The organism is Pseudoxanthomonas sp. F11 (assembly GCF_037046485.1).
Taxonomy (GTDB): Bacteria; Pseudomonadota; Gammaproteobacteria; order Xanthomonadales; family Xanthomonadaceae; genus Pseudoxanthomonas_A.
On the sequence record NZ_JBANLZ010000001.1, the window covers coordinates 226335 to 446121 of the forward strand.

Sequence of the window (219787 nt, forward strand, 5' to 3'; positions counted from 1 at the left end):
GATCGACAGCGTGTTGCCGGACTGCGAGCCTCCATAGTTCGTCACCACGGCCGTGCGGCCGTCCGGCGCCACCGCGATTTCGTGCGGTGCCTCGCCGGTCCTGTACTCGCCCGTCCTGCGTCCGTCGCGCAGCGACAGCCGCCACACGGTGTCCGCGGACTTGTTGCCCACCAGTAGTTCGGCCGCATGCGTCGCACGTGCGCCCAGGCATGCCAGGGCGATGACGATGCCGAGTGCGACCGCCCGAACCGCGTTCACGGGCCATCCGCCACGGGATGCAGCCAGTCCGCGTCGCCTTCGCGGTAGTGCTCGCGCTTCCAGATCGGCACGCGCTGCTTCACTTCATCGATGATGTAGCGGCAGGCGTCGAAGGCGGCGCCACGATGCGCGGCGCTCACCCCGACCCACACGGCCAGATCGCCGATCGCGAGGGCGCCGACGCGGTGCGCGCAGCAGGCCACCAGCACGTCGAAACGCTCCATCGCCTCGGCCACGATCCGTTCGCCTTCGCGTTCGGCGAGCGCGCCATAGGCTTCATAGTCCAGGCCATCCACCGCGCGACCGGCGTGGTGGTCGCGGACCCAGCCCTCGAACGTCGCGAAGCCGCCCGCGCGGGGATCGCGCAGGCCGGCCCCCAACGCGGCGACGTCCAGCGGCTTCGCCGACAGTAGGAAACGCGACATCGCTCAGCCTCCGCTCACGGGCGGGATGAAGGCGACCTCGCTGCCCGCCCGCAGCGGTTCCTGCCAGCGCGCGAATTCGCCATCCACGGCGACGCGCAGGTGTTCGCGCGGCCAGGCGATGCCGTGGCGGGCCTGGATCTCTTCATAAAGCTCCGCCAGATCGGCCGCCTCGGTGCTGAGCGACTCGCTGGGCACACCCGCACGCTCACGCAGGCTGGCGAAATACAGCAGGGTCAGGGTGACGCTCACGCCACCCCCACGTCGCGCTTGCCGCCGCGCTTGCCCACCAGCTTCGCCGGCCCCAGCACGATGGCGTGCGACAGCGCCTTGCACATGTCGTACACCGTCAATGCCGCCACGGTGGCGCCGGTCAACGCTTCCATCTCCACCCCGGTGCGGTGCACGGTGCGGACCTGGCATTCGATCAACAGCGCACGCTCTCCGTCCCAGTCGATGGCCAACCGGCACCCATCGATGGGGAGTGGATGGCAGAACGGGATCAGTTCGTGCGTGCGCTTCACCGCCATGGTGCCGGCGATGATGGCGGTGTCGACGATGCCGCCCTTGGCGCTGCGCAGGCCGTTCCGCTTCAGCTGTCGTGCGACGTCGGCGGGAAAGCGTACGCGACAGGTCGCCCGGGCCTCCCGCGCGGTGACGGCCTTGCCGGACACGTCGACCATCGTGGGTCGACCGCCGGCATCCAGATGGGTCAGTACGGTGCGGGGCATGCAGGTCCTGGGGGAATCAGCCGCCGATAAGATACATCTCGACACGACGCCGGTCCCGCACTTCCGGCCGGCCGCGCAGCTCGCTGTAGCGGTCGCCGCGCGCCGACCACAGGCCGGCCACATGCGCGACCAAGGCGTTTTCGCCCTGCGCCAGGACCGCGCGCAGGTCGGCGCCCGCGGACGCGAACAGGCAGGTGAACAAGCGGCCATCCGCGGACACGCGCGCACGATGGCAGTCGCCGCAGAACGGCGTACTGACGGAACTGACGAAGCCGACTTCGCCCCCACCATCGTCGAACCCGTAACGCTCGGCCACCTCGCCCCGGTACTCGGCCTGCAACGGATGCAGCGGCCAGCGCGCGGCGATGCGGTCGCGCAGCACCGACGACGGCACCATCCGTTCCAGCCGCCAGTCGTTGCTGTCGCCCACGTCCATGAACTCGATGAAGCGCACGACATGCCCGGTGCCTCGGAAGCGCTCCAGCAGCGGCGCCACCTGGCTCTCGTTGACGCCGCGCTGCACGACGGCATTGATCTTCAACCGCCCGAAGCCGGCCGCCACCGCGGCGTCGATGCCGGCCAGCACCTCGCCGACCTGACCGCGCCTTCCGGACATCTCGGCGAACACCTCCGGATCCAGCGCGTCCAGGCTGACGGTGATGCGCCGCAGGCCGGCGTCATGCAAGGCCTGCGCCTGCTGGGCGAGCAGCACGCCGTTGGTGGTCAGGGCGATGTCCTCCAGACCCGGGATGACGGCCAGCCGGCGCACCAGGTCAGGCAGGCGCTTGCGCAGCAGCGGCTCTCCGCCCGTGAGCCGGAGCTTGCGCACGCCCAGTCGCACGAAGGCGCGCACCAGGGTTTCGATCTCGTCGAAGGACAGGCGCTGCGAAGCATCCGTGCCGTAGTCTTCGGGCACACGGTCCGCCGGCATGCAGTAGCCGCAGCGGAAGTTGCAGGCGTCGATGACCGACAGGCGCAGGTCGTGCAGCGGACGTCCCAGCAGGTCGAACGGCAGATGGCTCTCGCTCACGGCAGTGCGACCTGTTGGGGCGGCGACAGCGCAATGCCCTCCCCTGGCGTCGCGATCCGATGCCCGCGCGCGCGCAGGGCTTCGCCGTCCTCGGCACTGGCGTAGTGGTAAAGCACGCAGCGGGCCAGCAGCGCGGGCGGATACTCGCGCTCCAGGTCGTCGATGCCGCTGTGCGAGGGGTTGCCGTGCAGTCCGCAGTCGTGCGCGATCAGTTCGCCGGCATCGGCATGGCGCGCCAGCATTTCCGGAATGGGCCGCGTATCGCCGGTCCATACCACGCTGCCGCGCAGGCGCAGGCCGAACGCCGTCTCGGGCCAGTGATGCCGCACCGGGAAGACCTCCAGCCGCTGGCCGTCGTGCCAGAAGGCCTCGCCGACCGGCACCAGTTGGAACGCATCCCAGAAGTTCGCGCCGCCCTCGGCCAGGACGTTCGGATAGCTGGCAACGCGCTGGTGCAGCAGCGGGACCAGCGGCGCCGGCACGTACAGGCGTACCTGGCCGCGCCGCGCAGGATCGAAATAGCTGGCCACGAACAGCCGTTCCATCCCCGCCACGTGGTCCAGGTGCACGTGGGTGATGAAGACCGCCCGCGGCATGTCGCCGTAACGGGCCTGGAAGGCGGTCAGGCCTTCGCCTCCGCAATCGATGGTCAACCAGGGCGCGCCCTCGCGTTCGAGCGTGGCCATCGCCGAGCCCAGTTCGACCGCGCTGGCGTTGCCGACGCCATGGAAGCGCAGCACCCACTCCACCTCAGTACCCCCGCGCCCAGGCGTGGTCGTAGGCACGCCGCAGATGAGCGAAGGCCAGGCCCACGTCCTCCGCGCTGCGCTCGCCCCGCAGCTTCAACAGCGAGCGCCTCAAGCGTGCGAGGTTCTGTTCGCGCCAGGCGGTGGCGGGAATACGCAGGCGTCCCCGGTCGAAGTCGATCAGCCAACCGTGGCCATTCCCGTCGAACAGGATGTTGTGGGCGTTGAGGTCCGCGTGGTCCAGGCCGGCGCGGTGGAAGCGCGCCACCAGGCGGCCCGTGCTTTCCCACGGCGCGTGCCCTTCCGTCTTTACGGCAAGGTCGGCGAGCGTGCGCACGTCCATCAACCGTTCCAGCAGGATGGAGGCGCGGTAGAACATGCCGTCGCGCACATAGCTCGCCGCCACCGGGCGCGGCACGGGCAATCCACGCGCCAGCAGGGCACGGGTGAGACGGAATTCGGCGAAGCTGCGCGTCTTGTCCGGGCCGTGCCACAGATAGCGGTCGCGGCTGAATCGGGCGGCCAGCCCCCCGCGGCGGTAGTGCCGCAACACGCACTGGCTGGAAGGCGCATCGATGAACCAGGCACCGCCGCGGCCCCCGCTGTCGACCGGCCGGGCGCGTTCGCCCCACTTTTCCGGCGAGAACCAGTCCGGGCTGGCTTGCCGCAGGTGTTTGCGGTCGAACAGAATCGCACCGTATCCGCGGCCTTCGCGGAACGGCGTCAGGGATTCCGAGGCGTCAAAACCGACCATCCAGCGAGTCTAACAACACTTGTCCACGATTCCCCAATCGCTCTGCCTGCTCCGCCTGTCCGCGCTGGGCGACGTCACCCATGTGGTCCCGCTGGTGCGCACACTGCAGCGCCACTGGCCCCAGGCGCGCCTGCACTGGGTGATCGACAAGGGGGGCTTCAAGCTGCTGGAGGGCCTGGAAGGCGTCACTTTCCACACCTACGACAAGAAGACGGGCCTGGCCGGCATGCGCGCGTTGCGGGCGGAATTGCCGGCCGAAGGTTTCGATGCGCTGCTGCAGATGCAGGTGGCCCTGCGCGCCAACCTGCTGTCGGCCTTCATCCGCGCGCGCAGGCGCATCGGCTACGACCGCAGCCGCTCCAAGGACCTGCACGGCCTGGTCATCAACGAGCGCATCCCCGACCGTCCCGGCATCCACGTGCTGGATGCCATCGGCAGCTTCTGCGAACCGCTGGGCCTGAAACAGACCGGCGTCACCTGGGACCTGCCCATTCCCGCCGACGCGCATGCCTGGGCCCGCGCGCAGTGGCCCACGGACGCGATGCGCACGCTGGTCATTTCGCCCTGCTCCAGCCACCAACGTCGCAACTGGTACGCCGACCGCTACGCGGCGGTGGCCGACCATGCCGCGGCCCAGGGATGGCGCATCGTGCTCTGCGGCGGACGCAGCGACCTGGAACGCCGGACTGCGGATGCCATCATCGGCGCCATGCGGGCGCCCGTGCTGGACCTGGTGGGCAAGGACACCCTGAAGCAGTTGCCGGCCCTGCTGGCGCGCGCGGACCTGGTGATGACGCCCGATTCCGGCCCCATGCACATCGCCAATGCGATGGGGACCGCCGTGCTGGGCCTGCATGCCGCCAGCAACCCGCTCCGCAGCGGCCCCTACTCCAGCGTGCGCTACTGCGTGGACCGCTACGACGATGCCGCGCGCCGCTACAGGGGCAAGCCGGCATCGGAGCTGAAATGGGGCGCCAAGATCGAACACGATGGCGTGATGGCGCTGATCACCGTAGACGACGCCATCGCCGCGTTCGAACGCCGCCGCGCCGACCTGGCGGCGTGAGCGGAGCCGCGCTCAGGGCGTGCCAGCCACCCGGTAGTCCTGGTAGGACTTCTCTTCGACGTAGCTCGAGCCCAGGGCCAGGTTGATGGCCTTCTTGATCCGTGCGCGTTCGTCGTTCTCGATGTAGACGCTGCGTGCCAGGCGGACGAAGTCGTCGTCGAACGCCTGGGCTTTCTCCTTCAGCCGCACCTCGTCCTCGATCACCCATAGCCGTTCGTTGACGGCCTTCAGCCTGGCGCGGAGTTCGGCGATGTCGTGTCCGGCGACGGGATGCGCCAGCCAGGTCTTTTCCAGCGCGGCCAATTCATCGCGCACATGGGCCAGTTTGGCCGGATCGCTCATGCGTTCGGACTTGATCTGCAGGATCGCGATCTTGTCCAGCAGTTCGCCGAAGGACACGGGGACGAGGATCTCGGACATGGGGGACTTCCACGGCTGGGGAGGACATTTTAGGCGCCGGCGCGCGCCCGGAACGCAAAAGCCCCCTTGCGGGGGCTTTCTTGAAACTGGCGGAGAGGGAGGGATTCGAACCCTCGATACGCTATTAACGTATGCCTGATTTCGAGTCAGGTACATTCAACCACTCTGCCACCTCTCCGGTGGCCCGGCGCTTGCCGGGGCGTGAATGATACGTGGCAGGCCGCGTCCGGACAAGCCGACACCATGCCCACCGGCGCGTCCGCCGTCTCGGTGCCTCACTTCGCCTGCACGTGAATGAACTCCGGCCACGCCCCACGGCACGCCCGCCTTGCCCGATGTCCTGTCCACCCGGATCATTGCGTATGACGGGATAGGCGACCGCCGTCCGCACAGACAGGGCACCATGATCGAATTCGGCCACATTTCGCACGTGGGACTCCGGCGCGAGCTGAACGAGGACACGTACTACGGCGACAGCGAGCTGGGCCTGTGGCTGGTGGCCGACGGCATGGGCGGGCATGCCTGTGGCGAAGTGGCCAGCGCACTGGCACGCGAGACCATCGTGCGCGAGATCCGCGACGGCACGCCGCTGGCGCAGGCCATCCGGATCGCCGACGAAGAGATCATCCGTACCTCCCGCCGCCGCAACGACACCCTGCCCATGGGCACCACGGTGGTAGCCGCGCGCATCCAGGGCAACCGCTTCGAGGTGGCCTGGGTGGGCGACAGCCGCGCCTATCTGTGGCGCGAGGGCCAACTGGCGCAGTTGAGCCAGGACCACAGCTACGTGCAGGAACTGATCGCGCAGGGCGCGCTGACCAGCGAGCAGGCGCGCACGCATCCGCACCGCAACGTCGTCACCCAGGCGCTCGGCGTCACCGACCCGAACCACCTCAACGTAGAGACGATGACGGGCGAACTCCGCCCCGGCATGCAGCTGCTGTTGTGCAGCGACGGCCTGACCGAGGAAGTCGACGACCCCAGCATCGCCGCCACCCTGAAGCACGACGACTGCAGTGCGCAGGAATGCGTCGATACCCTGATCGCCGCCGCGCTGGACGGCGGCGGTTCGGACAACGTCACCGCCATCCTCGTGCGCTGCCACTGATCCGTTTCAGCCGGCTTCGAGCGCCGGCGGGTCCCACAGGCAGCGCCCCCCCGCCTTCTTGCGCAGGGTCGCCAGGCGCGCCTCGTGCGCGGCCAGTTCGTCCGCCGACACGGTCACGCGCGGACGGGCGCCCGCAACCGCGGGATCGAAATGGCGGACCACCGCCACCGCGGCGCCCGGTGCCGCCTCATCGGCGCCACCGAAGCCGATCTCACGCTGTCCCGCCGTCAGGTTCAGGTAGACATCGCACAGCAACTGGGCATCGAGCAGCGCGCCGTGCAGCTGCCGGTGCGTGTTGTCCACACCCAACCGCTTGCACAGCGCGTCCAGCGAATTGCGCTGCCCCGGGAACCGCTGCCGGGCCAGCAGCAGCGAATCCTCGACCGTCACGCGGTCGCCCAGGCGACCGTAGGCCTCCCCCAACAGCGACAGCTCGTAGTCCAGGAACCCCACGTCGAAGGCGGCGTTGTGGATCACCAGCTCGGCGCCGTCGATGAAGGCCAGGAACTCGTCGGCGATCGCCGCGAACACGGGCTTGTCCGACAGGAACTCCAGGCTGAGGCCCGTGACCTCGGCCGCCCCCTGCTCGAACTCGCGCTGCGGATTGATGTACTGGTGGTAGGTCCGCCCGGTCGGTCGGCGCTCGATCAGCTCCACGCAGCCGATTTCGACCACGCGGTTGCCCTTCTTCCACTCCAGGCCGGTGGTTTCGGTGTCGAGGACGATCTGGCGCATCAGAGGGAGGCTTCCTTGGTCAGGGACAGGTGGAACAGGTCGAGCGAATGCTCGATGTGCGGCAACACGATCATTCTGTCGAATTCGAATCCCAGCTTCTGCAACAAGCCGATCGACGCGACGTTGTCGGGATTGACGATGGCCTGCAGGCGGCCAAGCCGCAGCCGCGTGGCGGCGTCGGCGATAACCGCCTGCGCGGCCTCGTGGGCAAAGCCCTCACCCGTGTGCATGGGCAACAGTGCGTAGCCCAGATCGGGGCCGTCCAGCCCCTCGCGTCGGACCAGGCCGCAGTTGCCGATCAGCGCACCGGTGTCCTTGCGCCGTACCGCGTACATGCCGAAGCCATGCTCCGCATAGCTCCGCAGCGCGCCGTCACGCAGGTAGGCACGCGCCTGGTCCAGCGTGCGCACGCCGCGGTCGGCGATATGGCGGATGAAGTCCGGGTCGTTGAGCAGCGCGAGCATCAGCGCCGCGTCATCGTCATTGCGATCGGACATGGCATGCAGGCACAGGCGCGGCGTCTCGGCGACGATCTGACCAGGCATGACCGCTATCGTCATGCCACCGCCCCGTTGCGGAACCGCACCGCCGCGTTGCGCGCCAGCACGTCGACGCGCTCGTTGTCCGGATCGCCGTTGTGGCCCTTGACCCACTTCCATTCGATCGTGTGCCGGCCGGTGGCGGCATGCAGACGCTCCCACAGGTCGCGGTTCTTGACCGGGTCGCCGCCGGCCGTCCTCCAGCCGCGTCGTACCCAGCCCGGCATCCATTCGGTGATGCCCTGGCGCACGTACTGCGAATCGATGTGCAACGTCACCCGGCAGCCCTCCGTCAGCACTTCCAGCGCGGCGATGGCCGCCATCAGCTCCATGCGGTTGTTGGTGGTCTGCGCCTCGCCCCCGACCAGCTCACGCTCCTTCTCCCCGTACCGCAGGAGTGCGGCCCAGCCGCCGGGGCCGGGATTCCCCAGGCAAGAGCCATCGGTGTGGATGCTGACGTGCTTCATGTGTCCTCGTGGAAGAAAGTCAGGCCGCCGGGGCGGCGCGCCAGGCACGCGCCACCGGGGCCGGGGGAATCAGGCCCGCCACGCGCTTTTCCGCGCCGAGCAGGCGGGCCGCACGCAGGGGTGCAGGGCCGTGGCCGGGGGCGTCGGGGACACCCCGCCAGACGGGGCCGTAGTGCAGGACGTGTTCGGCCGTCGTGAGGCCCGCCGCGGCCAGCTGAAGCTGCCACTGGCCCAAGGCCCGGGCGGTCAGGCCGGTGCCGCGCCAGCGCAGTCGATACGGGCTCCAGGGGTTCAGCACGAACAGCCACAGCCGTCCGCCGGGCTCAAGGACGCGCGCGCATTCCTGCAGCAGCGGCTGCGGGTCGCCCGCATCCAGCACGTGCTGCAGCACGATCACGGCGACCGCCTCGGTGGGAAGCGGCAGCGGCAGGCCGCAACGCACCTGTCCGGTCAGTCGCTGGGCACCGGACCGGGCATGCAGCCGCAGGCCACGCATGCGGGGGATGTCCCCGGCAGGCACAGGCTCCACGCCGTCCGGCGAAACCCAGAGCCATGGCCCCGGGGTCCTGCTGGTGAGCGCCTGGCTGACCCGGGCCTGTTCCGAGGCCAGCACCGGCCCGCCGCGGCCCGTCCCGAACCACGCCAGGGCATCGGGTTGACGGGTAAACGCGAAGGCAGGCATGTTCGGATTGTAGAGGACGCCGCCCCCGGGCGTCCGTCCCGTCCGGAGTCCGCCCCCGATGCGCCTGCTCGCCCTGCCCGCCTTCGAGGACAACTACATCTGGGCGCTGGTCGACGACGAAGGCGACGCGTTGGTGATCGATCCCGGCGACGCCGCGCCCGTGCTCGCCGCCACCGGCAACGGGCTGTGGCCCGCCGCCGTCCTGGTGACGCACCACCACCCCGACCACGCAGGCGGCATCGGCGCCCTGCGTGCGCGCTGGCCGACGCTGCCGGTATTCGCCCCGCGCGACGACCGCATCCCCGAGGCATCGGACCGCGTTGGCGAAGGCGATGTGGTGCAGGTGAAACACTGGCGCCTGTCCGTACTGGACGTGCCCGGGCACACACGCAGCCATATCGCCTTCCACGGAGGCCACCCTGGCGCCGCCCCGCATCTCTTCTGCGGAGACACCTTGTTCAGCCTCGGCTGTGGCCGCCTGTTCGAAGGTACGCCGGCGCAGATGCTCGCTTCGCTGGACCGGCTGGCGACCCTGCCGGCCGCGTCTCTGGTCTGTTGCGGTCACGAGTACACCCTGTCCAACGCCGCCTTCGCCGGCACCGTGGACCCGCACAATCCGGCCCTGCGCCGACGCATCGAGGACGCCCGCACCATGCGCCAGACCGGCCGCCCCACCCTGCCCGTGACGCTGGCCAGCGAGACGGCGACCAATCCCTTCCTGCGCGTGGACGAGGACGCCCTCATCACTGCGGTCACCCATCACCTGGGGCGTGCACCGGTCGATCGGGTGGAGACCTTCGCCACACTGCGGCAGTGGAAGAACGATTTCCGCGCATGAACCGCCGCCACGTGCTGCGCCTGGCCCTGCTGGCATCGATGTGGGGTACGTCGGCGCCCGCCACGCTGGCGGAACCCCCCGCCACGTCGGAGGCGCCCCCGCCGGCCTCGCCCGCCGCACCCGATGTCGCCGACCTTCCCGCGAGCCACCAACGCAGCGGCCTGGACATCTACCAGCGCTTCCGCGACGGCCTGGCCGATCCCGAATGCGACAGCCAGGCGACGAATGGCCGCTGGAAGAAGCACTTCGGCCATGCTCCCGGACAACTGGCACGGGCCGAGGACGACCTTCTGCCCCTGTTCGGCTACGTGGTGGATGCCCTGCGCGAAGCGCAGCTGCCCACCGAGTTCGCGTTGATCCCGTTCGTGGAGAGCGGCTACAAGCCGGGCGCGCGCAATCCCAGTGGGCCGGCGGGCCTGTGGCAGTTCATCGCCATCACCGCGCGCAATCATGGAGTACCGATGCGCGAAGGGTATGACGGACGGCTCTCACCGGTGGACTCCACCCAAGCTGCAGTGCGGTACCTGAAGACGTTGCACGGCATGTTCGGCGGCGACTGGCGGCTGGCCGTCATGGCCTACAACGCAGGCGAGTACCGCGTGCTGCAGTCCATGCGCCGTGCCGGCATGAATGCGCGCAATGCGCGGCCGGCGGAACTGCCAGGACTGTCCGGCGTCACCTACGCGTACGTGGAGAAGCTGCATGCGCTCGCCTGCATTTTCCAGCAGGCCGACGACCGCGACGCGTGGCTCAGACAGCTCGATCGTCCGGTGCCACGGCTGGCGGCGCACGAACTGCCCGGTGATGCGACCCTCGCGTCCTGGGCCCGCGAACGGCAACAGTCCGCCGCACTGCTCGCACGGCTCAATCCGGCGCTGGCAGGCCGTTTCACCCGCGGCAGCAAGCCGCTGCGCCTGCTTGCGCCGACGGGCACCGGCACGGAGCCGGCCCCGCAAGGGGGCATCCCGACGATCGATGCCGCCCTCGCGCCCGCCCCTCCGGCCGCCGCCACGGCGCGCACGCACACCGTCCAGCGCGGCGAATCCGCCTGGAGCATCGGCCGCCGCTACGGCATCGCGACGGCACGGCTGCTGCGACTCAATGGCCTGAAGACCGATGCCGTCCTTCGCCCGGGCATGGTGCTCAAGCTGGACGACGCGGGCGGTTGAGCCCCCCTCGGCATTTCCGCGGCAGATACGAGAATCCCGCCTTGCGGCGGGATTCCGGTAGAACGCAAAGGCGGCGGCTCAGAGGCGCTCTTCGAACACTTTGACCTTGAAACGCTTGCGCAACGCGTCAACGTAGGCCTGCGTCGCGATGCCGCCGTTGAGCTGGGTCATTTGCTGGCGCATGCCCTCGCGCTCTTCGGCCGGCATCTGCGCGATATCACCCTCGGTCACCTTGTCGACGGTGAACACGGCGTAGGCGCCGTTGCCCAGCGCGACCTTGCCGGCGGTGATCTTGCCCTGCACGGGGCGCCCGGCAGCAAAGATCGCTTCGTTGGCTTCAGCGGTCGGCATGGGCATGCCACGACGCAGCCCCGGCAATGCGTTGTAGCGCAGGCCTTCGGCGGCGGCGATGGTCGCCAGCGACTCGCCCTTCTGCAGGCGTGCGACCAGGGCGTCCGCCGCGGCCTGGGCCGCCTTCTCGCGCCGGTCCGCGCGGATGGCCAGCACCACCGCATCGCGCGCCTTGTCCAACGGCAGCGCCTGTTCCGGCGTGTGCTGGGTCACGCGGATGACCACGCTGTGGTTGGGAGCGATCTCGATCGGATCGCTGATGGTGCCGTCCTGCACCAGCGTATCGGAGAAGGCGGCACGCAGCACCGCCGGTACGGTCGCGATGCCCTGTGGCTCGTTGCGCGAGAACGGACCGACCTTCTGCAGCGGCAGGCCGGTGGCCTGGGCGGCCGGCGCCAGCGCGGTCGGATTCTTCAGCGTTTCGTTGACCACGCGACCCGCAAGATCGTTGAACGCGCGCTCGCGCTCGGCATTGGCCTCTTCTGCCGCCAGTTCGTCGCGCACTTCCTCGAAACTGCGGCCGGTACCGCCGGTGACCTGCTTCAGCTGCAGGACGTGGTAGCCGAAATCGCTCTTCACCGGCCCACGGATCTCGCCCACCTGCATGGCAAAGGCGGCCTCCTCGAACGGCTTGACCATCGACCCGTCCTTCGCGAACGGCGGCAGCTCGCCGCCCTGCTCCTTGGAGCCCGGATCGTCGGAGTTGGCACGCGCCAGCGCGGCGAAGTCGGCGCCTTCACGCGCCTGCTTGGCCAGCGCCGCCGCCTTGTCCTCCGCCTTCTTCAGCGTGGCGGCATCGGCACCTGCATCGGCGGCGATCAGGATGTGGGCCACCACGCGCTGTTCCGGCGAAACGAAGCGCGACTTCTCGGCCTCGTAGCGCTTGCGCAGTGCGGCCTCGTCGGCCGTCGCGGCGACCGGCAACGTGGCGCCATTGATCTCCAGGTACTCCAGCGACACCTGCTCGGCCTGCTTGAAGTCGTCCTTGTGGCCGTCGTACCAGGCCTTGATCTGGGCATCGGTGACCGGCGCGGCGTCTTCGGCGACCGGCGGCAGCAGGGCGATGCCGATGTCGCGCGTCTCGCCCAGCACCTTCCACATGCGCGCCTGTTCGCCCTCGGTGACGAAGTCCGACTCACTGATGGCCTGTGGCACCAGCATCATGCGCAGGCGGTCGCGCTGCTGCTCCTGGAACTGCAGCGGCGAGATCGCCGGCACCTGCGAGGACAGCAGCATCTGGTACTGCTCGGGGCTGAACTTGCCGTTCACCTGGAAGGCCGGTTCGCTCATGATCATCTTCTGCACGGCCGCATCGCCCACGACGATGCCCGCCCGCTTCGCACCCAGTGCCAGCACCTTCTGGTCGATCAGCTGTTCCAGCACCTTGCGCTTGTTGTCGGCGCTCTCGAACTCGCGCGGATCGAACGCATCGCCCAGCGCCTGGCGCTGCTGCTGCCGCGCCTGCTCGAATGCCGTGCGGAACTCGTCCTGCGTGACTTCCTCGCGTTGCCACAGCGTGGACACCGGCCACCACTGCGGGGCGGACTCCCACCAGGTGGGCGGCGCCTCGACCAGGGCCACGTCGCTGGCTGTGCCGCCGGTCATGTATTCGTTCACGCCGACGAAGGCGAACGGAATGATCAGCAGACCCAGGATCAGGCTGGCGATCCAGCCGGAAGTTTTGTCGCGGAGTTTCTGCAGCATGTGAGCACGGGACCCGGATTCTTTCAGCCGCGCAGTTTAGCGTGCCGGGGCGGCGGCGTCTCGCGGGCCGGCGGGCACGGTCCATACGCGAGCGGACATGGAGCATCCCCGGCCTACGAACAGACGGACAGCAAAAAGCCCGCTTTCGCGGGCTTTTTGGGATCAAGTGGCGGAGTGGACGGGACTCGAACCCGCGACCTCCGGCGTGACAGGCCAGCATTCTAACCGACTGAACTACCACTCCGCGTTGAGACGAACATTGTAAGACGATTCGAGCGCTTTGCGCCAGCCCATCCGACAATTTTTTTATATTGCATCGCCCCGATGTGGTGGGTGCTGAGGGTTTCGAACCCCCGACCCTCTCCGTGTAAGGGAGACGCTCTACCGCTGAGCTAAGCACCCGGGTGCAAGCACCCTGCCATCGGCAGCGAGTCGATTAGTTTACGGCATCCTTCAGGGCTTTGCCAGCCTTGAATGCAGGGTTCTTGGACGCCTTGATCTTGATCGTGTCGCCGGTCTTCGGATTGCGGCCGGTACGTGCAGCGCGCTTGCGGACCTGGAAGGTGCCGAAGCCGACCAGCGTCACGCTGTCGCCCTTCTTCAGGGCCTTCGTGATGCTGGAGATGACGGCGTCGACGGCACGGCCGGCTTCGGCCTTGGACACTTCGGCTTCGTCGGCGACGGCATCGATCAATTCGGTTTTGTTCATTGAGTAACTCCCTTTGCGGTACACCCGCGGAATGAGTAGCCGGCACCTGGGGCAAGGGTTGCCTTGCGGTCCGACCGTTTGTCTCCGCGCGCAACAAGGCCTCACCCCGCGCGCGCAGGTGACTCGTTATACCAGTGCGAAAAATGCCACGCAACCCGAAAACCCAGCAATGACGCGGGTTTCCGGGCGATTGCAGGGTCGATCCATTCCTTCGTCAATGTTTTACGCCAAGCGGCTGCGTCACCTTGTCGCCCTCCTTTTCGGTGGTCGGCACGGCGCGCTGTCCACCGCCACCGCCATCGGCCGGCACCGGTGCCAAGGGGCGCTCGAGCGCCAGGTCCAGCACTTCGTCGATCCACTTCACCGGTACGATCTTCAGCCCTTCGGTGACGTTGGCGGGGATGTCGGCCAGATCCTTCTTGTTCTCGTCCGGAATGATCACGGTGGTGATGCCGCCGCGCAGCGCGGCCAGCAGCTTCTCCTTCAGGCCGCCGATGGCGGTGACGCGCCCCCGCAGCGTGATCTCGCCGGTCATGGCGACGTCGGCGCGGACCGGATTCTTCGTCAGCGCCGACACCAGCGCGGTGGCCATGGCGATGCCGGCGCTCGGGCCGTCCTTCGGCGTGGCACCGTCGGGCACGTGCAGGTGCACGTCGTGCTTCTGCAGGAATTCGGCGTCGACGCCCAGGCTGGTAGCGCGGGCGCGCACCACCGACAGGGCGGCCGAGCCGGACTCCTTCATCACGTCGCCCAACTGTCCGGTCAGCAGCATGCCGCCCTTGCCGGGCACCAGCGCCACCTCGATCTGCAGCAGGTCGCCGCCGACCTCGGTCCACGCCAGCCCGGTGACCAGGCCGACCTCGTTCTGCTCCTCGGCACGCCCGAAGTCGTAGCGGCGCACGCCGGCGTACTTCTCCAGGTTCTTGGAGGTGACCTGCATCGCGGCGGCCTTGGCGGCCCTCTTCCTGGCGAGCGCCTTTGCGCCGCCCAGTGCGATCTCCTTCACCACCTTGCGGCAGATCTTGGCGACTTCGCGTTCGAGGTTGCGCACGCCGGATTCGCGCGTGTAATAGCGGACCAGGTCGCGGATCGCGTTCTCGGCAATCTTGAGTTCGTCCGCCTTCAGGCCGTTGGCCTTCAGCTGCTTGGGCACCAGGTAGCGTTGCGCGATGTTGACCTTCTCGTCCTCGGTGTACCCGGGAATGCGGATGACCTCCATGCGGTCCAGCAGCGGACCCGGAATGTTCAACGAGTTCGAGGTGGCCACGAACATCACTTCGGACAGGTCCAGGTCCACTTCCAGGTAATGGTCGTTGAAGGCGCTGTTCTGCTCGGGGTCCAGCACTTCCAGCAATGCCGACGAGGGATCGCCGCGGAAGTCCATCGACATCTTGTCGATCTCGTCCAGCACGAACAGCGGGTTCTTGCTGCCGGTCTTGTTGAGGTTCTGCACGATGCGGCCCGGCATCGAACCCACATAGGTACGACGATGGCCGCGGATCTCCGCCTCGTCGCGCACACCGCCCAGCGACATGCGCACGAACTTGCGGTTGGTCGCCTTGGCGATGCTCTGCCCCAGCGAGGTCTTGCCCACGCCCGGCGGACCGACCAGGCACAGGATGGGACCGCGCAGCTTCTTCACCCGCGACTGCACCGCGAGGTACTCGAGGATGCGCTCCTTGACCTTGTCCAGCCCGTAATGGTCGGCATCCAGCGTGTCCTGGGCGACCTTGAGGTCCTTGCGCACCTTGGTGCGCTTGTTCCACGGCACGCCCAGCAGCCAGTCCAGGTAGTTGCGCACCACGGCCGCCTCGGCCGACATGGGCGACATCTGCTTGAGCTTGTTCAGTTCGTTGCGCGCCTTCGTCTCCACGGGCTTGGGCATGCCGGCGGCGGCGATCTTGCGCGCGAGCTCCTCCAGTTCGTTGGGCGCCTCGTCCAGCTCGCCCAGCTCCTTCTGGATGGCCTTCATCTGCTCGTTGAGATAGTACTCGCGCTGGCTCTTCTCCATCTGCGACTTCACGCGGCCGCGGATGCGCTTCTCCAGCTGCTGCACGTCGATCTCGCCGTCGACGAAGCCGACCAGCAGTTCCAGCCGTTCGCCGACCTCGATGGTCTCCAGCAGGCGCTGCTTGTCGCTCAGACGCACGCCGAGATGCGCGGCGATGGTGTCGGCCAGGCGGCTGGGTTCGTCGATGCCGGCCAGCGTCTGCAGCAGTTCCGGCGGCAGCTTGCGGTTGGTCTTCACGTACTGTTCGAACAGGCCCATCAGTGAGCGCGCCACCGCTTCGATTTCTCGTGGCTCACGGGCGTCGGTGGAATCGATCTCCTCGCCCTGTCCGTACAACGAACCGTCGCGTTCCACCACGTTGGACACGCCGATGCGTGCCGTGCCCTCCACCAGCACCTTGATGGTGCCATCGGGCAGTTTGAGCAGTTGCAGCACCTGCGCCAGCGTGCCGACCGTGTACAGATCGGCGGCGGCCGGGTCGTCGGTCTCGGCGGACTTCTGTGCCAGCAGGATGATGCGCTTGTCGGCTTCCATCGCCTGTTCGAGCGCACGCATGGATTTGTCCCGGCCGACGAACAGCGGGATGACCATGTGCGGGAACACCACCACGTCGCGTAGAGGCAGGACCGGCAGGTCGAGGATTTCAGTCTGGGAACGGCGGGGCATGGGGGGCTCCAGCAGAGTGCGGAATCAGGGGGCGTCGTGGCGCCGATGGGGCCGTTATGGGGCCATCGGCACGGGGATGCAATAGCGCGATGGAAACCGCAGCAAAACCAGGCTGTTGCACGCGCCCCGGAAAATGAACAGGCGCCACGAGGGCGCCTGTCGGAGAACCGCCTGCGGGGCCGGTCACTCGGCCGCCGCCACCTTCGGGGCCGGCGGGTTCTGGTAGATCAGGTACGGCTCGGACTTGTGCTCGATCACCGACTCGTCCACCACCACCTTGCTCACATTCTCCAGCGACGGCAGTTCGTACATGGTATCCAGCAGGACGGACTCGACGATGGTGCGCAGTCCGCGCGCGCCGGTCTTGCGCTTCAACGCCTTGCGGGCGATCGCCGACAGCGCATCCGGTCGGAACTCCAGCTCCACGCCTTCCATCTCGAACAGCTTCTTGAACTGCTTGGTGATGGCGTTCTTGGGCTCGGTGAGGATCTTCACCAGGGCCGCCTCGTCCAGTTCCTCCAGCGTGGCGACCACCGGCAGGCGGCCGACGAACTCGGGGATCAGGCCGAACTTGATCAGGTCTTCCGGCTCGACATCGGTCAGCAGCTTGCCGGTCTCGGTCTTGCGCTCGGCGCTCTTCACCTTGGCGCCGAAGCCGATGCCGCTGGCCTCGGTGCTGCGCTGCTGGATGATCTTGTCCAGGCCGGCGAACGCGCCACCGCAGATGAACAGGATGTTCTTGGTGTCCACCTGCAGGAATTCCTGCTGCGGATGCTTGCGCCCGCCCTGCGGGGGCACGCTGGCCACGGTGCCTTCGATCAGCTTCAGCAGGGCCTGCTGGACGCCTTCGCCGGACACGTCGCGGGTGATCGAGGGGTTCTCGCTCTTGCGCGAAATCTTGTCGATCTCGTCGATGTAGACGATGCCCTGCTGCGCCTTGTCGACGTCGTAGTCGCACTTCTGCAACAGCTTCTGGATGATGTTCTCCACGTCCTCGCCCACGTAACCGGCTTCGGTCAGCGTGGTGGCGTCGGCGATGGTGAACGGCACGTTGAGCAGGCGCGCCAGCGTCTCCGCCAGCAGCGTCTTGCCGGAGCCGGTGGGGCCGGCCAGCAGGATGTTGGACTTGGCCAGCTCGACCTCGTCGTTCTTGCTGCGGCTCTCGATACGCTTGTAGTGGTTGTAGACCGCGACCGCCAGCGTGCGCTTAGCGCGGTTCTGGCCGATCACGTACTGGTCCAGGACCTCGAGGATCTCGCGCGGCTTGGGCAGGTGGCTGCGGGCCGACTGGGCCTTCTCTTCCAGCTCTTCGCGGATGATGTCGTTGCACAGCTCGACGCATTCATCGCAGATGAACACGCTGGGGCCCGCAATGAGCTTGCGGACTTCGTGCTGGCTCTTGCCGCAGAACGAGCAGTACAGGATTTTGGTGCTGTCGCCGGTACGGCCCTGACGATCTTCGCTCATGCTGGTATTACTCGGTCGCTCAACCTGCCCTGGGGGCTTTCGGTCGGAGAATAGCACACGGCCCCGGCCTGTCAGCCGGGTCCGTGAACAGGGGGATTGGAGCCGGAAAGCCGGTCAATTCAGGCGATCAGGCCGGCTGGATCGACTCGTCCGGGCGCCGTTCGAGCACCTGGTCGACCAGGCCATACGCCTGCGAATCGGCCGCACTCTTGAAGTTGTCGCGCTCGGTATCGCGCTCGATGGTTTCCAGCGACTGCCCGGTGTGGTGGGACAGGATGGCGTTCAGCTTGGCGCGCAGCGTGAGGATCTCGCGGGCGTGGATGTCGATGTCCGTGGCCTGGCCCTGGAAGCCACCCAGCGGCTGATGGATCATCACGCGCGAATTCGGCAGGGCATAACGCTTGCCCTTGGCGCCCGCTGCCAGCAGCAGCGCGCCCATGCTGGCCGCCTGGCCGACGCAGATCGTGCTGACGTCCGGCTTGATGTACTGCATGGTGTCGTAGATGGCCATGCCCGCCGTCACCACGCCCCCGGGCGAGTTGATGTACAGGCTGATGTCCTTCTCAGGGTTCTCCGCCTCCAGGAACAGCATCTGCGCCACGATGACATTGGCCACGTGGTCGTCCACGCCGCCGACCAGGAAGATCACGCGTTCCTTCAGCAGGCGGGAATAGATGTCGTAGGCGCGCTCGCCGCGGCTGGTCTGCTCGACCACCATCGGCACCAGGTTGAGGGCTTTGGTTTCAATACTCATCGGTTCTCGCGCCTGTCGTTCGTGAAAAGGTCCGGCCTAGGATAGCCGGACCTTCTGCCCGGGCGGGCGCCCGGCTCAGTTGCGGATGGCTTCCTGGAAGGAAAGCGTCTGCTCGGTGTGCTGGGCGCGCTCGGCGATCCAGTCGATCACCTGCTCTTCCATCACGCGGCCCTGCAGACTGTTCATCAACTGGGGGTCGTTGCGGTACAACTCAATGACCTGCTCGGGCTCTTCGTAGGTCGAGGCGATCAGGCGCAGGGTCTCGTTCAGGCGCTTGGGGTCCAGGCGCAGCTGGTTGCGGCGGGCCACCTCGCCCACCAGCAGGCCCACCAGGACGCGCTTGCGGGCCGCGTCCATGAAGCCTTCGTGGGCGTTGTCGGGGATCTGCACCTGCTGGCCCTGACGGCGGGCCTGCTCGGCCGCCTGCTGGACCATCACGCGGGCCTCGTTCTCGACCAGGCGCGGCGGCATCTCGACATGGGCGTAGGCGGCGATCAGCTGCTCGCCCACTTCGCGGCGCAGGCGGGTCATCAGCGCACCCTTCAGTTCGCGCTCCAGGTTGCTGCGGATATCGGCGCGGAACTGCTCGGCATCGCCGCTCTTCACGCCGAAGCTGCGGATGAAGTCGCGGTCGACCTCGGGCACCACCGACTCGGCCACCTCGGTGACCTTCACGTGCACGTCGACCTGCCTGCCCGCCAGCTGCGGCACGCGCCAGTCGGCCGGGAACGTCACCGACACGGTCTTCTCGTCACCCTTGGCCAGGCCCACCAGGGCCTGCTCGATCTCGCCGAACATCACGCCCGAACCGATCAGGGTGGCCCCCTTCTCGATGCCCTCGGCCGGCATGCGCTCCTCGCCCGCCTGCGACCAGGTCTCCAGCGCCACGCGATCGCCCACCTGGGCGCCGCGCTCGACCACCTGGAAGGTGCGGCGCTGCATGCGCAGGTTGTCGACCATCTGGTCGATGTCCGCGTCGGTCACTTCCGCGGTGTGGCGGACCACATTGAGCTTGGCGACATCGATGTCGCCGAAGTCCGGCACCACTTCGAACGTGGCCACGAAATCCAGTTCGCCTTCACCCCGCTTCTCGATGCGCGGATTGCCGGCCAGCTGCAGGTCCTGCTCGCGCACGGCATTGTTGAAGGTCTCGCGCAGCAGGCCGTCCAGGGCCTCGGCGCGCACCTGGTCGCCATAGCGCTGCTCGATGACCTTGGCCGGCACCTTGCCGGGACGGAATCCCTTGATGCGCGCGGTGCGCGACAGTTCGCGCAGGCGGCCGCCGATGTGGGTGTCCAGGCGCTCAGCCGGCAGGCTGAAGCTCATGCGGCGCTCGAGGTTGCCGACCGATTCGACCGAAACTTGCATACTCACTGACTCCTGCGGCCACGGCATGGCCGGGGCACTGTTGATAATCCGGGACGTCCGGGACCAGGGCGCAGCGCCCCTCCCGACGGAACTTGCTAGTTTCGCCGATTCCGCGGCGGGCTGCCAGCAGGAAGGCATTGGGCGGTCCTCCCAGCCCGGGCACGGGCTGCCGACCTTGCCGCAGGGGAGGCCTCCACCGGACGCAACGCCCGCCCGAGAACGGCCGGGACCGCAACGCAGGAGCTCCCTACCCTTTGCGGACATCGAAACGGTCCATGAGCGGTCGAGCGCCGCTCAGGCTCGCCGCGTCCCACCCTCCCAAGGCGGCACGCATGGCCCGCGATCACCCGCCGGGCGTCGCCAATGCGCATCATGACCATGCCATCCGGCGTTCGCGGGGCGTGGTGCGAAAGGAGGGACTCGAACCCTCACGGGGGTTACCCGCTGGAACCTAAATCCAGTGCGTCTACCAATTCCGCCACTTTCGCAGGGCCCGGAGATTGTACCGCGCCTCGACCTGCCCTCGGACAGCGCGCCCTTGGAACGCGCCGCGGCGCGCCAGGACGCCTGAGTTCGATAGAAAAGAAAAACGCCCGGCGGGGGCCGGGCGTTTTCGGGATTGGTGGGCCGTCAAGGATTCGAACCGCGCCACCGTATACCCAAGCCACCATGACCCGCGAACGCACCGCAGCGCGCCAGGACGCCTGAGTTCCGAAAAAAAAGAAAAACGCCCGGCGGGGGCCGGGCGTTTTCGGGATTGGTGGGCCGTCAAGGATTCGAACCTTGGACCTATTGATTAAGAGTCAACTGCTCTACCAACTGAGCTAACGGCCCCGAAACATCAGACGCGTAGTGTAACCGCATCGCTTTTTGCTGTGAACCCCCGCGGCACGGAGATCCTGGATTCAGTGGGGTGGCTGAGGGGACTCGAACCCCCGACATCTGGAATCACAATCCAGTACTCTAACCAACTGAGCTACAGCCACCACTGAAACCTGCTTCCTCCCGGTTGCGCCGGAAGTGGCGCGCCCGACAGGACTCGAACCTGTAACCGCCGGCTTAGAAGGCCGGTGCTCTATCCGGTTGAGCTACGGGCGCCCGGACCGGATTGTCGCATCCCCGCCCTGCCGACACACACCCGGGCAGTACATCAGACTGGTCGGGGTAGAGGGATTCGAACCCCCGACCCTCTGCTCCCAAAGCAGATGCGCTACCAGACTGCGCTATACCCCGACGAGGGTCCCGGCGTGGCGTCTGGACGCCAACGAGGTCGCACATTGTCGGAACCTGCGGCCCGCCTGTCAAACGAAACGTGAGCGACCACCGCGTACGCTATGCTCATCCACTGGGGACAGACGTCCGGCAAACAGATGAGGGCACCATGATACGCAGCGGCAATCCGGCACTGAAGGAATCGACTTTCCTCGACCTGGGCAGCGGCACCGTCGTCTCGCGCGACGCCGGGGCGATGACGCTGAACGGCACCGTCAACAAGACCGGCATCCTGTTGCTGCTGTCGGTGCTGACGGCCGCGTTCGCCTGGACGCAATCGGTCGTCACCGGCCCGGACGGCACGGCCATGGTGGCACCGGGCGTCACGATCTACGCGTTGGGCGGCGCCATCGGCGGCTTCATCCTCGCCCTGGTCACGGTGTTCAAGAAGACCTGGTCGCCCGTCACCGCGCCGCTGTACGCACTGGTAGAAGGCTTCTTCCTGGGCGCGATCTCGGCCGTGTTCGAACTCAAGTACCCCGGCATCGTGTTCCAGGCCGTGGTGCTGACTTTCGGTACGCTGGGCGCCCTGCTGGCGGCCTACCGCAGCGGCCTGATCCGTGCCACCGAAAACTTCAAGCTGGGCGTGGTGGCGGCGACCGGTGGCATCGCCCTGGTCTACCTGGTGTCGATGGGCCTGCGCCTGTTCGGCAAGGACATCCCGCTGATCCACGAATCCGGCCTGGTCGGCATTGGCTTCAGCCTGTTCGTGGTGGTGATCGCGGCGCTGAACCTGGTGCTGGATTTCGACTTCATCGAGTCCGGCGTGGAAGCCGGTGCGCCGAAGTACATGGAATGGTACGGCGCGTTCGGCCTGATGGTCACGCTGGTGTGGCTGTACATCGAATTTCTGCGCCTGCTGGCCAAGCTGCAATCGCGCGACTGAGCGCGCGCGGGTTACTGAAACAGGACGGGGCGCCCATGGCGCCCCGTTCCATTTCGGCCATCGGCTGGCGCTAGTGTGGTGCGGCCGCGCGGCGGGGCCACAGCATGAATCCGATGGCGGACAGCGCCAGCAGCCAGCAGTAGTACACGCTGCCCGCCAGTGCCAGCGGCGACACTGCCGCCAGCGATGCCGCCAGCAGGATCTGCGCGCCGTACGGCAGTACGCCCTGCACCACGCACGCGAAGATGTCGAGCACGCTGGCTGCGCGCCGTGGGCTGATGCCGTGGCGCTGCGCGATGTCCTTCGCCAGGCTGCCGCTCACCAGGATGGCGACCGTATTGTTGGCGGTGAGCGCATCCGAACCCGCGGCCAGCGCCGCGATGCTGATCTCGCCCGCGCGCCGTCCGGTATGACCTCGCGCGAACTTCGCGATGACCTGCGCGAGCCATGCCAGGCCACCGGTCGCCTTGATCAGCGCCGCCAGGCCGCCGATGAGGATCGACAGCAGCGTGATCTCCACCATGCTCTCGAACCCCACGTAGATGTCGCCGGCGAACGAAACCACGTCGTACTCCTGCGCCAGCACGAAGCCGAACACGCCGGAAACGACCAGGCCGATCCCCAGCACCAGCACCACGTCCAGGCCAGCCAGCGCCAGGCCGAGCACCACCACGTAGGGCAGTACCAGCCAGGGCGAGGCGGCATTGGGCGCTTCCACTGGCGCGGCATCGCCCAGGGTGGCGAGCAGGATGACCGTGGCGATGGCCGCGGGCAGCGCGATCCGGAAGTTCTCGCGGAACTTGTCGCGCATCTCGGCGCCCTGGCTGCGGGTGGCCGCGATGGTGGTGTCGGAGATGATCGACAGGTTGTCGCCGAACATGGCGCCGCCCAGCACGGCGGACGTCACCAGCACGCGGTCCAGGCCGGCGGCATCGGCCACTCCCAGCGCGATCGGCACCACCGCCGCCAGCGTCCCCATGGACGTGCCGATGGACAGCGACACGAACGCAGCCACCAGGAACAGGCCCGGCAGGATCAGGCCAGCCGGCAATGCCCCCAGGCCCAATGCGACCACCGCATCGACGGCTCCGATGGCCTTGGACACCGTGGCGAACGCCCCCGCGAGCAGGAAGATCAGGCACATCAGCATGACGTTGCCGTCACCCATGCCCTGCAGCAGGGTCTGCTGGGCGGGAACGCTGCGCCTGCGCGCCAGCCAGATGCCCAGCGCCAGGGCCGGCAGGATCGCCACCGGCGCCCGCAGCTGGTAGAAGCCCATCGCCTCGCCCTGCGCCGTGTAGTACAGCCCCGCACCGAAGAACAGCGCCAGGAACAGCAGCAGCGGAGTCAGCGCAAGCGCACTGGGACGGACGGACATGGCAGGGCCTTCTGCGTGGGGCCGCGGATTGTGCGTGCCCCCAGCCTAGCGTCAAAGCCCATGGATGGGACACACGCCAACAAAAACGGGACGCTGAGCGTCCCGTTCGTGCATGCCGCCTTGCAGGCCTGCCTTTATACGCGGCTGGCGATCGCCTTGGCGAACGACATCGTGGTGCCCTCGCCGCCCAGGTCCGGGGTCAGCGAGTCCTTGGCTTCCAGCGTGGCGATGATGGCCGCGCGCAGGCGCTCGGCCTTCTCCGGCTGGCCCAGGTGATCCAGCATCTGGGCCGCGCCCAGCAGCAGCGCGCAGGGGTTGGCGATGCCCTTGCCCGCGATGTCGGGCGCCGAACCGTGCACGGCTTCGAAGATCGCCGCATCGGTGCCGATGTTGGCGCCCGGCGCCAGGCCCAGGCCGCCGACCAGGCCCGCGCACAGGTCCGAGATGATGTCGCCGAACAGGTTGGTGGTGACGATGATGTCGAACTGCTCCGGACGCATCACCAGCTGCATGCAGGTGTTGTCCACGATCATCTCGTTGCACTGGATGTCGGGATACTGCGCGGCCACTTCGCGCGCCACCTTCAGGAACAGGCCGGACGTGCTCTTCAGGATGTTGGCCTTGTGCACTACGGTGACCTTCTTGCGGCCGGTCTTGCGGGCCAGGTCGAAGGCGTAGCGGACGATGCGCTCGGAGCCCTTGCGGGTGATCTTCTGCGTCAGCAGCGCGGTTTCGCCGTCTTCCGAGATCGATTGGCCTTCACCGATGTACGCGCCCTCGGTGTTCTCGCGCACGGTGATCAGGTCCACGCCCGTCGGGAAGCGCGACTTGGTGTTCGGGAACGACTTGGCCGGACGCACGTTGGCGTACAGGTCGAAGTGGCGGCGCAGGGCCACGTTGATCGAACTGAAGCCCTCGCCCACCGGCGTGGTCAGCGGGCTCTTCAGGGCCACACCGTTCCTGCGGATGGAATCCAGCGTGGCCTGGGGCAGCAGGTCGCCGTGCTTTTCCAGCGCGACGAGGCCGGCATCGGCGTCTTCATAGGTCAGGCCGACCTTGAGGGCGTCGAGCACGTGCAGGGTGGCGTCCATGATCTCCGGGCCAATACCGTCGCCGCGGATGACCGTAATCGTCTGGGTCATTGAATGGGGTTTCCGAACAGGGGCGCGCGCGGGCCTGGGCCGGAGCGGGCGCGAAGGGGAAGGTCTGTATCCGCCATTATGCCCGAGCGCCCCTCGCGGCCCCAAATCGACGATGGTCGCAGGACCGGCACAGGGGCCGGTCGGTGCGGCTCAGCCGTGGTCGTGGGCCGCGGGCGCGGTGGCGTCGCCACCCTCCAGTTGGTCGAGGAAATCCACCGCCCGGCGCAGGTGCGGAATGACGATGGACCCGCCCACCACAAGCCCGACGGAGAATGTCTCGAAGAATTCCTCGCGGGTCACGCCGGCTTCCTTGCACTGGGCGATGTGGTAACTGATGCAGTCGTCGCACCGCAGCACCATCGACGCGACCAGGCCCAGCAGCTCCTTGGTCTTCACGTCCAGCGCGCCTGCCTGGTAGGTCTGCGTATCCAGCGCGAAGAACCGGCGCACGACCTGGTTGGGCTCGTCCAGGATGCGCTTGTTCATGCGCTGGCGGAACTCGGTGAACGCCTTCACGCGGTCCTGGCTGTCGTCGCCGGCGCTCATGCGGTCTCTCCCGCCAGCAGCGCATCGAGCTTGCCCGCACGATGCAGCGCGATCATGTCGTCGTAGCCGCCCACGTGGACCTCGCCCACGAAGATCTGCGGCACGCTGGTGCGCTTGGCACGGGCGATCATCTTCTCGCGTTCGGCCGGATCCAGGTCGATGCGCACCTCGGTCCAGTCCCGGCCCTTGCTCTTCAGGAAGTTCTTCGCGGCCACGCAGTAAGGACAGATCGCCGTGCTGTAGAGGATGACTTCCGGCGCGGTGGCGCCTTGCGGGGTGTCGCTCAAGGGAGTTCTCCGGAACGAAAGGAACGTAAGGGGGGTCGCAACCGATATCGGGCCGACCGGGCCGGCTTCCAGCCGGCGATGTGGAACAGTGCGGACCGGTACTGGCCCGGTTAACCACGTATTCACTCGCCCGGCTCAGCGACCGGTCATCCTGATGACGGCGTCATTATCCGCCACGGAGCCTCCATTTGCGCCCATTGCTGCTCGCCACCGCCCTGACCCTGGCCCTTGCCGCCCCGCTGGCCGCGTCGCAGGACAGCCGGCTGCCCGACATCGGCTCGTCCGCCGGAGAACTGCTCACGCCGGCCCGCCAGGCCCAGTACGGCGGCATGATGCTGCGAGAGCTGCGCAACTACGGCTATCTGCTGGAAGACCCGCTGGTCACCGACTGGCTGCAGACCGTGGGCAACCGCCTGGGCGCCGACAGCGACAATCCGCAGCAGGCCTACACCTTCTTCATGATGCGCGACCGGCAGATCAACGCCTTCGCCACGCTGGGCGGCTACATCGGCATGAATGCCGGCCTGGTACTGACCGCGGACCGCGAGGATGAAGTGGCCGCCGTCCTGTCGCACGAAATCGCGCATGTCACGCAGCAACACGTGCTGCGCGGCGTGGAGCGGGCGCAGCGCGACCAGATCCCGATCCTGCTGGGCATGCTGGGCGCCATCGTGCTGGCGCAGGCGGCCGGCGGCAGTTCCAGCGGCGACGCCTCGCAGGCCGCCATCGCGTCGGCGATGGGACTGATGCAGCAACGGCAGATCGACTACACCCGGTCCAACGAGTCCGAGGCCGACCGCGTGGGCATCCGTACCCTTTCCCGCGCCGGTTACGACATCGACGCCATGGCCGGCTTCTTCGCCAAGCTGCAGCAGGCCACCCGGGTCGCGCGCGGCAGCGGGCGCGAAGCCGTTCCGGATTACCTGCAGACCCATCCGGTGACCACCACCCGCATCAGCGAGGCCCGCCAGCGCGCGGACCAGTTGCGGGGCACACAGGTCACCGCCGTCACCAGTGTGCCGGGCGGCGAACGCATCGAACGCTTCGACCGCACCGGCGTCACCCTGCCGGAGACGCGCAGCGACAACCCGCTGCTGCCCGTCCCGGTGACCCTACCCGCGCAGGTGTTCCAGCGGGGCGAGACAGGACAGTTCGACTGGGCGCGCGAACGCCTGCGTGCGCTCAGCGCCAGCACGCCTTCGGCCGCGGTGCGTGAATACGAGACCCTGCGGCGCCAGGCCGGCAGGCCGTTGACCGGAGCCCAGCGCTATGGCGTGGCGGTCGCCCACCTGCAGGGCGGCGACACGCGGACGGCGCTGGCAGAACTGCGGAGCCTGGCCGAAGAGGTGCCCGACAACCTGTGGGTAGCCCTGGCGCTGGGCGAGGCCGAATCGCGCACGGGCGACCCGGAAGGGGCCAACCGCCGCTTCGACGCGCTGATGCAGCGTCATCCCGAGAACCGGGCCGTCAGCCTGACCTACGCCCGCGTCCTCAACGAGCAGGGCGGCCGACAGGCCGGCCAACGGGCGCAGGCCGTCCTGCGCCCGCTGATGGGACGTGCAGGCGATGACCCCGTGTTCCAGCAGCAGTTCGCCCGTGCCAACGAACTGGCCGGCGACGTCGCCCGCGCCGGCGAGGCTTACGCCGAGGCCGCCTACCTGAACGGCAGGCCCGAGCAGGCCCTGATCCAGCTGCAGAACCTGAAGAAGCGGGACGATCTGGATTTCTACGCGCGTGCCCGGATCGACGCCCGCATCGCCGCCATCACACCGGAGGTGCTGGAGCTCCGGCGCCAGGGCATCCGCGACCCCGACGTGGAACGCCGCTGAGCACGTGCCCGGCCTGCGTGTGACAGCCCGGCGGCATGTCATGTAAACGTCATAAAATTGTCGTCTACTGACACGGTCCCCCTCGCCTCCGGATCCCGCGTGCAGAAGCACATCCTGATCGTCGACGACGAGCCCGCCATCCGCGACATGGTGGCGTTCGCCCTGCGCAAGGGCGAATACGAACCGATCCACGCCGGCGACGCCCGCGAAGCCCAGAACGCCATCGCCGACCGCGTGCCGGACCTGATCCTGCTGGACTGGATGCTGCCCGGCACCAGCGGCCTGGAACTGGCCCGGCGCTGGCGCAAGGACGCGATGACCCGCGACGTGCCGATCATCATGCTGACCGCCCGCGGCGAGGAGAACGACCGCGTCGGCGGGCTGGAGGCCGGCGTGGACGACTACGTGGTCAAGCCCTTCTCGGCCCGCGAACTGCTGGCCCGCATCCGCGCCGTGATGCGCCGCTCGCGCGACGACGACGAGGACGGCAGCGTGGCGGTGGGCAGCCTGCGCATCGACGGCGCCGCGCACCGCGTGTTCGCCGGCGACACGCCCGTGCCGATCGGTCCCACCGAATACCGCCTGCTGCATTTCTTCATGACGCACCCCGAGCGCGTCTACTCGCGCACCCAGTTGCTGGACCACGTATGGGGCGGCAGCGTGTACGTGGAGGAGCGCACCGTGGACGTGCACATCCGCCGGCTGCGCAAGACGCTGGAGCCGCACGGGCTGGAGAACATGGTGCAGACGGTGCGCGGCTCGGGCTACCGCTTCTCGGCTTCGATGTGAGGATGCCGGCAGGCCCGGACATCCGATGTGACCGTTTTTTTCCTTTCGTCCCGGCGAAGGCTGTGACCCAGCCTGCCTTTGCCATTCTTCCTGCTCTGGAAAACCGCAAGCCGAGCCAGGCATCGCTTGGTTCACAGCGTTTGCCGGGATGACGACCGAGAAGGCAGCGTCGGCCGCATCGCGCCCCGGCTGACCCGCTTCGGATCCCGACGCCCGTCGCGCCACCTGCGTTCCCCATCCCTGCTGTCATAGACATCTGCCTACAATCCCCCCATGCCTCATGACATCCGTTCCGCCTGGTTCAAGACGCTCGGCCAGCTGGCGCTGATCCTGGCGCTGGCCGTGGTCGTGGGACTGCTGGTCGGCCAGGCATGGCCGATCGTGACCCTGGCGGCGCTGGGCGTGGTGGCGTGGCACTACTGGCGCCTGCGCAAGGTGCTGCTGCGGCTGACCGCACGCCAGCGCCTGGAGCCGGCGCAGGGCCGGGGCGTGTGGAACGAACTCGACCGCCTGCTGTACCGCGGCCAGGCCGAAATGCGCACCCGCAAGCGCCGCCTGCTGGACATGCTGCGCGCCTACCGCGCCGCCGCGGCCGCCCTGCCCGACGCGGTGGTGGTGGTGGAACGCAACAGCCAGCGCGTGCAGTGGTTCAACAAGGCTGCCAGCAGCCTGCTGGGCCTGCAGTACCCCGCCGACATCGGTGCGCCGGTCGGCGACCGCCTGCAGCCGCTGCCGATGTCGCACTGGCTGGCCGCGGGCCGCAATGCGGAACCGATGCTGGATGCCGCGTCGCCGGTGGACCCCGACCTGCGCCTCAACCTGCGCCTGATCCCCTATTCCGACCAGTACTGGCTGCTGGTCGCCCGTGACGTCAGCAAGATGCTGCGGCTGGAACAGATGCGTCGCGACTTCGTCGCCAACGTCTCGCACGAGCTGCGCACGCCGCTGACCGTGGTGCACGGCTACCTGGACATGCTGGAGCCCAGTGAGCACCCCGACTGGGCGCCGATGCTGGCGGAAATGCAGAAGCAGTCCCAGCGCATGACCCAGCTGGTCGAGGACCTGCTGACGCTCTCGCGCCTGGAGGCGCAGGAAAGCCTGCCCGACGAGAATGTCGCCATGGCGCCGATGCTGGCCACGCTGCGCCGCGAAGCCGAGGCGCTGAGCCAGCGCCGCCACACCATCGTCGTGCAGGACGAGGCCGGCGTGGACCTGGCCGGCTCCAACAAGGAACTGCACAGCGCATTCTCCAACCTGGTGAGCAACGCCGTGCGCTATACCCCCGTCGGCGGCACCATCACCGTCCGCTTCGCGCGCGAGGGCGAGGGTGCGGTGCTGAGCGTGCGCGACACCGGCTATGGCATTCCGTCCTCGCACCTGCCGCGCATCACCGAGCGCTTCTACCGCGTCTCCACCAGCCGCTCGCGCGAAAGCGGCGGCACCGGCCTGGGGCTGTCCATCGTCAAGCACGTCCTCAACCTGCACCAGGCCCGGCTGGACATCGAAAGCGAGGTGGGCCAGGGCAGCACCTTCTCCGTGCATTTCGGTCCCGAGCGCGTGGAACCGCGCCTGGACGCTTCCCTACCCGTCCTGACGGATCAGACCGCATGAACGCCGCCCCCGACGCGCTACCCGCCGCTCCCACCACCGACGACGTGCTGCGGGACCCCGCGCTGTACCTGAACCGCGAGTTGTCGCAGCTGGACTTCAATTTCCGTGTACTGGCCCAGGCGCAGGATCCGTCCGTGCCGCTGCTGGAGCGGCTGCGTTTCCTGTGCATCTCGTGCACCAACCTGGACGAGTTCTTCGAGATCCGTGCGGCCACGGTGCGCCACGCGCTGGATTTCGGACTGCCGCCCGGCGCGGACGGCATGAGCCCGGCCACCGTGCTCAACAAGATCCACGACCGCGCCGCCGAGCTGGTGGATGCGCAGTACAAGTGCTGGAACGAGGTGCTGCGCCCCGGCCTGGCCGAGGCGGGCGTGCGCGTGTTCGGCCGCGACAGCTGGAATGCGCGGCAGACCCGCTGGCTGCGCGCGTACTTCCGCAACGAGATCATGCCGGTGCTGTCGCCGCTGGGCCTGGACCCGGCGCATCCGTTCCCGAAGATCCTCAACAAGTCGCTCAACATCGTGGTGGTGCTGAAGGGCAAGGACGCGTTCGGTCGCGCCGGCCACCTGGCCATCGTGCGCGCGCCGCGCTCGCTGCCGCGCATCATCCACCTGCCCCAGCGCGTGTCCGGCGGCGAGAACGACTTCGTGCTGCTGTCATCGGTGCTGTCGGTGTTCGTGGACGAGCTGTTCCCCGGCATGGAGGTCAAGGGCTCCTACCAGTTCCGCGTGACCCGCAACTCCGAGGTCGTCGTGGACGAGGAGGAAGTGGAGAACCTGGCGCTGGCGCTGCGCGACGAACTGGTCGGACGGGGCTACCGGCCCGCGGTGCGGCTGGAGATCGCGCACGACTGCCCCAAGCCCATCGTGCGCACGCTGCTGCAGAACTTCGCCCTGCCCGACAACGCGGTGTACCCGATCAACGGGCCTGTCAACCTCAACCGCGTCATCCAGGTGTACGACCTGGTGCAGCGCCCGGAACTGAAGTACCCCGCCTTCACGCCGCGCGCGCTGCGCGACAGCGACGCGATCTTCGAGAAAGTGGCCGACGGCGACGTGCTGCTGCACCACCCGTTCGATTCGTTCGCGCCCGTGCACGAACTGATCAAGCAGGCCGCGGTCGACCCCGACGTGCTGGCGATCAAGCAGACCCTCTACCGTACCGGCAAGGATTCGGCCATCGTCGACGCGCTGGTGCAGGCCGCGCGCAACGGCAAGGACGTCACCGTGGTGGTGGAGCTGCGCGCGCGCTTCGACGAGGATGCCAACCTGGGCGTGGCCGACCGCCTGCAGGAGGCCGGCGCGCAGGTGGTCTACGGCGTGGTGGGCTACAAGACCCATGCCAAGATGCTGCTGATCGTGCGCCGCGAAGGCCGCAAGCTGCGCCGCTACGTGCACCTGGGCACCGGCAATTACCACAGCGGTACCGCCCGCGCATACACCGACATCGGCCTGATCACCGCCGACCCGGACATCGGCAACGACGTGCATCTGCTGTTCCAGCAGCTGTCGGGACTGGCGCCCACCACCAAGCTCAAGCGCCTGCTGCAGTCGCCCTTCACTCTGCACCCGGGCCTGATCAAGAAGATCGAGCGTGAGGCGAGACTGGCGAAGGCGGGCAAGCCGGCGCGCATCATCGCCAAGATCAATGCGATCAACGAGCCGCGCATCATCCGCGCGCTGTACGCCGCTTCGCAGGCAGGCGTGCGGATCGACCTGATCGTGCGCGGCGCCTGCGCCCTGCGCCCCGGGGTGCCGGGCATTTCCGACAACATCCGAGTGCGCTCCATCGTGGGGCGCTTCCTCGAGCACAGCCGCCTTTACTGGTTCGGCAACGACGGCGCGCCGGAACTCTACTGCGCCAGCGCCGACTGGCTGGAACGCAACCTGCTGCACCGCGTGGAGACCTGCTTCCCCATCCTCGACAAGGACCTGGCGGCGCGCGTGTTCAAGGACGGTCTGCAGAACTATCTGGACGACAACTGCAACGCCTGGGAACTGCAGGCCGACGGCCACTACGTCAAGCTCAGGCCTGGCGACGACCCGCCGCATTCGGCGCAGGGCACGCTGCTGGCCAAAGTGTGATGCGGCCGATCGACGCATCCATCGCCGCAGCGCACCGCAGTGCACCATTGCGGCACGCCATTGGCTAAACTGATCGCATGGCGCCCCTGACCTCCCCCACCTCCCCTCCACTCCAGGACGGGGACCTGCTGGCCGCGATCGATCTGGGTTCCAACAGCTTCCACATGGTGGTGGCGCGCTCGATGCTGGGACAGTTGCGCGTGGTCGACCGCCTGCGCGAAACCGTGCGCATGGCCGACGGCCTGGACGGCAAGGGCGGCCTGTCCGCCGCTGCCCGCCAGCGCGCACTGGACTGCCTGTCCCGCTTCGGCCAGCGCATCCGCGACATCCCCGCCGCACGCGTGCGCGCCCTGGCCACCAACACGGTGCGCCAGCTGCGCGAACCGCAGGAATTCCTGGCCGCGGCCGAAGCCGCGCTGGGGAAGGCGATCGAAGTGGTCTCCGGCCGCGAGGAGGCGCGCCTGATCTACCTGGGCGTGGCGCACGCGCAGCCGCCGAAATCGAACCAGCGCCGCCTGGTCATCGACATCGGCGGCGGCTCAACGGAATTCATCATCGGCCGCGGCTTCGAGACGCTGGAGCGCGAAAGCCTGCAGGCCGGCTGCATCGCCAGCACGCGCCGCTTCTTTCCCGGCGGCAAGCTCTCGCGCAAGCGCTGGAAGGAAGCGCTCACCGAGATCGGTGCCGAGTTCCAGCAGTTCGCCGGCCTGTACCGCAGCCTGGGCTGGCAGGAAGCCATCGGCTCGTCCGGCACCAACAAGGCCATCGGCGAGATCTGCGCAGCGATGAAGCTCACCAAGGGCGCGGTCACCGCCGAGGCGCTGCCGCAGGTGCGCGACAAGCTGCTGCAGGCCGACCGCATCGAGGACATCGACCTGCCCGGCCTGTCCAGCGACCGCCGTCCGATCATCGCCGGCGGCGTGCTGGTGCTGGAGGCCGCGTTCGAGGCGCTGGAGATCCAGCGCCTGATGGTCAGCAAGGCGGCGATGCGCGAAGGCATCCTGTTCGACATGCTGGGCCGCGGCAGCGACAACGATCCGCGCGACCTGTCCACGGCGGCGCTGATGCAGCGCTACGGCATCGACGAATTCCAGGCCGCGCGCGTGGAAGCCACCGCGATGCGCCTGTTCGAACAGGTGGAGCAGGACTGGAGCCTGGACGACGACGATGCGCGCATGCTCGGCTGGGCCGCGCGCCTGCACGAGATCGGCCTGGCCATCGCCCACAGCCAGTACCACGTGCACGGTGCCTATCTGTTGGAGCATTCCGACATCGAAGGCTTTTCCCGCCAGGAACAGCAGGTCCTGTCGGCGCTGGTGCGCACGCACCGCCGCGGCGTACCGAAGAACGCGTTCGACGCCCTGCCCGACCGTCTGCTGCTCGGCGCCAAGCGCAAGGCCGCGCTGCTGCGCCTGGCCGTGCTGCTGCACCGTTCGCACGACAACGAAGCCATTCCCCGCCTGGACCTGACCGCCAGCGGCGACCGCCTGGACCTGGTGGTCAGCAAGAAGTGGATCGATGCCCGCCCGCTGCTTCGCTCCGACCTGGTCGGCGAGCCGGAGGACATGCAGGGCCTGGGCGTGGCGTTCAAGCCGTTCGTGGCCTGACCGGCCGGCACTTCCCATCATGTGACATGAAGGTACACTCGGGCCTGCCGAGAGGTCCGCGGCGTGGCTTGCGACCTGGTGTCCCCACGCCATCCTCCCCGACCGCCCTTGCAGCGGGGGCAGGCCCGACGGCCGTCCAACGTCGTCGCACGCCTGTCTTCAGGAGGAAGCCTTGATCGATCGAAGCATCCACGACGCACTGCTGTCCGACGCCTGGCTCGAAGGCGGTCCCGGCGCCGCGGCCATCGGCCGCAACGTGGACCGCATGCTGGATGCGGTGCGCCGCCACCTCGACATGGACGTGGCCTTCGTGTCCGAGTTCAACGGCCGCGACCGGGTCTTCCGCCATGTCGCCTGCAGGCTGGATCCGGCCCCCATCCGCCCGGGCGATTCGAGCCCTCTCGAAGAGGGTTACTGCATGCGCGTGGTCGAGGGGCAGATCCCGCAGCTGATTCCCGATACGGGCGCGATTCCCGTATTGCACGATATTCCGGAAACCCGGACGCTGCCCATCGGGGCCCATATCAGCGTGCCCATCCTGCTGCGCGACGGCCGCGTGTACGGCACCTTCTGCTGCTTCAGCCTGGCATCCAACCTGTCGCTCGGCCAGCGCGACCTGCACATGATGCGGGCCTTCGCCGACCTGCTGGCCTACCAGATCGATGGCGATCTGGACGCCATGAAGGCGCACGAAGAAAAGGTCGCCCGCGTCACCGCGGTACTCGAGCTGGGCCAGCCGCATATCGTGTACCAACCGATCTTCCGCAGCAGCGAACGCCGCATCGTCGGGGTGGAGTGCCTATCGCGCTTCAGGCTGGAGCCGCAGCGAACGCCCGACGTATGGTTTGCCGAAGCACGCGAGATCGGCCTGGGCGTGCGCCTGGAGCTCAACGCCATCCTGACCTCACTCGACGGGCTGCGCGGCATCGCCGGAGATTTCCATGTGGGGCTCAACGTCTCGCCACAGACGCTCATCAGCGGTGGTGTCGACGGGTACATCGACGGCCTGGAACCGCACCGCGTGGTGCTGGAGATCACCGAGCATTCGCTGGTCGACGACTACGGTCTGCTCAACAGGCGCCTTGCGCCCCTTCGCGAAGCCGGCGTGCGCGTGGCCGTCGACGACGCAGGCGCAGGTTACGCGAGCATGCGGCACGTGCTGGCGATCCATCCCGACATCATCAAGCTGGATCTCAGCCTGACCCGCGGCATCGATACCGACTCGCCGCGCAAGGCGCTGGCCGCCGCACTGATCGAATTCGCCCGGCAGACCCAGTCGCAGGTGGTCGCCGAGGGCGTGGAAACGGCCTCCGAACTGGCGGCGCTGCAGGCGCTCGGGGTGGACGACGTACAGGGTTACCACCTAGCGCGTCCGCTGGAAGCCGATGCCCTCGCGCGGATGCTCGCTGCCGAACGGCCACTGGCCTGACGCACCACCGCGCTCTGGCATGATGCCCGTCCCGTCCTGCGCGTGCCGACGATGAAGACCTACCCCTTGGCCGATGGACTCGCCACGTCCCGCATCGGCTACGGCTGCATGCACCTGAGCCGCGCCTGGGACGTATCGCCCATCACCAGGGACGAGCGCCGAAACGCGCAGCGGCTGGTCGAAACGGCGCTGGCCCACGGCATCACCCTGTTCGACCACGCCGATATCTATGCGCGCGGCAAGTCCGAACAGGTGTTCGGCGACGTGCTGCGCGCCTCGCCCGGGCTCCGCGCGAAGATGGTCCTGCAGTCGAAGTGCGGCATCCGCTTCGCCGACGATCCGCCGGGCGCACCGCAGCGCTATGACTTCAGCCACGCGCATATCGTGGCCTCGGTCGAAGGCAGCCTGGCGCGCCTGGGCGTGGACCACCTGGATGTCCTGCTGCTGCACCGCCCCGATCCGCTGGTGGAGCCGGATGAAGTGGCGCGCGCGTTCGATGCGCTGCACGCCAGCGGCAAGGTGCGGCAGTTCGGCGTCAGCAACCACTCGCCGGCCCAGATCGATCTGCTGCGCCGCCACGTGCGCCAGCCGCTGGTGGCGAACCAGGTGGAAATCAGCCTGCTGCACCTGCCCTTGATCGACGACGGCGTGGTCGCCAACACCACCGGCCACGCCTACGCATCCGCGCGCGGCACGCTGGACCACGCACGCCTGCACGGCATCCGCCTGCAGGCATGGTCGCCGCTGGCAGGCGGCAAGCTGGCCATGGCCTCGGGCTTCGCCGATCCGGTGATCCGCGAAACCGCGACCCTGTTGCGGCAACGGGCCGAAGCGCACGGCGTGACCCCCGAGGCGATCCAGCTGGCCTGGCTGCTGCGCCATCCCGCCGGCCTGCAGCCCATCGTCGGCACCACCGACCCCGTGCGGCTTGCGGCCTGCTGCGCGGCGGACGAGGTACAGCTCTCGCGCGAGGAATGGTATGCGCTGTTCACCGCGGCGCGCGGCGGGCGCGTGCCGTAGAACGCGATGACCGGTGGCACGGGCGCAATGTCCTGTCCGCTCGCCATCATGGCGCCCCCTCTTTGCAGGAATCTCCATGTCGGATACCGCCATCAACTTCCAGGCCAAGCTGAGCGGCTTCTCGGAGCACTGGTCTCCCCGGGTCGTGGCCGAGATGAACGACTACCAGTTCAAGCTTGCCAAGATCCTGGGCGAATTCGTGTGGCATGCGCACGAAGAGACGGACGAAGTCTTCATCGTGCTGTCGGGCGAGATGACGCTCGAGTTCCGGGACAGGGTCGTGCCATTGGCCGCGGGGGAGATGTACGTGGTGCCCCGGGGCGTCGAGCATCGGCCCGTGGCCCGCGAGGAGTGCAGCATCATGCTGGTCGAGCCCCGCGGCGTGATCAATACCGGCGACGCCGGTGGCGCCTACACCGCCCCCAACGATGTCTGGATCTGATGCTCCACCCGCTGTTCCCTCGCCACCTGCCGGATGCACCATGACCGATCCCTACAACTCATCCGCCGCTCACGCCGCCATCCCGGCATCGGTCGCCACACGGATGCGCCCCCTGGACGACGCGATGGTGACGACCGCGCTGGAACTCCCCGGCTACCATATCCGCCGCAACCTGGGCATGGTGCGCGGCATCACGGTGCGGTCGCGATCGATCGTGGGCAACTTCCTGGGCGGCCTGCAGTCGCTGTTCGGCGGCAACATCACCATCTACACCGAACTGTGCGAGCAGGCGCGCGACGAGACCTATCGCGACATGCTCCAGCATGCCCGGCAACTGGGCGCCAATGCGATCATCGCCGTGCGCTACGACGCCACCGATGTGATGGCCGGCCTGACCGAAGTGTTGTGCTACGGCACGGCGGTGGTGGTCGAACCGCAGGACGGCTGAGCGCGATGGGGCCCACGAAGCCGATAAGGCGCAAGCGCCCGTGGTTGCGCAGGCTCATGCTGGCCAGCCTGATCATGGCGGCGTATCCCACGTTCGTGCTGACGTATACGTGGTCCCATGTCCTGCAGAGCACGCTGCCGGGTGGGCGGCACGGCCCGCTGGACGCCTACCGGCATACGCTCGCCAGCGCCGTCGTGGCCTATACGTTGCACGCGCGCGCCATCGATCTGGTGAACGGCGTGATGGAACGGCGCGGCAAACGATCCAACCAGATGGACATCCACAACAACCTGATCGGTGCCGGCATCGGCTCGCGCGCCGACCGCTTCTCGGACATCGAACCCGCGGTGGCGCGCAGCGTGGCGGCCGGCCGGATTGATGCCCCTTCGCCGGACCAGACCACGTGGTTACCGCCGGGCGATTGGGAAGAGGGGTTTGCGTGGTGAAGAAGCGGCCCCAGTGCCAACGGGCACTGGGGCCCGGCTATAGTCGCTCGAAGGCGGCCGGCCCCACGCCGACCGGCAATCCCTCGCATCCCCGCCGGAGGTTGTCATGAAGCGTGTGTTCCGTTTGATCCTGGCCGTCATCGCCGGGCTGTTCATCGGCAGCGTCGTCAACATGGCGCTGGTCATGGCGAGTGGCCATGTCATCCCGTCCCCGGCCGGCGTCGACACGACCACCACCGAGGGCCTGAAGGCGGCGATGCCGCTGTTCGAGCCGAAGCACTTCCTGTTCCCGTTCCTGGCGCATGCGATCGGCACGCTCGTCGGCGCCTTCATCGCCACGCTGGCCGCCCCTGGACGGACCTGCGGCCCGGCCTGGGCGGTGGGCGCCTTCTTCCTGATCGGCGGCATCGCCGCTGTCGCGATGCTGCCTTCGCCACTCTGGTTCACCGTGGTGGACCTGGTGTTGGCCTACCTGCCCATGGCGTGGCTGGGGCACCGGCTGGCAGCGCGCGGACATCGCACGGCCTGAAGACAGCGCCCCTGCATGCCGCGGTCAGGCTGTCAGCCTGGCGACGATCCGGCGCACCCACGGCGCCAGCACGGTGACCGCGATGAAGGCTACCGGCCAGGTGGTGGCGCAGCTGCGTGCCCAGGCGGCCAGGAAACCCGGATGCAACCCCTGGTTGACCAGCAGTACGAACGCGGACACCAACGACACCATGATGGCGGAGAGCAGCGCACCGAACAGCAACGGTGCGAAACGGGCGGGAATACGCATGGAAGACTCCTTTGGGATAGGTGGATCAGACGGATGAGAAGGCCTGCAGCAGCAACGCCGACAGGTAGAGCCCCGCTCCGAATACAAGGTGGTTTGTCAGGCTGTGGACGCGCGCGATGGTGGGGCGCGGCGTCCTGGACGCCGCGATGCCGGCACCCATGCCCGGCTGCATCAGCAGGAACGGCGCGGCAACGGTCACCACACCGACCAGCAGCGCCGGCCCCGGCGTGGGATGACGCAGCCACGCAGTGCCCCAGACCAAGGGGAGTACCGCGGCAAATAGCACGCCAGTGAGGTAGTGCATGCACCACCCCAGCACGCGTTCCCCGCGGACGGCACGACTGCGGGCGATCGCGTCATGGCGGAACCGGCCCCTTGGCATATGGCCCAGCCAACGCCCCACCAGCGCATAGTCGGGAGCCGGTACGCCGAAAAGGCGTCGACGCAGCACGCCCCACGCATCCATCGCGAGCGTGGCGCCGATGCCGATGAGTACCGTGCAGATCCAGGCAGGCATGTCGTTGTCCTCGTGCGAAGGTCCGGCACAGGCTTGTGCCGATCGACCGTTGAGCGCACGATGCCACTTCAAGTCAACTTCAAGTCAAGCGGTGGCACGATGGACATCGGCGAGGTCGCAAAACGGTCCGGGGTGCCGGCGTCGGCCCTGCGCTACTACGAGCAGAGGGGCCTGATCGCATCGGACGGTCGCCGCGGCCTGCGTCGCACCTTCGACCCTCGTGTGCTGGAGCGTCTGGCGTTGATCGCGCTGGGGCAGACGGCGGGGTTTTCCCTGGACGAGATCGCCGCGATGTTCGGTGCGGATGGACAGCCCGATATCGACCGCCGCGCCCTGCGCACCAAGGCACGCGAGCTGGATGCGATGATCCTGCGTCTGACCGCCATGCGCGACGGACTCCGCCACGCCGCGGCCTGCTCTGCCCCCAGCCATTTCGAATGCCCCCGCTTCCGCGCGCTGCTGGGTCAGGCCATCGCCGAATCAGGCCGCCCCAAAGCCGGCGCCCCCCGCCAGCCGCCACGCAAGAAGGCCCAACGCCCGTCCTCACGCACCTGAGCGCGTCGCGGAGCGCACACACGTCTGGATGCGGTGCTGGCCGCAGCGTCATCCCACGGTCACCGATCCGACACATCCACTACATCTCCCGCCCACAGCATGCGCAAAACGTGGAGCCGCGCATGCGCTTTGCCATCGTCACCGAGACGTACCCGCCGGAAGTCAATGGCGTCGCCCTTACCGTGCAGGGGCTGGAAACCGGCCTGCGCCAGCGCGGGCACGCCGTCTCGCTGGTGCGACCGCGGCAGGGGATCGAATCGGATGCGACCGACGACACGCTGCTGGTGCGCGGCGCTCGCCTGCCGCGCTACCCCGGCCTGAAGTTCGGCCTGCCCGCCACCCGCCGGTTGCTGGCGCTGTGGAGACATTCCCCGCCTGATGCGATCTATGTGGCCACGGAAGGCCCGCTGGGATGGTCGGCCGTGCGCGCGGCGCGGCGCCTGGGCATTCCGGTGGCCACCGGCTTCCATACGCGTTTCGACGAATACATGCGCGACTACGGCGTGCGCTTCCTGCAGCACACCGCGCTGCGCTGGATGCGCCGCTTCCACAATGGCGCGCAGGCCACGCTGGTGCCCACCCGCGAACTGGCCGATTTCCTGCAGGCGCAGGGTTTCCAGCACGTGGTGCGGCTGGCGCGCGCCGTCGACGCGCAGCACTTCAGCCCCGCGCGTCGCGACGACGCGCTGCGCGCGCAGTGGGGCCTGGGCCCGGACGATCTGGCGGTGATCTACGTGGGTCGCATCGCCGCGGAGAAGAACCTGGACCTGTCGATCCGGGCCTTCGACGCGATCCGGCAGCAGCATCCGACGGCGAAGTTCGCATGGGTCGGCGACGGGCCGGTGCGCGAGCGGCTGGCACAGGAGCGTCCCGACTTCATCTTCTGCGGCGTGCAGCGCGGCGAAGCACTGGCCCGCCATTTCGCCAGCGGCGACCTGTTCCTGTTCTCCAGCCACAGCGAAACCTTCGGCAACGTCACCCTGGAGGCCATGGCCAGCGGCGTGCCCACGGTCGCCTTCAACTACGGCGCCGCACGCGAGCATCTGGTCGATGGCGTGCATGGCGCGGCGGTGGACGACGATGATGCGTTCATCGCCGCGGCCCGGCGATTGGCCGCCGATCCGGCCGTACGCCGCAGGATGGCCGAGGCTGCCGTCGCCGCGATGCACGCCCTGCGTCCCGAGCAGGTGGCAGCCGATTTCGATGCCCTGCTGACCGACCTCGCCCTGACCCGGAGAAGCCCCCATGCGTCCATCGCCCCCGCGTAATGCCTTCATCGGCCAGGATGCCGGCTGGTGCCTGCGCGCCAACCGCTGGGGCGAATGGCGCGGGATACGCCATTTCTTCGCCATCGTCAGCCGGTTGGGCGACGGCGTGTTCTGGTATGTGCTGATGGCAGCACTAATCGTCGTGGACGGCTTGGAGGGACTCGCCGCCTCCGCGCACCTGGCCGCCACCGGGGTGATCGCGCTGACTCTTTACAAGGGCCTCAAGCGCTGGACGCGCCGGCCGCGCCCGTTCGCCTCCGATGTGCGCATCCGCGCCTGGATCGCACCGCTGGACGAATTCAGCTTCCCGTCCGGGCACACGCTGCATGCGGTGGCCTTCACCCTGGTGGCGATGGCGCATTACCCCGTGCTGGCGCCCCTGCTGATCCCGTTCGCGGGGTGCGTGGCGGCCTCGCGGGTGGTGCTGGGCCTGCACTACCCCAGCGATGTGCTGGCGGCGACCGTCATCGGCTCGGCCCTGGCCGGGCTGTCGGTCTGGATGGTGCCGGGCGTCAGCCTGCTGGGCTGATCGGTGCGTCCGCTCGGTCGACTCAGTCCGGGCGTTCCAGCCGCGCTCGCAGCAACGCGGGCCGCAACTGGCCGGCCCAATCGCGATCGTTGGCCACCTGGGCCTCGGCGCGGCTCTGTTCGAGGGCATCGAAATCGAGATCGGCCAGGACCCATAGATCATCACCGGCGGTCTGCACCACGATGCCATCCGCAGGTAATCCGCGATCCATCGGCGCGAAGATCGCGGCCTCGCCCGTGTTGATGTCCAGCGCGGGGCTCCAGGGCGCCTCGCCCGCCGTCACCGACTGCGCCACGAACAGGCGGTTCTCCAGCGCACGCGCCAGGCACCCCACGCGCACGCGGGTCGCCCCGGCATCGGTGTCGGTGCAGCTGGGTACCAGCAGCAGGCGCGCGCCGGCTTCGGCCTGCGCACGCACGGGCAGCGGGAATTCGCTGTCGTAGCAGACGGCCACGCCGGCACGCACGCCATCCAGGTCGAACACCTTCAGCGCATCGCCGCCCTCGATCACGCCGAGGCCTTTCTCGAATCCGGTGAGCTGCAGCTTGTCCTGCCAGAGGTGCGCGCCCTGCGGCGCGAACACGTCGCAGCGGTTCCGATAGCGACCATCACCCTGTGCCAGCAGGAAAGTGCCGGCCACGACATACATGTCCAGCGACGCCGCCAGCCGCGCATACAACGCCAGCCAGTCGTCGCGGTAGCGCTGGATCGCGGCCAGCGAGGGATGCAGGTCGGCCTGGGTGGCGGCGTCGAAGGTGGCGGCCAGCTCCAGCGACAGGTATTCCGGCAACACGGCGACGCGCGCGCCCTGCGCGGCGGCCGCGCCCAGCACGGCGGCCTGGCGTTCGGCGAACGCCGCGAAATCCGCGGGCGCCTGGATCGGATACTTCGCGACAGCGACCTTCATCGCGCGGTCTCCAGCGGGCGCAACCAGAACGTAAGCGCATGGTCGACTTCCCCTTGGCCGATCTCGTTCCATGGCAGACGCATCGTCATGCCGGGCCGCCGCTCATAACCGCGCTTGCGCCAGAACACCTCGTTGCCGCGATGATCGGCCGGCCTGCGCGGATCGTCATCGGCACGATCCACCGCGCAGAACGCGGTCCAGGCGAAACGGCCCAGCGCGCGCGCGTGCGCTTCGCGATGATCGAAGAACGCGTGGCCGATCCCGCATCCGCGGTACGCCGGCAACAGCACGGATTCGCCGAAGTAGAAGACGTCCTCCGGATCCATGGCACCGTCGACGAACGGTTGGCGGAAGGCTTCGGTATCGTCAGCCAACGGCAGGCCGGTGGAGGCGCCGATCACTTCCCCCTTCTCCATCGCCAGCACGAACACGCTTTCGGCCGAGCGTGCGTAGGCGCCCAGGTATTCGCGCTCGTAGTCGGCATCGCCTTCGTAGAGATAGGGCCAGTCGCGGAACACCGCCACGCGCAGGCGCGCGACATCGTCCAGCCAGGGCGTGATTTCCGGCCCGCGGAAGAGGCCGATGGTGTGCGCAGAGGTCATCCGTGAACTCTAGCGCACGCCATCGGCCGGAGCGAGGCAACCGCACGACCCCCGTCATTAGCGGGATGCGGGGAATGCGTCGGTGTGTTGCAGTCCGCGATCGTCCCAGACGTACACCGCGCAGGCGGCGGCAGGCAGCAGGCACAACGCCGCGCGGCCGTCGTCGCTGCGCGTGTCGAACCGCTGGAGTGCGCCCTGACCCTGGTCCCGCCATGCGGTGTACGTCAGGGGATGCGTCCAGCGCCCCAGGCCTTCCCTGGCCTGGCGTGCGTCCTGCAGATAACCGGCGGCGCGCGATACCAGAGCGGCGATCGTCTGCGACGAAAGCCTGAAAAGCAGGCATCCCCTGCGCCGATGCGCGAGCGGGACCAGCAGCATGGCCAGCGTGGCGTCGTCCATGGCCTCGACGATGACCGCATCGGTGCCGATCTTCTCGGGCAGCACGCGCCGTGCACGCCGATGCAGGGTGGCGGGATCGATCATGGCGGCCTCAGCGCAGCTCCGTGCCCAGCGCATACCAGTCCACCTTGCGGGTGACCCACATGATCGCCGCCAGGATGCCGAACAGCAGCAGCGAGCCCATCAGCAGCGCGTTGTTCTCCGACTTCAGCAGGAGGTAGAGCACGCCGTACAGCGCCGTCAGCATGATCGCGAAGCCGGCCGCCCGCAGCCAGCTCTTCAGCACGCCGGACAGGTAGAAGAACTGCAATCCGATGCATGCGGCGGCGGACACAAGATAGGCCTGCCAGAAGGCGATGTGCTCGGACAGGCTGAGCAGCAGCAGGAAGAAGATCGCCAGCGCCAGGCCGACCAGCAGGTACTGCAGCGGGTGGATAGGCAGGCGCTTGATCAGTTCGAACAGGGCGAAACCGACGAAGGTCAGCACCACGAACAGGATGCCGTACTTGCTGGCGCGGTCCACCTGAGTGTAGACGTCGACCGTATCGGCCAGGCTCACCACCGCACTGTCGATGGCGGTGTCGCCGCCGGTGCCGTCGCCGAAGCCCTCCGGCGAGACGCGCAACGAGGGCGCCTGGGTCAGCTTGCCGGACGCCGACTCCAGCTGGCTCTGCGCCGCGCTGGCCAGCGACGACACCTGCCAGCGCGCGGTGAAGCCACCTTCGTCAAGCGTCTTCGCATTGGGCAGGAAGCGGCCACCGAACAGCGGCTGCCGCCACGGCGAGCGGATCGCGATGTCGTTGCTGTCGGCGATCGGCGCGATGCCCAGGGTCTGCGTACCCGCCAGCGCCATCTCCAGGTGCACGTTGCTGGCGGGCAAGGCGCCGTCCGGCGCATCCAGCAGCGCATGGACGCCCTCCATCCGCGACGCCATCGCGCCCGTGCCGGCGGCCAGAGTGCGCGGCACGCCATCGACCTGCAACGAAGGGGTGCCGACCAGTCCGCGCACGTCCGCCATGCCCACCACCACGTAGGGCTGGCCGTAGATGCGTCCATCGGCCTGCGGCAGCTGCAGCGGCGCGAAGCCTGCCTTCATCGCCGCCTTCCACTCGTACACGTTCACGGTGTACAGGCCGATGCGCCGCTCACCCGGCTGCAGGTGCCCGTCCACCGCCAGGGTCGCCGGGGTCTGTAACAGGTAGCCCTCCTTCACGTCCCGGCGCACTTCGGGCTTGCCATCCTCGTTCAGCGCATTGACCAGGCGCTCCTCGCGCCACGGCACGACGCGCAGCGGGCCCACGACCTGCTGCGCCCCGGCCATGCTCTGGGAAACCCGCACTTCGGCCATCGTGCGGTAACGCTCGCGGTCCTGGACGACGCCGCGGATCATCAGCAACGGGATGAGCAGCAGCAGGACCAGCCCGCCCACGGTGAGGAAACGCAACAGCAGTTTCAATGACTTCATGTCGATGCCCCGGTTGGATACGGGAAGCATCGTCACGCGGCCCGGTGCAACCGGCAGGGAGCGTGTTTGAAGGCTGTGTGAAGTCGCGCGTCAGACCGCCGGCAACGACAGCACGGCTTCGGCACCGCCATCGGGCCGGTTGCGCAGCGAGGCTTCGCCGCCGTGCAGGCGCATGACCTCGCGCACGAATGGCAATCCCAGTCCGGAGCTGCGCTGGCCGCTGTCCGGACGCGGCAGCGAATAGAAACGTTCGAACACGCGTTCGTGCGCGTAGTCCGGAATCCCGGGACCGCGGTCGCGTACGCGGAAGCGTATCTGCCCGTCCGCCTGTTCGACGACCAGCTCCACCGTACCGCCCGGCGGCGAGAACGCGAGCGCGTTGTCCAGCAGGTTGCCCAGGGCGCGGCGCAGCAGGAAGGCATCGCCCTCCACCGCCCAGGCGCCGGCGGGCGGCACGCGGTGGATCCGCACGCCATGCGGGGTGAGCCGGGCGTCCACGGCCTGCACCACCTGTTCCACCAGCGCGCCCGCATCGATGCGCTCGCGCCGCTGCAGCCAGCCGTGCTGTTCCACCTCCGCCAGCGCCAACAGCTTGTCGATGGTTTCGGTGAGCCGCTGCTCCTGCGCCTGGATGTGGCGCGCGAAACGCTGGCGGTCCGCCTCCGGCAGTGGCTCCTGCAACAGCTCGGCCGCGCCGCGGATCGCGGCCAGCGGCGATTTCATCTCGTGGGTCAGCGACTGCACGTACTGCTCCACGTAGGCCTTGCCGGCCAGCTTGCGGCGCATCGTCTCCAGCGCGCGACCCAGGTCGCCAATCTCGTCGGCACGCGGCCGCGGCGGCGGCACCGGCTCGCCGGCGCTGACGGCCTGCGCGTAACGGTTCAGCCCGCCGATGCCGCGCACCAGCCACCAGGTCATCAGCACGCCGATCAGCGCGGAGATGCCGATCAGCCAGGCCCCGCGCAGCAGGATGCTGCGCTGGCTGGCGACGATGAAGGGCTCGATGCTGCGGTTGGGCTGCGACAGCGTCAGCACGCCCAGCAGCGTGCGGCGGTCGCCCGGGTCGTAGATGGGCGCGGCCACGTGCATGACGGTATGCGCCGTGTCGCCGGGTGTCTCCGGGCTGGAGCGGGCGCCGTACTCGCCGCGCAGCGTGCGATAGACATCGTTCCAGCGCGAGTTGTCGCGGCCGACATCGCGCCCCTGCGAGTCGAACACCACCGTGCCGCGCGCGTCGGTGACGGTGACCCGGTAATCGACCGAACGCTTCTGGAACCGCCATACCCAAGCCTTCGGGTCGCGTTGCTGGGCCAGCGCGACGTGGCGCGCGAACCCGCCGTCGGCGATGCGACCGGCCTTCAGGTCGTCGGCGGCCACTTCGGCCAGCAGGTTGGCCGCGTCCACCAGGGTGGACTCCATCGCCTGGCGCACACCGGGTTTCACTTCGTTGACGAACACGCGCATGACGAAGAACGCGGCGATGCCGACGATCAGGAAGAAGCCGAGCACGAGCTTCAGCCCCAGGCGCATGCGTCAGGCCTCGACGGCGTAACCCAGTCCGCGATGGGTGCGGATCGGGTCGGGATCGGCCCCGGCCGCGCGCAGCTTGGCGCGCAGGGTCTTCACGTGGGTGTCGACGGTGCGGTCGGCGCTGTCGGCATCGCTGTCCCAGCCCCGGTCCATCAGCTGCGCACGGCTGAGGATGGCGCCCGGGCGCTGCAACAGCGCGTCCAGCACGGCGTATTCGTAGCGGGTCAGGTCGAGCAGCTGCTGCCGGTAGCGGATGCGGTGGCCTTCGCGGTCGATGGCGAACGCGCCACGCGTGATCCAAGGGTCCGCGGACGCCACGGATGCCGCGGGGCCCGCCCCCGCACGGCGCAGGCGCGCACGCACCCTGGCCACCAGTTCGCGCGGAGAGAACGGCTTGGTGACGTAGTCGTCCGCGCCCAGCTCCAGCCCCAACACGCGGTCGATCTCGTCGTTGCGGGCGGTCAGGAAGATCACCGGCACATCGCTGAAGCCGCGCAGTTCGCGGCACACGTCGAACCCGCTGCCATCGGGCAGGCCCACGTCCAGCACCACCACGTCCACGCCGCCGGCGCGCACGCGCGGCGCCACCTCGCGTGCGAGCAGGCAGTGATCGGCTTCGATGCCTTCACTGCGCAGCGCATACAGCACGGCGTCGGCGATGGCGGCTTCGTCTTCGGCAATCAGTACGCGGGGCATGGCGCAAGCATATATGCTGCACGCCATGAATTACCGCCACGCCTTCCATGCAGGCAACCACGCCGACGTCCTCAAGCACCTCGTGCTGCTGGCCCTGGTCGAGGCGCTGAAGCGCAAGGACACGCCGTTCTTCGTGCTGGACACGCATGCCGGCCGTGGCCGCTACCTGCTGGGCGGGGCGGAGAGCCGCAAGACTTCCGAGGCGGACGAAGGAGTCTTCCGGCTGCTCGATGCGCCCCGCCTGCCGGCACTGGCCGAGGCCTACCTGCGCGCGGTGCAGGCGAACAACCCGGTCGGCGCGCTGGTGGCCTATCCCGGCTCGCCGCTGCTGGTCGCGCAGGCGATGCGCGACCAGGACCGGCTGGCCGCCTGCGAGCTCCAGCCCGAGGAAGCCGCCGCACTGAAGGACCTGTTCGCTCAGGACCCGCGCGTGGCCGTGCACGCGCGCGACGGCTACGGTGCGATGAAGGCATTGCTGCCCCCGCGCGCCGGCACGCAGCGCATCGCCCGCGGGCTGGTGCTGATCGATCCGCCCTACGAGTCACAGGACGCCGAATACCCGCAGATCATCGCCGCACTGCGCGACGCGCTGGCACGCTGGCCGGCGGCGACCTATGCGGTCTGGTATCCGATCAAGCAGCGGCGCAGCCTGCTGCCGTTCTTCCGCAAGGCCGCGGCGTTGCCTTCGAAGGGCGCCTTCGTCGCCGAACTGCAGGTACGCCCGGACGACTCCCCGTTGCGCCTCAACGGCAGCGGCATGCTGGTGATCAATCCGCCCTGGCAGTTCGACCAGGCCCTGGCGCCTGTGCTGCCCGTCCTTGCCAATGCCCTGGGCGAAACAGGTGCCGGCCACCGGCTGGAGTGGCTGCGCCCACCCGCCTGACGCGTCCTCGCGTCACACGGCGCCGCCACGGGGCTGTGCGAGAATTCCGTCCCCTTTTCCGACGACCCTTCTTCCATGGCCGGATCCAGCCTGTTCGCCCTGATCGACGACATCGCCACCCTGCTGGACGACGTGTCCGTGATGACCAAGGTGGCCGCCAAGAAGACCGCGGGCGTACTGGGCGACGACCTGGCGCTCAATGCGCAGCAGGTCACCGGCGTGAAGGCCGATCGCGAGCTGCCGGTGGTGTGGGCGGTGGCCAAGGGCTCGATGGTCAACAAGGCCATCCTGGTGCCGGCCGCACTGGCCATCAGCGCGCTGGAGACCTGGCTGCACGGGCGCGGTTACGGCATCCCGTTGGTGACGCCGCTGATGATGATCGGTGGCGCTTTCCTCTGCTTCGAGGGCGTGGAGAAGCTGGCCCACAAGTTCCTGCACAAGGGCGAGGACGAACAGGCGCATGCCAAACGGCTGGCCGCGGTGCAGGACGCCAACGTCGACATGGTGGCGTTCGAGAAGGACAAGATCCGCGGCGCCATCCGCACCGACTTCATCCTGTCGGCGGAGATCATCGTGATCTCGCTGGGCACCTTGGGCGGGCGCACCTTCATCGAGCAGGTCATGACGCTGGTGGCCATCGCGGCGATCATGACCGTGGGCGTGTACGGCCTGGTGGGCGGCATCGTGAAACTGGACGACGCCGGCCTGGCGCTGACCGCCGACACGCGCGACCGCAGCTGGGCGCGCTTCAAGCGGGCTTTCGGGCGCGGCATCCTGTACAGCGCGCCCTACCTGATGAAGTTCCTCTCCATCGCCGGCACGGCGGCGATGTTCCTGGTGGGCGGCGGCATCCTGGTCCACAGCATCCCGGCGCTGCACCACCTCATCCAGCCCTACATCCACGGCGGATGGGGCGTGCTGTGGGAAAACCTGTTCAACGCGGGCGTGGGGGTGGTGGCCGGCGCGGTCATCCTGGCCGTGGTGACCGCGGTCCAGCGTCTGCGCGGCAAACGCCACGCTGCCTGAACCGTGTGCCCTTCGGCCCTCGCCGCGCTTCCGGATTTCATGCGAGCATCGCCCCATGACCGCGCCGAAACGCCTGCCTCCCTGGCATGAACACTTCCGCCTGCCCAGCGGGCGCGAACTGCTGATCCGCCCGATCCGTCCGGAAGATGCCGGCCCCATCCAGGGCGCCTTCGGCCTGCTGGGGCCGGAAGAGATCCGCCACCGGTTCCTCTACGCCCTGAAGGAGCTGTCGCCGGAGATGGCGCAGCGCCTGACCCATCCCGACCCCAACACGGAATTCGCCCTGGTCGCCGCCGAGCCGCTGCCCCCCGGCGAAGCGCTGGTCGGCGCGGTCGCGCGCGCGGCGCTGGTGCCGCGCACGCGCGATGCCGAGTTCGCCATCCTGGTGAGCCACTTCATCGCCGGCCAGGGCCTGGGCCGCCACCTGATGCGCAAGCTGGCCAAGTGGGCCCGCTCCAAGAAGCTGGACCGCCTGTACGGGGACGTGCTGGACACCAACCTGCCCATGCTTGCGCTGGCGCAGTCGCTGGGCTTCAAGCGCGTGCGCGAGGGCGATGGCTCGGGCCTGGTCCGCGTGGTGCTGGACCTCAACGAAGAGCCCTGATGTCGCCGACAGGCGGTCGGCCCACGGCGGCCGCTCACCGCGTGTCAGCGGATGAGCACGTGGCCCCCGCCACCGTGCCGGGAGGTCGTCATGCCCCGTTACCTGATCGAACGCGACATCCAGGGTGCCGGCCTGATGACGCCCGCCGAGCTCAGATCCGTCTCGCAGACCTCCTGCCGCGTACTGGACGACCTGGGTCCGCAGATCCAGTGGGAGCACAGCTACGTCACCGACGACAGGATCTACTGCGTCTATCGCGCACCGAACGAGGACATCGTGCTGGAACACGCGCGCCGGGGCGGCTTCCCCGTCGACCGCATTTCCGTCGTCGCCCAGGTGATCGATCCGCTGACCGCGGAATGATCCATTCCGGGGCCGTGAGCGGCCTGAACGGGCCTGCTTGGTAAACTGCGCATCCCTTCGCGCTGGGCACCCATGGTGTCCGGCGCTGCCGTTGTTCCGTGTACCCATGACCGACCCCCAGAATCCCGCCTTCCCCGTTCCCCCGCTGCCCCGAGGCAGCCAATCCCGCGCCTGGTGGCGCGCACCCGCCTCGCCTACGGCGCTGGCGTGGTCCATCGCTTCCGCTGCGCGCGCGCACGAAGGCCCGCTGCTGGTGGTCGCCCGCGACAACCACGAGGCGCACCAGCTGGAAGCCGACCTGCACACCCTGCTGGGTGCTGCCGGCGACCTGGCCGTGGTGGCGTTCCCCGATTGGGAAACGCTGCCGTACGACCAGTTCAGCCCCCATCCGGACATCGTTTCCCAGCGCCTCTCGGCCCTGCATCGCCTGCCGACGCTGGAGAGGGGCATCGTGGTGGTGCCGGTACAGACGCTGATGCAGCGCCTCTCGCCGCTGAGGCACATCGCCGGGGGCAGCTTCGACTACCGCGTGGGCCAGCGGCTGGACTTCGACGCCGAGAAGCGCCGGCTCGAGGCCGCCAGCTACCGGCACGTGCCGCAGGTGCTGGACCCCGGCGACTTCGCCGTGCGCGGCGGGCTGCTGGACGTCTACCCGATGGGTGCGGATGCGCCACTGCGCATCGAACTGCTGGACGACACCATCGATTCGATCCGCCACTTCGATCCCGAAAGCCAGCGCTCGCTGGACCGGGTGGAATCGGTGCAGCTGCTGCCGGGCCGCGAGGTGCCGCTGGACGAGCGTTCGGTCGAACGCGCGATGACCCTGCTGCGCGACCGCTTCGACGTGGACACGCGCCGCAGCGCGCTGTACCAGGACCTGAAATCGGGCCTGGCGCCGGCGGGCGTGGAGTACTACCTGCCGCTGTTCTTCGATGCCACCTCCACGCTGTTCGATTACCTGCACGCCGACGCGCTGCCGGTACTGACCGACGGCTTCGGCGAGGCGGCGGAAGCGTTCTGGGCGCAGACGCGCAACCGCTACGACCAGCGCCGCCACGACATCGAGCGTCCGCTGCTGCCACCGGACGAGCTTTACCTGTCGCCGGACAGCCTGCGCGAGCGCCTCAATCAGCGTCAGCGCGTGGAGGTCTGCGGTCCGCAGCACAGCCGCCACGCGGACGCGCTGCCGCTCGGCGACCAGCCGCTGCCGCCCCTGCCGGTGGCGGCGAAGGATGCGCCCGCGGGCGAAGCGCTGAAGTCGTTTCTCGGCCACTATCCCGGCCGCGTCCTGATCGCCTCCGATTCCCCTGGCCGTCGCGAGGCGCTGCTGGAGGTGCTGCAGGCCGCCGCGCTCGTCCCCGAGGTGCTGGCGGACTTCACCGCATTCCGCACGGGGCGCGAGCGCTTCGCGATCACCGTGGCGCCGCTGGAAGACGGCTTCGCCCTCGACGACCCGCGCATCGCGATGCTCACCGAGCGGCAGCTGTTCCCCGAGCGCGCCACCCAGGCGCATCGCCGCAGGCGCACCGGCCGCGAACCGGAAGCCATCATCCGCGACCTTGGTGAACTAACCGAAGGCGCGCCCATCGTCCACGAGGACCACGGCGTGGGCCGCTATCGTGGCCTGATCGCGATGGACGTGGGCGGCATGCCGGGCGAGTTCCTGGAGATCGAATACGCCAAGGGCGACCGCCTGTACGTGCCGGTCGCGCAGCTGCACCTGATCAGCCGTTACTCCGGTGCCTCGCCGGAGACGGCCCCGCTGCATTCGCTGGGCGGCGAAGCCTGGGCCAAGGCGAAGAAGAAGGCGGCCGAAAAGGTGCGCGACGTGGCGGCGGAACTGCTGGAGATCCAGGCACGCCGCCAGGCGCGTGCGGGCCTGGCGCTGCACGTGGACCGGCCGATGTACGAGCCTTTCGCCGCCGGCTTCCCTTTCGAGGAGACGCCCGACCAGCGCGCGGCCATCGAAGCGGTGCTGCGCGACCTGCAGTCCAGCCAGCCGATGGACCGCGTGGTCTGCGGCGACGTCGGCTTCGGCAAGACCGAAGTCGCCGTGCGCGCGGCCTTCGCCGCCGCCAGCGCCGGCAAGCAGGTTGCCGTGCTGGTGCCGACGACGCTGCTGGCCGAACAGCACTACCGCAATTTCCGCGACCGTTTCGCCGACTGGCCGCTCAAGGTCGAGGTGCTGTCCCGCTTCAAGACCGCCAAGGAGATCAAGGCGGAGCTGGAGAAACTGGCCGAGGGCAAGCTCGACGTCATCGTCGGCACCCACCGCCTGCTGCAGCCGGACGTGAAGTTCAGGGACCTGGGCCTGGTGATCGTGGACGAGGAGCAGCGCTTCGGCGTGCGCCAGAAGGAGGCGCTGAAGGCGCTGCGCGCCAACGTCCACCTGCTGACGCTGACCGCCACGCCGATCCCGCGCACGCTCAACATGGCGATGGCCGGCCTGCGCGACCTGTCCATCATCGCCACGCCCCCGGCCAACCGCATGGCGGTGCAGACCTTCGTCACGCCCTGGGACGACGCCTTGCTGAAGGAGGCCTTCCAGCGCGAGCTGTCGCGTGGCGGACAGGTCTACTTCCTGCACAACGATGTCGAAAGCATCGGCCGCATGCAGCGCGAGCTGCAGGAACTGGTGCCGGAAGCCCGCATCGGCGTGGCGCACGGGCAGATGCCCGAGCGCGAGCTTGAACAGGTGATGCTGGATTTCCAGAAGCAGCGCTTCAACGTACTGCTGTGCACCACCATCATCGAATCGGGCATCGACATCCCCAACGCCAACACCATCATCATGAACCGCGCCGACAAGTTCGGCCTGGCGCAGCTGCACCAGCTGCGCGGACGCGTCGGCCGTTCGCACCACCGCAGCTACGCCTACCTGGTGGTACCGGACAAGCGCAGCATCACCGCCGACGCGCAGCGCCGGCTGGAGGCCATCGCCTCGATGGACGAGCTGGGTGCGGGGTTCACCCTGGCCACGCACGACCTGGAGATCCGTGGTGCCGGCGAGCTGCTGGGCGAAGACCAGAGCGGGCAGATGGCCGAAGTCGGCTTCAGCCTGTACACGGAGCTGCTGGAACGCGCGGTGCGCTCCATCAAGGCCGGCCACCTGCCCGACGTCGACGTGGGCCAGGAGCGGCGTGGCGCCGACGTCGAACTCAACGTACCGGCGTTGATCCCCGAAGACTACCTGCCCGACGTGCACACGCGCCTGACCCTGTACAAGCGCATCAGCAGCGCGCCGGAGAAGGAGGACCTGCGCGATCTGCAGGTGGAGATGATCGACCGCTTCGGCCTGCTGCCCGATCCGGCGAAATACCTCTTTGCCACGGCCGAGCTGAAGCTGGCGGCGAATGCACTGGGCATCCGCAAGCTGGAACTGGGCGAGCACGGTGGCCGCATCGTGTTCGAGAGCAAGCCGAACATCGACCCGATGGCGGTGATCCAGCTCATCCAGAAACAGCCCAAGCTCTATGCGATGGACGGGCCGGACAAGCTGCGCATCAAAGTGCCGCTGCCGGACGCGCCGGACCGTTTCAATGCCGCGAAGGCCCTGCTGGCGACGCTATCCCCATGAAAACGACCGCCTTGCCTGCCTTCCGGCTTTCCGCCACCCTGTCCCGTGTCCCGTCCCAGGTCGCTACGCCGTGAGCTTCGATCCCTCCCCCGACTTCGGCGACATCGCCTGCTCGATGGAGTCGCTGGCACTGGCGATCGAGGTGCGCGACGCCTATACGCGCGGGCATTGCGACCGTACCGGGCGCATCGCACGGGCGCTGGGACAATGCTTCGACCTTGAGCCCGCCCAACTGGAACAGCTGGAGCTGGCGGCGCACTTCCACGACGTGGGCAAGATCGGCGTGCCGGACCGCGTGCTGCTGCATCCGGGCACGGTGCCCGACGACGACTGGCCGGCCATCCGCGCGCACAGCGAACTGGGCGAGCGCATCTTCCTGGCCAGCGGCCATGCGCATGCCGCGGAAGTCGCCACGCTGATCCGCCATCATCACGAAGCCATGGACGGCAGCGGCTATCCCGACGGCCTGGCCGGCGACGCCATCCCGCTGGGCGCGCGCCTGCTGCGCGTGGCCGACAGCTACGATGCGATGACCACGCGCCGCACCTATGCCGACGCCCGCAGCCACGAAACGGCGATGCGCATCCTGCACGCCGAGCAGCACCACAAGATCGACCCCGAGGTCTTCCGCGTGTTCGAACAGCTGATGCGCAACGCCGACCTGCGCGAGGCCTGAGCGCTACAGCTGCGATTCGATAGGAAGCCAGCCCACGGCACGCGCCACGCCACGACGCCAGGCACTCGCTTCGGGATCCCGATCCCACACGCGCGGCGGCTTGCGGGACGCATCGTCCCAGCGCAAGGCGCCGTCCTGCAGGCGCACACGATAGCTCTTGTCCGGTGCGATCTTGGCCTGGTAGCTGCGCAGCAGCGCCGCGGTGGCGGCGCGGTCGCGGAACAGGATGCCCATTTCGGTATTGAGGCTGACCGAGCGCGGGTCGAGGTTGAACGACCCGATGAAGCCGCGCTCGGCATCCACCGCGAACGCCTTGGTATGCAGGCTGGCGCCGCTGGACCCGAACAGGCTGCTGTCCTGCCGTCCGTGCGGCATCAGTTCGTACAGCGTCACGCCGCCCTCCAGCAGCGGAACCCGGTAAGGCGCGTAGCCGCCGTGCACGGCCATCACGTCGTTGGCCGCCAGCGAATTGGTCAGCACGCTCACGTCGACGCCCTGCGCACGTTTGCCCACCAGCCAGCGCGTCCCCTCGTCGCCGGGCACGAAGTACGGCGAGATCACCCGCAGCTCCCGCTTCGCCAGGCCCATCGCCCTGCCCAGGCGGTGGACCAGCCATTGCCCCTGCCCTTCGCCCTGCCCCTTGGCAGCGGGATCCGAGTACACGCCCACCTCGTCCAGCCAGTGCAGCGCGTTTCCACCCACCAGCGCCGGCAATCCCGGGCTGCTTCGCAGGCGCGCGACATAGTCGGCGGCGCGCGTGGAACGATAGCCGGCGTCGCCATGCGCACGCAGTCGCTCCAGCGCGCCCCCTTCCGCCCTGGACAGCGCGACGAGCGGAATGACCGAAGCGCTGTTCCAGAAATCGTCAAAGATCGCCGACGTCTGCCGGACCGCCGGGCCCACCAGCACCGCGTCCAGGTCGAGGAAGTTGGTCTGCGCGGCGGCATCGAAATACTCGTCACCCACGTTGCGTCCGCCCACCACCGCCACCCGGCCGTCGGCGATCCAGGCCTTGTTGTGCATGCGGCGGTTCATCGCCACCGGGCGCAGCAGCATCTCGGTGGCGCGCCCCAGCACGCCGGCGCGGCTGCGCGAGGGGTTGAACAGGCGCACCTCGATGTTGGGGTGGGCATCCAGCGCGGCCAGGTGAGAATCCTTGCCATGCGCGGTCATGTCGTCCAGCAGCAGGCGCACGCGTACGCCGCGGTCGGCCGCGCGCAGCACCTCGTAGCCCAGCAGGTTGCCGGTGAAATCGTGGTTCCAGATGTAGTACTGCAGGTCCAGGCTGCGCCCCGCCGCGCGTGCGCTGGCGGCACGCACGGTGAAGGCGTCCAGATTGTCGGCCAGCAGCGCCATGCCGCTGCGCCCGGGATGCGCGCGCAACAGGGGCGCGACGGCACGGTCGAGCGCGGTGGCATCCGCCGCCGTCGGCAGCGCATGCGAGGCCGCCCCCCTTGCCGCCTCGGCAAAGCGTCCGTAGCTGTACAAGGCCGTCGCCGACGCTACGGCCATCAGCACCACCGCAATGCCCAGCCGGCGCAGCCACTTGCGCATGGTCTCCCCTTCTTCACGGACCTGGCCCTATCGTAGCGGTCAACCCGTGATGATGCTGCTTGCGCAGGTCCTGCCCGCATTGCACGCTCGGCACCCACCCTTGTCCCAGGATTCCCTGCGTATGCCGCGACGGTTCCGCGTTCTCCTCGCCCTGCTGCTGGCGCACCTGTTGGCCGCGTGCGGCACCACGCTACCGCGCGACACTGCGCCGCTGACCTTCGTGGTGGTGCGCCACGCCGAGAAGGCGACCGACGATCCGGAAAATCCCGGGCTCTCCGCCGCAGGACGGGCGCGCGCCACCGCGCTGGCCGGACGCCTGCACGACGCGCCGCTGGTGGCCGCCTACGCCACCGAGTTCCGCCGCACCCAGCAGACTGCGCAGCCCGCCGCGGCGCTTCATGGCCTGCAAGTGCAGCCCTATTTCGCGCGCGGTCCCGCGGCCGAGCTCGCCGCGCAGTGGCGTCAGGCGCACGATGCGGGCACCGTGCTGGTCGTCGGCCACAGCAACACCGTGCCGGACCTGGTGGCGGCGCTGTGTGCCTGTGCCACCGAGCCGATGGACGACACCGAGTACGACCGCATTTCCATCGTACGCTTCGCCGCCGACGGCCGCGCGTCGCTGGAAGTGCAGCGGTACGGCGCCTCGTCGCGGCCATGAGCGGCCTGTTCGGCGACTGGGACGGCAGTGCCGCCGATGCACGCCGGGTGCAGGAACGCCTGGCCGCGGAGGTGGTACTGCGCGACGACGCGCCTGAAGCACCCCGCTGGCTGGGCGGATTCGATGTCGGGTTCGAGGACGCCGGTGCCATCACCCGCGCCGCCGCCGTGCTGCTGGCCGCCGATACGCTGCAGCCGGTCGCGACCGAGGTCGTGCGCGTGCCCACTTCGATGCCGTATGTCCCGGGGCTGTTGAGCTTTCGCGAACTGCCGGCTCTGGTCGCCGCGCTCGCGCGCCTGCCGCATGTGCCGGACGTGGTGTTCGTGGATGGCCACGGCATCGCGCATCCGCGGCGACTTGGCATTGCCGCGCATTTCGGCGTGGTGACCGGCCTGCCCAGCATCGGCGTGGCCAAGAACGTGCTGTGCGGACGACACGATCCGCTGGGTGGACTGGCCGGCGAACATGTGCCGCTGCTCCATCGCGGCGAACAGATCGGCTGGGCCCTGCGCAGCAAGGTACGCTGCAACCCGCTGTTCGTCTCGCCCGGTCATCGCGTGTCCATGCAGGGCGCGCTGGACGCCGTCCTGCGCACGTTGCGCGGCTACCGCCTGCCCGAACCCACCCGTCTGGCGGATCGCCTGGCCTCGCGCCGCGACTGACCGCCTTGCCTGCCCGGATGGGGGATGACGCGCAACGGACCGTTTCCGTATCGTCGTCGGGTCCGGCATCGGCCCATGCGATGCTGCGGGCCAGCCAACGAGGACACGACATGACCACGACCATCGCGCCGCGCGTGCACGACCTGGGTGGCGGCTTCAACGTCCGCCGCGCCGTTCCCAGCCTGCAGGCCCGCAGCGTGGGGCCGTTCGTGTTCGTCGACCACATGGGGCCGGCCGTGTTCGAGCCGGGGCGCGGCATCGACGTCCGCCCGCATCCGCACATCGGCCTGGCGACGGTGACCTTCCTCTGGAGCGGCGCGATCCATCATCGCGACACGCTGGGCTCGGAACAGGTGATCGCGCCCGGCGACGTCAACTGGATGACCGCCGGCCGCGGCATCGCCCATTCCGAGCGCACGCCTGCCGACGTGCGCACCGGCCGCCACGACGTGCACGGCATGCAGACCTGGGTGGCGCTGCCGAAGTCGTACGAGGAGGTCGCACCCGAGTTCCACCACCACGCGTCTTCCACGCTGCCAGTGGTCGAACGCGCCGGCGCGCGCCTGCGCATCATCGCCGGCCGCGCCTACGGCGAGGAATCGCCGGTGAAGGTCTTCAGCGGCACCTTCAATGCGGCCGTGGACTTGCAGCCCGATGCCGAACTGGAGATCGACGCAGGTCATGTCGAGCGGGCGCTGTACGTGCTGGAAGGCGACGCACAGGTCGATGGGGCCGACATCCCGGAGAAGCATTTGGTGGTATTCGACCGCGGCAGCCGTCCGGTGCTGCGAGCGAAGACGCCAGTGAAGGGCCTGCTGATGGGCGGCGAGCCCTTGGATGCACCGCGCCACATGTGGTGGAACTTCGTGTCCAGTTCGCAGGAGCGGATCGAGCAGGCCAAGCAGGACTGGCGGGAGGGCCGCTTCGGCCAGGTGCCGGGTGAGACCGAGTTCATTCCGCTGCCGGAGCGCTGAGCCGCGCCGGCATGCGAAATGTGAGTTTTACTTCAGTCGCGTTTGAAGCATGGGCAGCTAACGCAAAGCAAACACCTGTGTCGTTCCGGTTCCGCTATCGTGCGCCCACCGTCATGTGACGGGGCACGCACGCATTGGGGGCTGGCATGAGTCTGACGAAGAAACTCGCGGCGGAATTCCTAGGGACGTTTTGGCTGGTCCTGGGAGGCTGCGGCAGCGCCGTACTGGCCGCGCATTTCGGCGGTGACGGCAATCCGCTGGGCATCGGCTTCCTGGGCGTGGCGCTCGCGTTCGGCCTGACCGTGCTGACCGGCGCCTATGCGTTCGGCCACATCTCGGGCGGACACTTCAACCCGGCGGTCAGCGTAGGCCTGTGGGCCGGTGGCCGTTTCTCCGCGAAAGAACTGCTGCCCTACGTGGTGGCGCAGGTCGCCGGTGGCATCGCGGCGGGCTTCATCCTGTGGCAGATCGCCAGCGGACAGCCGGCGTTCGCGGTGGACCCCAACGCCGCCGGCGCGTTCGCCAGCAACGGGTACGGGGCGATGTCGCCCGGCGGCTATTCCGTCGCCGCCGCCTTCCTGACCGAAGTGGTGCTCACCGCGTTCTTCCTGATCGTCATCATGGGGTCTACCCACGGGCGCGCGCCGGCGGGGTTCGCCCCCATCGCCATCGGCCTGGCCCTGACCCTGATCCACCTGATCAGCATCCCGGTCACCAACACGTCCGTGAACCCCGCACGCTCCACCGCCGTGGCGGTGTTCGCCGGGCCCGCCGCCATCGGCCAGCTCTGGCTGTTCTGGCTGGCGCCTGTGCTGGGCGGCCTGATCGGCGGGATGCTGTACGGCTGGCTGGGAAGGGAACGCAGCTGAAGCCTGCCGACGTTGCCCGGCCCTGCCGGGCAACGCGTTTTCCCTGCCTCGCATGCGCGCTTCCGGGACCGGGCAGCGTTGTTCTGCGGCGCAGCATGGGCTAAGGTCGGACCATTGCCGGGGGAAAACGGCAACCGACGCCGGGGACAGCAAGGGATGGAACAGGGCCGCAGGCCCGTCGCGGTGTTCGGAAGATCCGAAGCACGCCTTCCGGGCGACCAACCAAGGGGACACCGCATGAAGACCTTGATCGCCGCCTGCCTCCTGCTGGCCTCCACGTCCGTGTGGTCGCAGGAAGCGCCGCCCTGCCCCACCCTGCCCGCCAGTGCGGGCCTGCAGTGGGAACAGCGCGTGGACGCCACCTTCATCGCCTGCAAGGCGGTCACCGCCGACGGGCGCCAGGTGCTCAACGTGATGCTGACCTCGCGCGATCCCAGGATCAGCCTGGAACGTCGGCTGCGCGAAGAGGAAGGCACCTTCTCCGGCGAGGACGTGTACTGGTACCGGCCGGACCTGGGAGGGCGCGACATGCCCGGCATGCAGTCCCGCCGCATCACCGTGGTCGAACTCGACAACGACCGCTATGCACAGGTCTGGATCAACGCCGAATCGCCCGAGGAACTGGGCACGCTGATCGCGTTGACCGAGCAGCTCGACGTGCGCGCCACCAGCGCGCAGCTTTCCGCGGGCAACTGATGGCGCGGGCCGGGGGGTATCCCGGCCCGCTCCCTCTTTCAGAAGCGGCCTTCCTGGAAATCCACGAAGGCCTGCATCAGTTCCTGCCGCGTATTCATGACGAACGGGCCGTGGCGCATCACCGGTTCGCGCAGCGGACGGCCCGCCACCACGATCACACGCACAGGACGACTGCCTGCACGCACCTGCAGCACTTCGCCGCCACCGAGCACGCCCATTTCGTGGGTATCCAGCGGCCGCGCTTCGTCACCCTCACCCACCGTGAGCGCGCCTTCGAACACATAGGCAAACGCATTGTGCCCGGCCGGCAATGCGTACTCCCACGCCTTGCCCGCATCGAGCGCGATATCGAGATACACCGGATCGGTGGCAGGCTGCGAAATCGGACCCTGCACGTCACCGACACGGCCTGCGATCACCTTCACCTCCACGCCTGCCGCCGGCTTGGCGACAGGAATGCGATCCGGAGCGAACTCCTGATACTTCGGCGCCGTCATCTTCTCGCGTGCGGGCAGGTTCACCCACAGCTGGAACCCGCGCATGCGCCCGGATTCCTGTTCCGGCATCTCCGAATGCACCAGTCCGCGCCCGGCCGTCATCCATTGCACGGCGCCCGGCGTCAGCAGGCCTTCGTTGCCATGGTTGTCGCGATGGCGCATGCGGCCGTCGAGCATGTAGGTGACGGTTTCGAAGCCGCGATGCGGATGTTCCGGAAAGCCGGCGATGTAGTCTTCGGCCTTGTCCGTGCCGAACTCGTCCAGCAGCAGGAACGGATCAAGGTCGGGCAGGTCCGGCCCGCCGATCACGCGCGTGAGCTTGACGCCCGCGCCGTCGGACGTGGGTCGGCCGCGCACGGTACGGATCACGCGGGCGGGGGTGGTATCGGTCAGGGTGCTCATGGCGCCTCCAGTTCAACTGCCGACAAGATGGCACCGGCATGGCGGCTTAGGAACGGCGGCCGACGTAACCGTCCGTTCCATCGAAGCGGACAATCGCCGCAGAACCGGCACCGATCGATCAGGCGATATAGACCGACTTGATGTTCATGAACTCGTGGATGCCGTGCTCCGCCAGTTCGCGACCGAAGCCGGAGCGCTTGGTGCCGCCGAACGGCAGTCGCACGTCGCTGCGCACGATGGCATTGACGAAGGCCGCACCCACCTGCAGCTGGCGCGCGATACGGTCGCCACGATCCACGTCCCGCGTCCACACGCTGCCGCCCAGACCGAAGGTGGTGTCGTTGGCGACCCTCACGGCTTCGGTATCGTCCTTCACGCGCAGGATGCTCGCGACCGGGCCGAACAGTTCCTCTTCGTAGGCGGGCATGCCGGGCGCGACCGCATCGAGGATCGACGCTGGATAACCGGCGTGCGACGCATCGGGTTCGCCGCCGAGCAGCACCTTCGCGCCCTTGGCCACGCTCGCCTGCACCTGTTTGTGCAGCTCGTCGCGCAGGTCCTGCCGTGCCATCGGCGCCAGCGTGGTGGCGTCGTCCTGCGGATCGCCCAGTCGCAGCTTGGCCGCCGCCTCCACGAAGCGCTTCACGAATTCATCGGCGATGCCTTCCTGCACGATGAAGCGCTTGGCCGCGATGCAGGTCTGGCCGGCATTGCCGAAGCGCGAGGCCACGGCGCCCGCGATGGTCTTGTCGAGATCGGCATCGTCCAGCACGATGAAGGCATCGCTGCCGCCCAGTTCCATCACGCTCTTCTTCAACTGGCTGCCGGCATTGGCGGCGACGGAGCGCCCCGCGCGCTCGCTACCGGTCAACGTCACGGCGGCGACGCGCGCATCGCGGATCACCTCGGCCGCCTGGTCGTTGTCGATATGCAGCACGCCGAACACCCCGGCCGGCAGCCCTGCCGCCGCCAGCACCTCCGCGATCACGTCGGCACAGCGCGGGACGTTGCTCGCGTGCTTGAGCACCGCCACGTTGCCCGCCATCAGCGCCGGCGCAAGGAAACGGAACACCTGCCAGATCGGGAAGTTCCACGGCATCACCGCCAGCACGCAGCCGATCGGCTCGTAACGCACGTAGCTGCGCTGCCCGTCCGTGGACACGGGCTGGTCGTGCAGGTAGTCGGCCGCGTGGTCGGCGTAGTAGTCGCAGGCACCTGCGCACTTGTCGACCTCGGCCAGGGCTTCCTTGCGCAGCTTGCCCATCTCCGCCGTCATGATGCGCTGGATGTCCTCGCGGCGGCGGCGCAGCTCGACGCCGACCGCGCGCAGGACCTTGCCGCGCTCGGCCAGCGACAGCGCCGCCCATGCGGGAAAGGCCCGCTGCGCGGCCGCAAGCGTGGCATCGACCTGCGCGGCCGTCATCAGTTCGTGGCGATACTCGACCTTGCCGGTCGCGGGATTGATGGTTTCGACGGTCATGGCTTCTTCTAAGTCGTGGTTTGCCGGACGAGAAAAGGATTGTGGATGCGACGAGGTTATGGCGCCGTGGCGGGACTTCTCGACCGTCGCAGGACGTCCGCTGCCGTCATCCCAGCGTACGCTGGGATCCATGTTGACGTTCGCGCACAGCTCGCTCGCGCCAGACAGAAAAGCAAGATGGATCCCAGCTTTCGCTGGGATGACGGGACAAAGGTCATGGGCGCGCCCGCACGTGGCCCGCCCACGCCCTTCCGCGGTCTACCCGTTCTCCTGCAACGCCAGTTGCACGTCGCGCTGGCGACGCTTCTCCTCGCGATACATGAACCACCAACCCAGGAACGCGGCCACGCTCACCACCAGGATCATCAGCGTGGCCAGCGCGTTGATCTTCGGGCTGAGCCCTCGTCGCACCGACGAGAACACCTCGATCGGCAGCGTGGTGGAACTGGGTCCGGCGACGAAACTGGCGATCACCACGTCGTCCAGCGAGAGCGTGAAGGCCAGCAGCCAGCCCGAGACCAGCGCCGGCGCGATGATCGGCAGCGTGATCAGGAAGAACACCTTGATCCGGTTCGCCCCCAGGTCCATCGCGGCCTCCTCCAGCGACTTGTCCAGTTCGGACAGGCGCGAAGACACCACCACGGTGACGAACGCGAGGGTGAAGGTGACGTGCGCGATCCAGATGGACAGGATGCCGCCGGGCTTGAAGCCGACGAACTCGCCCAGCGACACGAACATCAGCAGGATCGACAGGCCGATGATCACTTCCGGCATCACCAGCGGTGCGGTGATCAACGCCCCGAACAGCGTCTTGCCCGGGAAGCGCCGCATGCGCGTCATCACCAGCGCCGCCATGGTGCCCAGCACCACCGCGGCGGTCGCCGTCCAGAACGCCACCTTGATGCTGATCCACGCCGCGCGGAGCATCTTGTCGTCGCGGAACAGCTCGCCGTACCACTTGAACGAGAAGCCGGACCAGACCGTGGCCAGGCGCGACTCGTTGAAGGAGTACACCATCAGGATGAACACCGGCACGTACAGGAAGGCGAAGCCCAGCCCCAGCACCGTCCAGTTGACGGCGCGTCGTCCGACACGGCTCATGTCAGCCTCCCTTCCAGCTCGCGCTGCTGCACGCGGTTGAAGATCAGGATGGGGATCAGCAACAGGATCAGCATCACGATGGCCACCGCCGATGCCGCGGGCCAGTCGCGGTTGTTGAAGAACTCGCCCCACAGCACGCGACCGATCATCAGCGTATCCGGGCCGCCGAGCAGCTCCGGAATGACGAACTCGCCCACCGCCGGAATCATCACCAGCATGCAGCCGGCGATGATGCCGGCCTTGGACAGTGGCAGGGTGATGGTGAAGAACGCCTTCCACGGCTTCGCGCCCAGGTCGTAGGCGGCTTCCAGCAGGCGGTGGTCGTGCTTGACCAGGTTGGTGTACAGCGGCAACACCATGAACGGCAGGTAGCAGTAGACGATGCCGATGTACGCGGCCATGGGCGTGTACAGGATCTGCAGCGGCTCGTCGATGATGCCGATCTTCATCAGCAGGTTGTTGAGCAGGCCGTTGTTCTTGAGGATGCCGATCCAGGCGTAGACGCGGATCAGGAACGATGTCCACGACGGCAGCACCACCAGCATCATCGCGATGTTGCGGGTGGAAGGCGGCAACCGCGCGATGACGTAGGCGATCGGGTACGCGACCAGCAGGGCGAGGAAGGTGGAGATGGCCGCGATCTTGATGGAACTGAGATAGGCCTGGATGTACTGCGAATCCGTGAACAGCGCCGTGTAGTTGCCCAGGTTGAGCTTGAGCGTCAGCGCCTCGTCGATGTACTCCAGGATGGGCGTGTACGGCGGCATCGCGATCGCCAGCTTGGCGAACGAGATCTTCAGCACGATCAGGAACGGGATGGCGAAGAACAGCAGCAGCCACACGTAGGGCACCGATATGACGCCCCAGCGCGGCCCCGGCAGACGCTTGCGCAGGGAGCGGAGGATGTTCATGAGGTCAGCACCACGCCGTCGTTGTCGCCCCACCACACCCAGACCTCGTCGTTCCAGGTGAGGCCTTCGCTGGCCCAGCGCTGCACGTTGGCGAAGTTGGCCATGAACTTGTATCCGCTGGGCAGACGCACGTGGTAGACCGAGTGGCTGCCGAAGTAGGCGATGTCCTCGATCACGCCCTTGGCCTTGTTGTGGGGCTGCTCGGGCTCCTGCTTGCCGATGCCCAGCTTCTCCGGCCGCACCGCGAAGCCGACCTCCTGTCCTTCGAAGCCGGAGATGCCGTGGCCGATGTAGATGGGGTCCGGCAGCTGCGGCGAACGGATCGTGACGTAGTCGGCCTCGTCCTCCTCCACCACGCCCTCGATCAGGTTGACCGAGCCGATGAACTCGGCGGCGAAACGGCTGGTGGGCTGCTCGTAGATCTCGTCGGGCGTGCCCACCTGGCGGATCCAGCCCTGGTCCATCAGCGCGATGCGGGTGGCCATGGTCATGGCCTCTTCCTGGTCGTGGGTGACCATCACGCAGGTCACGCCGGACTTCTCGATGATGCTCACCAGCTCCAGTTGCATCTGCGAGCGCAGCTTCTTGTCCAGCGCGCCCATCGGCTCGTCCAGCAGCAACAGCTTCGGCCCCTTGGCCAGCGACCGCGCCAGCGCCACGCGCTGCTGCTGACCACCGGAAAGCTGGTGCGGCTTGCGCTTGGCCAGCTTGCCCAGTTGCACCAGCGCCAGCATTTCTTCGACGCGCTTCCTGATGGCGTCCTTCGCCAGGCCGTCCTGCTTCAGGCCGAAGGCGATGTTCTGCTCCACCGTCATGTGCGGGAACAGCGCGTACGACTGGAACATCATGTTGAGCGGCCGCTCGTACGGCGGCAGGTCGTTGAGCAGCTGGCCATCGAGGTAGATCTTGCCGGATGTCGGTTTCTCGAAGCCGGCCAGGCAGCGCAGCAGCGTCGACTTGCCGCTGCCCGAGCCGCCCAGCAGCGCGAAGATCTCGCCCTTGCGGATGGTCAGGTTGGTGTCGTCCACGGCGACGAAGCCGTCGAATTCCTTGCGCACGTCGACGATGCGCAGATACTCCTGCGCGCCCGCCTTGCCATTCGGTACCGCGCCATTGCCCTGTTCTGCCGCCATGGAACTCCCCTGGTCGCCGGCGCCATGCCGGCGCCGACCGTGATGTATCGCGTGGATCCACCGAACCCGGGACGGAGGCCATCCGCCCCGGCGGCGGCGCTTACTTGCCGGTCTTCAGTTCCGTCCAGATGCGCGTGTACTGGCGATCCACTTCCGGCGGGATGATGGCGAAGGTGAACAGCTTGGCCTCCACCTCGGGCGTGGGATAGATGGTCGGATCGCCGGTGATGGCCTTGTCCATCAGTTCCTTCGCCTTGGGAATGGCGTTGGGATAGCTGATGAAGTTGGAATTGTTGGCCATCACCTGCGGGTCCAGCAGATAGTTGATGAAGGCATAGGCTTCATCCACGTGCTTGGCGTCCTTGGGGATGGCCAGCATGTCGAACCACTGCGGTGCGCCTTCCTTCGGAATGGCATAGGCGATGTTGACGCCGTTCTTGGCCTCCACGGCACGGTCGCGCGCCTGGATGATGTCGCCGGACCAGCCCACCACCAGGCAGGTGTCGCCGTTGGCCATGGCGTCGATGTACTGCGAGGAATGGAAGTTGGTGATGTAGGGGCGGATGGTCTTCAGCAGCGCAGCCGCCTTGTCGATCACGGCCGGATCGTGGCTGTTGGGATCCTCGCCCAGGTAGTTCAACGCGATCGGAATGATCTCCGACGGCGTATCGAGAAAGGTCACGCCACAGTCCTTCAGCTTGCTGATGTTCTCCGGCTTGAACACGATGTCCAGGCTGCTGGCGAGGTCGGTGTTGCCGAACGCAGCCTTCACCTTGTCCACGTTGTAGCCGATGCCGGTGGTGCCCCACATGTAGGGGATCGCGTGCTGGTTGCCCGGGTCCTGGTTCTCCAGGCGCTTCATGATGGCCGGGTCCAGGTTGGCGTAGTTGGGGATCTTGCTCTTGTCCAGCGGCAGGAACACCCCAGCCTGGATCTGCCGGCCCAGGAAGTTCATCGTCGGCACGACCACGTCGTAGCCGCTGCTGCCGGCCAGCAGCTTGGTCTCCAGGACCTCGTTGCTGTCGAACACGTCGTAGGTGACCTTGATGCCGGACTGCTTCTCGAAATTCGGGATGGTGTCTTCGGCGATGTAGTCGGACCAGTTGTAGACGTTGACCTGCTTTGCGCCGCCCGCGGCAGGTGCCCCGTTATCGCCCTCGCCGCCCGATTTCCCGCATGCCGCCAGGGTACACAGGGCCAGGGTGGTTGCCAGTACGCGCAGTTTCATCAATCTCTCTCCATTCGGCCCGCGAGGGCGGCTTGATGTGGTTCCCGCATCGCCATCAGGCCGGCGCGGGCGTGCTGTCGTTGCAATGGCCGGTTCCGTGCCGTCGTGCTCCCCGTCTCCCCTCTCCCCGTGTGCCGCCGGTAACGTCGTGGCGACACGATGACAGAGGGCGCGTCCGTCATGGCACGCGCCCCCGTGTGTTTCAGCGGCCGGTCTTCAGCTCCGTCCAGATCCGCGTGTACTGCCGGTCCACCTCCGGCGGCAGGACCGCGAAGGTGAAGAGCTTCGCGTCCACCTCGGCCGGCGGGTAGATCGTCGGGTCCTCGGCGATGGCCTGATCCACCATCGGCTTCGACGCCGGGACCGGATTCGGATAGGTCACGTAATTGGTGTTGGCCGCCGCGACCTTCGGGTCGAGCAGATAGTTGATGAAGGCGTAGGCGTTGTCGACGTTCTTGGCATCCTTCGGGATGGCCAGCATGTCGAACCACTGCGGTGCGCCTTCCTTCGGGATGGAGTAGGCGATGTTGACGCCGTTGCCCGCTTCGGCAGCGCGGTCGCGCGCCTGGATGATGTCGCCCGACCAGCCGACCACCAGACAGACATCGCCGTTGGCCAGGTCGTTGATGTACGAGGACGAGTGGAAGTTGCGGATGTAGGGACGGATCGACTTCAGCAGCGCGGCAGCCCTGTCGATCACGACCGGATCGAAGCTGTGCGGGTCCTCGCCCAGGTAGTTCAGCGCGATCGGGATCAGCTCCGACGGCGTGTCCAGCACGGTGATGCCGCAGTCCTTCAGCTTGGCGGCGTTTTCCGGCTTGAACACCACGTCCCAGCTGCCGGTGACGGCGGTGTCGCCGAAGACCGCCTTGATCTTGTCGACGTTGTAGCCGATGCCGCTGGTGCCCCAGAGATAAGGTACGGCGTACTGGTTGCCTGGGTCCTGCTGCTCGATGCGCTTGAGCATGGCCGGGTCGAGGTTCTTCAGGTTGGGGATCTTGCTCTTGTCCAGCGGCAGGAACACGCCCGCCTGGATCTGCCGGCCGAGGAAGCTCAGCGAGGGGACCACCACGTCGTAGCCGCTGCTGCCGGCCAGCAGCTTGGTCTCGACCATCTCGTCGCTGTCGAACACGTCGTAGGTCACCGCGATGCCGGTGGCCTTCTCGAACCCGGGGATGGTGTCCTCGGCGATATAGTCGGACCAGTTGTAGACGTTGAGCGTCTTGGAGGGCGCGCCGTCGGCGGCCTTCTCGTCCTTGCCGCCACAGGCCGCCAGGGTCGCGGCGGCCAGCATGACGGTGAGGGTCTTGAGCTTCATCGGGGTCTCCATGGAACAGGATTCGGGGGATGGAAACATCATACGCCCGGGCCGCGGCACCGTGACGCAGCGCACGGACCGCGCCATGACCTCACATGCCCAGATCCGCCGCGGTGTCGTTGAGCGCTTTCCACGTCTTGTCGAACAGTTCGTCCACCTGATCGCGGGTGATGATCAGCGGCGGCGACAGCAGCATGGCGTCCCAGGTGGCGCGCAGGATCAGTCCATGCTTCAACGCGTGGTCGCGGCAACGGGGCCCCACCGTGCCGCGTTCCGGGAAGAATGCTCGCTTCTTCTTGTCCGGCACCAGCTCCAGCGCACCTACCATGCCGGCGATACGGGCTTGTCCGACCAGCCGGTGCTCGCCCAGCTCGGCCCAGCGCTGGGCCAGATAGGGGGCGACCTCGGCTTTCGCGCGCTCGACGATCTTCTCGTCCTGCAGGATGCGGATGTTCTCCAGCGCCACCGCCGCACAGACCGGGTGCCCGGAGTACGTGGCGCCATGCGCCAGTTCACCGCCCTGCTCCTTCAGCACCTTCGAGACGCGATCGTTGAACATGGCCGCGCCCAGCGGGATGTAGCCGGAGGTGATGCCCTTGGCCACCGGCATGATGTCCGGCTGGAAGCCGAAGTACTGCGAACCGAACCATTCGCCGGTACGGCCGAAGCCGCAGATCACCTCGTCGGCGATCAGCAGCACGTCGTACTGGCGGCAGATGCGCTCGATCTCGGGCCAGTAGGTCATCGGCGGGATGTACACGCCGATGGCGCCCATGATGGGCTCGCCGATGAAGGCGGCCACGCGCTCCGGGCCCAGTTCCAGGATCTTCTGTTCGAGCCGGCGCGCGGCGACCAGGCCATATTCGTCCTCGGACAGATCGCCGCCGTCGGCGAACCAGAACGGCGGATCGATATGATGGATGTCCGGGATCGGCAGGCCGCCCTGCTTGTGCATGCCCTTCATGCCGCCCAGGCTGGCGCCGGCCATGGTGGTGCCGTGGTAGCCATCGTGGCGGCCGATGAAGATGTTCTTCTGCGGCTTGTCCTGCACCGCCCAGAAATGGCGGACCAGGCGCAGGATGGTGTCGTTGGCCTCGGAGCCGGAATTGACGAAGAAGGAATGGTTGAGGTCGCCCGGCGCCAGTTCGGCCAGCTTGGCCGCCAGTTCGATGGTCGGCTCGGTGGTGCACTGGAAGAAGCTGTTGTAGTAGGCCAGCTGCGTCATCTGCTTCGACGCCACCTCGCCCAGCTCCTTGCGGCCGTAGCCGATGTTGACGCACCACAGGCCGGCGAAGGCATCGAGCAGCTTGTTGCCCTCGGCATCCCAGACATAGCAGCCCTCGCCCTTGGTGAGGATGCGCGTGCCCTTCTTCGCCAGTGCGGCGTTGTCGTTGAACGGATGCAGGTGGTGCTCGGCATCGAGCTTCTGCAGGGTGAGGGTGTCGAGTTGGGTCATAAGGGCTCCGTGATGTCGAGCCCCTCTCCCACCGGGAGAGGGGTTGGGGTGAGGGGCGATGGAGTCCAGACCATTCAAGCGTCATGACTCCGTTCGCCCCTCATCCGGCGCTGCGCGCCACCTTCTCCCGAAGGGAGAAGGGCATAACGTTCAATCAGACATTCAACAACAGGAATTCCCGCTCCCACGAACTGATCACGCGGAAGAAGGTCTCGTACTCCTTGCGCTTGACCGACACGTAGGCGCGTACGAAGCGCGCCCCCATGAGGTCCTGGAGCGGCTTGCATTCCTCCAGTTCGTCCAGCGCTTCGCCCAGCGAGCGCGGCAACTCGAAACCGATGTCCTGGGCGCTGCTGGCCAGCGGCTCGGTCGGCTTGAGCTGCTCGCGGATGCCCATCAGGCCGCAAGCCAGGGTACCGGCCATGGCCAGGTACGGGTTGGCGTCGGAGCCGGCGAAGCGGCTCTCCACGCGCATGTTTTCCGGCGTATCCATCGGCACGCGCAGGCCGCAGGTGCGGTTGTCGTATCCCCACTGCACATTGATCGGCGCAACCTGGCCCAGCGCCAGCCGACGGTAGGAGTTGACGTTCGGACCGAAGAACGCCATCGCCATCGGCACGTACTTCTGCAGGCCGGCCAGGTAGTGGCCGAACAGCTTGCTGCCCTTGCCTTCGGTCTTGCCGGTGAACACGTTGCGGCCCGTCTTCACGTCCAGCAGGCTCTGGTGGATGTGCATGGCGCTGCCGGGCTCGTTCTCCATCGGCTTGGCCAGGAAGGTGGCGTACACGCCGTGCCGCATCGCGGCTTCACGCATCGTGCGCTTGAACAGGAACACCTGGTCGGCGCGCGACAGGGCGTCGTCGTGGGTGAAGTTGACTTCCAGCTGGGCGGCGCCGGACTCGTGGATCAGCGTGTCCACGTCCAGTTCCATCGCCTCGCAGTAGTCGTACATCAGGTCGAGGATGGGGTCGAACTCGTTGACCGCATCGATCGAGTACGACTGTCGCGCAGTCTCGGGGCGGCCCGAGCGTCCGGCCGGGGGCAGCAGGGGGAAATCGGGATCGGTGTTCTTCTGCACCAGGAAGAACTCCAGTTCCGGCGCCACCACCGGCCGCAGGCCCTCCTTTTCGTACTCGGCCAGCACGCGGCGCAGCACGTTGCGCGGCGCCAGCTCGTGCGGCCTGCCGTCCTTGGTGTAGCAGTCGTGGATCACCTGCGCGGTCGGATCAGCCGCCCACGGCACCATCCGTACCGTGTCCGGGTCGGGTCGCAGGAACATGTCCGAATCCGACGGCGAGGTCAGTTCGTAGTAGTCGTCGGGGTAGTCGCCGGTGACCGTGGTGGCGAAGATGCCCTCCGGCAGGCGCGTGCCGTAGTCGTGGCTGAACTTGTCGGCCGGGATGATCTTGCCGCGCGCGTTGCCGGTAATGTCCGGCACCAGGCACTCGACCTCGGTGATGCGGCGTTCTTTCAGCCAGCGCCGCAGGGAGCTCTCGGAGAGCTCGGCGGCATCGACTTTCTTCTTGCGTTGCGCTTGTTTCTGGCTCATGGGGACCACGATTCTCGGAAGGGAGGAACCGGCGCGCGCCGGCGGCCTGGCCACGGGCGCGTCAGCGCCCGCCCTCCCATGGCGGCGGGTGCCGCCGCTTCATGCAGGCCTCCGCGCCGCGCGGGCGCGGCACGCGTCGCCGAACGCGCGGAATGTCGCCAGGTAGAACGCGTTTTCCCTCACCTTCCATTCCGGGTGCCATTGCACCGCCAGCATGAAAGCCGGGCCGTCGTGACGGAAGGCTTCCACCAGCCCGTCCGGCGCCTGCGCTTCCACCACCAGCCCCTCGCCGAGGCGTCGCACGCCCTGGCCATGCAGCGAATTGACGGTGGCGCGGGTGTCGCCGGCCAACCCGGCCAGCAGGCCGCCCGGCACCAGCGCGATGTCGTGTGCGGGACCGTACTGCACGTCCAGCGGATCGTCCTTGTTCTCGCGGTGATCCATGAAGCCGGGCTGTTCGTGCACCTTCTGGTACAGCGTGCCGCCAAAAGCGACGTTGACTTCCTGGAACCCGCGGCAGATCGCCAGCACCGGCACGCCCATCTCGATGGCGAGCGGGATCAGCGGCAGATTGGTCGCATCGCGGCGCGGATCCAGCAGGTTGCCTTCGTAGCTGGACTCGTCGCTGTAGTGGTGGGGTTCGATGTTGCTGACGGCACCGGTCAGCAGCAGCCCATCCAGCCCGGCCAGCACCTCGCGCAGCGGCAGCACCGGGTCCAGCGTGGGCACCAGCAGCGGCAGGCACCCCGCACCATCGACCACCGCGCGCACGTACTTCTCGCCAACGGCGAGGAAGGGGTGGGCACCGATTTGCTTGTGGTCGGTCGGCAGACCGACCCGCGGCAGCGGGGTCATGCAGGCAGCCCGGAATGGCTCATCGGCACGTTAACCCGGCCGTTTTATTTTTACAACACAAGGTCCTCAAATGACATTTCAGGCGCGAAAATGGTGCGAAGCAGCACCGATTCCGGGCATTTTCCTGCCTCTCGCGCAGCCTCCCGTTGAGTATTCTTGACGCCGCCGCTGCTCTGCTAAGCTGCGCCGCAGCCTCCAGGAACGCCCGCATGCGCCCCGATCACGACGCCGCCCTCCACCTGCCTGCCGATGATGCCGCCACCCTGGCGACCATCCCCGACTGCGAGCAGATCGACCTGCTGCTGCCCGACATGAACGGGCTGCTGCGCGGCAAGCGCGTCACCCGCGACGCGCTGGACAAGGTCTACCGCGACGGCGTGTGCCTGCCGATGTCGCTGATCGCCACCGACATCACCGGCAATACCGTGGAGGAAACGGGACTGGGCTATGACATCGGCGACGAGGACCGGATCTGCCGGCCGGTGCCGGGCTCGCTGCGGCCGGTGCCGTGGTCGCCACGGCCGGCCGCGCAACTGCTGTTGAGCATGGAGGATGCGCAGGGCGGCATGTTCGAAGCCAACCCGCGCGAGGTGCTCAAGCGGGTGCTGGAGCGTTACGCCGCGCGCGGACTGAAGCCGGTGGTGGCGGTGGAACTGGAGTTCTACCTGTTCGACCAGCGGATGGACGATGCCGGCCGCCCGCGCACGTCGATCAACCCGGCGACCGGGCAGCGCAACACCAGCACGCAGGTCTACTACATGGAAGACCTGAACGACTATCGCGGCTTCACCGATGCGGTCGCCGCCGCATGCCGCGCCCAGCGCATCCCGGCGGATACCGCGGTGGCCGAGTACGCGCCCGGCCAGTTCGAGATCAACCTCAAGCACCGCGAGGACGCCCTGCTCGCCTGCGACGATGCGATCTACCTGAAACGCGCGATCAAGGCCGCGGCGCAGCAGCAGGGCCTGATGGCCAGTTTCATGGCCAAGCCGTTCGCGCAGCAGGCCGGCAGCGGCATGCATATCCACGCCAGCGTGCTGGATGCCGACGGCCGCAACATCTTCGCCTCACCGCAGTCCGCGCCGGCCGATGCGCTGAAGCATGCCATCGGCGGCCTGCAGCGCAGCGACCAGGACTGCCTGCTGCTGTTCGCCCCGCATGCCAACAGTTACCGGCGCTTCGTGCTCAACGCCTTCGTGCCGCTCAACGATGTGTGGGGCTACAACAACCGCACCGTCGCCATGCGCATTCCGCACAGCGACGAGGCCAACACGCGCATCGAGCACCGCATCGCCGGCGCCGACGCCAACATCTATCTGGTCACCGCGGCGGTACTGGCCGGCATGCTGCACGGCATCGAACAGGGCTTCGACCCCGGCCCGCCGATCACCGGCAATGCCTACGACCAGACCGAGATCCGCACGCCGTTCTGGCGCGAGGCCATCGCCGCCTTCATGAGCAGCGAGTTCATCCGCGAGCAGTTCGGCACCTCGTTCCAGCACATCTACGGCCAGCAGAAGCTCAAGGAGATGCACAGCTTCTACACCGAGGTGACCGACCTGGAGTACGCGTGGTACCTGCGGTCGGTGTGATGGGACGCGGACTCGCCCACTCCTGCGATCCCTCCGTCATTCCGGCGTACGCCGGAACGGCGGCACGAGGTGCCCATGGGTCCAGGTAGCTATCCTGCTTCGTGGTACGCCGCCAGCACCACGCCGTTGCCGGCACAACCGATGCTGCAGGGACGCATCGAAGTCGACGTCTGCATCCTCGGCGCCGGCTATACCGGCCTCTCGGCAGCCTTGGAACTCGCCGAAGCCGGCTACAGGGTCGTCGTCCTGGAAGCAGAGCGCATCGGCTGGGGCGCGTCGGGTCGCAACGGCGGGCAGGCCATCGCGGGCTTCAGCTGCGGCGAGGCCAAGCTGGAGGCGCTGGTCGGCTTCGACGATGCGAAGAAGATGTTCGACCTGTCGCTGGAGGGCCTGCACTGGCTGCGCGGACGCATCGACCGGCACGGGATCGACTGCGACTGGCGCGACGGTCATGCCACGGTGCCGATCAAGCCACGCCAGCAGCGCGAGGTGGAACACGCCGTGGAGGACTTCAACACCCGCTACCGTCACCCCGTGCAATGGTGGGACCGCGAGCGCCTGCGCAGCGAACTGGCCAGCGATCGCTATCTCGGCGCGATGTACGACCCGGTCAGCGGCCACCTGCACCCGCTGGCGTATGCACTGGGCCTGGGCCGCGCAGCGCTGGAGGCCGGCGTGCGGATCTTCGAGGGCTCGCGCGTCACCCGGCTCGTCCGCGGCGCGCGCCCTGTGCTGAAGACCGCGGCCGGCGAGGTGGTCTGCGACAGCGTCGTCCTGGCCGGCAATGCGCTGCTGCGCGGGATCGCGCCGGAACTCGAATCGCGGATGATGCCGGTGGGCACCTACATCGCCGCCACCCCGCCGCTGGGCGAGGAACGCGCGCGCGCCCTGATCCGCAACGACATGGCGGTGGCCGACACCAACTGGGCGCTGGACTACTTCCGCCTAGGCCGCGACCACCGCCTGCTGTTCGGTGGCCGTGCCAGCTATTCCACCCTGCCCCCACCCAACCTGCGCGGCGTGATGACCCGGCGCATGCACCGGGTGTTCCCGCAGCTGCGCGATGTCGGCATCGAATACCTGTGGGGCGGCATGATCGACATCTCGCTCAATCGCGCACCGCACTGGGGCCGGCTGGCGCCGAATATCTATTTCGCCCAAGGCTTCTCCGGACACGGGCTGATCGCCGCAGGCCTGGCGGGCACCACGCTGGCCCAGGCCATCCGCGGCCAGTCCGAGCGGCTGGACCTGTTCGGAAAGATCGATCACCGCCCGTTCCCTGGCGGACGCACCCTGCGCACGCCCCTGCTGGTGGCCGCGATGGCCTGGTACAAACTGCGCGACGCACTCTGGTAGGCCATCGGCGCGCGCTTCATTTTCGTGACGGCGCTCTCAAGTCCGCCTCCGGCCGGCCGATAGGGGGTAAATGGAACCTCCGTAACGCCGATGACGATGCCGATACCCCTGCGCGCCTCGCCCACGTCCACCGCTCCGTCCCCGCTACCCCAGCGCATCCTGGTGGTGGAGAACTCGCGCACGCATGCACGCCTGATCGGCGAGGCGATCGAGCAGAAGCTCAATCTGCCCGTCATCTATGCAGCGACGCTCGCGGAAGCCCGCATGGCGCTGGAACGGCACCCGGACTGGTTCATGGTGGTCACCAGCCTGGTGCTGGCCGATGGCAGCCACGACGAAGTGGTGGAGTTCTTCCTGTCGCGCCAGCTGCCGACGGTAGTGGTCAGCGGCGTCTACGACGACGGCCTGCGCGAACAGGTGCTGCGCCGGCAGGTGGTGGACTATGTGTTGAAGAACACGCCCGGCAGCATCGACTACCTGGTATGGCTGGTGCAGCGGCTGGAGCGCAACCGGCGGATCGCGGCACTAGTCGTGGACGATTCGCGCTCGGCCCGCCAGCACGCGGCGGCGCTGCTGTCGATGTACGGTTTCCGGGTGATCGAGGCGGCCGACGGCGAGGCCGGCCTGGCGATGCTGGATGCGAACCCGGACATCCGCCTGGCCATCGTCGACCAGGAGATGCCCGGCATGAAGGGGCACGAGTTCACCCGCCGCCTGCGCGCGCGCCACGCCCGCGACCACCTGGCCATCATCGGCATTTCCGGCACCAGCGACGGCAGCCTGGTGCCGCGATTCCTGAAGAGCGGCGCGAACGACTTCCTGCACAAGCCGTTCTCGCGCGAGGAATTCTTCTGCCGGGTCTCGCAGAACATCGATCAGTTGGAACTGATCGGCACGCTGCAGGACCTGGCCACGCGCGACTTCCTGACCGGCCTGCCCAACCGCCGGCACTTCCTGGCCGAATGCCACGCACTGCTGCCCAACACCCTGGGCCGCCAGCAGTCGGTGACGGCGGCCATCATCGACATCGACCATTTCAAGCACATCAACGACACCTATGGCCACGAGGCCGGCGATGTGGCGCTGAAGGCCGTCGCCCAGACCATCGCGCGCCATGCGGGCACGCAGGACCTGGTGGCGCGCTTCGGGGGCGAGGAGTTCTGCGCACTGGTGCCCTATCTGGGCGAAAGCGAGTCGGCGGACTATTTCGAATCGCTGCGCGCGCAGATCGAGGCGCTCGCGGTCGATGTCGGCGGACAGACGCTGCGCATGACGGTGAGCATCGGCGTGTTCCGCACGCGTTTCCCGGGACAGACCCTCAACCACCTGCTCAGCGAAGCCGACCGGCGCCTGTATCTGGCCAAGGCCGGCGGGCGCAACCGGGTGGTATCGAGCGGCTAACCGCTCTGCGTAGGAGCCACGTGAGTCGCGACCAAAAGAATGAAGCGCCCGCGAGAAGCGCGATGCTGGCGAGCATCGACGCGGCACTGGAGGGCCCCTCTCGCCCCAAGGGTACTGATCGCGCCAGGCCTCCGGTCGCGACTTACGTCGCTCCTACAAGAGCCCATCGGCCCCTGCGACCGGATGTCGCGGCATTGATCCCGATCAATGCCGCGACGCCTGCGCGCACCTAGATTCCCGCTGCATACCGGCATCCGCCGGCAGGGGATACGCACATGACACTGCTGATCTGGCAGGACGACATGGACACGGGCATCGACATCATCGATGGCCAGCACCGCCGCATCGTGGAGATGATCAACCATCTGCACATCACCCAGAAATCGATGGAGCGCTTCGCCGTGGGCGAAGTGATCGATGAACTGGTCGACTACACCCTCTCGCACTTCGCCTTCGAGGAAGAGCTGATGGAGGAGGCGGGCTACCCGTTCAGTGCCGCCCACAAGCGCGTGCACGAGGTCTTCACCAAGCGCGTATCGGAGTACCGGCTGCGTTTCGAAGCGGGCGAGGACATCGTGGACGACCTGCGCAGCATGCTGTCCCGCTGGCTGTTCAACCACATCCGCAACGACGACAAGGCCTACGCCGATTCGGTGAAGCGGCACCTCAACCACTTCGTCAGGGAGCACCAACAGGGCGGCTGGCTCAGCCGTACCGTGAAGCGGCTGTTCGGATAGCGCGGTTACCTGCGGCGCGGCATCGCCAGCAGCGCGACGAGCGTGAGTGCGGCCATGCCAGCCAGGTACCAGCCCACCGACGCCAGCCCGTAGCGCTCGCCCAGCCGCGTGGCGATATAGGGCGCGGGCGACGCCCCCAGGATGCCCGCCAGGTTGAACGCCAGCGACGCGCCGGTGTACCGCACCGCCGTGGGGAACATCTCCGCCAGGATCGTGCCGCACGGCCCGTATGTCAGCCCCATCGCGCCCAGCCCCAGCGCCAGGAACGCGAGCACGCCCAGGTCGCTGCCCGATTCCAGCAACGGGGCGAACACGAAGCCAAAGCCGATGATCAGCACCGTCGCCACGATCATCGCGTTGCGACGGCCGAAGCGGTCGGCGTACAGCGCCGACAGCGGGATGGTCAGCGCGAAGAACAGCACGCCCACCATCTGCAGCATCAGGAAGTGCTCGCGCGCGTAGCCGAGCTTCGACGTCCCCCAGCTCAGCGCGAATACCGTCATCAGGTAGAACAGCACGAAGGTCGCGACCAGGGCGAAGGTCCCGGTGACCAGGGCGAACGGATGCTCCCGCACCGCGGTCAGCATCGGCAGCTTGACCCGTTCGTCCCTGTCCAGCGCCTTCTGGAAGTCCGGCGTCTCGGTGATCCGCAGGCGCACCCACAGGCCGACGAACACCAGCGCCGCGCTGGCGACGAACGGGATGCGCCAGCCCCACGCGAGGAACTGCGCATCCGTCATCACCTCGGTCAGCAGCAGGAAGATGCCGGTCGAGCACAGGAACCCGAGCGGCGCGCCCAGCTGCGGGAACATGCCGTACCACGCGCGCCTGCCGGGCGGTGCGTTCTCGGTGGCCAGCAGCACGGCCCCGCCCCATTCGCCGCCCAGGCCGATGCCCTGCCCCAGACGGCACAAGGCCAGCAGCGCCGGCGCCACCACGCCGACCTGGGCGTAGGTGGGCAGCAGGCCGATGACGACCGTCGAGATGCCCATCGTCAGCAGCGCCGCCACCAGCGTCGCCTTGCGGCCGATGCGGTCGCCGAAATGGCCGAACAGCGCCGACCCCACCGGTCGCGCGATGAAGGCCAGTGCAAAGGTGGCAAAGGACTGCAGCGTCGCCGTGGTGGGATCGCTCTGGGGGAAGAACAGCTTGGGGAAGACGATCACCGCCGCCGTGGCGTAGATGTAGAAATCGAAGAACTCGATGGTGGTGCCGATCAGGCTGGCGAACAGTACGCGGCCGGGCGAGTTGGCCGGCGCGGGGGCAACGGTAGCGGTCATGGACGGGCCGGTCGGTGGGACGTGGGCGATTCTGGCAGAACCACTACCCTGGGTGCTCAATGAAGTCTCCCTCTCCCTGCCTGCGGGGAGAGGGTGCCCGGAGGGCGGGTGAGGGGCGATCGGAGATGCGAGAGCTGCGCGCCCGGCTCGTTGCCGCGCCTGCCCCTCATCCGCCCGTTGGGCACCTTCTCCCCGCCTCGCGGGGAGAAGGAACAGCGCGGCCTGCGATGCAACAAGAGGGAGAGACGGCGATCAGCTGCCCAGGTTGATCCACGTCGCCTTGATTTCCGTGTACTTGTCGAAGGCGTGCAGCGACTTGTCGCGGCCGTTGCCGGACTGCTTGTAGCCGCCGAACGGCGCGGTCATGTCGCCGCCGTCCCAGTAGTTCACCCACACGCTGCCCGCGCGCAGCCTGCGCGCCACGCGATGGGCACGGCTGATGTCGCGCGTCCACACGCCGGCCGCCAGTCCGTACTCGCTGTCGTTGGCCATCCGCAGCGCTTCTTCCTCGCTGTCGAACGCGATCACCGACAGGACCGGTCCGAAGATCTCCTCGCGGCTGATCGTGTGCTCGTGCGCGACGTCGTCGAACACGGTCGGCTCGATATAGCACCCGCCGCTGACCACGTCGGCGCGCTGGCCGCCCAGTGCCAGCCGTGCACCTTCGGCCTTGCCCTTCTCGATGTAGTCGAGCACGCGCCGGGTCTGCCCTTCGTCGACCATCGCGCCCATCGGCGCGCCGGGGTCCAGCGGGTGGCGCGGACGCATGGCCTTGCCGGCCTCGACCACGCGGGCGACGAACTCGTCCTTGATCGATCGCTCCACCAGCAGGCGCGAGGCGGCGGTGCAGACTTCGCCCTGGTTGTAGAAGATGCCGCCGGCCGCGGCCTTCGCTGCCACCTCCAGGTCATGGGCGTCGGCGAAGACGATGTTCGGGCTCTTGCCACCGCATTCCATGTACGCGCGCTTCATGTTCGACAGGCCTGCGCACTGCAGCAGCCGCTTGCCGACCGCGGTGGAACCGGTGAACACCAGCCCGTCCACGTCCATGTGCAGCGCCAGCGGCTCGCCCGCGGTCTTGCCGAAGCCGGGAACGACGTTGAGCACGCCCGTGGGGATGCCGGCCTCGATCGCCAGTTCGGCCAGGCGGATCGCCGTGAGCGGCGACTTCTCCGACGGCTTGAGCACGATGGAATTGCCCATCGCCAGCGCCGGGGCCAGCTTCCACGTCGCCATCAGCAGCGGAAAGTTCCACGGCACGATCGCGCCGATCACGCCCAGCGGTTCGCGCGTCACCAGGCCGAGCTCGTCCTGGCCGGTGGCGGCGACTTCGCCATACACCTTGTCGAGTGCTTCGGCGGTCCAGCCCATGCAGCGGATGGTCGCTGCCAGATCGACGCTGCGTGCGTCGCCGACCGGTTTGCCCATGTCCAGCGACTCCAGCAGCGCCAGTTCGTCGGCATGCTGCTCGATCAACTGGGTGAGCTTCAGCAGCACCTTCTTGCGGTGCGTCGGCCGCGCGTTGGACCACGCGCCCGCATCGAAGCTGCGGCGCGCGGCGGCGACGGCGCGATTGATGTCCTCTTCCTGCCCATCGGCCACCCGGCCCAGCACGCGCCCGTCGATCGGGCTGACGCAATCGAACGTCTTCCCCGAAGCGGCATCGACGTACTTGCCATCGATGAAGGCCTGCGTGCGGATCGACAGCGCGGCGGCCATGGCCTGCCAGTCCTGTTGCGTGCGGGGGTTGCTCATGGAGACTCCTGGCTGTGTTCCCCTCTCCCACCGGGAGAAGGTGGCGCGAAGCGCCGGATGAGGGGCGAGCGGAGATGCGTTGTCCGACTCATCCGGACGCCATCGCCCCTCACCCCCACCCCTCTCCCGTCGGGAGAGGGGCATGATCTAAAACGTCGCCGGCGTATTGGCGCTGACGATCACCGCGTCCACATCGCCGATGTTGCGGAAGCGGTGCGGCGTGCGGCTCTCGAAGTAGTAGCCCTCGCCGGCCTTCAGCACACGCACCTGCTCGCCCACCGTGACCTCCACTTCGCCGGCGATCACCACGCCGCCCTCCTCGCCGTCGTGCGCCAGCATGCTGTCGCCGGTGTCGCTGCCCGGCGGCATCACTTCGCGCAGGATGCACATCTGCCGCTGCGGACGGTGCTGACCGACGAGGAAGTAGTGGATGCCGTTGCTGCCTACGTCCGGCAACTCCTCGGCGACATAGAAGGGACTGTCGGGCAGGCCCTTCTCCAGATCCAGGGTGAAGAAGTCGGCCAGCGAGATGGGGATGCCGTCCAGCACCTTTTTCAGTGAACTGACCGAGGGGCTGACCTTGTTCTGCTCGATCAGCGAGATGGTGCTGTTGGTGACGCCCACGCGCTTGGCCAGCTCGCGCTGGCTGAGGCCTTTGGATTTGCGGACCAGTTGCAGGCGTGCGCCGATGTCCATCACCACCCTGTCAGGAAAGCGGAAAGTGTTGCCGGATACTTTACACCTCGTGACCGCCGGATGGGGAAGCCCCGAGACCGCGCCTGCAGAAGAAGTGCCAGCCTGATGGGCTTCCGGCATAAGCACCGGGCCTGACGTTCCGCCGACAGGGGGATGGACAGACCTTCCGTCAGTTGTAAAGTTTTTTCAACGCGCTAAGCTGCGCCCATCTGCCCGCCCCTTGGAGCCGCGATGAGCGCCGACGACACCTCCTCCGCCCTGGCCGACCACTACGCACGCCAGAACCTGGAAGCGCCCGGCTCGCTCGATCACTTCTGGATGCCGTTCACGGCCAACAGGCAGTTCAAGGCCAAACCCAGGCTGCTCGTCAGCGCGTCCGGCATGTACTACCGCGACGTCGACGGCCACGAGGTGCTGGATGCCACCGCCGGCCTCTGGTGCTGCAACGCCGGCCACGCCCGGCCGCGCATTGTCGAAGCGGTGAAGCAGCAGGTCGGCACGCTGGACTTCGCACCCAACTTCTCGATGAGTTCGCCGCTGCCGTTCAAGCTGGCCGAACGCCTGGCCGCGCTCGCCCCCGGCGATCTCAACAAGGTGTTCTTCAGCAACTCGGGGTCGGAAGCGGTCGACAGTGCGCTGAAGATCGCCCTGGCCTACCACCGCGTGCGCGGCGAAGGCCAGCGCACGCGCTTCATCGGCCGCGAAAAGGGCTACCACGGCGTCGGCTTCGGCGGCATGTCGGTGGGCGGGCTGCCGAACAATCGCAAGTGGTTCGGTCCGGGCCTGCCGGCGGTCTCGCACATCCGCCACACGCTGGACGTGTCGCGCAATGCGTTCTCGAAGGGCCTGCCGGCGCACGGCATCGAGCTGGCCGAGGACCTGGAGCGGCAGATCGCGCTGTACGACGCCTCCACCGTCGCCGCGGTCATCGTCGAGCCGATCTCCGGTTCGGCCGGCGTGGTCATCCCACCACAGGGTTACCTGCAGCGCCTGCGCGAGATCTGCGACAAGCATGGCATCCTGCTGATCTTCGACGAAGTGATCACCGGCTTCGGCCGCGTCGGCCATGCCTTCGGCGCGCAACGTTTCGGCGTCACGCCGGACATGATCACCGCCGCCAAGGGCATCACCAACGGCTGCGTGCCGATGGGAGCGACGTTCGTGTCGGACCGGATGTTCGACGCCTTCATGAGCGGGCCCGACAACGCCATCGACATGTTCCATGGCTACACCTACTCCGGCCACCCACTGGCCTGCGCCGCCGCGCTCGCCACGCTGGACACCTACGAGGAAGAGAACCTGTTCGACAAGGCGCTCAGCCTGGGCGACTACTGGCAGGAGGCGCTGCACGCGCTGAAGGGCCTGCCGAACGTGATCGACATCCGCAACTTCGGCCTGGTCGGCGCCATCGAGATGGCGCCGCGCGCAGGGGCGCCCGGCACCCGGGCCTACGACGTGTTCGCCCGTGCCTTCCATGAGGGCCACCTGTTGACCCGGGTGACCGGCGACGTCATCGCCCTGTCGCCCCCGCTGATCGTGGAAAAGCACCACATCGACCGGATCGTGGATGTCCTGGCGGACACCATACGGGCAACCGCGTAAAATTACGGACCAACGGCCCCAGCGCTCCCCACGCGCGAAGCCCCATTCCCGCTACTGGAGAGCAACATGCTGATTGGCGTCCCCAAGGAAATAAAGAACCACGAATACCGCATCGGCCTTACGCCGTCCGGTGCGCGCGAACTGGTTTCGAACGGCCACCAGGTCATCGTCCAGCGCGACGGCGGCAAGGCCATCGGCCTGACCGACGAGCAGTACGTCAAGGCCGGCGCGCAAATCGTCGACACGGCCGAGGAGATCTTTGCCCGCGCCGACATGATCATCAAGGTCAAAGAGCCGCAGCCGAACGAGTGCGCCATGCTGCGGCCCGGCCAGGTGCTCTATACCTATCTGCACCTCGCGCCCGATCCCGAACAGACGAAGGCGCTGGTCGCCTCCGGCGCCACCTGCATCGCCTACGAAACCGTCACCGACCGCAAGGGCGGCCTGCCGCTGCTGGCGCCGATGTCGGAAGTGGCCGGCCGCATGTCGATCCAGGCCGGCGCGCATGCGCTGGAGAAGGCGCAGGGCGGTTCCGGCGTGCTGCTCGGCGGCGTGCCGGGCGTGAAGCCGGCCGAAGTGCTGGTGATCGGCGGCGGCGTGGTGGGCATCAACGCCGCGCGCATGGCGATGGGCATGAACGCGCACGTCACCATCCTGGACCGTTCGCTCGACCGCCTGAAGTACCTGGATGAGCTGTACGGCCACCAGCTGACCACCATCTATTCCACCCGCGACGCCATCGAGGAACGCCTGCCCGACACCGACCTGGTGATCGGCGCGGTGCTGATCCCAGGCGCGGCGGCGCCCAAGCTGGTGTCCCGCGAGCAGCTGAAGCTGATGCGCCCGGGCTCGGTACTGGTGGACGTGGCGATCGACCAGGGCGGCTGCTTCGAGACCTCGAAGGCCACCACCCACCAGAACCCGACCTACGAAGTGGACGGCATCATCCACTACTGCGTGGCGAACATGCCGGGCGGCGTCGCCCGCACGTCCACCTTCGCCCTGACCAACGCCACCCTGCCCTTCGCGGTGCAGCTGGCGAACAAGGGTGCGAAGCAGGCGCTGCTGGACGACGAGCACCTGCTCAATGGCTTGAACGTGCACGCCGGCAAGATCACCTACAAGGCGGTCGCCGACGACCTGGGCTACGCCTACGTGCCGGCGCGCGAAGCGCTGGCGTAAACCGCCCCAGAATCCCTGTAGGAGCGCCCCATGGGCGCGATGCTTTGGGTCTCGAGGCACGAGCAACAGCATCGCGGGCATGGCCCGCTCCTACAGGACGACCCTATCGGAGACATCGCATGAGCCAGCCGTTGCAACATTTCGTCAACGGACAGCGGGTGGAAGGCGGCAGCGACCGCTTCGGCGATGTCTTCGATCCCGCCACCGGCCGCGTCACCGCGCGCGTGCCGCTGGCATCGGCCGCTGACGTGAAGCATGCCGTGGACGCAGCATCCGCCGCCTTTCCCGCCTGGGCCGCCACCACCCCGTTGAACCGCGCACGGGTGATGTTCCGTTTCAAGGAATTGCTGGAAACGCACGCGGGCGACCTGGCGAAGATCATCACGGCCGAACACGGCAAGGTGCTGTCCGATGCGTGCGGCGAAGTGACCCGCGGACTGGAGGTGGTGGAGTTCGCCTGCGGCATCCCGCACCTGCTCAAGGGCGAGCATTCGATGAATGTCGGCCGCGATGTCGATTCGTGGACCGAATACGCGCCCTTGGGTGTCGTGGCCGGCATCACGCCGTTCAACTTCCCCGCGATGGTGCCGCTGTGGATGTTCCCGGTGGCGCTGGCCTGCGGCAACACCTTCGTACTGAAACCCTCCGAGCGCGACCCGTCCGCATCGTTATTCATGGCCGACCTGCTGAAAAAGGCCGGGTTGCCGGATGGCGTGTTCAACGTCGTCCACGGCGACAAGGTGGCGGTGGACGCCTTGCTCGACGAGCCACGCGTGCAGGCGCTGAGCTTCGTCGGCTCCACCCCGATCGCCCAGTACATCTACGCGCGCGGCAGCGCCAACGGCAAGCGCGTGCAGGCGCTGGGCGGAGCGAAGAACCACATGGTCGTGCTGCCCGATGCCGACCTGGACGGCGCGGTCTCGGCGCTGCTGGGCGCCGGCTATGGGTCGGCCGGTGAACGCTGCATGGCGATTTCCGTGGCGGTCTGCGTGGGCGATGCCACCGCCGATGCGCTGGTGGCGAAGCTGGCACCGAAAGTCGCGGCACTTAAGATCGGGCCGGGCTGCCTGGATCCGGAGATGGGCCCGCTGGTCACCGGCGCCCACCGCGACAAGGTACGCGGCTATGTCGATGCCGGCGTTGCGGAAGGCGCGACCCTGGTCGTCGATGGCCGCGGCCACGTAGTCGATGGCCACGCCGATGGCTTCTTCCTGGGCGGCTGCCTGTTCGACCGGGTGACCCCCGACATGACGATCTACCGCGAGGAGATCTTCGGCCCGGTCCTCTGCGTGGTCCGCGTGCCGGACCTGGACAGCGCGCTGCGCCTGGTCAACGAACACGAGTACGGCAACGGCACCGCCGTGTTCACCCGCGACGGCGGCGCGGCGCGCGAGTTCGCGCATCGCGTCCAGGCCGGCATGGTCGGCATCAACGTCCCCATCCCGGTGCCGATGGCCTTCCACAGCTTCGGCGGCTGGAAGCGCTCGATCTTCGGCCCCCTGCATGTGCATGGCCCGGACGGCGTGCGCTTCTATACGCGCCTGAAGACCGTCACCGCCCGCTGGCCGGACACACACGCCGCCGAGTTCGTGATGCCGACGATGAAGTAAAGTCGGGGCCGGTTCCCTCGAGGTGCTGGCCGATGTCCCTGCGTTCCCTCCGCATCCTGCTTTCCCTCGCCTGCCTGATGGCATCCGCGGTGGCGTCCGCTGCCGAGCCCGTCGCGCAGGTACGCGTCGCCTTCGACCGCAACGGCGTGGTCAGTACCCGCGCGGAAGGCATGGCGGACCTCGCCACCGGCCGCAAGGTCACCGCCGACGATCCCGTGCGCGTGGCCTCGATCTCCAAGCTGGTGACGTCGATCGGGGTGATGCGGCTGGTCGAAGCCGGCCAGCTCGACCTCGACGCCGACGTCTCGACGTACCTGGGCTGGCCCCTGCGCCATCCACAACACCCGGACAGGCCGATCACGCTGCGCCTGCTGCTGTCGCATCGCTCCAGCCTGACCGATGCCGCCGGCTACTACGCCACGCCGCTGGGGCAACCGCTGAAGACGGTCCTCGACGACCCGAAGGCCTGGGACGATGCGCACGCACCCGGCACGCACTTCCGCTACACCAACCTCAACTTCCCGTTGGTGGCGATGGCGATGGAGAACGTCACCGGCGAACGCTTCGACCTGCTGATGCGCCGGCTGGTGCTGGAGCCGCTGAAGCTGGATGCCTGCTTCAACTGGGAAAGCTGCGATGCCGCCACGGCGACGCGTGCCGTGGTGCTGTATCGCGACCGCGCACCGGTCCGCGACGAGAACCGCACGGGCAAGCCGGCCTGCGCCGTGGTCGTCGAGGACGGTGCCGACTGCAACCTCGCCCACTGGAAGGCCGGCGAGAACGGCGCGCTGTTCTCGCCACAGGGCGGCCTGCGCATCTCCGCGAACGGACTGGCGAAAATCGGTCGCCTGCTGCTGAACCACGGCGAGGTCGACGGTATGCGTCTGCTCAAGCCCGCCAGTGTCGATGCCATGGTGGTGCCGCAGTGGACCTTCGATGGCGGCAACGGCGTGACGCACGAAGAAGACACCGGCGGCGGACAGCACCAGGCCTTCTTCTGCCGCTACGGTCTGGCCGTACAGACGCTGGCGACACCGACGACGGGATGCGGTGACGATCCGTTCGGCGACGGGGTGGCGCGCGTCGGCCATTCCGGCGATGCCTATGGTCTGCGTTCCGGCCTGTGGATCGACCGCAAGGCGGGTACGGGCGTCGTCTATTTCGCCACCGACGCGGGCGGTTCGCGCGGCGGTACGCATTCCGCGTTCAGCCTCGTCGAGGAAGCGCTGGCGGCCGGTACGGCGCGCTGACCGCCCTGCGCTCAAGAACTCCCCGGACCGGCCGATACGGCCTACATGTCGAACCGCGCCGCATCCGCCGCGCGGGCAATACGATCCACGGGGGGATCTTGAAATGACGCCACGTCCGACGGTTCTGCTTTGCGATGACTCGCGCGCCCTGCGCATGCTGGCGGCACGCCAGCTCGACGATTGCGGCTTCCACGTGGTGGGCGAGGCCGGCAACGGCCATGAGGCGGTCAGCCAGTACCAGGCGCTGAAGCCGGACGTGGTGCTGATGGACCTGGTGATGCCCGAATGCGACGGCAAGCAGGCCCTGGGCCGGATCCTGGCGCAGGATCCCGCTGCGCGCGTGGTGATCCTGAGTTCGCTGGGTGCGCAGAGCGACATCGAGGAGTGCCTGAAGCTGGGCGCCAGGTCGTACCTGCAGAAGCCCATCGATCCGGAAGTGATGGATCGCGTGCTGCACGAGGCGGTCGCCTGACCGGCGCGCACGTCCTCCCACCTTCCGTACGAGACCACCCGACATGGCAGCGAAATTCCTGGGCCAGTTCCTGCTGGAACGCGGCACCCTCACCCCGGCACAGCTCCTGGCCGCCCTCGACGCGCAGCGCGCATCGAATCCCCTGCTTGGCGAACTGGCCATCCACCACGGCATGCTCGACGCCCTGCAGGCCCGCCGCATCAACGAACGCCAGCGCGCCGAAGACCGGCGTTTCGGCGACATCGCGCTGGAGATGGGCTGGTTGAACGAGGGCCAGCTCGATGTACTGCTCGCAGCGCAGAAGAAGGGCCGCAAGCTGTTCGGCCAGATCCTGGTCGAACAGGGCGTCCTGACCGCCGAGCAACTGGAAACCGAGCTGGCCGCGCATCGCCGCGACCTGGACGAGGCCAACCACGCCCTGGCTTTGGGCATCGCGGGCCACTCCCTGGCCGATGTGGTGACCAGCGCCATCCGCGTCTGCAACCGCCTGTTCCCGCGTCTGGTCGGCAGCCAGTGCCAGGCCGCCGGGATCGCCCACGATGCCGCACTCGAAGCCTGCGAAGTCACCGCGCACGTGCGCATCACGTCCGGATCGGAGTCGCTGCTGGTCGGCGTGGGGTGCAGCCGCGCCACCATGCACGCCATGGCCTGCGCCCTGCTCTCGCTCGCACCGGAACAATGCGACGACGAACTGGCGGTGGACGCCCTGGGCGAACTGGTCAACGTGCTGATGGGTTATGTGGTGCGCGATACCCTGCCCGACGATGCGGTTTACCGCGCCCAGCCGCCCTCCACCCAGTTGTCCGCGGCCGACCTGGCCGCCACCGGCCGCACCCTGGCGCTGACGATGGCGTCCCAGCGCGGCGACTTCGTACTGATCGTCGGCTGATCGACGGACGTCAGGCGCGCGTCAGCCGCCACGCGCGGTGGATGCGGGCATTGCGTTCGAAATCGGGCGGAATCGTGCTGGCGCTGATGTCTTCGCAGCGCGCGAAGTCCGCCACTGCGTCCTCGTCCAGCCTGAAGCGGCGGAAGTTGTTGCTGAAATACAGCACCCCGCCCGGTGCCAGGCGGGCGACGGCGGCACGCAGCAGGCGGACGTGTTCCTTCTGCACGTCGAAGTCGTCGGCACGCGCGGAGTTGGAGAACGTGGGCGGGTCGCAGAAGACCAGGTCGTACTCGGCCTGCTCGGCTTCCAGCCAGCGCACGGCATCGGCCTGTACCAGCCGGTGCTTCGCGCCGCCCAGGCCGTTTTCGGCCAGGTTGTCTGCGCACCACTGCAGGTAGGTCGCGGACAGGTCCACGCTGGTGGTGCTCGCTGCACCCGCCACCGCCGCCTGCACGCTGGCCACGCCGGTGTAGCAGAACAGGTTGAGGAAGTGCTTGCCGCGCGCTTCCTGCGCCATGCGCCGGCGCAACGGACGGTGGTCGAGGAACAGGCCGGTGTCCAGGTAATCGAACAGATTGACCCGCAGCAACGCACCCGACTCGCGCACGACGATGAACTCGTCCCGCTGCTGCATGCGTCCGTACTTGGATCCGCCCTTGCCGCGCTCGCGCGCCTTCACCGCGATCTGCTCCTGCGGCACGCCGAAGACCTCGCGGGTGGCGGCCAGCAGTTCGCTGAAGCGGCGACGCACGTCGTGCTCGGGGATGCTCGCCGGGGCGGCGTATTCCTGCACGTGCAGGAAGGTGCGGCGCTGTCCGCCTTCTTCTTCGTAGACATCGATGGCCGCCGCGTATTCGGGCAGGTCGGCATCGTAGGCGCGGTAGCAGGTCACGCCCTCGCGCGTGCGCCAGCTCTTGAACTTCTTCAGGTTCTTGCGCAGGCGGTTGGCGACCATCTGCGCCCCGTCCGACAGCGGCCTGGCCTCGCGCGGTTCGCGCGCGGGCGTGGCGACCGGATCGCAGACGATCAGCGCGCACTCGATGGCGCCGTTGAACAGCTGGTACTTCTTCGCCGCCCGCAAGCCGGTGGCGTAGCCGAGGTCGGCGTTGCCGCACAGCAGGCTGGCGCGCCACTGCGGCACGGCGCGCTGCAGCGCATCGCCGAGCGCGCGGTAGAGATCGGCATCGGCGGCCAGACGCTCGTCGTAGGGCGGATTGCACACCACCAGCCCGCGCGGTTCCTCGCGCGTGGGCAACTGGGCGATATCGCGCGTCTCGAACTGCAATTGGCCGGCGAGACCGGCGAGCACCGCATTGTCGCGCGCGGCGCGGATCGCGCCCAGGTCGATGTCACTGCCGAAGAACGCCGGCCGCAGCGCCTTGCGCCCGTCCGCTTCGCGCTGCACGGCGTCGGCGAACAGCGTGCGCCAAGCCGCCGCATCGAAGCCCGACCAGCGGGTCGGGAGCGCATTGCCGTGGCGCTGCAGGCCCGGGGCCACGTCGGCGGCCATCAGTGCGCCTTCGATCAGCAGCGTGCCGCTGCCACACATCGGGTCCAGCAGCGCACCGCCCTCGTGGTACAGCGCCGGCCAGCCTCCGCGCATCAGCACGGCCGCCGCCAGGTTCTCCTTCAACGGCGCCTCGTTCTGCGCCTGACGCCAGCCCCGGCGATGCATCGGGCCGCCGCCCAGGTCGATCGATATCGTGGCACGGTTCCTGCGCAGCGACAGGTTGATGCGCACATCCGGCTGTTCCACGTCCACCGACGGCCGTTCCAGGCCCTGCTGGCGCAGCCGGTCGACCACGGCGTCCTTGACGCGCTGCGCCGCGAAGCGCGCATGGGTGATCGCCTCGCCGGAGACGTGCGCATCCACCGCCAGCGTCAGTTCGGGGCGTGTGTGCGTTTCCCACGCGATCGCCATCACGCCGTCGTACAGCGCCTGTTCGTTCAGGCATTCGAACTCGGCGATCGGCCACAGCACGCGGCTGGCCAGGCGCGACCACAGCACGGCGCGCTGGGCGTCGACCAGCTCGCCGTCGGCATTCACGCCGGCGATGGTGGCGGTGGCCTTGGGCACGCCGAGGGCGAGCAGCTCATCGGCGAGCAGGTATTCCAGGCCCTTGGCGCAGGAGACGAAGAATTTCAAAGTGAAACCTCATGGTGGACGCCACCCCGGCGCAGGCCGGGATGGCGGTCTTCAAAGCGCGGCGAGCAGCTGCCCGAACGCGTCCGCCGACGCCACGACGTGGTCGGACAGGCGATGTCCGTCATCGACCAGCAACAGGCGGGCACGGCGCGCGTGCGCCCAGTCGGTCACGGCCTGCGCGGGAATCAGTTCGTCATCCCACCCATGGATGATGGACACCGGCACCGCGGCGGCGTCGAGTTCCGGCAACGGGCCCATCGTGATCGGCGGCGCCATCAGGAACAGGCCGCGCACCGGCACCTCCAGCGAGATGCGGCCGGCGATATAGGCGCCCAGGCTGGAACCGGCCAGCACCACCGGGCCGCGCGCGGCGGCCGCCTGCGCCAGCGAGCGCAGGCGATCCAGCCGCGCGACGACATCACCCAGCGAGCTGACCTCGCGGCGGGCGTCGAGATCGGTGTAGTCGGGTCGCTCGTGCGTCCAGCCCAGGCGCTCGGCCACGTCGGCCAACGCGGTGACCTTGGTGGCGTCGGGGCCGCTCTCGAAACCGTGCGAGAGGATGCAGTGACCGCGCATCACAGCGCCTCCAGCGCATCGCCCAGACCGAACGTGCCGCCTTCGACGATCCTGGCGCACAGGCCGCCGTGCCCGCGCATGGCGTTGTAGCCACCCGGACCCAGCGCGTCTTCCATGCGCGAACAGGGGTCGCATTCTTCCGTGCCCTCGAAGATCGCCGTGCCGATACGGAAGCGTCGCTGCTTCAGCGCGATCAGCGGAATGCCGGAGACCACCACGTTCCGGCGCAGCAGCGCGGGCGTCAGATCGGGACGCTGCGCGAGCGCGGCGATGGCCGGCAGGTGCTCGGCCTGGATCAGGGTGATGCCGCGCTTGCCGCTCCCGCCCTTGTAGCGGTCGCCGACCAGGCCGGCGCCGGCAGTGGCCTCGACGGTCCCGGTGGCGATCATGGCCTCGTCGCGGGCCGGCCGCAGGCCGATCCATTCCACCTTGCCGGCACGCGGCAGGGTGGCCATCAGCGTGGCCAGCGGGGAGTCGGGATTGAGCGGCATGGGGAACCGGACGGACAAGGAAGGCCGCCAGTTTACCGGACCGGGCCCGGGGCCGCCCCCGCCTGCTAGCATCGGCGCATGAGCACCGAGCCATCCTCTTGCGCCCCCACCGTCGACCCGCTGCCCTACGAGGACAGACTCGATGCGCGGCCCCTGGGGCAGATCGACCTTGTGGTGATCCACTGCACCGAACTGCCCGACCTGGCGATGGCGCGCCACTATGGCGAACGCATCCTGCATGCGTCGGGCACCGGCAACAGTGGCCACTACTACATCGACCGGGACGGCAGCGTGCATGTCTACGTGCGGCCGGACCGCATCGCCCACCACGTGCGTGGCTACAACCCGCGTTCGGTGGGGATCGAACTGGTGAACACCGGCCGGTATCCCGACTGGCTCGCGCGTGGCAGCCAGAAGATGGAAGAGCCCTACACCGGGGCGCAGATCGCGGCGCTGACCCGGCTGCTGGCGGAACTGCGGCGCGAACTCCCCTCGCTGCGCTACATCGCCGGCCACGAGGACCTGGACACTGCGCGCGAGCCCGCCAGCGACGATCCCACCGTCACCGTGCCGCGCAAGATGGACCCGGGCCCGCTGTTCCCGTGGGATGCCGTGCTGCGTGCGACGCCGCTGGAAAGGCTGGTGCCCTGACGGGCCACGCACGGGCGGCCGGTATAATCGCCGTCCGCCAAGACCCCAGGCCCTGCCGTGCCCGCACCCGAACCCGTCGTCTCCGAGCTGATCGAACTGCTGTCGCTGGAACGGCTGGAAGACAACCTGTTCCGCGGCCAGAGCCGCGACATCGGCACCAAGTACGTGTTCGGCGGCCAGGTGCTGGGCCAGGCGCTGTCGGCCGCACAGGCGACGGTGGACGGCAGCAACGGGGAACGCCGCGCGCATTCGCTGCACGCCTACTTCCTGCGTGCCGGCAACATCGAAGCGCCGATCGTCTACGAAGTGGATCGCACGCGCGATGGCGGCAGCTTCTCCGTGCGCCGGGTCACCGCCATCCAGCACGGCCGGGTGATCTTCTTCTGCGCGGCGTCCTTCCAGGCCGAAGAGGGCGGCGCCGAGCACCAGCTGTCGATGCCGGAAGTGCCGCAGCCGGAGGACATCGCCCCGGCGCCGGCGGTGCCCGCCGAGGTCATGGGCACGCTGCCGCCGAAAGTGCAGCGCTGGCTGTCGCGGCGCGGCCCCTTCGAGTTCCGCCACGTCTATCCGCGCGACGAGCTGAATCCGCCCAAGCGCCCGCCGTTCCAGCAGGTCTGGTTCCGGCTCAGCGAACCGGTCGGCGATTCGCCGGAACTGCACCGCGCCCTGCTCGCCTATGCCTCCGATTTCCAGCTGCTGGGCACCGCCACGTACCCGCACGGCATCAGCTACTACCAGCCCAACGTGCAGATGGCCTCGCTGGACCACGCGCTGTGGTTTCACCGCCCGTTCCGCGCGGACGACTGGCTGCTGTATTCGATCGACAGCCCCAGCGCGAGCAGTTCGCGCGGCCTGGCACGCGGGCAGATCTTCGACCGCCAGGGCCGCCTGGTGGCCAGCTCGGCGCAGGAAGGCCTGATCCGCGTGGTGCCGGATGCCGAAGCGGCCTCGGCCGTGCCGGCGAAGGACTGAGGCGCCCCGCATGCGGCAAGTCTTTTCCAGCCAGCGCATCGAAACCGTCGAGGGCGTGGCCAAGCTGCTGACCGATGCGGGCATTGCCGTGCACATCAGCAACGGCCGCTCCTACCAGAGCAAGCGCAGCGGACAGTTCAGCTATACCGAGCCGGTGAAGGCGCAGCTGCAGCCCGCCGTGTGGGTGCGCCACGCCGAGGACCAGCCGCGCGCGCGCGAACTGCTGCGGCAGGCCGGCCTGCTGGAAACCACGCGCCCGGGCCAGGGGCCCACGCTGACCTTCCGCAGCGCACAGGACACACCCGCCACGCCGCAGCGCTCCTGGGCCTGGCGGATCCGCCTGGTGCTGCTGGCGCTCATCGCGCTGGCCGCCGCCATCATGTGGATGCGGCGCCCGGTGCCTCCTCCTGCCGCTCCGATCCCCGCACCGACGCAGCCGGAGCCGGCGCCGGCCGACGAAGCGCCCGAGGAAGACCGCATCCGCATCCAGCCTGCCACCGGCGGCTGATCGCCCGGCCGTGGGATCCGGTCACATCCGTCGTCCCGACCCGTCAGGGTCATCAGCCCACCCGATGATCCTGACGCCATGAACGCCCTCGCCCTGGACCTGATGCTGCAGACCGAACTGCCCGCCGCCACGCGCGGCAGCCAGGAGGCCTACGGCCGCATCGTCCACGCCTGCCAGAACACCGTCACCGCCATCGCGCTGGCGATCACCCGCGATGTGCAGGCCAGCGAGGACATCGCGCAGGAAGCCTTCCTCAAGGCATGGCAGCAGCTGGACCGGCTGAAGAACACCGCCAGCTTCCTGCCGTGGCTGCGCCAGATCACCCGCAACCTGGCCCGCGACTGGCTGCGTGCGCAGCATGGCCGCCCGATGTCGGGCGAAGTGGCCGAGATCGCCATCGGCATGGCCGCGGATCCTGATCCGACGCCCGCCGAACGCCTGCTGCAGACGGAAGAGGAAGTCGTGGCGGCCGACATCATCTCGTCCCTGCCGGAAGACAGCCGCGAGGCGCTGCTGCTGTTCTATCGCGAAGGTCAGAGTTCGCAGCAGGTCGCCGAATTGCTGGGCCTCAGCGACGCCGCCGTGCGCAAGCGCCTGTCGCGCGCACGCGCCCTCGTGCGCGAGGAACTCCTGCAGCGCTTCGGCGAATTCGCGCGTTCCACGGCACCGACCGCGGCCTTCACGATGATCGTGCTGGGTGGACTGGTCGGCGCAATGCCGGCGGCCAGCGCGGCGACGGTCATCGGCTCCGGGGTGCTGGGTACGGGCCTGCTGGGCAAGCTGGGCACGGGTGGCCTGACCACCGGCGGCGTTACCGGCGGGGTGGCCGGCGGCTCGCTGGGCGTCATCCTCGAACACGTCACCCACCATCCCGCTGCTCTGGGCGGCGCGGTGGGCGGCGTGATCGGCGGCCTGATCGGGTACGCCTTCACCTGGTGGTATCTGGCCCGCTTCTGCCAGACCGCGCAGGAACGCCTGCAGGTACGCCGCTTCATGGCGCTCAACGCCAGCACCGGCGCGGCCTGGATGGTCGGCCTGATGCTGGCGACCCTGCTGGCCCCGGGGTGGCAGGTGATCCTCGCCGTCACCGTGGCGGGGATGTGCGTGATCAACTACCAGTACCTGGTCACCCTGCCCCGCATCATGGACCCGATCCTGGCCCATCCCGCCAACGCCCAACGCCGGCGGGGCTACGACTACATCATCGGCCGCAAGGCGGTGGCGCTGACCAGCGTATTCGCCCTGGCGGCGATCCTGTACGCGCTGGTGGGCAGCGGACGCCTGACCCTCTAGTTCCCGCATCGCGCCGCCCGGGTCACACTCGGCGCCGTCGGTCGTCGTGCCTGCACGAACCGAAAGAGCGGAGACCCGATGGACACCCTGACGATCGAACTTTCCCTGCGTGATGCACTGCCGGCCGCCGCGCGCGGCGACCAGGCCGCCTACGGCCGCGTGGTCGCGCTGTGCCAGAACGCCGTCACGGGCATCGCCCTGGCGATCACCCGCGATGTGCACGCCAGCGAAGACATCGCCCAGGAGGCCTTCCTGAAAGGCTGGCGCCAGCTGGCGACGCTGAAGAATCCCGACAGTTTCCTGCCGTGGCTGCGGGAGATCACCCGCAACCTGGCCCGCGACCACCTGCGCGCGCAGCGCCGGCGACCGATGACCGGCGAGACCGCCGAGATCGCGCTCACGCTGGCGGCCGATACCGCGCCCACGCCTGCAGAAGCGCTGCTGCAGACGGAACAGGAAGCCGCGGCGCGCGAGGTCATCGCCGCCCTGCCGGAAGAAAGCCGCGAGGTGCTGTTGCTGTACTACCGCGAAGGCCAGCGCTCGCAGCAGGTCGCCTCGCTGCTCGGCATCACCGACTCCGCGGTGCGCAAACGGCTGTCGCGTGCGCGCCAGTACGTGCGCGAAGAACTGATGGCGCGCTTCGGCGAGTTCGCGCGCGCTTCGGCGCCGTCTGCGGCATTCGCCAGCGGCATCCTGGGCATGATCGCCATCGCGGCGCCACCGTCGGCGGGCGCGGTGGTCCTGGGCGCCGGCGGCGCAGCGGCCGGCAAGGGCCTGCTCAAACTGGTGGGGGGCGCGCTGGGCGCGGCCGCGTTCGGCACGCTGGTCGGCATCGGCGCGGTGTGGTTCGGCATCCGCAAGCCGTTGAAGGATCCGCTGGACGCGCGCGAGCGGCGGGACCTGGTGTTCTATGGCGCGTTCTGCACCCTGCTGATTCTCGGCTTCATCGTCGGCATCATGGCACTGACGCAGGTGCGCGGCTGGGTGCCTCACCTGGGACTGACCCTGGTCTACATGGGCGGCATCTGCTGGGCCAGTGCGATCTGGCTGCCGCGCATCCTGCGGCGGCGTCAGGCCCGTGACCTTCAACGCGACCCGGAAGGCACGCGGCGGCAGATAGAACGCCAGCGCTTCTGGCGCGTGTGGGGGCTGGTGATCGCGATCGGACTCGCAAGTGCGGGCGTGATCGCCGGGTTGGTGATGTCCGGCCGCCTCGCGTTCTGAAGCCCGATGGCGCGTGCACCCGGATGGCCGGGTGCACGCCGTTCCGCTCAGCGGTGGGCAGGCTTGCCTGCCGCCAGCTCGTCCCTGGACAGGGAACCGTCCTTGTTGGCGTCGAGGGCGTCGAAGCGCGAGGCCAGGCGGCTGTCCTTCACCTCATTGCGCGACAGGCGACCATCCTTGTTCGCATCCGCCGTCGCGAAACGCGCGTCCATGCGGGCCTGCCTGCGCTGACCGGCCTCGGCACGGCGCGCAGCGTGGGCCTGGTCGATCTCGGCACGGGTCAGCTTGCCATCCTTGTCGGTATCGGCCTTGGCGAACCACGCGTCCCGATGCTGCTTGCCGCGCAGTTCGCGGTCGACGCGATCGATCGCGTCATCCTTGTTGGCATCCAGCGTGTCGAAGCGTTCGGCGAACTTCGGATCGGCTGCCGCCTCGGCACGGCTGACCTTGCCGTCGCCATCCGCGTCCAGCTTCCTGAAGGCGATTCCGCCACGCTCGCCACCGCCATGGCGGCCGGGACCGCGCATGCCCTTGCGTTGCGGGCGTTCCTCGGCGCTGAGCTTGCCGTCGCCATTCTTGTCCAGGTCTGCAAAGCGTTCGGCCAGGCGCGGATGCGCGGCGGCTTCGGCCTTGTCGATCACGCCATCGCTGTTCGCGTCCAGGTTTGCGCGCGCGGGTTCGTGTGCGCCGCCTGCCTGGGTGGCGGCCAGTGCGGAACCGGCACCAAGGGCGGCCAGCACGGCCACGAAAAGCAGGGTCTTGCGGTTCATCGTGTTCTCCTGAAGACGCGGCGCAAGATGCGCCACTGGCAGGGAGAACGCCTGCCTGCGTGCCGGGTTGACGCGCTGACGGGCGCGTTCAGCCGGCGGACGGTCGCGACCCACGCGACGGGAGCGCCGCAGTATGCTGCGGGCATGCCCCACGCCCTCGCCCGCGCGCTGTCGATCTTCGGCCACCCGACGCTGGTGCTGCCGCTGGCGGTGGTGACGCTTGCCCTGGCACGTGGGGAGCGCGTCACCGCAGTCTGGTCGGCAGCGGGATTCGGCGCATTCGCCGCCCTCGTCATGGGCTATTCGGCGTGGCAGGTGCGGCGCGGCCGCTGGGCGCACGTGGACGCCAGCGCGCGCCATGAACGGGGGCATCTGAACCGCTTCCTGTTCGTGGCGCTGGCCGTCGGAGCGGCGCTGGTGGCATGGCGCGGCACGCAGCCGGTGTTCGCGCTGGGCTTGGCGATGTCCGCGGCGATGATCCTGGCTGCAATGGCCACCGCACGCTGGTGCAAGCTGTCGCTGCACATGGCGTTCGCGGTGTTCGCCGCCTGGCTGCTGGGCGAACTCGGCACCCTCTGGACGCTGGCAGCCCTGCTGTTCGCCGTCGCGGTCGCGTGGTCGCGCCTGGCGCTGGAACGGCACGAGCCGCGCGACCTCGTGGCCGGTGCGATCGCGGGGACGCTGGCGGGCGCCGCTCTCTGGCCGCTCGCCGCACGCTGGATGCCATGACCATGGGCGAGAACACCCAACCGATCGACGACCTGCGCCTGTTCCACACGGGCGAACATCCCTGCGGCTACTGGCCCGACCGGGTGGCGCGCGACCTGGTGCTGGATCCGCGCGACCCGCGCCTGCCGCAGCTGTACCCCGACGCGCTGTCGTGGGGCTTCCGCCGCTCGGGCGACATCGTCTACCGCCCGCACTGCCGGCAATGCCGCGCCTGCGTGGCGGTGCGCATTCCGGTGGCGGACTTCGCGCCCGACCGCAGCCAGCGGCGCTGCGCCGCGCGCAATGCCGGCGTGGAAACGCGCATCGTCGCCGCGCTTCGGAGCGACGAGCACCTGGCGCTGTACCAGCGCTACCTGGCCGCGCGGCATCCGCTGGGTGGCATGGACGAGCATGGCGCCATCGAGTTCGACCAGTTCCTGGTGGGCAGCTGGTCGCGTGGCCGCTTCGTGGAACTGCGCGAGGCGGGCGAACTGCTGGCGGTGGCGGTGACCGACGTGATTCCCGGCGCGCTGTCGGCCGTGTACACCTTCTACGACCCCGCACAGGAAGCGCGCAGCCTGGGCACACTGGCCATCCTGCGCCAGATCGAGTGGGCGAAGCGCGACGGCTATTCGCATCTCTACCTCGGCTACTGGATCGACGGTCATCGCAAGATGGACTACAAGCGGCGCTTCCGGCCGCTCGAGCACTTCGACGGCCGCCAGTGGCGCCGCGCCGGGTAGGTGGCGCCAACGCGGGGATGTCATCCGTGCATGGCATCATGGCGGCATGCGAATCCCTGCCGCCCTGTTTCCGATGATCCTCGCCTTGGCCGCCTGCAGCGGCGCCGCCCCGCAGCGCGGCGATACCCCGCCGCACGAGACCCCGATGCGCGTCGCCACGTACAACACCTCGCTGTTCTCGGACGAGGCCGGCGGCCTGATCCGACAGTTGGAAGGCGACGATGCGCATGCGCGCAAGATCGCCGCCGTGCTGCAGAAGATGCGCCCCGACCTGGTGCTGCTGAACGAATTCGACTACGACCCGGCGCATCGCGCGGCCGACCTGTTCCAGCAGCGCTACCTCGAGATCGCCCAACCGGGCGGCGGCGAGGCGCTGCATTACCCGTACCGCTATCTTGCGCCGGTGAATACCGGGGTGCCCAGCGGGCTGGACCTGGACCGCAACGGCAGCGTCGGCGCCCAAGGCCGCGAGCGCGGCAATGACGCCTGGGGCTACGGCCTGCACCCGGGCCAGTACGGCATGCTGGTGCTGTCGCGCTTTCCGATAGACGAGGCCGGCGTGCGCACCTTCCAGTTGTTGCGCTGGAGTGCGCTGCCCGGCGCCACCAATCCGGTCGATCCCACCACCCGACAGCCGTTCTACACCGACCACGTCTGGGCGCAGCTGCGGCTGTCGTCCAAGTCGCACTGGGACGTGCCGGTGCGCACGCCCGGCGGCACAGTGCATTTCCTGGTGTCCCATCCCACGCCGCCGGTGTTCGATGGCCCGGAGAACCGCAACGGACTGCGCAATGCGGACGAGATCCGGCTGTGGCGCGAATACCTGACGCCCGGTGACGCGCCCTGGTTGTGCGACGATCAGGGCCGCTGCGGGGGCTTGCCCGCCGATGCGCGCTTCGTCATCGCCGGCGACCTCAACAACGATCCCGCCGATGGCGACGGCCAGCACGAGGCCATTGTCGAACTGCTCGAACATCCGCGCGTGCTGCGCATGGCCACTCCCCGCAGCGAGGGCGGCGAGGAAACCGCGCTCGCCTATGCCGCCAAGGGCATGCAACGCCGTGGCGCGCCCGCGCACGTCACAGGCGATTTCGGACGCCGCAACGGCGCCCTGCGGCTGGACTACGTGCTGCCATCCACGCGCCTGACGCCGGTGGGCAGCGGCGTATTCTGGCCGAAGAAGAGCGATCCGGACGCCGCCATCGCCGATGGCAGCGATCACCACCTGGTATGGGTGGACCTTACGCTGTAGGCGTCGAGGCGGACGCGGGGGCGACGCGCGGACCGAAACCGAACACGGCTTCGCTCTGCGCCGACACGATCATCCGGATCATGCTGCCGGGCACCATCAGTTCCACCTGCACGTCGTGGCCTTCGGCGTCCTTGCCCACCAGGGTCATTTCGGTGAAGGCGCCGCCGGTGTCGATCTCCCGGCAGAAGATGTGCGGGCCGTCGGGCTGGCTGGTCAGGTAGGGCTTGATCGCTTCGCCCAGGGCGTCGAGCGCCTGCGGGAAAAAGAAAACCGCGTAACCGCCATGGCCGTTCATCGCGCGCACCTCACTTCAGTTCGATGGTGATGGCCGCGGCGGCGGCGCGGGCCTTGGAGCGGGCGATGTCGACGTCCTCGCCCCGCGCCAGCGTCACGCCGACACGACGGTGGCCTTCGACGCGCGGCTTGCCGAACAGGCGCAGCGCGGTGTCGGGCTCCTCCAGCGCGCCTTCCACATTCCCGAACACCGGCACGCCGTGACCGTGCGCCAGCATCGCGCACGAAGCCGACGGGCCGCTCTGGCGGATCACCGGGATCGGCAGACCGAGGATGGCGCGCGCATGCAGCGCGAACTCGGACAGTTCCTGCGAGGCGAGCGTGACCAGGCCGGTATCGTGCGGGCGCGGCGAGACTTCGCTGAACCACACCTCGTCGCCCTTCACGAACAGCTCCACGCCGAACAGCCCCCAGCCGCCCAGGTCGTCGGTCACCGCCCGGGCGATCTGCTGGGCCCGTTCCAGCGCACGCGGCGACATCGGTTGCGGCTGCCAGCTTTCGCGATAGTCCCCATCCTTCTGCCAGTGGCCGATGGGGTCGCAGAACGCGGTGCCTCCGGCATGGCGCACGGTCAGCAAGGTGATCTCGTAATCGAAGTCGATGAAGCCTTCCACGATGCAGCGGCCGGCGCCGGCGCGGCCGCCGGTCTGCGCGTAGTGCCACGCCGGATCGATGTCGGACTCGCTGCGCAGCGTGCTCTGGCCCTTGCCGGAAGAGGACATCACCGGCTTCACCACGCACGGCAGGCCGATGGCGCGCACCGCCTCATGGTATTCGGCCTGCGTGTCGACGAAGCGGTATGGCGAGGTCGGCAGACCCAGCGTTTCGGCGGCGAGCCGGCGGATGCCTTCGCGGTCCATCGTCAGGCGCGCGGCACGTGCGGTCGGGATCACCCGGGCCGCGCCCTCCGCTTCCAGCGCGACCAGCGTCTCGGTGTGGATCGCCTCGATCTCGGGCACGACCAGATGCGGCTGCTCCCGGGCGATCAGGGCACGGATCGCGGTCGGGTCCAGCATGTCCAGTACATGCGAACGGTGCGCCACCTGCATGGCCGGCGCGTCGGCGTAACGGTCGGCCGCGATCACTTCCACGCCCAGCCGCTGCAGCTCGATGGCCACCTCCTTGCCCAGCTCGCCTGACCCGAGCAGCAGGACACGGGTGGCGTGGGGAGACAGCGGCGTTCCGAGCGTGACCATGGGCGAGTTCCAGGAAAGGGGGCGCCAGTGTACCGGCCGGCCCGACGGATGGCGGCCCGGATCGTTGACATCTGATATCAATTTGATATCTGATAAGCGTAAGCCAACCCAGGAGGCCGACCATGCTCCAGGTGATCAAACAGATCCAGCGTCGCTGGCCCGACCATGCGCCCCGGATCATCTGCGGCCTGCTTCTCCTCTCCGTGGCCCTGCTTGCGCTGGGCAGCGGCCTGTCGCTGCGGTAACCCTGTCCCGAGACCAAGACCATGAAAGAGAACGCCAAATCGTCGCTGCCCGGAATTCCCACCCTGCTGGGCCTGCTGGTGCTGGCACTGGGAGTCGCCGCCCTGTTCCTCCATGGCGCCGCCCACAAGCAGCCTGTGCCCATGGTGGTGGCCGCCCTGCTCGGCTTCGTCGTGATGTTCCTGATGGCGGGTCTCTACAAGCTGGAACCCAACCAGTCCGCCGTGCTCAGCCTGTTCGGCAAGTACGTCGGGACGGTGAAGGACAACGGCCTGCGCTGGAACAACCCCTTCTTCAGCAAGCGCAAGGTCTCGCTGCGCATCCGCAACTTCGAAAGCAGCCGGCTGAAGGTCAACGAACTGGATGGCAGCCCCATCGAGATCGCCGCGGTGATCGTGTGGCAGGTGGTGGATTCGGCCGAGGCCGTGTTCAACGTGGACGACTACGAGAGCTTCGTGCACATCCAGTCCGAGGCCGCGTTGCGCGCCATGGCGTCCAGCTACCCCTACGACCAGCATGAGGAAGGCCAGATCGCGTTGCGGAGTCATCCGCAGGAAATTTCCCAACACCTGCAGGAACAGATCGCCGAGCGGCTGGGCAAGGCCGGCGTGGACGTGATCGAAGCGCGCATCAGCCACCTGGCCTATGCGCCGGAGATCGCCCAGGCCATGCTGCAACGCCAGCAGGCCAATGCCGTGATCGCCGCGCGCACGCGCATCGTCGCCGGTGCGGTGGGCATGGTGGAGATGGCCCTGGCCGAACTGCAGAAGAACGACGTGGTGAAGCTGGACGAGGAGCGCAAGGCGCAGATGGTCAGCAACCTGCTGGTGGTGCTGTGCGGTGAACGCGGCACCCAGCCGATCGTCAACACCGGCTCGATCTACTGACGGGCATCACGCCATGCACGCGCTCGCCCCGCTCATCCTCGCGTTTTCCGGCCTGCCCGCGCTGCTCATCGGCGCGTGGGTGAGCCGGGCGCGCGATCCGCGTTCGCGCGGCCTGGCGTTGCACTGGGTGCTGATCGGCCTGGCCATCCAGGGCGGTGCGGTGGGTGTGTACTGGGCGGGCGACGACGAACGCCTCGCCCAGGGCGTGGTGATCGCGATGGTGGTGCTGGTCAACGCGCTGATCGTTTCGATGGTGCTGCAGCTGCGCCGCAGCGGGAAGCGCCGGTGAGCGAGAAGCAGGACAAGAAGGCCTATCCGCTGCGCATCAGCGCCGATGTGCTGACTGCGGCGCAGCGCTGGGCCGACGATGAACTGCGCTCGCTCAACGCGCAGATCGAATACGTGTTGCGCGACGCCTTGCGAAAGGCGGGAAGGTTGCCCCGGACTGGCTCGACGCCGGACGCTCCCAAGAAGGAATCGCCATGAATCCCCGATGGAACCACAAGGTCGTCGAAATCCCGTACAAGATGTTCGCGGGCAAGCTGACCGACCGCATCCAGCAAGAGCTGGACAAGATGAGCGCACAGGGCTGGGAGCTGGTCAGCACGCTCTTCATCGAGCACGAAGTCTCGGTGCGCCTGTTTTTCAAGAAGCCCGCCTGATCCACGACACGGAGCTTTCCCCATGCAGCAGCCGCAGGACTTTCCCGTGGCACCACTGCCTCCGCATGCCAACGGATGGCTGTGGGTGCCGCTGATCCTCGCGGTCGGCGCCTGCGCCGCGGCGATGACGCTGGAAGCGGACACGCCGCCGCTTGCGGCATGGCTGACCCTGCCCTTCATCCTGCTGGTCGGCGTGGCGCTGGCCGTGGCGATGCGACGACGCGCGATCGTCCTGGACAACCGCGAACTGCAGGTCCGCGCCACGTTCTATACGAAGCGGTTCGCCATCGAGTCGATCGACCTGGACAAGGCCCGCGTGGTGAGCCTGGAAGAGCACACGGAGCTTTCGCCCACCCTGAAGACCAACGGCTTCAGCCTGCCCGGATTCAAGGCCGGGCATTTCCGCTTGCGCAACCTCGGCAAGGCCTTCTGCCTGGTCACCGATCGCACGCGCGTGCTGGCGCTGCCCTTGCGGGACGGCAGCCAGGTGCTGGTCAGCCCTGAGCGCCCGGCCGAGCTGCTGGCGCGACTGCGCGAGCTGGCGGCGCCCATGGCCCGCCGCTAAGCTGCGGGCATGCGCCGCCTGCCCGCCCTGCCTCTGAAGTCGGTCCTGCTCAACACGTCGCGGATCGAACTGTGGCCGGCCGACCTGCTGCGCGCGCGCAGCAACGCCGATGCCCGCGTGCTGGCAGGCGCATACGGGGTGCTGCGCCGCAAGCAGGATGGCCGCTACCTGGCGGCGGTGTCCGCGCGCGGCGTGCATCCGCTGGCGACCGGCCTGCCGCGCCAACCCGGCCTGGACGAGGCGTGGGACGCCCTGGACCGCTTCGAATCGGCCACCCGCGGTTTCGACGCCGATGCCCAGGGCGCGCTGCCGCTGCACGCCCTGCAGGAACGCCTGCATGCCCTGGGACTGGACGATGCGGCCTACGCCGAACGCACCGGCCTGACCCTGGTCGCCGAACCGGCCGCTCTCGCCTTCGCAGGACGCGACCGCTACCGCCGCCCGCTCTGGCTGACGCGCTCCGCTGGGCGCGGATGGCAGGCAATGCGCGCCGCCGCCGCACGCGACGGCGTGATGCTGGAGGCCATCTCCGGCTATCGCAGCCACGACTACCAACTCGGCATCTTCGAGCGCAAGCGCGCGCGCGGACAAAGTGTCGAGGAGATCCTCCACGTCAACGCCGCGCCCGGCTACAGCGAACACCACAGCGGCCGCGCGCTCGACATCGGTACGCCGGGCGAACCGCCCGCCGAGGAGTCCTTCGAGCACACCACCGCTTTCGCCTGGCTCACCCGGCACGCCAGCGATTTCGGCTTCGTCATGAGTTACCCGCGTGGCAACCCGCACGGCATCGTGTATGAGCCGTGGCATTGGTGCTTCGCTGGACGGTGGCCCGCTTGACGGGCAGAGGGGGAGCGGACACTCTCGCTCTGGGGCGTGCACTCCGCCATCGTCGACAGTATCGACGGGGCGTGCGTGTAACGGACCGCCTCTCCATGGAAAGGAATAATCTCGATGAACCCATCCAACCCTTACGAAAGCCCTGCAGCCGTCATCACGGAAACACGTCTGCCGCTGGAACGTGACGTTCCCGAGGAGATTTCGCATCCCATCAAGCATGGCTGGGTGGCGGCATGCGTCTCTTGCGCCATGACGTTGATCGTCACCCTGATCGCACTCTCCGGCGATTCAGCGGGAAACACCGATGCCGCCTGGAACTTTGTCGATGTCGCCCTGATCGCCGGACTCGCCTTCGGCATCTACAAACGCAGCCGCACAGCCGCCACCCTCATGCTCGCCTACTTCGTCCTGTCGAAGGTGCTGATCATGATCGACACGGGCAAGCCCTCCGGACTGGTGCTGGGCTTGTTGTTCGCGATCTTCTACTTCCGCGCGATGACGGCGACATTCCGCTACCACCGTTTCCTTCGCGAGTGGAAGCGCAACCCGCCGGCGCCGAAGCGCCCACTGAGCGAAGACCCGCTGTTCGCGCCGAAGGCCAGCGACACCTGACGTCGCCTCAATCCTGCGACCGCTTCGTCGCCGTCTTCACTTCGGTGCCGAAATCGGCGATGCGCCACAGGTACAGCGCCGCGTAGGTGCGATAGGGGCCCCACTTCTCGCCGCGCGCCAGCAGTTCCTTCGGCGTGGGCATGACCTCCTGCCGGTCGACGAACTGCGCGCCCTTGCGCACCCCCAGGTCGTCGATCGGCAGCACGTCCGGGCGGCCCAGGCGGAACATCAGCATCATTTCCACCGTCCAGCGGCCAATGCCGCGGATGGGCACCAGCGCGGTGACGATGTCGTCTTCGCTCATCACCGACATCTGCCGGAGAGTCGGGATCTCGCCCCGCTGCTCACGCGCCGCCAGGTCGCGCAATGCCAGCGTCTTGTTGCCCGAGACGCCGCAGGCCCGCAAGGCCGCGTCATCGATGCGTCCCAGGGTGTCGAAGTGCAGCCGCGTGCTGCCGATGGCCGCTTCCACGCGACCGACGATTGTCGCCGCCGCCTTGCCGCTGAGCTGCTGGTAGAGGATCGCGCGCGCCAGTGCATCCACCGGATCGAACGGTTTGCGCCAGGTCGGTTGCGGTTCGATGTAACCGATCCGCTTCATCCAGGTGCCGAGCTTGCGGTCGCGCCGGCTCAGGTGGTCCCAGGCCTGCTCGGTATCGAAGCCGCGCGCGTGCCGGGGCATGTCAGCGGCGGATGGCGTCGATCGCCCACAGCACCCAGCCCAGCATCAGCATGATGCCGCCGGCCGGCGCCAGCCGCGTGCTGGTTCCGACCATGGCTCCGGCGACCAGGCTGCCTGCGAACAGCAGCGTGCCCAGCAACAGCAGGGACAGTGCGGCCTTGCCCATGCGACGCGTGGTCCCCGCGCCCAGCGCCGCCAGCGCCAGGCCATGCCCGAAGCCGAACAGGGCCGCCGTCTGCAGGTTCGACTGCGCCTGCCCATCGCCGACGCCGTGAGACGCGTAGGCCGACAGCCCGACCGCGGCAGCGGCCAGCAGGCCGCCGCACAGGGCCAGGAAGGAGGGTTTGCGTTGACGCCGGTCGTAGTTCATGGATTCAGCGGACCTCGCGGGGAGACCGGCATCCTGCCAGTGGCGGAAGGCATTGCGGAAAACCGATGGCCGGAAACGCAACGCGCCGCATGAAGCGGCGCGTTGGAAGCGTACCTGTCATCGCGGATGCAGGCCCGGGCGGTGTTACTGCTTGACCGCCCAGTAGATGTCGAACTTGCCGTCGGCCTCGAAGGCACCGTCGACGCCGGACTTCCAGGACTCGAACGGACGATCGACCACTTCGTGGCCGGCGGTGACCGCCCAGGCGCGCAGCGCGTTGCGCTGGTTGTCCAGTTCGGCCATGTAGCCGGTGTAGCTGGCGAAGGCGAGCTTGCGCGGCTCGGAGCGCACGTACTCGACCGGGGCGCCCGACGGAATGGTGACCTTCAGCTCACCGGCGGAAGCGACCGGGGCCGGCGCGGCGGCCGGGGCGGCTTCGCCCTCGGCGGCGGCATCGGCCTTCGGCGCGGCCGTACCCTTGCGGACCGGCTGGGCGACGTCGAAGGCGTACTTCTCGGAACCGTAGTCGGTGGTGATGATGCGCACCGGACCGGCGGCCACCAGGCCGTTGGCCTCCATCACGCGCTTGATCCACTCCTGGTTCTGCTTGATCGAGGCCTTGATGGCGTCATTGGTGCGGTCGATGTTGCCGGCGTTCACCACCAGCAGGTCCTCGGCGGGCAGCTCGACCAGCTTCAGGTCGGTCAGCGGGCTGCCTTCGGTGCGGTAGTCGAAGTTCGGCACGGTGGCCAGCATGTTGGTCAGCTTGGACAGGCCGGCCTTGACCGCATCGCCGACGTGACGGCTGACGTACATGCCGGCATAGCGTCCGATCAGGTTCCAGCCGTAGGTGACCTCATAGGACTGGGTGATCTTGACGTTGCGGTTGTTCTTGCCTGTGGGCTCCAGCGCGAAGGTGCTGCGCTTGTCGGTACCCATGCGCTTGTCGTTGATCGCATAGACGATCTTGCCCGGGCCGCCGGTCGGGGCGGGACGCTCGCTCTCGACGATCTCCCAGCTGCCCTGGCCCCAGGCCGGGTTGGCGGAGTTGAAGTCGACCTTGGCGCCGACGCCGGTATTGTCTTCGCCACCGGAGTAGCTGAGTTCGTTGGCCGCGCTCGGAACCAGCGGGTTCCAGTCCTTCAGTCGGCGCACGTTGTTCAGCGTGTCGAACACGATGGTCATGCGGCGGTTGGTCTCGACGCTTTCCTGCAATTCGCGCGAGGACGGCAGGATCAGGCCGATCACCAGAAACAGCGCCAGGACCAGCGCCAACGCAATCACGAACTCGATCAAACGGGTCATTCAGGAGTCTCCGGGGGCCGGTGCCTCGGCCGTGAAAAAAATGCACCGCGCATCCTAGCAGGGTTGCCGGGCTTCGCGCAGCCCATCTGACACCGGTTGGCCGCCCTATTCCGGGGCGTATGGAACCCCTTACCGGTCGCGACCCGCGTGCCGCTGCGAATCCCGTGCGATGGCGTGCCCTGGCGTGAAACGAAGGCCACGCCGCGTGCATCACCCGGTTCCGCGGACGGCGCACCCCCCCCGCACGGCGGAGCCTGGCCCGGCCGCCCTGCTCAGACGAGCTGCAGTTCGAAGGCCTTCAACACCGCCCGGGTACGGTCGCGCACGCCCAGCTTGGACAGGATGTTGGACACGTGGTTCTTGATGGTGCCCTCCGCCACGCCCAGTGAATTGGCGATCTCCTTGTTGGAGAAGCCGCTGGCCATCAGCCGGAGGATCTCCGTCTCGCGGTCGGTCAGCGGATCCGGGCGGTCCAGGCTGACGAATTCGTTGCGCATATGCTCCAGGCCGGAGAGCAGGCGCTGGGTGACGGCAGGCTGCACCAGCGAGCCGCCATCGGCCACGGTACGGATGGCGCCGACAAGCTGCTCCAGCGAGACATCCTTCAGCAGGTAGCCCTTGGCGCCCGCCTTCAGGCCAGCCAGCACCAGCTGGTCGTCGTCGAACGTGGTCAGGATGATGGTCGGCGGCAGCTGGCCCGCCCGAGCCAGGGCCTGGAGCGCCTCCAGACCGGACATCACCGGCATGCGCATGTCCATCAGCACGACATCCGGCTTCACCTGCGGCACCAGGTCGACGGCCTGCTTGCCGTCGGCGGCTTCGGCCACGACCTCGATGCCGTCGTCCAGCGCCAGCAGGGAGCGGATGCCCTGGCGCACCAGGGTTTGATCGTCGACCAGACAGACACGGATCACGGGGTTCCTCCGGAGCTGAGCTCGGGTGTGGGTTCGGGTGGGGAAACGGGAAGCGGCGTGAAGGCCGGCGCGGCCTCGCTGACGGGCAGCACGATATGCAGGCAGAAGCCATGCCCGGGCCGCGTTTCGATGCGCAGCGCGCCGCCGTACTGGGCCAGGCGTTCACGCATGCCGGTCAGGCCGTTGCCGGCCACTACCTGCGGGCTGCCGGCACCGTCGTCGCGGGCATCGATCAGGATCCTCGCACCGTCGCGCCGGCAGTGCAGCCACAGGTTGCGCGCGCCGGCATGGCGCACGGTATTGGTGATGATCTCCTGGGTGCAGCGCAGCAGGACATGGGCCCGGTGCGGGTCCTCCAGCGTCAGCGGCTCCTCGATGTCCATGTGGATCGCGAGCGAGGGGACCTTCTCGGCCAGCGGCACCAGTGCCGCACCCAGGTCGATCGCGCCACTGTCGCGCAACTGGCTGACGGCTTCGCGCACGTCGGTCAGCAGCAGCCTGGCCAGGGTATGCGCCTGGCGCACGTGCTCCTGCGCCCTCCCCTCGGTCATGTGGCCGGCCACTTCCAGGTTCAGGCTGAGGGCGGTCAGGTGGTGCCCCAGCAGGTCGTGGAGTTCACGGGAGATGCGCGTGCGCTCGTTCACGCGAGCGCTTTCGGCCAGCAGCACGCGGGTGGCGCGCAACTCGGCGTTGAGACGGCGCTGCTCCTCGCGTGCCTGGGCCTGCTGGCGCGCGACGTAGGTGGTGATCATCACGAAGGCGGCAAAGCCCACGTAAAACATGGACTGGAACAGGGCCTCCCAGAACGTGAACTGGTCCCGGGTCATCGTCATGAAGGCCGGCACCAGGGCCACGTGGGCCGCGATCAGCCAGGCCATGGCATAGCGCAGGTCGAGCAGCCACGGCAGCACGCCGGCCATGATCATCAGCAGGACCGCGCCCAGGCCCGTCTCGGTGTAGACGCCCACCCCGATGGCCGCGGCCGTCAGCACCATGGCCAGCGGGATGTTCCATGCCAGAGGAAGCCCGTCCCGACGGCCATCCAGCACGCGGGTCGCCAGCCAGTAGCAACCACCGAAGCTCAGGTAGCTGAGCGCCGCCATCGGGATGTTGACGGGTTGCCCATTCGGCGGCGGCACCACGACATTGAGGATGATGGGAATCCCCACCAGGGCCCAGGTGTAGAGGCCGGCGGCGCGCAGCAGGCGGGTGTGGCTGAGTCGTCCCAACATCCGGGCATCTTAGGCGGAATCGCCCGCACCCATGTCCCAACTAAAGTCATGCCGGGCCTGGCGCACGGGACCGCGGGGTTCATCCGCGGCTCACCCGGCGCCTGTCCGGTGCTGCGGCAGCATGCGATAATCCGGGCTTGGCTGCGTGCCGCCCTGCAAGACCCGTTCGGAGTCAGGTAATGTCGATTGTCATCCGCGACGTGCGCGAGCACGAGCTGGATTCCGTCCTAGCCCTCAACAACAATGCCGGACTGGCGATCCTGCCGCTGGATTCGGCCAAGGTCCGCCGCTTCTACGAGACCGCCGAGTACTTCCGCGTCGCCGAGCGCGACGGCAACCTGGCCGGCTTCCTGGTCGGCTTCGGTTCCGGGGCCGCCCACGACAGCAGCAACTTCGCCTGGTTCGGCGAGCGCTACCCGCAGTTCTTCTACATCGACCGCATCGTGGTGGCCAGCCGCCGTCGCGGCGGTGGCGTGGGCCGCGCCTTCTACGCCGACGTGCAGAGCTATGCCGAACTGCGCTACCCGCAGCTGGCGTGCGAGGTGTTCCTCGACCACGGCGCCGATCCGGCACTGCTGTTCCATGGCAGCTTCGGCTTCCGCGAGGTGGGCCAGCACGTGATGGCCGAGGCGAATGTCCGCGCCAGCATGCTGATGAAGGAGCTGTGCAGCTACCCCTGGGTGCACGACACCTACGGCGACAGCCTGCCCGACGTCGCCTGGGCCCGCACCCGCCTGCAGGCCGATGCCGGCGTCCAGCGGCCGACCGGAACATGAGCGTGACGCGAGCCCCCATGGACTACGAACAGGCCGGCGAACTGAAGATCGGCCAGGTCGGCATCGCCAACCTCCGCATCCGTACCCTCGACGTGGACCAGCTGATCCGCGAAATGCGCGAACGGGTCGAGCGCGCCCCCAAGCTGTTCGGCCGTGCCGCCGTGATCGTGGATTTCGGCGGCCTGAGCCGCCTGCCCGATGCCGACACCGCGCGCGCGCTGATCGACGGCCTGCGCGGCGCCGGGGTCATCCCGGTGGCGCTGGCGTATGGCACCCGCGATACCGAAACCCTGGCCGAACAGCTGGGCCTGCCTCTCCTGGCCAAGTTCCGCGCCCAGTACGAACCTGTCGGAGGCGCTTCGGCCCCGACCGCGTCCGCCCCGCGCCCGGTCGCATCCGATGCTGCGCCTGCGAAGGCGGCGCCGGCGCCCGCCGCGCCGAAGGCGGCCGACATCAAGCCCGGCCTCGTCCAGAAGACACCCGTGCGCTCCGGCCAGCAGCTCTACGCCGAGAACCGCGACCTGACCGTGCTCAGCACCGTCGGCGCGGGCGCCGAGGTCATTTCCGACGGTTCCATCCACGTCTATGGCGCGCTGCGCGGCCGCGCCCTCGCCGGTGCGCGCGGCAATGCCGACGCGCGCATCTTCTGCCGTGAATTCCATGCCGAACTGGTCGCCGTCGCCGGCCACTACAAGGTGATGGAGGAAGTACCCAAGGAACTGCGCGGCAAGGCCGTGCAGATCTGGCTGGACCAGGACCAACTCAAGATCGCCGCGCAGGACTGATGCGCGGCTCCGACCGAACATAAGAACGACCAAGGAGAACACCGTTGGCTGAAATCATCGTAGTCACGTCCGGCAAGGGCGGCGTGGGCAAGACCACCACCAGCGCCAGCATCGCGTGCGGGCTGGCCCGCCGCGGCAAGAAGGTCGCGGTCATCGACTTCGACGTCGGCCTGCGCAACCTGGACCTCATCATGGGCTGCGAGCGCCGCGTGGTGTACGACTTCGTCAACGTCACCCAGGGCGAGGCCACGCTGAAGCAGGCCCTGATCAAGGACAAGCGGTTCGAGACGCTGTTCGTGCTGGCCGCGTCGCAGACGCGCGACAAGGACGCGCTGACGAAGGAAGGCGTGGAGAAGGTGCTGAAGGACCTGTCCGACGACGGCTTCGACTTCGTCGTGTGCGACTCGCCGGCCGGCATCGAGAAGGGCGCGTTCCTGGCGATGTACTTCGCCGACCAGGCCATCGTGGTGGTCAATCCGGAAGTCTCCTCGGTGCGCGACTCCGACCGCATCCTCGGTCTGCTGGATTCCAAGACCCGCCGCGCCGAGAACGGCGAACCGCTGAAGGCCAACCTGCTGCTCACCCGCTACAACCCGGCGCGCGTGGAGGGCGGCGAGATGCTCAGCATCAAGGACGTGGAGGAAGTGCTGGGCCTGAAGACCCTCGGCGTGATTCCCGAATCCGGCGATGTGCTCAACGCGTCCAACAAGGGCGAACCGGTCATTCTCGACCTGGAGTCGCCGGCCGGCCAGGCTTACGACGACACCGTCGCGCGCCTGCTGGGCGAAGACCGCCCGCTGCGCTTCACCACCCTGGAGAAGAAGGGCTTCTTCAGCAAGTTGTTCGGAGGTTGAGCATGGGCCTGTTCGATTTCCTGAAGGCGAAGAAAAACACCGCCGAAACCGCCAAGAACCGCCTGCAGATCATCATCGCGCAGGAGCGCAGCTCGCGGGGGGCGCCCGACTATCTGCCATTGCTGCGTCGCGAACTGCTTGAAGTGATCAAGAAGTACGTCAACGTCGATGTCGATGCGGTCAAGGTCGACCTGATCAAGGACGGCGACCACGACGTGCTCGACATTTCGGTGGCGCTGCCGGAAGGCAACACCTGACCGGACCGGGCTGCTCGTAGGAGCGCCCCATGGGCGCGATGCTTTTCGATGCGTGGTGGAAAACAGAAGCATCGCGCCCATGGGGCGCTCCTACAGGTGTTTTCCCATGATGGCTGACTCTTCCGACGCCGCCCCACCCGACGTGCTCCGGGTGCGCGACCTGCCGCCCGGCGCTGCCGATGCCCTGCTGGCGTCCCATGGCCTGCAGCTCCATTTCGTCGGGGACGACGCGCCGATCCCGGGCAGCTTCTGGGGCGAGCCGGAGGCCGGCGTGATCGCCCATAACGTCTACGTGCGCGGCGATACGCCCGTCCATTCGATGCTGCATGAAGCCTGCCACCTGATCGTGCTTCCGGCCGAACGGCGCGCGCAGGTGCACACCGACGCCACCGATTCGGTGATCGAAGAGGATGCCACCTGCTGCCTGCAGATCATCCTGGCCGACGACCTGCCGGGCGTGGGTCGCCACCGGCTGATGGCCGACATGGATGCCTGGGGGTATACCTACCGATTGGGCTCCACCCGGGCGTGGTTCGAGCAGGATGCCGACGACGCCCGCGCCTTCCTCAAGGAGCGCGGGCTGCCGCATCGCTGAGGCTGGGCGCCCCCACTTGCCGCCCCCGCCGCCCCTCACTACCCTTCAGGTTCCTGTGCCCACCGCACCCTGAAGGACGTCCCGTGAAGCATCGCCATCTCCTGCTCGCCCTCGCCATCGGCGCGGGCCTCGCCACCCTTGCCGCCTGCAAGAAGGACGAGCCGGCCACCGACTCGGCCGCCACCCCGGCTGCACCGCAGGGCGAGACCGCGGACCAGTTCATCGCGCGCGTCAACGACGAGTTCAAGAAGATGTATCCGGAGATGACCGCCGCGCAGTGGCTGTCCAGCACCTACATCAACGACGACAGCCAGCTGCTGGCCGCCAAGGGCAACGAGCGCTACCTGACCCAGCTCAACAGCTGGATCGAGCAGGCCAAGAAGTTCGAAGGCCAGCAGATGTCGCCCGAGACCGCGCGCGCCATCCAGCTGCTGAAGCTGGCCACCGCGATGCCGGCGCCGAAGGATCCGGCCAAGCTGGCCGAACTCACCCAGATCGCCACCCGGATGGAGGGCACCTACGGTGCCGGCACCTACTGCACCGGCGAAGGCGAGGCGAAGAAGTGCCGCCAGCTGGGCGAACTGGAAGACGTCCTGCGCAGCAGCCGCGACTACGACGCGCAGCTGGACGCGTGGCAGGGCTGGCACACCATCGCCCAGCCGATGCGCAAGGACTACACGCGCTTCGTCGAGCTGGTGAACGAGGGCTCCAAGGAAATGGGCTTCGCCGACACCGGCGAGATGTGGCGCAGTGGCTACGACATGACGCCGGCCGAGATCGCCGCCGAGACCGACCGCCTGTGGGGCCAGGTCAAGCCGCTGTACGAGCAGCTGCACTGCTACACCCGCACCAAGCTGCAGGCCACCTACGGGGTTGAGAAAGGCCAGGTCAACGGCCTGCTGCCTGCTCACCTGATGGGCAACATGTGGCAGCAGGACTGGGGCAACCTGTGGGACATGCTGGAGCCGTACAAGGGCGCCGGCAGCTTGGACATCACCGGCGCGCTGGAGAAGCAGTACCAGGCCGACTATCAGGCGGCGCTGGCCAAGGCAGGTCCGGGCCCGGGCACGGACAAGCTGTTCCAGGCCGAGCGCGAAGCGCAGCTCCAGGTCGCCAAGCAGATGACCGAGCGCGCCCAGGACTTCTACACCAGCCTGGGCATGCCCAAGCTGCCCGAGAGCTACTGGACCAAGACGCAGTTCATCAAGCCGATGGACCGCGACGTGGTCTGCCACGCCAGCGCCTGGGACATGAACATGGCCGGCGACGTGCGCACCAAGATGTGCATCAAGCCCAACGAGGAAGACTTCACCACCATCTACCACGAGCTGGGCCACGTCTATTACTACCTGGCCTACAACAAGCTGCCGCCGCTGTTGCAGACCGGCGCGCATGATGGCTTCCACGAGGCCATCGGCGACACGATGGTGCTGGCGATGACGCCGGATTACCTGAAGTCGATCGGCATGGTCGGCGAACAGCAGCAGAGCAACGAAGCGCTGATCAATGCGCAGATGCGCATGGCGTTGGCGAAGGTGTCGTTCATGCCGTTCGGCCTGATGATCGACCGCTGGCGCTGGGGCGTGTTCGACGGCAGCATCAAGCCGGCCGACTACAACAAGGCCTGGTGGGAGCTGAAGGCCAAGTACCAGGGCGTGGCACCGGCCACCGCGCGTGGCGAGGACTTCTTCGATCCAGGCGCGAAGTACCACGTGCCGGGCAACACGCCGTACACGCGCTACTTCCTCTCGCACGTGCTGCAGTTCCAGTTCTACAAGGGCCTGTGCGACGCGGCCGGCTACAAGGGGCCGCTGTACAACTGCAGCTTCTACGGCAACAAGGCGGCGGGCCAGAAGTTCTGGGCGATGCTCGAGAAGGGCGCCAGCCAGCCGTGGCAGGCCACGCTGAAGGAGCTCACCGGCGGCGAGAAGATGGATGCCGGCGCGGTGCTGGAGTACTTCGCGCCGCTGCAGGACTGGCTGAAGCAGCAAAACGAAGGCCAGACCTGCGGCTGGCCGGCGGCCGCACCCGTGGCCGCCGCGGCGCCCGCCAAACCGTAAGCCCCGTACACGGGCGGACCGTCGTCGGTCCGCCCGTTCCCGCTCCACGCTCCGACACGGAGGTCTGAAGAATGATGCGATCGAACACCCTGCGATGCCTGGCCAGCCTGATGCTGGTCGCCACGCCCTTCGCGGCCAGCGCCGCGGTGACCCAGGTTGCCGGCGAACCCAGCCGCACGCCGGCGCAGGCGGCACCTGCCTGGAAGCTGGCGCAATTCCCGGCGCGCGACATCACCCGGCAAGGCTATCGGGAACTGGCGATCCGGCGGCTGGTGGAACTGGAGAACCACAATGCCAGCCAGCGCATCAAGGCCACCCAGATCGGCGTCGGGCGCGCGCTCGCCCACGAAGGCATCGAGCGGTTCACGCCCGCGTTGCGTTGGGTAACGCTGAAATCGGGCGGCGCGGTCGCCCGCCTGCGGGTGGATTCCCCCGATGCGTTGGGCCTGCGCGTGGGCTTGCAGGTGAAGCCCCTGCACCCGCACGTCGAGCTGCGCTTCGCCGGCTCCGATGACCCTGCACGCGTCGTCGCCAGGATCACGGCGGCCGAGGCGCAGGCACTCGCGGACAAGGAAGGCGTTTACTGGACGCCGGCGACCGACGGCGCCACCCAGATCATCGAGGTCTACCGTCCGTCCCACGTGGCCGCCACGCAGGCACGCCTGCAGGCGCCGCAGGTGTCGCACCTGCTGGCCAACAGCCGCAACGATTTCAAGATCGTGGAAAAGGTCGGCGAATCGGCTGCCTGCAACATCAATGCGGTCTGCCGCGTCGACCAGCTGGGGCCGGCCTATGTCCAGGCCAAGAACGCCGTGGCCCATATGGTCTTCGTGGATGCCGGCAAGAGCTACATCTGCACCGGCACGCTGCTCAATGACACCACCGCCTCCACCCAGGTGCCCTACTTCTACAGCGCTGCGCACTGCATCGACAGCCAGACCGTCGCCAATACCCTCACGACCTACTGGGGCTACGAGAACAGTGGCTGCAGTACCGCCGATGGCCGCAAGAACAATGCGCTGACCGGCGGCGCCGACATCCTGTTCGTCGACACCAACGTCGATGCCCTGTTGCTGCGCCTGAAGAATCCCGCACCGGCCGGCGCCACGTTCGCGGGCTGGGACGCCAGCACGCTGGCCCCGAACGCCGAGGTGATCGCCATCCACCACCCCTCGGGCGACGCGAAGAAGTATTCGCGCGGACAGCACGTCGCCGACCGCTACGCGGAACAGTTCACGGTCGGCTGGCTGGAGGGCACCACCGAAGGCGGCAGCAGCGGCTCGGGACTGTTCACGCGCTACGCCGACAACAGCTACCGGCTGCGGGGCGGCCTGTACGGCGGCGATGCGTCCTGCGCCAACACGGGCAACATCGCCAATACCGCCAACCGCGACCATTACTCGCGGCTCGACCTGGTCTTCCCGCAGATCAAGCAATGGATCGCCGCCGATCCGGTCCGGGAAAACAGCTCGCAGCCGTTGGTGCGGACGGCCGGCGCCATCGCCCAAGGACAGGGCGCACGTGCCGCCGGAAGCGCGGCCGCATCGACCCCACCCGTTCGCCCCGCCACCGGCGAGCGCCGCCCGATGGCACCGCTGCGCAGGACACAACGCGAACGCTGAGACCGCTTGAAGGGTTGTCGCGAAAGGCCGGCGCACGCCGGCCTTTCTCTTGTCCACATGCCGGCTTCATCGAGGCCACACGCGGCGGCCTGACCCTGTGCGCCACCGACGCACCGCCCTCGCCCATGCCCACGATCCTCACCCACGCCCTGGTTCCTCTCGCCGCCGGCATCGCGCTCGGCCGTGCACGCCTTCCGCCGCGGCTGGTCGCGGCAGGGATGATGGCCGCGATGCTGCCGGACGCGGACGTGGCGATGTTCGCGCTCGGCATCGATTACGCGCACGCCTTCGGTCACCGGGGGGCGAGCCATTCGCTGGTCTTCGCGCTGGCCTGCGGCCTGCTGGCCGCGTGTTCCGCGCGGATGCTGAAAGCGCCGCCCTTCACCGCGCTACTGTTCGTCGCCCTGTCCGCCGCCTCCCACCCGCTGCTGGACATGCTGACCGACGGGGGCCTGGGTGTCGCGCTGTTCTGGCCCTGGTCCGACACACGTCATTTCGCACCCTGGCGGGTGATCGACGTGTCGCCGTTCGCAAACCGCTTCTTCAGCGCGCGCGGCGTGGAGGTGCTGCTGTCGGAACTGCGCTGGGTATGGATGCCCACACTCTCGCTGGCCGCTATGGCGGCGTGGCGCCGTTGTAGGAGCGACGTGAGTCGCGACCGCACGGCGGGAGTGGTCGAGAAGGGCTGAAGCACGCAGGACGATCGCCATGCTGCAAGTCGCCCCTGCTCCGCCCGGACAGGCTGCGGTCGCGACTGACGTCGCTCCTACAGAGAGGCGTACGGCGTCAATTCACGTCCGGCGCAGGCTCCGGCTTGTTCGCCTTCATCTGCTCGGCCATCTGCTGCTCGAACTGCTCCAGCGTCAGCCCCTGCGCGGCCGCCTCGATCACGGCGGTATCGCGCAGCTCGTCGGAGTACACCAGCCGCACCGGGCTGCCCTGCGCCTCGTGCAGGGCCGCGGCCTGCTTGATCATCGCCAGCACTTCCGCCGCGCTGTCGGAACTGCCGGCGATGCGGCCGTCCATGCCCAGCACCCACACGCCCGCCTGGCGGACGATGCCGGCCAGCAGGTCGCCCTGCGGATTGCGCAGCTCGGCATGCGGTTCGATCGCCGGTGCATTGGCGCGCGCCACGTTGCGCTCCTTCGTCGCCTTGCGCTTCTTCGCTTCGCGGCGGGCCTTGGACTGGATGGACATGGGAATCTCGCTGGACGTCAGAGTTGATCGGTGGGTTGCAGCGCCGCCGGTTCGCGGGGGCAGACGGGCTGACGACGGCTGGCGTGCGCTTCCCATTGCCACATCAGCCAACCGAGCAGCACGAAGCCGGCCATGCCCAGCGCCAGGTGCAGGCCGTGGTGGCTCAGCAGCGGCGACAGCAGACCGGCGATGATGGCGTTCACCATCAGGTTGCTGAAGGCCTGCAGCGAGGAGGCCGCACCGCGCTGGCGCGGATACATGTCCAGGATGGCCAGGGTCAGGATCGGGAACACCAGCGCCACACCCAGCGCCGCCAGCATCATCGGCAGCACCGCCCACGGCACGCGGATGTCCGCGCCCGCCCAGGCGTTGTAGCCCACGTTCGCCACCATCGCCAGCGCCATGCAGGCATAGCCGATCTTCACCAGGCGCGCCCCTTCCACGCGTCCCGCCGCACGCCCGGACAGGAACGCACCCAACACCATGCCGCCGATGGTCGGCAGGAACAGCCACGCGAACTGCTGCTCGTTGAGGTGCAGCAGGTCCATCACGAACGCAGGCGCGGACGCGATGTACAGGAACAGCCCGCCGAAGCTCAACGAACCGGCCAGCGCCAGGCGCAGGAAGCGGCGGTTGCGCACGATGCCCACGTAGTCGCGCAGCAGGTGCCGCGGCGACACCTTCAGGCGCGCTTCGACCGGATGCGTCTCCGGCAGCCACACGGCCACCGCGACCAGCAACAGCAGCGAGAAGGCGGCCAGGAACCAGAAGATCGTCGGCCAGGCGCTCCAGCCCAGGATCCAGCCGCCCACGATGGGGGCGATGGCCGGCGCGATGCCGAAGATCATCGACACCTGGCTCATCAGCCGCTGCGCGTCGTCGCCGTGTCGGGCATCGCGGATCACCGCGCGGCCGACGATGAAGCCCACGCCCGCCGACAGGCCCTGCAGGGCGCGGAACAGCAGCAGCGTGCCCATGTCGGTGGCCAGCGCGCAGCCCACCGACGCCAGCAGGAACACGAACAGCCCGCCCAGGATCACCCGCCGGCGGCCGAACGTGTCCGACAGCGGCCCGTGCACCAGGCTCATCAACGCGTAGGTCAGCAGGTAGGCGCTGATGGTCTGCTGCATCGCCACCTTGTCCGCGCCCAGCTGCGCGCCCATGGCCGGGAAGGCCGGGAAGATGGTGTCGATGGAGAAAGGACCGAACATCGCCAGCCCGCCCAGCAGCAGGGCCAGGCGGCGGTTGGAGATGGCGTGGGGGGCACTCATTGCGGGGGGACGCTCCGGACGGGCGCGGCGGTTCTCCATGAACGGACCGCGCCGGGCGGCACATGGTACGCCGAAACCGCCGGCGGACCCGCCCGCAGGCTATAATCCGCCGGCAACACCGGTGGGAGAAGCCCGTCGCCCGCGACCGGCTGCCGAAGGCGCAAACGCCCGTAATCGCTCAGGCCCGATACCACCACTGCAACGACACTCTGGAGAGACCGGCCGCCTCGCGGCAGCGCCGGCGCCGAAGGGGCACGAAGCACGCGACCTCCTCGTCCGCGCGCTTCCAAACTCTCAGGCAAAAGGACAGAGGGGCATCCCACGTGCGGTTTCCGCGCGCCCGGTTCCATTGCCCTTCCCGGATGCCTCCCATGTCGAACACCCCCTCCCTGCGCGAGCTCGAGCACCACGGCGCGTTCCTCGAACGCCACATCGGCCCCAACGATGCCGAGATCGCGCACATGCTGCGCGTCGTCGGCCACGACTCGCTGGACGCGATGACCGACGCCATCGTGCCGGCCAGCATCAAGTCCGCGCTGCCGCTGGCCCTGCCCGCCCCGATCAACGAAGAAGAAGCGCTGGCCAAGATCCGCGCCGTCGCCGCCCGCAACCAGGTCTTCCGCAGCTTCATCGGCCAGGGCTATTACGGCACCCACACGCCGAAGGTCATCCTGCGCAACATCCTGGAAAACCCCGCCTGGTACACGGCCTACACGCCCTACCAGGCGGAGATCTCGCAGGGCCGCATGGAGGCGCTGATCAACTTCCAGACCATGGTGGCCGACCTCACCGGCATGGAGATCGCCAACGCCTCGCTGCTGGACGAAGCCACCGCCGCCGCCGAGGCGATGACGCTGGCCAAGCGCTCGGCCAAGTCGAAGTCCAACACCTTCCTGGTCGCCGGCGACACCCATCCCCAGACCCTGGAAGTGCTGGCCACCCGCGCCGAGCCGCTGGGCATCACGGTCGACGTGGTGCGCTCCACCGACGCCTTCCACCAGAAGCTCGCCGCCGGCGACTACTTCGGCGTGCTGGTGCAGTACCCCGCCTCCAGTGGCTGGGTCGAAGAGTGGTCCAAGGACGCCGATACCATCCACGCGCACAACGCGCTGTTCGTCGTCGCCACCGACCTGCTGGCGCTGACCCTGCTGAAGCCGCCGGGCGAGATGGGCGCCGATATCGTGATCGGCAACTCGCAGCGCTTCGGCGTGCCGTTCGGTTTCGGCGGCCCGCACGCCGCCTTCATGGCCTGCCGCGACGCCTACAAGCGCAGCATGCCCGGCCGCCTGATCGGCGTGTCGGTCGACGCCGAAGGCAAGGCCGCCTACCGCCTGACGCTGCAGACGCGCGAACAGCACATCCGCCGCGAGAAGGCCACCTCCAACATCTGCACCGCGCAGGTGCTGCTGGCGGTGATGGCCAGCATGTACGCCGTCTACCACGGCCCCGACGGGCTGAAGCGCATCGCCGGCCGCGTCGCCCGCCTGACCGCCATCCTGGCCGAGGGCCTGCGCATGCTGGGCTACCCGGCCGTGCATGCCAGCGCGTTCGACACCCTGTGCATCGAGCCGGGCGACGCCCGCGACGCCATCCTGGCCCGCGCCCACGCCGCCCGCCTCAACTTGCGCGTGCGCGGCAACGGCTCGCTGTGCATCTCGCTGGACGAGACCACCACCCGCGCCGACATCGAAACGCTGTGGGGCGTGTTCGCCGGCGAAGGCGCGACGCTGCCGTCGGTCGATGCGCTGGACGCCAGCGCGCCATCGCTGATCCCGCAGGCCCTGCGCCGCACCAGCGACTTCATGACCCATCCGGTCTTCAACACGCACCACAGCGAGCACGAACTGCTGCGCTACATGCGTGCGCTGGCCGACAAGGACCTGGCGATGGATCGCACCATGATCCCGCTGGGCAGCTGCACCATGAAGCTCAACGCCACCGCCGAGATGATCCCGGTCACGTGGCCGGAATTCGGCAACCTCCATCCGCTCGCACCGGCCGAACAGGCCGCCGGCTACCGTCAGCTCATCGACGAACTGGAAGCCATGCTGGTGGAGTGCACCGGCTACGACGCCGTCAGCCTGCAGCCCAACTCCGGCGCGCAGGGCGAGTACGCCGGCCTGCTGGCGATCCGTGCCTACCACCGGGCACGCGGCGAAGGCCACCGCGACATCTGCCTGATCCCCGAATCCGCGCACGGCACCAACCCGGCCAGCGCGCAGATGTGCGGCATGACCGTGGTGGTTACCAAGTGCGATGCCAACGGCAACGTCGATGTCGAGGACATCCGCCGCGCCGCCGAGAAGTACAGCGATCGCCTGGCCGCGATCATGATCACCTACCCGTCCACGCATGGCGTGTTCGAGGAAGACGTGGTGGCCATCTGCGACATCGTCCACCAGCACGGCGGCCAGGTGTACACCGACGGCGCCAACATGAACGCCCTGGTCGGCGTGGCCAAGCCCGGCAAGTGGGGCTCGGACGTGTCGCACCTCAACCTGCACAAGACCTTCTGCATCCCGCACGGCGGCGGCGGTCCCGGCGTGGGTCCGTGCGCGGTGAAGGCGCACCTGGCCCCGTACCTGCCGAAGACCTTCGGCGGCGAAGGCGGCGTGGGCATGGTCAGCGCCGCCAGCTTCGGCAGCGCCAGCATCCTGCCGATCAGCTGGATGTACATCACCCTGATGGGCTCGACCGGCCTGCGCCGGGCCACCCAGGTGGCGCTGCTCAACGCCAACTACATCGCCAAGCGCCTGGAGCCGCACTACGACACGCTCTACACCGGCCGCAACGGGTTGGTGGCGCATGAGTGCATCCTCGATCTGCGCCCGCTCAAGGACCGTACCGGCATCAGCGCCGAGGACGTGGCCAAGCGCCTGATCGACTTCGGCTTCCACGCGCCCACGCTGAGTTTCCCGGTGGCCGGCACGCTGATGGTCGAGCCGACCGAGAGCGAATCGCTGCACGAGCTGGACCGCTTCATCGACGCGATGATCGAGATCCGCGAGGAGATCCGCGCGGTCGAGGACGGCCGCCTGGACCGCGAGGACAACCCGCTGAAGAACGCACCGCACACCGCCACCATGGTGATGGCCAGCGAGTGGACCCACGCCTACCCGCGCGAACTGGCCGCCTTCCCGCTGGCCACGCTGAAACTGCAGAAGTACTGGCCGCCGGTCGCGCGCGTGGACAACGTCTACGGCGACAAGAACGTCATGTGCGCCTGTATTCCGGTGGATGCGTACAAGGAAGACGTGGAGGCGTAAGCCGCCACGGTTTCACGAGAGAAGGCCCCGCACTGCGGGGCCTTCTGCGTTTGCGGCTTGCCCGCCGCGCCCGGAAGTGACTTCTGGCTGCACTCGAAGTGACTTGCGACCCTGCCGTTGCGCCGGCCGCGCCGGCTAGCCTGCCGCTCCTGTCTTCCCCCGGGATGCGTCATGCGCCCTTTCCTCTTCTCCTGCGCCATGCTCGTTGCCGCGCTGCTGCCGAGCGAAGCCCATTCGGCCGATGCACCTGCCTGCCATGCCGGCGCCTACCGCCTCCTCGATGGCAGCGTGGTGGGGATCGATCGCCTCAGCGAACCTGCCCAGTTGCGCTGGCGGCGCGTGGATGGCACCACCGGCCTGCTGTCGCCCGCGGACGGTGCATGGCGCAGCACGACGGGCTGGACCGGCCGGCCCGACGGCAAGGTCGTGCGCTTCGGCGAGTGCGCGGATGCCCGCATCACCTTCGATGGGCAGGCAGGCTCGAAGATCGCCTTCGACATCACCGAAACGCGTTTCGCCGGCAAGGGCGAACAGTTGCGTGGCCGGCTGGTGCTGCCGCAAGGCGATCGCCCCGTGCCGATCGCGGTCATCGTGCACGGGTCGGAGGACTACTCCGGCGTCGACTTGTACGCGGCGCAACATATGTTTCCTGCACAGGGCGTGGGCGTGTTCGTCTACGACAAACGCGGCACCGGGCAGTCCACCGGCACCTATACGCAGGACTTCCATCTGCTGTCCGACGATGCCGTCGCTGCGCTGCACGAAGCTCATCGCCTGGCGGGGCCGCGCGCGGCGCGCATCGGCTTCCTGGGTGGCAGCCAGGCGGGTTGGGTCGCGCCGCTGGCGGCCAGCAAGACCGATCAGGCCGCCTTCGTGGTGGTCGGCTATGGCATGGCGGACAGCCCGCTCGCCGAGGACCGCGACCAGGTGATGCTGGACCTGCGCCGCGCCGGGTACGGCGAGGAGGCGATGGCGAAGGCGCGCGAGATCACCGAAGCCACCGGGGCCGTCGTGGCCTCGCGCCGCGAGGCCGACTGGGAGCGCCTGGAAGTCCTTCGCCGCCGCTACGCGGACGAGCCCTGGTACCCGGCGATCAAGGGCGAGTTCAGCGGACTGTTGCTGCAGCACACGCGGGAACAGATCGAAGCCACCGCCGCTCAGCACGACAAGGGCACCACGTGGAATTACGACACGATGCCGGTACTGCGGGCGCTGCGCATCCCGCAGCTGTGGATACTGGCCGGTGCGGACCGCGAAGCGCCGCCGGAGGAAACCCTGCGGCGTCTCGTGGCGTTGGGGGAAGCAGGCCACCCGATCACCACCGTGGTGTACCCCGGCACTGACCACGGCATCCGCGAATTCGAGACCGGCGACGACGACACCCGCACGTACACCCGTATCGCCGATGGCTACCAACGCATGCAGGTCGACTGGATCCTCACCGGTACGCTTCCGCATGCACCTTACGGGCGCGCCCAGGTGGTTGCGTACCCTGGGCGCTGAGACAACGGGCGACACCCCGTCGGATCAAGGCCTCAAGGCGTCGGCCGGAATGTTCCCGCACGTCAGCGTCCGCAAGCGCCACTCCCCGTTTCCCGTGTCAGCGGGGAAAGGATGTTTCAGAACTCCACCTTCACGGAAGGCGCACTGCGCCTGGCCTCGCCGTGGTACACCGCCTCGATGTTGTTGCCATCCGGGTCCAGCACGAACGCGCCGTAGTAGCCGGGGTGGTAGGGGCGCAGTCCAGGCGCGCCGTTGTCCTTGCCGCCGTGCGCGAGGGCGACGGCATGGAAGCGGTCCACCATGGCGCGATCCTGCGCCTGGAACGCCAGGTGATGGCGACCGGTCAGCTCGCCGTGCGCAGCTTGGCTGTCGGCGGTGGAGACGAACAACTCGTCGGCCCAGAAGTAGTCGTCGGACTCGCCGCCTATCGGCACGCCCAGCACGTCGAACACGGCGCGGTAGAAAGTCCTGCTGGCCTCCAGGTCGCGCACGACCAGCTGGATGTGGTCGATCAGGCGGCCACGGTGCAGTTCGTTCGTTTCCATGTGTCTTCTCCTTGGGAAAGCGACATTGATGCCAGCGGATGCGGACAGCCAGTGTCCGCGACCTCCCGTCGGGCCGTCGTCAACGTCTCCTAACGCGGCCTCCACGCGGCCAAGCCGATCATGAGGCGTGCCAAGGCCCTCCACCACGGAGTGCCCCCACGCCGTCCAGGAGACTCCCATGGCTGCGCGCAAATCCCCCGCGAAATCCTCCCCCCGCCCCACCACCGATGACGCGGTGCGCGGCGAAGGCGGCGAACTCCATTTCAGCGCCGGCGGCAAGCATCCGCCGCTGACCACCAACCAGGGCATCCCGGTCCGCGACAACCAGAACTCGCTGCGCGCGCACGACCTCGGCCCCACGCTGCTGGAAGACTTCATCCTGCGGGAGAAGATCACCCACTTCGACCACGAGCGCATCCCCGAGCGCATCGTGCACGCGCGTGGCACCGGCGCGCACGGCTACTTCGAGCTGACCAAGTCGCTGAAGAAGTACACCATCGCGCGCGTGCTGACCGAGACCGGCGTGCGCACGCCGGTGTTCTGCCGCTTCTCCACCGTGGCCGGCGGCGCCGGATCGGTCGACACGCCGCGCGACGTGCGCGGGTTCGCGGTGAAGTTCTACACGCAGGAGGGCAACTGGGACCTGGTGGGCAACAACATCCCGGTGTTCTTCATCCAGGACGCGATGAAGTTCCCGGACCTGGTGCATTCGGTGAAGATGGAACCGGACCGTGCCTTCCCGCAGGCGGCGAGCGCGCACGACACCTTCTGGGACTTCATCTCGCTCACCCCCGAATCGATGCACATGATCATGTGGGCGATGAGCGACCGCACGATCCCGCGTTCGCTGCGGATGATGGAGGGCTTCGGCGTGCACAGCTTCCGGCTGCTGGACGCCAAGGGCAACAGCACCTTCGTCAAGTTCCACTGGCGGCCCCAGCTCGGTATCCAGTCGACCGTGTGGGACGAAGCCGTGAAACTGCAGGCCGCCGACAACGACTTCCACCGCCGCGACCTGTTCGAGGCCATCCAGAAGGGCGAATTCCCGGCATGGGAACTGGCCGTGCAACTGTTCACCGAAGAACAGGCCGACGTCTTCCCGTTCGATCACCTCGATCCCACCAAGCTGATCCCCGAAGAGCTTGTGCCGCTGACGGTGATCGGCCGCATGGTACTGGACCGCTGGCCGGACAACTTCTTCGCCGAAACCGAACAGGTCGCCTACTGCCCCGCCAACATCGTGCCCGGCATCGACTTCAGCAACGACCCGCTGCTGCAGGGCCGGCTGTTCTCCTACCTGGACACCCAGCTCTCGCGACTGGGCGGCCCGAACTTCCACCAGATCCCGGTGAACGCGCCCAAGTGTCCCTTCGCCAACCTGCAGCGCGATGGCCACATGCAGATGCAGGTGCCGAAGGGACGCGTGAACTACGAACCGAGCAGCCTGCAGGGAGACACCCCGCGCGAGACGCCCGCGGGGTTCCGCAGCCATGCGAGCCTGGCCGACGGCAGCAAGGGGCGCGTGCGGCCGGAAAGCTTCGCCGACCACTACAGCCAGGCGCGGCTGTTCTTCCGCAGCCAGACTGCGCCGGAGCAGGCGCACATGGCGGCGGCGCTGGTGTTCGAACTGTCGAAGGTGGAAGCCCTGCACGTGCGCGAGGCCATGGTTGGCCACCTGCGCCATATCGATGCGGACCTGGCCAAGCGCGTCGCCGATGGCCTGGGCCTGGAGGCACTGCCGCCCGCACCGCCCATTTCCGTCAAGCCGCAGGACATGCCGCCGTCCCCCGCGTTGCAGATCATCGGCAAGATGAAGCCCACGCTGCAGGGCCGCTGCGTCGGCATCCTGATCGATGACGGTTCGGATGCCGCCGCGATCGCCGCGCTGCGCAAGGCGGCGGAAGCCGAGGGCGCGCAGGTCAAGATCGTCGCGCCGAAGATCGGCGGCGCGACGCTGGGCAACGGCAAGCGCCTGCCGGCCGACGGTCAGCTGGCGGGCACGCCGTCGGTGGTGTTCGATGCGGTGGCCCTGGTGCTGTCGGACGCGGCGGGCAAGGCGCTGGCATCGGAGGCGGCCGCGGTCGACTGGGTGCGCGATGCGTTCGGCCACCTGAAGGCCATCGCGCATGACGACGGCGCGTCCGCCGTCATCCAGGCCGCCGGTATCGGCAAGGATGCTGGTGTGGTGAAGGCGTCGGAGACGGCGGCCTTCATCAAGGCCGCGCATACCCGCCAGTTCGCGCGTGAGTCCAAGGTGCGCACCCTGCCTTGATCCCGTCACTGCCGGCCCGGACCACCCCATATGCCCGAATCCCTCTACGACGCCCTGCGTGAAAGCCATGAAACCCAGCGCTCGCTGTGCCGTCGCCTGCTGCGCTCCAGGCCGGGCACACGCGAGCGGCTGGACCTGTTCACCACGCTGCGGATCGAGCTGGCCGCGCATGCGGCCGCCGAGGAACGTTTCCTCTATGTGCCCATCCTCATGGACGACCGGGGGCTCAACTCATCGCGACATGCCCTGCACGAGCACCATCAGATCGATGAACTGGTGGAAGACCTGCAATCCCTCGATCCCCGCCACGCCGCCTGGTTGAAGAAGGCGCGCGAACTCTCGCAGAAGGTCCATCATCATCTGCGCGAGGAGGAGAAGAAGTTCTTCCAGGTCTCCGGCAGGATCCTGACAACGACGAAGAAGACCCAGCTCGCACGCCAGTACCGTCGCGACCATGCGCGCATGCGCAGGGAACTGGAAGCGCAGTAGTCCGGCCCGCGACGGCGGCCGCGCCACACGGTAGGCTGCCGGCATGGACTCCCTGATCGCCGCTGCCGGACGCGCCCTGACTGCGGGCGACGTGCTGGGCGCGCTCAAGCACGTGGGTTGGCGCGAAGATCCGGCGGCGCTGGCGCTGCGCGGCATCGCCATGGCCCAGCTCGGCGACTATCCGCGTGCGCGCGAACTGCTGCGCCGGGCCACGCGCGGTTTTGGTCCGCGCGAGCCGCTGGCCCGCGCCCGCTGTGTGGTCGCCGAGGCGGAGGTCGCTCTCGCCCTGCGCGATTTCGCCCCCGCACCGCAGCGGCTGGAAGACGCCGCGCAGGCGCTGGCCGCACGTGGCGACCGCGCCAACGCCCGGCACGCGCAGTTGATCGCCCTGCGCCGGCACCTGCTGCTCGGTCGTCTCGACGCCGCGCGGGCGGCCGTGGACGCACTGGATCTGACGGACGCGCCTGCCGCGCATCATGCGCTGGCTGCGCTCGCCGCGGCCGAGATCGCCCTGCGCTCGCTGCGCACGCGCGATGCGCGCCTGGCGCTGCAGCGCGCATGGGCTGCCGCCACCAAGGCCGGCATTCCCGCGCTGTCCGCCGAGATCGCGCAGGTCCAGGCCAGCCTGCAGCGCCCTGCCGCCCGCATCCTGCACGCCGGCCACGAACAGCCCGTCACGCTGGACGAGGTGGAAGCCGTGCTCGCCTCCGGCGCGCTGGTCGTTGATGCCCTGCGCCACGCGGTGCGCGATGCCCACGGCCCGATATCGCTCGCTCGGCGGCCGGTGCTGTTCGCGCTGCTGCGCGCGCTCGCCGCCGCGTGGCCGGACGATGTCGACCGCAGCACGCTGATCGCGCGCGTGTTCCGCACGCGCCATCCCGACGAAACGCACCGCGTGCGTTTGCGGGTGGAGATCGGACGCCTGCGCCGCCTGCTCGCGCCGTTCGCCGACCTCACCGCCAGCGCGCACGGCTTCCAGCTGTCGCCCCATGGCGCGCGCCGCGTGGTCCTGCTGGCACCTCCCGTCGATGGCGCACAGGGCGCGCTGCGCGGACTGCTGGCCGACGGCATGGCGTGGTCCACCTCCGCGCTGGCCCTGGCCACCGGCGACAGCCAGCGCTCGGTGCAGCGCGCGCTCGCCGATATGGAAGCCGCCGGCCAGGTGCGCGCGATCGGGCGTGCGCGCGCACGGCGCTGGGTAGCGCCGCCGCTGGCCGGATTCACGACGATCTTGTTACTCCCCGCCTCGCCGTCGTCTGCGTAGATTGGCCCCGTCGCCCACCCAGGAGCCCGCCATGAACGGCACACCGCGCCACGCAGTCCACGTCAGCCCTGTTGAAATCGCCCGCGAATACGGCCCCTTCGACACCAGCGAAGGCGTGGCCGGCGTCACCTACGACGGCCGCCACATCTGGGCCGCCACCGGTGAGCGCCTGATCGCCGTCGATCCGGACAGCGGACAGATCGCACGCAGCCTGTCGCGTCCGGCCGACGCCGGCACCGCTTTCGACGGCACCCACCTGTACCAGTTGGCCGAAGCGCGCATCGACAAGATCGATCCCGCCACCGGCGCCGTGCTGGCCTCGATTCCCGCCCCCGGCGAAGGTTGCGACTCGGGCATGGCCTGGGCCGATGGCAGCCTGTGGGTAGGCCAGTACCGCGAACGCCGCATCGTGCAGATCGACCCGGCCACCGGCGCGGTGCTGCGCACGCTCGAATCCGACCGTTTCGTCACCGGCGTCAGCTGGGTCGACGGTGAGCTGTGGCATGGCACGTGGGAAGGCGACGACAGCGATCTGCGCCGCATCGACCCGGACGACGGTCGCGTGCTCGAACGGCTGGAACTGCCGGCCGGCGTCCACGTCAGCGGCCTGGAATCCGACGGCGGCGACCTGTTCTACTGCGGCGGCGGCCGCAGCGGCCTGGTGCGCGCCGTGCGCCGGCCCGCGCGCGCGTCCTGACCGCCCGCCGCGTTACGCATCATCCGAATCCTTGCATTCCGGTGCCCGACCGCACCGGCACGGGCGACGCATGCCTGCGTTCGCCCCCTCTCCCCCCGACCAGGAGCCCGCCATGGACACCCTCGCACACGACACCCCTACCCTCGTTTCCCGCGACGCCTGGCGCGCCGCCCGCCTCGCCCTGCTCGCGCGCGAGAAAGAACTCACACGTCTGCGCGACCAGGTCGCCCGCGAGCGTCGCGCCCTGCCGTGGGTGCGCGTGGACACGCCCTACACGTTCGACACGCCGCAAGGCACGCGCACGCTGGCCGAACTGTTCGATGGCCGTCGCCAGCTGATGGTGCAGCACTTCATGTTCGCACCCGGCTGGGAACAAGGCTGCAAGAGCTGCTCCTTCATGGCCGACCATCACGCAGGCGCCCTGCTCCACCTCGGCCAGCGCGACCTCACCCTGGTCGCCGTGTCGCGCGCACCGCTGGCCGACATCGAAGCCTTCCGCCAGCGCATGGGCTGGACGTTCCCGTGGGTGTCTTCGTTCGGCACCTCGTTCAACCACGACTTCGGCGTCAACTTCAGCCAGGAAGAGATGTCGCGCGGCGCCGTGGACTACAACTACACGCGGCAGCCGTTCCCGCACGAGGAAGCGCCCGGCATCAGCGTGTTCGTGCGCGACGACGACGGTCAGGTCTTCCACACCTACTCGCGCTATGGCCGCGGCGTGGAAGCGATGATGCACACCTACGCCCTGCTCGACCTGACCCCCTACGGTCGCAATGAAGACGCCCTGGACTATCCCATGGCCTGGGTTCGCCATCACGACCGCTACGACGCAGCAGCGCCCATCGCATCAGGCGGGTGCTGCGCGGCCAGGCCCTGAGGCCGCGACGTCATGCCACTGCCCGATGCGTGGTGGCCATGGCTCGCCGTCGCCGGTCTCGGCGCGCTGCATGGCCTGAACCCGGCCAACGGCTGGCTGTTCGCTGCGGCCCGGGCCACGCAGTCCGGCGATGCGCGCGACGTGCGGCGCAGCCTGCTGCCCATCGCCCTCGGGCACGCCCTGTCGGTGGCGCTGGTCGTGGTGGTGGTGATGCAGGGCATAAGACTGCCGCAGCAGCACCTGCTCGCCCTGGCGGGGAGCGGCCTGCTGACCTTCGCGGCATGGAGACTCGTCGCGTGCCCACGCACTGCCGCTCGCCATGCCGCGCCTCGATCGCACGCGGGACTCGCCGCCTGGTCCTGCCTGATGGGCACCGCACACGGCAGCGGCCTGATGCTGGTGCCGGCACTGCTGCCACTGTGCATGACGGACGGACCCGCGCGCGCCATCACCGCCACCGGATCGTTTGCGTTGATGCTGGCCGCCGTGGCCGTGCATCTGCTGGCGATGCTCGTGGCAACGCGGGTTGTCGCCGGCAGCCTCTGTCGCGGCCTTCGGCACCGCGCGTTCCCGACGGAAACCGCCGGCACGCTGCTGCTCGCCCTGACGGGCGTGATGCTGATCGCGTTGCCCTGAAACACTACGCGTTCTTTACGCGCCTGTCGCCGGAACGCATGGCGACGTTACGCACCACGGGCCTATCGTGGCCACACCGCACACCCCGTGCGCCACGCCCCGATCCATGTCCATCCTGATCCTGCGCGGCCCGCATGCCGCGCTCCCCGAGGCTCCCTTCCTCGACCGCCCGCTGCGTGAACGTGCAAACGCCGTCGGCCAATCAGTGCACTGCCGCGCCTTCGCCAGTGTCCGCGAGTTGGTGACCGGCCTGCGACGCGCGCGCCGCGAACACACCGACCTGCTGCTGCTCGACGTCGGCGACCTGGCGATGCACGACGCATCCCAGACCCGCGCCGTGCGCGACGCACTCGACGGCCTGCCTGCGCCCTATATCGAAGTGCACGACGACGCCGCGCACGCGCTGGAACCACGCGTAAAGCCCCAGCACGCACCGCTGGTCACCGTGATCCTGCGCAACGATCTGCCGCGCGCCTATGCGATGGCGCTGGACATCGCGCTGCGCCGCCTGCATCCCTCCGCCACCGCGGAGACCTTCCATGCCTGAGCCGGAACGCCTCATGTCCATCCTCGTCATCCGCGGTCCCGAACGCCACGACGCCCTCACTTCACCCCCGCCGCCGTTGCCGTCGTCGGTGCTCGGCGCGCTGGTGCAGCGCGCCGGCTGCGCCGGGCAGACGCTCGCCGTCCGCAGCTGCGGCTCCACCACCGAAGTCCTCACCGCCCTGCGCCTGGCCAACGAATGGGGCGTACGCGCCACCCTGCTCGACCCTGGCGCGCTCACCGATCATCCGCTGTTGCAGCGCGCGGTGCAGGGTCTGGCCCATCCGTACGTGGAGGTCCACGACACGCTCGACGAAGGCGCCCTGCCCGCCGCCACCGGCCGTCGCCTTGCGGTCGTCGATGGCTACGGCGCACGCAGTTACGCGCTGGCGCTGGAGATCGCGCTTGAGCAGCTGGGCTGCGCGGAATGCGAGTGCGATGTGCACGTCGGCACCTGACGCGGACGCTCAGGCATCCGTTCGCCGCTACTTCGCCGACTATGAGGTGTACGAAGGCGGACAGTGCGTCGCGTGGGGCCAGGTGGCGGCGCACGTCGACGACCGGGCGGCATCGGCCGACGCCATCGTGGCGACATTGCGCGACGACGCTGCGCGCCAGCACGGCGCGGCGCCTGGCGCCATCCGGTTACGCTGCGTGTGCCGGCTGTGATCGCGCGCGCAAGACAGCGAATATTCACCTGCTCGTGTGACCCCGCGCGCAGTTTCTTGTCGATTACACGCCTGCGTTGACGCGGTCTTTGCGAACATCGCGCGACACTGCTTACGTGGTCGGCGCCGCAGCAGCGGCCCTCCGGATCCAGGTGAACAGCCACGGCGACCACATGGGTACCGTTGTGCGAAGCCCTAGCTTCGTCCAGCTTGGCTGCAAGTGCGTCCCCGTCGAGGATCGCTGGCGCGGTACCCTCTTTTGCAGTGAATCGTTCTCTCAGTAGGTCCCTTCTCCCGCGCGGCGGGAGAAGGTGGCAGAGCCTGCCCCGTACCTGAAGCGTGACAGGATGAGGGCGAGCGCGATGCATGATGCTCCACCGCATCCTGTTCGCGGCGTTGGCCACACTCCCTCCACTCTCTCGCACGGGCTTCGTCGCCCCTCACCCGCCGTTGGCACCCTCTCCCCGCGATGCGGGGAGAGGGATGCGTACCGACAGTGCGCGATGATCTTCAAGCGCAGCGCACGGTGTTGCGTCTGCGTTCGTAACGACGTCGATGCCGACGTCTGCATCCATAGCCGGACCGGCGAACGCGATGCGTGCAGAAGCACCTTCTCCCCGCGCGCCGGGGAAGGTGGCTGAAAAGCCTGCCCCGTACCTGATACACGGCCGGATGAGGGGCGAGCGCGGTGCATGAAGCAGCGCGCGCATGCCGTTCGCGCCGCGCCTTACGCGTCGCCTTCGTCCACCGACAGCGGCAACGCAGACAGCGGCTGCACCGCCACGCGCGTGGCGTCGGGCGCAGTGACGGGGCCCAGGGCCATCACCGCCACGGCCAGCAGGCTGGCGGTAGACAGCGGTGCGCGGCCGGGGACGCTGCCTTCGCAGTGGCGACGCGTGCGCAGGACGCGGCGGCGGCCGGCATCCGGGGACGCGCGCCTCATACGTGGGGCGGGGGCGCCAGGCGTGCGCGGGGCAAAGTCGGGTCGGCCAGCGAGGCCAGCGACTGCAACTGACAGAACGTCGCGTCGTAGGCGGCGACCTCTTCCTGATACTGGCACAGCGCGCGGAACGGACTGCGCGCGGACAGCGCCTGCGCGGTGGCACGCAGGCGTTCGCCGTCGGGGTGGCTCTGCACCAGCGCCGCCACCCACACGGTGAGGGCTTCGAGCTGGCCGGTGGTGCGGGCGTCGCTGGTTTCCAGGCGGTCCAGCAGGTTGTGCAGGTGGGTTTGCGAGTACAGCAGCATGGGGCGTGGCATCCGGTACGTGATCACCGCGGCCTGGCCCCTGTTCCGGCACGTCGGTTCTTTCCCTGATCACGCGGGTCGGCGCGCAGGCCGGCCACCGCGGCAGGCCGGAGTCAGGCGCCGTTGGGGAACGCATGACTTCCGGCCTACCTGCGCGGCGCTCAGCCGCGCAGGTTCACCTCGGCGACCTTGTCGTGGTAGTCCTCTTTCGGGTCCACGCCGAGCAGCATCTTCACCCCGGCGAGCAGGCTCTGCTCGTTGAGCCAGATCTCCGCATGCTCGGCATCGAAGCGCAGCAGGGCGAGCTTGGGATCGTCCTTGCCGCCTTCGTACCAGGCCGCGACGAAAGGGTTCCACAAGCGATCGATCACCGCGCGGTCGTCGTCGCGCACCAGCGCGCCCTGCAGGCTGGCGAAGATGTCATGGCCCATGGATGCGAACGTGGCGATCGCGCGCTGCGGCGTGCGCGTGCGCTGCGCCAGCACGTTGTCGGTGGCGGTGAAGATCCACAGCGGGCCGCGACCCTCGTGCTCCAGCAGCGCGGTCATCGGCCGGGTGTGGCCGTCTTCGGCGCCGTCCAGGCCCAGCATCAACGTGCGATCGGACTTGATCGCCTTCCACAGCTTCTTTTCCAGTTCTTCCGGCGTATGCATGGCGTGCTCCTCGTCGTGGATGCCACCACGCTAGGCGATGCGGCGTCGCGCCACCGTCAAGGCATGCGGCCAGCGTCAGTCCCGCGTCATGTTTGTCGCGCCGGCGTCACGACGGCCGTACTGGCGCATGAATGCGGGCGCCCTGCTTTCACCACGCGTTCGCGAGCGCGCGCGCAGCCTGCCCCTGCGATTCCCCACAGGAGAAACGTCATGAACACCCCCCGCTGTCTGCTGTCCGTCGGCCTGATGTCGGTGATGTCGGCCGCGGCGGCGCAGACGTATGGTCCGCAGGACGAAGGCCGCCGTTTCGACGACGGCAGCCGGGTGGTCTGCAAGAACGTGGAAGTGCGGCAGAACAGCCGTGATCCCAACCGTGTGGCCGGCACCGCGATCGGCGCGGTGATCGGCGGCCTGCTGGGTAACCAGGTGGGCAGCGGCAACGGCAAGAAGGTAGCCACCGTCGGCGGCGCCGTGGCCGGCGGCGCGATCGGACGCAAGGTGCAGGGCAACCAGCAGGAAACCAAGGGCGACCGCATCGTCGAACGCCGCTGCGAACGCGTCTACCGCTGAGCGCAACGCTCCACCTGCGACGGGCGCCTGCCGCGACGAGGTAGCAGGCGCCCGTCGTGCCGCATTGGCACAGGCGGCAGCACATTCGCCAGACGCATCAGGAGAACGGCCATGCCGAACCGACCTCGCCCCAACGATCACAGCGACGCCGCCAAGCCCGACACGCCGGACAAGTACCGCAACGACAAGGCGCGCTGGAAAGAACCCGTGCCACCGGAGGCCACGCCTGAAGGAAGGCCCGATCCGGAACGCGACTATCCCGACGCGCAGGACACCGTGGCGCACTGAGCAGGACGGCGGCGCATCGCGCGATGCGCCTGCGATCTCATCCCCTTCCATCGATACCCGATGCGCCTGCCGGACGACGACAGGCGCACGGGCGATCCCTCAATGCGGGCGCGTGCGGTCCAGCGTGAACGCATCGGCCACCGCGTGCTTGGCCCGTTCCCAGGTCAGCTTCGAGCCGCCCCTGAAGCGATCCCAACCGCGCTCCAGGTCGGCCGCTAGATGGTCGTCCCATTCGCGGTCGGCGTACTCGCCCCGCGCATAGGTGCCATAGCGATACGCCGGGCGGTAATCGTCGAACGCATCGCCGTCCTGGCGGTAGGCCGCCTTCTGGAAGTGCTGCGCATAGGTGGCGTCGCTCCAGGCGTACGCGCCGTAGGTGCGGTCGGCGCGCTCCCAGGCATCGCGTGCGGCAGGCCGGGCATGTTCCCACTCCAGGCGCGACTCGCCCTTGTGGGCCTCCCAGTCCGCCTGCAGGCGGCGTTCGGTCTCTTCCCACGACTGCTCGGGGAATTCGCCGCGCGCCACCGCGCCCGCGCGGTACACGCCGGCGTAGTCGCGCTGGAAGTCGTACTGGCCCGAGTAGTACGGGCGCGTGCGGTGCGCATCGCGCCAGTAGTCCACCTCGCCGGTGGGATCTATGCGCTCGGCCACGCCCTTGCCCGCGGCGGCGCCAATCACGGTGCCGGCCGCCGCGCCGATCAGCGTACCGATGGGTCCGAACACGGTGCCGGCCGCCGCGCCGGCGGCCAGTCCGCCGGCCACGCCGCCCACGCCCACGCCCACGGGGTGTGCGCCCGGCGTGCCGGTGATGGGGTCGCGGTTGGCATCACGTTGCGAAGTGTCGCGTGTCATCTGGAAGGTCCTCTGTGAAGTGATGAAGCCGTGCGAGATTGCACGGCCCCATTCCGTCCGCCGGCGATGCATCGCCGCGCGTGCGGAGTGGCACCGATACTCCGCATTCCAGGTGATCACCGCGTGCACTGCGCTCAGCTTGATGATCGCGCCGTGAGCGCACGGGGGTGTTTCGCGAAACGGCAGGTGAACCGCTGCGCGCGAGGCGCATTCACGGACAGCGGAGCCCACGCATCGCCCCGACATCACGCGGCGGCGGTGTCACCGCGCGGCAGGCGGATCACGAACGTGGTGACGCCTTCTTCCACGTGCGCGGCCACGTCGCCGCCATGGGCGATGGCGATCTCGCGCACGAGGAACAGCCCCAGCCCCAGGCTGGCGTGCTCGCCCTTGTGCGCCGGCAGCGAGCCGCGCCGCAACGGGTCGAACAGCGCATGCAGCGCGTCGGACGACAGCGGTTGGCCCGTATTGCTCACCGCGATGCGTACGCTGCGCGCATCGCCGGTCAGGGCCACGTCGATCGGCGCCGCCCGTTCGCCGTACTTCACGGCATTGGTCACCAGGTTGTGCAGCGCCTCGCGGATGCGCGCATCGTCGAAGTACCCGTGCGTGGCGCCCTGCACCTGCAGACGGAGGGGCGCCTCGGGCAGCGCGGCCTGCAGCAGGTCGAGTTCGGCCGCTACCGCCTCGCCCAGGTCGCAGGCGATGCGGTGCAGCGGCATGCCCGCGCCCAGCGTGCTCTTGCTGTAGTCCAGCAGGCCATCCACCAGCCGGCTCAGGTGTTGGCCGCCGCTGAGGATGCGCGCGGCCTGGTGCGCGTGCGGCGTGCCCTGCGCGGTGTCGGCCAGCAGCTCGGCGGTGCCCACCACGGCCGCCAGCGGGCCGCGCAGGTCATGACCCAGCGCGCCCAGGAAGACGTTGCGCCACGATTCCACCGTGCGCGAAAACTCCAGCAGCGATTCGGCCACCGCCTGATCGATGGCTTCGTTGAAGCGCATCATGTCGTCGATGGCGTCGCCGGACAGCGCCTGGTCGGCCGCCCACAGGTGCAGCACCGACGCGCGCAGGGCGCGGTACTCGGCGATCATCTGGTTCACCCCGAAGCCGTCGTCGGCGCGGCTGCGCCCGTGGCTGCTGGCCGCCGATTCCGGGCCGGTGCCGTCAGCGGGGCGGCCCTGCGCCTTGTCGCGCTGCTCGGCGGCACTCTGCGGCGTACGCAGGTCGGCCACGATGTCACGCAGGATCAGCGGGATGTCGTTGCGCAGGCGCTTGTGGTTCAACTGCGCGCCTTCCGGCGCCTGGGTGATGGCGAAGTCCACCGCATCATCGAGGATGCGCTGCATGTTGGCCTGGATGAAATCCGGTAGTCGCATAAGCACGTCCTGTTGTTCCTTCTGCGTCGTGTGATCGGTGATGTCGTCCCCCTGGGATGGAATGCGCAGTCGCATGTCAGTGGGCGAGGCCGCGCGGATCGCGCGGGTCGTCGATGTGCGCCTGCGTTTCCGGTGGATCGGGACCGACCGGCACGTCGTCGGGGTCGCCCGGATCGCGTGGCATCGGCGGCCGTTCCGACGGCGGCGGACGCTGCGGATCGCTCGGCATGCCCGGGAGGCTGGGCTTTCCCGGTTCGGACGGCGTGCCGGGCGGCGTGGGCCGGCCCGGCGGTGTCGGCGTGCCGGGTTCGCTCGGCTTCGGCGTGCCGTGCGCGATGATGCGGTGGGTGTTCGTCATGTCGATCCTCCTGCGCGCCGGCGTGGCGCGCCTAGGTGCGCTCCGTGGAAGCCTGCAGCGCGGCGGCCAGGGCGGCATCGCCGCTGACCAGGTCGGTCCAGCGGATCTCCACGCCGTTGCGGCGACCTTTCTCCACCAGCTTCAGTCCGGTGGGATCGATCGTCAGCGTGTAGGCCTGGTCGCCCAGCATCAGTTCGCGTCGGAGCGGTTTGTCGAGCGGAGTCATGCGGAGTCCTCAGATCTGCGGGGGATGGCGATGCGGTTGTCCGTCCTTCGCGCCGGGTTCGACTTCAGGGTCGTTGCGCGCGTCGTCGGTGCGCTTGCCGTGCGATTCGCCGGGCACCACGTCGCCCTCGGGGCGGCGTTGTCGTTCGATCGGGTTGGGCGCGGCCGGTGTGGCGTCGCGGGGGGTGCGATGCATGGCGGAGTCCTCGCTTGCGGGCGTCCAGCGTCGCCATGCAGACGTTGGCCACACGTGAGGGTGGCCTGCGGATTTTCAGCAGGCAGTCACGCTGTACCGCGCAGAGCGACTGCGGGCTGAACGCGGGCACGCCGTGCGCACGGCGCGTTGACGCAGGCTCATGCAATCTTCAGCGCATGTTGTGCCACGAACGTATCGACGCGCGTCTTTCCGATGCCGAAATGCGGGTGATGTCCGGTGCCGATATCGGCGATCCGCATGCGTTCCTGCGCGGGTTATGGGCGCAGGTGTACGACCACGCGCCCATGCACCTGCGTTCATCGGTGCTGCGCCGACTGCACGCGTTGTCGCGGCGGTTGGGCGTGAACTACGTGCACGGCGAACCGGACGCCGCCGACTGACGCGGCGCGCCGCCGTCCGGGAATCAGGCCGCCGGGCGCAAGCCGGCCAGGGCGTTCTGGATGTCCTGGCGGCGGAACGGTTTGGCCAGCACCGCCGCATCGGCGAAGCGTTCCGGCAGGCCCTGCTGGCCGTAGCCGGTGGTGAACAGGAACGGCACGCCGCGCGCGCGCAGCGCATCGGCCACCGGAAACGACGGTTCGCCGGCCAGGTTCACGTCCACGACGGCCAGGTCCACGTCGGCGGTATCCAGTTTGGCCAGCGCGTGCTCCACCGATCCGGCGCTGCCGGCCACGGTGTAGCCCAGGGTGGGCAGCAGGTCTTCCAGCAGCATCACCAGCAGGAATTCGTCTTCCACGATGAGCACGCGCGGTGCGGGGTCGGTCGTCGTCATGCGGCCACTCCTAGGTCGGGCATGGGGGCGGTGATGCGGCAGTGCACGCCCGCGGGTTGGAAGTCCAGGGCCACGTCGCCGCCCAGGTCGTGGCGCAGGCCACGCTCGATCAGGCGCGCGCCGTAGCCGCGGTGTGCCGGCGCCACCACCGGCGGGCCGTCCAGTTCCTGCCAGTGCAGAATCAGACTGCGGCGGCCGTTCAACGGCTCGGACGTCCAGTGGATGCGCACCCGCCCCTGCGCCACCGACAGTGCGCCGTACTTCATGGCGTTGGTGCACAGCTCGTGCAAGGCCATCGACAAGGCCAGCGCGCGTTGCGGTTCCAGTTCCATCGGCGGGCCATGGATGTCGAAGCGTTGCTCGTCCCCCTGCAGGCACGGGGCGATGGCGGTGCGCACGATGTCGTGCAGCGGGGCGTGTTCCCATTGCTGGCGGGTCAGCACGTCGTGCGCCTGCGCCAGCGCGTGCAGGCGCGCTTCGAAGCGGTCGCAGGCCAGGCCGATGTCGTCGGCGCGGCGCAGGGTCTGCAGGGCGATGGACTGGACGATGGCCAGGGTGTTCTTGACCCGGTGGTTGAGTTCGTTGAGCAGCAGGCGCTGGTGTTCTTCGTGCTGGCGGCGCGCGGTGATGTCGGTGGCGGCGCCGAACCATTCGGTCACCTCGCCGCCGATGGGGCGGATGGGCACTGCGCGCGAGGCGATCCACGACCAGCCGCCGGCTTCGTTGCGGATGCGGTGTTCGGCGCTGAAGGTGCTCTGGGTGGCGCGTGCGCGGGCGATGGCGTCGGCCACCAGGTCGCGGTCGTCGGGGTGCACCAGCACCTCCAGCCAGGCGGGGGTGAGCGAGCCGTGCCGGCCCAGCAGCAGGCTGCCACCCACGATGTCCACTTCGCTCCAGTCCGCATTGGTGCGGTAGACCAGGTCGGTGGTGGCGTCGACCATGGCGGCCAGCCGTTCTTCGCTGCGGCGGCGGGCTTCTTCGTGCTGTTTGCGTTCGGTGACGTCGCGGGTGGTGCCGGCCACGGCTTCCACTTCGCCATCGGGGCCGATGACGGGCACCAGCAGGTAGTCGTAGATGCGGCGGCCGTTGGTGCCGTTGAACGGCACGTCGCCGCGCACGGGCTGGCGGGTGGCGATGACCTGTTCGATCTCGCGGTCGTGCATGGCGGCGTGCCAGGGTTCGTAGCCCAGTTCCAGGCAGTTCCTGCCGATGGCTTCGTCCCAGGTCTTGCCCCACATGGCCAGCAGGGCGGCGTTGGCGTAGGTGAAGCGGTGCTGCAGGTCCCACATGTAGACCAGGTCGGGGGTGGTCTGCAGGAGGGTTTCGTACAGGCGGAGGCGCTGCTCCGCCGAGGCGTGCGCACCGCCTGCCATCGAGGCGCTGTCCATGGACGTGGGTGTTCTGATGGCGATGCCCCACCCTACCGCCCGTCGGCGTGGGCGACCCGTGAAACTTGGCAGGGGGGTGCCCTGCGCGGGGGCTTCTGTTCAGGCGGGCCCAAGAAAAAGGCCCCGCGTTGCGGGGCCTTGGGGTGGCGCGGCGGCGCAGGCTCAGGCGTCGACGACGGCTTCACCGACGGGCTCGGCGGTGGCCTTGCGGCGGGCGAAGCGCGAGGCCAGTTCGCGGCGCGCTTCGTCCACGCCCTTGTCCTTGCCCGCCACCTTCAGCACGCCGTACACCTCCAGTGCGGCGGCCATCAGGTCGCTGCCGAGGGCGAGTTCGGTGTCGGCCGCGCGCTGCATCAGGTGCGCCAGCCTCGCCGCGCGCGGGCGCAGCAGTTCGAGGGCCAGGTGGTCCTGGCGGAAGGCGTCGATGTCGAAGTCGCGCGGCATCAGGCCGGCGTGTTGTTCGGCCACGCTCAGCGCGGTGGCGCAGAAGGCACGCGATTTGTGCCCCATCTTCACCAGGTCCTGACGTTCTTCGACGGTCAGGGCGATCAGCAGGTCGAGGTCGGCTTCGAGGGCGTTCAATGAGCCGTCGATGCGCTCCAGGCGGTCGGGCTGGAACGTCATGGCGATGCGGTTCTGTGTCATGTGCTTGCGTCCTTTCAGGTTGTGCCGGCCGGGTCCGACCGGCACACGCAGCCTACTGCGCCCTACCCGCGTTGCGACGCCCGCGCGCACTAATGAAGTACTTCTCACATTCGCATGCGCGATTGAGCGAAAAACATCGGTGCGATACCGAAAAACATCCAGCGTTGGACCTAAGACATCCAACGCTGACCGCTACTGTGAGAAGAAGCACCGAAAAACATCCAACGCTGGACCGAAAAGGGGAAACGTTGGGCGTTAGTGAGAGATGAGAGGCCGGAAAACCTGGAACGTTTCACCAAAAAGGGGAAACGTTGGACCTTATTGTGAGAAGAAACACCGAAAAACATCCGGCGTTGGATGTTTGTGTGAGAAGAGACTTAGGACCGATCGACGTAAGCGGCCTAAAAGTGGAGCGTGACGCTGCGCTCACGGCGGCGCAGATCGGCCGCAGGGCCCGAGCGCGCCCCTCCTAACCGCCAAAATCTGAAGCACCCGATGATCGCGCGCCCCTGATCTTCTCGAACAACTCGAAAGCCAGTTGCTCGCTGGCCGCAACCCGGAACGACCTGTCAGTCATCACCCGCGAGAAGATCTCTTCATTCCCCTCCATTCGCTCGATAAAAAGCTCATCCAATACGCGTTCCAGATAGGAAGTGAAGTCGCCCAGATTGTTCGCCTTGGCAGCCTCCCTTACCTGGTCACTAGCTTCCGCCGAAATCCGAATCTGATCGAAGAACAACTGGTCGGCCTCAGTGAAATCCGTACCGAAGCGTGTATTGAGCTTCTCCACCAGACTCGACAGCGCCACCTCCTCATCCGCCACACGCGCAGTCCCCACATCAGTGGGTCCTTTCAGCGGATATACGTCACCCTTACTAAGATCAATCGAGCCATCCGTAAGCTGCTGCATCCGGTAGTAGCGCAGGCTTACCTCGTCATCCAATACAAACGCTTTGCCTTCATCCGGCAACGGCAGCTTGGTCATTAGATTGCGGACGAAGGTGTACAGCTTCTCCAGATCGCTGTCCTGATATGGGACGATCTGCGACAGGAAGGCATAGAGATTTCGATAGGCCGTTAGCAGCCCCCGAAACTCATCCCGCTTCTCCTCGGCCTGAGCCTTGAAGCGCTGCACCACGCCATCCAGTACGGCGTTCATCTGCTTGTGGTCGCTGCCCGAATGCTCGCGCTTTGGCTTGTACCAAGCCTGCGCGAAGGCGTCTACGTCCGCCGGCGTAAAGATCGCGGGCGCCAGCAGCTTGTGCTGCAGTTCGGACAGCTTCTCCGGACCCGCGTTGTCGCTGATGGGCGTGCTTTCGTAGTACGGCTTGAACGCCTTGTGAATATCTTCTTCCTTGTTAGCGAAGTCGAGCACGAACGTCCGCTTCTTGCCCGGCGCCATACGGTTGAGGCGCGACAACGTCTGCACCGCCTGCACACCCGCGAGCTTCTTGACCACATACATGGTCTGCAACAGCGGCTGGTCGAAGCCCGTCTGGTACTTCTCTGCCACCAATAGCACGCGGTAGTCGTCACGCTCAAACATTTCAGGCAGTTCGCTTTCCGCCAAACCGTCATTCATCGATACTTCGGTGTAGGACGCTCCGGGGTCCTCCGGATCTTCCACGGAGCCGGAGAACGCCACCAGTGAACGGATGCCCTCGTAGCCGTTGTCCTTGATGTACTGATCAAAGGCCAGCTTGTACTTGACCGCAGCCAATCGCGAACCCGTGACCACCATCGCCTTGGCACGTCCACCCAGCTCGTGCATCACATGCACGCGGAAGTGCTCGACGATCACCGACACGACCTGCTCGATGTTGACCGGATGCAGTTCCATGTAACGGGTCAGCGCCTTCGCTGCCTGCTTTCGCGACACTTCCGGATCGTCCTCAACCTGTTTGATCAGGCCGAAGAAGCGCTTGTAGGTGGTGTAGTTGGCCAGCACGTCCATGATGAAGCCCTCTTCGATGGCTTGGCGCATGCTGTATTCGTGGAACGGCGATTCTCCCGATGGCCCCGGCGTATCGAACAACACCTTGGTCTTGAACTTGGGTGTGGCGGTGAAGGCGAAGAAGCTGAGATTGGGTTGCCGCGCTCGCTTTTGGGCCTCGCGCAGGATGGCCGCACGAGTGGACTCGTCCAGATCGTCATCTTCTTCGTCGGACAGCTGGGAAGCTACCGCGGCCTCGATGCCATCCCGGTTGAGCATGCCGCGCAAGGCCATGGCGGTCTCACCGCTCTGCGAGGAATGCGCCTCGTCCACGATCACGGCAAAGCGCTTTCCGGCAGTATCGATCCTGACGTCCTCGCCATCGGCCTCGAGCCTTGCGAGCGCGCGAGCGATGAACGGAAACTTCTGAATCGTGCTGATGATGATGGGCGTGCCACCTGACAACGCCCGGGCGAGCTGGCGGGTATCCTCGTCGATCTTTTCCACCACGCCCGTTTTATGCTCGAACTGGTAGATGGTGTTCTGCAACTGCTGATCCAGCACGCGGCGATCAGTGACCACCACCACCGAATGGAAGACCTTCTCTTCCTGGGCGTCATGCAGGCTGGCCAGCCGATGCGCGAGCCAGGCGATGGAGTTTGACTTGCCGGATCCGGCCGAGTGCTGCACCAGATAGTTGTGTCCCGCTCCCTTCTCGCGTGCGTGCCCGACCAGTCGCCGCACGGCTTCAAGCTGATGATAACGCGGGAAGATCATGGCCTCCTTGCGGACGCTGCGCACCCCCTTGTCGGTCTTGATCTGACGCTCTTTGACCTCCAGGTGCATGAAGCGCTGGAGGATGTCGAGCAGGCTATCTGCCGTCAGCACTTCGTCCCACAGGTAGTGGGTCTTCCAGTTGCCTTGCACCGGAGGATTGCCCGCGCCGTGCTGGTCGCCACGATTGAAGGGCAGAAAGACGGTCTCCCTGCCCTTGAGTCGCGTGCTCATCCACGCTTCGTCCGGGTCCACTGCAAAATGCACCAGTGCACGCTGCTTGAACGCGAACAGCAGGTCGCGTTCGTCACGGTCATGCTGGTACTGGTGGATGGCATCACGGGCGCGCTGGCCGGTCAGGGGGTTCTTCAGTTCCACCGTCACCACCGGCAGACCGTTGACCGCCAGCGTCACGTCGATGATGCAGCGCCGGGGCTTGCCGTCAGGCCGCTTGAGCACGGAGGTGAAAGCTACCTGCCGGGTGATGGTCAGACGGTTGTGCGCGTACTTGGCGGCCGCTTCGGGGTTCATGCCGGAGTTGGGGCGGAAGTAGGCCAGGCGCAGGGTTTTGCCGTAGCACTTGAAACCGTGGCGAAGCACGTGCAGCGCGCCCTTGATCTCCAGCTCCTTTGCCAGTGCCTCCAGCACGGTGGCTTCGGTGCGCCCGCCCAGCAATACATGCAGTTGTTGCCAGCGCGTGGGTTGGCTGTCCTGCAGGAAGCCGATCACGTCGGCGGGGAACAAGGCCAGGGTTTCGTGGTAGTCGGCTGCGCTGCGCCTGCGGTAGCCGCCGTTGGCCAGTAGGCCGGCTTCGATGGCGACTTCAAAGGCGAGTTCGGTATGGCCAACCATGCGGGACGTCCTTATCCGTTGAGTTCGGGGAGTTGGCCGGTGACGGCGGCGGTAATGAGCGCTGATCTATATGAGGAGAGCTGATCGATGGTTGCAGTTATAGCCGCTGACGCTTTCCCCATCATCTGATCGTTCAAGCTCACATACTCGGCAATTTCCTTCTGCTCCGATAACTGCGGAAATGCGTGAAGGTAGTCCTGGACGCTGGACTGAGGGATGTTGTTTGCAAGCCCTTCTGCACCACTAACCGAGAGGCGTATTTGCTCGCGCATGTGCTTGGCAAACATTGCGAGCGAGAAAAACTTCTTATCCGTCGTTTCGAGATCAAGACGTATTCGGTAGGTCTTGTCAGAAAACATCAATCTTGGGCGAGTATTTTCCACCAATCCGACGGATCCGATGTAATGCAGAGAACCACTCGCACGGCACATCAGCACATCACCAGCTTTCACCTCAAGATCAGGCCTTGCATCCAAATGAGCTGGAAGGGCCTTGTGCTGGTTTTCATCGAAAATCCCAAGATTCACGCACCCGCTCTTGAGAACAGCCCACTCCTCAATCTCTGCCGTGCGCATCTCCGTTTGAGGGCTCCAGCCCTGTTCAATTGTCCGGATGTGTCTTTTCAGCGGCTTTACGTCCCAATGTTCAGGAATTTCGCCAAGCCAATCCACTCCCGATGGCTTCATCGGCACATCCGGATTCAAACCCTTGGTGACGGCGCGAGTGATCATGGCTTGACGCTTTTCCGCCAGCCGGTCCAGTAGCGCCCTTTTCTTCTCGATCAGGGCATCAATGCGCGCGGTCTTTTCGTCCAAGAAGCGGGCTATGCGCTGCTGGACGGTCAGCTCCGGGATGGGGACGCGCATGTCCAGATAGCTGCCCAAGTCAAGATTCTGGATCCCTGTGCTCTGCTTGATATGTGGATAGGTGCCCCGCCCCACATAGATCGCCAGCATCAGATAGTTGAGAAAAGCAGGATCGACTTCTTCGGCAGGGCGACAGCGGGCAAGAAAGTTGGACGTCACGCTGGGCCGATCATCTTCGAACAACACCGTTCGACCGACCAGTTGCTTCTCGCCACCGCCGGACTTCTCCATCACCAGGTCGCCGGGCCGCAGCGAAATCTTGTCGAACGTAGCCGTATCAATAGACCTTAGGGTGCGCTCACCCGCGTTCAACCGGCCAGATTGCCCATCGAAGTCCGCCGCCCGGATACAAACGACATCGTTCTCTCCATCGGGCTCACTGCCCCACGCACCATTCTTGCAACTTTCGAAGGCCCACTTGAGGCGCGTCCCCGGCATGTCTGGATTGAAGATCACGACTCACCTCCAGAGAGCGACTTGCTCGATCTCTTCTTGGTTCTATTCGCGCTGCCAGCCTTCAAAGTCTCCGCTGCGCTCCGCAGGTCAGCCACGTATCTGGCTTCTGCGACCTGCTCCGCCTCCAGCCTCCGCCGTTCGGAGAAAGTGTCGTACTGACGCTCGGCCCAATCCTTCGCCTGCGACTGGCTGACCTTGCCTGCGTTCGCCAGTACGGGAAGCTCTGTGTCGCGCAGGAACTTGTCCAGAAAACCATCCCAGTCCGCCAACCGAATGTCCTGCCGACGCATCGCCCGGAACTCTGCCTGATCCAGGAACATCACCGTGATGCGGTTGAGGGTTTCGACCTCCCGCGCATCGAGATAGTTCTTCGCTGTGCATACATCCTGCTTCAACACCCGCCCACCCTTCCAGGTGCTCAGCCCCATGTTGGGCTGCGCAGCGTCTGCCCGCTGGCGCACGATTTCTGCCGCCGTCAGGCCGGTGGCCGCATAGTGCATCTTGTTCTGCATGATTGCGAAGAACCGCTGCGTGTCCTCCTCGCCCTCGCGGTAGTCCACCGCCATGGCGAAGATCTCCCGGATGCGCTGGTATACCCGGGCCTCACTGGCGCGGATCTCGCGGATGCGCGCCAGCAGCTCGTCGAAATGATCCACCGGACCTGCATGACCCTTCAGCCGCTCGTCGTCCAGCACGAAGCCCTTGACCAGGTATTCCGACAATCGCGCCGTGGCCCACTGGCGAAACTCGGTGCCGCGCGCCGACCGAACCCGGTAGCCCACGGCCAGGATGGCGTCCAGGCTGTAGTGCTTGGGTCGGCGTGAGACGGTGCGCGCACCCTCCTGACGAACTTGTAAGTAATCCTTACAGGTTGCCGACTCCTCCAGCTCTCCTTCGGCGTAGATGGCCTTCAGGTGCTGTGTGATGTTCTGCGGCGTGGTCTGGTACAACGCCGCGATCTGGGCTTGGGTCAGCCAGACCGTCTCGCCCGCCAACAGCACGCGGATACGGCCCTCCCCAGCGGGATAGATCAGCAGTTCGCCTTCCGTGGTGATGGTCACATCCTTGCTCATGCCAGCAATCCTTTCAGCAGATCGGCGATCTCGCCCTCCAGCTTGCGGATATCGGACTCGATCTCCGGAAGCGGACGCGGCGGCTTGTACACGTAGAAATGGCGGTTGACGGGGATCTCGTAGCCGATCTTGGTCTTGCCATAGTCCACCCAGGCATCCGCGACATGCGGCAATACCTCGCGCGCCATGTAGTCGTCGATCGTGTCACGGAACATCTCTACCAGCGCATCGTTGGGCTTGTCCGGGCCGAAGGCCATCGGCAGCGGTAGTGCAGTGCCCTTGGGCAATGGGATGTTTTCCGTATCGCGCAGTTCGCTGTCGGGTTCTGGCAGGCCCTTGTTACGGCAGATCTCGGCTCTGGGGTCGCGTTCGCCCAACGCAGCGAAGATGGCCTTTCGAACAGGGGACGGGAGAACCATGCCGGCCTTCTTTGCCGCCTTCCCCAGGTCAGCCTCGAATACGGCCCGATCCATGTAACGCCCTTTGCGGCCGAGCGTGGCAACCAGGTCACGAATGGCCTGCTGCATAGCCTCCCCTTCGGCGATCTCCCGCTTTGCGGCCTTTTCGTCCTTGCGCTTCTTCGACGTCGCGAGGCCGGCGAATGCGGACTGCTCATCAAGCCTGGCGATACGCTCAGGTGTAGCTTCGAAGTTCATACGCAACGGGCGCTCCACGGTCACCTTTAGGAAGCCGAACTCGCGGTTCTCGAAGATCCTGGACACCACGCGAACTTCCTTCTCGCCGGTCTTGTGGTCGACGACCACCTCGGCGGTCTCCCCATCACGGTAGTTGCCATACAGCCGGGTGAGCGCCTCGATCTGCTCATCCGCGATCTCGTTGCGCTTGTTGTTGAGGCTCTTCTTCATCTTGGAAACGAAGCGGGTGCCATCGATCAACTGCACCTTGCCCTGCCGCTCAACAGGCTTGCGGTTGCTCACCAACCATACGTAGGTGTAGATGCCGGTGTTGTAGAACAACTGATCCGGCATGGCGACGATGGCATCCAGCCAATCGTTTTCGATGATCCAGCGACGGATGTTGGATGGACCGGAGCCCGCGTCACCCGAGAACAACGGAGAGCCGTTGAAAACGATCGCGATCTTCGATCCCGGCTTGTCCTCATCTCCCTTCGCGTAGGGGTGCATCTTGTGGATCATGTGCTGCAGGAACAAGAGCGACCCGTCGTTGATCGCGGGCAGGCCCGCGCCAAAGCGGCCATTCGGGCCGAGCTTTTTGTGTTCGTTCTCGACGACCGTCTTTTGATCCTTCCATTCAACGCCGAAGGGAGGGTTGGCCATCATGTAATGGAACCGCTGGCCCTCGAAGCCGTCCCTGGTCTTGCCATCCCCCAAGGTGTCACCGAGCACGATGCTACTGGTGTCCTCGTCCTTGATGAGCATGTCCGAGCAGCAGATGGCCCAGGATTCGTCGTTGTATTCCTGTCCATACAGTCTGAGATTGGCCTGCGCGTTCTGTGCCAGAATGAACTTCTCCGACTCCGACAGCATGCCGCCAGTACCACAGGTGGGGTCATAGATCGTCCGAAAGATGCCGGGCTTGTAGACGTCTTTCTCGCCGGTGTAGATCAGGTTCGCCATCAGGCGAATGACTTCACGCGGCGTGAAATGGTCGCCCGCCTCTTCATTCGCCTGCTCGTTGAACCGCATGATCAGGTGCTCGAACAGGTACCCCATCTGCAAATTGTCGATGCGATCAGGATGCAGATCGACGTCCGCCATCGCTTTGACGATGGTGAAAAGGCGGTTGCTGGCGTCAAGCTTCTCGATCTGGTCAGTGAACTTGAATCGCTCGAAGATACGGCGCGCGTCCGGCGAGAATCCGTTGATGTAGTTGATCAGATTCGGAGCGATGTTCTCCGCATCTCCCAGCAGCTTGGCAAACGTGTATTTGCTGACGTTGTACAGGGGATACTGGCGCCCGGGATCTGCGGCCTTCCCCAACAGCCTGTGCATGGCGTTCTCGGGGGTGCCCTTTGCCAGCAGCTTTTCATGCTGCTTCAACACCTTGTCCTTGGTGGGCTCAAGCACGCAGTCAAGCCTACGCAACACGACCATCGGCAGCATGACGAGACGGTACTGAGGCGGACGATAAGGGCCGCGCAGGCGATTGGCGATTTCCCAAATGGTGCTTTTGAGCTCTTCGTGGTTCTTGATATTCATTCTTGTAGTTCTGGTATCGATGCGCAGTACGCGGCATCGAAAATGGATCAACGGCAACGACTGTCGCTCAAGCCCTAGTCTTCACCGGCAAGAAACCACACCGGCTTCAACGGCAACCTGCGCCGCGCGCCGTCATCGAGCTTCGAGTAGTGCGAAGTCCACAACTCCACCAGCTTAGTGGTGTCGAGCAGGGTGATGCGGCGATGCGACTGGCGCGCTTCCAGTTCCGCATCCTTGGTAAAACCGGACAGCGCCACGAACAGGCCGACATCCCCCTCCCCCAACACCGCCATAAAGCTACGCAGACCGATGACATCGATCCGCGGCGAGTTCGCGTTGCGCTTGACCTGCACCTTGATGCGCGGCGGGCGCGTGCCCAACGGGTCGTTGTAGGCGATGACGTCCACGCCGCCGTCCTTGCCTGAAGGCGCCACCCAGGCCACGTGGTAGTCCATCGCCTTGAGTAGTTCGGCGACCAGATCCTGGAATTCGTAGGGCGGCATCTCGGCCAGGAAGTCCTCGATCTCCTTCCAAGCCATCTCCTCTGCCTGTTCCAGCGTGATGACCGCGGACTTCTCCGCCGCCTCTTCCGCTTCGTCTTCTTCCAGCGCGGCCGGCTGCGCCTTGCGCCACTTCCAGTAGAGCTTCTCGGCCTGACGGTAGAACGCTTCTGCATCCTTGATGGACGCGAACGCGGCCTTGCCCTCATCGCTGACCGACCAGACACCCTTGTGCTTGATCAGCCAGCCCGCCTTAACGCAGGTCACTGTCGCGAAGCGGACGATCCGCTCGAAACGGCGGCCGCCGGACGCGTAGTCTCCGGCTTCGTAGTCCGTCAGCTGGACCGCCTGCTCCAGCGCTTTGAGCGCATCCGCGGCCTTCATGCCGTCGGGCTGGGCGATGAGAATTTCGAATAGTTTGCGAATCAGATGGCCAGTCCTGGCCTTGGTGACGTCCGCCACAGCGTTCCCCTCCTACGTGGTCCGGGAACTGTACGCTGACGTTCACATTCGCTCAACGAAAAGGCCCCGCGACTACGGGGTCACGGGCGCATTCTGCCGGATCTGCTCAATCCCTCAACTTCAACGCCGGGTTCTCATCAATCGTCCCGTCCTCGTTGACCACCACGTAGCGGTCGCCTTCGCGGTTGAACAGCACGGGGATGGGGATCTTGAAGAGGGGGCGGCGGACGAACTTCAGGCGCCAGTGGAAGGTTTCCATGGTGTGGATGGTGGCCTGCTGCTCCGGCGTAAGGCCGGCCAACAGCGTGGCGTCGTCCAGCTTAGGCGCGCCCTTGCGGCGCTCGGGGGTACGGGGGGCGGTGCCCGGCGTGTCCGGGCCGGGGGTGTCGCGCGGGCGGTGCGGATCCGTCATCCGGCGGGGGACTCCTGAAGGCATGGAACGAAAGCGGCCCGCCGTCGATGACGGCAGGTGCCCTACCTTCTATCGGCCGGGTTCAAGGGAACGTGAGGGTGGCGTTGGGGTGTGGGGGATGTGTTCAGGGGAGCGGTTGGCATCGCGCTCTGCCCCTCATCCGCCCCCGTATCAAGTACGGGGCAGGCCCGTTGGGCACCTTCTCCCCGCAAGACGGGGAGAAGGAACAGCACGATATGGCGCGCCTCAGGCGCGCAGGACGAGGGACTGGCTCTCGTCCAGGGTGCCGTCTTCCTGGATGACCACGTGGCGCGTGTGGTCGCGATCGAACAGCACCGGGATGGGGGCTTGGAACAGCGGGCGGCGCACGAAGGCCAGGCGCCACTGGAAGATTTCCAGCGCTTCCAACGTCGTCAACTGCGCCGGCGTCAGCCCGGCGCGCAGTGCGTCGGCGCTCTGCACGGGCGCAGCCTTGCGGCGCTCGGGCCGGCGTGGCGCCGCCGCGGCGGGCGCGGGGTGCTGCCAGGGGCCGGTGATGACGGAAGCGTGGGCGGCGTTGCGATGCATGGAGGCTCCAACCAGTACGGTGTCACGGTGCTTCTAACGGCCACGGGCGGCCGCGATTGAGGGTGACGACGTCCTTGCAAGGCGTGTGCCGGAATGAGGGTCGGCCATGAAAAAAGCCCCGCGGGTGCGGGGCTTTCTCAGTCGCGGGGTCCCGGCGTTCGCCGGGATGACGGCGGATTACGCGAACGGGTCCTGCAGGACCATGGTGTGGTCGCGGTCGGGGCCGGTGCTGACGATGGCCAGCGGGCAGCCGGACAGCTCTTCCAGCGCGCGCAGGTAGGCACGCGCGGCCGGCGGTAGCTTGTCCCACTCGGTGATGCCGTGGGTGTTCTCGTCCCAGCCCGGGAATTCCAGGTACACCGGCGTGCACTCTTCCCACCCGCCCGCATCCAGCGGCGCGTACTCGGTACGCTTGCCGCGGTACTCGTAGGCGATGCAGATCTTCAGCGTCTTCATGCCGTCCAGCACGTCCAGCTTGGTGATGCACAGGCCGGAGATGCCGTTGATGGCCACCGCGCGCTTCAGCGCCACGATGTCCATCCACCCGCAGCGGCGCGGACGGCCGGTGGAGGCGCCGTATTCCTGGCCGCGGTCGCGGATGCCCTGCCCCACCTCATCGTCCAGCTCGGTCGGGAACGGACCGCCGCCCACGCGCGTGGCGTAGGCCTTGCAGATGCCCAGCACGTAGTCGATGGCGTCCGCGCCCACGCCGGTGCCGGCGAACGCGCCGCCGACCGTGGTGTTGGAGCTGGTGACGTAGGGATAGGTGCCATGATCGATGTCCAGCAGCGCACCCTGCGCGCCTTCGAACAGCACCCGCTTACCCTGCTTGCGCAGGTCGTGCAGGATGCCGGCCACGTCGGACTTCATGGGCTGCACGTATTCGCCGAAGGCCAGGGCTTCGTCGTAGGTCTTCTGGAAATCGACCGCGTCCACGCCCAGGTACTTGGTGAGCACGAAGTTGTGGTAGTCCAGCGCCGTGCGCAGCAGTTCTTCCAGCTGCTTGGGGTAATGCAGGTCGGCCACGCGGATGCCGCGACGCGCCACCTTGTCCTCGTACGCCGGGCCGATGCCGCGGCCGGTGGTGCCGATGGCCTTGCCGCCGGCGGCCTTCTCGCGGGCCTGATCCAGGGCGATGTGGTACGGCATGATCAGCGGCGTGGCCGGGGAGATCTTCAGGCGCGAACGCACTTCCACGCCGGCCGATTCCAGTTCGTCGATTTCCTTGATCAGCGCGGCCGGCGACAGCACCACGCCGTTGCCGATCAGGCACAGCGCGTCGGGGCGCAGGATGCCGGACGGAATCAGGTGCAGGACGGTCTTCTTGCCCCCGATGACCAGCGTGTGGCCGGCATTGTGGCCGCCCTGGAAACGGACGACGGCACCGATTTCCTCGGTGAGCAGATCGACGATCTTGCCCTTGCCTTCATCGCCCCACTGGGCGCCGAGAACGACGACTGACTGACCCATGACGGGTAACTCCTCGATTGTTGGCGGCCATCGGGGCCACCGGAAGGGGTCGTGCGGGACCACCGCGTTACCGATGCCGGCGAACTCCATCGGGGAGCCGCCCGCCACGCCGGGCCCAGACACGGAAAAAGCCGGCGGGTATCCCACGCAGGGGGCCCGTCCGGCTTTTGTGCATTATCCGGGTTTAGGGGGGCGGGGGCTACCCTGGGCCGGGGGGCCGCACTGGAGGTTCAGGAATCGCGCCAAAAGCGGCCCCTCATCCGGCCTTCGGCCACCTTCTCCCCGCAGGCGGGGAGAAGGATGCGTGCCGTGAAAGTCCGCGCCAAGAGCGGCCCCTCATCCGGCCTGCGGCTCCCTTCTCCCGCTTACGGGGAGAAGGAAACCGCAGGGATTGCCTCCCTCTCCTGCAACGTGGGGAGAAGGCAAAGCAGCAGGGCGCGGCTTTCCCCTTCTCCCTGCGAAGCGGGGAGAAGGTGGCCGAAGGCCGGATGAGGGGCGCTTTCCGATCCATCCATGCGGCGCTTCCCGATACAGCGCAGGCTGCCGCGCACCGACCCTGCCTGCATCAGGAGGGCAAAACGATGCGGGGAAAGACAGACCACGCGCGCGAACGTCGGCTACGGCGCGACCAGACCAAAGCGGAGCGGGTGCTGTGGCAATACCTGCGCGACCGGCGCCTGCTGGGGTGGAAGTTCCGGCGGCAGCACCGGGTAGAGCCCTACTTCGCCGATTTCGCCTGCGTGAAAGGACATCTCATCGTGGAGCTGGATGGCAGCCAGCATCTGGCGCAACGGCGTCGCGACGACGCGCGCACGCGCTTCCTGGAAACCCGAGGGTTCCGGGTGCTGAGGTTTTGGAACGATGACGTGCTGCGGGACACGGCCGATGTCCTGCACGCGATCATTGCCGCGCTCACCCCTCATCCGCCCTCCGGGCACCTTCTCCCCGCTGCGCAGGGAGAAGGAAAAACACTTTCGCGCGTGTGCGAAGGAACCGGAGACACGCATGGGGTCCGCGGGAATGCGGAGAAGAAGTCATGAGGCGCCCGTGTCCTTCCTTCTCCCTGCGTAGCGGGGAGAAGGAAAAGCACGTTGAAGCGTGCACGAAAGAATCCGAGACACGCTTTGAGTCCGCAAGAATGCGGAGAAGAAGCCATGAGGCGCCGTGTCCTTCCTTCTCCCTGCGCAGCGGGGAGAAGGTGCCCGGAGGGCGGATGAGGGGCGCTTTTCCGTCAGCAGCCCGTGCAGCAAAGACGCTCAGCGGTCAGTGCTTCACCGCCCACAGCAGGGTCAGGCCGAAGATGAGGATGAAGCCGCCGACCGCGCGGACCTGGCCGTCGGACATCTGCAGCAGTTGCAGCGCGGCGCGCTTCCAGCCGGCGGGGATGGCGAACAGCACCAGGCCTTCCAGGATGGCGACCAGGCACAGGGCGGACCAGAGTTCGGACATGGGCAGGATCCCGGCCCGGCGACCAGGCGCGGGGCGATGAAAGACGGAGGGCCAAACGGGACCGGCCGCCCTGGGGCGGCCGGTGGAAGGGCTCAGCGGTCGCTCTTCATGTACTGCAGGAAGGGGTCGTCCTTGTCCAGCACGATCACGCCCTGGCCATCGGCGAACGAGGCGCGGTAGGCCTCCAGGCTGCGCTGGAAGGCGTAGAAGGCCGGATCGCGGTTGGCCGCTTCGCCGTAGATGCGGGCGGCTTCGGCATCGCCTTCGCCGCGCAGCTTCTGCGCATCGCGCTCGGCTTCGGCCACCAGCACGGTCTGGTCGCGGTCGGCCTGGGCACGCACGATGCGGGCCTGTTCCTCGCCCTCGGCACGCAGCGCGCTGGCCACCTGGCGGCGCTCGGCGCGCATGCGGTCGTAGACCTGGCCGATCACTTCGCTGTCGGTGGGCAGGTCGATCTGCTTGAAGCGGATGTCGACGATCTGCATGCCCAGGGTCTTGGCGCCGGCGTTGATGCCCGGCAGCTGCTTCTCGATCAGCTCGTTGCGGTTGCCGGACACCAGTTGGGTGAGCGTGCGCGAGTTGATCTCGTTGCGCAGCGACTCCTTGATGATCGGCGCCAGGCGGTCGGTAGCCACTTCGGCGTTGCCGCCGGTGGCGCGGTAGAAATCCGCGGCGTTGACGATGAAACCGATGGCGATGAAATCGACGCTGACGTCCTTGCGCTCGGAGGTGAGCGAACGCTCCGGCGGGAACTCGTTGGCCGTGAAGCGCTGGTCGAACACGCGCGCGGTCTCCACCAGCGGCCACTTGAAGTGCAGGCCGGGGCCGATCTCGCTGCGGGCCACGCGGCCCAGGTTGAGCACCAGGCCCACCTGCCCTTCGCGGACCACGAACACCGACCCCATCAGGCCCAGCAGGACGGCCACGGCGATGCCGACGATCAGGGAGGTCCTCATGGCTGGGCCTCCTCGCGGCGGGGAGTGCGCACGGAACTGCGCGCACCGGACGGGGTGCTTTCGACCTGCGGCATCACGACCTCGGCGGGAAGGGCGCCGGCGGGCGCGGGCGCGGCCGGAGCCTGCGCACCGCCCATCGGCACGTAGATCAGCTGGCGGCTGTCGCCCCCGACCACCTTGCGGTTGTCGGCCAGCACCTGCTGGACGGTATCCAGCCACAGGCGCTTGCGGGTGACTTCCGGCGCGTTGCGGTACTCGTCCAGCAGCAGGCTGAAGCGGGTGGCGTCACCGGTGGCCTTGGCGATGGCGGCGGTCTTGTAGCCTTCGGCCACGGTGCGCACGCGCTGGGCCTGGCCGCGGGCCTCGGGCACGATGCGGGCGGCGTAGGCGCGGGCTTCGTTGACCAGACGCTCGTTCATCTGCTGGGCGCTGTTGACCTCGTCGAAGGCGGGCTTGACCTCTTCCGGCGGGCGCGCGTCCTGCAGGCTCAGCTCGGTGACCACCAGGCCGGTGCGGTAGGCCTCCAGCGAGGCCTGCAGCGCGGTGGACGCGGCTGCGGACAGCGGGCCGCGCGCATTGAGCGCGGCGTCTAGGTTGGAGCGGCCGATCACTTCGCGCACGGCGCTCTGCGCGGTCTGTTCCAGCACGCGGACGGCGTCGGTGGTGCCGAACAGGAACTTCTGCGGATCGCCTACGCGGTACTGCACGTTGAACGAGACGGTGATGATGTTCTCGTCGCGGGTCAGCACCGGCAGGCTGTTGCTGAAGGTGCGCACGCCGGTGGTCGGGACCTTGGTGACGCTTTCGATGGGCCAGGGGAACTTGAAGTTCGGGCCGGGCTGCATGGTGCGGTTGTACTGGCCGAAGCGCAGGACCACGCCGCGGTCCTGTTCGCCGATCAGCTGGAAGCTGGAGAACAGCACCAGGATGCCGATGCCCACCAGGATCCAGCGCAGCGGGTTGCCGCCTCCACCGGCCCCGCCGAACAGGCCGCGCAAGCGCTCGACCACGTCGCCGATGCCGCCGCCCTGCCGGTTGCGCGGCGTCCAGTTGTTGTTCCGGTTGCCGTTGTTGCCAGATCCGCCGCTGCTGCTGCCGGGGGTGTTCCAGGCCATGCCCACTCCATCGTGAAGGATTCGCACGGCCCGGGGCCGGCGCAGGTTTCGATTCTACTAGATAGGGACGCCTCGGCCGGCAGGCAAGGCCGGGAGGTCATGGGGCCGCCTGACAGCCGTAGGAGCGACGTGAGTCGCGACCGCACGGGTGAACCGCCCGGGGGCAAATCCCCTGGTACGGAGTTCCCGCGGTCGCGACTGACGTCGCTCTTACAACAGCAACCCGACCCTGCCCTACTGCCAGTCTTCCCGCTCGACCTTCGGCAGCAGCGCTTCCAGTGGATGCCCGCCGGCCTGCGAGGCCAAGCGCTGGGCGTCGGCCAGGGCCAGGTCGACGGTGACGCGCCAGCCGTGTTCCTCGAAGTCTTCGGCCAGCACCGCGCCCAGCGCATGCAGGCGCGCGCGCAAGCGGGCGGAGTTGGCCGGCAGGTGCAGCTCGCCGCGCACGCGCTGGAAGCCCAGCCGCTGCGCCAGCGCGCCCTTCAGCAGGTCGATGCCCTGCCCGTCGCGGGCGGAGATCCACACGCGCTCGCGGCCCATGCCGGCGCTGGGCGCATCGCCTTCGTCCACGCCCGGGTCGGGCTGGTCGTGGCGCGGGGCGGCGCCTTCGATGCGGTCGATCTTGTTGAACACCAGCATCTGCGGCAGGTCGCCGGCGCCGATCTCCTGCAGCACTTCGTCGACCTGGGCGATGCGCTCCTCGCGGTGCGGATCGGCAGCGTCGATGACGTGCAGCAGGAGGTCGGCCTCGCGCGCTTCGCTCAGGGTGGAGCGGAAGGCGGCGACCAGTTCGTGCGGCAGGTCGCGCACGAAGCCCACCGTATCGGCCAGCACCACCGCGCCGCCGGGCAGGTCGATGCGGCGCACCGTGGGGTCGAGCGTGGCGAACAGCTGGTCGGCCGCATAGGCCTCGGCACCGGTCAGCACATTGAACAGCGTGGACTTGCCGGCGTTGGTGTAGCCCACCAGGGCCACGCGCGGCAGTTCGCTGCGCACGCGGGCGCGGCGCATCTGGGTGCGCTGCACTTCGACTTTTTCCAGCCGCTTCTGCAACTGCTCGACGCGCTTCTGCAGCAGGCGGCGGTCGGTTTCCAGCTGCGTCTCGCCCGGGCCACGCAGGCCGATGGAACCGCCGCGCTGGCGCTCCAGGTGGGTCCAGCCGCGCACCAGGCGCGTGGCCATGTGGCGCAGCTGCGCCAGTTCCACCTGCAGTTTGCCTTCGTGGCTGCGCGCACGCTGGGCGAAGATGTCCAGGATCAGCCCGGTGCGGTCCAGCACGCGGCGCTGCAGGAATTTCTCCAGGTTGCGCTCCTGGCCGGGCGAGAGCGGGAAATTGACCAGCACCAGGTCGGCGCCGGTCGCGTCGGCGGCCGCCTTCACTTCCTCCAGCTTGCCGCTGCCGATCAGCGTGGAGGGATTGGGACGGTCGATGCGCGCGGTCAGCAGCGCGGCGATGCTGGCGCCCGCCGAGCGCGCCAGGTCGCTGAATTCCTCGGTCAGGCCGTCGTCCGGACGGCCGCCGGCATGCGGCTGGATCAGCAGCGCATGCTCGCCCTTGCGGGATCTTTCAAACAATGGGGTCGTGCCTCTTCAGTCGAGGCACGCATTATCACGCGGTTTCGTCGTCGCCGCCTTCCGCCCCGTCCTCGCCCTGCTGGACGTAGCCGCCCCCGGGGCCCACGCGCACGTTGCGCGCCGGCACCACCGTGGAAATGGCGTGCTTGTAGACCATCTGGCTGACCGTGTTGCGCAACAGGACCACGAACTGGTCGAAGGATTCGATGGTGCCCTGCAGCTTGATGCCGTTCACCAGGTAGACCGACACCGGGACGCGCTCGCGCCGCAGTGCATTGAGGAAAGGATCCTGCAGGGATTGCCCCTTGGACATGACGTACTCCCGCCTTGCGTTCTTATAGTAGGTATGGTGTTGAACCCGGCGCGGCAAACGGCTCCCCAGCCGCTCCGGAGACCCGATGTTACACAACTCCGGCCCTCGAGGGCGCCGCCAAGTCCGGCAGCCGGTCCCAGTTCGGCCATGCCGGCGCCGGCAGGCTCAGCGGCGCGGCAGGAACAGGGCCAGCGCCTGGGCCAGCCGTTCTGCGTCGGTGGCGGGATCGAACCAACGGGCGTCCAGTTCGCCGCGCAGCCAGGTGAGCTGGCGCTTGGCCAGCTGGCGGGTGGCGGCAATGGCGCGTTCGCGGAAGTCCCGGGCATCGCCCTGCCCGTCCAGGAATTCCCAGGCCTGTCGGTAACCCACGGCGCGCACCGCCGGCAGGTCCAGCGGCGCGGCCACCGCCTGCATCCCGGGCAGGGCGCGCAGGGTGCGGACTTCCTCCAGGAAACCCAGCGCCAGCATCAGGTCGAAGCGCTGGGCGATGCGCGCGTGCAGCACGGCGCGGTCGGCCGGCGCCAGCACCAGCTTCAGCACGCGGTACGGCAGCCGTTCGCGCCGCGCCGTACGTTGCCAGTGGCTGATCGGCGTGCCGGTCAGGTGGAACACTTCCAGCGCGCGCTGGATGCGCTGCGGGTCGGTGGCATGGATGCGCGCGGCGGCCTCCGGATCGATCCGCGCCAGCTCGGCATGCAGGGCGGGCCAGCCGGCCTGCTGCGCCCGGGCGGTGATCCGGTCGCGCAGGGCGGCATCGGCCGGCGGCATGGCGGCCAGCCCTTCAAGCAGCGCCTGGAAGTAGAGCCCGGTGCCACCGGCCAACACCGGCAGACGGCCACGCGCGGCGATGTCGTCCATCGCGCGGCGCGCGTCGTGGGCGAAGTCGGCGGCGGAGTAGACCTGCCAGGGATCGCGCACGTCCAGGAGGTGGTGCGGCACGCGCGTCCGTTCGTCCGCGCTGGGCTTGGCGGCGCCGATGTCCAGGCCGCGGTAGACCAGCGCGGAATCGACGCTGACGATCTCGCCATTGAAACGTTCGGCCACCTCCAGCGCGAACGCCGTCTTGCCCGAGGCGGTCGGGCCCATGATGGCGATGGCGGAAGGACGGGGGTCGAGCGACATGCGCGCATTGTCGCATCCGGCCGCCGCGCTGGCCGGTGGAACGCCGGGCGCGGTCAGTCGTCGTCGGGCCAGCGGATCGTCGGTGTCGCCGCGGCCTTGCGCGGCGTCGGCGCCGCGGCGACGGCGTTCCACACCTTCAGGGCATCGACGGTGGCGGCCACGTCGTGCACGCGCACGATCGCGGCGCCGCGCTGGGCGGCGATCAGGTGCGCCGCCACCGATCCGGCCACGCGGTCCGCCGGCACGTCGCGACCGGTCAGTTCGCCGATGCTGCGCTTGCGCGACAGCCCCGCCAGCACCGGCACGCCCAGTTCGACGAAACGCTCGAACTGCGCGAGCAGCTGCAGGTTGTGCGCGGTGTCCTTGCCGAAACCGAACCCTGGATCGACGACGATGCGCCGCTTCGGAATGCCGGCCATTTCCGCAGCGAAGATGCGCTCTGCCAGGAAGCGGTGCACCTCGCCCACCACATCGTCGTACTGCGGTGCGGCCTGCATCGAACGCGGTTCGCCCTGCATGTGCATCAGCACGACGGGGACGCCGAGCGCGGCCGCGGCATCGAGCGCACCCTCGCGGCGCAGGCCGTAGACATCGTTGATCATCCCGGCGCCCGCCTGCACGGCCGCGCGCATCACCTCGGGCTTGGAGGTATCGATGCTGATCGGCACGGCCACCTGCGCAGCCAGGCGCTCGATCACGGGCACCACGCGACGAAGCTCTTCTTCGACCTCCACTTCGGCGGCGCCGGGTCGGGTGGATTCGCCGCCGATGTCGAGCACGTCGGCCCCCTCCTCCACCAGCTTCAGCGCATGCCCCACGGCCGCGTCGGCCGTGTCATGCGCGCCACCGTCGGAGAACGAGTCCGGGGTGACATTGACGATGCCCATCACCTGCGGGCGGTCGAGCCTGAGGATGCGGCCGGCGCAGTCGAGTTGGGGGACGGTGTCGAACATGGGCAGGAAAAAAGAAAGGCCAGACACGAGTCTGGCCTTTCATGGTCGTGCTGGCAACGCGGCTCAGGTCTGCGCGGCCGGCCCACCGATCGGCGGCAACGGGCGGGACTCGGGCTTGTCGTCGTCCTTGCCGGCCTTGTTCCAGCCCATCGGCGGCGGCGGCTCGCGGCCTTCCATGATGGCGTCGATCTGCGGCGCGTCGATGGTCTCGTACTGCAGCAGCAGGTGGGACATCGCGTGCAGTTTGTCCAGGTTCTCGGTGAGGATGGTCTTGGTGCGCGCATAGGCGCGGTCCAGGATGGCGCGCACCACTTCGTCGATGCGGCGCGCGGTCTCGTTGGACACGTTCTTGTGCTGGGTGACCGAACGGCCCAGGAACACCTCGTCCTCTTCCTCGCCGTAGGCGATCGGGCCCATCTCGTCGCTCAGGCCCCACTTGGTGACCATGTTGCGGGCCATCTTGGTGGCGCGCTCGATGTCGTTGGACGCACCGGTGGTGACCTTGTCGGCGCCGAAGATCAGCTCTTCGGCCACGCGGCCGCCGTACAGCGAGCACAGCTGCGATTCGATGGCCACGCGGTTGAGCGAGTACTTGTCGCCTTCGGGCAGGTACATGGTCACGCCCAGCGCACGACCGCGCGGAATGATGGTGACCTTGTAGACCGGATCGTGCTCCGGCACCACGCGGCCGACGATGGCGTGGCCGGCCTCGTGGTAAGCAGTGAGCGTCTTCTCTTCCTCGCTCATCGCCATCGAACGGCGCTCGGCGCCCATCAGGATCTTGTCGCGGGCGCGGTCGAAGTGGTCCATACGGACGTCCTTCGCGTTCTCGCGCGCGGCGAACAGCGCCGCTTCGTTGCAGAGGTTGGCCAGGTCCGCGCCGCTGAAGCCCGGCGTACCGCGGGCGATGACCATCGGCTCCACGTCGTCGGCCAGCGGCAGCTTGCGCATGTGCACGCGCAGGATCTGTTCGCGGCCCTTCACGTCCGGCAGGCCCACCACCACCTGGCGGTCGAAACGGCCCGGACGCAGCAGCGCCGGATCCAGCACGTCAGGACGGTTGGTCGCGGCGATCACGATGACGCCTTCGCCGCCCTCGAAGCCGTCCATCTCGACCAGCAACTGGTTCAGGGTCTGCTCGCGCTCGTCATGACCACCGCCCAGGCCGGCGCCGCGGTGGCGGCCGACGGCGTCGATCTCGTCGATGAAGATGATGCAGGGGGCATGCTTCTTGGCCTGTTCGAACATGTCGCGCACGCGGCTGGCGCCCACGCCAACGAACATCTCGACGAAGTCCGAACCGGAAATGCTGAAGAACGGCACCTTGGCCTCGCCGGCGATGGCCTTGGCCAGCAGCGTCTTGCCGGTGCCGGGCTGGCCGACCATCAGCACGCCGCGCGGGATCTTGCCGCCCAGCTTCTGGAACTTGCCGGGATCGCGCAGGAACTCGACCAGTTCGCCGACTTCTTCCTTGGCCTCGTCGCAGCCGGCGACATCGGCGAAGGTGACCTTCACCTGGTCCTCGCCCTGCAGCTTGGCTCGCGACTTGCCGAAGGACATGGCGCCCTTGGCGCCGCCGCCGCCGCCCTGCATCTGCCGCATGATGAAGATCCAGAACCCGATGATCAGCAGCACCGGCAGGAAGTTCAGCAGGATGGCCACCAGCGAGATGCCGCTTTCGGGCTGCTCGCGGTCGATGGTGACGTTCTTGTCCAGCAGCGTGTCGACCAGCTTGTCGTCCTGCGGGCCGTACACGGTACCGGTGGAGTTGTCCTTGCGCTTGAACGCGATGGCGTTGGTGGCCAGGTTGCTCTCGTTGGTGAACTTCACCGAAGCCACGCGGCCGGACTCGACCTCGCGCAGGAATTCGGAATACGTGATCGGGCCGCCGGTCGCGGTGACGCCGCCCTTGGGCGAGAAGCTCTGGAAGACCACCATCAGCACGACGGCGACGACTACCCACAGCAGCAGATTCTTGGTCAGGTCGTTCATCCTCATCGGCTCCGGCGTTCCTCTTTCGTAATACGCACTTTACGTCACCTTACTTGATCTGGATCCGCTTGCCCTGCCCCAGGGCGTATACCTCGGGGGAGCGCTTGCGGGAGGCATCCGGCTTGCGGATCGCCACCTTGTCGTAGCGGCGGCGGAGCTCGCGGATGTAGTCGTCGAACCCGGTGCCCTGGAACAGCTTGATCAGGAAGGCGCCGCCCGGCTTCAGGTGCCGGTCGGCGAAGTCCATGGCCAGTTCCGCCAGGTACATCGCCCGCGGCTGGTCGACCGCGTCCACACCACTCTTATTGGGGGCCATGTCGGACAGCACAAGGTCCACGGGCGCGCCGTCCAGCAGGGCTTCAAGCTGCGATAGGACGCTGTCGTCCCTGAAATCACCGTGAAGGAACTCCACGCCCGCCAACGGCGGCATGTCCAGGATGTCCATCGCCACCACGCGACCGCTGTCGCCCATCGCCTGGCGGACGAACTGCGACCAGCCGCCCGGGGCCGCACCCAGGTCCACCACCACCATGCCCGGTTTGAGCAGGCGGTCGCGTTCCAGCAGCTCTTCCAGCTTATAGGCCGCGCGCGAGCGCAGGCCCTCGGCCTGGGCCTTCTTCACGTAGGGATCGGAGAAGTGTTCCTTCAGCCAGCGCTGGCTGCTCTTGCTGCGGGTGGCCATGGGCGGCGATGTCTCCGGGCACGCTGCGACGGGAGCCGCCGGAGCCGTTCGTGGGGGCCGCCATGATACCCTGATCGCCCTTTCCCACCCGTACCGTGCCGCATGCCTGTTGCCCTGACCGCCGCCCAGACCCGTTTCCTGCGCGGCCAGGCCCATGACCTGAAAGCCCTGCTGCAGATCGGCAACAAAGGCGTCACTCCGGCCTTCCTCGCCGAGCTGGACGCCGTGCTGGAACAGCACGAACTGGTCAAAGTGAAGGTGGCGGGCGAAGACCGCGAGGCACGCGACGCGATGATCGGGGAACTGGCCGAGCAGGCCGACGCCGCCCTGGTGCAGCGCATCGGCCACACCGCCGTGCTGTACCGCCCCAGCAAGGAACGCCGGCAGATCGTGCTGCCGCGCGGCTGATCCGACTCTCCTGGCTTCCGTCATGCAGCTGAGCCACGAACTGCCCGACTACGCCTTCACCCTGCGCTCCGCCGACGGCCGCACCGCGCGCGTGAACGACCGTGTGCTGGCGACCAGCTTCGTCCTCTCCCCGCAGCAACTCGTCGAAAACTGGCAGGTGCACGACAGCGCAGCGCTGGTGCCGGACGACCTGGCGCCACTGCTGGCACTGCAGCCGGAAGTGATCCTGCTAGGCACCGGCGAACGCCAGGTGTTCCCCCCCGCCGCCGTCATGGCGGCCTGCCTGCGCCAGGGCGTGGGTCTGGAGGTCATGACCAACGCCGCGGCCGCCCGTACCTTCAACGTGCTGGCCGGCGAGTCGAGGCGCGTGGTCGCGGGTTTCCTGCTGGCGCCGGGCTGATCCCCGACACGGGGGGCGCGCCGCGCACGGCTACCGGCGCGCAGCCTCGTTGTGCATCAGCCGTACCCAGACGCCGTAATGGTCCGACGGCCAGGCGCCGGTGGCATCGGGCTGGTCAAGGATGATATCGGCTTCGACCACGCGGAACGCATCTCGCTGGGCGAACACGTGATCGATGCGGATCGGCGCATGACCCAGGTGAGGATTGAGCGTGGTATGCACCGCTGCGTTCGTGTCCACGCCCGGGTGTGCGTCCGAATAGGCCTCGGCGAAGCGCGCGCGCAGCAGCGCAAGTTCGGGCATATCGGAGCGCGCATTGAAGTCGCCGCCGATGATCGAGGGAGCGTCGCCCGCCGTCTCGCCTATCAGCGTCAGCACCCCGGCGATCTGGTCGGCCCTGATCGCGCCGCCCTCCGGCGTGTGGTGCAAGTGCGTCACGTAGACGTTCAACGGGCGGCCATCGACCGTCGTGCGCACCCACCCGGCGTTGCGGTAGTCGTCCAGTGGCGACAGCTTCACCTCGCGGGAGGCTTCGATCGTGCCCCGCACCAGGATCGCATTGCCGTAGCGGCGGGCCTGGGTGGGCGCATCGGCGGAAAAGAAGCGGTACTGGTAGCCCAACCGTGAAGCCAGGACCTGCGCCTGGTTGGGCAGTGCCGCATCCTGCAGGACTTCCTGCAGCAGGATCACATCGGGTCCCCGCGCGCGCAGGTCCGCGATGATCGCATCCTGCCTGCGCGGCCAGTCCTGCTTGTCGTGCCAGAGGTTGAGCGTCACCGCATCCACGGTGGCCGGGCTGTCTGCCGGCGTCACGACCTTCGACGCACAGCCTCCGGCCAGGCAGAGCAGCACGCTCCACAGCACGGCGACGAAACCTGCACGTGCCATCCTGACCCGCTTCATCGCGCCGGCAGATATTGCAACGGATCCACCGGCTTGCCGTTGTGGCGGATTTCGAAGTGCAGCATCTCGCGCGCGGCGCCGGTGCTGCCCATTTCGGCGATCTGCTGGCCGGCCTTCACGTTCTGGCCTTCGTTGACCAAGCGCTTGCGGTTATGGCCGTAGGCGGACAGCCACTGCTCGCTGTGCTTGATGATGATCAGTTCGCCGTAGCCGACCAGGCCGGCGCCGGAATAGACCACCACGCCATCAGCCGCCGCACGCACCGCCTGGCCGCTGCTGCCGGCGATGTCGATACCCTGCTTGGTCGCATCGCCGCCGACGAACCGCCCGATCAGATGGCCGTCCGCGGGCCATCGCCAGGCAAACCCGCTGCTCGCCGGCGCGGGCGCCGGTGCAGGCCGGGTCACCGGCGCCGGCGGCGGCGTGGGCCGTGTCGTGGTGCCAGCGGTGGAGCGTGGGGGCGTCGTCGTCGGCCTGTTGCTGCCCGGATACAGCTTGAGCGTCTGCCCCGGATAGATCGTGTAAGGCGCGCCCAGCCCGTTCCAGCGGGCCAGGTCGTTGACGTCCACGCCATTGCGGAACGCGATGCCGTACAGCGTGTCGCCGCGCTGCACGCGCACGGTCGCGCCGGGTTTTCCCTGTGAGGGCTTGCGGGTGGCGGACGATGCGGAAGGCTCGCGCACCACGGTGGTCGAGCAGGCGCCCAGCAGCGCGACACCCAGTCCGATCAGGACGACAGAGGTGATGCGGCGGGCGGAACGGATCGTCGTGGTCATGCGTCGCTTTGTTTCCTCACAGGGCATGTTCTCAGCCGGTCAGCCGCTGGAACAGTTCGCGTACGGCCACGCCACCGCCCCCGATCAGCACGCTGAAATAGACGATCGTGCCGATGTTGGCCAGATGGCCCAGCAGGATCGCGCCACCATCGCGCTGGATGAAGCCGATGGCGTACAACAACAGCGCCAAGGCTGGCAGGGTATTGCTGAATGGCACGAATCCGAAGGGCGCCATCAGCAGCAGGGCGGCCAGGATGAAGGCGAGGTTGTTGATCACGCCCTGCCCCGGCCCGTCGACGAAGAACCGCAGCCGGTGCGGGCGGCTGATCTTCTCCATGCGCCGCACCCAGACCAGTCCGGCGGTCAGGCCCGGACGCAGGCGCGCGGCCGGCAACGCCTTGTGCTTGACCCGCTGCGGCAGCCACAAGGGCCGGTTGATCAGACGGCTGACGCCGACCAGCAGGATGGCCGCACCGAACACCGTGCTCACACCCGGAATCGACACCGGGATCAGGAACACCAGGGTCAGCAGGACGGTGAGCAGCAGCAGGCCCTCATCACTGAAGACATCCAGCAGTTCGCCCAGGCTCAAGGCGTCGGGAGGCAGGCGCTCGATGATGTCGGCCAGTTGCTGGCCCAGCGAGGCGGCCGGATCCACGGCTTCGGTTTGAGGGGCGTCGGTCATGCGCTCAGTCCAGCGTGCCCGACAGCAGCGGCACGAACACCACCGGTGCCAGCGTGGTTTCTTCCACGCTGCCGTCTTCGCGCTTCACCAGCCGCACCAGCGATTGAGAACCGCTGCCGCCGACCGGCGCCACCAGCTGCCCGCCCACCGCCAGCTGCTCGACCAGCACCGGCACCAGCGCAGGCGCCGCGGCGGTCACGATGATGCCGTCGTAGGGACCGTGCTCGGCCCAGCCGATGCGGCCATCGTCGTGCTTGCTCCGCACGTTCAGGCCCAGCTGGCGCAGGCGTTTGCGGGCCTGGCGCAACAGGTCGCCGATCCGCTCCACCGTGTAGACCTCCAGGCCGAGGATGGCGAGCACCGCGGCCTGATAGCCGGACCCGGTACCGATTTCCAGCACCTTCTTGGGCGCATTTTCCAGCAGCACTTCGGTCATCCGCGCGACCACCCAGGGCTGGGAAATGGTCTGGCTGTGGCCGATCGGCAGCGCCGTGTCCTCGTAGGCGCGCGTGGCCAGCGCCTCGTCCACGAACAGATGGCGCGGCAGCGTGCGGATGGCGTTGAGCACGCGCTCGTCGACGATGCCGGCCTCGCGCAGGCGCTCGACCAGGCGATCACGCACACGCTGCGAGGTCATGCCCATGCCCACCGCTTCGGGCTGCAGGCGCAACCGCGGCGTCACGCCGACGCCTCCAGCGCGGCGGTGAGCCCGCCGACCCAACCTGCGACCTTTTCCAGCGCCTGGTAACGGGTCAGGTCCACGTGGATCGGTGTGATCGAGATGTACCCCATGCGCACGGCATGGAAGTCGGTGCCCGGGCCCGCGTCCTGTTCGCGTCCGGCCGGACCGATCCAGTACACCGTATGGCCACGCGGGTCCGGCTGCGGTACGCAGGGCTCGGAACGGTGACGGTTGCCCAGGCGGGTGACCTCGAAGCCGCGCACGTCGCCCCAGGCCATGTCGGGAACATTGACGTTGAGGATGGTATCGGCCGGCAGCGGATCGGCCTTCAGCCGCGCCACGATCTCCACGGCCGCGCGCGCCGCGGTTTCGTAATGCTTCGCATCGTGGTTCTTGGTGGCCAGCGACATCGCCACGGCCGGCAGGCCCAGGAAACGCCCTTCCATCGCCGCCGACACGGTGCCCGAATAGATGACGTCGTCGCCCATGTTGGCGGTGTTGTTGATACCCGAAACCACGATGTCCGGCTCGAACTCCAGCATCCCGGTCAGCGCCAGGTGCACGCAGTCGGTGGGCGTGCCGGCGACGCTGCAGGTGTAGTGATCGATGCGCTTGAGCCGGATGGGCAGATCCAGCGTCAGCGAGTTGCTGGCGCCCGAGCGGTCGCGGTCGGGGGCGACCACATATACTTCATGGCCCGCACTGCGCAGGCCTTCTGCCAGGATTCGGATGCCGGGGGCGTCGACGCCGTCGTCGTTGCTGACCAGTACGCGCATGGGTTTCCTCGGGGACGGGCCCATGATACCGGAACCGCGCCGATGCTTCCCGCGCTTGCGTCGCAGGACGATGCGGCTACGCTGGTGGCATGGCCCGACCCGATCCGCCCGACGACGACGACGCTGCGCTGTTCCGCGACGCCATCGGCGAAGTGCGCCGCATGGAAGACGCGCCGCCGCCGCCGCGCAAGGCGCCGCCCCGGCCCCGCGCGCGCATGGCCGAGCGCGACGAGTGGGATGCGCGCAGCGAGTTCCAGCGGGGACTGGATGCGCTTGAGCCGCTGGCGGCTGGCGACACGCTCAGCCATCGCCGCGACACATTGCCTGCACGCGCATTCCAGCGCTTGAAGCGGGGCCAGTTCGCCGTGCAGGACGAACTCGACCTGCACGGCGCCACCGCCGCGCAGGCCGAGGGCCTGCTGCGGGGTTTCCTGGCCGAAGCCGTTCTGCACGAATACGGCTGCGTCCGCATCATCCACGGCAAGGGCCAGCGCGCGGACGCGGGTGCGCCGGTGATCAAGAACCTGGTCGACCGCCTGCTGCGCCAGCGCGCGGACGTGCTGGCGTTCCATTCGGCGCCGCCGGCTCAGGGCGGCACCGGTGCGGTGCTGGTACTGTTGGCGCGTCGCCGTTAGGCGGTTTTCAGTTCGTCGAGGCGATGGGCTTGATGACGGTCCGCTTCGGCGGGTTGACCCAGACCACGCGCGTGCCGCGTTGCTTGGCCACGCTGTCTACATAGGCCACGTAGACCTGGTCGATCTGGGTTTCGCGCTGCATGAGCGGCGCATCGCGCATCGCACTCTGCGTGCTGGTGCAGCCTGCCGACAATGCGGCAAGAAGCAGAGTTCCGCACACGAGGTTCAGACGTTTCATGGTGACCTCCCGTCGGTCGGAGTGGACATGACATCCGATACACCGGAGTGCGCCTCCGGCTCACCTTCGGCTTATACGCCTGCTGCAGCAGGCTTCCAGTCCCCTCAGCGATCTTCCGACAAGCGGTCGGAAATCACCTGCGACGCCTCCCTGACCTCGCCAAGCTCGTGCAGCACCGCCGTCGCATAACTGCCGGGCGGCAGCGCGAAGCTCAACCGCAGCACCGATGAATCCGGCCACTCCCACGCCAGCCCCTCGGGTCGAAGCCGCAAGGCACGACGCTCCTGGCGCAGGCCTTCCTGTTCCAGGCCGGCCTTCAGCGCCTGGGCATCATCGCTCTGCAACGCGCCCTCTTCGCAGTCGCGGGCGGCCGCTTCCGCGCGGGAGACGCCCTTCCCCCACAGGGGACCCGTCGGATGGATGTCGAAATCCCGCAGGCGCTGCGCCAGCGTCCCGCTCCAGGGTTCGGGGCCGAAAACGCTGCGACTGCCCGCCAGCATCCAGACCTCGCCTTCCAGGCCGCGATTCCAGCTGCCATCGGCCAGGCGGGCGGCCAGCACGCGGTTGAAAAGCGCCGAGCGCGCGGCCGAGAGCAGCAGCGAACGCTGGTCACGTCGCACCCGGCGCCCGGCGAACATCGCGAGCGCCGCCGCCACATTGCCGCCATCGCGGCCGAAGCGCTGCTCGCCGAACCAGTTGGGCAGGCCGTGCGCAGCCATCTCGCCGAGCCGCGCCTCGATGGCGGTTCGATCGCCCGCGACATCCCGCAGGACCAGTTCGAAGCGATTACCGGCCAGCGCCCCACGCGGCAGCTTGCGCGAATGCCATGAGGCCTCGATGACCTGGAGGTCGTCCGACACCAGGCCCGCCAGATCCGGCGCCACCTTGCGCGGCAGGTGCACGCTGAAACGCTGGCGGGTGACGGCATGGCGATCCTTCAGGCCCGCATAGCCCACGCCCATCTCGGCGATGCCCGCCCAGGCAGCGATGCGCTTGGCGGCGAAGGCCGTGTTCATGCCGCGCTTCTCAACCGTCAGCAGCAGATGCTCGCCTTCGCCCGACGGGTCGAAGCCCGCCAGTTCCTCGACGAAGAAGTCTTCGGGCGTGCAACGGAACCGCGCCGTGAGCACCGGCGCGCCGAACGCGCGCGGCAGCGGCTCGCTCATGCCTTCACCAGCAGCACCACGGCCTGCGCCGCGATGCCCTCGCCGCGGCCGGTGAAGCCGAGCGTCTCCGACGTCGTCGCCTTGATGCTGACGGCGCCCACCTCGATGCCAAGGTCTTCGGCCACACAGGCGCGCATGGCATCGGCGTGGGGTCCGACCTTCGGACGCTCGCAGATGACGGTGACGTCCGCATTGCCGACGCGCCAGCCGCGTTCGCGCAGCAGCGCGTCGCAATGCCGTACGAACGCACGGCTGTCGGCGCCCTTCCAGCGATCGTCGGAAGGCGGAAAGTGCTTGCCGATGTCGCCCAGTGCCAGCGCGCCCAGCATGGCGTCGCATAGCGCGTGCAACACGACATCGCCGTCGCTGTGCGCCAATACGCCGCGCGCGTGCGGCACGCGCACACCGCCCAGCATGACGTGGTCGCCGTCGCCGAAGGCGTGGACGTCGAAGCCCTGGCCGATGCGGATGTTCAAGGTGTCGGGCATGGCGATACCGTGCGGGCTCAGGTGCGGCGCGAAAGCTCGAACTCGAACCGGTCGAGGTCCGCGCGCGTGGTGATCTTGAAGTTGCTTTCCGCGCCCTCGACCAGCAACGGCCGCAGGCCCTGCCGCTCCATCGCCATGGCCTCGTCGGTCACTTCGATGCCGTCGGCCGTCGCCGCTTCCAGGGCACGCGTCAGTTGCAGGCGGCGGAACAGCTGCGGGGTGAAGGCGCGCCACAGCCGCTCGCGCGGCTCGGTGCCGTCGATGCCGCCATCGTCGCCCGCGCGCTTGAGGGTATCGCGCACGGGGGCGGCAAGGATCGCACCAACGGGATCGTTCCGGCCGCGCTCCAGCAGTTGGACAAGGTCTTCCCGCCCCAGGTTCGGGCGGGCCGCATCGTGCACCAGCACGAAATCGTCCGCGCGCACGCTGGCCGGCAATGCCTGCAGGCCGGCCAGCACGGATGCCGCCCGCGTCGCGCCGCCGGTACAGGCGATCAGCGGCCGGCCCTCGTAATCCGTCCAGCCCGGCCAGTCCGGATCGTTCTCCGACAACGGCACCACCACGCCTTCGACGGCGTCATGGGCGAACAGGGCCTGCAGCGTCCAGGCAAGCAGCGGGCGACCGTGCACGGTCAGGTACTGCTTGGGCAGTTCGCCTCCGAAACGGGTACCACGGCCGGCGGCAGGGACCACGGCCCAGACACCGGCCATCAGGGCGCCGCCTCTTCGTGCGCGTCGGCGGACGCCGGATCATCCGACACAGGCGCGGCGGGCACCGGCTCCACCACGCGGTAGAACGTCTCGCCCGGCTTGATCATGCCCAGCTCGCTGCGCGCGCGCTCCTCCACCGCCGATTCGCCGGACTTGAGGTCCTCGACTTCGGCGGCGAGGGCGTCGTTGCGCTCCTGCAGGCCCGCGTTCTCGCGCTTCTGCGCCGCGACCTGCTGTTCCAGCGCGACGACCTGGCCCGAACTGCCGACGCCGAACCAGAACTTGTACTGCAGCCATCCCAGCAGCAGTACGAGCACCAGCAGGAGCCAGGGCGCCTTGCGCATGGATTACTTCTTCAGCGACACGAAGGCATTGCGGCCGGCATAGCGCGCCTTGCCGCCCAGCGCTTCTTCGATGCGCAGCAGCTGGTTGTACTTGGCCACGCGGTCGCTGCGGCACAGCGAACCGGTCTTGATCTGGGTCGCCGTGGTGGCCACCGCGATATCGGCGATGGTGGTGTCCTCGGTTTCGCCGGAACGGTGCGAAACGATCGCCGCGTAGCCCGCGTGGTGCGCCATCGCGATGGCTTCCAGCGTTTCGCTCAGCGTACCGATCTGGTTGACCTTGATCAGGATCGCATTGGCGGTACCGGATTCGATGCCTTCCTTGAAGATCTTCGGGTTGGTGACGAACAGGTCGTCGCCGACCAGCTGCACCTTCTTGCCGATCCGGTCGGTCAGCAGCTTCCAGCCCGCCCAGTCGTCCTCGGCCAGGCCGTCCTCGATGGTGATGATGGGGTACTGCGCGGCCCAGTCGGCGAGGAAATCGACGAACTGCTCGCTGGTCAGGCGCTTGTTCTCGCCCACCAGGTGGTACTTGCCGTTGTCGAAGAATTCGCTGGACGCCACGTCCAGGCCCAGCAGCACGTCCTCGCCCGCGGTGTAACCGGCCTTGCCGATGGCTTCCAGGATGGTGTCCAGCGCTTCCACGTTGCTGCGGAAGTCCGGTGCGAAACCGCCCTCGTCGCCGACCGCCGTGCTCAGGCCGTGGCCCTTCAGCACCGATTTCAGCGAGTGGAAGATCTCGGTGCCGGCGCGCAGCGACTCGGCGAACGAGTCGAAGCCGACCGGCAGCACCATGAACTCCTGGAAGTCCACGTTGTTGTCCGCGTGCGCACCGCCGTTGATGATGTTCATCATCGGCACGGGCAGCGCGACATCGCCGGTGGCCAGGTACTGCCACAGCGGCTGCTTCTTCGAGGCAGCCACCGCATGCGCATTGGCCAGCGACACGCCCAGCAGCGCGTTGGCGCCCAGGCGGCCCTTGTTCTCGGTGCCGTCCAAGTCGATCAGGCGACGGTCCAGGCCTTCCTGGTCGGTGGCGTCGAACCCGTGCAGCGCGTTCGCGATGGGGCCGTTGACGTTCTCCACCGCCTTGCGCACGCCCTTGCCCAGATAACGGGTCTTGTCGCCGTCGCGCAGTTCCACGGCCTCCTTGGTGCCGGTCGAGGCACCGGACGGCACCATGGCGCGACCGAAGGAGCCGTCGTCCAGCGTGACCTCGGCTTCGAGGGTGGGATTGCCGCGGGAATCGAGGATTTCGCGGGCGTGGATCTTGGCGATGTTGGTCATGGCGGGGTTGGATGTGAGGAGAGGGAGTGTTCCACTTCGGCCAGCGCCGCAACGCTTTGCGGACTGGAGTCGATCATAAACGTGCCGTAAAGAGGGGCGATCTTGTCGCCGGGCTCGGCCGTCGTCTGGGCAAAGATAAGGTAATCGCGCCCTTCCATCAGCATGACATCGCAGCTGGTGGTGCCACTGCCTATGGGCGCACCTTTCGGGACCGTTCCCTTCAGGCTGCGCACCACGGTGACGTCGGCGGACTGGGTCGGCAGGCGGATCGGCACGTTCAACGGCGGATCACTGAAGATGCGCTCGTTGAAGGCGGCTTCCTCGGCCGTCAGTGGATGGATGCGATCGACATGAACGATGGCGACCACGCCCGACGTCCGCACCAGTTCGGCGATCGGCGGCGCACGCATGGGCGGAAACGTCCTGCAGGCCTCCGCGCGCAGCGGGCACCATGCCCAGGCCAGCAGCAGACAGACGGATACCGCCCGTGCCGTTCTGGATGGACCGCCGGCCGGTCTCATCAGACCGTGCTCTCAAGGAATCCGTTCTTCTTGGTGACCGCATCCAGCGCCAACAGCGTTTCCAGCAGCGCTTCCATCTTCTCCAGCGGCCAGGCGTTCGGGCCATCGGACAGGGCCTTGGCCGGGTCCGGATGGGTTTCGGCGAACAGGCCCGCCACGCCGACGGCGACCGCTGCACGCGCCAGCACCGGCACGAACTCGCGCTGGCCGCCGGAGCTGCTGCCCTGCCCGCCCGGCAACTGCACCGAATGCGTCGCATCGAAAACCACCGGGCAGCCGGTGTCGCGCATCACGCTCAACGAGCGCATGTCGCTGACCAGGTTGTTGTAGCCGAACGACGCGCCGCGCTCGCAGACCATGATGTCCTGGTTGCCGGTGGACTTGGCCTTGTCGACCACGGGCTTCATGTCCCACGGCGACAGGAACTGGCCCTTCTTGATGTTGACCGGCTTGCCCGCCGAGCAGACCTTCTTGATGAAGTCGGTCTGGCGGACCAGGAAGGCCGGCGTCTGCAGCACGTCCACGACGGCGGCGACCTCGTCCATCGGCGTGTACTCGTGCACGTCGGTGAGCACCGGCACGCCGACCTGCTTCTTCACCGCGTCCAGCACCTTCAGGCCTTCTTCCATGCCCGGGCCGCGGAAACTGGTGCCGGAGGTGCGGTTGGCCTTGTCGAAGCTCGACTTGAAGATGAAATTCATCCCCAGCTTGCCGGTGATTTCCTTCAGGCGGCCGGCGACATCGATCTGCAGCTGCATCGACTCGATTACGCACGGACCGGCGATCAGGAACAGAGGCTGGTCCAGGCCGACGTCAAATCCACAAAGCTTCATTCACACACCTCTCGTTTGAGCCCCTCTCCCCCGGGAGAGGGGTTGGGGTGAGGGTAAGGCGGAATACGGAGGCTGGAACATCTGGATTCCGCCGACCCTCATCCGCCCCTTCGGGGCACCTTCTCCCGGAGGGAGAAGGAAACAGCCTTCAAGCCCGCGCTTCCTTCAACAGCTTCCCGCCCGCCTTCTTCTCGCGCGCGGCGCGGATGAAGCCCACGAACAGCGGATGACCGTCGCGCGGCGTGGACAGGAATTCCGGATGCGCCTGGCAGGCCAGGAACCACGGATGCACGGTGCGCGGCAGTTCCACCATCTCCACCAGCAGGTCGTCCATCGACTTGGCGGCGATGACCAGGCCGGCGTCTTCCAGCTGCGTGCGGTAGCGGTTGTTGAACTCGTAACGATGGCGATGGCGCTCGGCCACCACGTCCTTGCCATACAGCTCGCGCGCCAGCGTGCCGGGCTTCAGGCGCTGTTCCTGCAGGCCCAGGCGCATGGTGCCGCCCAGGTCGGAACGTTCGTCGCGCTTCTCGATCTCGCCGGCGGCGGTGCGCCACTCGGTGATCAGGCCGATGACCGGGTGCGGCGACTGCTTGTCGTTCTCGGTGCTGTTGGCGTCGGACAGGCCCGCCACGTGGCGCGCATAGTCGACCACGGCCGCCTGCATGCCGTAGCAGATGCCGAAGTACGGCACCTTGTGCTCGCGCGCGAAGCGCGAGGTCAGCACCTTGCCTTCGAAGCCGCGGTCGCCGAAGCCGCCCGGCACCAGGATGCCGTCCACGCCCTGCAACAGGGCCATGTCGGTACCTTCCAGGTCCTGCGCCTCGATCCACTTCAGGTTCACGCGTGTGCGCTGGCGGAGCCCGCCGTGCTTGAGCGCCTCGCCTACGGATTTGTACGCATCCTGGTGATCGACGTACTTGCCGACGACGGCGATAGTCACTTCGTCCAGCGGATTGAGCGTGGCGTCTACCGCTGCCTCCCACTCGGACAGGTCCGCGGCCTTGGCGTTGTCGATGCGGAACTGGCGCAGGACGATCTCGTCCAGGCCCTGGCCGTGCAGGCCCATCGGGATGCGGTACAGCACGTCCACGTCCGGCACGCTGATGACGGCGCGCTCGGGCACGTTGGTGAACAGCGAGATCTTGCGACGCTCGGAATCGGGGATCGGCTGCTCGGACCGGCACAGCAGCACGTCGGGCTGGATGCCGATGGAGCGCAGTTCCTTCACCGAATGCTGGGTCGGCTTGGTCTTCAACTCGCCGGCAGCGGCGACGTACGGCACCAGCGTCAGGTGCATGAAGAGCGCCTTCTCGGGGCCGCGCTCAGTGCGGATCTGGCGGATCGCTTCCAGGAACGGCAGCGACTCGATGTCGCCCACCGTGCCGCCGATCTCCACCAGCGCCACGTCGAAGCCTTCGGTGGCCTCGTCGATGCAGCGGCGGATCTCGTCGGTGATGTGCGGGATCACCTGCACCGTGGCGCCCAGGTAGTCGCCGCGGCGCTCCTTGCGGATCACGTTCTCGTAGATCCGGCCGGTGGTGATGGAGTTCTTGCGGCTCAGGCGCGTGCGCACGAAGCGCTCGTAGTGGCCCAGGTCCAGGTCGGTCTCGGCGCCGTCGTCGGTGACGTACACCTCGCCGTGCTGGAACGGGCTCATGGTGCCCGGGTCGACGTTGATGTAGGGGTCCAGCTTCATCATCGTGACCTTCAGGCCACGCGCTTCGAGGATGGACGCAAGCGAAGCGGCGGCGATGCCCTTGCCTAGCGAGGACACAACGCCGCCGGTAACGAAAATCAGGGGAGTCATGGGCGGGGCTCCGGAAAGCCATAGTCTACAGGCAACGCGTGTCGCCCGGAAGCGCGACGCCCCGCCGAAGCGGGGCGTCCTGACGCATCGAGGCACCTCGAAACCCTTGCGCTGCAAGGGTTTCCGTGAAGGCCTGGATCAGGGCTTGCGCTCTTCTTCTTCCTCGCCAGCCTTCTTCTGCTGGCTCTCGGCGGCCTTGCGCTGCTTGGCGGCGGCCTCGTTGGCCGCACGGCGGCGCGCCTTGGCTTCCGGATCGGAAGGATCACTGGTCTGGGACTGGTCCTGCTTGGGCTTGTCGGCGTCGGTCGCGGTCTTCGACTGGGCGAACGCCTGGACCGCGAACAGCGCGCCGGCAGCAGCGGCGGACAGCAGCAACAGGTGGCGGGACTTCATAGCAAGGCTCCTCGTGGATGGCGGAAATCTGGGGGCGCCGGACGGCGATCCCAAGGGCGTCCCTGTCCACGTGCGCAGTTTCAGCCGGTGCGACTGAACATGGCGAAAATCCGGGGCAGGCGGCACACTGCCGCACCCTCACGCCCCCTGCAGAGGATGTCGAATGTATTTCCCGCGCCCCGTGCGCGCCCGGACCGCGTGCCGCCGCCACGGCGCGACGCGGGGACCGGCGAGAGTTTCCTAGGCGACTATCACTACAATCCACCCACCAGCGACGCCCTGCCGGGCGCCGCACCGCCCCGCTGAGACGCCGCAGACCCCATGAGCAGTCGTTACAACGCCGCCGACATCGAAGTCCTTTCCGGCCTTGACCCGGTCAAGCGCCGGCCCGGCATGTACACCGACACCTCGCGCCCCAACCACCTGGCGCAGGAAGTCATCGACAACGCGGTGGACGAGGCGCTGGCCGGCCATGCCGGCAGCATCGAGGTCACCCTCTACAAGGACGGCAGTTGCGAAGTCAGCGACGACGGCCGCGGCATGCCGGTGGACATCCATCCGGAGGAGAAGATTCCCGGCGTGGAACTGATCCTCACGCGGCTGCACGCGGGCGGCAAGTTCAGCAACAAGAACTACACCTTTTCCGGCGGCCTGCACGGCGTGGGCGTGAGCGTGGTGAACGCGCTGTCCACCCTGGTGGAAGTGCACATCAAGCGCGACGGCAGCGAACACCGCATCACCTTCCGCAATGGCGACCGCGCCACGCCGTTGGAAGTGGTGGGCAGCGTCGGCAAGAAGAACACCGGCACGCGCGTGCGGTTCTGGGCCGACCCCAAGTACTTCGACACGCCGAAGTTCAACGTGCGCGCCCTGCGCCACCTGCTGCGCGCGAAAGCCGTGCTGTGCCCGGGCCTGAACGTCACCCTGTTCGACGAAGCCACCGGCGAGCGTGACCGCTGGCATTACGAAGATGGCCTGCGCGACTACCTCAAGGGCGAGATGGCGGGGCGCGAACTGCTGCCGCCGGATCTGTTCGTCGGCCAGCTGAAGAAGGACAGCGAAGTCGTCGACTGGGCCGTGGCCTGGGTGCCCGAAGGCGAACTGGTCCAGGAAAGCTACGTCAACCTGATCCCGACCGCGCAGCACGGCACCCACGTCAATGGCCTGCGCAGCGGCCTGACCGATGCGCTGCGCGAGTTCTGCGACTTCCGCAACCTGCTGCCGCGCGGCGTGAAGCTGGCGCCGGAAGACGTATGGGACCGCGTGACCTTCGTGCTGTCGTTGAAAATGACCGACCCGCAGTTCAGCGGCCAGACCAAGGAACGCCTGTCCTCGCGCCAGGCCGCCGGCTTCATCGAAGGCGCGGCGCACGATGCCTTCAGCCTGTGGCTGAACCAGCACGTGGACCTGGGCGAGAAGATCGCGCAGATCGCCATCGAGCGCGCCAGCGCCCGACTGAAGACCGAGAAGCAGGTCGTCCGCAAGAAGGTCACCCAGGGCCCTGCCCTGCCCGGCAAGCTGGCCGACTGCATCAGCCAGGACCTGTCGCGCACCGAACTGTTCCTGGTGGAAGGCGACTCGGCCGGCGGCTCGGCCAAGCAGGCGCGCGACAAGGATTTCCAGGCCATCCTGCCGCTGCGCGGCAAGATCCTGAACACCTGGGAAGTCGCGTCGGGCAGCGTGCTCGCCTCGCAGGAAGTGCACGACCTGGCCGTGGCGATCGGCTGCGACCCGGGCAAGGACGACATCAGCGGCCTGCGCTACGGCAAGGTGGTGATCCTGGCCGACGCGGACTCCGACGGGCTGCACATCGCCACGCTGCTGAGCGCGCTGTTCCTGCGGCATTTCCCCGCGCTGGTCGCCGCCGGCCACGTGTTCGTGGCGATGCCGCCGCTGTTCCGCGTGGACGTGGGCAAGCAGGTGTTCTACGCGCTGGACGAAGAGGAGAAGCGCCTGCTGCTGGAGAAGATCGAACGCGAGAAGATCCGCGGCGCCGTCAACGTCACCCGCTTCAAGGGTCTTGGCGAAATGAATCCCTCCCAGCTGCGCGAGTCCACCATCCATCCCGACACGCGCCGCCTGGTGCAGCTGACGGTCGACGACGACCTGCAGACGCGCGGGCTGATGGACATGTTGCTGGCGAAGAAGCGCGCGGGCGATCGCAAGACATGGCTGGAGACCAAGGGCGACCTGGCCTCGCTGGAGGTCTGATCGCGGCCATCCACTGCGCGGGGCCGTTGCGATGGCTTGGTTCTTCCGCGACCGGTGCCATGGCGCGTAGCGGTTGAACATCGCGTTCACCCGGCCGATGCGATAACCCGGAGATGACATCCACATCCGGGCCCGCCACACACCCCTACACGTTCGGCCTCGAGGAAGAGTACTTCCTGGTACGCCGCAATGGCCGCCGGCTGCGTCACATGCCGCGGCGCTTCTTCACCGAATGCCGGGAAGCGCTGGGCGAACGCTTCGGCAGCGAGATGCTGCAGACCCAGGTCGAAGTCCAGACCCTGGTACACGATGACCCTGACGCGGCCGAAGAGGACCTGCGCACGCTGCGCCGCTCGGTCGCCAGGGTCGCGGAACGGCACGGACTCGGCATCGTGGCGGCCGGCACCCACCCCTCGGCCCAGTGGCGCGGCCAGCTCAGTACCGACAAGCCCCATTACGACCAGGTGATGGGCGAGCTGCAGATGCTGGGGCAACGCAACCTGCTGTGCGGCCTGCACGTGCACGTGCAGCCGGCCGATCCCGGCCGGCGCGTGGAACTGATGGCGCGCATGCAACCGTTCCTGCCGCTGTTGCTGGCGCTGAGCACCTCGTCCCCGTTCTGGATGGGGCATGCCACCGGCCTGATGGGTTATCGCCAGACCGCATACCAGGAGATCCCGCGCACCGGACTGCCGCCGCTGTTCCGCGACCAGACCGAATACGACCACTACGTGCAGCGCATGACCGATGGCCGCGCGATCCAGGACGCGAGCTTCCTGTGGTGGGCGCTGCGGCCATCGCGGGCCTTTCCCACGCTGGAACTGCGCGTCACCGATGCCTGCACCGACCTGTGCGACGCGCTGGCCATCGCCCAGCTCTACCGCTGTCTGGTGCGGCACCTCGAACGCAGGCCATCGCTCTACGCCGACCTGCAGGCGGGCGACCAGGCGATCGTGGCGGAAAACCTGTGGCGCGCGCAGCGCCACGGATTCGATGCCGGGCTGATCGATCTGGGCAGCCGCCGCCTGGTGGCGGTGCGCGAGATGCTGGAGAACACGCTGGAGGCGCTGGACGACGACATCCGCGCACTCGGTTGCGAACGGCAGGTCGAGCGCGTCTGGCGGATCCTGGAAGAAGGCACCAGCGCTCACGCGCAACTGCAGCGTTACCGGGAGCGGCGGGATGCCGGCGACAGCCATGCTGCCGCGCTGTCGCACGTGGTGCATTGGCTCGCCGATGCGAGCGCCCCCGTTTAGATGCGCGGGATCATCGGGCGGCGGTCTTCTGCTGCGACACCATGAACACCCCGGCCATCACCAGCACCGTGCCGGCCACCTGCCACGGCCCCATCGGCTCGCCCAACAGCAGCAGGCTCAGCACGATGGTCGAAACGGGACCGATCATGCCGACCTGCGCGGCCAGCGTAGAGCCGATCCGCGCCACCGCCATCATCACCGCCAGCACCGGCAGCACGGTGCACAGCGTTCCGTTTACCAGCGACAGCGCATACACCTGCCACGGCAGCGCCAGCGCATCCAGCGGCCGCAGCAGCACGAACTGCAGCAGGCACAGCACGCAGGCCACGCTGCTCGCGTAGGCGGTCAGGCGCACCGCGCCCACGCGCGCGACCAGCTCGCCGCTGCCCACCAGGTACATCGCATACGCCAGCGCGCTGCCGAACACCAATCCACCCCCGAGCATGATGTCGGCACCGCCCACCTGCAGGTCGTGACCGAACGCCAGGGCCACGCCCGCATAACTGACCAGCAGCGCGAGCGCCTGCCGACGGGTGATACGGCGACCGAACGCCAGCCAGCCGATCAGCGCCACCAGGGTCGGCGTGAGATACAGGATCAGCCGTTCCAGCGTGGCCGTGATGTAGGCCAGCCCCGCGAAGTCCAGGAAGCTGGCGAGGTAGTAACCGAGGAAGCCAAGCGACAGGATGCGCCAGCGGTCCGCCGCCGCCAGGGGCGCGCCACGGTGTGCGGCCCATGCGCCCATCGCCAGGAAGAACGGGAACGCCACCAGCATCCGCAGCGCCAGCAGCGTGACCGCATCGGTGCCGTAGCGATAGCCGAGCTTGACGATGATCGCCTTGCCCGAAAATGCGATGGCGCCCAGCGCGGCGAGACCCAGGCCGGAGCGGCTGACCGCGCGCATTGCGGAATGGGTGGACGGCGCGTCGACTGCTTCGGCCGGTGCCACATCCAGCGGCTGGGCCAGTTCATCCTCCGCGCCCGGCCGGCTCATCGGCGCGCGGTCATGCCAGCGTGCATTCCAGCAGACGCCGGATCAGTGCCTGCGTGGGCGCGGCGCGTTCTGGCAGATAGTCGAAGCTGTCCTCATCCATGTAGTTGAGCTGCGCCAGCTCAAGCTGCACGGCCTGCACCTGGTGGGCCGGATCGGCGTAGTGCCGGGTGATGTAGCCGCCCCGGAACCGGCCGTTGACCACGAAACTGTAGTCCGCCTGCGATGCGAGAACCGCTTCCAGCGCCTGCTGCAACGCAGGCGAGCAACTGGCGCCGGCCGCGGTACCCAGGTTGAAGTCCGGCAGCCGCCCTTCGAACAGGAACGGCACTTCGCTGCGGATCGAGTGGCCTTCCCACAGCACCGCACGGCCATGTGTCTCGCGGATGCGGACCAGTTCCTGCTGCAACGCCTGGTGATAGGGCCGCCAGTAGGCGTCGACGCGGGTGGCGATCTCATCCGGCGTAGGGTCCTGGCCCGGCAGGTACACCGGATCGCCGCTGAAACGCACGATGGGACAGAGGCCGGTGGTGTTCTGCCCGGGATACAGCGAGACATCGTCCTCGGGCCGGTTCAGGTCGATCACATAGCGCGAGTACACCGGCACGATGATCGAAGCCCCCAGCGCGCGCGCGAAATCGTACAACTCGGCGACATGCCAGTCGGTGTCCGGCACGCGGCGTGCCTCGGGCGTCAGGCGTGCGGCGATGTCGTCGGGCACCTGCGTGCCGTTGTGCGGCAGGCTGATGAACAGCGGCGCGGTGCCCTGGTGCAGCGTGTAGGTGTCCATGGCGGCATTGTATCGTCGCACCCCGCGGATTCAGCGCATCAGCACCACTTCCTCGGCGCTGGTGGGATGGATGGCCACGGTGTCGTGCAGGTCCGCCAGCGTGATGCCCTTCTTCACCGCTACCGCGAACCCCTGCAGCATTTCGTCGGCACCTTCACCCAGCAGGTGCAGGCCCACCACCCGCTGCTCCTCGCCCACGCACACCAGCTTGAACAGGCTGCGCTGCGGCGAGTCGGCCAGTGCGTGCAGCATGGGGCGGAACCGCGTGGTGTAGGTCTTCACGAGGTCGCCGTGAGTAGCGCGCGCCTCGTCCTCGGTCAGGCCCACCTTCCCCACCGGCGGATGCGAAAACACGACCGTGGCGATATCGCGGTAGTCCAGGCGGGCTTCGGCCTGCCCACCGAACAGCCTGTCCATCATGCGCCGTGCCGCGGCGATCGCCACCGGCGTCAGCGCGGCCTGACCGGTGACGTCGCCCACCGCGTGGATCCCGGGTACGTTCGTGTCCTGCCACGCATCCACCTGCACGAAGCCGCGCGCATCGGTGACCACGCCCGCGTCTTCCAGACCCATGCCGCCGGTATTCGGCGTGCGGCCGGTCGCGAAGATCAGACGGTCGAAGCGCTCGCTGCGCGTCCCGTCTTCCGCCAGCACGATCACGCCGTCGTGGGGCGCCTCCTCCAGCGCGGCCACCGCATGGCCGAAATGCAGGTGCACGCCGTGTTGCCGCATGTCGTCGGCCAGTTCAACGGTGATCTGCGCATCGAAACCGTCCAGCAACCGCGGCCCGCGCACGAACAGTTCCACCTGGCTGCCCAGCGCCCGCAGCACGCCGGCCAGTTCCACCGCCACGTACCCGCCACCAACGATGGCCACGCGCTCCGGCGCCGCGCACAGGTTGAAGAAATCGTCCGACACCTGCCCCAGCGCCGCGCCCGGGATGTCCGGCCGCGAAGGTCGACCGCCCGTGGCGATCAGCAGGTGTTCCCCACGCAGCGGCACGCCATCGGCGTTCACCACTGTGTGCGCATCCAGCAACCGTCCGTGGCAGGGCATCAGCACCACCCCGCTTTCGTCCAGCCGTTTTCGGTAGCTGGCGTGGATGCCGGCGATATAGCGCTGGCGATGGACGATGAACTCCTTCCAGTCGAGCACCGGCGGTGGCGTAGCGAAACCAAGCGACGAGGCCATGGCGATCTTCTGCGAGAGCTCCGCCGCCAGCCACATCGCCTTCTTCGGCACGCAGCCGACATTGACGCAGGTGCCGCCCAGTTCCTTCGGCTCCAGCAAGGCCACACGCGCACCATGCGAGGCCGCACGGAAAGCGCCGGCCAGTCCGCCGGAGCCGCCTCCGATCACGATCAGGTCGAAGTCCTGCGGCGTCATGCGAAGCGCTCCGGTCGGTAGGGCGAAGGATCGAAGGCCGGCCGGCGGCCCGTCATCAGGTCGGCCATCAGTTGCCCGGTGGCGGTGCTCATGCTGATACCCAGCATGCCGTGGCCCGCGGCGATCCAGACCTTGCGATGCCCCGGCGCGCGCCCAAGCAAGGGCAGGTCGTCCCAGGTCATCGGTCGCCACCCGCACCAGCGCTCGTGCACCTCGGCGCCGACGGGCTCGCGCAGGAACTCGCGCGCGCCCCGCTCCAGCGCCGCCAGGCGTGTCGCATTGAGCGTATCGTCATGCCCGGAGAACTCCATCGTGCTGCCCAGGCGGAAGCCGCTGCCCCAGACCGTGACGCAGACCGAGCGGTCCTTCAGCACCATCGGATGGCGCGGCACGCGCGCAGGACGCGAATAGGTGATCGAGTAGCCCTTGCCGGGCTGGATCGGAGCGCGGATGCCGAGCCGCCGCGCGAACGCGGGCGTCCACGCGCCCAGCGCGATCACCGCGTCGCCCCCTCTGCGCTCGCCCTGCGATGTCGCCAGACGAACGCCATCGGGCGTGGGCTCCAGTCGATCGACCCGGCAATGTTCCTCGATCACGCCACCGCGCTCGCGCACCACGCGCGCGAGTTCGGCCACATAGCGGTCCGGGCGCAGGCGTGCATCGCCAGGGAACCGGATGGCGCCGGCCACACCGGGCAGCATGGCCGGCTCTTCCCGTTCGTAGTCGGCGCCGCCGAAGACCTGCGTGGCGATGCCGAACGCCTTCAGCACGACGCTCTCGTCCACGTACTGCTGGAACCTGCGTGGATCACGGAAGACGTAGTCCAGGCCCTCTTCCTCGAATTCGCACTGCAGGCCGTAGCGACCGACCCAGTCGGCCAACCGTGTACGCGCATCGTTGAGCAGCGCCGCGCGCGCCTGCGTGCTCTGCCGCCAATCGCGCGGATTGCAGCGTGCGGCGAAGCGCAGCAGCCAGTGCCACAGCGCCGGATCGACACGGGGCTTGAGGTAGAGCGGCGCGTCCGGCGTGAACATCCAGCGCAGCGCCTGCGCCACTACGCCGGGGGCGGCCAGTGGCGGTGCATGGCTGGGGGTGATGGTGCCGCAGTTGCCGTGCGAGGCGCCGCCGCCAACGGCACCGGCCTCCAGGATGCGGACGCCGCGGCCGGCGTCGAGCAGGGCCAGCGCGGTCGCCAGACCGATGGCGCCGCCACCGATGATGAGGACGTCGTCGTGGGGGGGATTCACCCCGACAGTGTATTCCGAATCACCGCGCCTGCAGCCGCATCGGTTGCGGCGATGCGTAGGTCAGCGACCGCCACAGCCATTCCACCGGGCCGAACCGGAAGCGCGACAGCCAGGCATGGCTCAGCAGGACCTGCCCTCCGAACAGCACCAGCGCGAACAGCGGATGACATGCGCGCGGCAGTTGCTCGAAATACCCCAGGCCATAGCCGTAGAAGATCCACGTGCACACCAGCGACTGCATCAGGTAATTGGTCAGGGCCATGCGGCCGGCGGGCGCCAGCACCGACAGCGCCCGTTCGAACACCGGCACCTGCAGGGCCTTCAGGATCCACGCCAGGTAGCCCAGGCACATCAGCAGATTGGCCGTCATCTGCAACGCAAAGGCCGTGGACAGCCGCAGGCTGAAGGTGGCGAAGTCCATCGTCGGCGACAGCGCCAGCGACCCCAGCATCGCCAACAGGCCGAGCGGCAAGGCGCCCCAGCGCAGCAGCCCATAGAGGCGACCGAACTCCCGTGGCCGCGCGATGGCGCCGCTGCGCACGAACCAGGCCCCCAGCAGGAACAACCCGAAGGCGATGAACCCGAACATGGTGATGTTGCTCAGCGCCATGCCGGCGCTCTTGAGGCGCTGCCACGTCGCGTCCGCATAACTGCCGCCGCCATAGGCCGCGCGCTCGCTTTCGATCAGCGCCTGCATCTGTGCGCCGATCTGCGCCATCACCTTGTCCCAGGCCTCGGTGCCGGCGAGCAGGGACCCCATGGCGCCCATCAGGTACATGAAGGCGATCGGCGCGATGTACGCGGCCAGTCCCAGCCAGGCGTACCAGCGGTAGGGCAGCGGCCGGAACGCAAGCAGCAGGAACGAGCACAGCGCATACATCATCAGGATGTCGCCCGCCCAGATGAACACCGCATGCAGCACGCCGATGGCCAGCAGCACCAGCCCGCGCCGCCAATAGGTGCCCGCGAACGGCCGGCCCGCCTGCTCCGCGCGCTGCGACATCACGGCAAATCCCATGCCGAACAGCAGCGAGAACAGCGTGTAGAACTTGCCCTGCACCAGCACATAGACCAGCAGGTCGACGATGCGGTCGGCGCCGGTCAGCGCCGGATCCACGCCGCTCGCCGCCGCCATCACCGGCCCGACGAAGCCCTCCAGGTTCATCAACAGGATGCCCAGCAGCGCGAAACCGCGCAGCACGTCCATCGCTTCGATGCGCTCGGTCACCGCGATGGGTGACAGGTTCCCCGTGATCGTTGCCGACATTCCCTTCCCCTGTTCGATGCCCGAATTAGACCACGCCGGCCGCCGCTTCCCGCAAGCCAAAAGAAACGGCCCGCTTTCGCGGGCCGATCCAGGTACGGCGGTGGCGGGACTCAGTGGTGATGGCCACCGTCGCCATGCACATGGCCATGCTCGATCTCTTCGGGGCTCGCCTCGCGCACATCGACGATCTCCACGTCGAAGTGCAGGTCCTTGCCCGCCATCGGGTGGTTGAGATCCACGTCCACCACGCTCATGCCGACCTTCTGGATGGTGACGGCGCGCGGACCGAAGTTGGTCTGCAGCACCACCTGCTGGCCGGGAATCAGGCGCTGGTTGCCGAAGTGCTTCTTGGGCACGCGTTGGGTCAGGCCGTCGCGGCGCTCGCCATAGGCATCGGCCGCCGCCACGTCCACGCCGAAGCTGTCGCCGGCTTCACGGTCCTGCATGGCGTTCTCCAGGCCCGGGATGATGTTGCCGTGGCCGATCATGATGGCCAGCGGCTCACGGTCCTTCGAACTCTCGATCGGCTCCTGGCCGACTTCGGACACGGTGTAGTGGAAACGGACGACGCTGTCTTTTGCGATTTTCATGCGGGACTCTGGGCGGGGCCTGCCAGCGGGCAGGACGGGGGCGGCTTGTCGGCCGCAAGGGAATGCGGCGAAGATGCGCCGCGATGAAGGTCCGACATTATCCCGGCTTGCCCGCGCCCGCGCCACTTCAACGGTGGGCCGCCGCCCTGCTCTGCGGCGCCCTGCTGGCAGTGGCCGGATGCGGCGGTTCGAAGCCGCAGGCGCACAGGACCGCACCGCCGACCCAGCGCGACTGGCCGGTCGTGCAGGCCGACGACCCCGCCGCCGCCACCTCGGTGCTGATGCGGGCGATCGGCCTGGTGGGCACGCCTTACCGGTATGGGGGCAATACCCCCGAGTCCGGCTTCGACTGCAGCGGCTTGGTGACCTACGTGTACCGGGACATGCTGGACCTGCGCCTGCCGCGCACCTCGCGGGAACTGGCACAGGTGCAGGGGCCGAAGATCGAACCCCGTCGCCTGGCCCCGGCCGACCTGGTGTTCTTCGGCAGCCGCGGCAGCGTGACCCACGTGGGCATCTACGTAGGCGAGGGCCGGTTCGTGCACGCGCCCAGCACCGGAGGCACGGTGCGGCTGGACCATCTGGACGGCCCCTACTGGCGGGACCACTACACCGGCGCAAAACGCGTGCTTCGTTAGGAATCGGTCAACTCTGTGACGCCGGCCGTTCACAATTAACGAATAAATAACGATTTATGAACCAAATCGCGTCGATCAGGCGGCATTATCGCCGCTGACTTGTTAAACCCATCGCCCGCGTGACGACCGACGACGACCTGCCCACAGGCCAGCCTGCCGCCACCCACCGTCCTTCGCGTGGGGTTTCCCGACTCCTTCTGGGGCTTGGCCTGACGGCCATGGCCGCCATCGCGCAGGCACAGACTGCCCCGGCGGGCGTCGACGCCGCGTCAACGCAGGCCTCGGCCGATGTCGTCGCCTCCCCCGCCCCGGCGTCCTCCAAGCCGGTGACCACCAGCGTCAAGGAAAAGGCCGCCGAGGCCGCCACCGCCACTCTCTCCGCCCTGCTTCCGCGTCTGGCAGCCAGCGATACGCTGCCGCTGGTCGACCGCTCGGCGATGGTGGCCGGCGACATCAGCAAGCTGCTGGCCGCCTACGACCTGAGCAAGGAAGGCGTGGTCGCCCAGGAACAGCAGGGCGGCAAGGTCCAGGCCGTGCTGCAGCGTGCGCTGGCCCTGATGGGCACGCCCTACCGTTGGGGCGGCACCTCGCCCGACAGCGGTTTCGACTGCAGCGGGCTGGTCGGTTACGTGTTCCGCACCGCGTTGGGCATCGAACTGCCGCGCGTGTCCCGCGACATGGCCAGCAAGGCGGACGCAGAACTGGTCGCGGCACGTGAAGAACTGCGCCAGGGCGACCTGGTGTTCTTCGGACTGAAGGGCCGCGTGAACCACGTCGGCATCTACGTGGGCGAAGGACGTTTCCTGCACTCGCCCAGCCGTGGCAAGGACGTGCGCGTGGACAGCCTGCTGACCGGCTACTGGGCCAACCGCTACCTGAGCGGTCGTCGCGTCGCGATGTAAGCGCCGGAAGGTTTCCGCGACACGATGAAGGCCGCCTCGCGCGGCCTTCTGCATTCTGGGCGACGGTGCAGCGCAGCTTGCACCGCACGGCCCCCTGCCGCCATCCTCCGGCCGATGCGCCAACACCGCGCGCCACCTGTCGTTTCGCGCCGAAGGGGAGTCGTACGCGATGCAGGCTTCACTGCTGACCAACCTGCTGCTGCCGTTGGCCCTGGGCATCATCATGCTCGGGCTGGGACTGGGACTGACGCTGGACGACTTCCGTCGCGTGGCGCGCTACCCGCGCGCAGTGCTGATCGGGCTCGCGTTGCAGACGCTGGTGCTGCCGTGGGCCGCGTTCGGGCTGGCACTGGGCTTCGCCCTGCCGGCCGAACTCGCCGTCGGCCTGATGCTGCTGGCCGCTTCGCCCGGCGGCGCCACCGCCAACATCTACAGCCACCTCGCGCGCGGCGACGTGGCGTTGAACATCACCCTGACCGCGATCAACAGCCTGCTCTGCCTGCTCACGCTGCCGGTGATCCTGGATCTTTCACTGGAGTATTTCCTCGGCGCCGGCCAGTACGTGCCGCCGCCGACGAAGAAAGTGGTCGAGGTCGCCGCCATCATCCTGCTGCCGGTCGCCATCGGCATGGTCATCCGCGCCCGGGCCGCCGGGTTCGCAGCGCGCACCGAAAAGCCCATCCGCCTGCTGTCGGTGCTCGTGCTGGCGTTGCTGGTGGTCGCGGCCGTGGCGCAGGAATGGAAGACCCTGACCACCTATTTCGCCATCGTCGGCCTGGCCTGCCTGCTGTTCAACCTGGCCAGCATGGGCGCCGGCTACGCCGCGCCGCTGGCGCTGCGCCTGCCGAAGAAGCAGGCCATCGCGATCGCTATGGAGATCGGCATCCACAACGGCACGCTGGCCATCTTCATCGCGCTCAACGTGCTGCAGAACGCGACCATCTCGGTACCGGCGGCGGTCTACAGCCTGCTGATGTTCGTCACCGCGGCGGTGTTCGCGTGGTGGGTGTCGCGCGGCGGGCGCCACGCCGCGGGCTAATCGCTGCTCCCCGGGCCACGCGCCACGTAGGCCATGCTGATGGACGCGGGTGCGGTCTCGGCGAAGCCGAACTGCGTATAGAGGTGTCGGGCGTCTCCGTCAGCGATCAGCATGACGTAGGCCGATGGCGGCGCATTCGCACGCAACCATGCATCCAGCGCCGCCATGATCCGCTTGCCCAGCCCCTGCCCCTGGTGGTCCCGCCGCACGGCGATGTCCACGACGACGAAGACGGTGCCGCCGTCGCCGACCACCCGTCCCATGCCGATCACCTCACCGGCCTTCAGCAGGCTGACGCCGTACAGTGTGTTCGCGAGGCCGCGCTCGGCGGCTTCCTGCAATTTGGGGGACAGCCCCGTCTCGATACGAAGCCGCCTGTAAGTCGGCGCGTCGGGGAACGACTCGACCAGTTCGATCCGGTCCACGTCACTCATGGCGCGGACGCAGCATCGTCCGCAAGGCCCACGTTCGTCGATGCCGATTCGTAGACCTCCCTGTCCAGCAGTCCGGTCTCCTTCGCCACCAGCACCGGCACCAGCATCTGCCCGGTCACGTTGGTCATGGTGCGCATCATGTCGAGGATGCGGTCGATCGCCACCAGCAGGCCGATGCCTTCCAGCGGCAGGTTGGCGGCGCTCAGCACCAGGGTGACCATCACCGTGGCCGTGCCCGGCACGCCGGCCGTGCCGAAGCTGCCCAGCACCGATGCCAGCAGGATGACGAAGTACTGGTTCATCGACAGGTCGAGCCCGAAGTACTGGGCCACGAAGATCGACGTCAGCGCCGGATAGATCGCACCGCAGCCGTCCATCTTGATGCTGGCACCCAGCGGCACCGCGAACGCGGCGTAGTCCTTGTCCACGCCCAGATTGTGGGTGACGCTGCGCAGCGCGACCGGCATGGAAGCGAAGCTGGACGAACTGACGAACGCCACCTGCATGCCGGGCGCGGCGCCACGGAAGAACTTCCACGGGTTGAGCCCGTGCGCCAGCAGCAGGCTGCCGTACACGACGGTGATGTGGAGCGCGCAGGCCAGGTAGAGCGCACCGATGTAGCTGCCCAGCGGCAGCAGCTTCTCGAATCCATAGGTGCCGACCAGGCTGCCGATCAGGCCGAACGTACCGATCGGCGTCATCTCCAGCACGAAGCGCGTCACCTGCACCATCGTGTCGCTGGCCTCGCCCGCGAGCTTGCGCAGGCCGGCGCTGCGCTCGCCCAGCTTGACCAGCGCGAAGCCCAGCAGGCCGGCGAAGAAGATCACCTGCAGGATCTTGCCCTCGGTGAGCGCCTTGAACGGATTGGCCGGCACGATGTCCAGCAGCACCTGTACCGGCGTGGGAACTTCGCGCACCTGGTAATCCGGCGCCATCATCAGCCCGGTCAGCCCCTTGCCCGGCTGCACCACCCAGCCCACGGCCAGGCCCACGCAGACCGCCAGCGCGGCCGTCGCAGCGAACCACAGGAACGTGCGCCCGCCCAGCGCGGCCACGGACTTCTGCCCGTGCAGGCTGGACACGGCATTGATCACCGCGAAGAACACCAGCGGCACCGCGATCATCTTGATCAGCGTGACGTAAAGGTCGCCGAGTGGCTTCAACCAGGTCCCCGCGGCCGGCCCCATCAGCCAGCCCGCCACTGCGCCCAGCACGAAGCCGGCGACGACGCGCTGCCAGAACGGGATCCTCAACCAGGCTGCAACCAGCTTCATCCGTACGACCCACGGGGTGGACGCGACACCTTAGCCCAAGGCCTGCCACCCCGCGACCCTGCACGCGGAATGCCGGGTGTCATGAACAGGACACTGCACGGGCGGCATAATGGCGCGTCCGCCCTCTTCCGGTTCGCCATGCTCCTGCGTTCTTTCGTGTCGCCGCTCGCCGGCATGACCCTGCTCACCGCCCTGGCCGGCTGCGCCAGCACCGCGTCCTCTTCCTCACCAGCGCTGCACGTCGACGTGCCTGCGGTTGCGCACCCGCAGGGTGAGAGTCCGCAGTGGTGGTATCGGAATGGTGCGGCGAAGGCCGCCGCCCATGGCGCAATGCAAGGCAAGGCGAAGAACGTCATCGTCTTCCTCGGCGACGGCATGAGTCTGACCACCGTGGCCGCCGCGCGCATCTTCGAAGGCCAGCGCAAGGGCATGCCGGGCGAGGAGAACCTGCTGAGCTGGGAGCACTTCCCGCACACCGCCTTCAGCAAGACCTACAACACCGATTCGCAGACGCCCGACTCGGCCGGCACCATGACCGCCATCGCCACCGGCGTGAAGTCGCACATGGGCGCCATCGGCGTGTCGGCGGGCCGCAAGGGCGAATGCACGCCCGATGGCAGCAAGGACCTGCTCAGCTGGCTGACGCTGGCCGACAGCGCCGGCCTGGCCACGGGCGTCGTCACCACCGCCCGCCTCACCCATGCGACGCCGGCCGCGACGTATGCGCATGTCTCGCACCGCGACTGGGAGAACGACACCGACCTGCCGCCTGACGCCGCGGCAGCAGGTTGCAAGGACATCGCGCAGCAGTTGCTTGCCGCCGCGCGTTTCGGCCGCGGCCCCACCGTCGCGCTGGGCGGCGGGCGTGGCGAGTTCCTGCCGATCGACGTCCGCGACCCCGAAGAAGACGACAAGGTCGGTCAGCGCCTGGACGGCCGCAACCTGGTGGCCGAATGGCAGCAGGCGCATCCGCAGGGCGCGTACGTCACCAACACGCAGCAGCTGAAAGCCGCCGCCGATGCGCCGCAGCTACTGGGTCTGTTCGAATACGACCACATGCAGTTCGAACACGACCGCCGCAAGGACGACCAAGGCGAGCCCTCGCTGGCCGAGCTGACCCGCGCGGCGATCCGCACCCTGTCAGGCAATCCCAACGGCTTCGTGCTGCTGGTGGAAGGCGCGCGCATCGACCACGCCAATCACTACGGCAACGCCTATCGTGCGCTCGACGAGACCGTCGCCATGTCGGACGCCGTGCAGGCCGCGGTGGAGGCGACCTCACGCGACGACACGCTGATCGTCGTGACGGCCGACCACTCGCACACGCTGAACTTCGTCGGTTACCCCGTACGTGGCAATCCCATCCTCGGCAAAGTGCGCGGCCAGGGCGGCGAAGACGACACGCCGGGCGACCTGGCCCGCGACCAGACCGGTCTGACCTTCACCACGCTGAGCTATGCCAACGGCCCCGGCTACACCGGCGCCAGCAACCGGCAGCCCGCCGGCCCCAAGACCTTCCTGCATGCGCCCAGCAGCGTCGAGCCCGCCGAAGGCCGCCCGGACCTGAGCCACGTCGACACCGAGCACCCCGACTACCTGCAGGAAGCGTTGGTACCGTTGAAGTCCGAATCGCATGGTGGCGAAGACGTCGGCATCTGGGCCATCGGCCCCGGCAGCGACGCCTTCCGCGGCACGCTGGAACAGAACACGATCTACCACGTCATCGTGCAGGCCGCGCCGAAGCTGCGCGCGCGCCTGTGCGCCGCAGGCACCTGCGACGCGAACGGCGTGCCGGTGGAGTTGCCGAAGATCGGGGATTTCGAGAAGAGGTGAGTCAGCGTGCCGGCGTGGCCGGCACAGCACTCAGAGCGGCTTGGCCAGCACCGCGCCTCATCGAACAAGAGGCACCGCGACGGGAAAGCGCGTGGCAACGCGCCAGGACACCCCCGTGCAAGCGAGATCGCCTCAGAATGGCTTGGCCAGCACCAGCCACACCACGACGATCAATCCGAACAGCGGCAGTTCGTTGAACCACCGCAGCGCCGTGGGCGAAGGCAGCGACTTGCCCTTCGCGGCGTTCTTCAGCCAGCGGCCGGTGACGATGAAGTGCACCAGCATCAGCGCGACCAGCGTCAACTTGGCATGCAGCCAGCCGCCGCTGATGCCGAAACCGAACCACAACACACCGCCCAGGATCACCGCGATGCCGAACATGCTGTGGCCAAAACCGTAGAGGCGGCGTCCCATCAGCTGCAGGCGCGCCTGCACGTCGGCCTGCCCCGCCGTCTCGGCCAGGTTGACCAGGATGCGCGGCAGGTAGAACACCGTCGCCATCCAGGCGATGACGAAGACGAGGTGGAAGGTCTTGACCCACAGGTAAAGGCTGGCTTGGTCCACGCTGGCCGACTCCATCGCTTGGAAGGGTGATGCGGGATTCTCCGCTACCGTCGCAAGGCCTGTCCAACTTCCGGGATGCCGGCTTGCCGTCGTTCCAGCGTAAGCTGGAACCCAGCTTGATTCTGCCGCTGCGCACGCTCCCACGAAAATGCAACGGCAACGTGGATCCCGGCTTGACCAGCCATTCGGCTGTTGAAAACCGCCGGGATGACGACCAAGCGCTTCTTTTCCACTACCCGCGTACTTCAATGACCAAGCATTACGACGCCGACTACTTCCAGCGCTGGTACCGCGACGGCGACATCGGCGGCGCACCCCGGCTCGCGCGCAAGGTCGCACTGGCCGTCGCGGTGGCCGAGTACCACCTGGAGCGCCCGATCCGCACGGTGCTCGATATCGGATGCGGCGAGGGCGCCTGGCGCGCACCGCTGCTGAAGCTGCGACCGAAGCTGCAGTACCTCGGCTTCGACAGCAGCGAGTACGCGATCCGCCGCTTCGGGCGCACGCGCAACCTGCACTACGCGCGCTTCGAGGACTTCCAGTACCTGCGCCCCTGCGAACCCGTCGACCTGCTGGTGTGCTCGGATGTACTGCATTACGTGCCCACGCGCGAACTCAAGCGCGGCCTGACCGGGCTGGCGGAGCTGTGCGGCGGGGTGGCCTTCCTGGAGACGTTCGCCAGGGAAGACGACTTCGAGGGCGACCATGAGGGCTTCCAGCCGCGCAGGGCGGCGTGGTATCGGCAGGCCTTCAATGGCGAAGGGTTCCAGTCCGTCGGCAATCACTGCTGGTTGGGGCCACGCCTGGCCGGCGATGTGGCCGTGCTGGAGGCCGCGGACTACCGGCCGATAACCTGAACAGGCCACGGGCGGCAACTGACCCTTTGCGGTATGCTGCGACGCAGCACCATGCACCAAAATCGGGATTCCGGACTGCCATGACCCTGTACCAACTGCACGAACTCGGACGCGCATGGATGGCGCCGCTGGCCTACATGGCCGAAGCGAACGCGCGCATCTTCTCCGCTCCGACCAGTTGGCTGTCCAACCTGCCGGGCGCCGAACGCATCGCGGCGGGCAACGAACTCGTGCACCGCATCGGCAAGGATTACGAAAAGCCGGCGTGGGAGATCCGCGAGGTCGAGGCGCATGGCCGTACCGTGCCCGTGGTGGAACTGGAAGCGCTGAAGAAGCCGTTCTGCCGGCTGCTGCGCTTCAAGCGCTATACCGACGATGCCGACACCATCGCGCTGCTGAAGGACGACCCGGTGGTGCTGGTGGTGGCGCCGTTGTCGGGCCATCACGCCACCCTGCTGCGCGACACGGTGCATACCCTGCTGCGCAACCACAAGGTGTACGTGACCGACTGGGTGGACGCCCGCATGGTGCCGGCGTCCGAAGGCGCCTTCAGCCTGGACGACTACGTGGCCTACGTGGAGGAATTCATCCGCCACATCGGCGCCGAGAAGCTGCATGTGATCAGCGTCTGCCAGCCGACCGTGCCCGTGCTGGCCGCCGTGTCGCTGATGGCCGCGCGTGGCGAAGCCACGCCGCGCTCGCTAGTGATGATGGGCGGCCCGATCGATGCGCGCCGTAGTCCCACCGAAGTCAACAGCCTGGCCACGCGCAATCCCCTGTCGTGGTTCGAGCACAACGTCATCCACACGGTGCCGATGCCCTACCCGGGCGAAGGCCGCCGCGTGTATCCCGGCTTCCTGCAACACGCCGGATTCATCGCGATGAATCCCAGCCGCCACTTCATGTCGCACTGGGACTTCTACAGCGACCTGGTGAAGGGCGACCTTCAGGATGCCGAATCGCACCGCAGGTTCTACGACGAGTACAACGCCGTGCTGGACATGCCAGCCGAGTATTACCTGGACACCATCCGCACCGTGTTCCAGGAATTCCTGCTGCCGCGCGGCATGTGGAAGGTCAACGGCGAACTGGTGAAGCCCGCCGCGATCCGCAAGACCGCGCTGATGAGCATCGAAGGCGAACTGGACGACATTTCCGGCCAGGGCCAGACCGCTGCCGCGCACGATCTGTGCACCGGCATTCCCAAGCCCCACCACAAGCACCTGACCGTCGAGGGCGCCGGCCATTACGGGATCTTCAGCGGTCGCCGCTGGCGCGAGAAGGTCTATCCGCAGGTGCGCGACTTCATCGCGAAATACGCCGGCTGACGCATCGCCTGGTGTGGGATCGACGTCAGTCGCGAAGCTTTTGAAGAACCACCGGCGCCTCCATGCCGACGCAAGAAAAGGCCGCCCTCACAGGCGGCCTTCTCGTTCGCGACACGCGTCGCGCCCACATCGATCATTCACACCACCGGCGTGCGCACCAGCAGGTGCTTGGCCAGCCAGCCGTGGAAGCGGCCGACCATGCGCGCCAGGTGCAGGGTGACGAACAGCAGGACGATGCCGAAGACGGACACCAGCGGCAGCATCCAGGGCGCGTCGGTGATCATGTTCCAGTCGCCGAAGCTCATCACGTAGTCGAACGGCAGGAAGTACGCCACCGGCGCCGCGATGAAGCCCAGCGACACGGCCAGCAGCGTGATGGCCACCGAAAAGTACAGGACGCCCAGCGGATGCATCAGCAGCAGGTACAGCATCGCCGTCCAGGTACGGCCGTCGGTGAACAATTCCTTCAGGCGCGTCGTCCACGGCTTGTCGCGCTGCGTGTAAAGCGGACGGCGCGGCATGCGTTCGCCCAGCAGCACTTCCACCACGCGCCCCTCCACCAGCGACAGCAGGCGCACCGACATCAGGAACAACAGCAGCAACGGAATGCCGATGATCAGGATCATCAGACCGAACGACAGGCTGGCGCCGGTCACGACCCAGGTGAAGTAGAACGTGCCGGTGGCCAGCGACAACAGCATGTAGAACAGCGCACCGTAGGTACGGGCATCGGCGGCCACGCCGAAGAACCGTCCCAGCAGCGACCTGCGCTTCGGCGGTAGCGGCGGACGCAGGGCCTTGGCGACGGTGACCTCGGTCTCGCGGTAGATGTCGGCAACTTCCTCCGGCGCGCCGTAGCTGCCGGCGACCGAGGCGATCACCTCGGCTTCGGACTTGCCGGGGTTTTCGGCCAGTTCCGAGCGCAGGTATTCCTCCGCGTCGTAGACGGCGTCCTGGATCATCGCCTTGTCCGCACCGGCGAGCGCGGCGCGCAGCTGCTCTAGGTACTCGGGAATCGTGGTGGGCAGGCGGCTGCCCGGGTCGGTGGTGGTGTTCATGCAGGAATCCCCTCAAGCACGGAATCGACGGAATCGCGGGTGGCGCGCCAGGCGGCGGCCCAGGACTGCAGGGTCTGTCGCCCCGCCTCGGTGATGCGGTAGTAGCGGCGCGGCGGGCCCGCGACCGACGGCTCGACGAAGCTGTCCAGCAAGCCGCCGCCCTCCAGGTTGCGGAGTACCGGGTACAGGGCACTCTGCTTTCCGCTGAGCACGCCGTCGCCGACACGCTCCAGCTGCTTGGCGATCAGGTAGCCGTACAACGGCTCGCCCGCGCGGGCCAGGACCGCCAGCAGCGCCAGCGACACCGTGCCGGCGCTCAGCTCCTTCTGGAACTTCTTCAGATGGATATCGGGTTCACTCATGGCTCCCCCCTTCGCGGCACATCCGCTAGGTTGGAGACGATGCTATTGCGAACTTTGATATAGCGAATGTGCCAGTAGTCACCGTACCCTGATGCACGGCGACCCGCTCGCGGCGGCTCGACGCCCTGCAGCGACTCGCCGACCCGTCACCGCGAACCGCCCCGGCTGCGTCCTGCCTGCCACCGCGCGGCCGCCAGCAGTCCCGGCAACGCAACGGCCCAGGCGGCCGCCAGCCACAGAAGTCCCCGCCACGCGGGGCTGGCGAACTCGGCGGCTCCCCACCCGCGTGCGGCTGCCAGATACGCCAGGGGGCCGCCGATGCCGCCCAGCAGCGCCCCCGCCCACCACCGCGCCTGCAGGCTGCGCATGGCGCCATTGAGGGTGACGGCCAGCGAGGCCCACAGCGCCAGGATCCAGGCCGGCGCCACCCCACCGCCTGCCATCGAGGCCCGATACGTCACCCAGCCTTGCACCGACGCCACGCCGTCGACCACCAGTCCACACGCCACGGCGAGCACCACCAGTCTCACCTCGTCGCCACGACGCGGTGCCAACGCCAGATGCATGCCAACGAACAACGCCGCGGCCAGCACGCCGGGCCATGCATCACCCCGTCCGGCGGCGATCACCGCGATGAACCACACGATCTGGTTGCCGGCCACATTGAACAGCGTCCGCCATGCGGCCTTCCGGATTCCGAATGCGGAAAGACCGGGGGGCGACGCCCCCCGGCTCTCCTGGCGCAGGTCCCGACTCAAGGCGCCGGCTCGTAGAAATAGGTCTGCACGCGGGCGGTGCCCACCGGCAGGCCGGCCTGGAACGCGGACACGTTGAAGACCGCGTTCAACGCCACGGCCGCTTCGTCGTTGAGCGTCAGTCGCACGTTGTCCAGCTGCACGGAACCAGCACGCGCGTGCAGTCCGCGCACGACGGGCGCGCCAACCAACGTGATGTCGAACAGCGGCAGGCGTCCCAGCACGCTGTCGTTGACCTTCACCAGTCCGGTCAACACCGGGGCGGCACCGGTCGTGTCGATGGTGTAGCTGCTCAGGTTGACCTCGGTGGCCCCGGCGCGCAGCGTCAGGCCGCCCGCATGGTCCACCTCGCCCTTCAGGGTGCCCAGATCCAGCTCGCCGCCGGGGATGGGGAACGAAGCGCTCGCGCCCCGCAGCCGGGCGGGATACGAGGCTTTCACGGAGACGCCCAGCGAGGTCAGCGCGCCCACCAGGTCGGCGGACAGCTGCACGCGGGTATCGCCGCCCAGCGTGTTGACGGTGGGCGACGCGAATGCGGCCGAAGGCAGCAGCGCGGCCATGACCAGGACCAGGCCACGGAGTCGAAGCGTTTTCATGAGGGATTCCTGTGAAGTGGGTTTCGGGGGAATGACAACGACAGGGCACGCGCGGGTTCGACGCTTCCCACGGCCCTCGGCGCGTGCATCGAAGGCCATCGGCCATACGCGGGCGCAACCGCCGTGGATGCGGGGCACGTGGCATCGGGCCGACCGTCCGATGGACGGCGGCCTGCGGATTCGCTGATGTGCACGCGCCGTGAAGGACGGCCCGGGAAGGAACTATTTGACGCGCCGCTTTTCCAGCTTGCGCGCCAGCGTGCGCCGGTGGAGTCCCAGCCTGCGTGCGGCCTCGGAAATGTTGAAGTCGCTGGCCGCCAGCGCTTCATGGATGTGTTCCCACTCCAGCGTCTTGATCGAGGTGGTGCGCGCGCTCAGTTCCACATCGGCATCGCCGACGGCGCGCTGGAAAGCCGCCTCGATGTCGTCGGTGTTGGACGGCTTGGCCAGATAGTGGCGCGCGCCCAGCTTGATCGCCTCCACCGCCGTGGCGATGCTGGCATAGCCGGTCAGCACCACGATCACCATCTCCGGATCGGCGTCGTGCAGGAGCCTGACGCTGGACAGGCCGGACGCACCGCCGGCCAGCTTCAGGTCCACCACCGCATGCGTGGGCGCGAATTCGCCCAGCAACGCCGCCATGCCCTCCTCGCCGGCGAGATGGCGCACCTCGTAGCCGCGCCGCTCGAACGAGCGCACCAGCGTGCGCGCGAACGCCGCGTCATCCTCGACGATCAGCAACCGGCGCTCATTCTTGGCCGTCATCATCCGGGTCCTCGATCGCGATCGCCGCCAGCGGCAGCGTCACCGTCACCACCGCACCGCCCTGGGGGCGATTCTCCGCCTGCAGCCGGCCGCCCAGCGTGCGGGCCACGTTGACCGACAGGAACAGGCCCAAGCCACCGCCCGGCCGTCCCTTGCTGCTGTTGTAGGGCGTGCCGAGCCGCTGCAGGATGCCCGGCTCGAACCCGGGTCCGGCATCGGCCACCACCACCACCACGGCGTCGTCCTCGCAGCGCACGTCCAGGGCGACCCAGTCGGGTGAAGCTTCCAGCGCGTTGTCCAGCACGTTGAACACCATCTGCCGAAGGCCGGCATCGGTGACGATACGCGGATCGGGGCCGCTCTGGTTGCGGTAATCGAAGCGGGGCGGATTCCGCGCCTGTTCCCATTCATGCGCCAGTTCGTCGAACAGCGCATGGAGCGTGGTTTCGGTGGGCGCTTCGGCGCGGGTCTCGCCGGCGGCCATCAGGATGTTGGTGACGATGGATTTGCAGCGGGCCACCTGCGCCTGCATTTCCAGCACGTCGTTGTGCAGCTCGCCGTCGGAGGCCATGGTGGGCAGGTGCTGCCAGTCGCCCAGGATCACCGACAGCGTGGAAAGCGGCGTGCCCAGCTCGTGCGCGGCCCCTGACGCCAGCAGGCCGATGCGCACGATGTGCTCCTCCTCCACCGCCCGCTGGCGCAGCTCGGCCAAGCGCGCATCGCGCTCACGCAGGATGCCGCCGATGCGGGTGATGAACACCACCAGCAAGCCGGCGATCAGCAGGAAGCAGACCAGCAACCCCTGCACGTAGTGATCCGCCAGCCCACGCGCAGGCGCCACCGCCAGCTTCAGCGGCGCAGGCACGGCCGCGAGTCCGACGACACACAGCGCCGCGGCGACCGCGATTACCCAACTGCCGGGCGAACGCAACAGCACCGTGCCGATCACCACCTGCAGCAGGAACAGGAACACGAACGGATTGGCGATGCCGCCGGACAGGTACAGCTGCACCGTGAGCGAGGCCACGTCCACCAGCAGGCCAACCAGCAGGGCCGAATGCGAAACCTGTGTGTGGCGCCGGCACCACAGGTGGCTGGCCAGGTTGAACAGCACCAGAGCGGCCAGCACGGCAAACATCGGCTGCAGGGGCAGTGCGACGCCCAGGCCGTACTGCACCACCAGGATCGTCGCCACCTGTCCCACCACCGCGATCCAGCGCAGCTGGATGAGCTGCTGCAGGTTGCGCAGGCCCGCACGATCGTACGACCCCGCCAGGCGTACAGCCGGCGGGGCAGGATCGTCTGGAGCTTCAGCCTGGCGGAAGTACATGCGTGTCCCGGGAGGAGTGTCGGCGCCGATCATCGCGCAAGCGGCGTTCCGACGCGACCAGGACGCCTGCGGCTACCAGCGTCAGCAACGCCATGCCGAACCAGGTCAGGGCGTAGGACAGGTGCGGATCGCGGAACTTCACCACCGTCATGCCGCCGCGCGGCCAACCACGGCCGCCCGGGTCGGCATCGGCATCGATGAAGAAGGGGGCGACCTGCGCAGCCGGCAATCCCTGCCTGCGTGCGATCGCGGCGACATCGCGCGAATACCAGCGGTCCTGCATCGGCAGGTTGCGGCGCAGGAAGCCGCCACCGGGCTCACTGATGCGCAACAGGCCTTCCACGACCACCGGGCCCCGTGGTGCGCGCGACGCGGTGGCGCCGGCCGGCACGAAGCCCCGATTGACCAGCACGTAGTCACCGTTGTCGGCCTGCAAGGGCTGCAGCAGCCAAAAGCCGCCGCCGAGTTCGGTCACCGCCTGCGTGCGTACCAGCCGGTCCTGCAGGAAGTGTCCGGCCACCCGGATGCGCCGATAGCCATGGTCCGCCTCGGTGATGACGGGCCACTGCACGCGGGAAGGCGCCGGAACGGCCGCCGCATGGATGCGTGCATCGACGCGGGCGATCAGGTCGTGCTTCCACCCCATCCGTTGCAGCTGCCACACACCCAGCACGACGAATCCGCAGAAGGCGAATACCAGCAGCGCCGCGAACGCGACCCGCCAGCGCGCGCGCGGCGGCGGCATGGCAGCCGCGTCGGTCACGGCAGGCTCTGGACCGCGTCCTGCATCCGCTGCATGTCGTGCGCGCCCGGCATCATGTGGGTGTTCATGTTGTGCATGACCCACAACGTGCCGGCCAGCACGATCACCAGCAGCACGGCGGTGAAGATCAGCGCGAACAGGTTCCAGCCGCCTTCCGACTTCGGGTTCATGTGCAGGAAATACACCATGTGCACGACGACCTGCACCATGGCGAAGGCCAGGATCACCAGCGTGGTGATGGCCGGCGTGGGCAGCACCTTGGCCATCACCAGCCAGAACGGGATCGCGGTCAGCACGACCGACAGCACGAAGCCGGTGACGTACTCCTTCACGCTGACGTGCGGAATGCCGTCCTCGAGGAAGTCGTCGTGTTCGGAGTGGGAAGAAGGATGACCCATCACTGCACGCCCATCAGGTAGACGAAGGTGAAGACGCCGATCCAGACGACGTCGAGGAAATGCCAGAACATCGACAGGCAGGCGATGCGGCGCGTGGTGGTCCGGTTCAACCCCCACTTGCGCACCTGTACGCACAGCACGACCAGCCAGATGACGCCGAACAGCACGTGCAGGCCGTGCGTGCCGACCAGGGTGAAGAACGCCGACAGGAACGCGCTGCGCTGGGGTCCCGCACCGATATGGATCAGGTGATGGAACTCGTAGACCTCGATCGACAGGAAGGCCAGACCCAGCAGACCGGTGACCAGCAGCCAGCCGATCGTGCCGCGGCTGTTGCGCTTCATCATCGCCAGCATCGCGAAGCCGTAGGTGATCGACGAGACCAGCAGAATGCCGGTATTGATGGCGATCAGGTGCAGGTTGGGCAGGAACAGGTCGCGGCCGGACGGGCCCGCGGCGTAGCTGCCCGAGAACACCCCGAACGTGGCGAACAGGCTGCCGAAGATCATCAGGTCGCTGAGCAGGTAGATCCAGAAACCCAGCAGCGTGCCGTTCTCAGGATGGTGCCTGCCCTCGGTGTCCAGGAACACCGGCGAGCCGTCGGGTCGATTGAGGGCGATGGACTCAGACATGGGCGTGGTTTGCAAGGCCTTGGTTCGGGAGTGCGCGCTCCAGCTGTTCGGTGCGCGCCTGCTCGGTGCGGGCAACCTCGTCGGCCGGAATGTAGTAGTCGCGGTCGCGATCGAAGCTGTGCCAGATCGCATAGGCGATCGTCGCCAGCAGCGACACGCCCGCCAGCCACCAGACGTGCCAGATCAGCGCGAAGCCGCACACCGTGCTCAGCGCCGACAGGACCACGCCCGCACCGGTGTTACGCGGCATATGGATGGCCTTGAAGCCACTCTTCGGACGCTCGAACCCGCGCTGCTTCATGTCCGTCCAGGCGTCGGTGTCGTGCACCACCGGGGTGAACGCGAAGTTGTAGTCCGGCGGTGGCGAGGACGTGGACCATTCCAGCGTGCGCCCGCCCCACGGATCGCCGGTGTGGTCGCGCAGCTGCTCGCGTCGGCGGAAGCTGACGTAGATGCAGTACAGGAAGGCGGCGATGCCGATAGCCACCAGCACCGCGCCGAAGGCCGCGATCTGGAACCAGATCTGCAGCGAAGGGTCCTCGAAATGACTCATGCGGCGGGTCACGCCCATCAGGCCCAGCACGTACAGCGGCGTGAACGCGAACCAGTAGCCGGCCAGCCAGAACCAGAACGAGACCTTGCCCCAGAAGTCGTCGAGACGGAAGCCGAAGGCCTTGGGGAACCAGTGCGTCATCGCCGCAAACAGGCCGAATACCACGCCGCCGATGATGACGTTGTGGAAGTGCGCCACCAGGAACAAGCTGTTGTGCAGCACGAAGTCCGCCGGCGGCACCGCCAGCAGCACGCCGGTCATGCCGCCAACCACGAAGGTCACCATGAAGCCCATCGTCCACAGCATCGGCACCTCGAACCGGATGCGGCCGCGGTACATGGTGAACAGCCAGTTGAAGATCTTCGCGCCCGTCGGGATCGAGATGATCATCGTGGTGATGCCGAAGAACGAGTTGACGCTGGCGCCCGACCCCATGGTGAAGAAGTGGTGCAGCCACACCAGGTACGACAGCACGGTGATGCAGACCGTGGCGTAGACCATCGACGAGTAGCCGAACAGGCGCTTGCCGGAATACGTGGACACGATCTCGGAGAACACGCCGAACAGCGGCAGGATCAGGATGTAGACCTCAGGATGGCCCCAGATCCAGATCAGGTTGACGTACAGCATGGCGTTGCCGCCGAGATCGGTGGTGAAGAAGTTGGTGCCCACGTAGCGGTCCAGCGTCATCAGGGCCAGCACCGCCGTCAGCACCGGGAACGACACCACGATCAGCACGTTGGTGCACAGCGCCGTCCAGGTGAACACCGGCATCTTCATCATGCCCATGCCCGGCGCGCGCATCTTCAGGATGGTCACCAACAGGTTGACGCCGGACAACAAAGTGCCGACACCGGCGATCTGCAGCGCCCAGATGTAATAGTCCAGCCCGACCCCGGGGTCCTGGTTGCCCAGGTTGGACAGGGCCAGCCAGCCGGAGGTCGAGAACTCGCCCAGGAACAGCGACAGCATGACCAGCACCGCGCCCGCGGTGGTCATCCAGAAACTGAAGTTGTTGAGGAACGGGAACGCCACGTCGCGCGCGCCGATCTGCAGCGGCACCAGGTAGTTCATCAGGCCGGTGACCAGCGGCATGGCCACGAAGAAGATCATGATCACGCCATGGGCGGTGAAGATCTGGTCGTAGTGGTGCGGCGGCAGGTAACCCAGATTGTCGCCGAAGGCCATGGCCTGGTGCAGGCGCATCATGATGGCGTCGGCGAAGCCTCGCAGCAGCATCACCAGGCCCAGCACCATGTACATGATGCCGATCTTCTTGTGGTCGATGCTGGTGAACCACTCGCGCCACAGCCAGCCCCACAACTTGTATTTCGTGATCACCGCGAGCAGCGCAAGGCCGCCGAGGCAGGTGCCGACGAAGGTCGCGGCGATGATCGGATCGTGCAGCATGGGAATCGCATCCCAGGCCAGGCGACCGGTGATCGGGGAGTGCGTGACGGTACTGGTATCGAAAGCCATCTTGCTGATCCGGTGAATCCAGGAATGCGGCGACCGGGCGCGTCAGGGCGCCTTAAGGCCACCGGCGGTGGGAACGGGCGAGATGCGATCCGCCGCCTGCGCCGTCTCGACCGTGCAGAGTTCGGCACGGACGAACGGACCGGCGGCGAGGTTGCCGCGGCGCGGCCGCTGCAATGCCTGCATGCCGTCGAGGCCACGTCCGCCCATGGCGTCGTAGGCCATCATCTGGTCCATGCACAGGCGGTCGGTGTCGACGCAGCGGTTGACCACCGCATCGAACAGGCCGGGATCGACCGACGCGTACAGGCGCGCCGGCTCGCGCGAACTGGGCACTTCCAGCTTCAGGTACTCGGCGCGGGTCAATGCCTGGCCTCCCGTCCGGGCTTCGGCGATCCAGCGATCGAAGCCTTGATCGGACAATGCGTGGAAACGGAAGCGCATGTGCGAGAAGCCCTCGCCGCTGTAGTGCGAGGAGAATCCTTCGTACTCGCCTTCCTTGTTCATGACGGCGTGGAGCTTGGTCTCCATCGCCGGCATCGTGTAGATCATGCCCGCCAGCGCCGGCACGTAGAACGCATTCATCGTGGACGACGACGTCAGCCGGAAGGTGATGGGACGGTCGACCGGCGCCGCCATCTGGTTGACCGAGGCCACGCCGTACTCCGGATAGACGAACAGCCACTTCCAGTCCAGCGCGACCACCTGCACTTCCAGCGGTTTGACGTCGGCCGGCACAGGGCGTCCCTCGCCGATGCGTCCCAGCGGGCGGTACGGGTCGAGCAGGTGCGTGCCGATCCACGTCACCGCGCCCAGCGCGATGATGATGAGCAGCGGCACGCCCCAGATCACCAGCTCCAATTGGGTGGAGTGGTCCCAGTCGGGCTTGTAGGTGGCGCGCGTGTTCGCGGCGCGGTAACGCCAGGCGAACCAGAACGTCAGCGCGATCACCGGCACGATGACGATGAGCATCAGCACGGTGGCCACGACGATCAGATGGCCCTGGCGGGCCGCGATATCGCCTGCCGGGTTCAGGACCAGCAGGTTGCATCCCGACAGCATGGACGCGGCGGACATCGCCACGGCGGCCTGCAGGGTTCTGCGCACGAAGGACATGGGCATGGGGGGTCTGCCGATTGATCCAGATCAATGTAGTGCGCCCCGCGTTCCGGGAGTATTGGACGTTTTGTCCTATCGCGGATGCGCGCCCGGTCTGCGAGTCTATGGTCGCCCCTCCCCTGCCCGGCCCGGCGGCCCCTGCGCGATGTCGACGATCAGCCCCACCCGTTCCACCCACGACCATGGCACCAAGGCCGATGCCGATGTCGCCCCGGGCGAAATCGCCGTCGGCGTGGTGATCGGACGCGCATCGGAATACTTCGACTTCTTCGTCTTCGGCATCGCCTCGGCGCTGGTGTTCCCGGCGGTGTTCTTTCCTTTCATGGACCGTCTGCAGGGCACGCTGTGGTCGTTCGCACTGTTCGCGCTGGCGTTCGTCGCGCGGCCGTTCGGCACCATGCTGTCGATGAAGGTCCAGGCACGCTGGGGACGCGGCATCAAGCTGACCGTGGCGCTGTTTCTGTTGGGCACGGCGACCGCGGGCATCGCCTTCCTTCCCGGTTACGGCACGCTCGGCGGCACCGCCATCGTGCTGCTCGCCCTGTTCCGCGTGTTGCAGGGCCTGGCGATGGGCGGCTCGTGGGACGGCCTGCCGTCGCTGCTGGCATTGAACGCCCCCAAGGACCGTCGCGGCTGGTACGCCATGCTCGGGCAGTTGGGCGCGCCGGTGGGATTCATCGTGGCCGCGGGCGTCTTCGCTTTCCTGTACGCCAGCCTGGAGCCGGCCGACCTGCTGTCGTGGGGCTGGCGTTATCCGTTCTTCGTCGCGTTCGCCATCAATGTGGTGGCGCTGTTCGCCCGCCTGCGCATCGTGGTGGCCGAGGAGTACCAGCACCGCATGGGCGAACTGGAACTGGAACCCACGCCGGTGCGCGAACTGTTCCGGGCCAAGGGCCGCCACGTGGTGATCGGGGCGTTCGCGGCACTGGCCAGCTATGCGCTGTTCCACATCGTCACCATCTTCCCGCTGTCGTGGATCCTGCTGTACTCGCAGCAGTCCATCGTCAGCTTCCTGATCGTGCAGATCGTCGGCGCGTTCATCGCTGCTGGCGCCATCGTGGCCTCGGGCGTGATCGCCGACCGCTTCGGCCGGGCGCGCACGCTGGGCGCACTGGCCGTGGGCATCGCCATGTTCAGCGGTTTCGCGCCCACGCTGATGGAGGGCGGACCGGTCGGCCAGGGCGCCTTCATCCTGGTGGGCTTCGCACTGCTTGGCCTGTCCTACGGCCAGGCCGCCGGCGCGGTCACCGCCAACTTCGGCCAGCGCTACCGCTACACCGGCGCTGCCCTCACGTCCGACCTGGCCTGGCTGATCGGCGCGGCGTTCGCTCCCCTGGTCGCACTGGGCCTGTGCGCCAACTTCGGACTGGCGTGGCTGGGCGCCTACCTGCTGTCCGGCGCGCTGGGCACGCTGGTTGCCCTTGGCATCAACCGGACCATGAACTACAAGAGCTGACGGCGGCGCAGTCGCACTACAATCCGGGCATCCCCAGCCCCGGAACGTCCATGCGCCTGACGCCCCTGCTGCTCGCCTGCCTGTTCGCCCTGCCCGCCGCGCACGCGGCCGAGCCGCCGAAGTACCTCAGCGCCAAGGAGATCCTGGACGCCTCGCCCGACGCCGACTGGCGCACGCTCGACCCGGCCAGCACGCTGTACATGGACGTGCCCGGTGGACGCGTGGTGATCGAACTGGCGCCGGGCTTCGCGCCGGAGCACGTGGCCAACATCCGCACGCTGGCGCGCGAGGGTTTCTGGAACGGGCTGGCCATCTACCGCTCGCAGGACAACTTCGTGGTGCAGTTCGGCGATGCCGATGCGGAAGACACCGCCAAGGCGAAACCGCTGGGTACGGCGAAGACCAAGCTGCCGGCGGAATTCGCGCGCACGGGCGAAGGCGTGTCCTTGACCCGGCTGCCGGACGTGGACGGCTGGGCGCCCGAGGTCGGTTTCGTCGATGGCTTTCCGGTGGGACGCGATCCGAAGACGAACGAGGTGTGGCTGGCGCACTGCTATGGCGCGCTGGGCGCGGGTCGCGGTGGCCCGCCCGACAGCAGCAATGGCAGCGAACTGTACGTGGTCACCGGCCAGTCGCCGCGGCAGTTGGACCGCAACATCACCCTGGTCGGGCGCGTGGTGAAGGGCATGGAACTGCTCAGCGCGATCCCGCGCGGCCCCGAGCCGATGGGGTTCTACGAGAACGCCACCGAGCGCACGCCGATCGCCGCCATCCGCCTGGCCAGCGAGGTGCCCGAATCCGAGCGCACGCCGCTGCAGGTGCTGCGCACCGACTCCAAGACCTTCGCCGCCGCCACCGAGGCACGCCGCAACCGCCGCGACGGCTGGTACGTGCGCCCGGCGGGCCATATCGACCTGTGCAACGTGCCGTTGCCGGTGCGCTCGCCCCCGGCCCGCTGAGCTCCGCAAACGCCGCCCCGACGGGCGGCGCTTGACAGCCGTGCCCTGCACTTAGATATTTAGCAAATACGTTAATTATCTAAGTGCATATGACGGTCGACCGCATCTTCGACGCTCTGGCCTCCCGCCCGCGCCGCGAAATCCTTGCCTACCTGTCCGCCCAGGAACTCACCGCCGGCGAGATCGCCGCGCGCTTCGACATGAGCGCGCCTGCAATCTCGCGGCACCTGTCGGTGCTGGAAGCCGCTGGTCTAGTCAGCAGCGACAAGCGCGGGCAGTTCGTTTTCTACCGGCTGGCGCCCGACAACCTGGTCAACACGCTGACCGGTTTCGCCTTCGAGGTCTGCCCCAGCGCCGGCCCTCTGAAGCGCGAAGCCAAGGCCCGCGCGCGCGGTACCGCGACACCCAAGCCCCGCTGATCCTCGAGGAGTCCTGCCATGCACCGCCATGCCGATGTCGTCCCGGGGTTCCCCACCGCCCGCATCCGCTCCTACTCGGGCGGGCTGCCGGTGGAGGTGGTGTTGCTGGCGCAACTGGGACCCGGCGCAGGCGATCGCCTGCACGCGGACACAGGCACGTTGCAACGCGCGCATCCGGGCTTCGTGGATGCGCTGGACGAACCGTCGGTACGCATCGCCGCACCGGATTTCGAAGCCGGCGAACGCAGCGCGCTGTACACCTTCACCGTCGGCGCCGACGGCCATCCCTTCCATCGGCACGCCGGGCATCGCACGTTCACCGCGGTGACCGGCAGCGGTGGCGCACGACTACGGTTCTCGACCGCTTCCGATGATCAGATCGCCCGCGATCCGGCGCATTTCGCCGCCGCGCTGCACCAGGTCGACCTTCCCCCCGACGCGCTTTTCAGCGTGCGCTTCGGTGGCGGCACCTGGCACCAGTTCGCGCCGCTTCAGGCGGGCAGTTTGCATCCGGTGCTGTTCGCACTGTCTTGCCACACCGACGAACTTAGCGGGCTGCCACGGGGCGCCCTGCAAGACCAAGTCCTGGCCGGCGACGCGAACATCGCCACGCTGACGGAAACGCTGCCTCCTGCCGTGCAGGCATGGCTGACAGCCCATTCCGCCCATGCGCAGTGCATCCCCACCGTACGGCTGGCCCTGCATGCGCCGCCCGGCACCTGGCAGCAGCACCTCTGCGCTGGCCTGCGCGCACGGGCCGGGCGCGTCCGCACGCGGCTGGCGGGCTGGTGTGGCGAGATCGGCTTCGTCGAAGGACGGGCATCGCCGGTGAAGGCACTGCCGTCTCCGCCCACGGGATCATTGCTGTCGGAGCACCTGCGGGACTTTCATCACGAGGACACCTTCAGCCTGCGCTTGCAAGGCATGACGAAGGCAACCGCGTCGGCCCTGATGACGGACGTGCTGGAAGGCTTCCTGCAGTACCGCCCCGCCGGCGTTACACGACTGATGCGATTGCGGAATGCGCTGGTGCGCCCGCTGCGGCTGCGCACGTCGCCTCTGGGCTGCCCGGTATCGTCGCTGCTGTCGACGGGCGAAGGGCCGTTGTTCGCCGGACGATATCCGGTACTGGCGCAGCGCATCAACGTGGATGGGCGGCGCGCACAGGTGATCCTCGGCGCGGACGATCGCCATCTGGCGTTCCGGTCCTGCGTGGGCGTGCAGATCACCGATGCAGGCGTGGAGATCACCCTCGGCACGCGCGTGCAGTGCGCCAATCTCTTCGGACGCGCGTACATGGCCGCGATCAGCGGCGTGCACCACGCCTATATCGCGCCGGCGATGCTGCGCATGGCGGTGGAAGGTGCGGTGCGGCGGCACGCACCGCTGACACTGGCGCAGGGGCTGTTCGCCTGACGCCGCTCAGGCGGCGCGCTGGCTGGCCGCCACGCTGCCCAGGATCAGCACGCCTGCGGCCAGCATCGCCAGCGTGACCGGTTCGCCGAGGAAGGCCCACGCGAAGCCCGCGCCGAACAGCGGCACCAGGTAGGTCACCGTCGATGCGCGGGCCGGGCCGATGCGCTGGATCAGCCGGTAATACAGCAGGAACGCATAGCCCGTGCAGACCACGCCGATGGCGATGGCAGCGCCCCACGCACCGGGCGGGATGCGGGCCGTCGGCCAATGCGTCGCCGCGAACGGCAGCACCAGTAGCGCCGCGCAACCGAGCGTTGCGGCGGCGGCCGCCGCCGGTGGAATCCCCGACAGGTGCTTGCGTACCAGGTTCACGCCCACGCCATAGAGCAATGCCGCCGTGGAGCCGGCCACCACCGCGCCGCCCACACTCAGGCCACCCGCCTTGCTGGTCGCCAGCACCACCACGCCGACGAACCCCACAAGCAGCGCGAGCGAACGGCGCGTACCGATCTTTTGCCCGAAGAACAGAAAGCCCACCAACGCGGCGAACAGCACGGTCATGGCGTTGCAGATCGCACCGATCGCGGCCGGCGACCGTTGCGCCGCCCACGCGAACAGCAGGAACGGGATGGCCGAATTGATCGCGCCGATCATGGCCAGGCGCGGCCACATGCCGGCGCGGAAGTGCGCACGTTCTCGCCACAGGAATGGCAGCAGGATCAGCGCACCCAGCGCCAGCCGCACCTCGACCAGCGCAAACGGCCCGAACGGATTCGCGGCGATGCGCATGAAGAGAAACGAACTGCCCCAGATCGCGCCCAACGCCAGCAACTCCAGCGGCGTGCGCCAGTCGCGCCCGGCCACCTGCGGGAGGGGGTCTATGGTGGTCGTTGCCTGTGCCATCGCGGGAGCCTCGTTCGTGTCAGGCACCATTCTGGCGTAACGCGATAGCCCCACAAGCGCGTACGATACGGCCAAGCCACAAATCTGGCTTGTGTCTGGAGACGATCATGAGCCTGCGCCCCGCCCTGCTGCCCGCCCTTGGGGTTTTCGCCGCCGCCGCGCGCCACCAGAACTTCGCCCACGCCGCCGACGAACTGCACCTCACGGCGAGTGCCGTCAGCCACCACGTGCGCAAGCTGGAGGCGCTGCTGGGCGTGGTCCTGTTCCAGCGCCACGCGCGCGGCGTGAAGCTGACCCAGGAAGGCAGGCAACTGGCGGATGCCGCCAATGCGGCGCTGGGCGATATCGACGCCGTGGCCTCGCACCTGAAGCTGGCCGGCAAGACCACCACCCTGCGCATCACCACTCTGCATTCGCTCGCCTACTGCTGGCTGCTGCCGCGGCTGCCGCGCTTCTGCGCGCGCCATCCGCACATCCGCCTGCACGTGGATACCGGCATCGCGCTGACGCGCTTCGATGACGAAGGCCCCGAACTGGGCATCCGCCACGGACCCGGGCACTGGGCAGGCCTGACCGCGCATCACCTGATGGACGACGAACTGTTCCCGGTCGCGTCGCCCGCCCTGCCCGGCATCGACGCCGTGCTGGAACCGCGCCAGATCGCCCGGCTTCCGCTGGTGACGGACCTGGCACTGCAAGGCTGGCGCGACTGGTTCCGTGCCGCGGGCGTGCGCGGGCTGCGCCTGCCGGCGATGCACAGCTTCAACGACAGTACCGATGCGATGCGCGCGGCCGTGTACGGCGTCGGTGCCGCGCTGGCGCGCCGCCATGTCGCCCAGCCGTATCTTCAGCGATACGAACTGGTGCGGTTACCGGGGCCCGCACTGAAAGCGCGCTTCGCCTACTACGCCGTGCACCCGGCGCACAAACCGCCCAGCGCCGCGGCGCAGGCCTTCATCGACTGGCTGAAGGAAGAGGCGCGCGACGAACGCACGCCACTGCCGCCGATGCCGGACGACTTGCTGGGACGCGGCGCGCATCGATAGTCCCCGAGAGGCTCAGGGCACGGCTTTCAGCGCCTGCACCACGATCGGTTTAAGCGCACGGATATTGGGGTCTTCAGATTGATCGGCTTCCAGATGGACACTCATCAGGAACGCCATCAGATCGTGGCGACGTGCAAGCCAGGCCGTATCCGCATAGGCCTGCTTGGTGTCGCCCAGCCTTGGCGGCATCGCGTCGAACCAACGCCTCCATGCCGCTTCATCGAGCAGGCCGCGCTTCGCGGCGTACAGCACCGGCCGCGCCAGCCGCCCCGGCTCGCCGAAGACATAAGCGTGTGCGCTTTCCGGCACCACCTGTTCCGACACGGCCTGCAGCAACACCTCCACCTGCGCGCGATCCACCTGCGCGTTGAGCACCAGTTGCAGCAACCAGTCGGCACCATGCGCCACGCCGTGCCGCCACCCCTCGACCGCATCGAAACCGCGATAGTCGCGCACCGATGTCAGGTAGTCGGCGGCGCGCGCGACCATGTCGGCGCGTTCATCGGCCGACATCCAGGGCGCGATGCGGTCGGTGCGCGCCACCTCCGACAACACCAGCGCGGCGAAGGGCGGACCGAATCCCGCGGGGTCCTCCTGGCCGAGCATCGCGTACAGGCGATCACGCAAGGCGCGGCGCTGCGCCACGTCCACCTGGCCCGCGCGCAGCCAGGTGCTGAGGCCTTCGTACGCCACGCCATCGCGCAGGGCAGGATCGGGATCGGCCAGGCACGCCGGCAACCCCGCCACCAGGGCGGCGCGCACGTCGTCGGGAACGGCGAACTTCTGCTCGCGCAACACCTGCAGCGAAGCCGGATCGGTGCCCTCGGGCGGACATGCCGCCTGCGCAGGCGAGGAGAGCAGCAGACCCGCCAGCACCCACCATGTCGAAATGCGCATCGTCATCTCCTTGCGTCGGTGGCGATGGTCAGAGGCTGGCGCCGTCGAAGGGCGTCACCTTCAACCCGGCCAGGTCCACACCCGGCAGGCAGCGCACGTTGACGGCCACCATCTGCGCACCGGTCTTGGGGTGAGCCGCCTCGCCGTACGGCGCGATCCCGCAGACGGCGCAGAAGTGGTGACGGATGTGGTGCTTGTTGAACGTGTAGGTCGACAGGTCGCCTTCGGGCGTCTTCAACACCAGCGCCTGGCGCGGGGCGAACCACAACAGGCCCCCACGCCGGCGGCACAGCGAGCAGTTGCAATCGATGACCTCTGCGATGTCGCCTTCGACCTCGAAGGCGATGCGTCCGCAGTGGCAGCTTCCCTCATGCGTCATGTCAGGTTCCTCCGGTGGACTCGCCCAAGCGTATATCGAATGGCACGGGTACAGGCATGACCTTCGGCCTATGCTGTGTGCTCCGCTCACGCCGCACCGCAACAGGATTCCCATGCGCAAGACCCTGCTCGCCGCCGCCCTGCTGGCCTCGATGACCGCCTGCCAGAAGAACGAAGCTCCCGCCGCCGCCCAGGCCCCCGGGACTGCGTCCGCACCGGCGGATACCGCCAAGGCCGATGCGGCCTTCGCCGACCTCTCCAAGCGCGCCCTGGAAGGCTGGCTGCAGCTGTCGCCGGTCAGCGCCACCCAGATCGGCGAGCACAAGTACGACGGCGAGCTCGACGACCTGAGCGCCGCCGGCCGCCAGAAGGCCCTGGAGTTCAGCAGGAAGATCCTGGCCGAGCTGGATGCCACCGACACCGCCGCCCTGTCGCGCGAAAACCAGGTCGACGCCGCCATCCTGCGCAACCAGCTGCAGTACGACATCTGGACCGCGGAAACCCTGCAGAGCTGGGCATGGGATCCGCAGGTGTACAACAACGTCGCCGGCGGCGCGATCTACGGCCTGATGGCGCGCGAATTCGCACCGCTGCCGGACCGCCTGAAGTCCGCCACCGCGCGCATGCAGAAGATCCCGGCGCTGCTGGCGCAGGCGCGCGAGAACCTGGACCCGGCGCGCGTGCCCAAGGTGCACGCCGAGACGGTCGCCAAGCAGAACGCCGGCATCCTCAGCATCGTCGACACCTTCATCACGCCGAACCTCAAGGACCTGGCGGAAGCCGACCGCGCGCAGGCCGAAGCGGCCATCGACGGCCTGAAGAAGGCCGTGGCCGAGCACCAGGCATGGCTGGACAAGACCCTGGTCCCGAACGCGAAGGGCGACTTCCGCATCGGCCAGACGCTGTACGACCAGAAGCTGCAGTTCGCGCTGCTGTCGTCCCTGTCGCGCGCCGACATCAAGCAGCGCGCCGAGGGCGAACTCAAGCGCGTGCGCGAAGAGATGTACGGCATCGCCCGCACCGTGCTGAAGGACAAGCCCGGCGCGCCCGCGCTGCCGGAAACGCCCACCGCCGACGAGCAGCAGAAGGCGATCGAGGCCGCGCTCGAGCTGGCCTACGCCGAGCGCCCGGCACGCGACAAGGTGGTGCCGGATGCCGAAGCGGCGCTGGCGCAGGCCACCGAGTTCGTCCGCAAGCACGACCTGGTCACGCTGCCGGACGCGCCGGTGGAAATCATCGAGATGCCGGAGTTCCAGCGCGGCGTGGCGGTGGCGTACTGCGATTCGCCCGGCCCGCTCGACAAGCACCTGAAGACCTTCTACGCCGTCTCGCCGATTCCGGACGAATGGGACCAGAAGCAGGTCGACTCGTTCCTGCGCGAATACAACAGCCGGATGATCCACCTGCTGAGCATCCACGAAGGCACGCCGGGCCACTACCTGGAAGGCTGGCACTCGGCCAAGTTCCCGTCCACGCTGCGCGCCGTGCTGCGTTCGGGCATGTTCGCCGAAGGCTGGGCCGTGTACACCGAGAAGATGATGGTCGACGCCGGTTACCTGGACAACGATCCGCTGTTCCGCCTGGTGCAGATGAAGTTCTACCTGCGCACGATCGCCAATGCGATCCTCGACCAGGGCGTGCAGGTGGATGGCTGGACGCGCGAACAGGCGATGGACCTGATGGTGCGCCAGACCTTCCAGCAGGAACGCGAGGCCGCCGGCAAGTGGACCCGCGCGCAGCTGACCTCGGCACAGCTGCCGACGTACTTCGTGGGCGTGCAAGAGCACTTCGACATGCGCAAGGCCGCCGAAGCCAAACTGGGCGCGCAGTTCAACCTGAAGGCCTACCACGACCAGGTGCTGTCGTACGGCGCGCCGCCGGTGCGCTTCGTCCGCCAGCTGATGCTGGACGAACCGATCCGATAAGGTCTGCGACAAGACAGAATTGTAGGAGCGGGCCACGCCCGCGATGCTCTTGCGTCATCGATCGAAAAGCATCGCGCCCATGGGGCGCTCCTACAAAAGCCGGGTCTTCGCCACGATCACGCCGTTGCCATCGGCATAGACCCAGTCGCCCGGCGCGATCGACAGGCCGGCGAACGCCACCGGCACGTCCACGTCGCCCAGGCCGCGCTTGTCGGTCTTCATCGGATGCGATGCCAGCGCCTGCACGCCGAGCGGCAAGGCGGCGAGCGCGTCAACGTCGCGCACGCACCCGAAGATCAGGAGGCCGGACCACCCGTGCTTCACCGCATTCGCCGCGATCTGGTCGCCCAGCAACGCGCGCCGCAGCGAACCGCCGCCATCGACCACCATCACCCGGCCCTCGCCCGGCGTGGCCGCCAGTTCGCGTACGCGCGAGTTGTCCTCGAAACATTTCACCGTCACCGCCGGTCCGGCGAAGGCGGTGCGTCCGCCGTAGCTGCGGAACACCGGTTCGGCGACCTGTACGTCGGGGTGTTGGTCACACAGGTCGGGCGTGGTCCAGGACATGCGGCATCTCCGAGGGCGCGGACTGACCGCATGGTAACGCGGACGCGACGGGCACCGGGCTATGCTTCGCGCATGGACGACCTCTTCGCTTCCCCGCCTCCCCTCGCCACCGACGGCATCCGCGTCGGCATCGGCGGCTGGACGTTCGCGCCCTGGCGCAAGAACTTCTATCCCGAGGGCCTGGTACAACGGCGCGAGCTGGAATACGCCAGCCGCCAGCTGACCGCCATCGAGATCAACGGCACCTACTACAGTGCGCAGAAGCCGGCGACCTACGCCAGCTGGCGCGACCAGACGCCGGACGGCTTCGTGTTCTCGGCCAAGGCGCCCAAGCGGATCATGCAGTCGCGCTCGCTGGCCTCGACGCGGGCGCAGGTGGAGGATTTCGTCGGCGGCATCGCCGAACTGGGCCCGAAGCTGGGGCCGCTGGTCTGGCAGTTCGAAGCGGGACGACGCGTCGATGCGGACGAACTCGATGCCTTCCTGGCGTTGCTACCGCGCGACGTGGACGGCCGCCGGCTGCGGCACGCGCTGGAAGTCCGCGACCCCGCTGCCGTGGACGCGGACTTCATCGAACTTGCGCGCCGCCACCAGGTCGCCACGGTCTTCACCGATTCCACCGAACATCCTTCCTTCGCCGACCTCACCGCGGACTTCGTCTATGCGCGCCTGATGCGCTCGCAGCCGATCGAGACCGGTTACCCGCCGAACGAACTAGCCCAATGGGCCGAGCGCGCACGCGCCTGGTCGCGAGGTGAGGACATCGCCGAACTGCCGCACGTGCGCGAGCCAGCACCGGCGATGCCGCGACGCGATGTATTCGTGTACTTCATCAGCAGCGCGAAGGAGCGTAATCCGGCGGCGGCGATGGAGCTCATACGCCGCCTGTAGGAGCGCCCCATGGGCGCGATGCTTCTGACGGAACAGGCAGCACGGGCAAGAGCATCGCGCCCATGGGGCGCTCCTACAGAGGCGTGTTCAAGGGCCGCCTGAGACACCACAGCGCCACGCCCATACCTACCAGGCAGGTGAAGGCCACATAGTGCGCGGGCGCCAGCGGGCCCCACGCCTCCGCCAGCCAGGCGAGCAGCGGCGGGGTCAGTCCGCCGAACACCGCGTAGGCCACGTTGTAGGAAAACGACAGGCCGGAAAAGCGTAGCTCCGGTGGAAACGCCGCGACCATCAGCGCCGGCGTCACGCCGACCACCCCGCAGCAGAAGCCGGCCAGCGTGTACCACGCCACGAACTGCGATTCGTGCCCCGCCAGCAGCGCGCCGTACAGCGCGTAGGCGGCCACACCCAATCCCAGCGAACCCGACAGCAGCGCGCGCCCCACGCCGATCCTGTCCACCGCCCAGCCGGCCACCAGGCAGCCGAACACCAGCGCCAGCGTCGCCAGGCTGTTGCCACGGAACGCCACGGCCGGCGCGATGCCGAAGCTGGTCTGCACCAGGGTCGGCGTCAGCAGCACGATCACGACGATCGCCGCCGTCAGCTGCCACGAGGCGAGGATCGACAGCACCACGGCCGGTCGATGCGCGGCGAGCACCTGCTTGACCGGCACCTGGCGGGCGAGCTGCCGGCGTTCGCGCATCTCGACGAAGACCGGTGTTTCTTCCAGCCAGCGCCGCAACCCTACCGCGACGAAGCCGAACACCCCGCCGATCAGGAACGGCACGCGCCACACCCACGCCTGTACCTCCGCGGCGCTGTAGCGCGTATTGATCCACGCGGCCAACAGCGAACCGATCAGGATGCCGGCGGTCAGGCCCGCCGTCAGCGTGGCGCAGGCGATGCCCACGCGGCTGCGCGGCACGTGCTCGGCGACGAACACCCAGGCACCCGGCACTTCGCCACCGACCGCGATGCCCTGCACGATCCGCATCGCCAGCAACAGCAACGGCGCCAATGCACCGATCTGCGCATGCGTGGGCAGCAGGCCGATCAGCAGCGTGGGCACCGACATCAGGAAGACGCTGAGCGTGAACATGCGCTTGCGACCCAGGCGGTCGCCGAAATGCGCCATCACGATGCCGCCCAGCGGACGCGCCACGTAGCCGGCCGCGAAGATGCCGTACACCTGCAGCTGCGCCAGCCAGGGCGCCGTGCCGGGCGGGAAGAACAGCGTGCCCAGCGTCTTGGCGAAGAACACGAACACCACGAAGTCGTAGAACTCCAGCGCGCCGCCCAGCGCCGACAGGCCGAGCGTCTTCGCATCGCGGCGGTCAAAGGGCCGCGGGATCGGCTGCGATGCGTCGGCGGCGGTCATGCGGAAGTCCTGAGTGTCGACACGGGCGTGGCGCGCGAACATCGCATGCCGCACGGGACGCGTCCAGCACCCTGGTCTCCTGTAGGAGCGACGTCAGTCGCGACCGTACACCAAGCCTGCCAGGGCAGCTGGCGATCCTAGACGCCGTGAGCGGTGCAGTCTTTCCTGACCGGTAGGTTCGCGGTCGCGACTCACGTCGCTCCTACAGGGGGCTTCTACGCCGACCAAGCACGCGGTCCAGCCCCACGACAACCCACCCCAGCGCGACGAAGACACCCATCACGCCCAGCGCATTGACGCCGACCCGCGCCCAGCCGAGCTGGACCACGTCGATGAACGGATACGGGTATTCGCCCACCCACGCACCACGCAGGAACACCCAGGCGACATAGCCCAGCGGGAACAGCAGCCATCCCGCCACGTCGCGCCAGCGCAACGTGCCGTGCGGCACGCACGCCAGCCACCATGCCCAGTACGCCAATGGCACCGCATAGTGCAGTCCGGTGTCGGCCCACCATTGCGCGCCCTGCGGCTGCCACAGGTGGCGCAGGACAAAGAAATAGATGCTGCCGGTGACACCGATGTAGAGCGCAACCGCACCGCGCACGCGGGCCCGCGCAAGGAAACCGGTCCGCCCGGCAGCGGCGGTGAAGGCGACCAGCGACACGGCGATGTTGCTGAGGATGGTGAAGTAGCTGAAGAACCGCACCGTGCCCAGCACCACGCCGACGTTGTCGCGGGTCAGCTGCAGGATCAGCATGTACTGCAGGACCAGCGCGGCCAGCGACAGCAGGCCCACGAGGGTGGCGCAGACGCGGGATGGGACGGCAAGCGGTGCGGGCGGCATCGGACATCCTCGGTCCACGGTCCTGCCAGCTTGCCACGGCCGGGCGCCGGTCGGGAGTGGTCCGGTCGCCAGCCACGCAGCGCTTCGGCGACAATGCGCGCATGCCGATGACCCCCACCGCGAAGGCCCAGCTGCAGATCCACCTGTGCGTGCTGCTGTGGGGCTTCACCCCCATCCTGGGCAAGCTGATCAGCCTGTCCGCGCTGCCGCTGGTGTGGTGGCGCATGCTGATCGTGGTCGCCGCGCTGGCGCTGGTGCCGCGCGTCTGGCGCGGCCTGCGCGCGATGCCGGTGAAGCTGGTGCTCGCGTACTGCGGCATCGGCCTGATCGTCGCCCTGCACTGGTTGACCTTCTACGGCGCCATCAAGCTGTCCAATGCCTCGGTCGCGGTGACCTGCATCGCCTTGGCGCCGGCCTTCACCTCGGTGATCGAGCCCTGGCTGACGCGCCGTCCATTCTCGTGGCGCGAACTGCTGTTCGGCATCGCCGTGCTGCCGGGCGTGGCGCTGGTGGTGGGCGGCATTCCCGACGGCATGCGCCTGGGCGTGCTGGTCGGCGCGCTGTCGGCGTTGCTGGTGGCGCTGTTCGGCCCGCTCAACAAGCGCCTGATCGACCACGGCGAACCGCTGACCATCACCGGCCTGGAACTGGGCGCCGGCACGCTGCTGCTGACCGCGCTGGCGCCGCTGATGCCGGTGCTGTTCCCGGCCTTCGCCGGCGACCTGTTCGTGCTGCCTGGGCTGAAGGACGGCGTGCTGCTGGTCGTGCTGTCGCTGGCGTGCACGCTGCTGCCGTTCGCCCTGTCGCTGGTCGCGCTGAAACACCTCAGCGCCTACGGCGTGCAGCTGGTCACCAACCTGGAACCGGTCTACGCCATCGTGCTGGCCATCGTGCTGCTGGGCGAGCAGCGGGAGCTGACGCCGCTGTTCTACCTGGGCGTGGGCATCATCCTGGCGGCGGTGTTCCTGCACCCGCTGACGCAACGTCCGAAACGCATCGAGCATCCGGAAGTGCTGGGCACGTCGGAAGCCAAGAACGTCGTCGAATGAAGACCCCGGGTTCCCGCACCCTGCCCTTCGCCGCGGCCCTCGTCGCGCTGACGATGGCCGCCGCGGCGTCGGCGGCCACGCCGGTGTACCGGGAGATCAAGGACTGGGTGGTGGCCTGCGACAACACCGCGCGTTGCGAAGCGATCGGCATGCAGGAGGCGTATCCGCCGCTCATCCTGCGGCTGGCGATCGATGCAGGTCCGGCGGGCGAACCTGAGTTGTCGCTGGAATCGGAGGCTCCCGTGGCCGCACGCGACCTGCGCCTGGACGGCGCCCGGTTCGCCGCTGCATCCCTGCTGCAGCCGGCGACGGGCGACGAAGGCGTGCAGCGCATCGGGCACGACGGCGCGCAGGTGCGTGCCTTCCTCGACGCGGTCCGCAATGGCACCCAGCTGCAGGCTGGCGTCGGCGAGGACGCTCCCTCCGCCTCGCTCGCCGGCTTGTCGGCCGCCCTGCTGCTGATCGACGAAACCCAGCGGCGGCTGGGCACCACGACCGCCCTGCTCAGACGCGGATCGCTGCCGGCCGCCCAGGTGCCGGCGGCGCCTGCTGCGCCGCTGCCGACCCGCGCGGTGGTGGCGCCGCCGCTGGACGACGCCGAGGCGTCCCGCCTGGTGGCGCGGGTGCGCCTGCAGGCGGCGGATGACGTACGGCGCGAGGACTGCTTCGTCGAACCCGACACCGCCTACGATGAAGCGCACGCCCTGGACGACGATGAGGCACTGGTCGCGCTCGAGTGCTGGCGCGGGGCCTACCAGTCGTCCAGCCTGCTGTTCCGCGTGCGCCGCGACGGCGCCGGTGCGCCCCTCCGCCTGCGATTGATGGTACCCGTGCAAGACGAGGGCGCGCCCCGGGTGATCGACGCGTTCACCAGTGTCGGGTTCGGGCAAGGCCAGCTGTCGCACTTCGCCAAGGGGCGCGGCCTGGCCGACTGCGGCGAAAGCGCCACCTGGGTGTTCGACGGCCGCGACTTCCGCCTGCAGCGCTACCACCGCCTGGGGTGGTGCCGCGGCGAGCATCCTGGCGACTGGCCCACCCTGTGGCGTACCCGCGGCGATTGAGCCGCGCGATCAGCGCGCGACCACCACCGGCACCGGACTGGTCGCAATGACCTTCAGCGCCACCGAGCCGACCAGCAGCTGCTTCAGCGCACCCCGGCCGTGCGTACCCATCACGATCAGGTCCGCCTTGCCCGACTTGGCCTGCTTGACGATGCTCTCGGCCGGCTCGCCCACCACGACCTTCTCGGCGAACGGGATCTGCGCGCGCTTCAGCGCCGTGCGTGCCTTCTTCATGGCATAGGCGCCGTTCTCGGCGTGGTAGCGCTCCACGCCGTCGCTGCCCAGTTCCAGCGCCACCGAGCGCAGCAGCGGCGGGTCGACGTAGAGCAGGGTCACCGCAGGCGTTTCCGCCAGCGACTTGCTGAGCTCCACCAGATGGCGAACCGCGGCCAGGCCGATCGCGCTTCCATCCACTGCCAACAGGATCTTCATCGTTGTGCTTCCCGTGCATGGCGATCGCCCGATGCGCCGCCCATGTGAACAGCATGCGTCAACGCGTCGCAGCGCGCATTGATCGCGATCAACTCAGTCCGCGGCGATCACGCGGTCGCGTCCGCCGCGCTTGGCTTCGTACAAGGCCTGGTCGGCGCGGCGGAACAAGTCCTCGGCCGCATCTCCGCGCCGGTGCGTCGCCACGCCGATGCTGACCGAGACCGGCAGGCCGATCGGCAGCAGGCCCACGCTCTGGCGCATGAACTCGCACTGCAGGCGCGCTTCCTCCAGCGTGGCCCCAGGCAGCAGGACGACGAACTCCTCGCCGCCGTGGCGTGCCGCCATGCCGCGCCCGGCCGCCTGCGCCTTCAGCATGTCGGCCAGCGCGACCAGTACGCGGTCGCCCTCGTCGTGCCCGTGGAGGTCGTTGATCGTCTTGAAGTGGTCCACATCCACCACCGCGACCGCCAGCGGGTCCCCGGTCCCCGAGACTCTCGTGATCGCTCCCGCCAGCGCGGCGGCGAACGCGCGGCGGTTGGGCAGGCCGGTCAGCGGATCGGTGCGGGTCTGCTCGGACAGCTCGGCGTTCTGCTGCTCCAGCTGTGCCTGGTAGAGCCGCATCTGCTGCTCGTACCAGGCGCGCTCGCGCAGTTGGTGACTCAGGTCGCGGCTGACGCGGCGCAGCTCCAGCAGGTGCGTGACCTGGCGCGACAGGGCCTCCAGCGCCTCGCACTGGAACGGCGCCAGGTCGCGCGGCTGGTCGTCCACCACGCACAGGGCACCCAGCGCGAAACCCTCGCGGGTCAGCAGCGGCGCCCCGGCGTAGAAGCGGATGCCGTTCTCCGCAGTGACCAGCGGGTTGTCGGCGAAACGCGTGTCGCGGGTGGCATCCGGCACCACCATCGTACGCTCCGGCGCGAGGATGGCATGGGCGCAGAACGACGATTCACGCGAGGGATCCGGATGCTCGATCCCCACCTGCGCCTTGAACCACTGGCGGTCGCGGTCGATCAGGGTGACCGCCGCCATTGGAACGCCGCAGATGCCGGCCGCGATGCGGACCAGATCGTCGAAGCCCTGCTCCGGCGCGCTGTCCAGGATGTCGAAGCTGTACAGCGCGTCCAGGCGGGCTTCCTCGTTGTCGGGCTTCGGCGGAGGGCTCATGCCGTCACGGGATCGGGAAGACAGGCGCAGTATGCCGCGATGCCGCCCCGCCGACGCGGGCCGTGCCGCGACCGCGGTCACGCTATCGCGTCACCAGCTTTCCTGCTGCGGCAGCAGGCCGCGCAGTTCCTGGTCGGTGAGGTTGCGCCAGCGGCCCACCTTCAGGTCGCCCAGCTTCACGTTGTCGATGCGCACGCGCCGCAACTGGGTGACGCGGTAGTCGAACGCCGCGGCCATCAAGCGGATCTGCCGGTTCAGGCCCTGGGTCAGGGTGATGCGGAAGCCGAACTTGGCGATGCGGCTGGTCCGGCACGGCAGCGTCATCTGCCCGTGCACGCGCACGCCGCGCGCCATGCCACGCAGGAACTCGTCGGTGACCGGCTTGTTCACCGCCACCAGGTACTCCTTCTCGTGGCGGTTCTCGGCGCGCAGGATCTGGTTGACGATGTCGCCATTGCTGGTCAGCAGGATCAGGCCTTCCGAATCCTTGTCCAGCCGCCCGATCGGGAAGATGCGCTGCTCGTGGCCGATGAAGTCCACGATGTTGTCCTTCACCGACGACTCGGTGGTGCAGGTGATGCCGACGGGCTTGTTCAGGGCGATGTAGACATGCCGGCGCTTGCCCGCCTTCGCCGTGCGCACCTTCAGCGGTTGGCCATCGACCAGGACCTCGTCGCCCTCGCCCACCACCGCGCCGGTGCCGGCGGTCGTGCCGTTGACGGTGACGCGCCGCTCGGCCAGCAGGCGGTCGGCCTCGCGGCGGGAGCAGAAGCCGGTTTCGGCGATGAACTTGTTCAGGCGGGTGGTCATGCCGCCATTATCGGGCATCGGCGCGGCGCCGTGGCCGGCATCAGGCCGGTTCGGCGCAGGCGGCTTCCCAGGCGTCGACAAGTTCGTCCAGTGGGCATGGCACGTGCACCGCATAGCCCTGCACGCAGCCGATACCCACTTCGCGCAACTGGGCCATCACCGCCTCGCTCTCCACCCACTCGGCGATGGTGACCTTGCCCAGCGCCTGCCCCATCTGGCTCATCGAACGCACCAGCGCCAGGTCCGACCCACCGTGCGCCAGGTCGCGCACGAACGCACCGTCGATCTTGAGGATGTCCACCGGCAGCCGCTTCAGATAGGCGAACGAGGACAGGCCGCTGCCGAAATCGTCCAGCGCGATCCGG

Annotated in this window: 228 protein-coding genes, 8 tRNA genes, 3 pseudogenes and 1 riboswitch (2 of these 240 only partly in view); of the genes and pseudogenes, 99 read left to right on the forward strand and 140 right to left on the reverse strand. The window is 67.9% G+C overall.

The window, feature by feature from the left end:
- The 7 genes in view from V8246_RS01100 to V8246_RS01130 are tightly spaced (at most 16 nt apart) and all read right to left on the reverse strand, a layout consistent with a single transcriptional unit that may run on beyond the window.
- Positions 1–258: the 5' portion of a beta-propeller fold lactonase family protein gene (locus tag V8246_RS01100; protein ID WP_336187550.1), read on the reverse strand. The gene continues 759 nt to the left of window position 1, outside the view; only the first 258 of its 1017 coding nucleotides appear in the window; the start codon lies at positions 256–258; its stop codon lies beyond the left edge, outside the window.
- Complete coding sequence (locus V8246_RS01105) at positions 255–683, reverse strand: molybdenum cofactor biosynthesis protein MoaE (protein ID WP_336187551.1); 429 nt, start codon at positions 681–683, stop codon at positions 255–257. The genes V8246_RS01100 and V8246_RS01105 overlap by 4 nt, the downstream gene beginning before the upstream one ends.
- Positions 684–686: 3 nt before the next feature.
- Positions 687–932 carry a molybdopterin converting factor subunit 1 gene (gene moaD, locus V8246_RS01110; protein ID WP_336187552.1) on the reverse strand — a complete coding sequence of 82 codons (246 nt, stop codon included), beginning with the start codon at positions 930–932 and terminating at the stop codon, positions 687–689.
- Positions 929–1411, reverse strand: a complete 483-nt coding sequence (gene moaC / locus V8246_RS01115; RefSeq protein ID WP_336187553.1) for a cyclic pyranopterin monophosphate synthase MoaC — start codon at positions 1409–1411, stop codon at positions 929–931. The genes moaD and moaC overlap by 4 nt, the downstream gene beginning before the upstream one ends.
- A gap of 16 nt (positions 1412–1427) precedes the next feature.
- On the reverse strand, positions 1428–2441 hold the full coding sequence (gene moaA, locus V8246_RS01120; protein ID WP_336187554.1) for a GTP 3',8-cyclase MoaA: 1014 nt from the start codon (positions 2439–2441) through the stop codon (positions 1428–1430).
- The gene (locus V8246_RS01125; RefSeq protein ID WP_336188304.1) at positions 2438–3190 is read right to left on the reverse strand and encodes an MBL fold metallo-hydrolase; all 753 of its coding nucleotides are present in this window, start codon (positions 3188–3190) and stop codon (positions 2438–2440) included. The genes moaA and V8246_RS01125 overlap by 4 nt, the downstream gene beginning before the upstream one ends.
- A 1-nt stretch (position 3191) precedes the next feature.
- Positions 3192–3941: a 3-deoxy-D-manno-octulosonic acid kinase gene (locus V8246_RS01130; RefSeq protein ID WP_336187555.1), complete on the reverse strand. Its 750-nt coding sequence runs from the start codon at positions 3939–3941 to the stop codon at positions 3192–3194.
- Positions 3942–3960: 19 nt separating this feature from the next.
- Between V8246_RS01130 and V8246_RS01135 the strand changes: the two genes are divergently transcribed.
- The gene (locus V8246_RS01135) at positions 3961–5007 is read left to right on the forward strand and encodes a glycosyltransferase family 9 protein (protein ID WP_336187556.1); all 1047 of its coding nucleotides are present in this window, start codon (positions 3961–3963) and stop codon (positions 5005–5007) included.
- Between the two features lie 12 nt (positions 5008–5019).
- On the opposite strand, the gene V8246_RS01140 is transcribed toward V8246_RS01135, so the two are convergent.
- Both V8246_RS01140 and V8246_RS01145 read right to left on the reverse strand, forming a co-directional pair.
- Positions 5020–5427 carry a DUF6165 family protein gene (locus V8246_RS01140; protein ID WP_336187557.1) on the reverse strand — a complete coding sequence of 136 codons (408 nt, stop codon included), beginning with the start codon at positions 5425–5427 and terminating at the stop codon, positions 5020–5022.
- Between the two features lie 87 nt (positions 5428–5514).
- A tRNA-Ser gene (locus V8246_RS01145) sits at positions 5515–5605 on the reverse strand.
- 225 nt (positions 5606–5830) lie between these two features.
- On the opposite strand from V8246_RS01145, the gene V8246_RS01150 reads away from it, so the two are divergent.
- A complete protein-coding gene (locus V8246_RS01150; protein WP_055942014.1) occupies positions 5831–6535 on the forward strand; it encodes a PP2C family serine/threonine-protein phosphatase in 705 nt (234 codons plus the stop codon).
- Positions 6536–6541: 6 nt separating this feature from the next.
- On the opposite strand, the gene dnaQ is transcribed toward V8246_RS01150, so the two are convergent.
- From dnaQ to V8246_RS01170, 4 genes are read right to left on the reverse strand one after another with little or no spacing between them, the layout of a single operon-like run.
- A complete protein-coding gene (gene dnaQ, locus V8246_RS01155) occupies positions 6542–7270 on the reverse strand; it encodes a DNA polymerase III subunit epsilon (protein ID WP_162109244.1) in 729 nt (242 codons plus the stop codon).
- Complete coding sequence (locus V8246_RS01160) at positions 7270–7815, reverse strand: GNAT family N-acetyltransferase (protein ID WP_336187558.1); 546 nt, start codon at positions 7813–7815, stop codon at positions 7270–7272. Before V8246_RS01160 ends, dnaQ begins: the two co-directional genes overlap by 1 nt.
- 11 nt (positions 7816–7826) lie before the next feature.
- The gene (rnhA, locus tag V8246_RS01165) at positions 7827–8276 is read right to left on the reverse strand and encodes a ribonuclease HI (protein WP_185895713.1); all 450 of its coding nucleotides are present in this window, start codon (positions 8274–8276) and stop codon (positions 7827–7829) included.
- A gap of 19 nt (positions 8277–8295) precedes the next feature.
- Positions 8296–8772, reverse strand: a complete 477-nt coding sequence (locus tag V8246_RS01170; protein WP_336187559.1) for a methyltransferase domain-containing protein — start codon at positions 8770–8772, stop codon at positions 8296–8298.
- 244 nt (positions 8773–9016) lie between these two features.
- On the opposite strand from V8246_RS01170, the gene gloB reads away from it, so the two are divergent.
- Entirely contained in the window at positions 9017–9796 is a 780-nt protein-coding gene (gene gloB, locus V8246_RS01175) for a hydroxyacylglutathione hydrolase (protein ID WP_336187560.1), read from the forward strand.
- Positions 9793–10965, forward strand: coding sequence for a transglycosylase SLT domain-containing protein (locus V8246_RS01180; protein WP_336187561.1), 1173 nt, complete (start codon positions 9793–9795; stop codon positions 10963–10965). The genes gloB and V8246_RS01180 overlap by 4 nt, the downstream gene beginning before the upstream one ends.
- Positions 10966–11043: 78 nt before the next feature.
- On the opposite strand, the gene V8246_RS01185 is transcribed toward V8246_RS01180, so the two are convergent.
- The 13 genes from V8246_RS01185 to V8246_RS01245 all read right to left on the reverse strand — a co-directional run bounded on the left by V8246_RS01185 (position 11044) and on the right by V8246_RS01245 (position 21228).
- Positions 11044–13020, reverse strand: a complete 1977-nt coding sequence (locus tag V8246_RS01185; protein WP_336187562.1) for a SurA N-terminal domain-containing protein — start codon at positions 13018–13020, stop codon at positions 11044–11046.
- A gap of 167 nt (positions 13021–13187) precedes the next feature.
- A tRNA-Asp gene (locus V8246_RS01190) sits at positions 13188–13264 on the reverse strand.
- Between the two features lie 83 nt (positions 13265–13347).
- Positions 13348–13422, reverse strand: a tRNA-Val gene (locus tag V8246_RS01195).
- A gap of 34 nt (positions 13423–13456) precedes the next feature.
- Complete coding sequence (locus tag V8246_RS01200) at positions 13457–13753, reverse strand: HU family DNA-binding protein (RefSeq protein WP_284449436.1); 297 nt, start codon at positions 13751–13753, stop codon at positions 13457–13459.
- A gap of 190 nt (positions 13754–13943) precedes the next feature.
- On the reverse strand, positions 13944–16406 hold the full coding sequence (lon, locus tag V8246_RS01205; protein ID WP_336187563.1) for an endopeptidase La: 2463 nt from the start codon (positions 16404–16406) through the stop codon (positions 13944–13946).
- Between the two features lie 183 nt (positions 16407–16589).
- Positions 16590–17873, reverse strand: a complete 1284-nt coding sequence (clpX, locus tag V8246_RS01210) for an ATP-dependent Clp protease ATP-binding subunit ClpX (RefSeq protein WP_162111268.1) — start codon at positions 17871–17873, stop codon at positions 16590–16592.
- 127 nt (positions 17874–18000) lie between these two features.
- On the reverse strand, positions 18001–18627 hold the full coding sequence (gene clpP / locus V8246_RS01215; RefSeq protein ID WP_162111267.1) for an ATP-dependent Clp endopeptidase proteolytic subunit ClpP: 627 nt from the start codon (positions 18625–18627) through the stop codon (positions 18001–18003).
- A gap of 75 nt (positions 18628–18702) precedes the next feature.
- Entirely contained in the window at positions 18703–19995 is a 1293-nt protein-coding gene (gene tig / locus V8246_RS01220; RefSeq protein ID WP_336187564.1) for a trigger factor, read from the reverse strand.
- A 402-nt stretch (positions 19996–20397) separates the two neighbouring features.
- Positions 20398–20483, reverse strand: a tRNA-Leu gene (locus V8246_RS01225).
- A 270-nt stretch (positions 20484–20753) separates the two neighbouring features.
- A tRNA-Lys gene (locus V8246_RS01230) sits at positions 20754–20829 on the reverse strand.
- Between the two features lie 75 nt (positions 20830–20904).
- Positions 20905–20981: transfer RNA gene (locus V8246_RS01235), tRNA-His, on the reverse strand.
- Between the two features lie 35 nt (positions 20982–21016).
- Positions 21017–21093: transfer RNA gene (locus V8246_RS01240), tRNA-Arg, on the reverse strand.
- A 58-nt stretch (positions 21094–21151) separates the two neighbouring features.
- Positions 21152–21228: transfer RNA gene (locus V8246_RS01245), tRNA-Pro, on the reverse strand.
- 148 nt (positions 21229–21376) lie between these two features.
- Between V8246_RS01245 and V8246_RS01250 the strand changes: the two genes are divergently transcribed.
- Entirely contained in the window at positions 21377–22153 is a 777-nt protein-coding gene (locus tag V8246_RS01250; RefSeq protein ID WP_336187565.1) for a Bax inhibitor-1/YccA family protein, read from the forward strand.
- Positions 22154–22223: 70 nt separating this feature from the next.
- On the opposite strand, the gene V8246_RS01255 is transcribed toward V8246_RS01250, so the two are convergent.
- The 4 genes from V8246_RS01255 to grxC form a co-directional block, all read right to left on the reverse strand.
- Complete coding sequence (locus tag V8246_RS01255) at positions 22224–23531, reverse strand: Na+/H+ antiporter NhaC family protein (RefSeq protein WP_336187566.1); 1308 nt, start codon at positions 23529–23531, stop codon at positions 22224–22226.
- Positions 23532–23665: 134 nt separating this feature from the next.
- The gene (locus tag V8246_RS01260; protein WP_185895705.1) at positions 23666–24673 is read right to left on the reverse strand and encodes an isocitrate dehydrogenase; all 1008 of its coding nucleotides are present in this window, start codon (positions 24671–24673) and stop codon (positions 23666–23668) included.
- 150 nt (positions 24674–24823) lie between these two features.
- Positions 24824–25219 carry a carboxymuconolactone decarboxylase family protein gene (locus V8246_RS01265; protein WP_336187567.1) on the reverse strand — a complete coding sequence of 132 codons (396 nt, stop codon included), beginning with the start codon at positions 25217–25219 and terminating at the stop codon, positions 24824–24826.
- Complete coding sequence (gene grxC, locus V8246_RS01270; RefSeq protein ID WP_187572165.1) at positions 25216–25506, reverse strand: glutaredoxin 3; 291 nt, start codon at positions 25504–25506, stop codon at positions 25216–25218. The genes V8246_RS01265 and grxC overlap by 4 nt, the downstream gene beginning before the upstream one ends.
- Positions 25507–25694: 188 nt before the next feature.
- On the opposite strand from grxC, the gene V8246_RS01275 reads away from it, so the two are divergent.
- The 11 genes from V8246_RS01275 to V8246_RS01325 all read left to right on the forward strand — a co-directional run bounded on the left by V8246_RS01275 (position 25695) and on the right by V8246_RS01325 (position 37740).
- Positions 25695–27335: a M48 family metalloprotease gene (locus V8246_RS01275; protein WP_336187569.1), complete on the forward strand. Its 1641-nt coding sequence runs from the start codon at positions 25695–25697 to the stop codon at positions 27333–27335.
- A gap of 99 nt (positions 27336–27434) precedes the next feature.
- Complete coding sequence (gene phoB / locus V8246_RS01280; RefSeq protein WP_245087089.1) at positions 27435–28124, forward strand: phosphate regulon transcriptional regulator PhoB; 690 nt, start codon at positions 27435–27437, stop codon at positions 28122–28124.
- 273 nt (positions 28125–28397) lie between these two features.
- Positions 28398–29735 (forward strand): phosphate regulon sensor histidine kinase PhoR, encoded by a 1338-nt coding sequence (phoR, locus tag V8246_RS01285; RefSeq protein ID WP_336187570.1) that lies wholly within the window; start codon positions 28398–28400, stop codon positions 29733–29735.
- Positions 29732–31819 (forward strand): polyphosphate kinase 1, encoded by a 2088-nt coding sequence (gene ppk1 / locus V8246_RS01290; RefSeq protein WP_336187571.1) that lies wholly within the window; start codon positions 29732–29734, stop codon positions 31817–31819. The genes phoR and ppk1 overlap by 4 nt, the downstream gene beginning before the upstream one ends.
- 77 nt (positions 31820–31896) lie before the next feature.
- Positions 31897–33426 carry an exopolyphosphatase gene (ppx, locus tag V8246_RS01295; protein WP_336187572.1) on the forward strand — a complete coding sequence of 510 codons (1530 nt, stop codon included), beginning with the start codon at positions 31897–31899 and terminating at the stop codon, positions 33424–33426.
- A 172-nt stretch (positions 33427–33598) separates the two neighbouring features.
- Complete coding sequence (locus tag V8246_RS01300; RefSeq protein WP_336187573.1) at positions 33599–34855, forward strand: EAL domain-containing protein; 1257 nt, start codon at positions 33599–33601, stop codon at positions 34853–34855.
- Between the two features lie 51 nt (positions 34856–34906).
- Complete coding sequence (locus V8246_RS01305) at positions 34907–35875, forward strand: aldo/keto reductase (protein ID WP_336187574.1); 969 nt, start codon at positions 34907–34909, stop codon at positions 35873–35875.
- 76 nt (positions 35876–35951) lie between these two features.
- On the forward strand, positions 35952–36317 hold the full coding sequence (locus V8246_RS01310; RefSeq protein ID WP_336187575.1) for a cupin domain-containing protein: 366 nt from the start codon (positions 35952–35954) through the stop codon (positions 36315–36317).
- Between the two features lie 103 nt (positions 36318–36420).
- Entirely contained in the window at positions 36421–36765 is a 345-nt protein-coding gene (locus V8246_RS01315; RefSeq protein ID WP_336188305.1) for a YbjQ family protein, read from the forward strand.
- Positions 36766–36821: 56 nt separating this feature from the next.
- Positions 36822–37211, forward strand: coding sequence for a hypothetical protein (locus V8246_RS01320; protein WP_336187576.1), 390 nt, complete (start codon positions 36822–36824; stop codon positions 37209–37211).
- A 106-nt stretch (positions 37212–37317) separates the two neighbouring features.
- On the forward strand, positions 37318–37740 hold the full coding sequence (locus tag V8246_RS01325; RefSeq protein WP_336187577.1) for a hypothetical protein: 423 nt from the start codon (positions 37318–37320) through the stop codon (positions 37738–37740).
- A gap of 24 nt (positions 37741–37764) precedes the next feature.
- Here the strand turns inward: V8246_RS01325 and V8246_RS01330 are convergent, their stop codons facing one another.
- Together V8246_RS01330 and V8246_RS01335 are read right to left on the reverse strand one after the other, a co-directional pair.
- Positions 37765–37989: a DUF2798 domain-containing protein gene (locus tag V8246_RS01330; protein WP_202923558.1), complete on the reverse strand. Its 225-nt coding sequence runs from the start codon at positions 37987–37989 to the stop codon at positions 37765–37767.
- 25 nt (positions 37990–38014) lie between these two features.
- The gene (locus tag V8246_RS01335; protein ID WP_336187578.1) at positions 38015–38506 is read right to left on the reverse strand and encodes a DUF2938 domain-containing protein; all 492 of its coding nucleotides are present in this window, start codon (positions 38504–38506) and stop codon (positions 38015–38017) included.
- A 60-nt stretch (positions 38507–38566) separates the two neighbouring features.
- Here V8246_RS01335 and V8246_RS01340 point away from each other — a divergent pair, with 60 nt between their 5' ends.
- From V8246_RS01340 to V8246_RS01350, 3 genes are all read left to right on the forward strand, one after another.
- On the forward strand, positions 38567–39061 hold the full coding sequence (locus tag V8246_RS01340) for a helix-turn-helix domain-containing protein (protein ID WP_345786371.1): 495 nt from the start codon (positions 38567–38569) through the stop codon (positions 39059–39061).
- 122 nt (positions 39062–39183) lie between these two features.
- Positions 39184–40329: a glycosyltransferase family 1 protein gene (locus V8246_RS01345; RefSeq protein ID WP_336187579.1), complete on the forward strand. Its 1146-nt coding sequence runs from the start codon at positions 39184–39186 to the stop codon at positions 40327–40329.
- Positions 40307–40858 (forward strand): phosphatase PAP2 family protein, encoded by a 552-nt coding sequence (locus tag V8246_RS01350; protein ID WP_336187580.1) that lies wholly within the window; start codon positions 40307–40309, stop codon positions 40856–40858. The genes V8246_RS01345 and V8246_RS01350 overlap by 23 nt, the downstream gene beginning before the upstream one ends.
- A 22-nt stretch (positions 40859–40880) precedes the next feature.
- On the opposite strand, the gene V8246_RS01355 is transcribed toward V8246_RS01350, so the two are convergent.
- The 6 genes from V8246_RS01355 to creB form a co-directional block, all read right to left on the reverse strand.
- Positions 40881–41765 carry a carbon-nitrogen hydrolase family protein gene (locus V8246_RS01355; protein WP_336187581.1) on the reverse strand — a complete coding sequence of 295 codons (885 nt, stop codon included), beginning with the start codon at positions 41763–41765 and terminating at the stop codon, positions 40881–40883.
- Positions 41762–42367, reverse strand: a complete 606-nt coding sequence (locus V8246_RS01360) for a GNAT family N-acetyltransferase (protein ID WP_336187582.1) — start codon at positions 42365–42367, stop codon at positions 41762–41764. The genes V8246_RS01355 and V8246_RS01360 overlap by 4 nt, the downstream gene beginning before the upstream one ends.
- Positions 42368–42424: 57 nt before the next feature.
- Positions 42425–42850 (reverse strand): hypothetical protein, encoded by a 426-nt coding sequence (locus V8246_RS01365; RefSeq protein WP_336187583.1) that lies wholly within the window; start codon positions 42848–42850, stop codon positions 42425–42427.
- Positions 42851–42857: 7 nt separating this feature from the next.
- Positions 42858–44231, reverse strand: coding sequence for a cell envelope integrity protein CreD (gene creD / locus V8246_RS01370; RefSeq protein ID WP_336187584.1), 1374 nt, complete (start codon positions 44229–44231; stop codon positions 42858–42860).
- Positions 44232–44321: 90 nt separating this feature from the next.
- On the reverse strand, positions 44322–45761 hold the full coding sequence (creC, locus tag V8246_RS01375; RefSeq protein WP_336187585.1) for a two-component system sensor histidine kinase CreC: 1440 nt from the start codon (positions 45759–45761) through the stop codon (positions 44322–44324).
- A gap of 3 nt (positions 45762–45764) precedes the next feature.
- Positions 45765–46457, reverse strand: a complete 693-nt coding sequence (gene creB / locus V8246_RS01380; RefSeq protein WP_336187586.1) for a two-component system response regulator CreB — start codon at positions 46455–46457, stop codon at positions 45765–45767.
- Between the two features lie 25 nt (positions 46458–46482).
- Here creB and rlmJ point away from each other — a divergent pair, with 25 nt between their 5' ends.
- The 6 genes from rlmJ (at position 46483) to V8246_RS01410 (ending at position 53586) form a co-directional block, all read left to right on the forward strand.
- Positions 46483–47340 (forward strand): 23S rRNA (adenine(2030)-N(6))-methyltransferase RlmJ, encoded by an 858-nt coding sequence (rlmJ, locus tag V8246_RS01385; protein WP_336187587.1) that lies wholly within the window; start codon positions 46483–46485, stop codon positions 47338–47340.
- A gap of 75 nt (positions 47341–47415) precedes the next feature.
- Positions 47416–48366 (forward strand): DUF808 domain-containing protein, encoded by a 951-nt coding sequence (locus V8246_RS01390; RefSeq protein WP_336187588.1) that lies wholly within the window; start codon positions 47416–47418, stop codon positions 48364–48366.
- A 55-nt stretch (positions 48367–48421) separates the two neighbouring features.
- On the forward strand, positions 48422–48970 hold the full coding sequence (locus tag V8246_RS01395) for a GNAT family N-acetyltransferase (protein ID WP_162111152.1): 549 nt from the start codon (positions 48422–48424) through the stop codon (positions 48968–48970).
- A gap of 90 nt (positions 48971–49060) precedes the next feature.
- Positions 49061–49333 carry a DUF4242 domain-containing protein gene (locus V8246_RS01400; RefSeq protein ID WP_185895680.1) on the forward strand — a complete coding sequence of 91 codons (273 nt, stop codon included), beginning with the start codon at positions 49061–49063 and terminating at the stop codon, positions 49331–49333.
- A gap of 106 nt (positions 49334–49439) precedes the next feature.
- Positions 49440–52910, forward strand: coding sequence for a transcription-repair coupling factor (mfd, locus tag V8246_RS01405; protein ID WP_336187589.1), 3471 nt, complete (start codon positions 49440–49442; stop codon positions 52908–52910).
- Positions 52911–52980: 70 nt separating this feature from the next.
- Positions 52981–53586, forward strand: a complete 606-nt coding sequence (locus V8246_RS01410) for an HD domain-containing phosphohydrolase (RefSeq protein ID WP_336187590.1) — start codon at positions 52981–52983, stop codon at positions 53584–53586.
- 3 nt (positions 53587–53589) lie between these two features.
- Here V8246_RS01410 and V8246_RS01415 read toward each other — a convergent pair whose 3' ends face one another.
- A complete protein-coding gene (locus tag V8246_RS01415) occupies positions 53590–55140 on the reverse strand; it encodes a phospholipase D family protein (protein WP_336187591.1) in 1551 nt (516 codons plus the stop codon).
- 121 nt (positions 55141–55261) lie between these two features.
- Between V8246_RS01415 and V8246_RS01420 the strand changes: the two genes are divergently transcribed.
- From V8246_RS01420 to V8246_RS01440, 5 genes are all read left to right on the forward strand, one after another.
- Positions 55262–55798 carry a phosphoglycerate mutase family protein gene (locus V8246_RS01420; RefSeq protein WP_336187592.1) on the forward strand — a complete coding sequence of 179 codons (537 nt, stop codon included), beginning with the start codon at positions 55262–55264 and terminating at the stop codon, positions 55796–55798.
- Positions 55795–56460, forward strand: a complete 666-nt coding sequence (nfi, locus tag V8246_RS01425; protein WP_336187593.1) for a deoxyribonuclease V — start codon at positions 55795–55797, stop codon at positions 56458–56460. Before V8246_RS01420 ends, nfi begins: the two co-directional genes overlap by 4 nt.
- Before the next feature lie 110 nt (positions 56461–56570).
- Positions 56571–57434: a pirin family protein gene (locus V8246_RS01430; RefSeq protein WP_336187594.1), complete on the forward strand. Its 864-nt coding sequence runs from the start codon at positions 56571–56573 to the stop codon at positions 57432–57434.
- Positions 57435–57580: 146 nt separating this feature from the next.
- A complete protein-coding gene (gene aqpZ / locus V8246_RS01435; protein WP_284449416.1) occupies positions 57581–58303 on the forward strand; it encodes an aquaporin Z in 723 nt (240 codons plus the stop codon).
- Positions 58304–58540: 237 nt separating this feature from the next.
- Positions 58541–58999, forward strand: a complete 459-nt coding sequence (locus V8246_RS01440) for a hypothetical protein (RefSeq protein ID WP_336187595.1) — start codon at positions 58541–58543, stop codon at positions 58997–58999.
- A gap of 38 nt (positions 59000–59037) precedes the next feature.
- Here the strand turns inward: V8246_RS01440 and V8246_RS01445 are convergent, their stop codons facing one another.
- From V8246_RS01445 to V8246_RS01490, 10 genes are all read right to left on the reverse strand, one after another.
- Entirely contained in the window at positions 59038–59898 is an 861-nt protein-coding gene (locus tag V8246_RS01445; RefSeq protein WP_187572139.1) for a pirin family protein, read from the reverse strand.
- A gap of 118 nt (positions 59899–60016) precedes the next feature.
- Positions 60017–61378 (reverse strand): NAD-dependent succinate-semialdehyde dehydrogenase, encoded by a 1362-nt coding sequence (locus tag V8246_RS01450; protein WP_336187596.1) that lies wholly within the window; start codon positions 61376–61378, stop codon positions 60017–60019.
- Positions 61379–61636: 258 nt separating this feature from the next.
- On the reverse strand, positions 61637–62479 hold the full coding sequence (locus V8246_RS01455) for an ABC transporter permease subunit (protein WP_336187597.1): 843 nt from the start codon (positions 62477–62479) through the stop codon (positions 61637–61639).
- Entirely contained in the window at positions 62476–63390 is a 915-nt protein-coding gene (locus tag V8246_RS01460; protein ID WP_336187598.1) for an ABC transporter permease subunit, read from the reverse strand. Before V8246_RS01460 ends, V8246_RS01455 begins: the two co-directional genes overlap by 4 nt.
- A complete protein-coding gene (gene potA, locus V8246_RS01465; protein ID WP_336187599.1) occupies positions 63387–64523 on the reverse strand; it encodes a polyamine ABC transporter ATP-binding protein in 1137 nt (378 codons plus the stop codon). The genes V8246_RS01460 and potA overlap by 4 nt, the downstream gene beginning before the upstream one ends.
- A gap of 100 nt (positions 64524–64623) precedes the next feature.
- On the reverse strand, positions 64624–65751 hold the full coding sequence (locus V8246_RS01470) for a polyamine ABC transporter substrate-binding protein (RefSeq protein ID WP_336187600.1): 1128 nt from the start codon (positions 65749–65751) through the stop codon (positions 64624–64626).
- 202 nt (positions 65752–65953) lie between these two features.
- Positions 65954–67069 (reverse strand): polyamine ABC transporter substrate-binding protein, encoded by a 1116-nt coding sequence (locus V8246_RS01475; RefSeq protein ID WP_336187601.1) that lies wholly within the window; start codon positions 67067–67069, stop codon positions 65954–65956.
- Positions 67070–67160: 91 nt separating this feature from the next.
- Positions 67161–68525, reverse strand: a complete 1365-nt coding sequence (locus V8246_RS01480; protein WP_336187602.1) for an aspartate aminotransferase family protein — start codon at positions 68523–68525, stop codon at positions 67161–67163.
- Between the two features lie 154 nt (positions 68526–68679).
- Entirely contained in the window at positions 68680–70074 is a 1395-nt protein-coding gene (locus tag V8246_RS01485; RefSeq protein WP_271250215.1) for a glutamine synthetase family protein, read from the reverse strand.
- 99 nt (positions 70075–70173) lie between these two features.
- Positions 70174–70929 carry a gamma-glutamyl-gamma-aminobutyrate hydrolase family protein gene (locus V8246_RS01490; RefSeq protein ID WP_245122287.1) on the reverse strand — a complete coding sequence of 252 codons (756 nt, stop codon included), beginning with the start codon at positions 70927–70929 and terminating at the stop codon, positions 70174–70176.
- A gap of 209 nt (positions 70930–71138) precedes the next feature.
- Here V8246_RS01490 and V8246_RS01495 point away from each other — a divergent pair, with 209 nt between their 5' ends.
- The 4 genes from V8246_RS01495 to V8246_RS01510 all read left to right on the forward strand — a co-directional run bounded on the left by V8246_RS01495 (position 71139) and on the right by V8246_RS01510 (position 76015).
- The gene (locus V8246_RS01495) at positions 71139–72521 is read left to right on the forward strand and encodes a glutamine synthetase family protein (RefSeq protein ID WP_336187603.1); all 1383 of its coding nucleotides are present in this window, start codon (positions 71139–71141) and stop codon (positions 72519–72521) included.
- A gap of 75 nt (positions 72522–72596) precedes the next feature.
- A complete protein-coding gene (locus tag V8246_RS01500) occupies positions 72597–73877 on the forward strand; it encodes an FAD-binding oxidoreductase (protein WP_336187604.1) in 1281 nt (426 codons plus the stop codon).
- Positions 73878–73973: 96 nt separating this feature from the next.
- Positions 73974–75278 (forward strand): diguanylate cyclase, encoded by a 1305-nt coding sequence (locus V8246_RS01505; protein WP_336187605.1) that lies wholly within the window; start codon positions 73974–73976, stop codon positions 75276–75278.
- Positions 75279–75553: 275 nt separating this feature from the next.
- The gene (locus tag V8246_RS01510) at positions 75554–76015 is read left to right on the forward strand and encodes a bacteriohemerythrin (RefSeq protein ID WP_162110701.1); all 462 of its coding nucleotides are present in this window, start codon (positions 75554–75556) and stop codon (positions 76013–76015) included.
- 5 nt (positions 76016–76020) lie between these two features.
- Here V8246_RS01510 and V8246_RS01515 read toward each other — a convergent pair whose 3' ends face one another.
- The 3 genes from V8246_RS01515 to V8246_RS01525 all read right to left on the reverse strand — a co-directional run bounded on the left by V8246_RS01515 (position 76021) and on the right by V8246_RS01525 (position 79746).
- Entirely contained in the window at positions 76021–77295 is a 1275-nt protein-coding gene (locus V8246_RS01515) for an MFS transporter (protein ID WP_336187606.1), read from the reverse strand.
- A gap of 252 nt (positions 77296–77547) precedes the next feature.
- Complete coding sequence (locus tag V8246_RS01520; RefSeq protein ID WP_336187607.1) at positions 77548–79050, reverse strand: aldehyde dehydrogenase; 1503 nt, start codon at positions 79048–79050, stop codon at positions 77548–77550.
- Between the two features lie 147 nt (positions 79051–79197).
- Positions 79198–79746 (reverse strand): cupin domain-containing protein, encoded by a 549-nt coding sequence (locus V8246_RS01525; protein WP_336187608.1) that lies wholly within the window; start codon positions 79744–79746, stop codon positions 79198–79200.
- Positions 79747–79977: 231 nt separating this feature from the next.
- Between V8246_RS01525 and V8246_RS01530 the strand changes: the two genes are divergently transcribed.
- The 6 genes from V8246_RS01530 to V8246_RS01555 all read left to right on the forward strand — a co-directional run bounded on the left by V8246_RS01530 (position 79978) and on the right by V8246_RS01555 (position 86751).
- Positions 79978–81348, forward strand: a complete 1371-nt coding sequence (locus tag V8246_RS01530; RefSeq protein WP_336187609.1) for an aspartate aminotransferase family protein — start codon at positions 79978–79980, stop codon at positions 81346–81348.
- A 66-nt stretch (positions 81349–81414) separates the two neighbouring features.
- Positions 81415–82530 (forward strand): alanine dehydrogenase, encoded by a 1116-nt coding sequence (gene ald, locus V8246_RS01535; protein ID WP_253460915.1) that lies wholly within the window; start codon positions 81415–81417, stop codon positions 82528–82530.
- 119 nt (positions 82531–82649) lie between these two features.
- Positions 82650–84140: a CoA-acylating methylmalonate-semialdehyde dehydrogenase gene (locus tag V8246_RS01540; protein ID WP_336187610.1), complete on the forward strand. Its 1491-nt coding sequence runs from the start codon at positions 82650–82652 to the stop codon at positions 84138–84140.
- Between the two features lie 32 nt (positions 84141–84172).
- Positions 84173–85390, forward strand: coding sequence for a serine hydrolase domain-containing protein (locus V8246_RS01545; RefSeq protein ID WP_336187611.1), 1218 nt, complete (start codon positions 84173–84175; stop codon positions 85388–85390).
- Positions 85391–85493: 103 nt separating this feature from the next.
- Positions 85494–85862 (forward strand): response regulator, encoded by a 369-nt coding sequence (locus V8246_RS01550; protein ID WP_336187612.1) that lies wholly within the window; start codon positions 85494–85496, stop codon positions 85860–85862.
- A gap of 43 nt (positions 85863–85905) precedes the next feature.
- The gene (locus V8246_RS01555) at positions 85906–86751 is read left to right on the forward strand and encodes a chemotaxis protein CheX (RefSeq protein ID WP_336187613.1); all 846 of its coding nucleotides are present in this window, start codon (positions 85906–85908) and stop codon (positions 86749–86751) included.
- 10 nt (positions 86752–86761) lie between these two features.
- Here V8246_RS01555 and rlmKL read toward each other — a convergent pair whose 3' ends face one another.
- The 3 genes from rlmKL to V8246_RS01570 are packed head-to-tail and all read right to left on the reverse strand — an operon-like array spanning position 86762 to position 89964.
- A complete protein-coding gene (rlmKL, locus tag V8246_RS01560; protein ID WP_336187614.1) occupies positions 86762–88897 on the reverse strand; it encodes a bifunctional 23S rRNA (guanine(2069)-N(7))-methyltransferase RlmK/23S rRNA (guanine(2445)-N(2))-methyltransferase RlmL in 2136 nt (711 codons plus the stop codon).
- Positions 88898–88948: 51 nt separating this feature from the next.
- A complete protein-coding gene (locus tag V8246_RS01565; RefSeq protein WP_313222605.1) occupies positions 88949–89476 on the reverse strand; it encodes a hypothetical protein in 528 nt (175 codons plus the stop codon).
- Positions 89473–89964, reverse strand: a complete 492-nt coding sequence (locus V8246_RS01570; RefSeq protein WP_336188307.1) for an MOSC domain-containing protein — start codon at positions 89962–89964, stop codon at positions 89473–89475. Before V8246_RS01570 ends, V8246_RS01565 begins: the two co-directional genes overlap by 4 nt.
- Before the next feature lie 78 nt (positions 89965–90042).
- Here V8246_RS01570 and V8246_RS01575 point away from each other — a divergent pair, with 78 nt between their 5' ends.
- The 5 genes from V8246_RS01575 to V8246_RS01595 all read left to right on the forward strand — a co-directional run bounded on the left by V8246_RS01575 (position 90043) and on the right by V8246_RS01595 (position 94612).
- On the forward strand, positions 90043–90615 hold the full coding sequence (locus V8246_RS01575) for an N-acetylmuramoyl-L-alanine amidase (RefSeq protein WP_336187615.1): 573 nt from the start codon (positions 90043–90045) through the stop codon (positions 90613–90615).
- 57 nt (positions 90616–90672) lie between these two features.
- Positions 90673–91587, forward strand: coding sequence for an acyl-CoA thioesterase II (gene tesB, locus V8246_RS01580; protein ID WP_271250229.1), 915 nt, complete (start codon positions 90673–90675; stop codon positions 91585–91587).
- Positions 91588–91597: 10 nt separating this feature from the next.
- Entirely contained in the window at positions 91598–92095 is a 498-nt protein-coding gene (locus V8246_RS01585; RefSeq protein WP_336187616.1) for a pathogenicity-like protein, read from the forward strand.
- 78 nt (positions 92096–92173) lie between these two features.
- The gene (locus V8246_RS01590; RefSeq protein ID WP_336187617.1) at positions 92174–93388 is read left to right on the forward strand and encodes a sigma-70 family RNA polymerase sigma factor; all 1215 of its coding nucleotides are present in this window, start codon (positions 92174–92176) and stop codon (positions 93386–93388) included.
- Positions 93389–93466: 78 nt separating this feature from the next.
- The gene (locus V8246_RS01595) at positions 93467–94612 is read left to right on the forward strand and encodes a sigma-70 family RNA polymerase sigma factor (RefSeq protein ID WP_336187619.1); all 1146 of its coding nucleotides are present in this window, start codon (positions 93467–93469) and stop codon (positions 94610–94612) included.
- A 47-nt stretch (positions 94613–94659) separates the two neighbouring features.
- On the opposite strand, the gene V8246_RS01600 is transcribed toward V8246_RS01595, so the two are convergent.
- Positions 94660–95382, reverse strand: a complete 723-nt coding sequence (locus V8246_RS01600; protein WP_336187620.1) for an EF-hand domain-containing protein — start codon at positions 95380–95382, stop codon at positions 94660–94662.
- A gap of 144 nt (positions 95383–95526) precedes the next feature.
- Here V8246_RS01600 and V8246_RS01605 point away from each other — a divergent pair, with 144 nt between their 5' ends.
- From V8246_RS01605 to V8246_RS01615, 3 genes are read left to right on the forward strand one after another with little or no spacing between them, the layout of a single operon-like run.
- Positions 95527–96111, forward strand: coding sequence for a phosphatase PAP2 family protein (locus V8246_RS01605; RefSeq protein ID WP_336187621.1), 585 nt, complete (start codon positions 95527–95529; stop codon positions 96109–96111).
- On the forward strand, positions 96108–96833 hold the full coding sequence (locus V8246_RS01610) for an arginyltransferase (protein ID WP_336187622.1): 726 nt from the start codon (positions 96108–96110) through the stop codon (positions 96831–96833). The genes V8246_RS01605 and V8246_RS01610 overlap by 4 nt, the downstream gene beginning before the upstream one ends.
- A gap of 46 nt (positions 96834–96879) precedes the next feature.
- Complete coding sequence (locus V8246_RS01615) at positions 96880–98085, forward strand: endonuclease/exonuclease/phosphatase family protein (protein WP_336187623.1); 1206 nt, start codon at positions 96880–96882, stop codon at positions 98083–98085.
- Here V8246_RS01615 and V8246_RS01620 read toward each other — a convergent pair.
- Both V8246_RS01620 and purT read right to left on the reverse strand, forming a co-directional pair.
- Positions 98075–98380, reverse strand: a complete 306-nt coding sequence (locus V8246_RS01620; protein WP_336187625.1) for a hypothetical protein — start codon at positions 98378–98380, stop codon at positions 98075–98077. The two genes, V8246_RS01615 and V8246_RS01620, sit on opposite strands and share 11 nt — an antisense overlap.
- A 10-nt stretch (positions 98381–98390) precedes the next feature.
- Positions 98391–99575, reverse strand: coding sequence for a formate-dependent phosphoribosylglycinamide formyltransferase (purT, locus tag V8246_RS01625; protein WP_336187626.1), 1185 nt, complete (start codon positions 99573–99575; stop codon positions 98391–98393).
- A 122-nt stretch (positions 99576–99697) separates the two neighbouring features.
- On the opposite strand from purT, the gene V8246_RS01630 reads away from it, so the two are divergent.
- The 8 genes from V8246_RS01630 (at position 99698) to V8246_RS01665 (ending at position 103384) form a co-directional block, all read left to right on the forward strand.
- Positions 99698–99820 (forward strand): hypothetical protein, encoded by a 123-nt coding sequence (locus V8246_RS01630; protein WP_336187627.1) that lies wholly within the window; start codon positions 99698–99700, stop codon positions 99818–99820.
- Positions 99821–99841: 21 nt separating this feature from the next.
- Complete coding sequence (locus V8246_RS01635) at positions 99842–100705, forward strand: SPFH domain-containing protein (protein ID WP_336187628.1); 864 nt, start codon at positions 99842–99844, stop codon at positions 100703–100705.
- A 13-nt stretch (positions 100706–100718) separates the two neighbouring features.
- On the forward strand, positions 100719–100994 hold the full coding sequence (locus V8246_RS01640) for a hypothetical protein (RefSeq protein WP_336187629.1): 276 nt from the start codon (positions 100719–100721) through the stop codon (positions 100992–100994).
- Complete coding sequence (locus tag V8246_RS01645) at positions 100991–101191, forward strand: Arc family DNA binding domain-containing protein (RefSeq protein WP_336187630.1); 201 nt, start codon at positions 100991–100993, stop codon at positions 101189–101191. Before V8246_RS01640 ends, V8246_RS01645 begins: the two co-directional genes overlap by 4 nt.
- Entirely contained in the window at positions 101188–101367 is a 180-nt protein-coding gene (locus V8246_RS01650; protein ID WP_336187631.1) for a DUF4177 domain-containing protein, read from the forward strand. Before V8246_RS01645 ends, V8246_RS01650 begins: the two co-directional genes overlap by 4 nt.
- A 46-nt stretch (positions 101368–101413) precedes the next feature.
- The gene (locus V8246_RS01655; protein WP_336187632.1) at positions 101414–101932 is read left to right on the forward strand and encodes a PH domain-containing protein; all 519 of its coding nucleotides are present in this window, start codon (positions 101414–101416) and stop codon (positions 101930–101932) included.
- A 9-nt stretch (positions 101933–101941) separates the two neighbouring features.
- Positions 101942–102772 (forward strand): M15 family metallopeptidase, encoded by an 831-nt coding sequence (locus V8246_RS01660; protein ID WP_336187633.1) that lies wholly within the window; start codon positions 101942–101944, stop codon positions 102770–102772.
- 114 nt (positions 102773–102886) lie between these two features.
- A complete protein-coding gene (locus tag V8246_RS01665) occupies positions 102887–103384 on the forward strand; it encodes a hypothetical protein (RefSeq protein ID WP_336187634.1) in 498 nt (165 codons plus the stop codon).
- A gap of 7 nt (positions 103385–103391) precedes the next feature.
- Here V8246_RS01665 and V8246_RS01670 read toward each other — a convergent pair whose 3' ends face one another.
- From V8246_RS01670 to V8246_RS01690, 5 genes are all read right to left on the reverse strand, one after another.
- A complete protein-coding gene (locus V8246_RS01670) occupies positions 103392–104066 on the reverse strand; it encodes a DNA-3-methyladenine glycosylase (protein WP_336187635.1) in 675 nt (224 codons plus the stop codon).
- Position 104067: 1 nt separating this feature from the next.
- On the reverse strand, positions 104068–104436 hold the full coding sequence (locus tag V8246_RS01675; RefSeq protein WP_185895634.1) for a DUF423 domain-containing protein: 369 nt from the start codon (positions 104434–104436) through the stop codon (positions 104068–104070).
- Between the two features lie 144 nt (positions 104437–104580).
- Positions 104581–105741: a polyketide cyclase gene (locus V8246_RS01680; RefSeq protein WP_313222592.1), complete on the reverse strand. Its 1161-nt coding sequence runs from the start codon at positions 105739–105741 to the stop codon at positions 104581–104583.
- A 272-nt stretch (positions 105742–106013) separates the two neighbouring features.
- A complete protein-coding gene (locus V8246_RS01685; protein WP_162109974.1) occupies positions 106014–106655 on the reverse strand; it encodes a response regulator transcription factor in 642 nt (213 codons plus the stop codon).
- Positions 106652–107887, reverse strand: a complete 1236-nt coding sequence (locus V8246_RS01690; protein ID WP_336187636.1) for a sensor histidine kinase — start codon at positions 107885–107887, stop codon at positions 106652–106654. Before V8246_RS01690 ends, V8246_RS01685 begins: the two co-directional genes overlap by 4 nt.
- Before the next feature lie 179 nt (positions 107888–108066).
- Here V8246_RS01690 and V8246_RS01695 point away from each other — a divergent pair, with 179 nt between their 5' ends.
- From V8246_RS01695 to V8246_RS01730, 8 genes are all read left to right on the forward strand, one after another.
- Complete coding sequence (locus tag V8246_RS01695) at positions 108067–108663, forward strand: GNAT family N-acetyltransferase (protein WP_336187637.1); 597 nt, start codon at positions 108067–108069, stop codon at positions 108661–108663.
- Entirely contained in the window at positions 108660–109448 is a 789-nt protein-coding gene (minC, locus tag V8246_RS01700) for a septum site-determining protein MinC (RefSeq protein WP_244966546.1), read from the forward strand. Before V8246_RS01695 ends, minC begins: the two co-directional genes overlap by 4 nt.
- 44 nt (positions 109449–109492) lie before the next feature.
- Complete coding sequence (gene minD, locus V8246_RS01705; protein WP_336187639.1) at positions 109493–110302, forward strand: septum site-determining protein MinD; 810 nt, start codon at positions 109493–109495, stop codon at positions 110300–110302.
- Between the two features lie 2 nt (positions 110303–110304).
- A complete protein-coding gene (gene minE / locus V8246_RS01710) occupies positions 110305–110559 on the forward strand; it encodes a cell division topological specificity factor MinE (protein ID WP_093296824.1) in 255 nt (84 codons plus the stop codon).
- A 109-nt stretch (positions 110560–110668) separates the two neighbouring features.
- Complete coding sequence (locus tag V8246_RS01715; protein WP_336188308.1) at positions 110669–111154, forward strand: hypothetical protein; 486 nt, start codon at positions 110669–110671, stop codon at positions 111152–111154.
- Positions 111155–111237: 83 nt separating this feature from the next.
- On the forward strand, positions 111238–113214 hold the full coding sequence (locus tag V8246_RS01720; protein WP_336187640.1) for a M2 family metallopeptidase: 1977 nt from the start codon (positions 111238–111240) through the stop codon (positions 113212–113214).
- 71 nt (positions 113215–113285) lie between these two features.
- Positions 113286–114836, forward strand: a complete 1551-nt coding sequence (locus V8246_RS01725; protein ID WP_336187641.1) for a trypsin-like peptidase domain-containing protein — start codon at positions 113286–113288, stop codon at positions 114834–114836.
- 125 nt (positions 114837–114961) lie between these two features.
- Positions 114962–115525 carry a metal-dependent hydrolase gene (locus V8246_RS01730; RefSeq protein ID WP_336187643.1) on the forward strand — a complete coding sequence of 188 codons (564 nt, stop codon included), beginning with the start codon at positions 114962–114964 and terminating at the stop codon, positions 115523–115525.
- 97 nt (positions 115526–115622) lie between these two features.
- On the opposite strand, the gene V8246_RS01735 is transcribed toward V8246_RS01730, so the two are convergent.
- Positions 115623–116033, reverse strand: coding sequence for a hypothetical protein (locus tag V8246_RS01735; RefSeq protein ID WP_313222586.1), 411 nt, complete (start codon positions 116031–116033; stop codon positions 115623–115625).
- A gap of 17 nt (positions 116034–116050) precedes the next feature.
- On the reverse strand, positions 116051–117304 hold the full coding sequence (locus V8246_RS01740; RefSeq protein WP_336187644.1) for a multidrug effflux MFS transporter: 1254 nt from the start codon (positions 117302–117304) through the stop codon (positions 116051–116053).
- A 199-nt stretch (positions 117305–117503) separates the two neighbouring features.
- A riboswitch (glycine riboswitch) is annotated at positions 117504–117624 on the forward strand.
- Positions 117625–117666: 42 nt separating this feature from the next.
- On the opposite strand from V8246_RS01740, the gene gcvP reads away from it, so the two are divergent.
- The gene (gene gcvP, locus V8246_RS01745; protein ID WP_336187645.1) at positions 117667–120570 is read left to right on the forward strand and encodes an aminomethyl-transferring glycine dehydrogenase; all 2904 of its coding nucleotides are present in this window, start codon (positions 117667–117669) and stop codon (positions 120568–120570) included.
- Between the two features lie 171 nt (positions 120571–120741).
- Entirely contained in the window at positions 120742–122073 is a 1332-nt protein-coding gene (locus V8246_RS01750) for an alpha/beta hydrolase (protein ID WP_336187646.1), read from the forward strand.
- Positions 122074–122189: 116 nt separating this feature from the next.
- On the opposite strand, the gene V8246_RS01755 is transcribed toward V8246_RS01750, so the two are convergent.
- Complete coding sequence (locus V8246_RS01755) at positions 122190–122618, reverse strand: VOC family protein (RefSeq protein WP_336187647.1); 429 nt, start codon at positions 122616–122618, stop codon at positions 122190–122192.
- Positions 122619–122796: 178 nt separating this feature from the next.
- On the opposite strand from V8246_RS01755, the gene V8246_RS01760 reads away from it, so the two are divergent.
- The 9 genes from V8246_RS01760 to V8246_RS01800 all read left to right on the forward strand — a co-directional run bounded on the left by V8246_RS01760 (position 122797) and on the right by V8246_RS01800 (position 130065).
- Entirely contained in the window at positions 122797–124890 is a 2094-nt protein-coding gene (locus V8246_RS01760; protein WP_336187648.1) for a catalase, read from the forward strand.
- Positions 124891–124920: 30 nt separating this feature from the next.
- Positions 124921–125379 (forward strand): hemerythrin domain-containing protein, encoded by a 459-nt coding sequence (locus V8246_RS01765; RefSeq protein WP_336187649.1) that lies wholly within the window; start codon positions 124921–124923, stop codon positions 125377–125379.
- Between the two features lie 43 nt (positions 125380–125422).
- Positions 125423–126643, forward strand: a complete 1221-nt coding sequence (locus V8246_RS01770; protein WP_336187650.1) for a helix-turn-helix domain-containing protein — start codon at positions 125423–125425, stop codon at positions 126641–126643.
- Positions 126644–126674: 31 nt separating this feature from the next.
- On the forward strand, positions 126675–127340 hold the full coding sequence (locus V8246_RS01775; RefSeq protein ID WP_336187651.1) for a glutamine cyclotransferase: 666 nt from the start codon (positions 126675–126677) through the stop codon (positions 127338–127340).
- Between the two features lie 112 nt (positions 127341–127452).
- The gene (locus V8246_RS01780) at positions 127453–128217 is read left to right on the forward strand and encodes a thioredoxin family protein (RefSeq protein WP_336187652.1); all 765 of its coding nucleotides are present in this window, start codon (positions 127453–127455) and stop codon (positions 128215–128217) included.
- Between the two features lie 12 nt (positions 128218–128229).
- On the forward strand, positions 128230–128853 hold the full coding sequence (locus V8246_RS01785) for a hypothetical protein (protein ID WP_336187654.1): 624 nt from the start codon (positions 128230–128232) through the stop codon (positions 128851–128853).
- Between the two features lie 106 nt (positions 128854–128959).
- Positions 128960–129400, forward strand: coding sequence for a hypothetical protein (locus V8246_RS01790; protein WP_336187655.1), 441 nt, complete (start codon positions 128960–128962; stop codon positions 129398–129400).
- A gap of 13 nt (positions 129401–129413) precedes the next feature.
- Entirely contained in the window at positions 129414–129854 is a 441-nt protein-coding gene (locus tag V8246_RS01795) for a 3-dehydroquinate dehydratase (RefSeq protein ID WP_336187656.1), read from the forward strand.
- Positions 129835–130065, forward strand: coding sequence for a hypothetical protein (locus V8246_RS01800; protein ID WP_336187657.1), 231 nt, complete (start codon positions 129835–129837; stop codon positions 130063–130065). Before V8246_RS01795 ends, V8246_RS01800 begins: the two co-directional genes overlap by 20 nt.
- Positions 130066–130791: 726 nt before the next feature.
- Here the strand turns inward: V8246_RS01800 and V8246_RS01805 are convergent.
- The 3 genes from V8246_RS01805 to V8246_RS01815 form a co-directional block, all read right to left on the reverse strand.
- A complete protein-coding gene (locus tag V8246_RS01805; protein WP_336187658.1) occupies positions 130792–131007 on the reverse strand; it encodes a hypothetical protein in 216 nt (71 codons plus the stop codon).
- Positions 131004–131324, reverse strand: a complete 321-nt coding sequence (locus V8246_RS01810; protein WP_336187659.1) for a hypothetical protein — start codon at positions 131322–131324, stop codon at positions 131004–131006. Before V8246_RS01810 ends, V8246_RS01805 begins: the two co-directional genes overlap by 4 nt.
- A gap of 149 nt (positions 131325–131473) precedes the next feature.
- Positions 131474–131965 carry a pyridoxamine 5'-phosphate oxidase family protein gene (locus tag V8246_RS01815; protein WP_336187660.1) on the reverse strand — a complete coding sequence of 164 codons (492 nt, stop codon included), beginning with the start codon at positions 131963–131965 and terminating at the stop codon, positions 131474–131476.
- Positions 131966–132175: 210 nt separating this feature from the next.
- On the opposite strand from V8246_RS01815, the gene V8246_RS01820 reads away from it, so the two are divergent.
- Positions 132176–132535 carry a glycine zipper 2TM domain-containing protein gene (locus tag V8246_RS01820; RefSeq protein ID WP_336187661.1) on the forward strand — a complete coding sequence of 120 codons (360 nt, stop codon included), beginning with the start codon at positions 132176–132178 and terminating at the stop codon, positions 132533–132535.
- A gap of 111 nt (positions 132536–132646) precedes the next feature.
- Positions 132647–132823 carry a hypothetical protein gene (locus tag V8246_RS01825; RefSeq protein WP_336187662.1) on the forward strand — a complete coding sequence of 59 codons (177 nt, stop codon included), beginning with the start codon at positions 132647–132649 and terminating at the stop codon, positions 132821–132823.
- 99 nt (positions 132824–132922) lie between these two features.
- On the opposite strand, the gene V8246_RS01830 is transcribed toward V8246_RS01825, so the two are convergent.
- The 5 genes from V8246_RS01830 to V8246_RS01850 all read right to left on the reverse strand — a co-directional run bounded on the left by V8246_RS01830 (position 132923) and on the right by V8246_RS01850 (position 135827).
- The gene (locus tag V8246_RS01830) at positions 132923–133675 is read right to left on the reverse strand and encodes a hypothetical protein (RefSeq protein ID WP_336187663.1); all 753 of its coding nucleotides are present in this window, start codon (positions 133673–133675) and stop codon (positions 132923–132925) included.
- A 245-nt stretch (positions 133676–133920) separates the two neighbouring features.
- Positions 133921–135048 (reverse strand): HAMP domain-containing sensor histidine kinase, encoded by a 1128-nt coding sequence (locus V8246_RS01835; protein WP_336187664.1) that lies wholly within the window; start codon positions 135046–135048, stop codon positions 133921–133923.
- 76 nt (positions 135049–135124) lie between these two features.
- Entirely contained in the window at positions 135125–135406 is a 282-nt protein-coding gene (locus tag V8246_RS01840; RefSeq protein WP_336187665.1) for a hypothetical protein, read from the reverse strand.
- Positions 135407–135437: 31 nt separating this feature from the next.
- Positions 135438–135632, reverse strand: coding sequence for a hypothetical protein (locus V8246_RS01845; RefSeq protein WP_336187666.1), 195 nt, complete (start codon positions 135630–135632; stop codon positions 135438–135440).
- Positions 135633–135641: 9 nt separating this feature from the next.
- Positions 135642–135827: a hypothetical protein gene (locus tag V8246_RS01850; RefSeq protein ID WP_336187667.1), complete on the reverse strand. Its 186-nt coding sequence runs from the start codon at positions 135825–135827 to the stop codon at positions 135642–135644.
- 176 nt (positions 135828–136003) lie between these two features.
- Between V8246_RS01850 and V8246_RS01855 the strand changes: the two genes are divergently transcribed.
- On the forward strand, positions 136004–136228 hold the full coding sequence (locus V8246_RS01855) for a hypothetical protein (protein WP_336187668.1): 225 nt from the start codon (positions 136004–136006) through the stop codon (positions 136226–136228).
- A gap of 23 nt (positions 136229–136251) precedes the next feature.
- Here the strand turns inward: V8246_RS01855 and V8246_RS01860 are convergent, their stop codons facing one another.
- The 12 genes and pseudogenes from V8246_RS01860 to V8246_RS01915 all read right to left on the reverse strand — a co-directional run bounded on the left by V8246_RS01860 (position 136252) and on the right by V8246_RS01915 (position 150198).
- Positions 136252–136620, reverse strand: a complete 369-nt coding sequence (locus tag V8246_RS01860; RefSeq protein ID WP_336187669.1) for a response regulator — start codon at positions 136618–136620, stop codon at positions 136252–136254.
- A complete protein-coding gene (locus V8246_RS01865; RefSeq protein WP_336188309.1) occupies positions 136617–137561 on the reverse strand; it encodes an HWE histidine kinase domain-containing protein in 945 nt (314 codons plus the stop codon). The genes V8246_RS01860 and V8246_RS01865 overlap by 4 nt, the downstream gene beginning before the upstream one ends.
- Before the next feature lie 33 nt (positions 137562–137594).
- Positions 137595–137993, reverse strand: a pseudogene (locus V8246_RS01870) (PAS domain-containing protein); the annotation flags it as partial.
- Positions 137994–138170: 177 nt separating this feature from the next.
- Positions 138171–138653, reverse strand: coding sequence for a hypothetical protein (locus V8246_RS01875; RefSeq protein ID WP_336187670.1), 483 nt, complete (start codon positions 138651–138653; stop codon positions 138171–138173).
- A gap of 469 nt (positions 138654–139122) precedes the next feature.
- A complete protein-coding gene (locus tag V8246_RS01880) occupies positions 139123–142212 on the reverse strand; it encodes a type I restriction endonuclease (RefSeq protein ID WP_336187671.1) in 3090 nt (1029 codons plus the stop codon).
- 11 nt (positions 142213–142223) lie between these two features.
- Entirely contained in the window at positions 142224–143534 is a 1311-nt protein-coding gene (locus tag V8246_RS01885) for a restriction endonuclease subunit S (RefSeq protein WP_336187672.1), read from the reverse strand.
- A complete protein-coding gene (locus V8246_RS01890; RefSeq protein ID WP_336187673.1) occupies positions 143531–144607 on the reverse strand; it encodes a virulence RhuM family protein in 1077 nt (358 codons plus the stop codon). Before V8246_RS01890 ends, V8246_RS01885 begins: the two co-directional genes overlap by 4 nt.
- A complete protein-coding gene (locus tag V8246_RS01895) occupies positions 144604–146787 on the reverse strand; it encodes a class I SAM-dependent DNA methyltransferase (protein ID WP_336187674.1) in 2184 nt (727 codons plus the stop codon). Before V8246_RS01895 ends, V8246_RS01890 begins: the two co-directional genes overlap by 4 nt.
- Positions 146788–146861: 74 nt before the next feature.
- Positions 146862–147749 (reverse strand): Mrr restriction system protein, encoded by an 888-nt coding sequence (locus tag V8246_RS01900; RefSeq protein WP_336187675.1) that lies wholly within the window; start codon positions 147747–147749, stop codon positions 146862–146864.
- Between the two features lie 106 nt (positions 147750–147855).
- The gene (locus V8246_RS01905) at positions 147856–148161 is read right to left on the reverse strand and encodes a hypothetical protein (protein ID WP_336187676.1); all 306 of its coding nucleotides are present in this window, start codon (positions 148159–148161) and stop codon (positions 147856–147858) included.
- A gap of 246 nt (positions 148162–148407) precedes the next feature.
- Positions 148408–148728, reverse strand: a complete 321-nt coding sequence (locus tag V8246_RS01910; RefSeq protein ID WP_336187677.1) for a hypothetical protein — start codon at positions 148726–148728, stop codon at positions 148408–148410.
- Between the two features lie 177 nt (positions 148729–148905).
- Entirely contained in the window at positions 148906–150198 is a 1293-nt protein-coding gene (locus V8246_RS01915; RefSeq protein WP_162109803.1) for an adenylosuccinate synthase, read from the reverse strand.
- A 581-nt stretch (positions 150199–150779) separates the two neighbouring features.
- Between V8246_RS01915 and V8246_RS01920 the strand changes: the two are divergent.
- Positions 150780–151124, forward strand: a pseudogene (locus tag V8246_RS01920) (DUF559 domain-containing protein); the annotation flags it as partial.
- 337 nt (positions 151125–151461) lie between these two features.
- On the opposite strand, the gene V8246_RS01925 reads toward V8246_RS01920, so the two are convergent.
- The 9 genes from V8246_RS01925 to rlmE all read right to left on the reverse strand — a co-directional run bounded on the left by V8246_RS01925 (position 151462) and on the right by rlmE (position 160355).
- Positions 151462–151647: a DUF2065 family protein gene (locus V8246_RS01925; RefSeq protein WP_162109804.1), complete on the reverse strand. Its 186-nt coding sequence runs from the start codon at positions 151645–151647 to the stop codon at positions 151462–151464.
- A gap of 92 nt (positions 151648–151739) precedes the next feature.
- Positions 151740–152603 (reverse strand): protease modulator HflC, encoded by an 864-nt coding sequence (hflC, locus tag V8246_RS01930; protein ID WP_336187678.1) that lies wholly within the window; start codon positions 152601–152603, stop codon positions 151740–151742.
- Positions 152600–153718, reverse strand: a complete 1119-nt coding sequence (hflK, locus tag V8246_RS01935; RefSeq protein WP_336187679.1) for an FtsH protease activity modulator HflK — start codon at positions 153716–153718, stop codon at positions 152600–152602. The genes hflC and hflK overlap by 4 nt, the downstream gene beginning before the upstream one ends.
- Positions 153719–153952: 234 nt before the next feature.
- Entirely contained in the window at positions 153953–155293 is a 1341-nt protein-coding gene (gene hflX / locus V8246_RS01940) for a ribosome rescue GTPase HflX (protein WP_336187680.1), read from the reverse strand.
- Positions 155294–155327: 34 nt separating this feature from the next.
- On the reverse strand, positions 155328–155606 hold the full coding sequence (gene hfq / locus V8246_RS01945; RefSeq protein WP_056881347.1) for an RNA chaperone Hfq: 279 nt from the start codon (positions 155604–155606) through the stop codon (positions 155328–155330).
- A gap of 165 nt (positions 155607–155771) precedes the next feature.
- Positions 155772–156728 carry a tRNA (adenosine(37)-N6)-dimethylallyltransferase MiaA gene (gene miaA / locus V8246_RS01950; RefSeq protein WP_336187681.1) on the reverse strand — a complete coding sequence of 319 codons (957 nt, stop codon included), beginning with the start codon at positions 156726–156728 and terminating at the stop codon, positions 155772–155774.
- A gap of 53 nt (positions 156729–156781) precedes the next feature.
- A complete protein-coding gene (gene folP, locus V8246_RS01955) occupies positions 156782–157681 on the reverse strand; it encodes a dihydropteroate synthase (protein WP_336187683.1) in 900 nt (299 codons plus the stop codon).
- A 63-nt stretch (positions 157682–157744) separates the two neighbouring features.
- Positions 157745–159673, reverse strand: coding sequence for an ATP-dependent zinc metalloprotease FtsH (gene ftsH, locus V8246_RS01960; protein ID WP_336187685.1), 1929 nt, complete (start codon positions 159671–159673; stop codon positions 157745–157747).
- Between the two features lie 49 nt (positions 159674–159722).
- Positions 159723–160355 carry a 23S rRNA (uridine(2552)-2'-O)-methyltransferase RlmE gene (rlmE, locus tag V8246_RS01965; RefSeq protein WP_336187687.1) on the reverse strand — a complete coding sequence of 211 codons (633 nt, stop codon included), beginning with the start codon at positions 160353–160355 and terminating at the stop codon, positions 159723–159725.
- A gap of 102 nt (positions 160356–160457) precedes the next feature.
- On the opposite strand from rlmE, the gene yhbY reads away from it, so the two are divergent.
- Both yhbY and V8246_RS01975 read left to right on the forward strand, forming a co-directional pair.
- Positions 160458–160763 (forward strand): ribosome assembly RNA-binding protein YhbY, encoded by a 306-nt coding sequence (gene yhbY / locus V8246_RS01970; protein WP_313497938.1) that lies wholly within the window; start codon positions 160458–160460, stop codon positions 160761–160763.
- Positions 160764–160785: 22 nt separating this feature from the next.
- Positions 160786–161163, forward strand: coding sequence for an Mth938-like domain-containing protein (locus V8246_RS01975; protein WP_336187688.1), 378 nt, complete (start codon positions 160786–160788; stop codon positions 161161–161163).
- Positions 161164–161193: 30 nt separating this feature from the next.
- Here the strand turns inward: V8246_RS01975 and V8246_RS01980 are convergent, their stop codons facing one another.
- From V8246_RS01980 to surE, 5 genes are read right to left on the reverse strand one after another with little or no spacing between them, the layout of a single operon-like run.
- Positions 161194–162051 carry an endonuclease/exonuclease/phosphatase family protein gene (locus tag V8246_RS01980; protein WP_336187689.1) on the reverse strand — a complete coding sequence of 286 codons (858 nt, stop codon included), beginning with the start codon at positions 162049–162051 and terminating at the stop codon, positions 161194–161196.
- 11 nt (positions 162052–162062) lie between these two features.
- Positions 162063–162842: a peptidoglycan DD-metalloendopeptidase family protein gene (locus V8246_RS01985; RefSeq protein WP_336187690.1), complete on the reverse strand. Its 780-nt coding sequence runs from the start codon at positions 162840–162842 to the stop codon at positions 162063–162065.
- Positions 162843–162873: 31 nt separating this feature from the next.
- Positions 162874–163527 (reverse strand): exopolysaccharide biosynthesis protein, encoded by a 654-nt coding sequence (locus tag V8246_RS01990; protein ID WP_336187691.1) that lies wholly within the window; start codon positions 163525–163527, stop codon positions 162874–162876.
- Positions 163528–163531: 4 nt separating this feature from the next.
- Positions 163532–164209: a protein-L-isoaspartate(D-aspartate) O-methyltransferase gene (locus V8246_RS01995; RefSeq protein ID WP_313497928.1), complete on the reverse strand. Its 678-nt coding sequence runs from the start codon at positions 164207–164209 to the stop codon at positions 163532–163534.
- A complete protein-coding gene (gene surE / locus V8246_RS02000; protein ID WP_336187692.1) occupies positions 164206–164985 on the reverse strand; it encodes a 5'/3'-nucleotidase SurE in 780 nt (259 codons plus the stop codon). Before surE ends, V8246_RS01995 begins: the two co-directional genes overlap by 4 nt.
- A gap of 89 nt (positions 164986–165074) precedes the next feature.
- On the opposite strand from surE, the gene V8246_RS02005 reads away from it, so the two are divergent.
- Positions 165075–165620 carry a Smr/MutS family protein gene (locus V8246_RS02005; protein ID WP_336187693.1) on the forward strand — a complete coding sequence of 182 codons (546 nt, stop codon included), beginning with the start codon at positions 165075–165077 and terminating at the stop codon, positions 165618–165620.
- A gap of 7 nt (positions 165621–165627) precedes the next feature.
- Here the strand turns inward: V8246_RS02005 and V8246_RS02010 are convergent, their stop codons facing one another.
- The 10 genes from V8246_RS02010 to V8246_RS02055 form a co-directional block, all read right to left on the reverse strand.
- Positions 165628–165858 (reverse strand): hypothetical protein, encoded by a 231-nt coding sequence (locus V8246_RS02010; RefSeq protein WP_336187694.1) that lies wholly within the window; start codon positions 165856–165858, stop codon positions 165628–165630.
- A gap of 104 nt (positions 165859–165962) precedes the next feature.
- Positions 165963–167024, reverse strand: coding sequence for a tRNA pseudouridine(13) synthase TruD (truD, locus tag V8246_RS02015; RefSeq protein ID WP_336187695.1), 1062 nt, complete (start codon positions 167022–167024; stop codon positions 165963–165965).
- Positions 167021–167512: a 2-C-methyl-D-erythritol 2,4-cyclodiphosphate synthase gene (gene ispF, locus V8246_RS02020; protein WP_336187696.1), complete on the reverse strand. Its 492-nt coding sequence runs from the start codon at positions 167510–167512 to the stop codon at positions 167021–167023. Before ispF ends, truD begins: the two co-directional genes overlap by 4 nt.
- Positions 167513–167529: 17 nt before the next feature.
- Entirely contained in the window at positions 167530–168225 is a 696-nt protein-coding gene (gene ispD, locus V8246_RS02025; protein ID WP_336188310.1) for a 2-C-methyl-D-erythritol 4-phosphate cytidylyltransferase, read from the reverse strand.
- Entirely contained in the window at positions 168222–168566 is a 345-nt protein-coding gene (ftsB, locus tag V8246_RS02030) for a cell division protein FtsB (RefSeq protein ID WP_336187697.1), read from the reverse strand. The genes ispD and ftsB overlap by 4 nt, the downstream gene beginning before the upstream one ends.
- A gap of 3 nt (positions 168567–168569) precedes the next feature.
- Complete coding sequence (gene eno, locus V8246_RS02035; RefSeq protein WP_336187698.1) at positions 168570–169853, reverse strand: phosphopyruvate hydratase; 1284 nt, start codon at positions 169851–169853, stop codon at positions 168570–168572.
- Positions 169850–170263, reverse strand: coding sequence for a hypothetical protein (locus V8246_RS02040; protein ID WP_336187699.1), 414 nt, complete (start codon positions 170261–170263; stop codon positions 169850–169852). Before V8246_RS02040 ends, eno begins: the two co-directional genes overlap by 4 nt.
- A gap of 110 nt (positions 170264–170373) precedes the next feature.
- Positions 170374–171207, reverse strand: a complete 834-nt coding sequence (gene kdsA, locus V8246_RS02045) for a 3-deoxy-8-phosphooctulonate synthase (RefSeq protein WP_336187700.1) — start codon at positions 171205–171207, stop codon at positions 170374–170376.
- Between the two features lie 148 nt (positions 171208–171355).
- Positions 171356–173017, reverse strand: a complete 1662-nt coding sequence (locus tag V8246_RS02050) for a CTP synthase (protein ID WP_336187701.1) — start codon at positions 173015–173017, stop codon at positions 171356–171358.
- A gap of 138 nt (positions 173018–173155) precedes the next feature.
- A complete protein-coding gene (locus tag V8246_RS02055; protein ID WP_336187702.1) occupies positions 173156–173410 on the reverse strand; it encodes a hypothetical protein in 255 nt (84 codons plus the stop codon).
- Between the two features lie 321 nt (positions 173411–173731).
- Between V8246_RS02055 and parE the strand changes: the two genes are divergently transcribed.
- Together parE and V8246_RS02065 are read left to right on the forward strand one after the other, a co-directional pair.
- Positions 173732–175621, forward strand: a complete 1890-nt coding sequence (parE, locus tag V8246_RS02060; RefSeq protein ID WP_336187703.1) for a DNA topoisomerase IV subunit B — start codon at positions 173732–173734, stop codon at positions 175619–175621.
- 113 nt (positions 175622–175734) lie between these two features.
- Positions 175735–176877, forward strand: coding sequence for a carboxylate-amine ligase (locus V8246_RS02065; RefSeq protein ID WP_336187704.1), 1143 nt, complete (start codon positions 175735–175737; stop codon positions 176875–176877).
- Between the two features lie 10 nt (positions 176878–176887).
- Here V8246_RS02065 and V8246_RS02070 read toward each other — a convergent pair whose 3' ends face one another.
- The 6 genes from V8246_RS02070 to V8246_RS02095 all read right to left on the reverse strand — a co-directional run bounded on the left by V8246_RS02070 (position 176888) and on the right by V8246_RS02095 (position 183148).
- Positions 176888–177781 carry a DMT family transporter gene (locus V8246_RS02070; RefSeq protein WP_336188311.1) on the reverse strand — a complete coding sequence of 298 codons (894 nt, stop codon included), beginning with the start codon at positions 177779–177781 and terminating at the stop codon, positions 176888–176890.
- 100 nt (positions 177782–177881) lie between these two features.
- A complete protein-coding gene (gene hutG / locus V8246_RS02075) occupies positions 177882–178658 on the reverse strand; it encodes an N-formylglutamate deformylase (RefSeq protein ID WP_336187705.1) in 777 nt (258 codons plus the stop codon).
- 30 nt (positions 178659–178688) lie between these two features.
- Positions 178689–180044, reverse strand: a complete 1356-nt coding sequence (gorA, locus tag V8246_RS02080; RefSeq protein ID WP_336187706.1) for a glutathione-disulfide reductase — start codon at positions 180042–180044, stop codon at positions 178689–178691.
- Complete coding sequence (locus tag V8246_RS02085) at positions 180041–181291, reverse strand: FAD-dependent oxidoreductase (protein ID WP_336187707.1); 1251 nt, start codon at positions 181289–181291, stop codon at positions 180041–180043. The genes gorA and V8246_RS02085 overlap by 4 nt, the downstream gene beginning before the upstream one ends.
- Before the next feature lie 19 nt (positions 181292–181310).
- Positions 181311–182558, reverse strand: a complete 1248-nt coding sequence (locus V8246_RS02090) for a DUF418 domain-containing protein (RefSeq protein WP_336187708.1) — start codon at positions 182556–182558, stop codon at positions 181311–181313.
- 110 nt (positions 182559–182668) lie between these two features.
- Positions 182669–183148 (reverse strand): peptidylprolyl isomerase, encoded by a 480-nt coding sequence (locus V8246_RS02095; protein WP_336187709.1) that lies wholly within the window; start codon positions 183146–183148, stop codon positions 182669–182671.
- 83 nt (positions 183149–183231) lie between these two features.
- Here V8246_RS02095 and V8246_RS02100 point away from each other — a divergent pair, with 83 nt between their 5' ends.
- The 3 genes from V8246_RS02100 (at position 183232) to V8246_RS02110 (ending at position 185727) form a co-directional block, all read left to right on the forward strand.
- Positions 183232–183786, forward strand: a complete 555-nt coding sequence (locus V8246_RS02100; RefSeq protein WP_336187710.1) for a C40 family peptidase — start codon at positions 183232–183234, stop codon at positions 183784–183786.
- Positions 183787–183905: 119 nt separating this feature from the next.
- The gene (locus V8246_RS02105) at positions 183906–184688 is read left to right on the forward strand and encodes an NlpC/P60 family protein (protein WP_336187711.1); all 783 of its coding nucleotides are present in this window, start codon (positions 183906–183908) and stop codon (positions 184686–184688) included.
- A 169-nt stretch (positions 184689–184857) separates the two neighbouring features.
- Positions 184858–185727: a bile acid:sodium symporter family protein gene (locus V8246_RS02110; protein ID WP_336187712.1), complete on the forward strand. Its 870-nt coding sequence runs from the start codon at positions 184858–184860 to the stop codon at positions 185725–185727.
- On the opposite strand, the gene V8246_RS02115 is transcribed toward V8246_RS02110, so the two are convergent.
- The gene (locus V8246_RS02115) at positions 185724–186161 is read right to left on the reverse strand and encodes a GNAT family N-acetyltransferase (protein ID WP_336187713.1); all 438 of its coding nucleotides are present in this window, start codon (positions 186159–186161) and stop codon (positions 185724–185726) included. The genes V8246_RS02110 and V8246_RS02115 overlap by 4 nt on opposite strands.
- On the reverse strand, positions 186158–187435 hold the full coding sequence (locus V8246_RS02120; protein WP_185895567.1) for a dicarboxylate/amino acid:cation symporter: 1278 nt from the start codon (positions 187433–187435) through the stop codon (positions 186158–186160). The genes V8246_RS02115 and V8246_RS02120 overlap by 4 nt, the downstream gene beginning before the upstream one ends.
- 138 nt (positions 187436–187573) lie before the next feature.
- Here V8246_RS02120 and V8246_RS02125 point away from each other — a divergent pair, with 138 nt between their 5' ends.
- A complete protein-coding gene (locus tag V8246_RS02125; protein ID WP_336187714.1) occupies positions 187574–189268 on the forward strand; it encodes an alkaline phosphatase in 1695 nt (564 codons plus the stop codon).
- Positions 189269–189400: 132 nt separating this feature from the next.
- Here V8246_RS02125 and V8246_RS02130 read toward each other — a convergent pair whose 3' ends face one another.
- Positions 189401–189832: a CopD family protein gene (locus V8246_RS02130; RefSeq protein WP_336187715.1), complete on the reverse strand. Its 432-nt coding sequence runs from the start codon at positions 189830–189832 to the stop codon at positions 189401–189403.
- Positions 189833–190080: 248 nt separating this feature from the next.
- On the opposite strand from V8246_RS02130, the gene V8246_RS02135 reads away from it, so the two are divergent.
- Both V8246_RS02135 and phaZ read left to right on the forward strand, forming a co-directional pair.
- Positions 190081–190689, forward strand: a complete 609-nt coding sequence (locus V8246_RS02135) for a class I SAM-dependent methyltransferase (RefSeq protein WP_336187716.1) — start codon at positions 190081–190083, stop codon at positions 190687–190689.
- A gap of 80 nt (positions 190690–190769) precedes the next feature.
- A pseudogene (gene phaZ, locus V8246_RS02140) lies at positions 190770–192008 on the forward strand (polyhydroxyalkanoate depolymerase); the annotation flags it as partial.
- 146 nt (positions 192009–192154) lie between these two features.
- Here the strand turns inward: phaZ and V8246_RS02145 are convergent.
- The 11 genes from V8246_RS02145 to cyoA form a co-directional block, all read right to left on the reverse strand.
- Complete coding sequence (locus V8246_RS02145; RefSeq protein WP_336187717.1) at positions 192155–193075, reverse strand: sensor domain-containing protein; 921 nt, start codon at positions 193073–193075, stop codon at positions 192155–192157.
- Positions 193072–193437, reverse strand: coding sequence for a PadR family transcriptional regulator (locus V8246_RS02150; protein ID WP_162109843.1), 366 nt, complete (start codon positions 193435–193437; stop codon positions 193072–193074). The genes V8246_RS02145 and V8246_RS02150 overlap by 4 nt, the downstream gene beginning before the upstream one ends.
- A gap of 146 nt (positions 193438–193583) precedes the next feature.
- Complete coding sequence (locus V8246_RS02155) at positions 193584–194099, reverse strand: DUF2878 family protein (RefSeq protein ID WP_336187718.1); 516 nt, start codon at positions 194097–194099, stop codon at positions 193584–193586.
- 92 nt (positions 194100–194191) lie between these two features.
- Complete coding sequence (locus tag V8246_RS02160) at positions 194192–194788, reverse strand: hypothetical protein (protein WP_336187719.1); 597 nt, start codon at positions 194786–194788, stop codon at positions 194192–194194.
- A 222-nt stretch (positions 194789–195010) separates the two neighbouring features.
- Entirely contained in the window at positions 195011–195553 is a 543-nt protein-coding gene (locus tag V8246_RS02165; protein WP_336187720.1) for a response regulator transcription factor, read from the reverse strand.
- Positions 195537–196883 (reverse strand): ATP-binding protein, encoded by a 1347-nt coding sequence (locus V8246_RS02170; protein WP_336187721.1) that lies wholly within the window; start codon positions 196881–196883, stop codon positions 195537–195539. Before V8246_RS02170 ends, V8246_RS02165 begins: the two co-directional genes overlap by 17 nt.
- Positions 196864–197646, reverse strand: coding sequence for an SURF1 family protein (locus tag V8246_RS02175; RefSeq protein ID WP_336187722.1), 783 nt, complete (start codon positions 197644–197646; stop codon positions 196864–196866). The genes V8246_RS02170 and V8246_RS02175 overlap by 20 nt, the downstream gene beginning before the upstream one ends.
- Entirely contained in the window at positions 197643–198044 is a 402-nt protein-coding gene (gene cyoD / locus V8246_RS02180; protein WP_336187723.1) for a cytochrome o ubiquinol oxidase subunit IV, read from the reverse strand. Before cyoD ends, V8246_RS02175 begins: the two co-directional genes overlap by 4 nt.
- Positions 198044–198676 carry a cytochrome o ubiquinol oxidase subunit III gene (cyoC, locus tag V8246_RS02185; protein WP_336187724.1) on the reverse strand — a complete coding sequence of 211 codons (633 nt, stop codon included), beginning with the start codon at positions 198674–198676 and terminating at the stop codon, positions 198044–198046. Before cyoC ends, cyoD begins: the two co-directional genes overlap by 1 nt.
- Positions 198669–200708: a cytochrome o ubiquinol oxidase subunit I gene (gene cyoB / locus V8246_RS02190; RefSeq protein ID WP_336187725.1), complete on the reverse strand. Its 2040-nt coding sequence runs from the start codon at positions 200706–200708 to the stop codon at positions 198669–198671. The genes cyoC and cyoB overlap by 8 nt, the downstream gene beginning before the upstream one ends.
- 42 nt (positions 200709–200750) lie before the next feature.
- On the reverse strand, positions 200751–201827 hold the full coding sequence (cyoA, locus tag V8246_RS02195; RefSeq protein ID WP_336187726.1) for a ubiquinol oxidase subunit II: 1077 nt from the start codon (positions 201825–201827) through the stop codon (positions 200751–200753).
- Between the two features lie 142 nt (positions 201828–201969).
- Between cyoA and V8246_RS02200 the strand changes: the two genes are divergently transcribed.
- From V8246_RS02200 to V8246_RS02215, 4 genes are all read left to right on the forward strand, one after another.
- Entirely contained in the window at positions 201970–203280 is a 1311-nt protein-coding gene (locus tag V8246_RS02200) for an MFS transporter (protein WP_336187727.1), read from the forward strand.
- A 50-nt stretch (positions 203281–203330) separates the two neighbouring features.
- Complete coding sequence (locus tag V8246_RS02205; protein ID WP_336187728.1) at positions 203331–204239, forward strand: peptidylprolyl isomerase; 909 nt, start codon at positions 203331–203333, stop codon at positions 204237–204239.
- Between the two features lie 89 nt (positions 204240–204328).
- Positions 204329–204658, forward strand: coding sequence for a metalloregulator ArsR/SmtB family transcription factor (locus tag V8246_RS02210; RefSeq protein ID WP_336188312.1), 330 nt, complete (start codon positions 204329–204331; stop codon positions 204656–204658).
- 18 nt (positions 204659–204676) lie between these two features.
- Positions 204677–206074 carry a DUF2867 domain-containing protein gene (locus tag V8246_RS02215; RefSeq protein WP_336187729.1) on the forward strand — a complete coding sequence of 466 codons (1398 nt, stop codon included), beginning with the start codon at positions 204677–204679 and terminating at the stop codon, positions 206072–206074.
- A 6-nt stretch (positions 206075–206080) separates the two neighbouring features.
- Here the strand turns inward: V8246_RS02215 and V8246_RS02220 are convergent, their stop codons facing one another.
- Positions 206081–206977: a DMT family transporter gene (locus V8246_RS02220; protein WP_336187730.1), complete on the reverse strand. Its 897-nt coding sequence runs from the start codon at positions 206975–206977 to the stop codon at positions 206081–206083.
- Between the two features lie 107 nt (positions 206978–207084).
- Here V8246_RS02220 and V8246_RS02225 point away from each other — a divergent pair, with 107 nt between their 5' ends.
- Positions 207085–208023 (forward strand): LysR substrate-binding domain-containing protein, encoded by a 939-nt coding sequence (locus V8246_RS02225; protein WP_336187731.1) that lies wholly within the window; start codon positions 207085–207087, stop codon positions 208021–208023.
- A gap of 12 nt (positions 208024–208035) precedes the next feature.
- On the opposite strand, the gene V8246_RS02230 is transcribed toward V8246_RS02225, so the two are convergent.
- Positions 208036–208920 (reverse strand): DUF2785 domain-containing protein, encoded by an 885-nt coding sequence (locus V8246_RS02230; protein ID WP_336187732.1) that lies wholly within the window; start codon positions 208918–208920, stop codon positions 208036–208038.
- Between the two features lie 28 nt (positions 208921–208948).
- Positions 208949–209299 carry a GFA family protein gene (locus tag V8246_RS02235; protein ID WP_336187733.1) on the reverse strand — a complete coding sequence of 117 codons (351 nt, stop codon included), beginning with the start codon at positions 209297–209299 and terminating at the stop codon, positions 208949–208951.
- 112 nt (positions 209300–209411) lie between these two features.
- Here V8246_RS02235 and V8246_RS02240 point away from each other — a divergent pair, with 112 nt between their 5' ends.
- On the forward strand, positions 209412–211223 hold the full coding sequence (locus V8246_RS02240; protein WP_336187734.1) for a DUF885 domain-containing protein: 1812 nt from the start codon (positions 209412–209414) through the stop codon (positions 211221–211223).
- Positions 211224–211313: 90 nt separating this feature from the next.
- On the opposite strand, the gene rraA is transcribed toward V8246_RS02240, so the two are convergent.
- Entirely contained in the window at positions 211314–211790 is a 477-nt protein-coding gene (gene rraA, locus V8246_RS02245; protein WP_336187735.1) for a ribonuclease E activity regulator RraA, read from the reverse strand.
- A gap of 72 nt (positions 211791–211862) precedes the next feature.
- On the opposite strand from rraA, the gene V8246_RS02250 reads away from it, so the two are divergent.
- On the forward strand, positions 211863–212681 hold the full coding sequence (locus V8246_RS02250) for a DUF72 domain-containing protein (protein ID WP_336187736.1): 819 nt from the start codon (positions 211863–211865) through the stop codon (positions 212679–212681).
- Positions 212682–212754: 73 nt separating this feature from the next.
- On the opposite strand, the gene V8246_RS02255 is transcribed toward V8246_RS02250, so the two are convergent.
- A complete protein-coding gene (locus V8246_RS02255; protein ID WP_336187737.1) occupies positions 212755–214059 on the reverse strand; it encodes an MFS transporter in 1305 nt (434 codons plus the stop codon).
- A 202-nt stretch (positions 214060–214261) separates the two neighbouring features.
- Positions 214262–214906, reverse strand: a complete 645-nt coding sequence (locus tag V8246_RS02260) for a Pr6Pr family membrane protein (RefSeq protein ID WP_336187738.1) — start codon at positions 214904–214906, stop codon at positions 214262–214264.
- A gap of 101 nt (positions 214907–215007) precedes the next feature.
- Here V8246_RS02260 and V8246_RS02265 point away from each other — a divergent pair, with 101 nt between their 5' ends.
- Together V8246_RS02265 and V8246_RS02270 are read left to right on the forward strand one after the other, a co-directional pair.
- Positions 215008–215955: a DMT family transporter gene (locus V8246_RS02265; RefSeq protein ID WP_336187739.1), complete on the forward strand. Its 948-nt coding sequence runs from the start codon at positions 215008–215010 to the stop codon at positions 215953–215955.
- Entirely contained in the window at positions 215952–217016 is a 1065-nt protein-coding gene (locus tag V8246_RS02270) for a DUF1176 domain-containing protein (RefSeq protein ID WP_336187740.1), read from the forward strand. The genes V8246_RS02265 and V8246_RS02270 overlap by 4 nt, the downstream gene beginning before the upstream one ends.
- 9 nt (positions 217017–217025) lie before the next feature.
- Here the strand turns inward: V8246_RS02270 and V8246_RS02275 are convergent, their stop codons facing one another.
- The 4 genes from V8246_RS02275 to V8246_RS02290 all read right to left on the reverse strand — a co-directional run.
- Entirely contained in the window at positions 217026–217448 is a 423-nt protein-coding gene (locus tag V8246_RS02275; RefSeq protein ID WP_187572025.1) for a universal stress protein, read from the reverse strand.
- A 93-nt stretch (positions 217449–217541) separates the two neighbouring features.
- Entirely contained in the window at positions 217542–218612 is a 1071-nt protein-coding gene (locus V8246_RS02280; protein ID WP_336187741.1) for a sensor domain-containing diguanylate cyclase, read from the reverse strand.
- Positions 218613–218702: 90 nt separating this feature from the next.
- Complete coding sequence (locus V8246_RS02285; protein WP_336187742.1) at positions 218703–219422, reverse strand: pseudouridine synthase; 720 nt, start codon at positions 219420–219422, stop codon at positions 218703–218705.
- 40 nt (positions 219423–219462) lie between these two features.
- Positions 219463–219787, reverse strand: the final stretch of a protein-coding gene (locus V8246_RS02290; RefSeq protein ID WP_336187743.1) for an EAL domain-containing protein. It continues 2090 nt past the right edge of the window; the window shows 325 of its 2415 coding nt (coding positions 2091–2415); its start codon lies off the right edge, out of view; it ends in the stop codon at positions 219463–219465.

What these genes read in the sequence shown, in the direction of transcription:
- V8246_RS01420 (WP_336187592.1), top strand. Translation starts at nt 55,262, where the DNA reads ATGCCGCGACGGTTCCGCGTTCTCCTCGCCCTGCTGCTGGCGCACCTG.
- V8246_RS02275 (WP_187572025.1), bottom strand. Translation starts at nt 217,448, where the DNA reads ATGAAGATCCTGTTGGCAGTGGATGGAAGCGCGATCGGCCTGGCCGCG.
- V8246_RS01915 (WP_162109803.1), bottom strand. Translation starts at nt 150,198, where the DNA reads ATGGGTCAGTCAGTCGTCGTTCTCGGCGCCCAGTGGGGCGATGAAGGC.
- V8246_RS01725 (WP_336187641.1), top strand. Translation starts at nt 113,286, where the DNA reads ATGATGCGATCGAACACCCTGCGATGCCTGGCCAGCCTGATGCTGGTC.
- V8246_RS02265 (WP_336187739.1), top strand. Translation starts at nt 215,008, where the DNA reads ATGCCGATGACCCCCACCGCGAAGGCCCAGCTGCAGATCCACCTGTGC.
- V8246_RS01400 (WP_185895680.1), top strand. Translation starts at nt 49,061, where the DNA reads ATGCCCCGTTACCTGATCGAACGCGACATCCAGGGTGCCGGCCTGATG.
- V8246_RS01255 (WP_336187566.1), bottom strand. Translation starts at nt 23,531, where the DNA reads ATGTCCGTCCGTCCCAGTGCGCTTGCGCTGACTCCGCTGCTGCTGTTC.
- V8246_RS01415 (WP_336187591.1), bottom strand. Translation starts at nt 55,140, where the DNA reads ATGCGCAAGTGGCTGCGCCGGCTGGGCATTGCGGTGGTGCTGATGGCC.
- V8246_RS01525 (WP_336187608.1), bottom strand. Translation starts at nt 79,746, where the DNA reads ATGGACATCGGCGCACGCCTGCAACTGGTCCGCAAATCCAAAGGCCTC.
- V8246_RS02200 (WP_336187727.1), top strand. Translation starts at nt 201,970, where the DNA reads ATGTCGACGATCAGCCCCACCCGTTCCACCCACGACCATGGCACCAAG.
- V8246_RS01250 (WP_336187565.1), top strand. Translation starts at nt 21,377, where the DNA reads ATGATACGCAGCGGCAATCCGGCACTGAAGGAATCGACTTTCCTCGAC.
- V8246_RS02280 (WP_336187741.1), bottom strand. Translation starts at nt 218,612, where the DNA reads ATGAGCCCTCCGCCGAAGCCCGACAACGAGGAAGCCCGCCTGGACGCG.
- V8246_RS01265 (WP_336187567.1), bottom strand. Translation starts at nt 25,219, where the DNA reads ATGAGCGCCGGCGACGACAGCCAGGACCGCGTGAAGGCGTTCACCGAG.
- V8246_RS01660 (WP_336187633.1), top strand. Translation starts at nt 101,942, where the DNA reads ATGCGCCGCCTGCCCGCCCTGCCTCTGAAGTCGGTCCTGCTCAACACG.
- V8246_RS01540 (WP_336187610.1), top strand. Translation starts at nt 82,650, where the DNA reads ATGAGCCAGCCGTTGCAACATTTCGTCAACGGACAGCGGGTGGAAGGC.
- kdsA (WP_336187700.1), bottom strand. Translation starts at nt 171,207, where the DNA reads ATGAAGCTTTGTGGATTTGACGTCGGCCTGGACCAGCCTCTGTTCCTG.
- V8246_RS01350 (WP_336187580.1), top strand. Translation starts at nt 40,307, where the DNA reads ATGCGTCCATCGCCCCCGCGTAATGCCTTCATCGGCCAGGATGCCGGC.
- V8246_RS01490 (WP_245122287.1), bottom strand. Translation starts at nt 70,929, where the DNA reads ATGACCCCGCTGCCGCGGGTCGGTCTGCCGACCGACCACAAGCAAATC.
- minE (WP_093296824.1), top strand. Translation starts at nt 110,305, where the DNA reads ATGGGCCTGTTCGATTTCCTGAAGGCGAAGAAAAACACCGCCGAAACC.
- V8246_RS01260 (WP_185895705.1), bottom strand. Translation starts at nt 24,673, where the DNA reads ATGACCCAGACGATTACGGTCATCCGCGGCGACGGTATTGGCCCGGAG.
- hutG (WP_336187705.1), bottom strand. Translation starts at nt 178,658, where the DNA reads ATGGACACCTACACGCTGCACCAGGGCACCGCGCCGCTGTTCATCAGC.
- V8246_RS01855 (WP_336187668.1), top strand. Translation starts at nt 136,004, where the DNA reads ATGTTGTGCCACGAACGTATCGACGCGCGTCTTTCCGATGCCGAAATG.
- V8246_RS01820 (WP_336187661.1), top strand. Translation starts at nt 132,176, where the DNA reads ATGAACACCCCCCGCTGTCTGCTGTCCGTCGGCCTGATGTCGGTGATG.
- V8246_RS01675 (WP_185895634.1), bottom strand. Translation starts at nt 104,436, where the DNA reads ATGAACTACGACCGGCGTCAACGCAAACCCTCCTTCCTGGCCCTGTGC.
- V8246_RS01335 (WP_336187578.1), bottom strand. Translation starts at nt 38,506, where the DNA reads ATGCCTGCCTGGATCTGCACGGTACTCATCGGCATCGGCGCCACGCTC.
- V8246_RS01695 (WP_336187637.1), top strand. Translation starts at nt 108,067, where the DNA reads ATGTCGATTGTCATCCGCGACGTGCGCGAGCACGAGCTGGATTCCGTC.
- V8246_RS02145 (WP_336187717.1), bottom strand. Translation starts at nt 193,075, where the DNA reads ATGAACACCACCACCGACCCGGGCAGCCGCCTGCCCACCACGATTCCC.
- V8246_RS01740 (WP_336187644.1), bottom strand. Translation starts at nt 117,304, where the DNA reads ATGAGTGCCCCCCACGCCATCTCCAACCGCCGCCTGGCCCTGCTGCTG.
- V8246_RS01345 (WP_336187579.1), top strand. Translation starts at nt 39,184, where the DNA reads ATGCGCTTTGCCATCGTCACCGAGACGTACCCGCCGGAAGTCAATGGC.
- V8246_RS01665 (WP_336187634.1), top strand. Translation starts at nt 102,887, where the DNA reads ATGAACCCATCCAACCCTTACGAAAGCCCTGCAGCCGTCATCACGGAA.
- V8246_RS01630 (WP_336187627.1), top strand. Translation starts at nt 99,698, where the DNA reads ATGCTCCAGGTGATCAAACAGATCCAGCGTCGCTGGCCCGACCATGCG.
- V8246_RS01750 (WP_336187646.1), top strand. Translation starts at nt 120,742, where the DNA reads ATGCGCCCTTTCCTCTTCTCCTGCGCCATGCTCGTTGCCGCGCTGCTG.
- V8246_RS02240 (WP_336187734.1), top strand. Translation starts at nt 209,412, where the DNA reads ATGCGCAAGACCCTGCTCGCCGCCGCCCTGCTGGCCTCGATGACCGCC.
- V8246_RS02050 (WP_336187701.1), bottom strand. Translation starts at nt 173,017, where the DNA reads ATGACTCCCCTGATTTTCGTTACCGGCGGCGTTGTGTCCTCGCTAGGC.
- ppk1 (WP_336187571.1), top strand. Translation starts at nt 29,732, where the DNA reads ATGAACGCCGCCCCCGACGCGCTACCCGCCGCTCCCACCACCGACGAC.
- V8246_RS01730 (WP_336187643.1), top strand. Translation starts at nt 114,962, where the DNA reads ATGCCCACGATCCTCACCCACGCCCTGGTTCCTCTCGCCGCCGGCATC.
- V8246_RS02100 (WP_336187710.1), top strand. Translation starts at nt 183,232, where the DNA reads ATGAAGGTCCGACATTATCCCGGCTTGCCCGCGCCCGCGCCACTTCAA.
- V8246_RS01360 (WP_336187582.1), bottom strand. Translation starts at nt 42,367, where the DNA reads ATGACCTCTGCGCACACCATCGGCCTCTTCCGCGGGCCGGAAATCACG.
- rnhA (WP_185895713.1), bottom strand. Translation starts at nt 8,276, where the DNA reads ATGAAGCACGTCAGCATCCACACCGATGGCTCTTGCCTGGGGAATCCC.
- V8246_RS02120 (WP_185895567.1), bottom strand. Translation starts at nt 187,435, where the DNA reads ATGAAGCTGGTTGCAGCCTGGTTGAGGATCCCGTTCTGGCAGCGCGTC.
- creD (WP_336187584.1), bottom strand. Translation starts at nt 44,231, where the DNA reads ATGAAGTCATTGAAACTGCTGTTGCGTTTCCTCACCGTGGGCGGGCTG.
- cyoB (WP_336187725.1), bottom strand. Translation starts at nt 200,708, where the DNA reads ATGGCTTTCGATACCAGTACCGTCACGCACTCCCCGATCACCGGTCGC.
- V8246_RS01185 (WP_336187562.1), bottom strand. Translation starts at nt 13,020, where the DNA reads ATGCTGCAGAAACTCCGCGACAAAACTTCCGGCTGGATCGCCAGCCTG.
- V8246_RS01550 (WP_336187612.1), top strand. Translation starts at nt 85,494, where the DNA reads ATGACGCCACGTCCGACGGTTCTGCTTTGCGATGACTCGCGCGCCCTG.
- V8246_RS01365 (WP_336187583.1), bottom strand. Translation starts at nt 42,850, where the DNA reads ATGATCGATCCCGCCACCCTGCATCGGCGTGCACGGCGCGTGCTGCCC.
- nfi (WP_336187593.1), top strand. Translation starts at nt 55,795, where the DNA reads ATGAGCGGCCTGTTCGGCGACTGGGACGGCAGTGCCGCCGATGCACGC.
- potA (WP_336187599.1), bottom strand. Translation starts at nt 64,523, where the DNA reads ATGGCGGCAGAACAGGGCAATGGCGCGGTACCGAATGGCAAGGCGGGC.
- V8246_RS01770 (WP_336187650.1), top strand. Translation starts at nt 125,423, where the DNA reads ATGGACTCCCTGATCGCCGCTGCCGGACGCGCCCTGACTGCGGGCGAC.
- V8246_RS02095 (WP_336187709.1), bottom strand. Translation starts at nt 183,148, where the DNA reads ATGAAAATCGCAAAAGACAGCGTCGTCCGTTTCCACTACACCGTGTCC.
- V8246_RS01610 (WP_336187622.1), top strand. Translation starts at nt 96,108, where the DNA reads ATGACCATGGGCGAGAACACCCAACCGATCGACGACCTGCGCCTGTTC.
- surE (WP_336187692.1), bottom strand. Translation starts at nt 164,985, where the DNA reads ATGCGCGTACTGGTCAGCAACGACGACGGCGTCGACGCCCCCGGCATC.
- V8246_RS02005 (WP_336187693.1), top strand. Translation starts at nt 165,075, where the DNA reads ATGGCCCGACCCGATCCGCCCGACGACGACGACGCTGCGCTGTTCCGC.
- V8246_RS01355 (WP_336187581.1), bottom strand. Translation starts at nt 41,765, where the DNA reads ATGAAGGTCGCTGTCGCGAAGTATCCGATCCAGGCGCCCGCGGATTTC.
- V8246_RS01635 (WP_336187628.1), top strand. Translation starts at nt 99,842, where the DNA reads ATGAAAGAGAACGCCAAATCGTCGCTGCCCGGAATTCCCACCCTGCTG.
- V8246_RS02135 (WP_336187716.1), top strand. Translation starts at nt 190,081, where the DNA reads ATGACCAAGCATTACGACGCCGACTACTTCCAGCGCTGGTACCGCGAC.
- V8246_RS01510 (WP_162110701.1), top strand. Translation starts at nt 75,554, where the DNA reads ATGACACTGCTGATCTGGCAGGACGACATGGACACGGGCATCGACATC.
- V8246_RS01890 (WP_336187673.1), bottom strand. Translation starts at nt 144,607, where the DNA reads ATGAGCAAGGATGTGACCATCACCACGGAAGGCGAACTGCTGATCTAT.
- gorA (WP_336187706.1), bottom strand. Translation starts at nt 180,044, where the DNA reads ATGACGCCGCAGGACTTCGACCTGATCGTGATCGGAGGCGGCTCCGGC.
- V8246_RS02285 (WP_336187742.1), bottom strand. Translation starts at nt 219,422, where the DNA reads ATGACCACCCGCCTGAACAAGTTCATCGCCGAAACCGGCTTCTGCTCC.
- V8246_RS01315 (WP_336188305.1), top strand. Translation starts at nt 36,421, where the DNA reads ATGCGCCCCCTGGACGACGCGATGGTGACGACCGCGCTGGAACTCCCC.
- V8246_RS01650 (WP_336187631.1), top strand. Translation starts at nt 101,188, where the DNA reads ATGAATCCCCGATGGAACCACAAGGTCGTCGAAATCCCGTACAAGATG.
- V8246_RS02115 (WP_336187713.1), bottom strand. Translation starts at nt 186,161, where the DNA reads ATGAGTGACGTGGACCGGATCGAACTGGTCGAGTCGTTCCCCGACGCG.
- V8246_RS01880 (WP_336187671.1), bottom strand. Translation starts at nt 142,212, where the DNA reads ATGGTTGGCCATACCGAACTCGCCTTTGAAGTCGCCATCGAAGCCGGC.
- V8246_RS01810 (WP_336187659.1), bottom strand. Translation starts at nt 131,324, where the DNA reads ATGCCACGCCCCATGCTGCTGTACTCGCAAACCCACCTGCACAACCTG.
- cyoC (WP_336187724.1), bottom strand. Translation starts at nt 198,676, where the DNA reads ATGTCTGAGTCCATCGCCCTCAATCGACCCGACGGCTCGCCGGTGTTC.
- V8246_RS01530 (WP_336187609.1), top strand. Translation starts at nt 79,978, where the DNA reads ATGAGCGCCGACGACACCTCCTCCGCCCTGGCCGACCACTACGCACGC.
- V8246_RS01780 (WP_336187652.1), top strand. Translation starts at nt 127,453, where the DNA reads ATGGACACCCTCGCACACGACACCCCTACCCTCGTTTCCCGCGACGCC.
- V8246_RS01105 (WP_336187551.1), bottom strand. Translation starts at nt 683, where the DNA reads ATGTCGCGTTTCCTACTGTCGGCGAAGCCGCTGGACGTCGCCGCGTTG.
- V8246_RS01860 (WP_336187669.1), bottom strand. Translation starts at nt 136,620, where the DNA reads ATGACGACGACCGACCCCGCACCGCGCGTGCTCATCGTGGAAGACGAA.
- hflK (WP_336187679.1), bottom strand. Translation starts at nt 153,718, where the DNA reads ATGGCCTGGAACACCCCCGGCAGCAGCAGCGGCGGATCTGGCAACAAC.
- V8246_RS01845 (WP_336187666.1), bottom strand. Translation starts at nt 135,632, where the DNA reads ATGACTCCGCTCGACAAACCGCTCCGACGCGAACTGATGCTGGGCGAC.
- V8246_RS01620 (WP_336187625.1), bottom strand. Translation starts at nt 98,380, where the DNA reads ATGAACGGCCATGGCGGTTACGCGGTTTTCTTTTTCCCGCAGGCGCTC.
- V8246_RS01480 (WP_336187602.1), bottom strand. Translation starts at nt 68,525, where the DNA reads ATGACCCAACTCGACACCCTCACCCTGCAGAAGCTCGATGCCGAGCAC.
- V8246_RS02150 (WP_162109843.1), bottom strand. Translation starts at nt 193,437, where the DNA reads ATGAGTGAACCCGATATCCATCTGAAGAAGTTCCAGAAGGAGCTGAGC.
- creC (WP_336187585.1), bottom strand. Translation starts at nt 45,761, where the DNA reads ATGCGCCTGGGGCTGAAGCTCGTGCTCGGCTTCTTCCTGATCGTCGGC.
- ald (WP_253460915.1), top strand. Translation starts at nt 81,415, where the DNA reads ATGCTGATTGGCGTCCCCAAGGAAATAAAGAACCACGAATACCGCATC.
- V8246_RS02090 (WP_336187708.1), bottom strand. Translation starts at nt 182,558, where the DNA reads ATGTCGGCAACGATCACGGGGAACCTGTCACCCATCGCGGTGACCGAG.
- V8246_RS01150 (WP_055942014.1), top strand. Translation starts at nt 5,831, where the DNA reads ATGATCGAATTCGGCCACATTTCGCACGTGGGACTCCGGCGCGAGCTG.
- V8246_RS01475 (WP_336187601.1), bottom strand. Translation starts at nt 67,069, where the DNA reads ATGAAGCTCAAGACCCTCACCGTCATGCTGGCCGCCGCGACCCTGGCG.
- V8246_RS02255 (WP_336187737.1), bottom strand. Translation starts at nt 214,059, where the DNA reads ATGACCGCCGCCGACGCATCGCAGCCGATCCCGCGGCCCTTTGACCGC.
- V8246_RS01760 (WP_336187648.1), top strand. Translation starts at nt 122,797, where the DNA reads ATGGCTGCGCGCAAATCCCCCGCGAAATCCTCCCCCCGCCCCACCACC.
- V8246_RS02235 (WP_336187733.1), bottom strand. Translation starts at nt 209,299, where the DNA reads ATGACGCATGAGGGAAGCTGCCACTGCGGACGCATCGCCTTCGAGGTC.
- V8246_RS01640 (WP_336187629.1), top strand. Translation starts at nt 100,719, where the DNA reads ATGCACGCGCTCGCCCCGCTCATCCTCGCGTTTTCCGGCCTGCCCGCG.
- V8246_RS01980 (WP_336187689.1), bottom strand. Translation starts at nt 162,051, where the DNA reads ATGGCACGTGCAGGTTTCGTCGCCGTGCTGTGGAGCGTGCTGCTCTGC.
- minC (WP_244966546.1), top strand. Translation starts at nt 108,660, where the DNA reads ATGAGCGTGACGCGAGCCCCCATGGACTACGAACAGGCCGGCGAACTG.
- V8246_RS01600 (WP_336187620.1), bottom strand. Translation starts at nt 95,382, where the DNA reads ATGAACCGCAAGACCCTGCTTTTCGTGGCCGTGCTGGCCGCCCTTGGT.
- V8246_RS02065 (WP_336187704.1), top strand. Translation starts at nt 175,735, where the DNA reads ATGACATCCACATCCGGGCCCGCCACACACCCCTACACGTTCGGCCTC.
- aqpZ (WP_284449416.1), top strand. Translation starts at nt 57,581, where the DNA reads ATGAGTCTGACGAAGAAACTCGCGGCGGAATTCCTAGGGACGTTTTGG.
- V8246_RS01895 (WP_336187674.1), bottom strand. Translation starts at nt 146,787, where the DNA reads ATGAATATCAAGAACCACGAAGAGCTCAAAAGCACCATTTGGGAAATC.
- V8246_RS01590 (WP_336187617.1), top strand. Translation starts at nt 92,174, where the DNA reads ATGAACGCCCTCGCCCTGGACCTGATGCTGCAGACCGAACTGCCCGCC.
- V8246_RS01325 (WP_336187577.1), top strand. Translation starts at nt 37,318, where the DNA reads ATGAAGCGTGTGTTCCGTTTGATCCTGGCCGTCATCGCCGGGCTGTTC.
- V8246_RS02110 (WP_336187712.1), top strand. Translation starts at nt 184,858, where the DNA reads ATGCAGGCTTCACTGCTGACCAACCTGCTGCTGCCGTTGGCCCTGGGC.
- V8246_RS01460 (WP_336187598.1), bottom strand. Translation starts at nt 63,390, where the DNA reads ATGAACATCCTCCGCTCCCTGCGCAAGCGTCTGCCGGGGCCGCGCTGG.
- V8246_RS01395 (WP_162111152.1), top strand. Translation starts at nt 48,422, where the DNA reads ATGACCGCGCCGAAACGCCTGCCTCCCTGGCATGAACACTTCCGCCTG.
- V8246_RS01795 (WP_336187656.1), top strand. Translation starts at nt 129,414, where the DNA reads ATGTCCATCCTCGTCATCCGCGGTCCCGAACGCCACGACGCCCTCACT.
- V8246_RS01850 (WP_336187667.1), bottom strand. Translation starts at nt 135,827, where the DNA reads ATGCATCGCACCCCCCGCGACGCCACACCGGCCGCGCCCAACCCGATC.
- V8246_RS01455 (WP_336187597.1), bottom strand. Translation starts at nt 62,479, where the DNA reads ATGAGCCGTGTCGGACGACGCGCCGTCAACTGGACGGTGCTGGGGCTG.
- rlmJ (WP_336187587.1), top strand. Translation starts at nt 46,483, where the DNA reads ATGAATTACCGCCACGCCTTCCATGCAGGCAACCACGCCGACGTCCTC.
- V8246_RS02215 (WP_336187729.1), top strand. Translation starts at nt 204,677, where the DNA reads ATGCACCGCCATGCCGATGTCGTCCCGGGGTTCCCCACCGCCCGCATC.
- clpP (WP_162111267.1), bottom strand. Translation starts at nt 18,627, where the DNA reads ATGAGTATTGAAACCAAAGCCCTCAACCTGGTGCCGATGGTGGTCGAG.
- parE (WP_336187703.1), top strand. Translation starts at nt 173,732, where the DNA reads ATGAGCAGTCGTTACAACGCCGCCGACATCGAAGTCCTTTCCGGCCTT.
- moaC (WP_336187553.1), bottom strand. Translation starts at nt 1,411, where the DNA reads ATGCCCCGCACCGTACTGACCCATCTGGATGCCGGCGGTCGACCCACG.
- V8246_RS01570 (WP_336188307.1), bottom strand. Translation starts at nt 89,964, where the DNA reads ATGCCGCTCAATCCCGACTCCCCGCTGGCCACGCTGATGGCCACCCTG.
- V8246_RS01680 (WP_313222592.1), bottom strand. Translation starts at nt 105,741, where the DNA reads ATGACCCGTTTGATCGAGTTCGTGATTGCGTTGGCGCTGGTCCTGGCG.
- V8246_RS01445 (WP_187572139.1), bottom strand. Translation starts at nt 59,898, where the DNA reads ATGAGCACCCTGACCGATACCACCCCCGCCCGCGTGATCCGTACCGTG.
- V8246_RS01800 (WP_336187657.1), top strand. Translation starts at nt 129,835, where the DNA reads ATGTGCACGTCGGCACCTGACGCGGACGCTCAGGCATCCGTTCGCCGC.
- V8246_RS02210 (WP_336188312.1), top strand. Translation starts at nt 204,329, where the DNA reads ATGACGGTCGACCGCATCTTCGACGCTCTGGCCTCCCGCCCGCGCCGC.
- V8246_RS01830 (WP_336187663.1), bottom strand. Translation starts at nt 133,675, where the DNA reads ATGACACGCGACACTTCGCAACGTGATGCCAACCGCGACCCCATCACC.
- V8246_RS01160 (WP_336187558.1), bottom strand. Translation starts at nt 7,815, where the DNA reads ATGCCTGGTCAGATCGTCGCCGAGACGCCGCGCCTGTGCCTGCATGCC.
- V8246_RS01975 (WP_336187688.1), top strand. Translation starts at nt 160,786, where the DNA reads ATGCAGCTGAGCCACGAACTGCCCGACTACGCCTTCACCCTGCGCTCC.
- eno (WP_336187698.1), bottom strand. Translation starts at nt 169,853, where the DNA reads ATGACCAACATCGCCAAGATCCACGCCCGCGAAATCCTCGATTCCCGC.
- V8246_RS02055 (WP_336187702.1), bottom strand. Translation starts at nt 173,410, where the DNA reads ATGAAGTCCCGCCACCTGTTGCTGCTGTCCGCCGCTGCTGCCGGCGCG.
- hflC (WP_336187678.1), bottom strand. Translation starts at nt 152,603, where the DNA reads ATGAGGACCTCCCTGATCGTCGGCATCGCCGTGGCCGTCCTGCTGGGC.
- V8246_RS01875 (WP_336187670.1), bottom strand. Translation starts at nt 138,653, where the DNA reads ATGACACAGAACCGCATCGCCATGACGTTCCAGCCCGACCGCCTGGAG.
- ftsB (WP_336187697.1), bottom strand. Translation starts at nt 168,566, where the DNA reads ATGCGCAAGGCGCCCTGGCTCCTGCTGGTGCTCGTACTGCTGCTGGGA.
- V8246_RS01310 (WP_336187575.1), top strand. Translation starts at nt 35,952, where the DNA reads ATGTCGGATACCGCCATCAACTTCCAGGCCAAGCTGAGCGGCTTCTCG.
- V8246_RS01595 (WP_336187619.1), top strand. Translation starts at nt 93,467, where the DNA reads ATGGACACCCTGACGATCGAACTTTCCCTGCGTGATGCACTGCCGGCC.
- V8246_RS01735 (WP_313222586.1), bottom strand. Translation starts at nt 116,033, where the DNA reads ATGTCCATCCAGTCCAAGGCCCGCCGCGAAGCGAAGAAGCGCAAGGCG.
- cyoA (WP_336187726.1), bottom strand. Translation starts at nt 201,827, where the DNA reads ATGCCCATGTCCTTCGTGCGCAGAACCCTGCAGGCCGCCGTGGCGATG.
- V8246_RS01170 (WP_336187559.1), bottom strand. Translation starts at nt 8,772, where the DNA reads ATGCGTGGCCTGCGGCTGCATGCCCGGTCCGGTGCCCAGCGACTGACC.
- cyoD (WP_336187723.1), bottom strand. Translation starts at nt 198,044, where the DNA reads ATGGGTCATCCTTCTTCCCACTCCGAACACGACGACTTCCTCGAGGAC.
- rraA (WP_336187735.1), bottom strand. Translation starts at nt 211,790, where the DNA reads ATGTCCTGGACCACGCCCGACCTGTGTGACCAACACCCCGACGTACAG.
- V8246_RS02260 (WP_336187738.1), bottom strand. Translation starts at nt 214,906, where the DNA reads ATGCCGCCCGCACCGCTTGCCGTCCCATCCCGCGTCTGCGCCACCCTC.
- V8246_RS01775 (WP_336187651.1), top strand. Translation starts at nt 126,675, where the DNA reads ATGAACGGCACACCGCGCCACGCAGTCCACGTCAGCCCTGTTGAAATC.
- ppx (WP_336187572.1), top strand. Translation starts at nt 31,897, where the DNA reads ATGGCGCCCCTGACCTCCCCCACCTCCCCTCCACTCCAGGACGGGGAC.
- V8246_RS01555 (WP_336187613.1), top strand. Translation starts at nt 85,906, where the DNA reads ATGGCAGCGAAATTCCTGGGCCAGTTCCTGCTGGAACGCGGCACCCTC.
- V8246_RS01330 (WP_202923558.1), bottom strand. Translation starts at nt 37,989, where the DNA reads ATGCGTATTCCCGCCCGTTTCGCACCGTTGCTGTTCGGTGCGCTGCTC.
- purT (WP_336187626.1), bottom strand. Translation starts at nt 99,575, where the DNA reads ATGGTCACGCTCGGAACGCCGCTGTCTCCCCACGCCACCCGTGTCCTG.
- V8246_RS01715 (WP_336188308.1), top strand. Translation starts at nt 110,669, where the DNA reads ATGGCTGACTCTTCCGACGCCGCCCCACCCGACGTGCTCCGGGTGCGC.
- V8246_RS01840 (WP_336187665.1), bottom strand. Translation starts at nt 135,406, where the DNA reads ATGACGAACACCCACCGCATCATCGCGCACGGCACGCCGAAGCCGAGC.
- clpX (WP_162111268.1), bottom strand. Translation starts at nt 17,873, where the DNA reads ATGAGCGAAGATCGTCAGGGCCGTACCGGCGACAGCACCAAAATCCTG.
- V8246_RS01790 (WP_336187655.1), top strand. Translation starts at nt 128,960, where the DNA reads ATGTCCATCCTGATCCTGCGCGGCCCGCATGCCGCGCTCCCCGAGGCT.
- tig (WP_336187564.1), bottom strand. Translation starts at nt 19,995, where the DNA reads ATGCAAGTTTCGGTCGAATCGGTCGGCAACCTCGAGCGCCGCATGAGC.
- V8246_RS01495 (WP_336187603.1), top strand. Translation starts at nt 71,139, where the DNA reads ATGCGCCCCGATCACGACGCCGCCCTCCACCTGCCTGCCGATGATGCC.
- V8246_RS01910 (WP_336187677.1), bottom strand. Translation starts at nt 148,728, where the DNA reads ATGCATCGCAACGCCGCCCACGCTTCCGTCATCACCGGCCCCTGGCAG.
- V8246_RS01180 (WP_336187561.1), top strand. Translation starts at nt 9,793, where the DNA reads ATGAACCGCCGCCACGTGCTGCGCCTGGCCCTGCTGGCATCGATGTGG.
- V8246_RS02040 (WP_336187699.1), bottom strand. Translation starts at nt 170,263, where the DNA reads ATGCGTGCGCCGCCGATCGCCGAACTGGTGCGGACGTCGGGCGTGGTC.
- V8246_RS01545 (WP_336187611.1), top strand. Translation starts at nt 84,173, where the DNA reads ATGTCCCTGCGTTCCCTCCGCATCCTGCTTTCCCTCGCCTGCCTGATG.
- folP (WP_336187683.1), bottom strand. Translation starts at nt 157,681, where the DNA reads ATGTTCGACACCGTCCCCCAACTCGACTGCGCCGGCCGCATCCTCAGG.
- V8246_RS01605 (WP_336187621.1), top strand. Translation starts at nt 95,527, where the DNA reads ATGCCCCACGCCCTCGCCCGCGCGCTGTCGATCTTCGGCCACCCGACG.
- creB (WP_336187586.1), bottom strand. Translation starts at nt 46,457, where the DNA reads ATGCCCCGCGTACTGATTGCCGAAGACGAAGCCGCCATCGCCGACGCC.
- V8246_RS02225 (WP_336187731.1), top strand. Translation starts at nt 207,085, where the DNA reads ATGAGCCTGCGCCCCGCCCTGCTGCCCGCCCTTGGGGTTTTCGCCGCC.
- V8246_RS01925 (WP_162109804.1), bottom strand. Translation starts at nt 151,647, where the DNA reads ATGTCCGAACTCTGGTCCGCCCTGTGCCTGGTCGCCATCCTGGAAGGC.
- V8246_RS01865 (WP_336188309.1), bottom strand. Translation starts at nt 137,561, where the DNA reads ATGGTCGACGCCACCACCGACCTGGTCTACCGCACCAATGCGGACTGG.
- V8246_RS01485 (WP_271250215.1), bottom strand. Translation starts at nt 70,074, where the DNA reads ATGAGCCAGAAACAAGCGCAACGCAAGAAGAAAGTCGATGCCGCCGAG.
- V8246_RS02250 (WP_336187736.1), top strand. Translation starts at nt 211,863, where the DNA reads ATGGACGACCTCTTCGCTTCCCCGCCTCCCCTCGCCACCGACGGCATC.
- gcvP (WP_336187645.1), top strand. Translation starts at nt 117,667, where the DNA reads ATGCCTCCCATGTCGAACACCCCCTCCCTGCGCGAGCTCGAGCACCAC.
- V8246_RS02170 (WP_336187721.1), bottom strand. Translation starts at nt 196,883, where the DNA reads ATGTACTTCCGCCAGGCTGAAGCTCCAGACGATCCTGCCCCGCCGGCT.
- V8246_RS02220 (WP_336187730.1), bottom strand. Translation starts at nt 206,977, where the DNA reads ATGGCACAGGCAACGACCACCATAGACCCCCTCCCGCAGGTGGCCGGG.
- V8246_RS02125 (WP_336187714.1), top strand. Translation starts at nt 187,574, where the DNA reads ATGCTCCTGCGTTCTTTCGTGTCGCCGCTCGCCGGCATGACCCTGCTC.
- phoR (WP_336187570.1), top strand. Translation starts at nt 28,398, where the DNA reads ATGCCTCATGACATCCGTTCCGCCTGGTTCAAGACGCTCGGCCAGCTG.
- V8246_RS02160 (WP_336187719.1), bottom strand. Translation starts at nt 194,788, where the DNA reads ATGAAAACGCTTCGACTCCGTGGCCTGGTCCTGGTCATGGCCGCGCTG.
- hfq (WP_056881347.1), bottom strand. Translation starts at nt 155,606, where the DNA reads ATGTCCAAGGGGCAATCCCTGCAGGATCCTTTCCTCAATGCACTGCGG.
- V8246_RS01305 (WP_336187574.1), top strand. Translation starts at nt 34,907, where the DNA reads ATGAAGACCTACCCCTTGGCCGATGGACTCGCCACGTCCCGCATCGGC.
- rlmE (WP_336187687.1), bottom strand. Translation starts at nt 160,355, where the DNA reads ATGGCCACCCGCAGCAAGAGCAGCCAGCGCTGGCTGAAGGAACACTTC.
- ispF (WP_336187696.1), bottom strand. Translation starts at nt 167,512, where the DNA reads ATGCCCGACACCTTGAACATCCGCATCGGCCAGGGCTTCGACGTCCAC.
- V8246_RS01755 (WP_336187647.1), bottom strand. Translation starts at nt 122,618, where the DNA reads ATGGAAACGAACGAACTGCACCGTGGCCGCCTGATCGACCACATCCAG.
- V8246_RS01320 (WP_336187576.1), top strand. Translation starts at nt 36,822, where the DNA reads ATGCTGGCCAGCCTGATCATGGCGGCGTATCCCACGTTCGTGCTGACG.
- V8246_RS01815 (WP_336187660.1), bottom strand. Translation starts at nt 131,965, where the DNA reads ATGCATACGCCGGAAGAACTGGAAAAGAAGCTGTGGAAGGCGATCAAG.
- V8246_RS01500 (WP_336187604.1), top strand. Translation starts at nt 72,597, where the DNA reads ATGGGTCCAGGTAGCTATCCTGCTTCGTGGTACGCCGCCAGCACCACG.
- V8246_RS02010 (WP_336187694.1), bottom strand. Translation starts at nt 165,858, where the DNA reads ATGAAACGTCTGAACCTCGTGTGCGGAACTCTGCTTCTTGCCGCATTG.
- V8246_RS01340 (WP_345786371.1), top strand. Translation starts at nt 38,567, where the DNA reads ATGCCACTTCAAGTCAACTTCAAGTCAAGCGGTGGCACGATGGACATC.
- mfd (WP_336187589.1), top strand. Translation starts at nt 49,440, where the DNA reads ATGACCGACCCCCAGAATCCCGCCTTCCCCGTTCCCCCGCTGCCCCGA.
- miaA (WP_336187681.1), bottom strand. Translation starts at nt 156,728, where the DNA reads ATGTCGCTCGACCCCCGTCCTTCCGCCATCGCCATCATGGGCCCGACC.
- V8246_RS01690 (WP_336187636.1), bottom strand. Translation starts at nt 107,887, where the DNA reads ATGTTGGGACGACTCAGCCACACCCGCCTGCTGCGCGCCGCCGGCCTC.
- V8246_RS01575 (WP_336187615.1), top strand. Translation starts at nt 90,043, where the DNA reads ATGAGCACCGAGCCATCCTCTTGCGCCCCCACCGTCGACCCGCTGCCC.
- gloB (WP_336187560.1), top strand. Translation starts at nt 9,017, where the DNA reads ATGCGCCTGCTCGCCCTGCCCGCCTTCGAGGACAACTACATCTGGGCG.
- V8246_RS01785 (WP_336187654.1), top strand. Translation starts at nt 128,230, where the DNA reads ATGCCACTGCCCGATGCGTGGTGGCCATGGCTCGCCGTCGCCGGTCTC.
- yhbY (WP_313497938.1), top strand. Translation starts at nt 160,458, where the DNA reads ATGCCTGTTGCCCTGACCGCCGCCCAGACCCGTTTCCTGCGCGGCCAG.
- V8246_RS01520 (WP_336187607.1), bottom strand. Translation starts at nt 79,050, where the DNA reads ATGAGCAACCCCCGCACGCAACAGGACTGGCAGGCCATGGCCGCCGCG.
- truD (WP_336187695.1), bottom strand. Translation starts at nt 167,024, where the DNA reads ATGAGCGAGCCGCTGCCGCGCGCGTTCGGCGCGCCGGTGCTCACGGCG.
- V8246_RS01505 (WP_336187605.1), top strand. Translation starts at nt 73,974, where the DNA reads ATGCCGATACCCCTGCGCGCCTCGCCCACGTCCACCGCTCCGTCCCCG.
- V8246_RS01805 (WP_336187658.1), bottom strand. Translation starts at nt 131,007, where the DNA reads ATGAGGCGCGCGTCCCCGGATGCCGGCCGCCGCCGCGTCCTGCGCACG.
- V8246_RS01985 (WP_336187690.1), bottom strand. Translation starts at nt 162,842, where the DNA reads ATGACCACGACGATCCGTTCCGCCCGCCGCATCACCTCTGTCGTCCTG.
- V8246_RS01515 (WP_336187606.1), bottom strand. Translation starts at nt 77,295, where the DNA reads ATGACCGCTACCGTTGCCCCCGCGCCGGCCAACTCGCCCGGCCGCGTA.
- V8246_RS01430 (WP_336187594.1), top strand. Translation starts at nt 56,571, where the DNA reads ATGACCACGACCATCGCGCCGCGCGTGCACGACCTGGGTGGCGGCTTC.
- V8246_RS01440 (WP_336187595.1), top strand. Translation starts at nt 58,541, where the DNA reads ATGAAGACCTTGATCGCCGCCTGCCTCCTGCTGGCCTCCACGTCCGTG.
- V8246_RS01835 (WP_336187664.1), bottom strand. Translation starts at nt 135,048, where the DNA reads ATGCGACTACCGGATTTCATCCAGGCCAACATGCAGCGCATCCTCGAT.
- ftsH (WP_336187685.1), bottom strand. Translation starts at nt 159,673, where the DNA reads ATGAACGACCTGACCAAGAATCTGCTGCTGTGGGTAGTCGTCGCCGTC.
- V8246_RS01615 (WP_336187623.1), top strand. Translation starts at nt 96,880, where the DNA reads ATGCGAATCCCTGCCGCCCTGTTTCCGATGATCCTCGCCTTGGCCGCC.
- V8246_RS01390 (WP_336187588.1), top strand. Translation starts at nt 47,416, where the DNA reads ATGGCCGGATCCAGCCTGTTCGCCCTGATCGACGACATCGCCACCCTG.
- V8246_RS01670 (WP_336187635.1), bottom strand. Translation starts at nt 104,066, where the DNA reads ATGCCCCGGCACGCGCGCGGCTTCGATACCGAGCAGGCCTGGGACCAC.
- V8246_RS01130 (WP_336187555.1), bottom strand. Translation starts at nt 3,941, where the DNA reads ATGGTCGGTTTTGACGCCTCGGAATCCCTGACGCCGTTCCGCGAAGGC.
- V8246_RS02070 (WP_336188311.1), bottom strand. Translation starts at nt 177,781, where the DNA reads ATGCGCGCGGTCAGCCGCTCCGGCCTGGGTCTCGCCGCGCTGGGCGCC.
- V8246_RS01905 (WP_336187676.1), bottom strand. Translation starts at nt 148,161, where the DNA reads ATGACGGATCCGCACCGCCCGCGCGACACCCCCGGCCCGGACACGCCG.
- V8246_RS02165 (WP_336187720.1), bottom strand. Translation starts at nt 195,553, where the DNA reads ATGACGGCCAAGAATGAGCGCCGGTTGCTGATCGTCGAGGATGACGCG.
- V8246_RS01825 (WP_336187662.1), top strand. Translation starts at nt 132,647, where the DNA reads ATGCCGAACCGACCTCGCCCCAACGATCACAGCGACGCCGCCAAGCCC.
- dnaQ (WP_162109244.1), bottom strand. Translation starts at nt 7,270, where the DNA reads ATGCGCCAGATCGTCCTCGACACCGAAACCACCGGCCTGGAGTGGAAG.
- V8246_RS01765 (WP_336187649.1), top strand. Translation starts at nt 124,921, where the DNA reads ATGCCCGAATCCCTCTACGACGCCCTGCGTGAAAGCCATGAAACCCAG.
- V8246_RS01990 (WP_336187691.1), bottom strand. Translation starts at nt 163,527, where the DNA reads ATGACCGACGCCCCTCAAACCGAAGCCGTGGATCCGGCCGCCTCGCTG.
- V8246_RS01470 (WP_336187600.1), bottom strand. Translation starts at nt 65,751, where the DNA reads ATGAAACTGCGCGTACTGGCAACCACCCTGGCCCTGTGTACCCTGGCG.
- V8246_RS02270 (WP_336187740.1), top strand. Translation starts at nt 215,952, where the DNA reads ATGAAGACCCCGGGTTCCCGCACCCTGCCCTTCGCCGCGGCCCTCGTC.
- V8246_RS01140 (WP_336187557.1), bottom strand. Translation starts at nt 5,427, where the DNA reads ATGTCCGAGATCCTCGTCCCCGTGTCCTTCGGCGAACTGCTGGACAAG.
- lon (WP_336187563.1), bottom strand. Translation starts at nt 16,406, where the DNA reads ATGCCCCGCCGTTCCCAGACTGAAATCCTCGACCTGCCGGTCCTGCCT.
- V8246_RS02230 (WP_336187732.1), bottom strand. Translation starts at nt 208,920, where the DNA reads ATGCGCATTTCGACATGGTGGGTGCTGGCGGGTCTGCTGCTCTCCTCG.
- V8246_RS02205 (WP_336187728.1), top strand. Translation starts at nt 203,331, where the DNA reads ATGCGCCTGACGCCCCTGCTGCTCGCCTGCCTGTTCGCCCTGCCCGCC.
- V8246_RS01450 (WP_336187596.1), bottom strand. Translation starts at nt 61,378, where the DNA reads ATGACCGTCGAAACCATCAATCCCGCGACCGGCAAGGTCGAGTATCGC.
- V8246_RS01585 (WP_336187616.1), top strand. Translation starts at nt 91,598, where the DNA reads ATGCGGCAAGTCTTTTCCAGCCAGCGCATCGAAACCGTCGAGGGCGTG.